Raw genomic sequence first — 230,686 nt, 5'->3', positions numbered from 1 at the left:
GCGGCGGCTGGACGGGCGCGTCCCGGCGGGCCGATGATCGGTCCCCGCCGCCACGTCTTCACCCCTGGGGGGAACGGATGACCGTCGTCGACTGGAAGCACGTGCTGGAGCCGATGCTGCGGGCCTGGGACCCGCGGCCGGAGGCCGCGGTACTGGTGGGCAGTCAGGTCAGGGGCGAGGCGACCGCGTGGTCGGACATCGACGTCGTGTGCGTGGGTCCCGGCCCCGGCTACGTCTTCCGGCTGACCGGGCTGGGTCCGGTGTCCTGGAGCTTCGCGACCGCGGACGAGCACCGGGCCCGCATGGCGGACCACCACTCCTGCGGCCAGGTGGTGCCGGCCTGGCGGGACGCCCTCGTCCTGGACGACCCGCACGGCCGTGCGCGCGAGCTCGTCGAGCGGGCGCGGGCCTGGAGCTGGGACGACCTCGACCCCTCGCCCGAGACCTGGGCGGCCGGGCAGGTGTACGGCTACGCGGAGGAGGTGCTGAAGCTGCGCCGGGCCGTGGCCCGGCGGGACCGGGTCAACGCCCGCGTCCAGGCCTCCGTCCTCGTCGTCCACCTGGCTCCGGTGGTCGCGGCCGGCACGCGCACCTTCTTCACCTCCGAGAACCACCTCTGGCACCTCCTCGCGGACCGCCTCGGCGAGGACTGGCGCCGCCACCAGGAAGCGGCCCTGGCCACCCGGGGCGAGGGGTTCGAGGAGAGCTGCGCGGCCGCCGTCGCGCTCTTCGGCGCCGCCTGCGCCCTGTTCGAGGACGCCATGACCGCGGAGCAGCGGAGCATCACGGCCCACGCGCTCCGCACCGGCCCCAGGCACCTCGCGTAGACACCCCGGCCTCGGGATCACAACTAATCGACTCGACCTTGTCAGAGATTTACGAAGCTAACGCAACATCTTGCGTTCCCTTGTCGGTGGTGGTTGAGTGTGCCGCGCCCCACAACGCATCCGCCGTCCGGTGGTGGGGCGACCTCCACGTTCATGCCCGAAGGGGACCACCCATGAGATGTGCCCGGTTCCGCCGTACCCGCCGTGCCGGCGCGGTCGCCCTGGCGTCCGCTCTCACGCTGACCGTGCTCGCCGCCTGCGGCACCAGCAGCAGTGACGACGACGCCGATTCCCGTGCAAGCGGCTCGTCGGATCCGGCCGCGCCCCTGGATCCGGCGGCGAAGGTGACGATCACCATCGACTGCATGCCCCCGGCGGCGAAGGCGGCCGAGCTGAAGCAGTGGAAGGAGGACGTCGCGGAGTTCAACAAGACGTACCCGAACGTCACCGTCCAGGGCCGCTCCACCCCGGGCCAGTGCCTGGAGCCGCCGCGCTTCACCGCCATGCTCAAGGCGAAGTCCCAGCCGGACGTCTTCTACACCTACTTCACCGACCTGCCGCAGGTCCTGGACAACGACGGCGCCGAGGACATCACCGCCTACGTCAACGACCGAACCGTCCCGCTGCTGAAGGACATCGATCCGAACGTCCTGGCGTCCCTGCGCCACGAGGGCAAGCTGTACGGGCTGCCCACCAGCAACTACACGATGGGCCTGCTGGTCAACCGCAAGCTCTTCGAGCGGGCGGGCCTCGATCCCGACAGCCCGCCGCGCACCTGGGAGGAGGTCCGGACCGCCGCGAAGAAGATCGCCGCCCTGGGCGACGGCATCGCCGGCTTCGGCGAGTACAGCGCGGGCAACACCGGCGGCTGGCACTTCACCGCCCAGCTGTACAGCGTCGGCGGGGACGTCGTCGACGCGGACGGCGAGAAGGCGGCCTTCAACACCGGCCTCGGCGAGCAGGTCGCCCGGAACCTGCACGCCATGCGCTGGGAGGACGACAGCATGGGCAAGACCCAGCTGCTGAAGTGGGGCGACCTGCAGAAGCAGATCGCCTCCGACAAGCTCGGCATGTTCCTCGCGGCCCCCGACGACATCGCCTACATGGTCCAGCAACTCGGCGCGAAGTACGAGAACTTCGGCATGGGGCCGATCCCCGGCGGGAAGGCCACGCTGGCCGGCGGCAACAGCTACATGATCAAGAAGGGCATCTCGCCGGACCAGGTCAAGGCCGCGATCGCCTGGCTCAACTTCAAGAACCTCACGGTCGGCAAGGGCCAGTTCGCGTGGGAGCGCACCAAGGCCGACGGCCTGCCGGTCGGCGTCCCGCAGCCCAACTTCTGGCTGAACGGTTCCAAGTCCGAGGACGACGCCGCCCGGGCCGAACACGCCACCATGCCGGTCGAGAACTTCCGGACCTTCATGGACAACCCCGTCGCCGGCAAGGCCGAGCCGCCGAAGGCGCAGGAGATCTACAAGGTCCTCGACAACGTGATGTCCGGCATCCTCACCAACAAGGACGCCGACATCGACAAGCTCCTCGCCACCGCCGAGTCCCAGGTCAACCAGATCCTGGCCCATCAGTGACCACGCCCGGCCGGGGGCGGACCGCGCGGCCCGCCCCCGGCCCGGCCACGGCACAGGCACCTCCGGGACCTCCAAAACCTCGACCCGGACACCGGACACCGCAGATCAGTACCGAGGAGCGACGATGGCGGCCACCGGCCTCACCCCGAGCAAGGCGGGACCCTCCCGCCCGTCCGCACCGCGCGAGGCGGCGCCCGCGCCCCCCGGCGGCGCCTTCGCCCGAGCGCTGCGACGCAATCTGACCGCCCACGCCTTCCTCATCGGCGCGGTCCTCTGCTTCGCCGTGTTCTCCTGGTATCCCATGGTCAGGGAGTTCTTCCTGGCCTTCCAGACGACCGAGAACGGCGAGGTCAGCTGGGTCGGCCTGGACAACCTGGCCACCGTGTTCAACGATCCCGCCTTCTGGCAGGCCTGGCGCAACACGCTCCTGTTCACCGTGCTGGCGCTGCTCCTCGGATTCGCGGTGCCGTTCCTCGTGGCGATCGTCATCAACGAGTTCCACCACGCCCAGGGCTATCTCCGGCTGCTGGTCTACCTGCCGGTGATGCTGCCTCCGGTCGCCTCCGTGCTGCTCTTCCAGTACCTGTACGACCCCGGCTACGGACTCCTCAACGAGCTGCTGCGCCTCCTCCACCTGCCGGAACAGCAGTGGCTCCAGGACCCGGACCTCTCGATGCTCTCCATCGTGGTCGCCTCCACCTGGATGAACATGGGAGGCGCCACCCTCATCTACCTCGCCGCGCTCCAGGGGATACCGGGCGAGCTCTACGAGGCCGCGGAACTCGACGGCGCCGGCCTCCTGCGCAAGATCTGGCACGTGACGATCCCGCAGACACGCCTGGTCCTCTCGCTGATGCTGCTCATGCAGGTCATCGCGACCATGCAGGTCTTCGTCGAGCCGTTCCTGCTCACCGGCGGCGCCGGCCCGGAGGGGTCGACCACCACCGTCGTGTACCTCATCTACCAGTACGCCTTCAACTTCAACGACTACGGCGCCGCCGCGGCGCTCGGGCTGCTGCTGCTCGTGCTCCTCGCCGGTTTCTCGGCGGCGTACGTGCGGCTCAGCCGCGCCCAGGACGAGTAGGCCGGGAGACCACCATGTCCACGCGTACGCTCATCTCGCCGGCCCAGCTCGCCAGGCCCCGCGGCAAGGCCGTCTACCGGATCGTCCTCGCCCTGGTGGTCGCCGGCTTCACCCTGGTCTTCCTCGGCCCGCTGTACTGGCTGGTCGCCGGCGGTTTCAAGGACGCCCAGGAGGTGATCCAAACCCCGCCGACCCTGGTGCCCCACAGCTTCACGCCGGAGAACTACAGCCGCGCCTGGGAGGTCATGGACCTCGCGAAGCTGCTCGGCAACACCCTCTACTACGCGTTCGGGGCGCTCGCCTTCCAGCTCGTCCTCGACGTGGCCGCCGCGTACTCGCTGTCCAGGCTGCGCCCGGTGCTCGGCAAGGCGATCCTCGGCCTGATGCTCGCCACGCTCATGATCCCTGCGACCGTGCTGCTGGTGCCCCAGTACCTGACGGTCCTGGACGTGCCGGTCGTCGAACGGAACCTGCTGAACACGCCGTGGGCGATCTGGCTGCCGTCGGTGACCAACGCCTTCAACATCTTCCTGCTCAAGCGGTTCTTCGACTCGATCCCGCGGGAACTCCTCGACGCCGCCTCGATGGACGGCGCCGGCCCGACGCGCGTCCTGTGGTCCGTCGTGCTGCCCATCTCGCGGCCGATCCTCGGCGTGGTCTCGATCTTCGCGATCGTGGGGGTCTGGAAGGACTTCCTCTGGCCGATGCTCACCCTGCCCGATCCGGCGATGCAGACGCTCAACGTCGGCATCTACTCCCTGTCCACCGGGGTGCCGGTGAACGTCCTGATCGCGGCGCTGACCATCGCCTCCGTGCCCACGCTGCTGATCTTCCTGGTCTTCCAGCGCAACATCATGAGCGGCCTCACCGCCGGCGGCGTCAAGGGCTGAGCGCCCCTACTTGCGCCCGAACCCGCACCGCACCCATGCCTTCGCCGCCGGTCCGCGCCCAGCCCGCTGCTGCGGGCCGGCGGCGAAGATCCACCCTGCCCGAAAGGACCGCCACGTGGCAGCCCCCACTCCGCACCGCTCCGCCGACTGGTGGCGCGACGCCGTCATCTACCAGGTGTACCCGCGCAGTTTCGCCGACGGAGACGGCGACGGCACCGGGGACCTGGCGGGCGTCCGCGCGCGACTGCCCTACCTCGCGGAACTCGGCGTCGACGCCGTCTGGTTCACCCCCTGGTACCTCTCGCCGCTGGTCGACGGCGGCTACGACGTGGCCGACTACCGCACCATCGACCCGGCCTTCGGCACCCTCGCCGACGCGGAGAAGCTGATCGCCGAGGCCCGCGCGCTCGGCATCCGCACCGTCGTCGACATCGTCCCCAACCACGTCTCCGACCAGCACCCCTGGTTCCGGGCCGCTCTTGCGGCGGGCCCGGGCAGCCCGGAACGGGAGCTGTTCCACTTCCGTCCCGGACGCGGGGAGGCGGGCGAACTCCCGCCCAACGACTGGCCGTCACAGTTCTCCGGAACCACCTGGACCCGCGTCCCCGACGGCGAGTGGTACCTGCACCTGTTCACCCCGGAGCAGCCCGACCTCAACTGGGACCACCCCGCCGTGCGTGCGGAGCACGAGGACATCCTGCGGTTCTGGTTCGAGCGCGGCGTCGCCGGCGTGCGCATCGACTCCGCGGCGCTGCTCGTCAAGGACCCCGCCCTCCCGGACTACGAGGAGGGCACCGGCCGGCCGCCCTTCATCGACCAGGACGCGCTCCACGACGTCTACCGCTCCTGGCGCGCCGTCGCCGACGAGTACGGCGGCGTCTTCGTCGGGGAGGTGTGGCTGCCCGACGCCGAACGCTTCGCGCGCTACCTGCGCCCCGACGAACTGCACACCGCCTTCAACTTCAACTTCCTCACCTGCCCCTGGGACGCCGGACGGCTGCGCCGCTCCATCGACGGCACCCTCGCCGAGCACGCCCCGGTCGGCGCCCCGGCCACCTGGGTGCTGTGCAACCACGACGTCACCCGCACCGTCACCCGCTACGGCCGTGCCGACACCGCCTTCGACTTCGCCACCAAGCGCTTCGGCACCCCCACCGACCTCGTCCTCGGCGCCCGGCGCGCCCGCGCCGCCGCCCTGCTGAGCCTCGCCCTGCCCGGCTCCGTCTACCTCTACCAGGGCGAGGAGCTGGGCCTGCCGGAGGCCGACATCCCCCGGGACCGCATCAAGGACCCGATGCACTTCCGCTCCGGCGGCACGGACCCCGGCCGGGACGGCTGCCGGGTGCCGCTGCCCTGGGAGGCCGGGGCGCCGTCCCACGGGTTCGGGGCGCGGTCCGAGCCCTGGCTGCCGCAGCCCGCCGACTGGGGCGAGTACGCCGTCGACCGGCAGAGCGCCGACCCGGACTCGATGCTCTCCCTCTACCGGGCGGCCCTGCGGCTGCGCCGCGGCGAACCGGGTTTCGGGGACGGGCCATTGACCTGGCTGGACGCCGGCGACGGCGTACTCGCCTTCCGCCGGACGCACGGCCTGGTCTGCGTCGTCAATCTCGCCGGGGCGCCCGCCGTCCTGCCGCCGCACGAACGGCTGCTCCTCGCCAGCGGTCCGCTCGGCGCCGACGGGACGCTGCCGGCGGACACCGCCGTGTGGCTGCGGACCTGACCGGCCGACGCGGGTCGTCCGTCCCCGCGGACGGGTGACCCGGCCCCGCCCCGGCTCGGTTTGCACCCGCTTGCGCTGGGCGGGCGACGGCGGCGCGCATGTCGGCGCCGCGGGCGGACGGGTGACCGACGTGGAGAGGAGAGAGGACTGCAATTACTTGCACGGTTTGCGTTAGGCTTGCGCTCATGACGCGACGACTGGCCCAGGTGGCGAAGAAGGTGGGGGTCAGCGAGGCCACGGTCAGCCGTGTCCTCAATGGCAAGCCCGGTGTCTCCGAGGCGACACGGCAGTCCGTGCTCACCGCGCTGGACGTCCTCGGCTACGAGCGTCCGACCCAGCTGCGCGGGGAGCGCGCCCGGCTGGTCGGCCTCGTCCTCCCGGAGCTGCAGAACCCGATCTTCCCGGCCCTCGCCGAGGTCATCGGGGGCGCGCTCGCCCAGCAGGGGCTCACTCCGGTCCTGTGCACGCAGACCAAGGGCGGCGTCTCGGAGGCCGACTACGTGGACCTGCTGCTCCAGCAGCAGGTCTCCGGGGTGATCTTCGCCGGCGGCCTGTTCGCGCAGGCCGACGCGCCGCACGAGCACTACCACCTGCTGGCCGAGCGCAAGGTGCCGGTCGTCCTCGTCAACGCGTCGATCGAGGGACTGGACTTCCCCTGCGTCGCCTGCGACGACGCGGTCGCCGTCGAGCAGGCGTGGCGCCATCTGGCCTCCCTCGGCCACGAGCGGATCGGCCTGGTCGTCGGGCCGGCGGACCACATGCCCTCGCGCCGCAAACTGGAGGCCGCCCGGGCGTCCGCGAAGGTCATGGGCATGGAGCTGCCCGACGCGTTCGTGCAGCCGTCCATCTTCTCGCTGGAGGGCGGCCAGGCCGCGACCGCCCGCCTCCTGGAGCAGGGCGTCACCGGGATCGTCTGCGCCAGCGACCCGCTCGCCCTCGGGGCGATCCGGGCGGCCCGCCGCCGCGGGCTGTCCGTACCGGGGGACGTCTCGGTGGTGGGCTTCGACGACTCGGCCTTCATGACCTGCACGGAGCCGCCCCTGACGACCGTGCGCCAGCCCATCGAGGCGATGGGCCGCGCGGTGGTCGACCTGCTGTGCGCGCAGATCGAGGGCTCCCACTCCCACCTGGGCGAGCTGCTGTTCGAGCCCGAGCTCGTCGTCCGCGGATCGACCGCGCCTCCCCGGACGCGCTGACCCCGCCCCTCACCGGCACCGGTGCCCTCCGCGTCTCGCGGGGGGGGCACCGGTGCTTTGTCGTGCCCTTGACGGATTCATTGACAAACACGTCACGCAGTAGAAACCTCTCACTCCGACAACGCAAACAAATGACGGAATCACTCAATAAGTTTGCTGGGAGTGGTCATCATGAGACGTGCACGTCCGATCAGGAGATTAGGGGTGGGCCTGCTGACAGCGGGCCTGCTCGCCGTCGGCCTGACGCCCGCGCCCGCGTACGCGGCGGACGACGGCCCCAACCTGGCGCTCGGCCGGGTGGCGACGGCCGGCGGCACGCACGGCGGGTACCCCGCGACGAACGTCACCGACGGGAGCCAGCAGACCTACTGGGAGGGGCCGGCGGGATCGTTCCCCCAGTGGGTGCAGGTCGACCTGGGGACCTCGGTGGACCTGGACCGGGTGGTGCTGAAACTGCCCACGGGCTGGGAGGGGCGCTCGCAGTCGCTCGCCGTGCTCGGCAGCTCGGACGGGGACTCCTTCACCCCGCTGGCCGCGGCCCAGGCACGTGCCTTCGACCCGTCGGCGGCGAACACGGTCGGCATCGGCCTGTCCTCCGCCTCCGCGCGCTTCGTCCGGGTGCAGGTGTCCGCCAACACCGGCTGGAACGCCGCCCAGTTGTCGGAGCTGGAGATCTACGGCGAAGGCGACGACGGCCCCGTCGACCCGCCCGTCGAGGGCACCGACCTGGCACGGAACAAGCCGGTCGAGGCGACGTCCACCACGCAGGACTACCGGGCGGCGAACGCCAACGACGGCAACACCGGCACCTACTGGGAGTCCGCCCAATTCCCGGCCTCCCTGACGGTGCGGCTGGGCGCCGACGCGGACGTGACGGCGGTGGTCGTGAAACTCCCGCCGGAGCAGGTGTGGGGTCCGCGCAAGCAGTCCTTCGAGGTCCTGGGCCGGGCCGACGGCGCTTCGGCGTTCACCACGCTGAAGGCCAGGGCCGAGTACGCCTTCAGTCCCTCCTCGGGGCAGAACTCCGTGGTGGTCCCGGTGACCGGCCGGGTCGCGGACCTGCGGCTGACCTTCCACTCCAACACCGGGGCCACCGGCGGCCAGGTCGCCGAACTGCAGGTCGTAGGCCGGGCGGCGCCCCGCGCCGACCTCGTCGTCACCGACCTGTCCTGGTTGCCGGCGGAGCCTTCGGAGCGGGACGAGGTGACGGCGCGGGCCACCGTCCGCAACGCCGGCACGGTGACGTCCGCCGCGACCACGGCCGACGTCACCGTCGGGGGGACCGTCGCCGGTTCCGCGCCGGTCGCCTCCCTCCCGGCCGGCGGCTCCGCGACGGTCTCCGTCCCGGTGGGCAGGCGCCCGGCGGGCTCGTACACCGTGTCGGCGGTCGTCGACCCGACGGACACCGTCGCCGAGCTGGACGACACCAACAACAGCCGCACCGCGGACGGGAAACTGACCGTCTCCCGGGCCGCCGGCCCGGACCTGCGGGTCACCGGCATCACCACCGACCCGGCGTCACCGGCGGTCGGGGCGTCCGTCTCGTTCACCGTCGCGGTGAACAACCGCGGCACCACCGCCGTCCCGGCCGGCACCGTCACCCGGCTCACCGTCGGCGGCCGGACCTTCGACGGCACGACCGGGGCCGTCGCCGCAGGAGCGACCGTCGCGGTGGCCCTCGACGGCACCTGGCGGGCCACCGGTGGCGGGGCCACCCTGACCGCCACCGCCGACGCCACCGCTCAGGTCGCGGAGACCGACGAGGACAACAACGTCCTCGCCCGCTCCCTCGTGATCGGCCGCGGTGCCGCCGTCCCGTACGTCGAGTACGAGGCGGAGGACGGCAGTTACGACGGGACGCTGCTCACCGCGGACCGGCTGCGCACCTTCGGCCACACCAACTTCGCCACCGAGTCCTCCGGCCGGAAGTCGGTGCGCCTGGACGGCACCGGCGACCACGTCGAGTTCACCTCCCGCGACGCCGCCAACTCCGTCGTCGTGCGCAACTCGATCCCCGACGCGGCCGGAGGAGGCGGCCGCGAGGCCACCATCAGCCTGTACGCGGACGGCGAGTTCGTCCGCAAGCTGTCCCTGTCCTCCAAGCACAGCTGGCTCTACGGCAGCACCGACGACCCCGAGGGCCTGACCAACACCCCGGGCGGTGACGCGCGCCGGCTCTTCGACGAGTCCCACGCCCTGCTGACGCAGACCTATCCGGCCGGCACGAAGTTCCGTCTCCAGCGCGACTCCGGCGACACGGCCGCCTTCTACGTCATCGACCTGATCGACCTGGAGCAGGTCGCCGCCCCGGCCGCCAAGCCCGCCGCCTGCGCCTCGATCACCGAGTACGGGGCGGTGCCCAACGACGGCGTCGACGACGCGGACGCCATCCAGCGCGCGGTCACCGCCGACCAGAACGGCACGATCGAGTGCGTGTGGATCCCGGCCGGCCAGTGGCGTCAGGAGAAGAAGATCCTGACCGACGACCCGCTGAACCGCGGGCAGTTCAACCAGGTGGGCATCCGCGACGTCACCGTCCGCGGCGCGGGCATGTGGCACTCGCAGCTGTACTCGCTCACCCCGCCGCACCAGGCCGGCGGCATCAACCACCCGCACGAGGGCAACTTCGGCTTCGACATCGACGACAACACCCGGATCTCCGACATCGCCGTCTTCGGCTCCGGCACCATCCGCGGCGGCGACGGAGGCGCCGAGGGCGGGGTCGCGCTCAACGGGCGCTTCGGCAGCGACACGGAGATCAGCAACGTCTGGATCGAGCACGCCAACGTCGGCGCCTGGGTCGGCCGCGACTACGGGAACATCCCCGAGCTGTGGAACCCGGGCGACGGTGTGGAGTTCACCGGCGTGCGGATCCGCAACACCTACGCCGACGGGGTCAACTTCGCCAACGGCACCCGCAACTCCACGGTCCACAACTCCTCCTTCCGCAACACGGGCGACGACGCCCTGGCCGTCTGGGCCAGCAAGTACGTCAAGGACACCTCGGTGGACGTGGGCCACGACAACCACTTCCGCAACAACACGGTGCAGTTGCCCTGGCGCGCCAACGGCATCGCGGTCTACGGCGGTCACGGCAACACCATCGAGAACAACCTGGTCTCCGACACCATGAACTATCCGGGGATCATGCTGGCCACCGACCACGACCCGCTGCCCTTCTCCGGCCGGACCCTGATCGCGAACAACGGTCTGTACCGCACGGGCGGCGCCTTCTGGAACGAGGACCAGGAGTTCGGCGCGATCACCCTGTTCGCCCAGGGGCCGGACATCCCCGGCGTCACCATCCAGGACACCGACATCCACGACTCGACCTACGACGGCATCCAGTTCAAGACGGGTGGCGGCGCGATGCCGGACGTCAAGGTCACCGGCGTCCGCATCGACGGGTCGGTCAACGGCTGCGGCGTCCTCGCCATGTCCGGCGCGCGGGGCAGCGCGACGCTGACCTCGGTGACCATCACCGGTTCGGCGGAGGGCGACGTCTGCGTCGAGCCCGGTTCGCAGTTCGTCGTCAACCGCCCCTGACCCCACCCCTCGCCGGTGCGGCGGTCCGCCCCTTCCCCTCGGGCCGCCGCTCCGGCTCCCGCTTGCGCACCCCTGGAACAACCCGCAGTGCACCACCCCCACCGAACCGGTCGCGCGTCCCCCGGTGCGCGACCGAGGAGCGAGGATTCGCATGGACATCCGCACAGGGAGATCACGGTGGCTCAGCGCCGTGGTCGTGGCGAGCCTGCTGGGGCTGGGCGGTCCGCTGACCGCCGCCCGGGCCGCGGGCGGGCCGAACATCGCGCTGGGCGACACCGCCTCGGCGAGCAGCTCGCACGCCGAGTACGGAGCGCGGAACATCACCGACGGCGACCAGGGCACCTACTGGCAGAGCGCCGGGCCGAACCTGCCCCAGTGGGTGCAGGCGGACCTCGGGACGGCCACCCGCGTGGACGAGGTCGTCCTCAAGCTGCCGGCGGGCTGGGAGAGCCGGAACCAGACGCTCTCCGTCCAGGGCAGCGCCGACGGCACCAGCTTCACCACCCTGAAGACCTCCGCCGCCTACACGTTCGCCCCGGGCACCGGCAACACCGTCACGGTGTCCTTCCCGGCCGCCCGGACACGGTTCGTCCGCGTGGACATCACCGCCAACACCGGCTGGCAGGCCGCCCAGCTCTCCGAGCTGGAGGTGCGCTCGGCCGACGCGTCCTCCGTCGACCTCGCCGCCGGGCGCACGCTGACGTCCAGCAGCCACACCGAGGTGTACACGGCGGGCAACGCCAACGACGGCAACCGGGCCAGCTACTGGGAGAGCGCCAACGGCGCTCTCCCGCAGTGGCTCCGGGCCGACCTCGGCGCCTCCCGGGCCGTCGACCGCGTCGTGCTGAAGCTCCCGGCCGGCTGGGAGGGCCGCAGCCAGACGCTGAAGATCCAGGGCAGCACCGACGGCACGGACTTCACCGATCTGACGGCCTCGCGGGCCTACGCCTTCGACGCCTCGAACGACAACACCGCGACCGTCTCCTTCGACACCGTCACCACCCGCCACGTGCGCGTCCTGGTCACCGCGAACACCGGGCGGCCCGCCGCCCAGATCGCCGAGCTGGAGATCTACGGCCCGGCCTCCGGCGACACCCGGGCCCCGACCGCGCCCTCGGGCCTGGCGATCACCGAGCCCGGCACCGGGCAGATCCGGCTGACCTGGAACGCCGCGAGCGACGACACCGCCGTCACCGCGTACGACGTCTACGCCAACGGGGCACTGCTGACCAGCGTCGCCGGTGACGTCACCGCCTTCACCGACGACCGCCCGGCGAACCAGACCGTGTCGTACCGCGTGCGCGCCCGGGACGCGGCCGGCAACCAGTCCGGCGACAGCAACACCGTCACCCGTCTCGGCGACGGCGGCGACACCCAGGCCCCGACCGCCCCGGCGAACCTCGCGTTCACCGAGCCCGAGGCGGGCAAGGTCAGGCTCACCTGGACGGCCTCGGCCGACGACGTCGGCGTGAGCGGATACGAGATCTACGCCGACGGCGTGCTGCGGGAGACGGTGGCCGGGAACGTCACCGCCTGGACGGACACCCAGCCGGTGACGAACACCGTCACCTACGCCGTCCGGGCCAGGGACGCCGCCGGCAACCGGTCGGGCGAGAGCAACCGGGTGACCCGCGACGGCAGCGGCGGAAGCGGCTCCGAGCTGGCCGTCGGCAAGCCGATCGAGGCGTCCTCCACGGTGCACTCCTATGCCGCGGCGAACGCCAACGACAACAGCACCGCCACCTACTGGGAGGGCGCCGGCGGCAGCTACCCGCAGACCCTCACCGTCCGGCTGGGCGCCGACGCCGACCTGGACCGGCTCGTGCTCAAGCTGAACCCGGACACCGCGTGGTCCGCCCGCTCCCAGACCATCGAGGTCCTCGGCCGGGCACGGAACGCCTCGGCGTTCACCACCCTGGTGGCCGCGAGGAGCTACGCGTTCAGCCCGGCGAGCGGCAACACGGTCACCGTCCCGGTCACCGGCCGCGTGGCCGACGTGCGGCTGCGGTTCACCGCCAACACCGGGGCCCCGGCCGGGCAGCTCGCCGAGTTCCAGGTCGTCGGCGTCCCCGCCCCCGCCCCCGACCTCGTCGTCACCTCCCTGACCGCCTCGCCCGCCGCGCCCGTCGAGTCGGACGACATCACCGTCGCCGCGACCGTCAGCAACGACGGCCCGGCCGCCGCGCCCGCGAGCACGGTCGCCCTGCGCCTGGGCGGCACCAAGGTCGCCACCGCCCGGACCGGGGCCCTCGCACCCGGGGCACGGACCACGGTGGAGGCGTCCGTGGGCACCCGCGCGGCCGGCTCCTACGAACTGAGCGCGGTCGCCGACGAGGCCGAGGAGGTCGCCGAGCGGAACGAGACCAACAACACCCACACCCGCCCCTCCCCCCTGGTCGTCAAGCCGGTGGCCGGACCGGACCTGGTGCCCGGCCCGGTGACCACCACGCCGTCCAGCCCGGCCGCCGGTGACGCCGTGACCTTCACGGTGCCGGTGCGCAACGAGGGCACCGAGGCCAGTGCCGCGGGCGGCCACGCGGTCACGCTCACCCTCCTCGACGGCGACGGGTCCACGGTCAGCACCCTGACCGGTTCGCACACCGGGGTCATCGCCGCCGGCGCCACCGCCGAGGTGTCCCTCGGCCCCTGGACCGCGGCCAACGGCTCGTACACGGTGCGGACCACCGTCGCCGCCGACAGCGGCGAACCGCCGGTCAAGCGGGAGAACAACACCTCCACCCGGCCCCTCTTCGTCGGCCGCGGCGCCGACATGCCGTACACGACGTACGAGGCGGAGGACGGCACCGTGGGCGGCGGCGCGAAGGTGGTAGGCCCCAACCGGACCGTCGGGGACGTCGCCGGTGAGGCGTCCGGACGCAAGGCGGTGACCCTCGACGCGACCGGCGAGTACGTCGAGTTCACCACCCGTGCCGAGACCAACACCCTGGTGGCCCGGATCTCCGTCCCGGACGCGCCGGGCGGCGGCGGCATCGACACCACCCTCAACGTGTACGTCGACGGCGTCTTCAGGAAGGCGCTGCCGGTGACCTCGAAGTTCGCCTGGCTGTACGGGGCGGAGACCGCGCCCGGCAACAGCCCGGGCGCCGGAGGCCCCCGCCACGTCTACGACGAGGCGCATCTGCTGTTCGGCGAGACGCTTCCGGCGGGCAGCCGGATCCGCCTGCAGAAGGACGCGGCCAACTCCGCCGCCCACTTCGCCGTCGACTTCGTCGACACCGAGAAGGCCGCCCCGGCCGCCAATCCCGACCCCGCCGCCTACGCCGTTCCGGCCGGCTTCACCCACCAGGACGTGCAGAACGCCCTCGACCGGGTCCGGATGGACACCACCGGCAAGCTGACCGGCGTCTACCTGCCGCCGGGCGACTACGCGACGGCCGGCAAGTTCCAGGTGTACGGCAAGGCCGTCAAGGTGGTCGGCGCCGGGCCCTGGTACACGAAGTTCCACGCGCCCGCGACGCAGGAGAACACCGACGTCGGCTTCCGCGCCGACGCGACCGCCAAGGGCTCGCTCTTCAAGGGCTTCGCCTACTTCGGCAACTACACCTCGCGCATCGACGGGCCCGGAAAGGTCTTCGACTTCTCCAACGTCTCGGACATCACCGTCGACGACATCTGGAACGAGCACATGGTGTGCCTGTACTGGGGCGCCAACACCGACCGGGTCACCATCAAGAACTCCCGGATCCGCAACATGTTCGCCGACGGCGTCAACATGACCAACGGGTCGACGGACAACCGGGTCACCAACAACGACGCCCGGGCCACCGGCGACGACAGCTTCGCGCTGTTCTCGGCGATCGACGCGGGCGGCGCCGACATGAAGGACAACGTCTACGAGAACCTGACCTCGACCCTCACCTGGCGTGCCGCGGGCGTCGCCGTCTACGGCGGGTACGACAACACCTTCCGCAACATCCGCATCGCCGACACCCTCGTCTACTCCGGGATCACCATCTCCTCGCTGGACTTCGGCTACCCGATGAACGGCTTCGGGACCGGTCCCACCACCTTCGAGAACATCTCCGTCGTGCGGGCGGGCGGCCACTTCTGGGGCAACCAGACCTTCCCCGGGATCTGGGTCTTCTCCGCCTCGAAGGTGTTCCAGGGGATCCGGGTGCACGACGTCGACATCGTGGACCCGACCTACAGCGGGATCATGTTCCAGACCAACTACAGCGGCGGGCAACCGCAGTTCCCGGTCAAGGACACCGTCTTCACGGACGTCTCGATCACCGGGGCGCGCAGGAGCGGCGACGCCTGGGACGCCAAGTCGGGCTTCGGGCTCTGGGCCAACGAGAAGCCCGAGGAGGGCCAGGGCCCCGCCGTCGGCGAGGTCACCTTCAACTGCCTGCGCATGAGCGGCAACGCGCAGGACGTCCGCAACACCACCACCACCTTCAGGGTCAACGTCAACCCGTGCTGACCTGACCCGGAGGCTTCCGGCGCCCGCCGCCTCGCGCGGCGGGCGCCGGACACGTGTCGGCCCGCGCGCGAGTCGGTGGCCTGAAATGCACGGGCCGGTGCCTCGGCGGAGGGGAAGGAACCCGGTATGGCATCCACACCGTCCGCACGCCCCTCCGCGCCCGCCCCACGCGCCCTGCCGCTCGCGGCGGCCCTGCTCACCGGGACCGTCGCGCTCTACATGACCCTCGTCGCGTTCGGGAACATCACCGACTTCGGCACCAACCAGGCGTTCGTCCGGCATGTGCTGGCCATGGACACGACGTTCAAGGACCCGGACCTGATGTGGCGGGCCGTCACCGGCGAGCGGCTCCAGGACGCCGCGTACGTCCTCGTCATCGTGTGGGAGAGCGTCGCGGCGCTCGTCCTGCTGTACGGGACGTGGCTCTGGTTCCGGCGCGAGCGGCCGCGGGCCCGGCGGATCAGCACGTACGGGCTGCTGATGGTGATGCTGCTGTTCGGCGCCGGGTTCATCGGGATCGGCGGTGAGTGGTTCGCGATGTGGCAGTCCGAGCAGTGGAACGGCCTGGACGCCGCGACGCGGATCTTCGTGATGAGCGGCGTCGTACTGATCGTGGACCACCTGCCGTTCGGGGCGGCGGCCGCCGAGGAGTAGCCACGCGGAAGCGGCGGCTGAAGCGGTGGCTGAAGCCGCGGCGGAAGCGGTCACGACGGCGGTCGCGGTGGCGGTCGCTCGCCCCGGAGACGGGCGGGTGCCGGTCGCGGTGCGATGATCGACCGCTGATCGACCACCGCCCCGCACCGGGCCCCGCCGAGGAGCACTTCATGCGCGCGCTGCCCGCACCCACCGGCCTCGACCCGTACGCCACCCTGGTCGTGCGCACCGGCCACCACGACGCGGCCGCCTGGCGGGCGGTGGTCGCCGAACTGCGGGCGACCGCGGACGCGCCGGGCGGGGAGCCCGCGGTGCTGCTGCTGGACGACCCGGTGTGGGCGGACGCCACCGTCGAGGAGGTCGTCGCGGCGCTGCGCGGCGACGAGGACCGCGGCGTGGTCTTCCTCGCCGACGCCGACACCCTGCGCGGCCCCTCGCACCCGTTGCTCGCGGCCACCCTGGTGACCAGGCAGGAGTGCGAGGACGACGAGGAGTACGCGGCGCACGTCGAGTTCGGCGCAGCGTTCCGGGTCACCCCGGCGATGTCGCACGACGTCCACGCGAACGTCGCCCTCGGCAACCTCGGCTTCGAGGAGTTCGCCGCCCGGGCGGCCGAGGCGGCCGACGGCGTCCTTCGGCCGTTCCTCCCCGTGGCACACCCGGGCCGGGGAGCCCGAACGCTCCCTTAAGGTGGTCGCGTGTCCACCGGTAATGACGTCGTCGCGCGCAACACGCGCCTGCTGAGGGAACAGCGCGGGCTCTCCATGGCCGAGCTGGCGAGGCAGGCGGGTCTCGCCAAGCAGACCCTCTCCACGGTGGAGCAGGGCACCGGCAACCCCACCGTCGACACCCTCTTCGCGATCGCCACCGCCCTGGAGGTGCCGGTGACGCGCCTGGTCAGCGTGCGCGAGGAAGTGACCATGGTGCAGCGCGGCGACGAGGCCCTGTGGTACGAGCGCTCGGGCTACGCGGTCCGGAGCCTGGACCACGTGTACGGCTCGGGCGTGATCGAGAACTTCCTGCTCCGCATCGGCCCGGCCGGCCCGCCGGACGAGCAGGGCGGTGAGGCGGGGCAGAGCGCCCCGCACCCGGCCGGGACCCTGGAGCACCTGTACGTGATCAGCGGCCGGGTCCGGGTCGGCCCGGTGGACAGCCCGGTGGAGCTCGGCGCCGGCGACTTCGTCCGCTACCCGGCGGACATACCGCACCGGTACGAGTCGCTGGACGGCGGCGAGGGCCTGGCCCACGTCGTCGTCAGCGTCCCGCGCGCCCTCCCCGGCACGGGAGCGGGCGGCTCCCGCTAGGCGACGGCCCGCGCCGGACCGCACCCGCGGCCCGGGGCCCGTCCTACGCGGCGGCCCGTCGGCGGCGGTCGGTGGCGAGGGTGCGGGCGGCGCGGTGGGCGACCTGGCGCAGGGCGGGCGTGAGGCGGCGTGCGTCGAAGCGCGAGGTGGCGGTGGCGACCGACAGCGCCGCGACCGGCCGGCCCGCCGTGCCGAGGACCGGTACGGCGACGCAGCTGAGCCCCGGCGTGGACTCCTCGTGGTCCTCGGCGACGCCGGCCGCGCGGATCCTCGCCAGGTGGGCGCGGAACGCCTGCGGGTCGGTGACCGAGTGCGGGGTCGCCCCGTGCAGCCCGGCCTCGATCACCGCCTCCGCGGCCTCGGGGTCGAAGGCGAGGAGCACCTTGCCCACCGCGGTCACCGACGCGGGCAGCCGGGAACCGATCCGGGACGGGCAGGGCGTGGGCCGGTGGCCGTGCAGCTTGTTCGCGTAGACCACCTCGGTGCCGTGCAGCACCGCGAGGTGCACCGTCTCGTGGGTGGCCTCGTACAGTTCCGCCAGGTGCGGCACCAGTCGCTCGCGCAGGCCGATCGAGGAGCCGTAGACGCCGCGGGTGCCGAGGTCGTAGAGCTGGGTGCCCAGGCGGTAGGCGCTGCCCACCTTCTCCACCACGGCGTTGCGTTCCAGGATGCCGAGCAGCCGGAAGGCGGTCGACTTGCTGAGCCCGGTGCGGCGGGCGAGCCCGCTGACACCGATGCACTCACCGGTCTCGGCGAGCGTCATCATCAGATGCAGTGCCTTGTCCACGGCGGTCTGCTGCCCGGCGGTCCCGGAGGCGGGTTCGTGCGGGGTGGGGGTGCCGTGGGACATCGGATGGCCTCCAGCGGTGGGCGTCATCGACCAACGACCACTCGAGTGGACGCTCGTCCAGCTTAGATGACGACCGGTGGCCTGTGAACGCGGGTCCGCGTCACACCCCGGGGCGCGGGAGCCTCAGGGGCGGACGACGACCTTGCCGTTCAGCCCGCCCGTGATCATCGCGCGGAAGCCGTCGTGGATCGCGGTGAGCGGCAGCACCCGGTCGATGCGCGGGCGCACGCCGGTGTTCTCCAGGAAGCGCAGCAGCCGGACGAACTCCTCGCGGGTGCCGCCGGTGGAACCGATCACCCGCTGCTGGAGGTAGAAGACCCGGTTGAGGTCGGCCGGCGGGTTGGCCCCGCTGGTGGCGCCCGCCACCACGAGGGTTCCGCCCGCCTTCAGCGCCTTCAGGGAGTGCGACCAGGTCGCCTCGCCCACCGTCTCGACCACGATGTCGGCCTTCTCGGGCAGCCGCGCCCCGGTCTCCAGGGCGGCGTGCGCACCGATCTCCAGCGCGGCCCGCCGCTTGGCCTCGGAGCGGGAGGTGGCGTACACCCGGGCCCCCGCGGCCCGGGCCAGCGCGATGGCCGCGGTGGCCACGCCGCCGCCGGCGCCCTGCACCAGCACGGTGTCCCCCGGGCGCAGCCCGGCCCGGGTGAACAGCATCCGGTAGGCGGTCAGCCAGGCCACCGGCAGGCAGGCGGCCTCCTCGAAGCTCAGCCCGGCCGGCTTGGGCACCAGGTTGCGGCGCGGCACCGCCAGCAGCGGCGCGAACGCCCCGTGGTGCCGCTCGGAGAGCAGGGCGCGGCCGGGGTCCAGGGTCTCGTCGCCGCCGCCCGCCGCCGGGTCGCCGATCACCGGGTGGACGACGACCTCGTTGCCGTCCTCGTCGAGTCCGGCGGCGTCGCAGCCGAGGATCATCGGCAGGCGGTCCGCCGGGTGGCCGACACCGCGCAGGGTCCACACGTCGTGGTGGTTGAGGGCGGCGGCCTTCACCCGGACCAGCGCCCAGCCCTCGGGCGCCTTCGGCTCCTCCACCTCCCGCAGCTCAAGCCCGCTCAGCGGGTCCTCGGCGTCCTGGCGTACGGCGACGGCGGCAAGCATGCGGTTCTCCTTCGGGCGGCGCGGCCCCCTGCGCGGGGCACGGCGCCGACCCTGGACCGCGCGCCGCCGCGGCCACCAGCGGTCGTGCCGGACGGTGGAACGCTCCCGGGCGGCCGGCCGTCCGTCGCGCGGACCGTCCGTTCCGCGATGCGGCACACCCGCTGGGCAGGCACCCGCCGCCGGGCGTCCACTGAGGCCACACGCGGCGGGGGACGCGGCGGACGGGACCCGCCGTGCCCCTGACCGCTCCCGTGGTCCTGGCCCGGCGGCATGCCGATGGGGAGGCGGACGCCCCGGGCCCGTACAACCTCTCAGCAGAAGGGATCCGCCATGCGACTGAGCGGACTCGGTTACTTCGGACTGCGCACGGCGAAGGTCGAGGAATGGCGCGCCTTCGCCGAGGACGTCCTCGGGATGGGTGTCACGGACACCGCCGACGGCATCCGGCTGCGCAACGACGACCGCGCCTGGCGTATCGCCCTGCACCGGGCCGACGGCGAGGAGTTCGGTTACGCGGGCTGGGAGGTCCCCGGCCCCGCCGACCTCGCCGAGGCCCGTGCGGAGCTGAAGGCCGTCGGCGTCGCCTTCGAGGAGGCCACGGCCGAGCTGCTCGCCGAGCGCGACGTCATCGACCTGATCCACTTCGAGGACCCCAACGGTGTCCGCGTGGAGCTCTTCCACGGCGCCAAGCTGGAGATCGCCCACTTCGTCTCGCCCACCGGCGTCCGCTTCGTCACCGGCGAGCAGGGCCTCGGCCACATCGTCTTCAACGTCGACGACTACGCGAAGACCTACGCCTTCTACACCGGGCTGATGGGCTTCCGGCCCAGCGACTTCTGCGACCTGGGCCGCAAGCGGATCGCCTTCCTGCACTGCAACCCGCGCCACCACTCCCTCGCCTTCGCCGGTCTGGTGATCGACCCGGAACGCCCGCTGCGCAAGGACATCGATCCCGGCGAGCTGTTCCACTTCATGCTCGAGGTCGAGGACCTGGACACCGTCGGCCGCTCCTACGAGGCCGCCCGCGCCAAGGACTGCGTGGCGCTGACCCTGGGCCGCCACGCCAACGACCGGATGGTGTCGTACTACGCCCGCACCCCCTCGGGTTTCGAGGTCGAGTACGGCACGGGCGCCATCACCGTCTCCGACCCGTGGCCCGCCGTCCGCGCCGCCGGCACCAGCCTCTGGGGCCACCACCGCACCGAGAAGCAGGAAGGGAAGAACGCGTGAGCCTGCTGCCCCGCGACCCCGCGCCCGCTGCCGACGTCAGCGAGTACTTCGACCTCGACCGCGGCCTGCTCGACCGGGAGATCTTCTCCGACAACGGCCTCTACCGGCAGGAACTGCGCCGTGTCTTCGCCCCGAGCTGGCTCTTCCTCGCGCACGAGAGCCAGTTCAGGAAGCCGGGCGACTTCTTCACCACGTACATGGGTGAGGACCCGGTCCTGGTGACCATGGGCAAGGACCGCAGGATCCGCGCCTTCCTCAACGTGTGCCGCCACCGCGGCATGCGGGTCTGCCGCGCCGACGCCGGTTCCGCCAAGGCGTTCACCTGTAGCTACCACGGCTGGGCGTACGACACCTCGGGCAACCTGGTCAACGTCCCCAACGGCGACGACTACCCGGACGATTTCGCGAACCGCGACTGGGGCCTCGCCGAGGTCGCCCAGCTGGACACCTACAAGGGCCTGGTCTTCGCCACCTGGAACCCCGAGGCGCCCCCGCTGGCCGAGGCGCTCGGCGGGATGACCTGGTACATGGACGCCATGCTCGACCGGGACCCGGAGGGCACCGAGGTCGTCGGCGGCGTCCACAAGTGGGTCCTGGAGGGCAACTGGAAGCTCGCCGCCGAGCAGTTCGCCTCCGACTGGTACCACGTCAACATCTCGCACGCCTCCGCCCTGATGGTCATGTCGCCCACCGGCAAGGGCCCCAAGCAGGAGATCGTGCAGACCCCGGGCCGCCAGTACACGGACGCGAACGGGCACGGCGCCGGCTTCCCGACGCACCCCAAGTCCCGCTTCGACGACCGGATCGTGCACCGGCACTACGACTACGACCAGCTGCGGGAGCGGCTCGGCAAGGAGCGCGTGGAGGGTCCGATGACCACGGGCCACGCCACCGTCTTCCCGAACTTCTCCTACCTCCCGGTCAACGGCTCGATCCGGGTCTGGCACCCCAAGGGCCCGGACCGGATGGAGGTCTGGGCCTGGACCCTCGTCGACAAATCGATGCCCGACGAGGTCAAGAACGCGCAGCGCCTGTACAACCTGCGCACCTTCGGGCCGACCGGCATCTTCGAGCAGGACGACGGCGAGAACTGGTCCGAGGTCCAGGCCACCGCGCACGGCTTCGTCTCCGGCGGCCTGACCCTCAACTACCAGATGGGGCTCGGCATGGAGACCGAGGACGGTGTCCACCCCGGCACCACGAGCCGTCTCTACTCCGACGGCGCCGCCCGCGGCTTCTACACCCGCTGGCGCGACCTGATGAACACCCCCGCGTGGCACGAGAAGCCGCGCGCCGAGCAGCGCAGCACCCAGGAGCGGTCATGACCACCACCGAGACCGGCATCAAGGTCGCCGACGCCGGCGGGATCGAGGACGGCGAGGCCCTGGTCGTCGACCGGGACACCACCGGCCACGACGACGACATCGCCGTCTTCCACAGCGACGGCGCCTACTACGCCCTCGACGACACCTGCTCCCACGGCTCGGCCTCACTGGCCGACGGGTGGATCGAGGACGGCGAGGTGGAGTGCCCGCTGCACAGCGCGCGGTTCTGCCTGAGGACGGGCGAGCCGCAGTGCATGCCGGCCACCCTCGCCGCCCGCCGCCACAAGGTGGAGGAGCGCGACGGCGCGCTCTACCTGTTCCCGGGTCAGGAGCCGGCCGCATGAGCACCGTGGACCGCGTCCTGATCGTCGGCGGCGGCCTCGCCGCCGTCTCCCTCGCCGACGCGCTGCGCTCCGGCGGGCACACCGGCGACATCGTGATCCTCTCCGCCGAGGACCACCTGCCCTACGACCGTCCGCCGCTGTCCAAGGACGTCCTGCTCGGCAGGAGCGGCCTGGAGGACATCCGGCTGCGCCCCGACGAGTGGTACGAGCGGGTCGACTTCCGGACGGACGCCCGGGTCGCCTCGCTCGACCCCGACGCCGGCCGGGTGACCCTCGCCGACGGCTCCGAGGTCACCGGCGACCGGATCGTGCTCGCCACCGGCGGGGTGCCCCGCACGCCGGGCGGCGACCCGGCCGTGCACGTGCTGCGCGTCTGGGAGGACGCCGAGCGGCTGCGGCCCAGGCTGGTCCCCGGCGCCCGCGTCGCCGTGGTCGGCGCCGGTCTGATCGGCGCCGAGTCGGCCGCCGTGGCCGCCGCCCTCGGCTGCGAGGTCACGCTCATCGACCCGACCGAGATACCGCTGCTGCCCGTGGTGGGCCCGGAGATCGCGACCGTGCTCCACGCCCGGCACGCCGAGGCCGGCATCCGCTGCCTGAACGGCGGCGTCGAGTCCATCGAGCGGGACGGCGAGTTCCTGCGGGTCGCGGTGACCGGCCTGGACGAGCCGGTCACCGCCGACACCGTGATCGCCGGCATCGGCATCGTCCCCGACACCGCCCTCGCCGAGGCCGCCGGTCTCACGGTGGACAACGGCGTCGTGGTCGACGCGGGGTACCGGACCTCGCACCCCTCGGTGTACGCGATCGGCGACGTCGCCCGCCGCGCCGACGAGCCCCGCCGCCACGAGCACTGGGACCACGCCCGCACCTCCGCGGAGAGGGCCGCCGCCACGCTGCTCGGCCAGGACGCGCCCGCCCAGAAGGCCGGCTGGTTCTGGTCCGACCGGCACGGTTCCCGTCTGGAGGGCGTCGGCACCATGGCGGACGCCGAGACCCGGATCGTCCGCGGCGACGCGGCCGACGGCGCGTTCACCGTGTTCGGTGTCGCCCAGGGCCGCCTGGTCGCCGCCGCGGCGATCGACCGGCCCCGCGACATCCAGGCCGCCCGCCGCCTGGTCGGACGTGAACTGCCGGTCGACGCCGCCGCTCTCGCCGACCCCGCCACCGACCTGCGCAAGCTCCTGCGCGCCCGACCCGTCCGGGAGGAACGATGACCGCCCCCGAGACCGAACCCTCCGCCGAACCCTCCGGCGAGTACGCCGCCGAGCCCCTTGCCGGGCCCTCCGCCGGGGCGGCCGTCTCCGTGGAGGACATGCTGCTCCACTTCGAGGTGCGGCAGCTCTACACCCTCGAGGCGAACCTGCTCGACGAGCACCGCTACGCCGACTGGCTGGAGCTGCTCACCGACGACCTGCACTACTGGGCCCCGGTGCGCACCAACCGCCTGCGCCGTCAGCAGTCCCTGGCGAACGGCGGCCCGGGCGAGGTGGCGATCTTCGACGAGACCAAGGCCAGCCTTCAGTGGCGGATCCGCCGCTTCGACTCCGGCATGGCCTGGGCCGAGGACCCGCCGTCGCGCACCCGTCACCTGGTCACCAACATCGCGGTACGCCCCGACGGGAACGACGGCGAGTACGTCGCCGAGTCCGCGTTCCTCTGCTACCGCAACCGCCTCGAGCGCGAGGTCGACCTCTACGCAGGCGGCCGCACCGACCTGCTCCGCCGTGACGAGCGGGGCCGGCTGAGGATCGCCCGCCGCCACATCCTCCTCGAGCAGAACGTCCTGCTCGCGAAGAACATCAGCACCTTCCTCTGAGCCGCGGGAGCAGCCATGACCGACGTTCCGCTGACCCACCACACCGTCGAGACGACCCTCGGCGCCGTCTCCGTCTCCGAGGCCGGCCAGGGCCCCGTCCTGGTGATGCTGCACGGCGGCGGCCCGGGCGCCTCCGCCGTCGCCAACTACCACCAGAACCTGGCCGGGCTGACCCGGCACTTCCGGGTCGTCCTGCCCGACCAGCCCGGCTTCGGCGGCAGCTACCGGCCCACCCAGGAGGACCTGGACGCCCGCTCGATCACCGAGATCACCGTCGACGCCCTGCTGCAGACCCTCGACGCGCTGGGTGTCGACCGGTTCTTCCTGCTCGGCAACAGCCTCGGCGGCGCGGCCGCGCTCTCCCTGGCGATGACCGCGCCGCAGCGGGTCGAGAAGCTGGTCCTGATGGCGCCCGGCGGCGGCTGGCTGCCGTTCGGCCCGGCGCCCACCGAGGGCCAGAAGGCGATGTTCCGCTACTACAACGGCGAAGGCCCGACGGTGAGGAAGATGCGGGACTTCATCCGCGTCATGACCGCCGAGCCCAAGAAGTGGGAGGACACCGTCCAGGCCCGCTACGAGGCCTCCCTGGACGAGTCGCACATCGACTTCTACCACCGCTACAACGCCGCCTTCGCCAAGCGGCACGGCATGGACCCGCTCTGGCGCGACCTCCACAGGGTGAAGTGCCCGACCCTGCTGCTGTGGGGCCGTGACGACCGGACCATCACCCTGGACGGCGCCCAGCTGATGCTGCACCGCATCCGCGACGTCCAGCTCCACGTCTTCGGCAACTGCGGCCACTGGGTGCAGCTGGAGCGGCAGTCCGAGTTCGAGCGCCACGTCACCGACTTCCTCGGCGGCCGGGCGTGAGCGCGGTGACGCCGCGCACCGACGGCTGGCTGCGGGGCGACACCGCGCTGATCACCGGCGGCGCCTCCGGCCTCGGCCGCGCCGTCGCCCTGCGCTACCTCGCGGAGGGCGCGAACGTCGTCCTGCTCGACCGGGACGCCGACCGGCTGAAGGAGGTCGAGGAGGCCGCGGGCCCGGTGTACGCGGACCGGATCCTCACCACCACCGGCGACGTCCGCTCCCCGGACGACCTGCACGCGGCCGTCGCCGCCGCGGTGGACCGCTTCGGCAAGCTCGACGTCCTGGTGCCCAACGCCGGCATCTGGGACTACCACCGCAGCGTCACCCGGCTCGACGGCCACGCCCTCGCCACCGCCTTCGACGAGATCTTCGGGGTCAACGTCAAGGGATACCTGCTGGCCGTGGAGGCGGCCTGGCGGGAGCTGGTGAAGTCCCGCGGCGCGATCGTGATGACGCTGTCCAACTCCTCCTTCCACACCAACGGCGGCGGCCCGCTGTACACCGCCAGCAAGCACGCCTGCCTCGGCCTGGTCCGCGAGTTCGCCTACGAGCTCGCCCCCCGGGTCCGGGTCAACGGCGTCGCCTGCGGCGGCATGCGCACCCAGCTGCGCGGCCCGGAGAGCCTCGGGCTGGAGGACCGTTCGCTGGAGGCGTCCTTCGCCCGGCGCGACGAGGCCCGCGCCCGGGGCGAGGACCTGCCGATGATCCCGCTGTACGAGTCCAGCGTGGAGCCGGAGGACTTCACCGGTTCCTACGTCCTGCTCGCCTCCCGCCGCGACGCCGGGAACATCACCGGAGCGGTCCTCCCGGTCGACGGCGGCATCGCCGTCCGCGGCTTCGGCCACCCGGCGGGCGGCGCCGGACTCTGACGCCGCCGTTCCCCTCGGCCCGGCCGGCCCCCGCCCGCCGTCCCCTCACGCACACGCCACGCCATGAGCACCGAAGGAGCCGTCCATGGCACAGGTCGACATCAGCCCGGCCACCGCGCTGTACCGCCGCGCGCGCTACGCCCCCGCCGGCATCGCCCTCGTCGACGAGGAGCAGGAGATCACCGCGGCCGCGCTGGCCGACTCGGTACGGCGCCTGGCCCGAGGGCTGGCGGAGGGCGGGGTGCGGCGCGGTGACCGCGTCGCCTATCTCGGTTTGAACAGCGCCGACTTCTTCCGGACGATGCTCGCCGCGCACCACCTGGGCGCGGTGTACGTCCCGCTCAACTTCCGTCTCGCCGCGGACGAGATCCGGCACATCCTCACCGACTGCGGCGCCCACACCCTGGTCGCCGAGGAGGGCCACCGCGAGATCGCCGAGTCCGTCCTCGGCGAGACCCCGGTGCGCCTCCGGGTCCTGGCGGGCGCCGGCCCCGCGGAGGGCGGGGCCGCCTCCTGGCGTGCCCTGGCCGGCCTGGCCGCCGGGGAGGGCTCCGACCGGGACCCGCAGCCGTGCGGCGAGGACGACCTCGCGGTCCTGATGTACACCTCCGGCACCACCGGACGCCCCAAGGGCGTGATGCTCACCCACGGCAACGTGTGGTGGAACGCGGTGAACGTGGACGGCATGGTGGACACCCGCCCGCACGACGTGAACCTGGCGGTGGCCCCGCTGTTCCACATCGGCGGCCTCAACGCGCTCACCCTGCGCGCCCTGCTGCGCGGCGGCACGGTCGTGGTGCGCCGCCGTTTCGACGCCGGGCGCACCCTGCGGGACATCGCCCGGTACCGCGTCGACTCGCTGTTCGCGGTGCCCGCCATGTTCGCCGACCTGTCCCAGCACCCCGACTTCGCCGCGGCGGACCTGGGCTCGCTGCGGGCGTGCATCGTGGCCGGGGCCGCCGTGCCTCCGCAGCTCATCCGCACCTGGGCGAACGCCCACGGCGTGATGCTCCAGCAGGCGTGGGGCATGACGGAGACGGCGCCCTTCGCCACCTACCTCCCCGCCGAGCACACCCTGGGCAGGACCGGTTCGGCCGGGATCCCGATGCCGTTCACCGACGTCTGCCTGAAGAACCCGGCCACCGGCGAGAGTGTCGACAAGCCGATGGAGCGCGGCGAGATCTGCGTCCGCGGCGCCAACGTGACCCGCGGCTACTGGGACAACCCGGCCGCGACCGCGGCCTCATTCGACTCCGCGGGCTGGTTCCACTCCGGCGACATCGGCTATCTCGACGAGGACGGCTACCTGTACGTGGTGGACCGCCTCAAGGAGATGATCATCTCCGGCGGGGAGAACGTGTACCCGGCCGAACTCGAGCGCGTGCTGGCCGAGTTCCCCGGTGTGACGGAGGCTGCCGTGGTGGGCGTGCCCGACGCCAGGTGGGGCGAGACCGTGGTCGCCGTGATCACCTGCGTCACGGGCACCCCGGCGCCGACCGTGGAGGAGGTCCGTGAGTTCGCCGGCCGGTACCTCGCCCGCTACAAGCTGCCCACCCGCGTCATCGTCGTCGACGAACTCCCGCGCAACGCCAGCGGCAAGCTCGCCAAGGCGCCGCTGCGGTCCCTGGCCGCCGACGACTGAGAGGAGCCACCGTGCACCACGCCGACGTCCCCCCGCCGCCGGTCCCCGCCGCCGAGGGCTGGACGCTACGGCCCGACGGGCCCGGCGTCTGGACCGCCACCCGCTCCGACGGGTCGGGCGAGCCGTCCGTGCGCGTCGAGCTGGCCCGCGTCCTGGGCCTCCCGCTGCGCCACGCCTACCCGGTGGGCGCCCGGGACCTCGCCGTCCGGACCGACGGCGACCGGGCGACGTGCGCGGCCCTGCTGCCCCCGCTCACCGCCGCCCTGTTCGCGGGCGATCCCGACTGCCGTCGCGTCCTGGCCGCTCCCGCCCTGGAGGACGCCGACGCGGTCGCCCGCTACCGGGACGGCGGTTTCCGCCTCGTCGCCGAGGCGGACCTGCCCGGCGGCCCGGTCGCCCTGATGGTGGCCGAGCCGCCGGACGTCGCGGGCATCCCCACCGCCCTGGACGACATGCCGCACTGACCGTCCCCCGGCGGGCCGGGGCCGTCCTTCAGGCGATGCCGAGGTGGTGCCTGAGGGTCGGCCCCTCGTAGTCGTGCCGGAAGAGGCCCGCGCGGCGCAGCTCCTCGGTCACGCCCCGGGTCAGCAGCTCCAGGCCCTCGGGCACGTGGCTGTGCGACAGGACGAAGCCGTCCGCGGCCCTGGCCCGGAAGAGCGCGGCCAGATCGCCGGCCACCTTCTCCGGTGTGCCGGTGAAGCCGAGGTGCAGGCTGTTCTGCCGGTGCCTGACCGCCAGCTGCCGGAGCGTGCCGCGGTGGTGGGTGCGCAGCCAGGAGGCGCCCCGCTGGTGGCGCTCGTCACCGAGCGCCTCGGCCTCCTCCAGCAGCGTGACGGGTATCGGCTCGTCCAGGGGCAGTTCGGCCAGCCGCAGGTGCGGACTCACCACCGTCTGGAGGTAGTCCACCGCCTTGCCGATGTCGATGCCGTCGACCCATTCCCTCTCCAGCGCCCGCGCGTCGGCCTCGGTGGCCCCGAGGACGACATGGGTGCCCAGCAGGATCTTCAGGCTCTCCGGGTCCCGCCCCTTGCGCCGGGCCCGGTCCTTCATGTCGGCGTAGAACGCCTGGGCGCCGCCGATGTCGTCGGCGGCGGCGAAGATCACGTCCGCGTGGGTGGCCGCGAAGTCCCGGCCCTCCTCGGAGCGTCCGGCCTGCACCAGCACCGGCCTGCCCTGGGGCGGGCGGTGGATGTTCAACGGCCCCTCGACCTGGAAGTGTTCACCGCGGTGGCGGATCGGGCGGATCCGCGTCTCGTCGGCGAAGACGCCCGTCTCGCGGTCGAGGACCAGCGCGTCGGGCTGCCAGCTCTCCCAGAGCCCGACGGCGACCTCCACGAACTCCCGTGCGCGGGCGTACCGTTCGGCCTTGGGCGGCAGCGGCTGGTCGCCGTAGTTCTCCTCGCCGACCGTGGACGTGACCATGTTCCACCCCGCCCGGCCACCGCTGAGGTGGTCCAGGCTCGCGAACTGGCGGGCCAGGGTGTACGGGGCGTTGAAGGTGGTCGACGCCGTGCCGATGAGGCCGATGTGTTCGGTGCGGGCCGCCAGCGCCGACAGGACGACCATCGGTTCCAGGTGGTGCGGCGGGCCGCTGACCCGCACCCGTGAGGGGTCGAGCCGCATGTTGTCGGCGCGGAACAGCGTGTCGAACTTCGCGTCCTCGGCGGCCCGGGCGACATCGGACAGCAGGGACAGCGAGAACGCCTCCTCGACGCGGCTGTCCTTGCGCCGCCAGAGCTGGCCGGCGGGCCGCCCGACAGACAGCGCGAGATGGACGCGGCGTGGTCGTTCCGCGGCCATCAGCGAGAACCGTCGGGCACTGCCGCATCGACGACCGGAAGGGCCTCGGCGTGCCAGCGCCGGAATCCACCCCTGACGTGGGTGACATTTCGGTAGCCGTACTCGTTCAGTTTGTCCACGATGGGATCGGAGCCGAATTCGGAATTGCAGAAGACCACGATCTCCCCGCCGTCCGGCAGTTCGGAGAGCTGCTCGACCAGCTGCGCGGAATCGGGGGCGAGCAATTCGTCCGCGCGCGCCTTGTCGACCTTGACGGCGCCTTCGATGTCGCCCTGCGGGGCGTCCGGCCGGTTCCGGCGCACGTCGATGAAGAGGGCTCCTTCCTGGCGCTTCCTCTCGGCCACGTCGGGCTCGATCAACTGGTCCGTGTGGTGGACGACGCGGGTCTGCGGCTCGGCCATGTCCGTGTTTCTCCTCTACGTGAAAATGATCGGGGGGCGATGATCCGGCGGAACGGGCACCCCGTAATTTTCCTTACAATTGACAGGACACCCGTCCGCCGTTTGCAACGCTATTTCTTCGGTCCCGCCGGACACAACCCCGAATCGATTCCTGAAAGCCGAATCAAAAGATTCATGACCGGGAAATGATTCACGAACGGCGGGCCGTACGGAATTCCGTTCAGAAACCGACCGGCAGACGCGGCGTGTACGGGGCCTCGAGACGCGCGGTCTCGTCCGCGTCGAGCTTGACGTCGATCGCCCCGAGGAGCTCCTCGAGCTGCTCGACCCTGCTCACCCCGACGATCGGAGCGCTGACCGCCGGCTTGTGCAGGTTCCACGCCAGCGCCACCTGCGCCCGGGTGAGGCCCCGCTCGGCCGCGACCGCGCCCACCTCCTCCACGACGGCGCGGTCCGACTCCTGCGCCTGGTTGTAGAAGGTGGCGCCCGGACCGTCCGTCTCGAGCCGGTGCGTGACCGTGCCCCACTCGCGGGCCAGCCGGCCACGGGCCAGCGGGCTCCACGGGATCACACCGATGCCTTCCTCCTGGCAGAACGGGTGCATCTCCCGCTCCTCCTCCCGCATCAGCAGGCTGTACTGGTCCTGCATCGACACGAAGCGGGTCCAGCCGTGCAGGTCCGCCGTGTACTGCGCGCGGACGAACTCACGGGCGTGCATGGAGGAGGCCCCGATGTAGCGGACCTTGCCGGAGCGGACCAGGTCGTCGAGGGTCTGGAGGGTCTCCTCCACCGGCACCGAACGGTCCAGGCGGTGGATCTGGTAGAGGTCGATGTAGTCGGTGCCCAGGCGGCGCAGGCTCGCGTCGACCTGGCTCAGGATGGCGCCGCGCGACAGCCCGCCGCCCTTGGTCCCCGGACCCATGCGGCCGTTCACCTTGGTCGCGATCACCACCTCCTCACGCACCCCGAACTCCCGCACGAGGGCGCCGAGGATCTCCTCGCTCGTCCCGTCGGAGTAGACGTTCGCCGTGTCGAAGCAGGTGATGCCGGCGTCCAGCGCCGCGCGGACGACCGGGCGCGCCTCGTCGATGCCGATGGACCACGGGTGCGGGCCGCGGTTCGGCTCGCCGAAGCTCATACAGCCGATGATCAGCCGCGAGGTGGTGAGGCCGGACTTGCCCAGGCGTGTGTATTCCATGCGATGCGTCCTTCTCCTTCTTGTCTGTTCTCTTCCGTGGCCGGGTCCGGCGCGCGGCCGGCCCGGCCGATGTGCCGCCGTCAGCCCGGCTGTTCGCCGGTCGCCACGGGCCGGGTGGGGTCCGAGCTCCACTCGGACCACGAGCCGGGGTACAGCGCGGCCGGGACTCCGATGGTGGTCAGGGCGAGGACGCCGAGGGTGGCGGCGACGCCGCCGCCGCAGTACAGGCCGGTCCCGGTCCCTTCGGCGACGCCCAGCGCGGCATAGCGCTCCCGGAGGTCCTCCGGTCCTTCCAGCAGCCCGTCCGCGCCGAGGTTCGCGGCCCCCGGCAGGCTCAGGGCGCCGGGGATGTGCCCTCCGCCCGGCCCGCCAGGCCCGCCCGGTTCACCCGTGTACGCGGCGGCCTGGCGGGCGTCCAGCAGCCTGCCGGTGCGCGCCAGTCGCGCCGCTCCGTCGGCGTCGAGCGTCGGCATCGAGCCGGGGGTCACCGTGAAGCGGCCGTCGCGCCCCGACGGCCGCCCGCCTCCGAGGCGGCCGCCCGCGGCGATCCAGGCGCCGACTCCCCCGTCCAGGTAGCGGACGTCGGGCACGCCGGCCCAGGCGAGGATCCACCAGCCCCGCGCGGCCAGGGAGGCTTCGGCGCGGGTGTGCACCACGACCAGTGAGTCCTCGTCGATCCCCCAGCTCCGGACCCGCTGCTGGAGCGCGTCCGGGTCCGGCAGCGGGTGGTTGCCGGAGCCGGGGCGGCGCGGACCCGCGAGCTCCGTGGGCAGGTCGACGTAGTGGGCTCCCGGCAGCCGTTCCTCCGGGCCCGGGGCGTGCGGGGATTCCCGTCCGACCTCGAGCAGGACCACGTCGCGGCCGCGCTCCAGTTCCTCCAGCAGTCGTTCGGCCGAGATCACTGCCCGGCGCGTCCGGGTGTCCGTCATCGTTCTCCTCCTGCGCCGGCCACGACGCGTTCGGCCACGACGCGTTCGGCCACGGCGGGTTCGGCCGCGGCGGGTTCGGCCACGGCGGATTCCTCGCCGTGGAAGGGGGCGGCCCACAGTCCGGCGAGCACGCCGCGGGCCGTGCGGTCCGTCTCGCGCAGCGCCACGGCGTCGGCGTGCGGGGCGGGCGCGGCCAGCGAGTTCACCCGGCTGTCGCGCATGAGCACGCCCAAGGCGTAGAGCGCGGGCGCCCGACCCGGGCGCTCGCCTCCGGCCGCTTCGAGCAGCCGGCCGGTGAGCGGTTCGGCCCGCGGTGCGGCGGTGGGGACCGGTCCGTGGGCCGACGTCAGGTGGAAGACGTCCGCGAGCCCTCGGCGCCGCAGGCTCCGCAGCAGCGGGTCGGAGCCGGTGCGCAGGTCGGGCGTCGCCACGCGCGCCTCGATCACCACCTCGGCCCGTACCCCGCCGCCGCGCACCCGCGGCGACGTCCATGTCTCACGCCCGTCGGGGCCCAGCTCGCCGTTCGGGGCCGCGCGCGGTCCGAGGAAGGTGACCAGGCCCGCGTCGTGCAGGGCCAGCAGTTGCCGCAGGCGTACGGGCGGCGGGCCGTTGTTGAGGCGGAAGGCGAGGTCGACGAAGCGGGCGTGGTCCCCGAAGTAGGCCTCCGCCGTGAGTCCGCCGTCCTCCACCGCGGCGACCAGGAGTCCGCGGGCCTTGCCGAAGGAGCGGTGCGCCACCTTGAGGCTGCTCGCGGCCCCCTTGGCCGTCTCGGCCAGATCGGCCAGGAGACGGCCGCGGACCGCGCTCGCGAACGCCTCCGGGCCGGCCCACTCCCGCCGTGCGAGGGCGGCGTCCTCGTCCAGGTCGAGCCGGTGCGCCGGGTCGGGCACCGCCTCGGCGAGGACGGCCCGCCACTCGGCCCCGTCGGGAGGCAGCGCGGCGAGCGCGTCCCGCAGCCGGGGCAGGGGGACGGCGAGCGCGCCGGGGTGGGTCGTCGCCAGGTGCGTGCAGTGGTCCCAGAGCGTGTCGCGCAGGATCGCCGGGCCCAGGTGGCCGAAGTCCCCCGGGCGCGGCTGACGGCGCAGCGCCTCGCGAAGGAACCGGTGCCCGCTGTCGCCGTCCGGCACCTCGGCGCCCGGACGGCTCCGGTACGGGAGGCCGTGGCGCGAGGTGGCGTGCAGCACCGGTTCGGAGCCGGACGGTTCGTAGCGCAGCCCGGACGCGGCGGTGCCGTCGGGCACGAAGCGGCCGCCGCGGCCGACGGTGAGCAGGGTGGCCGTGTCGAAGAAGCTCAGTCCGAGCCCTTCGACCACGACGTCCGCGCCCGGCTCCGCCGCGGCGAGGTCCTGGTCGCTCGCGTTGTCGCCGCGCAGCCGCCGGATGCCGGCCTGCCGGGGGCCGGACGCCGGGCGGTGGGCCGGCATCGACCAGCCGGTGCACAGGACGACGGCGTCGGCGACGAGCGGAGCGGACCGGCCCGCGAGAAGGACCCGGTAGCGCGCCCCGTCCGGCTCGACGTCGGTGACGCGCTCACGCCGCCACTCGTGGCGCACGCCCTCGGGGAGCGAGGCGACCACCGTCTCGTGGCACCAGCGCAGGTAGTGGCCGAGCAGCACCCGGGGGGTGTAGGAGTGCGGCGTCGCCGCCCGGACGAAGTCGGCCAGTTCGGGCCGCCGGGCCAGGTCGGCGGCCAGCTCGCCGGTCAGCACGGTGCGGCCGGCGTTCGTCGTCGACGCCGTGCGGCCTCGGCCGGCCGTCGGCCCGGTCAGGGCCGCGGCGACCAGCCGCTGCCACTCCCACAGGCTGGGCCCCGCCGTCCTCGGCCCGGGGGAGCTGACCGACGCGTCGAGCCATACGGTGAAGGCGGAGGCGGGGGTGTTCATGAGCAGGGCGGCGCACTGGTCGGTGCGCCAGATGCGGCCCGGCCCGGGCGGGTGCTCGTCGACGGTGACGATCCGCAGCCGCCCGCCGGGAGGGCGGAACTCGCCGGCGTTCGCCGCCAGCCGCTCGAGGACCGAGGTCCCGCGGAAGCCGCCGCCGACGACCACGACGACGCGCTCGGCCGTGCCCGCGGCCGGCCCGCCGCGCGTCGGCGCGGGTGACGTCCCTGTCTCAGCCATGGACGGCGGCCGCCTCGGACCGTCGCTCCGGACGGGCGAGCCCGTAGTGCCGGCGCAGGGTGGTCCCCGTGTAGTCCGGCGGGCGCAGGCCCCGCCGCCTCAGTTCCGGCACCAGGTGCTCGACCAGCGCGTGGGTGCCCTGACGCAGCAGCTCCGGCTGGAGGTTGACCCCGTCCAGCGCCCCGGCCCGCGACCACGCCTCCAGTTCGTCGGCCACCGTCGCGGCGTCCCCGACCAGCAGGTTGTCCGCGCCGAGTCCTCCGCCGAGCCCTTCGACGAACTCCCGGACGTCGCGGGGGCGTCGCTCCTGCACGAAGCGGTGGACGGCCTGCAGGTGCGAGCGGTAGGCCTGGGAACTCTCCACCGGCGGCACCGCAGGGAGCGGGGCGTCCAGCGACAGGTGCCGCAGGTCGTACCCGCTGAACAGGGCTATCTGCCCGAGGACATGGCGAGGGTCGACCAGGCTGTTCAGCTCGCGCTCGAGCGCCCGGGCCTCGGCCGTGGTGGCGGCGACGAGCACGCGGAAACCGGCGAACACCCGCACGGAGTCCGGGTCGCGCCCCTCGGCGGCCGCCCGGGCGCGCAGGTCGGCGCGGAACGCGACGCCCTCGTCGATCGTGCTGACGACCGTGTAGACGGAGTCGGCGTGCCGGGCCGCCAGCGTGCGCCCGGAGTCCGACGAGCCGGCCTGAACGATGACCGGCCATCCCTGCGGCGGGCGCGGCGAGTTGAGCGGGCCGGCGATCCGGAAGTGCTCGCCGGCGTGGTCGACGGGGTGGATCTTCTCCGGGTCGACGTACCGGTTGCTCCCGCGCTCCTGGACGATCGCGTCGTCCTCCCAGCTGTCCCAGAGCTTCTTGACGGCCGTCACGAACTCGTCCGCCCGGCGGTAGCGCTCGTCGTGGCTGGGGAGGTCGTCCTGGCCGAAGTTGCGGGCCGCGGCCGGGATGGCGCTGGTCACCACGTTCCAGCCGAGCCTGCCGCGGCTGATCCGGTCCAGCGACGCGGTCTGGCGGGCCACGACGAAGGGGTCGGAGTAGGTGGTCGAGACGCTGCCGATGAGGCCGATGCGGCTGGTGCCCACCGCCAGGGCGGACAGCAGGGTGAGCGGCTCGAACGCCGGGGCCACGGCGGCGGCCTCCCGGGAGAAGGTGAGCTTGTCGGCGAGGAACAGGGCGTCGAACCCGCCTCGCTCCGCGGTGCGGGCGATGTCCAGGAGGGCGTCGATGTCGTTGATCTCCGCCAGGTCGACGGCGGGGTGGCGCCAGGCGGCCGGGTGCGAGCCGGCCGGTTTGACGTTCAGGTTCAGGCCGAGTGCCGCTCGCGACGGTCCGGGCACGCTGGTCTCCTTCGGTTCGGGTCTAGGCATAGAGGTCTCGCATCTGGCCGTGCATCGCGCGCCCGATCGCGTCGGCGAGCCGGTCGGTGGCCGCCGTGTCGTCCGGGAGCCGGAGCGTGGCGATGCGCAGGTGGCCGGTCGCGGGCGGCTCGACGAAGCTGCGGCTGCCCGCGCCGACCGAGTAGCCGGCGGTGGCGAGGTCGATCAGGGTGTCGGCCTCGTTGTTCACCTCGACCCAGAGGAACTGGGCGTTGGGGCCGGAGCGGCTGGGGATGCCGCGGCGCAGCAGCGCGTCGGCCAGCGCCGCCTTGCGTCCGGCGTACACCCCGCGGGCCCGCTTGAGCCTGCGGGCGGTGGCCGGGCTCTCGATGAGGTGGGCGAGCGCCTCCTGCAGGATGCGGCTGTTGACGGCCAGTCCGTAGCTGCGGTTGTCGCGGATGCGCTCCACCGCCGCCCGGGGGCCGCCGATCACCGAGGTCCGCAGATCGGCGCCGTAGGACCGGCAGTAGGACCGCACCCGGACGGCCTGGCCCGGCAGGACGGTGCCGAACGTCGGGCCCGCGACGTTCGCGAGGGGGCCCACCGCGTCGTCCTCGACCACGAGGACGTCGTCGAACGCGGCGATGACGTCGGCGAGTTGCCGGACGCGCGCGGGGGTGGCGGGCGGTGTCATGGCGTACGGTCCGGTGGGCTGGAACAGGTAGGTGCGGGCGCCCTGCCGCAGGGCCGCGGCCAGTGCGTCCGGGTCGGCCCCCTCCTCGTCGGCGGGCACCTGGAAGACCTCCAGTCCCAGCCGCCGGATGTGGTCGAGCAGACCGGGGTTGGCGGGGACGTCGACGGCGAGCTTCCCGCTGGGCGCGGCCAGGGTGCCGACGCACAGCAGCGCGGCCTCCGCGCCGCTGCCCCCGGCGATGTAGGCCTCGGCCTCGAACGGCCAGTCCCGCTGGGCGACCGTGCGCAGCCGGTCGGTGATGTACTGCCGGACGTTGGAGTGCAGTTGGGGGGTGCGCAGGCCGGCGGCCAGGGCGTCCGTCAGGTCCGGCAGCAGCCCGGGGTCCGACGAGGCCTGGGCGAGCTCGCCGGCCGTGTTCACCGGGTCGGTCGGGGCGGCGGGTTCGGCGGCGGGCGCCGGGCGCGCGGCGCGTGGATCGGCCACCACGGTGCCGCCCCGTCGGCGGGTCTCGACGAGGCCCTTGCCGCGCAGCACCGCGACGGCGTCGCGGATGTTGCGGAAGCTGACCCCGGTCCGCTCGCTCAGCGTGCGGATCGTGGGCAGCCGGGTGCCCGGCGGGATCGCTCCTTCACGGATTCTGCGTTCGAGCAGCGGCACGACGGACTCGGCCGAACCGGCCTCCGCGATGTGACGGACCAGCCAGTCGTCGGTCGGCCCGGCCTGGCCGGCGTCGACGGCGTACGGGGTGTCGTTCTCGTGCGTCTTGTCCATCGTCTCTCTCGCCCGCGTGGTCCTCGGGCCGGTCGGTCCGTGCGCCGGTTCGGGCGTCACGGCGGGCCGGGCCGGCGGGCGCTGCCCCTCTCTTCTGCTCCTCGTGGCACGGCAGGGGGCGCGTCCGGGGCCGGACCGGCACGGGTCCCGTCCGGACGCGCCGGGTCACTGCGCCTCCACCTGATACACGTAGCCCTGTGGCGTGAACTCCGTGGCGCCGATGTAGTCCTTGGACCACTCCTCCACGACGGACAGCGGGTCTACGTCCTGGTAGCGGTCAGGGTAGGCGAACGTCGCGAAGAAGAGCGGCGAGATCTGGTTGCCCGCCAGGTCGAACGCCCAGGGGTTGAAGAGGAACAGCTTGCCGTTGCGGACGGCCTTCAGCTTCTTCCAGCCCGGCCGGGCGAGCAGCTTGTCGGCGATCTCCTCGTACTCCGCCTCGGACCGCCCGCCGTACACGTTGTCGGTCTCCACGACGATGACGTCGGGGTCCGCCGCCAGCACCGCGGCCGGCTCGGAGTCGATGGTGTTGCCCGGGCTGTCGGCGAAGATGCTCCGGACGTTGGCCTGGCCGAACGCCAGGGTCTTGCCGCCCTCCTCGCCGCTGGTCCGGCCCGCCTTGTCCTCGTAGTAGGCGGTGGCCCGGGTCTGCTCCTTGCCGGCCCGGGCGGTGAGCGCCTCGACCTTGTCGGTGAAGGCCAGCACCTTGGCGGCCTCCTTGTCGCGCCCCAGCACCTTGCCGAGGAGTTCCACGTTGGTCTTCCAGTCCTGGGCCACCCAGGAGCTCACGACCAGCACCTGCACGCCGGACGACTTCAGCGACGACTCCGCGGCCTGCCACGGCTGGTTGCCGTACATCACCACGGCCTCCGCGCCGCTCTGGATGATGCGTTCGTAGTTCAGCGCGTCGGAACTCGCCCCGATGGACAGGCTCGAGGGGAAGTCGGCGAAGTTCTCCTGCGCGATCGTCTTGTCGTCGATGCCGACGATCTGGTCGCGGGCGCCGAGGGCCAGCGCGAGGTCGACGTTGAAGCCGCCGACGAGGGCGACCTTGCCGACCGGGCCGTCCGGGAACTCGACCGTGCGCTCGGCGCTGTCGGTGACGGTGACCAAGGACGCGCCGGACCGTGTTCCGGACCGCCCGGCCGTCCCGTCGTCGCCGTTCTGGGCGCCGCACGCGGTCGCGAGCAGGGCGGTGACGGTCAGCAGGGCCGCGGCGGCGACCGCGCGCAGCCGGCGGGTGGATGGATGGTTCACTTCTCTCCTCATGGGTGAAGGCGACGCGGAACGTCAGGTCAGGGCGGACGCGGGAAGCGGTGCGTGGCCGTGCGGTGCGGTGCCGGGACGGGCTTCGATGACGGGGTGCACCTGGACCGCGCCGTCGCGTTCGAAGAGGTCGACCTCGAGGCCGTAGACCTCCTCCAGCAGTTCCCGGTCGTAGACCTCGTTCGGCCTGCCGAACGCGACGATCCGGCCGCCCTGGAGGATCGCGACCTTGTCGCAGAAGCGGGCCGCGAGGTTGAGGTCGTGGATGGCGATCAGCGAGACGAGGTTCCGGCCGCGGGTCAGGTCGCGTACGTGGCGCAGGGTCTCGACCTGGTAGCGCAGGTCCAGCGCGCTGGTGGGTTCGTCGAGGAGCAGGATCTCCGGCTCCTGTGCGACGGCCCGGGCGACCAGCACCCGCTGCGCCTGGCCGCCGCTGAGGTCGCCCACGGAGCGGGAGGCCATGTCCGTCAGCCCCATGTGTTCGATCGCGGCGTCGACGACCTCCCAGTCCGCGCGGCGCGGCCGCATGCCGAAGTACGGCGTCCGGCCCAGCAGGACCGACTCGCGTACCGACAGCTGGAAGGTCGGCTCTCCCGACTGCGGGACGTAGGCGACCACCTTGGCGTGTTCGCTCATCCGCAGCCGGCCGAGTTGCCGGTCCTCGAAACTGATCGACCCGGTGCGCAGGCGGTTGACCCGGGCGAGGAGTTTGGTGAGCGTCGACTTGCCGGAGCCGTTCGGGCCGAGCAGGCCCACGAACTCTCCTCGTCGTACGGTCAGGTTCACGTCGTGCAGCACGGCGCGGGAGCGGGAGTAGGAGAAGGCCACGCCTTCGACGGAGAGCGTCATGACTGGGCCAGCGTTCCCTTCGACAGGACGAGGTTGATGAACAGCGGTGCGCCGATGAGCGCGACGACGATGCCGACCGGGATCACGACCGGCGACAGCACGGCCCGGCCGACCACGTCGGCGTAGAGGATGAGCAGGCCGCCGGCGATGGCCCCGAACGGCAGCAGGTAGCGGTGGTCCGAGCCCACCACCAGGCGCGCGATGTGCGGACCGACCAGTCCCACGAAGCCGATGACACCGGTGAAGGACACGACGACCGCGGTCAGGACGACCACCACCACGATGAGGACCAGGCGGGTGCGGCTGACGTTGACGCCGAGGCTGGCCGCCGCGTCGTCGCCGGCGAACGCGATGGCGTTGAGGGCCTTGGCCCGGGCGAACAGGTACGGCAGGGTGACCGCCAGCAGCACGGACACGACCAGCACCTGGTGCCAGGTGGCGTCGTTCACCGAGCCGAAGGTCCAGTGCACGATCTCGGCCAGCGTGTTCTCGTCGGCGAAGAACTGGGTGGCCGAGGTGAGCGCCTCGAAGAGCTGGAAGAACGCCATGCCGACCAGGAGCAGGGTCACGGCCTTCATCCGCTTCATCGACGCCACGCCCAGCACGATCAGGGAGACGACGAGGCTGAAGCCGAGGGCGCTGAGGATCGTCACGAGCGAGGACGGCGTGTTCCCGGCCTTGTTGGAGAGCATGATGGCCAGCGCCGCTCCGAAGGACGCCGCCGGTGAGAGCCCCAGGGTGTAGGGGCTGACCAGCGGATTGCGCAGCAACCCCTGCATGACGACCCCGGAGACGGACAGGGCCGCGCCGGCCAGGAACGCCAACAGAGCGCGTGGCAGGCGGAGTTCGGTGACAATGACCTCGGTCCGGCGGAAGCTGTCGGTCGACGGGACGCCGAAGAGGTGGATGGCGATCGTGTGGAAGACGTCGCCCAGTCCAATGCCCGCCGTACCGACGACGACCGACAGCGCCACGGACAGCAGCGACACCACCAGGCCGGCGCCGATGATCAGGGACCGGGACGGCCGGCCCCGGCGTGGCACGGCGGGGAGGGCTCGGGTGAGTACGTTGGTCATAACGCTCCGGGTCGCAGGCGGACGCCCCACGTCCGCGGCGGGACGGAGTGCGCGTCGGCAGAATGGGGGTGGATCACATGACCGTTCCCGAATATGATCCGCGCCACCGCCCGGCGGGCACCGGTAGCCGGCCGGCCGTCGGCAGGGCGCCGCAAGCCGGAAGGAGATCGAGAACATGTCGGTCCGAACGGATCGGACTCAGCGGAGAAAGGCCTGACACAGGCAGGGCCGCGCGCGCCGCGCGTCGGCCGGAAGGGTGACGCGGTCGCTAGACGGAGGCGATGTCAGCCGGACAACAGCGGCGACAACAACAGCGACAACAGCTGAGCCGCACCACACTCGCGCGAACGCGGTCGGCCTGCGGCGGCACGGCGCCCGGCGCGGGGGCCGGGAGGGGGGAGACGGACCGCGCGTATGCCTCCACGAGGTACCCGCTCATGATCCACCTCCCCGTTCTGATCCGTATCGCGGCGAATCATTTTCTTGATTCGCCGTCACTCATGCATCTTATGCACGCCAAATGCAGGGAATCAATTCCCTCCGGAATCATCTCCCCATGCGGACAGAGCAGTTGGCGCGCGGCCCTCCCGGGCGCCCTCACCCGGCGGGTTCGGCCACTCTCAGCACCAGCTTGCCGCGCACCTCGCCCCGCTCGATCCTGCGGTGCGCCTCGGCCGCCGCGCTCAGCGGCAGGACCTCGACGGCCCGCGGGCGCAGCAGTCCCTCGGCCATCACGGCGCCTACGCGGGCGGCCGCCTCGGCCACCTCGTCGGCCCGGGCGTGGGAGATGGTGAAGCCGCGCACCGACCCGTCCTTCAGGTAGAGCGGTCCGGCCGGCAGCACGGGCCGGCTGCGCAGGCCGGCCAGGACCACGACGCGGCCGCGCGGGGCGAGCAGTTCCACCGCCTCCTCCAGGTCGTTGTGTCCCGAGGTGTCGACGTACAGGTCGACCCCGCCGGGCGCGGCCGAGCGGATCAGCGCGGGCGCGTCGGGGTCGCGGTAGTCGACCACGTGTCCGGCGCCGAGGGAGCGGCAGTGGCCGGCGTCCCGTGCCGAGGCCACGGCCACCACGCGCGCTCCGGCCCGTGCGGCCAGCACCACGGCGGCGCTGCCCACGTTGCCGGCGGCGCCGAGGACGCAGACGGTCTCCCCCGCCCGCAGCCCGCCGTGGGTGAACAGCGCGAGGTGGGCGGCCGACGCGGGATGGGAGAGGGCCACCGCCTCCACGGCGTCGACGCCGTCGGGCAGCCGGTGCAGCCGGTCCGCGGGCACCACGGCCTGTTCCGCGGCGGCCCCCTGCCGCCCGGCGTGGCCCAGGCTGTTGCACCAGACACGGTCCCCGGGCCGGAAGCCCGGCGCGCCGGGCCCGGCCTCGGCGACGGTGCCGACGAGGTCCCGTCCGACGACGAACGGGAAGGGCACCGGCGTCCTGAAGGCTCCCGAGCGCACGAAGGTGTCGACCTGGTTCACGGCGGTCACCTCGACGTCGACGAGCACGTCGCACGGTCCCGGCCGGGGAGGGGGGAGTTCTCCGACCCGGATGACGTCGGGGGGACCGAGTTCTTCGATGTACGCGGCCAGCATGCGGCCGATTCTGCTCCGGCCGACGCCCCTCCCGCGTGACCCGGCGGCCCTCACGGGTCGTGTCGCGGAAACGACACCCGAGGCCTCGCCATGGACGTCGGCACCCCTCGCCGAACCGCACCGACGTCGAGCCGGCCCGGCTCGACGTCGCCGTCCTGCTGCGCTACGGCCTGACCGCCGAACCCGGCCCCCGCCGCACGGCCCTCTTCGGCGACGGCGCCGCGGGCGTCGGGCGGGCTCGCCACACCCCCCGCGTGAGCTGTGCCGCATCCCCTCCGTCCGCTCACGTCGCGACACGCCCGGCGGTACCCTTGCGGCAGCCCTTGACCCGCGCCGCGGGCAGGGAGCCGTCATTCTCGGGAGTTCGCATGCTGCGCACCATGTTCAAGTCCAAGATCCACCGCGCCACGGTCACCCAGGCCGACCTGCACTACGTGGGATCGGTGACCGTCGACGCCGACCTGCTGGACGCCGCCGACCTGCTGCCCGGCGAGCTCGTGCACATCGTCGACATCACCAACGGCGCCCGCCTGGAGACCTACACCATCGCGGGTGAGCGCGGGTCCGGCGTGATCGGCATCAACGGCGCCGCCGCCCACCTCGTCCACCCCGGCGACCTGGTGATCCTCATCAGCTACGCCCAGGTCGACGACGCCGAGGCGCGGGCGCTGAAGCCGCGGGTGGTGCACGTGGACGAGGCGAACCGGATCGTGGCGCTGGGCTCCGACGCCTCCGAGCCCGTGCCGGGCACCGACCAGCGCCGCAGCCCGCAGGCCGTCGGGGTCCGACCCGCCTGAACGGCGGGACGGCCGCCCGCGTCCGAGCGGCGGCCGTCCCGTGTCATTCCGGGTCCTCCCCCGCACGGTCGCGCAGCACCGCCCACACGGCGTCCGCACGCAGCGGCAGGTCCGTGAGGCGCACCCCGATGGCGTCCCTGACCGCGTTGGCGAGCGCCGGGGCGACGGGGTTGAAGGGCAGCTCGCTCACCGGCTTGGGCACGGAGAGCATCGCCCCGTCACCCTCGGCACCGGCACCGGCACCGGCACCGGCACCGGCACCACCGTCGGCGGTGACCAGGTGCACCTCGGTGGGCGGGAGGTCGCCGAGCCGGGGCACGGTGTAGCCGCGCAGGCTGTCGTTGGCGACGCGGCCGTGCGGGTCGGTACGCAGTTCCTCCCACAGGGCGAGGCCCGCTCCCTGGGTGACGGCCCCCTCGACCTGGTCACGGCACCGCTCCGCGTCCAGCACCCGTCCCGCGTCAACCACGTGCACGCTGTCCAGCACCCGCACGACCCCGGTCGCCGGGTCGACGGCGACCCGGAACCACTGCGCGCACGCCGCGACGCCCAGCGGCAGTTCGTCGGCCGGGGCGCGCCCGGTGGCGGACACCGGGCGTCCGGGGTTCTCGGCCATGCGGTCCCGCAGGGCCCGGCAGGCCCGTTCGACGGCCTTGCCGGTGAGCAGCACGCCGGTGGAGCCGTAGCCGCCGGTGTCGTGGCCGAGCAGGTCGGTGTCGGCCTGCCGGTGGCGCACCCGCTCGGGCGCGACACCGAGCGCGGCGGCCGCGAGGCGGCGCAGCACCGGTCCGGTCCCGCTGCCGAACTCCGGTGCGCCAGTGGACAGTTCGTAGTGGCCGTCGTCTCGTAGTGTCACCGCCGCCTCGGCGATGTGGCCGTCGCCGGGCAGGGTCGGCTGGGCGGCGAACGCCAGGCCCTCGCCGATCGCCGCACCGGGCGGGAGGCCGTCCGGGCGGTCCCGGCGGCGGCGTTCCCGGGCCTCGGCGAGGACCTCGACGCACCGGGCGAGCCCGTCGTCGACGACAGGCGGCCGTCCGGGGCTGCCCGCGACGGGCGAGGACCCGCCGGCGGGCGGGTGGACCCGGCGGCGCAGTTCCAGGGGGTCGAGGCGCAGGAGACGGGCGAGGTCGTCGAGGGCGCTCTGCACGGCGTGGGCGGCCTGTCCGGCGCCGTAGCCGCGGAAGGCGCCGGAGGGGACGTGGTGGGTGCGGACGCTGTACCCGTCCACGGCGACGTCCGGGCAGTCCAGCAGCAGGACGGCGGCCGTGCAGGCGGCGTCGAGGACGGCGGGGCCGTGGTTGCCGTGGGCACCGGTGTCGGCCACCGCGCGGATCCTGACGCCGGTGAGCCGTCCGTCCCGGCGTACGCCGAGCGTGACGCGGATCCGGAAGGGGTGGCGGACGGTCGCGGCGGTGAGTTCCTCGGTCCGGGTGAACTCCCACTGGACCGGGCGGCCGGTGCGCAGCGCGGCGAGCACGGCGAGGTCCTCGGTGAGCATCTCCTGCTTGCCGCCGAACGCCCCGCCGAGCCGCCCGGCGGTGACCCTGACCCGCTCCTCGGGCAGTCCGAAGATCCGGCACAGGGTGCGGCGGACGAGGTGCGGCGCCTGGGTCGCGGTGTGCACGCGCAGGCGGCCGTCGGGGTCGGTCCAGGCGCGGGTGGCGTGGCACTCCAGGGCGGTGTGCTGGGCGCGCGGGCTGCCGAACACCGCCTCGTGCACCACGTCCGCCTCCGCGAGCCCGCGGTCCGGGTCGCCGGCCCGCCGGTGGACCTCGTGGACGATGTTGCCGTCGGGGTGGACCCGTGGCGCGTCGGGCCGTAGCGCCTCCTCCGGGTCGAGGACGGCGGGGAGCGGCTCGTACACCACGTCGACCAGCCGGGCCGCCCGCTCGGCGGCGGCGGGGCTCTCGGCCACCACCGCGGCGACGCGCATGCCGACGTGGCGGACCACGTCGTCGAGGACGCGGGTGTCGGCGGGGTCGTCGCCGGGGCGGTCGAGCAGCGGGTGGCCGGGGCGTCGTGGTGGGTGAGCACGGCGTGCACCCCCAGGGCGGCCAGGGCGGCGGTGGTGTCGACGGAGACGATCCGGGCGTGGGCGTGCGGCGAACGCACCACCGCGAGGTGCAGCAGGCCGCCGGGCGGCGGGTCGTCGAGGGTGAACCGGGCGGTGCCGGTGACGACAGCACGGGCCTCACCGTCGGGCACGGCACGGGCCTCACCGTCGGGCACGGCACGGGCCTCACCCTCGGGTACGGCTCCGGGAGGGCCCCGGCGGGCCGCACGGGCCGCCTGTGTCAGGGCGCGGTATCCGGTGCAGCGGCACAGGTTGCCCTTGAACGCCTCTGCCGGGTCGTCGGCCTGCCCGGGTGTCAGCGCGGCCGTGGTCACGACGAAGCCGGGGGTGCAGTAGCCGCACTGGTAGGCGCGGGCCTCGGCGAACGCCTCCTGCGCCGGGTGGAGGTGCTCCCCGGCCAGGCCTTCGACGGTGGTGACCGCGCGTCCGTCCACGCGGTGGGCGGGGTACAAGCAGCTGTGCACGGGCAGCCCGTCGACCAGGACGGTGCAGGCCCCGCAGTCGCCGGTGTCGCAGCCCTTCTTCACGCCGGTGCGGCCGAGGTCGCGCAGGTAGGTGCGCAGGCACTGTCCGGGCGCGGGCGGGTCGCCGGCCTCGCGGCCGTCGACCCGGACGTGGAACGGCATCGGCTCAGTCCTCCCCCGCCGGGCTCCGGTCGGCCGCCCGCCCCCGGGGCTCCTCCCGGTCCGTCTCCCCCGCCAGGTCCCGGCGGGCCTGTTCGGCGAGGTGCAGGGACAGGTGGCGCCGCCAGGCCGGGTGCCCGTGGACGTCGTCCAGCATCACCCCGGGCGGCAACGCCTCCTCGAGCGCCCGGCGCAGCACGGCGGCGGACGGCGGCGCGGGGAAGCGGACGGTGACGGGGCGGACGGTCGCCGCGGTGACGGTGCACGCGGTGCCGGCGTGCGCGGCCCCTCCCCCGCCGACGGTGACCAGCGCCGCGGACCGGCCGTGCGGCTGGAGGCTCACCCTGCGCAGCGCGGTGCGACGCTCCAGCGCGGCGGCCGGCAGGGTGACGTCGCGGAGCAGCTCCCCCGCCGCCAGCCGGGTACGGCCGTTCCCGCACACCAACTCCTCGACGGCCGAGGTGCGTTCGGAGCCGTCGGGGCTGACGAGACGGCACCGGCCGTCCAGCGCGACGGCCATCGAGATCATCGGCCCGGCGGGCAGGGCCAGGCAGATGTTGCCGCCGACGGTGGCGGTGTTCCAGATCTTGAAGGAGGAGGAGAAGGCCCGGCAGCAGCGGGCGACGAACGCCCGCCCGCGCGGCCAGGGGCGGCGGGGATCCTCGGCGAAGGCCAGCAGTTCGGCGACGGTGCAGGTGGCCGCGACGGTCAGGCCGTCGCGGCCCGCAGTGAGCGGCGGCCACCCGAGTCCCGTGAGGTCGCGCAGGCGCAGGAGGTGCGGGCGCGGTTCGGCGAACAGCGCGGTGCCGCCCGCGAGCCACGCGTCGCCCGGCCGCCAGCCACCGGCCTCGCGCGCGTCGACGACTTCCCGGACGGACGTGAGATCCACGCCCTCACCATGGCCGCTCCGGTCTCCCGGCCCGGTCAGCACACGCGGAGCGCGCCGCCCCGTCACCCCTCGGGCACAGCTGACTTCTTTTCATGAATGCGTGCGCGAGGGCTTGTCGAGGCATCGGTTCATCACTTAAATCAAACCCTGAATTAAGTCGCACAGTTCCAGCGTGCGCGAGCGGACGTCATCCCCCCTCGTACTTCCACCCGCATGGAGCCAGGACATGAGACTCAGATCCCTGGGTGCCGCTCTCGTCGCCACGGCGGCGTTGCTCACCCTCCCCGCACAGTCCGCCTCGGCGCGGCCCGACCAGGCGCCGGCGGCGCCGGCCGCCGCCGAGGTCCCCCTCTCCCAGGGCCGTACGGCCACCTCCTCCTCCGACGAGAGCCCGGTGTACGCGGCCGGGCTCGCGGTCGACGGCGACACCGGCACCCGGTGGTCGTCGACGGCCGCCGACAACCAGTGGCTCCGCGTCGACCTCGGCGCGCGTGCCTCGGTCACCCAGGTGGTGCTGCGCTGGGAGGCCGCCTACGCGGCCGACTACCGCGTCCAGTTCTCCCAGGACGGCACCACCTGGACCGACGCCCGCAAGGTGACCGGCGGCGACGGCGGCACCGACACCGTCGACGTCTCCGGCGACGCCCGGCACGTGCGGGTGTACGCCGACCGCCGGGCCACCCAGTACGGCGTCTCCCTCTGGGAGTTCCAGGTGTTCGGCACCACCGGCGCCGCCTCCGGCTGTTCGACGGCCAACGCCGCGCTGAACCGCCCGGCCACCGCCTCCTCCACCGAGAGCGCCGCTCTCGCCGCCTCGGCGGCCTTCGACGGCAGCGGCTCCACCCGCTGGTCGAGCGCCCACGCCGACCCGCAGTGGCTGCGGGTCGACCTCGGCTCCGTCCAGGACGTCTGCCGGATCGACCTGGACTGGGAGGCCGCGTACGCCCGCGACTTCACCCTCCAGGTGTCCGCCGACGGCACCACCTGGACCACGCTGAGGAACGTCACCGGCGGCACCGGTGGCAAGGCCTCCTACGAGGTCGCCGGATCGGGCCGCTACGTGCGGCTGCACGGCACCGCACGCGCCACCGCCTACGGCTACTCGCTGTGGGAGATGGCCGTGCGCACCGGATCGGGCGGCGGCGTCCCGCCGGTCACCGGCGGCGGCGACCTCGGGCCCAACGTGATCGTCGTCGACCCGTCCACGCCCAACCTCCAGCAGCGCTTCGACGACGTCTTCGCGCGGCAGGAGTCCGACCAGTTCGGTGAGGGCCGCTACCAGTTCCTGCTGAAGCCCGGCACGTACAACGGCATCAACGCCCAGATCGGCTTCTACACCTCGATCTCCGGCCTCGGCCTCAACCCCGACGACACGCAGATCAACGGCGACGTCACCGTGGACGCCGGCTGGTTCAACGGCAACGCCACCCAGAACTTCTGGCGTTCGGCGGAGAACCTGGCCATCACCCCGTCCAACGGCACCAACCGGTGGGCGGTCGCCCAGGCGGCCCCGTTCCGCCGCATCCACGTCAAGGGCGGTCTCAACCTCGCCCCGAACGGCTACGGATGGGCCTCCGGCGGCTACATCGCCGACTCTAAGATCGACGGCACGGTCGGCCCGTACTCGCAGCAGCAGTGGTACACCCGCGACAGCTCGGTCGGCGGCTGGACCAACGGCGTGTGGAACATGACGTTCACCGGCGTGCAGGGCGCTCCGGCGACCAACTTCGCGACCGGCCCGTACACCACGATGGACACCACGCCCATCTCCCGGGAGAAGCCGTTCCTCTACCTGGACGGCTCCGCCTACAAGGTGTTCGTCCCCGCCAAGCGCACCAACGCGCGGGGCGTGTCCTGGCCGGCCAACGCGGGCACGTCGCTCCCGCTGGACCAGTTCTACGTGGTCAAGCCGGGCGCGACCGCGGCCACCATCAACGCCGCGCTCGCCCAGGGGCTGCACCTGCTGGTCACCCCGGGCGTCTACCACCTGGACCGGGCGATCGAGATCGACCGGGCCGACACGGTGGTCCTGGGTCTCGGCCTCGCCACCTTCATCCCGGACAACGGCGTCGACGCCATGCACGTCGCGGACGTGGACGGCGTGCGGCTGGCGGGCTTCCTGATCGACGCCGGCGCCACCCGCTCCGACACCCTGCTGCGGATCGGCCCGTCCGGTGCCTCGGCGGACCACGCCGCCAACCCGACCACCATGCAGGACGTGTTCGTCCGCGTCGGCGGCGCGGGCCCCGGCCTGGCCGTGAACGGCGTGGTGATCAACAGCGACGACGTGGTGGTCGACCACACCTGGATCTGGCGCGCGGACCACGGCGCCGGGGTCGGCTGGGAGACCAACCGGTCCGACTACGGCATGGTCGTCAACGGTGACGACGTCCTGACCACGGGTCTGTTCGTCGAGCACTTCAACAAGTACGACGTCCTGTGGCAGGGCGAGCGCGGGCGCACCATCTTCTTCCAGAACGAGAAGGCGTACGACGCTCCGAACGCCGCCGCGATCACCCATGACGGGATCGTGGGCTGGGCCGCCTACAAGGTGGCGGACTCGGTCGACACGCACGAGGCGTGGGCGCTGGGCAGCTACTGCAACTACACGTCCGACTCGTCGATCGTGCAGCACCACGGCTTCCAGGTGCCGGTGAAGCCGGGGATCAGCATGAACCACCTCCAGGTGATCTCCCTGGGCGGCATGGGCCAGTACCGGCACGTCATCAACGACACAGGGTCGGCCACCTCCGGCTCGGACACCGTCCCCTCGAAGGTCGTCCGCTTCCCGTAGGCGGCCGTCCGGCACGTGGCATGCGCCCGCTCGCGCACCGCACGAGGAAGGCCCCCCGGGAGACCGGGGGGCCTTTCGTCGCGCCGGGAGGGTCAGACCGTGGAGTCCTGCTCCTCCCCGCCCGCCGTGTGGGAGCGGACGATCTCCGCGTACCGCCGGCCGCTGGACTTCACCGTGCGCCGCTGGGTCGCGTAGTCGACGTGGACGAGCCCGAACCGCTTGTCGTAGCCGTACGCCCACTCGAAGTTGTCCAGCAGCGACCAGGCGAAGTAGCCCGCCAGCGGGGCGCCCTTGCGGGCGGCGGAGGCGCAGGCCGCGAGGTGGCGCTCCAGGTAGGCGGCCCGCTCCGGGTCCCGCACGCTCGCGTCCTCGCCCACCACGTCGGGGTAGCTGGAGCCGTTCTCGGTGACGTACAGCTCGCGGGCCCCGTACTCCTCGGTGAGCCGCAGCAGCAGCGACTCGATGCCGCCGGCGTCCACCTGCCAGTCCATGCCGGTGCGCTCCACGTCGGGCAGGCGGACCTCGCGGACGAACGGCGCGGGGCCGGCGGGGTCGTCGGCGACGGTCATCGGGAAGTAGTAGTTCAGGCCCAGCCAGTCCAGCGGCTGCGCGATCGTCTCCAGGTCACCGGCCCGCTCCGGGAGCTCGACGCCGTAGACCTCCCGCATGTCCTCGGGGAAGCCGCGCCCGTGCACCGGGTCCAGCCACCAGCGGTTGGTGTGCCCGTCCATCCGGCGGGCGGCGGCCAGGTCCTCGGCGCCGCCGGTGGCGGGGCGGATCTCGGAGAGGTTGTTGACGATGCCGACGCGAGCGCCGGGCGCGGCGGCCCGGATGGCCTGTGCGGCCAGGCCGTGGCCGAGCAGCAGGTGGTAGGAGGCGCGGACGGCGGCGGTCAGGTCGGTGAGGCCGGGGGCCATCCGGCCCTCGAGGTGTCCGATCCAGGCGGAGCAGAGCGGTTCGTTGAGCGTGGCCCAGTGCTTCACCCGGTCGCCGATCCGTCCGGCCAGCGCGGAGGCGTAGGCGGCCAGGTGGTGGGCGGTGTCCCGTTCGGGCCAGCCGCCGCGGTCCTGGAGGACCTGCGGCAGGTCCCAGTGGTAGGCGGTGACCGACGGCGTGATGCCGGCCTCGAGCAGGGCGTCGACCAGCCGGTCGTAGAAGTCGAGGCCCCGTTCGTTGGCGGGTCCGTCGCCGCCGGGGACGACGCGGGGCCAGGCGGCGGAGAGCCGGTAGGCGTTGACGCCGAGTTCCCTCATCAGCGCGATGTCCTCGCGCCAGCGGTGGTAGTGGTCGCAGGCCACGTCGCCGGTGTCGCCGTTGTCGACGCGGCCCGGGGTGTGCGAGAAGGTGTCCCAGATGGAGGGCGAGCGGCCGTCCTCGGCGACGGCGCCTTCGATCTGGTAGGCCGAGGTGGCCGTGCCCCACAGGAAGTCGCGGGGCAGCGCGGCGAGGTCGATGGACACGGGTTTCCCTTCGGAAGGTACGAGGTGCGGGGCGGTGCGGCCCGTCACTTGACGGCGCCGGCCGTCAGGCCGGCCACCAGATAGCGCTGGAGGAGCAGGAACCCGGCGACCACCGGCACGCTCACCACCAGGGAGGCGGCCATGATCTGGTTCCAGTAGACCTCGGTCTGCGTGGCGTATGCCTGCAGGCCGACCGCGAGGGTGCGGGTGGTGTCGTTGGTCATCACGGAGGCGAAGAGCACCTCGCTCCAGGCGGTCATGAAGGCGTAGACGGTGACGGCCACGATGCCGGGCACCGCGGCCGGCACCACCACCCGCAGCAGCGCTGCCAGCGGTCCGCAGCCGTCCACCAGCGCCGCCTCGTCCAGCTCGCGCGGGACGGAGGCGAAGTAGCCGATCAGCATCCAGATGGAGAACGGCAGCGAGAAGGTCAGATAGGTGAGGATCAGACCGCCGCGCGAGCCGAACAGGGCGACGCCGGTGGCGTTGCCGATGTTGACGTAGATGAGGAAGAGCGGCAGCAGGAAGAGGATGCCGGGGAACATCTGGGTCGAGAGCACGGTGGTCGTGAAGATCCGCTTGCCGCGGAACTCGTACCGGCTCACCGCGTAGGCGGCGAAGACCGCGATCACCACCGAGCAGACCGTCGCCGCGCCCGCCACGATCAGCGAGTTGACGAAGTAGCGGCCGAGCGGGACGGTCGACCAGATGTCGATGTACGGACTGACGGTGAGTTCGGCGGGCAGCCACCGGAACTCCCCCGAGACGTCCTGGAGCGGCTTGAGCGAGCTGGAGATCATCACCCAGACCGGCACCGCCACGAAGACGGTGAGCAGGGTGAGGAACACGCGCCGCGACCAGACGAAGGAGCGGGGCGCGGCCATGGGGGACCTGGGGGTGTCAGCCATCGGCCTTCCTCCGTCCGCGTGAGGTGATCAGCAGGAATCCGGCGGTGACCACGAGCAGGAAGAGCAGCAGCAGGACGGACATGGCCGATCCGCTGCCGAAGTTCCAGGTGACGAAGGACGCCTGGTAGATGTGGATGGAGACCAGGTCGGCGGCCTCCGGCGCGGACTTGCCGAAGAGGACGAACGGCGTGTTGAAGTCGTTGAACGTCCACAGGAAGAGCACCAGGACGAGCACCTGGTTGACCGACCGGAGCGAGGGCAGGGTGACCCGCAGCAGCTGCTGCCAGCGGCCCGCGCCGTCGAGGGCGGCCGCCTCGTAGAGCTCGCGGGGGACGGTCTGCAGGCCGGCCATCACGATCAGGAAGGCGAACGGCCAGCCCCTCCAGACCGAGACGGTCAGCATGGCCCAGAAGCTGTTGTCGCCCAGCAGCCAGAACGGCGCCTCGTCGAACAGCCCGAGCTGGTCGACCAGGACGTGGTTCACCAGGCCGTTGTCGCGCTGGAACATGAAGGTCCAGGTGATCACGGCGGCGTACATGGGCAGCGCGTACGGCACCAGGTACAGGGCGCGCAGCAGGCCCCGGCCGCGGAAGGACTCCTGGAGGTAGACGGCGGTGGTCATGCCCAGCAGCCAGCACAGGCCGACCGACAGGACGGTGAAGAGGCAGGTGACCCAGAAGGAGTGGAGCAGCGCCGCGCCGACGGGCGTGTCGACGTCGACGGCGACGCGGAAGTTCTCAAGTCCCCGCCAGGGGGCGGTGGTCCAGTCGCGGATGTAGAACTGCGTGAGCTCCTTGAAGCTCATCAGCAGCCCGTACACCATCGGCACCAGGTGGACGAGGAGTTCGAGGGCGAGCGCGGGCAGCAGCAGCGCGTAGGGCAGCCAGGCCCGGCGCAGCCGTCCGGGGCGGCGCGGTGCCCGCGCCGCCCCCTTGGCCGCCCGCTTCCCCTCCGGGGGAGCGAGTGTGGTGGTCATGTGCTGTGTCACCCCTGCGGCATCTGCTGCTGGGCCTTGGTGAGCTTCTCCCGGACGAGGTCCTCGGTGACCGGCTTCCCGGCGGCGGCCTCGGCGAAGAGTTCCTTCACGGCGGTGCCGACGGCCGTCTCGAACTGCGACTCGGAGGGGACCTGCGGCAGCGGCGCGGCGCTCTTGGCGAGGGTGTCGCGGACCACCTTCTGGGTGGGACCGTCGAAGGCCGGGTCGTCCTGGGCGGCCTTGACCGGCGGGATGGAGCCGTAGGCGGAGTTGAGCGTCTTCTGCTCGGCGTCGCTGGTCATGAACTTCACGAATTCCAGGGAGCCGTCGAGGTTGTCCGTGTTCTTGAAGACGGCCATGTTGATCCCGGCCACCATGGAGTTGACGGCGGTGCCGCCGCCGGGCTCGCCGGACTGCACGGGTATCGGGGCGACGCCCCAGTCGTCGTCCGTCATCCCGTGGGAGGCGAAGGCGGTCTGCGCGTTCTGCCACATGACCATCGCCGTCTTGTTCTTGGCGAAGTCCTGGAGAGACTGGTTCTGTGCGTACTCGGCGTTGCCCGGAGCGATGATCTCGTGCTCGGCCATCAGGTCCACGTACTGCTTCACGGCGTCCACGGCGGCGTCCGAGGTGAAGTCGGGCTTGCCGTCGGCGGTGAAGAAGGTGGTGCCGTGCTGCCGGCCGAAGGTGAACACGTGGTGGATGTTCTCCGAGAGGTTGGCCCCCTCGGCGCCCAGCGCGAACTTCCCGTCACCGCTGAGCCTCTTGCCGGTCTCGACCACCTCGTCCCAGGTGGCGGGCGGTTCGGTGATGCCGGCGTCGGCGAACATCTTCTTGTTCCAGTAGAGCGTGTAGGCCATCGAGTACAGCGGGACGGCGGCCGGGTCCTGGCCCTCGGCGCCCGCCGAGGCGATCGCGGACTCCACGAAGCGGTCGCGGCCGCCGATCTTCTCGAAGTTCTTGTCGTCCCAGGGCAGCAGCGCGCCGGTCGCCTGGAGGGACGCGGACCAGGTGTTGCCGATGTTGAGCACGTCCGGCCCCTGGCCGGAGGTGGTGGCGGCGAGGATCCTGTTGAGCAGGTCGCTCCAGGGCACGACCTCCAGCTCGACGTCGATCCCGGTGTCCTTCTCGAACTTGGCGATCTCGGCGGTGAGGATCTTCTTGTCCGCCTCGATGCTGGGGCCCTGGTTGGAGGCCCAGTAGGTGAGCTTCTCGGGCGAGTCGCCGGACCCGCCGCCGGTCGCCGAACCGCCGCCGCAGGCGGATACGGCGGCCAGCAGGGAGACGGTGACCGCGCCGGCGGCCGCGGCTCGGATTCTGCGCATGGGTACGTAGGTCCCTTCCCGGGAGTCGACGGTCGGCGGCCCGCTTCCGCGGCGCTTCCCGTCACGACTTAATTCAGGGCGTGAGTTAAGACCTGTGAGAAGGTCGCGTCAAGGCGTCGCGCAGAGGTATCTTGCGTTCTGGGATACGAACGGAAGGAACCGGATGAGGGCGCGGAACGGACGCACGGTGCGTGACCTGCGGCGGGGCAACCGGGCGGCCGTCCTGCGCCAGTTGTACTTCGACGGGCCGCTGACCCGCTTCGATCTCGGCCCGGCCACCGGGCTGAGCTCGGGGTCGGTCAGCAACGTGGTCGCCGAACTGATCGCCGACGGCGTGGTGGAGGAGGCCGGCAGCGTCGACTCCGACGGCGGCCGCCCCAGGACGCTGCTGCGCGTGGTGCCGGAGAGCGGGCACCTGATCGGCGTCGACGTCGGCGAGACCCGGGTCCGGGTCGAGTTGTTCGACCTGGCGCTCGCCGAGGTCTCCCGCACGGAGAGACCGCTGGAGCCCCAGCGGTACGACGTGGAGGTGGTCACCGGCCACATCCGGGACGGCGTCGCCGAGGTGCTGGCCACAGCCGGCCTGGCGCCGGAGCGGCTGCTGGGCGTCGGCATCGGCGTGCCCGGCATCGTCGCCGGCGACCCGGAGCGGGGCGCGACGGTGCACGGGCAGACCATCGGCTGGGACGCCGTCCCTCTGGAGGCGCTGCTGCGCGAGCGCTCCGGACTCCCCGAGCGGGTCCCGTACTTCATCGACAACGGCGCCAAGACCCTCGGCCAGGCCGAGATGTGGTTCGGCGCGGGCCGCGGCGCGGGCGACGCGGTGGTGGTCCTGTTCGGCTCGGGCGTCGGCGCCTGCCTGGTCGCCGACGACGTCGAGCACGGCCGGGCGCTGGAGTGGGGCCACCTGACGGTGCGGGTGCGCGGGCGGCGCTGCCGGTGCGGCGCGCTGGGCTGCCTGGAGGCGTATGCGGGGGCGGAGGCGCTGGTGGCCCGCTGGCGGGAGGCGGGCGGGCGGCCTCCGGAGGGCGCCGACGAGGAGACCGCGCTGACCGCGCTGCTGGCGGCGGCCTACCCGGAGCCCGGCGGCGCGCCCGACCCGGTCGCCCTCGAGGTGCTGGAGGAGACCGCCGAGTACCTGGGGGCGGGCCTGTCCGACCTGGTCAACCTGTTCCAGCCGGAGCGGATCCTGATCGGCGGCTGGGCCGGCCTGCAGCTGGGGGCGCGCTTCCTGCAGGCCGTCCGGCGGCACGCCACGGCGTACTCGCTGACCCATCCGGCGGGGCGGGTGCGGATCGAGCTGGGGCGGCTGGGGCCGGACGCGGTGACCGTCGGGGCGGCGACGCTGCCGCTGGCGGACTTCCTCGCCCGCGGCGGCCACCGGGACGGGCCGGCGGACCCCGGGGAGCCGGGTCCCGCCTGGCGCAGCGCCCTGCGCGAACGCGTCGTCCGCTGAACCCGCGCCCCGGGCGCGACCGTGGGCGCGGCGCCGGGGGAACGAACGCGGGCGGCACCCCCGCACGAGGGGGTGCCGCCCGCGCGGCGCGTCGGGAGGGTCAGCGCGCCGTCTGCTCGTGGACGTACTCGGTGAGCCGGGTCAGGGCTCCCGGGTCCGTGGTCGGCAGCACGCCGTGGCCGAGGTTGAAGATGTGGCCCTCCAGCCCGGACGCCGCGTCCAGCACCTCCCGCGTCTTGGCCTCGACGGCCTCACGCGAGGAGAACAGCACGGCCGGGTCCAGGTTGCCCTGGAGCGCCTTGCCGGGGCCGACACGGCGCACGGCCTCGTCCAGCGGCACACGCCAGTCGACGCCGACGACGTCCGCGCCGGCCTCGCCCATCAGGCCCAGCAGCTCGCCCGTGCCGACGCCGAAGTGGATCCGCGGCACGCCGTAGGGGGCCACCGCCTCGAACACCTTCGTCGAGGCGGGCATCACCGAGCGCCGGTAGTCGGCCGGGGCCAGCGCGCCGACCCAGGAGTCGAAGAGCTGCACCGCGGAGGCGCCGGCCTCGATCTGCACCTTGAGGAAGGCTGCGGTGATGTCGGCGAGGCGGTCCAGCAGGTCGGCCCAGAGCTCCGGGTCGCCGTACATCAGCGCCTTGGTGTGCTCGTGGTTCTTGGACGGGCCGCCCTCGACCAGGTAGCTGGCCAGCGTGAACGGCGCGCCGGCGAAGCCGATCAGCGGCGTGGCGCCCAGCTCGGCGGTGAGCATCCGGATTGCCTCGGTGACGTAGGAGACGTCCTCGGGGGTCAGGTCGCGCAGCCGCTCCAGGTCCGCGCGGGAGCGGATCGGCTGCTCCACGACGGGGCCGACGCCCGGCTTGATGTCCAGGTCCACGCCGATGGCCTTCAGCGGGACGACGATGTCGCTGAAGTAGATGGCCGCGTCCACCCCGTGCCGGCGGACCGGCTGCAGGGTGATCTCGGTGACCAGCTCGGGCCGCATGCACGACTCGAGCATCGGGATGCCCTCACGCACCTTCAGGTACTCGGGAAGCGAGCGCCCGGCCTGCCGCATGAACCAGACCGGGGTGTGCGGCACCGGCTCTCGGCGGCACGCCTTGAGGAAGGCTGACTCGGCGACGGCGGGGTTCTCGGGCTTGTCGATGGCACTCACGCGGAAAGTCTCCCATGCCCGCCCCGGCCGCCGACGCCGACTCCGTCCTACCCGTCCGGCGGACCGGCCGCCGCCGGCCGCCGCCCGCCGGACGGGCCGGTGAGGGGGGTTCGAACGGACCGGTGAGGGGGGTTCGAACGAACGGGATCGAACGCGCCGGTCGGCAAACCTCGGAACTGTTCGCGCAGCGCGATCCGGACCGACGCCCGGCGCTGGGGTGTCCTTCACGCCGCGGGGACCCCGCGCCCCTTATCTTCTGCGCATGGCTGCGGCTCAGGGACGACTGACGGACGGTGCCGGCGGAGCGGGCGAAGGGAAGGACGGGGAGCGGGAACTGCATGCGGACGCCTTTGCGCCACTGCCCTTCCGGGCCGCCGTCGACGCGCTGCGGGCCGCGCGGCCGAGGCCGCGCATCGAACTCGAGCCGGTGGCGCCGCCACGGCGGCTGGCGCCCTACGCGTACGCGCTGGAGGCGGCGGTGCTCGACGAGGACGGCGACGAGCTCGCCGACGGACGCCTGATCCTGCTCCACGACCCGGACGGGCACGACGCCTGGCGGGGCGCCTTCCGGCTGGTGACCCTGGTCCGGGCGGAGCTCCAGGAACCGGAGATGGCGGCCGACCCGCTGCTCCCGGAGGTCTCCTGGTCCTGGCTGACCGGGGCGCTGGACGCCCGCGGCCTCGGCTACGAGGAGGCGGGCGGCACGGTCACCCGGGCGAGTTCCCACTACTTCGGGGCACTGGAGGAGCGCCCGGCGGCCTCGCAGATCGAGATCCGGGCCTCCTGGACCCCGCGCGAGGGACTGGGCGGCGTCCCCGACACCGGGGGGCACCTCGCGGCCTGGTGCGACCTGCTGACGCAGGTCACCGGTCTGCCTCCGGCCGGCCCGGGCGGCCCCGAAGGTCCGTCGGCGGCCCCGGCCGCCCCGGTGGTCCCGCTGCCCCAGAGGCGCGGGCCCCGCCCCCAGCGCTGAGCCGCCGGCACCGGGCCCAGCCGCCCCGCCGTCCGTCGGCGGCCGCCCGGTGCCCGGGCCGCCGGTCCCCGGGCCCCGCGGTACTCCCCCGGCCGGGCACCGCTCGGGCTCCGGCCCCGGCCCGCCTGCGGCCCGTCTCCGGCTCGTCTGCGGCCCGACCCCGGCTCGACTCCGGCCGCGCCGCTTTGTGAGTGCGGTTTTGTCGATACGGACACTTTGCGACCTTGCCTGACCACCCGTCGACAGGGTTCGACTCGCGCCGTTCTTCGGATGATCGATCGCTCGTCCGAATTGCCCCGATTTCCCCTCACCTAATCGTGATCATCCCCTAAAGGAGGAGGGGTCTGGTGCCGAAGCAGACAGTGACCTAGCAAGCACGGTTCGTCCGTCCCGGCTTCATCCCCCGTGAGCCGGCTCCGTCCCCCACCCAGGAGGCCTGGTGTCCGTTCTCCTCGAGCAGCCCTCAAGCCTGGTCGCCTACCGCCCGAACAAGCCCACCGCCATGGTCGTCGTGGCCGATCCGCGCGTGCGCTCCACCGTGACCCGTCATCTCTGGGCCCTGGGAGTGCGCGACGTGATCGAGGCCTCGTCCGTAGCGGAGGCTCGTCCCCGCATCGGCAACCCCCGTGACATCTGCGTCGCCGACGTCCACCTGCCGGATGGTTCCGGCCTGACCCTCCTGTCCGAGACCCGGGCCGCCGGCTGGCCCAACGGTCTGGCCCTCTCCGCCGCCGACGACATCGGCGCCGTGCGCAACGCCCTCGCGGGCGGCGTCAAGGGCTACGTCGTCACCGGCACCCGTACCAACATCGGCCTGCCGGGCCGTCCCGGCGCCGCTCCGCTCGGCGCGGCCCACCGCATGCACCGCCGCCCCCCGGGTGCCCCGAGCCACCCGGGCGGTTACCGGGAGCTCTCCGGCCGTGAGGTCGAGGTCCTGCGGCTGGTGGCGGAGGGCCAGTCGAACAAGGCGATCGGCGTCTCCATGGGGCTGTCCGCCCTGACCGTCAAGAGCCACCTCGCCCGCATCGCCCGCAAGCTGGGCACCGGCGACCGGGCCGGGATGGTCGCGGTGGCCCTGCGTACCGGCATCATCCACTGATCACCCGGTCGCCGCGCCCGCCGAGGGAACGTTCCCTCGGCGGGCGCGGTGCATGTGCTCGGTACACAGATACCCTTGACAGGTGACCGACGCCCATGACACCGCAGCAGACAGCCCACTGCGAACCACCGGAGGCGCCCCTCCGGACGACGGCGGAACCGGCGGGACTTCTGCTTCCCGGGCGGCGGAGCCGGTTCCCCTGCTCGAGCCCCGTGAGGGCATCCCGCCGGTGATCGCCGACGCCCAGGGCCTGGCGGCGGTCGTCGCCGCCTTCGCCGCGGGGAGCGGCCCGGTGGCCGTCGACGCCGAACGGGCGTCCGGTTACCGCTACGGACAGAGCGCCTACCTCGTGCAGCTGCGCCGTGAGGGCGCCGGCAGCGCGCTGATCGACCCGGTCGCCTGTCCCGACCTCTCCGGGCTGGGCGAGGCGATCGGCGGCGCCGAGTGGGTGCTGCACGCCGCCACCCAGGACCTGCCGTGCCTGCGGGAAATAGGCATGGTCCCCGACCGCCTCTTCGACACCGAGCTGGCCGGCCGTCTCGCCGGGTTCCCGAGGGTCGGACTCGGCGCGGTGGTCGAGAGCGTCCTCGGTTTCGTGCTGGAGAAGGGCCACTCCGCGGTGGACTGGTCGACCCGGCCGCTGCCGGAGCCCTGGCTGCGGTACGCGGCGCTGGACGTGGAGCTCCTGGTCGACCTGCGCGACGCGCTGGAGAAGGAGCTGGAGCGGCAGGGCAAGCTCGAGTGGGCCCTCCAGGAGTTCGACGCCATCGCCTCCGCGCCGCCGCCCGCACCGCGCAAGGACCCGTGGCGCCGCACCTCCGGCATGCACAAGGTCCGCCGGCGGCGCCAGCTCGCCGTGGTGCGCGAGCTGTGGGAGGCCCGGGACCGGATCGCGCGGCGGCGTGACGTCTCGCCGGGCAAGGTGCTCGGGGACGCCGCGATCGTGGAGGCGGCCCTGGCGCTGCCGGCCAACGTCCAGGCGCTGACCGCGCTGAGCGGGTTCGGCAACCGGACGGGGCGGCGCCAGCTGGAGCAGTGGCAGGCGGCGGTGGACCGGGCCAAGGCGCTGCCGGAGAGCGCGCTGCCGCTGCCCGGGCAGGCCGTGGCAGGGCCTCCGCCGCCGCGGGCGTGGGCCGACAAGGACCCGGCCGCGGCCGCGCGGCTCTCCGCCGCGCGGGCGGCGGTGTCGGCGCGGGCGGAGGAGCTGCGGATGCCGCAGGAGAACCTGATCGCGCCGGACACCGTACGGCGGGTGTGCTGGGCGCCGCCGGCCGCGGCCGACGCCGCCTCGGTCGCCGACGCCCTCGCCGCGCACGGCGCCCGCCCCTGGCAGGTCGAGCAGGTCACCCCCCTGCTGGTCACCGCGCTCGCCACCGGAGCCTGACCTCCCGGAGCGGCGCGTACGACGGCCCGGGTCCCGGCGGGCGGCGGGCGGGCTGCCGGCGACGCGCGTACGCGCCGCCCGCAGCCCGTCGCCCCCGGACCCCGCCGTACGCGGGGGTACGCCCGCCGCCGTGAGCACCGGTCTCCGCTCCGCCCCGGGTCCCGGTTCGAGCCGGGCCCGGGACGCCCCCGTCACCCCGCTGCCGCCCGGCCGCCCGGCCGCCCGGCCGTCAACGGGAGGTCCCGCACCAGGCCCGGGTCTGCCGGTCACCCGCCGCGGACCGGACCGGGGCGGCGGTCCGCCGCCCGGGTCCGTCACACGACCCGCTCCACGTGGACAGGCCGCCCCCGCCGCCCTCCGTCCGGCCCGAAGGTCCCGCGATCGGGTTGTTACCCCCGGAAACCGGACAGGCGGACATGTGTGCGACAGCCGAAAATTTCGTGGACGCCCGTCACTCCTTCCGGTGACCCCCGCACCGGGCCTGGCGTGCGAGGTCCCCGCCCGGCGGGAGGTTCCGGACGATCCGCCGACGCTGCGGACAAATGCGGTGAATACCCCTGAGCCGCCTTCACAAGCTCCCTCCCCCGACTGGCCAGAAGGCACCTTGCCGCCTCAACTACCCGGCGTACAGGGTGAGTTGAGAACGCAGGCATCAGGAGTCACAAGCGCGGCGCTTGGCCCCGGCGACCGAGAGGTCCGGGGTTCTGACGGGGGAAACTGATGTGGTGCGCGCTGCAGCGTCGCCCTGATAGGTGGCGTCTTCGCGCTCCCGAACGGGAATGCCTCCCTCCGCCATCTTCTGGTGCATTTGTCCGGTGCCCAGGACTGTCCGAGTCAGGGACAAAGGAGGGGGAAAGCCGATGAGCGCGGTGCGCGCCACCAGGCCGACGTATCCAGGCGTCCACGTCGAAGAGCTTCCCAGCAGCACCCGAACGATCTCCACGCCGACCACGTCGGTGACCGCCTTCGTCGGCCACACCCGGCGCGGCCCGCTGAACGAGCCGGTCCGGGTCAGCAGCTTCACCGAGTTCGAGCGCCGCTTCGGCGGCCTGTGCTCGCGGAGCGCCGTCGGCCACGCGGTGCACCAGTACTTCGGCAACGGCGGCTCCGTCGCCGTCGTCGTGCGCGTCGCCAGGGCGGGCAGCGGCAGGGCCGCCGGCGTCACCCTGAAGTCGACCGAGGGACACAGCGAGGGCCCGGTCCTCGAGGTGCGCGCCAAGGAGTACGGCGCCTGGGGCAACGGCCTGCGCGTCACCGTGGACCACGACACGCCGTGCCCCGACGAGACCTTCGACCTGCGCGTCCTCGACGCCGGGGGGCGGGCCCGGGAGAGCTTCACCGGCCTGTCCATGGACCCCTCGCACGACCGGTACGCGCCCGACACGGTCAACGCCGGTTCCCGGCTCGTGCGGGTCGAGGTCGTCGGCGAGGGCCGCCCCGATCCGTCCGGCACCGTCTCCAAGCCGTTCGGCCACGAACTGCCGAACCTGGCGGTGGAGCTGACCGTCAAGATCGGCGACGAGGAACGCCGGTTCACGCTGCACGACCCCGACCGTGACGGCGACGCACCGTGCAGTGTGGCCGAGCTGGCGCTGCTCCTGGAGCGCAAGCTGCGCGCCCTGCCCGACGCTCCCGGCAGGCGTGCCTTCGCGGGCGTCGAGGTCACCGCCTTCGGCCGCCGCGTCCAGGTCGTCGCCGGCTCCACCGACCCCGACGACGTCGTCCGCTTCCTCGGCGAGTGCGCCAACGACCTCGGACTGGAGGCCTCGGTCAACCCGCCGGTGTTCCCGATGGACCGCGGCGCGGACGGGGCGGCTCCCGGGCCGCACGACCTGATCGGCAGCGAGGCCGGGAAGACCGGCATCCAGGCCCTGCGCGGCGTCGCCGACGTCAACCTGCTCGTGCTGCCGGAACTCGCGTCGTACGAGCGGACCGAGGACGCCCTCACCGTCATCTCCGCGGCCCGGCTGCTCTGCGAGGAGCGGCGGATCTTCCTGCTGGTCGACGCGCCGAGCGCCTGGACCGGGGTCGACTCCGCCCGCGCCGGGCTCGCCGCCTTCGACGCCGTGCGGGGCGACCACGCCGCCCTGTACTTCCCCCACCTGCGGCTCACCGACCCGCTCACCGGCCGGCTGCGCTCCTTCCCGCCCTCCGGGGCGGTGGCCGGCGTCATCGCCCGCACCGACGCCGAGCGCGGCGTGTGGAAGGCCCCGGCCGGCACCGGCGCACGGCTCGCGGGCGTGCGCTCGCTCACCGTCGACCTGACCGACCGCGAGACCGGGCTGCTCAACCCGCTCGGCGTCAACTGCCTGCGCGCCTTCCCGGCGACCGGACCGGTGGTGTGGGGGGCGCGGACGCTGGCGGGTTCGGACGCGGCGGAGAGCGAGTGGACGTTCGTGCCGGTGCGGCGACTGGCGCTGCACGTCGAGGAGAGCCTGCAACGCGGCCTGCAGTGGGTGGTGTTCGAGCCCAACGACGAGAACCTGTGGCAGCAGATCCGGCTCGCCGCCTCCGCCTACCTGCACACCCTCTTCCGTCAGGGCGCCTTCAAGGGCAGCACCCCGCGCGAGGCGTACTTCGTCAAGTGCGACAGCGACACGACGACCGCCGAGGACATCGAGAACGGCGTCGTCAACGTCCTCGTCGGCATCGCACCGGTGCGGCCGGCGGAGTTCGTGATCGTCCAGATCCAGCAGACGTCCGGCCAGTTCGCGCTCTAGCGCGGCGCCGCCAATCGTGGAGATTCGAGAATCCGATGGCTGAGTTCACGGTCAACGCGTATCGCTTCGACCCCTACAAGAACTTCAAGTTCCTTGTCCTGTGGGACGGTCGGACGGTCGCCGGCATCAGCAAGGTCAGTCCGCTGAAGCGGACCACGGAGGTCGTCAAGCACCGTCACGGCGGCGATCCCTCCTCGCCCCGCAAGTCGCCGGGCCGCTCCGAGTTCGAGGGCATCACCCTGGAACGCGGAGTCACCCACGACCCCGAGTTCGACCGCTGGGCCAACAAGGTCTGGCAGATCGGCGCGGGCCTCGGCTCCGAGGTGTCCCTCGCCGACTTCCGCAAGGACATAGTGATCCAGGTCCTCAACGAGGCCGGGCAGGTCGCCGTCTCGCACAAGCTGTACCGGACCTGGCCGAGCGAGTACCAGGTCCTGGGCGAACTCGACGCCAACGCCAACGCGGTGGCCATCCAGTCGCTGAAGCTCGAGTGCGAGGGCTGGGAACGGGACTACGAGGTGCCCGAGCCGCAGGAGCCGTCGTTCCTCAACCCGGCGTAGCCGGCGCCTGGTTCCCGGGGGACGGGATGGGGATCACAGGGGCCGCGGGACTGCTGGCGGCCTGGGAGACGGGCCTCGCCGAGGCGCCTGCGGGGCGGGCCCTGCTGCTGCACCGCACGGCACGGCCGGACCTCGACGCGGCGGCGCTGCCGGTGCTGCCGGTGGGCGAGCGCGAGGCCGACCTGTTCGCGCTGCGCCGCGCCCTGTTCGGGGACCGGATGCAGGTGCGGCTGGAGTGCGCGGCGTGCGGGTCGGACATGGAGTTCGACCTGGACGCCGGGGAGTTCGCGCGGACCCTGGGCGGTTCCCGTGATCCGGGCCGGTCCGTCGTGCGGGTGCGGCTGGACGGCTGGGACGTGGAGTTCCGGCTGCCCGGGGGCGCCGACCTGACGGCGGCGGCCCGGGCCGCGGACCCGCGGGCCGCCCTGCTCGCCCGGTGCCTGGTCCGGGCGCGGCACGACGGAGCGGAGGTCTCCGCCGAGCACCTGCCGGCCGCGGTGCGGCGGCGGATCGCCGAGGAGGCCGAGGCCGCCGATCCGGGCGCCGACGTGACGCTCAACGTCAACTGCCCGGAGTGCGGGGAGGCGACTCGGGCGGAGCTCGACATCGCCTCGTACCTCTGGACCGAACTGGACTCCTGGGCGCGCGACCTGCTGCTCGACGTCCATCTGCTGGCCACGTCGTACGGCTGGAGCGAGCCGGAGATCCTGGCGCTCAGCCCGCTGCGGCGCCGCTACTACCTGGAGCTGTGTGCGGATGTCTGACGACGAAGGGGCACCGGCCGCGGACTTCCTCGACCGGCTGATCGCCCGCCACTCCCCGGCCGCCGCGCACCCGCGTCCCGGTGTGGCGCGGGTACGGCCCCGGCTGCCGGGTCCGTTCGAACGGGTCGAGGCGGTGCGCGGCGGGGCCGTGGAGCCGGACGACGGCGACGGCCCGCCGTGGCCCTCCGCGGATCCGTCGCCGGCGCGGCGGGAGGAGGCGCCGCGCCCGGCGGCGTCCGCGCCCCGGCCGCGCGCGGAGCGGGAGCGGACCGTCGTCCGCGGCGAGCCCGGCCGGCCGGATCCCGCGCCGCGGCCCGGGCCGGGGCACAGGCCCACGGCACCGTTGCTTCGTCCCGTCGCCCCCCTCGTGCCGGGGCCCCGGCCGGTCCAGGACACCGCCCGTCGCACGAAGGACGCCGAGCGCCCGGACCGCGCCGGCCCCCTGAGCCCGGTGCCCGCGCCCCTGCGCCCGGCCCGGGACGCCGTGCCCGCCGCGGCGGCGCCCTTCGCGCGGCCCGCCGCCGCGGACACGGCGGCGGCCCGCGACGCCGTACGGCAGGCCGCGGCACGGCGTCCCTCCCGGGCGCCGGAGCAGGTGGTGCAGGTGCAGATCGGGCGGCTGGAGGTGACGGCCGGGCCCGCGCCGTCCGGCGCACCACGGCGGCGGACGCCCCCTGCGGGGCGGCCGGGAACGACCCTGAGCCTCGCGGAGTACCTGGCGCGGGGGCGGGAGTGACATGACGGACCTGACGGACCGAGGAACCGAGGAGCCGACTCCGTGAGCAACGCACTGGCCGTCGCCCATGTCACCCGGGCCCTCGCCCTGCTGCTCGAGTCCCACGTGGGCCCGGAGTTCGGCGAGGCCGTACGGGTCGAGCCGCGCAAGCCGCCGGCGGAGCCGCCGGACCAGCCCACTCTCAACGTGTTCCTGTACCAGGTCACGCCCAACCCGTCGATGCGGCACGGCGACCTGCCGACCCGGGCGCCCGACGGCTCCCTGATCAGGCGGCCCGTCGCGGCCCTGGACCTGCACTACCTGATCAGCGCGTACGGCGAGGAGACGAAGCTGGTCGGGCAGCGGCTGCTCGGCTCGGTGGTGCGCACCCTGCACGAGATCCCGGTCCTGCCGGCCGACGTCATCGCGCAGGCCGGTGAGGAGGCGTACCTCGCGGGCAGCGACCTGGCCGAGGCGGCCCAGCGGGTGCGCTTCTCGCCGACGGTGATGGACGTCGACGAGACGTCGAAGCTGTGGGGGATGCTCCACCAGACGCCGTACGCGCTGTCGGTGGTCTACCAGGCGTCCCTGGTCCTCATCGACGGACGCGGAACGCCGGTGCCGGCGCGGCCCGTGGAAGGGCCGCGGGTGAGGGTGCTGCCGTTCGGCGCGCCAGGGGCACCCGTACCGCCGATGCCGCCGGTACCGCCGATGCCACCGGTGCCGCCGGTCCCGCCGGTGCCGGGCGGGAGCGCCCCGGAAGGCGGGGCCGGCGCGGCGGCCACCGGTGGGACGCCCGCCGGGCCGGCCGGTGCGGTCACCGCGAAGGGCGGCCGGGCCGGAACGCGGTCCGGAACGCCGGCCGGGGAGCGGGCCACGCCTGCTGCGGCAGCGCCCGCCGAGGCGGCGGGGCGGACGCCGGTGAAGGCTGCCGCGAAGACACCTGGCGCGAAGACACCAGGCGGGAAGACACCTGGCGGGAAGACACCTGGCGCCAGGTCGTCTGCCGCCCGGTCGTCTGCCACCGGGACGTCGCCGAAGGCGGCTGGCAGGACCCCGGCCGGGGGCGGCAGGGCGGCCCGGGCCGCCGGACGGTCGTCGACGCCGGACGGGGCCGCGGGCACGGACCCGGGCGGCGCCGCGTCCGACGCGACGACGGACAGGGACACGAACAAGGACACGGACACCGGCGGCAGCGGCGGCACCGGCGGCAGCGGCCGCACCGAGAACTGAACCGGCACGACAGGGCATCGACGGGGGGCGGGTGAGCACATGGCGGCCAAGGAGAGGCGCGCGGCGGACGCGGCGGCCCCGGCGGACCGGCACGAGGCCGGCGGGACGCTGACCGCGGAGATCCGGCGCGTCCTGCACCGCGTCGACGCCCACGCCGCACAAGCCGGTCAGGAATCCGGCCAGGCGTCCGGCCACGGCACCGGCGGCGGGCCCGGTGCCCCGGACGCCGCCGGCCCCGCGGACCCGGCTTCCGCGAACCCGGCTTCCGCGGCGGGCCCCGGCACCGCCGCCCTCGACGCCCTCGTCGACTGCTTCGGCCTCACCGCCTTCGAACGGGACCTGATCCTCCTCACCGCCGCGGAGGAACTGGACCCCACCACGGCGGCACGCTGCGCCGCCGCCTGCGGTGATCCCCGGCGCGCGTACCCGACCTTCTCGCTCGCCCTGGCCGCGCTCGCCGAACCGCACTGGAGCGCGCTGACCCCGGTGGCGCCGCTGCGGCGCTGGCGGATCGTCGAGACGGCGGACGAGTCCCGCCTGACCACCTCCCGGCTGCTCCTGGACGAGCGCATCCTGCACTTCCTGCTCGGCTCCCCCTACCTGGACACCCGGCTGCACGGCCGGCTGCGCCGCGTCCCCGTGCCCGACCGGCTCCCGCCGTCGTACGACCTGGCGGCGGGCCGCGTCGCCGAGGGCTGGACCACGGCGGCGGGCCCGGAGGCCCCGCCGCTGGTCGAGGTGACCGGCGGCGACCCGCGCAGCCGGGCCGACATCGCGGCCACGGCGGCCGCCCGGTCGGGGCTCGGCCTGTACGCGATGGGGGCCGAGGACGTGCCGGCCGACCCCGCCGAGCGCGACCGGCTCGCCCGGCTCTGGCAGCGCGAGGCGGTCCTGCTGCCCGCCGCGCTGCTCGTGGAGGCCGGTGAGCTGGACCGCGACCAGCGGGCGGCGGCCGAAGCGTTCCTGGCCGGGGCCGCCGTACCCGTCGTCGTGTCGAGCGAGGACCCGCTGCGCACCGACCGGGTGCACGGCGCCCGGGTGACCGTGCCGCACCTCGACGACGACGAGCAGACCGCGCTGTGGGCCCAGGCCTTCCAGCCCGTCACCGCCCTCGGCGAACGCGAACTGCGGTCACTGGTGGCCCAGTTCCAGCTGCCCCCGCACGTCGTGCGGTCGGCCGCCGCCACCGTGGGCCGGCGGCTGCCGGACGAGGACCGGCCGGACGCCGCCCGGCTCGCCTGGCAGGCCGGTCTGGAGGAGGCCAGGGTCGGCATGGACCAGCTGGGCCGGCGCATCGAGCCGGAGGCCGGCTGGGACGACCTGGTGCTGCACGAGCGGCAGTCGAGCGTGCTGCGGGAGATCGTCGCGCACGTACGGCAGCGGGCCACCGTCCACCAGGAGTGGGGCTTCGCGGGGACCCTGCGCCGCGGCCTCGGCGTCACCGCGATGTTCGCGGGCGGCTCCGGCACCGGCAAGACGCTGGCCGCCGAGGTGATGGCGAAGGAGCTCGGGCTCGACCTGTTCGTGATCGACCTGTCCCAGGTCGTCAGCAAGTACATCGGCGAGACCGAGAAGAACCTGCGCCGCGTCTTCGACGCCGCCGAACGCGGCGGCGCGCTGCTGCTGTTCGACGAGGCGGACGCGCTCTTCGGCAAGCGCAGCGAGGTCAAGGACAGCCACGACCGGTACGCCAACCTCGAGGTCAGCTACCTGCTGATGCGCATGGAGGCGTACCGCGGTCTCGCCGTCCTCACCACCAACATGAAGCAGGCCCTGGACACCGCGTTCCTGCGCCGCATCCGCTTCGTCGTCGACTTCCCCTTCCCCGCCGAGCACGAACGCGCGGAGATCTGGCGCCGGGTGATCCCCCGGCAGGCCCCGGTGAAGGGCGTCGACCCTGACCTGCTCGCCCAGCTCACCGTGGCGGGCGGCTCGATCCGCAACATCGCCCTGTCCGGGGCGTTCCTCGCCGCCGAGGAGGGCGACCGGCTGGAGATGCGGCACATGCTGGCGGCCGCCCGTACGGAGTACCAGAAGCTGGAGCGGTCCCTGACGCCGGGGGAGGTACGGGGATGGGTGTGAACGGGGGAAGCGACAAGGAGCCCCGCGAGATCCGGGGGATCCCGGAGCCCCGCGAGATCCGGGTCGAGATCGGCGAACTCGCCCTCCACGGCTTCCGCGTGGACGCGGACCACGTCTCGGCCGCCTTCGAGCACGAACTGGCCCGGCTGATCCGCGCCCATGGCGTTCCGCTCGCCGCGGACGGCACCCTGCGCGCCGACGCCCTCGCCGGCCTGCCGCCCCTGCCCACGGGCCTCTCCGCACGCCGCCTCGGCCAGGAACTGGCCCGCGCCGTGCACCAAGGACTCAGCGGCCACGGGGAGGTGACCCGGTGAGCGGCTCCCCCACCCAGGACGCGCACTCCGAGCAGGCGGCCGAGGCACGCCGCCGCAAGCGCAAGGAGCGCGCCGCCAAGTCCCGCGCCCCGGAGCCGAAGGACATCGTCGGCGGCGCCGGCCAGCCCCTCGACCCGGGCGTGCGACGGGAGTTGGAGGAGCAGCTCGGCCATGACCTGAGCCGCGTCCGCCTGCACACCGACCGCGACGCCGGACAGCTGACCGCACTGCTCGGCGCCGACGCGGTCGCCGTCGGCCAGGACATCTTCTTCCGCGAGGGCGCCTTCGCACCGGGCACCACCGAGGGCCGCCGCCTCCTCGCCCACGAACTCCTCCACACCGTCCAGAACCCGCACGGTCTCGGCGCCCTGCGCGTAGGGCGCGAACTGGGCGCGGTGAGCATGCCGCAGCAGGCGATCGAGCGGGAGGCGGAGTCGGCGGCCCAGGCCCTCGTGAATGGGCAGGCCCAAGCCTCCCAGGTCCACGAGGTCGAGGCTGGTCAGGCGACGCCGGGATGGCTGCGCTATGCGACCGTGGACGCGGACCGCCGCCGGATGGAGCAACTGGACCCCACCACGCTGGTCGACCGGCTGGCCAACACCGTTCTGCGGTCCCTGCGCGGCGACCCGGACGACCGGTCAGGCAGGGTGCGGCTCCAGCTGGCGCGTATGTCGGCACAGGTGCAGGACATCGTGTTCGACCGGCTGGAGACGAGACTGCCGACGCCGGTGCTCGACCGGCTGCTGGAGGCCGTGGAGGAGACCGAGGAGGCCGGACCGCTGCCCAGGGACGCGGCAACGGCGCCCCTGGCGGTGCCCGGCGCGGCGGACGAGGTCGCCGAGGAGCGCCGGGGCGAGGAAACGGCTGGTGCGCTCGACGGGCGCGAGCGTTCGGAGGACACCGAGGGCGGCTCCCGCACCGGCGGTGAGGGGAAGCAGGACGAGCCCGGAGGAGATACGAAGGCAGGCACCGGCGGCGGTACGGGCAGGGCTGCCGACAGCGAGGGGGGCGCGTCACCGGAGCAGGTCACCTCCGAGGACGAGGAGGAGGCCGGTGCACGCGAGCAGGACCGGTCGGAGTCCCGGCAGCAGGACAGGGCCTCCGCCACCCGCGAGGACAGCAGCGTCTCCGCGCAGGGCCAGCGGCAGGCCACGGACGAAGCACAGACGGACGAGCCCGCCGACGAGGATTCCGAGGCCCAGGAGGAGGCCGCGCAGGAGCCGGAGCGGCAGGCGGGCGAGCAGCAGACACGCCGGGACGAAGGGCTGGAGACTGTCGCGAGCACTGCGCCCGCCCCGTCACCTATGGACAGGAGCGGCGCCGAGCCCGGCGAGAAGCCCCGTACCGGCGGGGACAGCCGTCCCTTCCGTTCGATGGGGGATCCGGAGAACGATCAGGGCGTCGATGACGAGCCGTTGGGAATGGAATCGGATTCCGTCGAGCGGGAGCGGGTCTCCGATGAGGGCACACCTACCGCACACGGAGACGAGCCCGTCGCCGACATCGACCTTGTCGGCTACACGGAAGCAGCCAAGAACCCGAGCCTCGTGGAGGAACGGAGAAAGGGCACCGCCCCTCGGCCGTCCCTTCCCCCCACGGATGCCGGACCCGAGCCGGACACCCGGGACGAGGAGTCCCGGCCCGCCGCCGCGCGAGAGGCCTCGGCGGGTCCCGGTCCGGACGACGATTCCCAGGGACTCACGGGCCAGGACCTCTTCACCGGCGCATCGCCTGACCCGGGGCCCGCCGGGGCCGACGAAGCGACCGGTGCGGGGGGCGAGGGGGCCTGGGTCATGGGGCCGACGGCCTCCGCCGGAGACGTCGGCGACAGGCTGCAAACTCAACAGCGGGCCGAGGACGCCGAGGCCCGCCGACGGGACGAGGAAGCCCGCACCGCTGACGGTACGGCGACGGTGGCGCCTCCGTCGGCCGGTGAGCCGGCCGGACCTGAACGACTCGCCAAGGCGGACGAGGACGCGCGCTCCCAGGACTCCGGTGCGCCCCGGACGTCCGGCCCGGCGGCCGACGGTGGCGGCCAGGCCGGCGGCGCCCCGGCGAAGGGCGAGACGCCACCGGGCGCCGGGGCCGACAGCAGCCCTTCGGCACCCACGGACAGGCGTGCGGACGTGACCGACGGCACCAGGGCGGGAGCCGGAACGGACCGGGGCACGCAGAGCAGCCGACCGAACCCGGGCACCGACAGCCCGGACGTCACCGAGGGCAACGGCCACGCCACCTCCCCGGGACCGGAAACCGGACCGGACCGGGTCTCCACCCCGGGGTCCGGTTCCGCTCCGCCCCTGGCTCCGGGCAACGGCCCCTCACCCGTCTCCGCCGCGGAGGCGAGGACCAACGCGCCCAGGCCTTCCGATACCGCAGGTAGCAGGGGCGGCTCTTCCACCCGGTCCAAGCCGAAGAGCAGCAAGGGCCAAGCCGCGCGGCAGGCGGCCCGCAGCGCCCGCGGTGGCGGCGGGAGCGGCGGTGGCCGCTCGCCCTCTGCTCCCACGCAGGCGCGGGGTGGCAGCCGCAGAGGCGCTTCCGCTCCGGGGAAGCCGAGGAAGGAGACTCCCGCACCGGACCTCTCCAACGCCACGCCCGAGACGGGACTCGCTGCGGCGGCGGGCCTGAAGCCACATCAGATGCTGGACACGCTCAAGGGTGTCAACGGGGCGGTCGGGCGGTCGGTCTCCAAGGAGCGTGTGGCTCTGCGGAAGGCGCCGCCGAATGAGCAGCGTCCGACCGGCTCGCCACGGACCGTGCCGGGCGGCCCCACACCGGCGGCCCCCGGCACGTACACCGGCGCCAAGGTCGCCCGTACTGAGGCAACGCCGGGCAGGACACCCGAGATCACCGGCGAGCGGAAGCCGGAGGGCGAGGTACCCGGCGCGAACATGCCAGAGCCGAGCTGGTGGGACATCGCGGTGACCATCGGCGCCAAGCTCCTCGGCGACCTCCTCAAGGACATCCTGCCGCTCGACGACCTCATCGACTCGATCCTGGGCATCCCGACGAAGGACGAAGGCCTTCAGAACGCCAAGGTGGGTGACGCGCCGCGACTGCCGCTCGAGAACGACTCGGACCCTCGGCGCACCGACGAGCAGAGCTTGAAGCTCGACGAGCGCAAGACGGAACTGCACCGCTCCGGCCGGGAGGACGCCGCCCGCCCGATGGGCGAGGACCAGATCTATCCGGACGTACCCAGGGAGACGTTGACCGGCAAGGTGCCCGGTGGCAGCGGGAAGCGGGCCACGGGCGGCGGGCGGAACATGTCCGGCGGCGGGGTTCCCGTCGAGTCCGCGTCCGCCGTGGCCGAGCACGACCGCAGCCCGCAGATCCAGGCCGGCTTCGCCCAGGGCCGCCAGAGGATGGCGCTGGAGCGCAGGTCCAAGGACGACAAGGCGCTGGCGGACCGCCGGAAGCATGACCAGGACCTGAAGCGCGAGGTGGACCGCAGCAGCGGGCAGCAGGCCGACACCCGCGACAAGGGCCGCTCCGACATCTCCGCCGCCCGCGACACCTGGCGCAAGGAACAGGACGACACGACCGCCGAGATCGATGGCAAGAAAGGCAAGAAGTACGACGAGGTCCGCAAGAACATCAAGGACAAGGAGGAGCAGACCGACAAGGACGTCGACAAGCGGGCCCAGGACGACAACAAGAAGATCACCGACGAGCAGTCCAGGGCCGAGACCGAGGCCGAGGGGAAGCAGCAGGAGGGCAAGGACGACGCCGACAACTGGCTCGAAGAGGCCATCGAGAAGCTGAAACAGTTCTTCGAGGACCTCAAGAACGCCATCAAGAGCGTCTTCGAGAAGGCCCGGCAGTTCGTCACCGACGTCATCGACAAGTTCAAGCAGCAGGTCTTCAAGCTCATCGACGACGCTCGCAACTGGGTGATCGACAAGATCAACAAGTTCGCGGACGCGCTGATCGCCCTCGGGGACGAACTCCTCGCCGACTATCCGGCGATGCGCGACAAGTGGCGCAGGACCATCGACGGCGCGCGCGACTGGGCGGTCGAGAAGGTCAACCGGTTCGCGGACGGGCTGAAGGAGATTGCCGGGAAACTTCTCGACGGCCTGTGCCGGGCGCTGGTCGCCGGGCTCGACCTTCTGGAGTCCGGGATGCTCGCGGCCGTCGAGGTGGCCGAGACCGCAACCGTCGGAGCACTGGAATTCGGTGCCGCGGTCGTCGCGGGCCTCGGTGAGTGGGCCGCCATCTTCAACGACATCGTCTCCGATCCCGGCGACTGGATCAGCAAAGCAGGGGCCGCCGCGGACACCGGTGCCAGGGAACACCTCTTCACCGAGGTCACCGCCGCGGTGAGGGCGTGGTTCCACCAGAAGGTCCAGGAGATCATCGGCGTCCCGGTGGAGGACTTCCAGGAACTGGTCTCCGGCGGCGTGACGGTCGAGCAGATGGCCCAGATGGCATGGGACGAGGCGCTGCCCCAGCTCCCGGTCATCATCGGCGTGCTGGTCGTGGAGAAGGTGGTCGCCAAGCTGATCCCCGGGGCCGGCTGGGTCATGGCGGTCATCGACGCCCTGCAGACGGCATGGGGTGCGCTGAGTGAGATCCTCGCCGCGTTCGGCCTGTTCATGGACTTCCTGAAGTCGGTCAAGAGCGGCAACGGCGCACAGCCCTTCGCCAAGGCGGTGGCGGCCGGTGTCGTGGCGCTGCTCGAGCTGATCTACGAGTTCCTGATCGAGGGCGTCGGAAGGTTCATGGGCAAGGTGACCGACAAGCTCGGCGACCTGCTGAAGAACCTCCGCAAGAAGAAGGACGGCCCGGACGGCCCCGACGCCCCGCCCGGGCAGCCGGATGCTCCTGGCAAGCCCAAGGACCGGGACTCGGCGCCCACGAACGACGACAGGTCTCCGGACCGGCCGGCCGACCGCGATGATCGCCCCACGCCGAGCAGGCCCACCACCAACCAGAAGTCCCGCCCCCCGGCTAGGCCTCGTCCCGGGAAGCGATCCTCCCCGGAGAAGAGGCGCCCCTCGCACACCACACGGCCGAGGAAGCGCCGTGACGACGAGCGGCGTCGGGAGGAGGGCCGCGAGGTGAACGCCGCCCGTAAGCGGATCCGGGACGCGGAACGACGCACACGCGACGACAAGGCGGACGGCCCTGGCACCCCGTCACGCCGTCGGCCCGGCACTGACCGCACGGACAGCCGTGGCCCTGGGCGTGACCGCCCCGGCGACAGGCGTGCGGACGACGGACGCCCTACGAAGGACACGCGTCCGGACGACAGGCGCACCGACGACCGCCGCCGGGACACAGACCGCGACGGCGACCGGCCCCGCCGCCCCGGCAACCGGCTCCGGCGCGCCCGCCAGAGCGTCAAGTCCGCCGTCAGCAGGGCCCGCCGCGCCGTCACCAGGCTCTCCGGCAAGGCCCGCCGAAGGCTCGGCAGCCGTTTGAACGACCAGCTACGAAAACTCCGGGAGCAGTGGCGCCGCCGTCGCGACGAGCTCGGACCCGACCGGACTTCCGATCGCGGCAGGGACCGGGGACGCGCCGAGGACCGACAGCGGGAGAACAACGGGATCACGGACTTCGACCTGCCCAGGGTGCGGTTCCGAACGAAGGACGGCGAGGCACACACGTTGCAGTTCGACGGGAAGGGCAGAAACGCCGACTTGGCCGTGCGGAGTGTGCTGCAGGACATGGCGGGCTACTTCGGGGAGTGGGAAACGGAGATCGCGGAGCTCAAGCAAAAGGGCAAGACGGATCTCGCGGACGCCATGAAGCGTCTCCTCGACGCGGCACGTCACAAGGCCGAGCTGATCGAGGCCCGGCAAAATTCCCTGCCCAAGCCACGCAACAAGCACGGCATCAGCCGGGGCACGCTCGGAGATGTCGCCTTTCAGCGGCAGATCGAGCGGCTGCGGGACGCCATGGAGATTCTGGCGGACCTGCTGGAGCAACGGAACTCCGGAGACAAGGAGCCCCCGCTGCCGCACACCATCCTGCCGCCGTTCGTGGATGGCCCCATGGCGTTCAACTTCAAGGCCAGGTTCATCCGTCTGAGCACACCGCCGGGTACGGAGGCCCAGGAGCGGAAAAGCGTCAGCGCCCACCCCGTGGGCTGGAAGGAACTGGAGCGGCTACCGGGCGGTGTGGCCGAACGGGGTCGGTTCTGGGTGCGCATGCACATGCTGCCGACGAAGATCGGCGGCCACGCCTCCACCTCCAATCTCGTTCCTGCGTTGGGCGCCATCAACACGCGCGCCATGGTGGCGATCGAGCACCCGGCTCAGGCAGCCATCGGCCATGTCGTCGAGCACGGAAAGATCCCCACTCCCCCCGAGAAGATGATCTGGTATCAGGTCTCCATCGATTACCGCGGCAGATACCCCGGTTTTCCGCGCCGCGTCGGTGTGCGGTACGGAGGATATCGAGTGGCAGGTAATCGATGGCAGGAGAAGAGTGCGACAGGGAAATGGGCGGAGTCATTTCCGAAACCGAACATTGCCGAGGGACTGGACATCAAGAAGGCAAAGGCTGCCGCCATCAGGATGGTCACCAGAGTCTCTGATTCCACCGCACAGGACATTGTCGCGCTGCTCAAGGCGACACCCGGCAAATACAACAGCGTCGACGACCTCGCCAAGGACTTGCAGGCAAGCGCCGGCAACCTCACCGGAGGGCCGTCACAGCGGCTGAACAAGGACCTCGCCAAGCTACGGGCCGCACGAACCAAGATCACATTCTGAGTCCGGGGGAACAATGGAGCCCACACCTGCCGAGCGTGCCTGGCTCGACACATTTGAGGAACTGCGTAACTCTCCTGACGTCGAACTGGAGATGGAGACACTGGAGTTCGCGAAGGGGGAGCCACCAGACGCGGACACCGCCTTCGGAACGCTCGCCGAGCACGACGGCGTGGTCCTCGACCCTTCCTTGCAGAGGTGCTATCTGCGTTTTGCGGGCATGGGCGCCAGTTGGGGCGCCGGGATGACCGACGAGGACGAGGATCCCCTCTTCGGTGGCGACTTCTATGTCATCCCCCTCCTGCAGGCGATTCGTGACACCGCTCCGATCGACCGCTACCCCCTGGCCTCGCCGGAGGAACGGCCCTTCATCTCAGAACTCCGGGATATCGACGTCACCAGCGTGTCAGGCGCGGGGATGGTCACCTCTCTGCGCATTCGACCAGGAGCTTCACACAACCCGGAGGTCTGGTTCAGCGACACAGCGCGCGGCTTGTACAAGTTGGATGTCGATCTCTGTGGATATCTCGACGCGCTGCGGATCACCAAGGGAACGCTCGGCTGGCAGTACCTGTTCGCCGACGTCTCCCTGACGGACGACCGGTTCGAGGTGACGGCGCGCTTCCTCACCACAATGCTCCAGGTCTTCCCGGATCTCTTTCCCGCGCACGACTACACACAACTGCGGACCCGACTCGAGGAACGCCTGTGACCCGCTACGCCGACATTCCCAAGCCCATCCGCTCCGGCATCGCCGTCCTCGACCCCGGCACCGGTACCCCGCAGCAGATCATCGTGCTGCAGTTCAACCCGGACACCCTGGAGCGCAGCGTCTCCCCCCAGTCCGCCGGGGACGGCGGGGACGCCGGTGGCGGGGGTGCCGGGAGCGGGGACCGGAACGAGGCGTTGCGGCTCAAGGGGCCCGCGCAGGAGACCTGGAAGTTCACCGCCGAGATCGACGCGACGGACCAGTTGGAGGTCGCCGCGCCGGACGGGATCCACCCGCAGCTGGCGGCGCTGGAGATGCTGGTGCAGCCGACGACGGCCCAGCTCAGGGCGGCGAGCGAGCTGTCGAAGCAGGGTGCCATCGAGATCACGCCGATCGAGATGCCGCTGACCCTCTTCACCTGGGGCAGCAAGCGGGTCATGCCCGTGCGGCTCACCGAGCTGTCCGTCAACGAGTCGGCGTTCGACGTGAACCTGAACCCGATCCGGGCCTCGCTCAGCATCGGGATGAAGATCCTCACCGTCAGCGACCTGCCCGCCGGCCACAGGGGCGCCGACCTGTACATGGCGCACCTCGCGCAGAAGGAGCGCCTCGCCGCGGCCGCGCGCGGCGGCAGCGTCGCCCGGCTCGGGTTCGCCGGGGTCAGCACCGCGACCGGTAGAGGCTGAGGAGAGGAACCATGGCCGAGATCCAGCCGTACGAGAGCGCCCTGGACGCGATCCCCGGCGCGCACCCGTACCCGCGCGCCAGCCGGTACCACGACGCCGAGATCGGTATCCACCGCCTGCCCGACGGGACGGAGGTCCGGTACGCCAAGCGCCGGTTGCTGCCCCCGCTCCCGGACGGGGACGAGGTCCACCCCCACACCGTCGCCGCCGGCGAGCGGCCCGACCTGCTCGCGCAGCACTACTTCGGCGACCCCGGTCAGTGGTGGCAGATCGCGGACGCCAACCCCGTGCTCGACCCGCGGGAGCTCACCGACGAGGCGGGGCGCGTCATCGGCATCCCGCCCGGCGGCGGGTTCCCCGGCGGCAGGAGGTGACCGGCGTGTTCGACCTGCCCGTGCGGGAAGGTCCCGTCCACATCAAGCTGCTCATGGGGCCGCGGCTCGTCCGGCCGGTCCCCGCCGAGGTGGCCGAGGCCCTGCTGTCCGCCCAGATCACCGCGACCGCGGGCGAACGCAGCGGCTTCCAGCTCGCCTTCGACCTCACCAAGAACGGGCTCGTCACCCGGCGGCTCCTGCCCGAGGGGTACTTCGACCCCAAGACCCGGCTCGTCGTCACCGTGAGCGTCCGGGGCACCGCCGCCGTGCTGTTCGACGGGCTGGTCGTCCGGCACGAGGTCGGCGCGAGCAACCGGCCCGGGCACTCCACCCTCACCGTCACCGGTGAGGACCTCACCCTCCTGATGGACCTGGAGGAGCGCGCCGTGCCGTACCCGAATCTCCCGCCCTCCCGGCGCGTTCTGGAGATCCTGCGCCGGTACTCCGACTACGGCATCCGGCCCGACGTGTACGACGAGCAGATCCCCCAGCCCCCGCACCAGGACACCCGGGTGCACTACCAGACGCAGACCGACCTCCAGTACGTCACCGAGCTGGCCCGCGCCAACGGCTACACCTTCTACCTGGAGCCCGGCCCCGGTGTGGGCGAGTCCTCCGCACGGTGGGGGCCGGAGAACCGCGGCGGCGAACGCCAGCACGCTCTCAGCGTCAATCTGGACGCCAACTCCACCGTCGACCAGCTGACCTTCGCCTACGACGGCACCGCGCGCGAGGAGCCCCAGGCGCGCTGGCAGGATCCGGTGACCCGGCAGTCGACACCGCTCCCCCAGCCGTCCATCGACCCGCTGCGCCCGCCGCTCGGCAAGCGGCCCACCCCGGCCCTCCGGCGCAGGACGCTCACCGGCACCGCCAAGCACCAGCGCGGGCAGGCGGAGGCCGCGCTCCTCGCCCGCGCCGCGATCTCCGCCGACGTCGTCTCCGGTTCCGGCTCGCTCGACGTCCTCCGGTACGGCTACATCCTCCAGCCCCGCCAGCTCGTCGGCGTGCGCGGCTCGGGACGGGCGTACGACGGCGACTACTTCGTCAAGTCCGTCACGCACAACCTGCGCCCCGGTTCGTACCAGCAGAACTTCACGCTCTCCCGCGAGGGACTGGAGGCGCGCAGCGACGTCGTCCGGCCGTAGAGCGCGCCCACCAACGATCATCCCGCACCGACCCACCCATCAGGAGAGCAGCTTCCATGGCGGCACCCAGCAATCGCTACCTCGGCAAGTTCCGCGGCCGGGTGGTCAGCAACGACGACCCGCTGCGCATCGGCCGCATCACCGTCGAGGTCCCCGACGTCCTCGGCAGCGAGCCGTCGACGTGGGCGCTGCCCTGCCTGCCGTTCACGGGGACGCGGGCCGGGCACTTCGCGGTGCCGCAGGAGGGCGCGGGCGTGTGGGTGGAGTTCGAGCAGGGCGATCCCAGCTACCCGGTGTGGACGGGGTGCTGGTACGGCAGCGCGGACGAACTCCCGCCCGACGCACGCGTGGCCGCCGCCGCCGGGAAGCCCGTCGTCGTGCAGACGCCGGGTGCGCACAAGATCGTCATGAACGACGGGGCCGGGGCCGAGGAGGGGATCCTCCTGCGGGCCAGGGACGGCGCGTACATCCGCATCACCGAGGGCGCGGTGGTCATCTCGACCGGCGCCGGCGCGGAGATCTCGCTGCGCGGCAACGAAGTAACCATCAACGAGGGCCAGTTGACCGTCCTCAACCAGCGATGAAGGAACACGGGGGATCACACACCATGTCCGGGAGTCTGCTAGCCGCCGACGCCGTGATCGGCTGTCCGCACGGCGGCCGGGTCACGCCCGCCGCCACACCCTCCGGCGGCGTCCGCGTCGCCGGTGCCGTCGTCGCCACGGCCGCGCACGGCTACCTCGTCACCGGCTGCCCGCACACCGTCGACGGCGTGCCCTCGCCCTGCGTGAGCGTCCGCTGGACCGCGCACGGCGGCGGCGTCACGGTGGACGGCGAGCCCGTGCTGCTCGACACCTCCGCGGCCGAGTGCCTGAGCGCCGCCTTCCTGTCCCAGGGGCCGCCCGTCGTCCGGTCCGCGCGGCGAGGGGTCGTGGTCCGGTGAGCCCGTACACCCACGCCCGCCCCGGGCAACGCCCGCGCGGCGACGTCGCGTTCCCGTTCCGCCCCGACGGCCGGGGCCGCACCGCGCACGCGGGCCACGGGGAGCACGTCCACGACCTCGTCGAGCAGGTGCTGTTCACCAGCCCCGGGGAGCGCGTGATGCGCCCCGACTTCGGCTGCGGGCTGCTCGACCTGGTCTTCGCCCCGACCGCTCCGGAACTGGTCAGCACCGTCGAACTCTCCGTGCAGGCCGCGCTGCGGCGCTGGCTCGGCGACCTCGTCGACGTCGAGCGTCTCGACGTGGCCGTCGAGGAGCACGTAGTCCGCGTCCACCTGTCGTACGTGGTGCGCGCCGACGGCACCCGGCGCGACGACGTCTTCGAAGGGAGGACCACGGCATGACGGGCACGACCGGCGGCAGGACCGCCCCCCGCCGGGCCAGGGTCCGCGCCGCGCAGCTCAACGGGGTCGACTTCGTCGAGGTGAGCGACGACGGACTGCTGCTCACCGTCACCTTCCTCGGCAAGGCACCGCACGGCCTGGGCGCCGAGAACGTCCGCATCGACGGCGGGCGCCGCGTCACCGGCCTCACCGCCGTGGACGTCAGCGTCGAACGGGAGCGGGACCCGGAACTGGACGACCGGCTGTACGTCACCCTGGACCAGGCCGGCGACACCTCCCGCTACCGGCTCTCCCTGGTCGAGACCGACCCGTACGGCCGGCCCGGCACCGAGCCGTTCCGCGGCTTCGACCAGCGCTACCACAGCGCCTCCTTCGTCTTCCGGCCCGACTGCCCGAGCCCCTTCGACCGCGGGGAGGACCGCGGGGAGCGCGCGCCGGAGGAGCCGGCGTTCCCGGCCGCGCCCGTCATCGACTACACGGCCCGCGACCACGACAGCATCCGCAAGCTGCTCCTCGACCGGCTGGCGCTCACCACCCCCGACTGGGTGGAGCGCAACCCCGCCGATCTCGGCATGACCCTGGTCGAGCTGCTGGCGTACACCGGCGACCGGATCAGCTACCAGCAGGACGCGGTGGCCACCGAGGCCTACCTCGACACCGCGCGCCGCCGCGTCTCGGTGCGACGCCACGCCCGGCTGATCGACTACGCGATGCACGACGGCTGCACGGCCCGCGCCTACGTCACCGTCGGGACCGCCGGCGACCGCACGCTCGCCCCGGGCTCCTACCGCTTCGCCTCCGTCGACGTCCGCGCCCTCGACCCGCACGAGCGGCCCGCGCCGGGCACGGTGGTCGACGAGTCGGGCCTCGGCGACCTGGACGAGCACGGCGCGGTGGAGGTCTTCGAGCCGGTCGTCGCCGGCGACCCGCTCGAGCTGCGCGTCGCGCACAACACGATCCGCCTGTGGACCTGGGGCGGCGAGGTGTGCGCGCTGCCGCGGGGGGCCACCTCGGCCACCCTGCGGGACGAGTGGGTGGACCGGGAGACCTGCCGTGAGCGCCTGCTCGCGCTCCGGCCGGGCGACGTGCTGATCCTGGAGGAGGTGAAGGGGCCGCGCACCGGCACGCCCGGTGACGCCGACCCGGGCCACCGCCGGGCCGTCCGCCTCACCTCCGTCACCCCGGCCGTCGACCGCGTCGAGGACCAGCCGGTGCTGGAGGTCACCTGGGCCGCCGGGGACGCGCTGCCCTTCCCGCTCCGCCTCACCACCCGCGGCGGCCGCGACTGCCTGCCCGTCGAGGACGTCACCGTCGCCCGCGGCAACGTCGTCCTAGTCGACCACGGCCGCACCCTCCACGGGCTGCCCGAGACCTTCACCGTCCCGCAGGTGCCCGCCGTGGTGGCGCCCTGCGGCCCTTCCGCGGCCCTTGGCTGCGCGGACCGCCGGGAAGGCAACGCGCCCGCCCGGCTCGTCGGCTCCCTCACGGACAAGGCCGAGGGCGGCGAGCCGCTCCACCCCGACGACGTGCGGGCGCTGTCCGGCGTCCTCGGCCGGGCGGCGGTCGACCGGGCCGGGCTCGGCCTCGAGCGCGCCGGCCGGCCCGACGAGCGCGTCGTGCCGGGCGGCGCGGACGCCCAGGCGGACGCGCTGCGCACCCTGCTGGCCCAGTCGGTGTACCCCGGGATCCGGCCCCGGTTCCGGCCCGTGCTGGGCCGCGCCCCCGTGGTGCAGGCGGTGCCGTACCCGGATCCCCGCGTGGTCGCCGCCGGGCAGGCCGAGCGGATCGCCACGATCCCCGGGCGCGTCCGGCAGCGCCTCACCGACCTGTGGCGCAGCGCCCGCGACCGGGACGGGCTGTCGCCGGAGGAGATCGCCGAACTGTCCCTGGTCTTCGGCCGGAAGGCCGTCGAGCGGAGCGGCCTGCACCGCCACCCCGTCCCCGCGCTGCGGGAACTGCTCTTCCGCGTCGACGAGTTGCTGGACGCCAGGCTCCGCAGGATCGACGTCCTGACGGCGCGGGCCCGGGCGGGGACCGTCCTGGACGGCGGCATCGCCTGGGAGATCGCCCACAGCTGGGGTCCCGCCTACGCCGAGGGCCTGCACCCCGGCGAGCCGGTGCTGCGCGGTGGGGCGACGGCGGCGCTGGTCCAGGACCCGCGCCGCGCCCTGCCCGCCGTCCGTCTCCACCAGGAGGACGGCGACCGGGGCGACGGCCCGGCCTGGGAGCCGCGACGGGACCTGCTGGACAGCGGCCCGCGCGACCGGCGGTTCGTCGGCGAGCTGGAGGACGACGGCCGTCTCGCGCTGCGTTTCGGCGACGGACGGCACGGCGCGAGGCCGGTTCCGGGCACCGGGCTGGCGGCGCGGTACCGCCTCGGCGGCGGCGCGGCCGGGAACGTGGGCGCGGAGGCGATCGGTCACCTCGTCGTCCCGTCCGGCTGCGAGCCCCCGCCGGTCACCGCGGTGCGCAATCCGCTGCCCGCCGTCGGCGGGACGGAGCCCGAACCGGTCGAGCAGGTGCGCCGGCTGGCTCCGCTGGACCTGCGCCGGACCCGGCTGCGGGCGGTCACCGCCGAGGACTACGCGGCGCTCGCCTCGGCCCTGCCCGGCGTCCAGCGGGCCGCGGCGGAGCTGCGCTGGACCGGCAGTGTGCGGGAGGCGCACGTCGCGGTCGACGCCTTCGGTTCCGGCGTCCCGTCCGACGCCCTGCTCACCTCGGTCGCCCAGGCCCTGGAGCCGTACCGCCTCGTCGGCCACGATCTGGTGGTGGGCGCGGCGCGGCGGGTGGCGCTGGACGTCGCGCTGGCCGTCTGCGCCGGGCCCGGCCACCAGCACGGGCAGGTCCTCGCCGACCTGTACCGCGCCCTCGGCACCGGCGCGGGGGGCTTCTTCCACCCGGACGCGCTGACCTTCGGCACCCCGGTGCGGCTCAGCCGCCTGGTCGCCGTGGCGGCCGCCGTGCCCGGCGTGGAGAGCGTGCGCGTCGACCGGCTGCGGCGCCTGTCCGAGCCGGACCGGGGCGAGCGGGAGGACGGCCTGCTGCGCCTCGGTCCGTTGGAGATCGCCACCTGTGACAACGACCCGGACCGGCCGGAGAACGGCCGGCTGGCGATTTCCCTGGGAGGCGCCCGATGACGCACGACCCCACGACCGACGGCTCCACGACCGGCGGCTCCGCGACCGGCGGCTCCGCGACCGACGGGGCCCACGGCTGCGGCTGCGGCGGCGCCTGCGGCAGCGGCGGCCACGACGAGCGGCTCGCGCCGCGCCCGGTGCACAACCCGCCCGGCCGCACCGCGCTGGACTACCGCGTCGGCGTGTACGGATCCTTCCTCGCCGCCCTGCTCGACCGCCTCGCCTCGCCCGCGTACCCGGCGCTGAGGCGCCTGACCGTGCGTACGCCGGACGACCCGGCCATCGGGCTGCTCGACGCGACGGCCGTCCTCGGCGACCTGCTCACCTTCCACTCCGAGCGCATCGCCGACGAGGCGTACCTCCGGACCGCGCGCGAGCACCGCTCCCTGGTGCTGCTCGGCCGTCTGGTCGGACACCGCCCGCGGCCCGGTGTGGCGGCCGCCGCCCACCTGGCGTACACGCTGGAACGCGACCGGCGCGCCGAGGCGCTGCCCGTGCTGATCCCGCGCGGCGCCCGCAGCCACAGCGTGCCCGCCTCGGCCGACGAGCAGGCGCTGACCTTCGAGACCGGCCGTGACCTCACCGCCCGCTGGGACTGGAACGAGCTGCTCGTCCGCCGCCGCCGTCCGTCCCTCATCACGCCCGAGGACCTGGAGCGGCGCTCGCGGATCTTCGTCGAGGGCACCGCGCACTCCCTGCGCCCCGGCGAGCCGTTGCTCTTCGTCTTCGGCGAACGGGCGGGTGGCGTCCGCAGGCTGCTGCCGGTCGCCGGTACGCGGGTGGACCGGGAGGACGGGATCACGGCGATCTCCCTGCCGCGCTCGGCCATGCCGACCCTGCGGGAGCTCGTCGAGGAGGTACGGCGCTGGACCGCCGCGCCCTCCGTGCCCGGGGAGCCCGGCGACGAGCCGCCGACGCCCGAGGTGCCCAACCCGCGCCCGGTCAGCCGGCTGGTCGAGGACGTCGAGGACCAGGTCCTCGCCCCGCTGCGGGCCGACCTCGACGGCGTCCGGACCCCGGAGCGGCTCGCGGCCCGGCTCGCGGAGCCGGTCGCCCGGCTCGGCGAGGCTCAGGTGCTGGCCGGGCCGTACGAGGAGGTGGCGGCCTGGTTCGAGCAGCTGGAGGCGGTGCTCGCCGAACTCGCCGAACGCGCGCTGGAGCTGGCTCCGGCGCAGCCCGTCCCGGCGCCGCCCGACGGCGGCGGGCCGGCCCGCCCCGCGGGCGGCGGCGTGGACGCCCGCGCCGCGGCCCTGCGGGCCCTGGGTTCGGTCCTGCCCGCGCTGCGCGGTGACGCCGCGCCCGCCCGGTCCGGCGGCACCGGCCGCCGCCCGGGAAGCGACACCGCGCGTCTGCTCTCCGCCCTCGACCCCGGCCTCGGCGGCCTCTACCCGGCCTGGCGCCGGGCCGCACCGGCCGTCCCCGCGCCCCCGCGACCGCTGCGCGAGCTCCTCGCCCTGCGGGTCACGGCGGCGCCCTTCGGCGCCACGGCTCCGCCGAAGCCGGTCCAGGACCATCGCGGCCGGGTCATCCGCACCGCCGACTGGCCGCTCACCGGCGCGGTGCTGGCGAGCCTGCGGGTCGTCCTCGACGCGTCGGGCCGGACGCCGGTCCGCGCCGAGTTCCAGTACATCGAGGGCGGCAGTTCGGACCAGCGCGCCGAGAACCTGCCCACGCCCCAGCCGGTGGGGTTCCCGCTCGGCGCCGGCCGCGTCGAGCTGTCCGTGCGTTCCGCCCCGGACCGCGGCCTCACCTGGCTCAACAGCCGCCCCGTCGACTCCCAGGAACCCGGCGTCACGGCGCACTTCCACTCGGGTCTGCCCGAACGCACCGTCTTCGTGTCCCAGCCGGACGCCGAGGGCCTGGTCCACGTCGTCCTCGGCAACGGCACCACGGAGCAGATCGCCCTGCGTCCCGGCGCGGCCGAACAGATCACGCACGGCGAGTACGAGGTCAGCCTCAGGTACACGGCCGTCCCGCCCGAGCCGCACGTGGAGGTGGTGATCGCCGGACGGCCCGAGCCCCTCGACCGCCGCGTCCTCCAGCTCGACGCGGTGCACGGCGCGATCACGCCCGGCAGCTGGGTCGTCGTCCGGCGTCCCGCCAAGGGCGCACCGAACGGCGTCCCGGGCGACGCCGGGCTCGCCTTCGTCGCCACCCGGGCCGTCGCCGTCCGCGAAGCGGTGTACGGCAATTACGGCATCACCGGACGCGGCACCGAGATCACCCTCGCCGACCCGTGGCTGGACGAGTTCGACGTGCTGCTCTCGCACATCCGCGACACCACCGTGCACGCGGCCGGCGAGCCGCTGCGCCCGGCCGGCGAACCGCTCGGTCAGGACGTCCACGGCAACGAGATCGAACTCGCGGAGCTGTACGACGGGTTGCGGCCGGGGCGGACGCTGCTGGTGACCGGTGAGCGCAGCGACGTCCCGGGGACGGCCGGCGTCGAGGCCACCGAGGTGGTGACGATCGCCGCCGCTGACCCGGCCGTCGACCCGCGGCTGCCCGGCGACCACGTGCACACCCGGCTCACCCTGACGGCGGACCTCGCCCACCGCTACCGCCGCGAGACCGTCAGGATCCTCGGCAACGTGGTGGAGGCCACCCACGGGGAGAGCCGCGAGGAGGCCGTCGGCAGCGGCGACTCCGGCCGCGTCGGCCAGACGTTCGCGCTCTGGCAGTCGCCGCTCACCTGGCTCGCCGCCGACGACCCGCTCGGCGCCGCCCCGGTCCTGGAGATCCGGGTCGACGGCATCCTCTGGCACGAGGCGGACAGCCTCGCCGGACGCGGCCCGGGCGAGCGGGTGTACGTCGTCGGCACCACGGCCGACGGCCGGACCACGGTGACCTTCGGCGACGGCGTCAACGGCGCCCGGCTGCCCGACGGCCACGAGAACGTCCGCGCCCGCTACCGCTTCGGCACCGGCAGCGCGGGCAACGTCGCCGCCGGCCGGATCGCCCAGCCGCTCACCCGTCCGCTCGGGGTCACCCAGGTGACCAACCCGCGTCCCGCGCGGGGCGGCACGGACGCGGACGGGCCCGGCCTGACCCGCCGCACGGTCCCGCTCGCCGTCTCCGCCCTGGACCGCCTGGTCTCGGCGTCCGACTACGAGGACTTCGCCCGCTCCCGGGCCGGCATCGGCCGGGCCGCGGCGCGCGAACTCTTCGACGGACAGCGGCGCGTCCTGCACGTGACGGTCGCCGGCACCGACGACGTGCCGGTCGACGGGGGCTCCCCCGCGCTCGAGGCGCTGCGCGGCGCGCTGACCGCGTACGGGGACGCGCACCTGCCCGTCCGGGTGGACCCGCGGGAACTGGTGCTGCTGCTCGTCGCCGCCAAGGTGAAGGTCTCCCCCGGCCACACGTGGGAGGTCGTGGAGCCGCGGCTGCGCGAGGCCCTGCTGCGCCGGCTGGGATACGTGGGCCGGGAGCTGGCGCGGCCCGCCCGCCTCTCGGAGGTCCTGGCCACCGCGCACACCGTGCCCGGCGTCGACCACGTGGACGTCGACGTCTTCACCGGCGTCCCCGCGTCCGCCACGCCCGAGGAGATCACCCGGATCCTCACCGACCCGGGGCCGCCCCGGTCGTCGGTCGCGGCGCGCCCGGCGGCGTACGAGGAGAGGACCCACACGGTCCGCGCCGCCGACGGCGAGACGCTGTCGCAGATCTGCGCCGCGCACCAGGTCCCGCTCGCCGAACTCCTGCGTCTGAACCCGGACATCACCGACACCCGGCGGCTGCCGAAGGGCCGGTCGGTGCTGGTCTTCCGCGGTGTCCGCCCCGCCCAGTTCGCGCTCCTGTCACGGCGGGCCGCGGACACCCTGATCCTCACGGAGGTCAAGTGATGGCCGCTCACCCGGCGGACGCCCCGTTCGAGACGTCCGCCCCCGCGGGGCCCGACGCGCTCGCCGCGCTGCTGCCCCGCCTGCACCTGCTGCGCGACGCCGAGGAGGGCGGGCCGCTGCGCGCGCTGCTCGCGGTGATCGCCGAGCAGCTCGACCTGGTCGGCGACGGCGTGCGGCAGGGGTACGAGGACCTGTTCGTGGAGACGGCCGCGCCCTGGGTGCTGCCGTACCTCGGCGACCTGGTCGGCCACCGCACCCTGCCCGGGTACGAACGCGTGCTCACGGCCGGCCTGCACGAGGGCGGGCGCGCCGCCCTGGCGGAGGCCGTCGCCCCGCGCGCCGACGTGGCCGCCACCGTGGCCGACCGCCGCCGCAAGGGCACCCTCCGCCTGCTGGAGGAGGTCTCCGAGCGGGTCACCGGCTGGCCCGCCCGGGCCGTCGAGCTGTCCCGGCAGGTCGCCCACACCCAGCCCGTGCGGCTGTACGGCGCCACGGACGCGCACCGCTCCCCGCGGGCCGGGCGCGGCCGGCTGGCCGACCTGCGCGACGGCTCCGCGCTCGCCGTCATTGGCGGCCCCTTCGGCACGGCGGCCCGCACGGTGGACGTCCGCCGCGCCGGTTCCCGGTACCGGCAGGGCGGCTGGACCCCGGCCGGGCTGGCGCTCTTCGTCTGGCGGCTCAAGGCCCACTCGCTCACGCGTTCCCCGGCGTACTGCGTCGACCGGGCCCGCAACCTGTACACCTTCTCGATCCTCGGCAACGACACCCCGCTGGTCACCCGGCCCTTCGCGGAGCCGTCGCCCGGCCTCCCCGGCTCCCGGCCCCGCCCGGGCCAGGCGGCCTCCGCCGCGGCCGCCGACGAGATGCCCGCGTTCGTGACCCGCCGCCTGCTCCACGACCGGCTCGCCGACCTGTACGGCCCCGGCAAGAGCCTGGTGGTCCGGCGGGACGGCGACGACCGGCCGGTGCCGCTCCGCGACATCGTGGTCGCCGACCTGTCCGGCTGGCGCTACCGGCCCGGGCGGGGGCAGGTCGCCGTCGACCCGGAGCTGGGCCGGATCGCCTTCGGGTCACGCTCGGCGCCCCGGCAGGGCGTGTGGGTGGACTACCGTCACGCGGCCGCCGCGGACCTGGGCGGCGGGGAGTACGACCGCCCGGACCGGGAGCCGCGGCCGGACGCGCGGGTCTACCGGGTGGGGCCGGGGCAGCCGTACCACCGGATCATGGACGCCTACCGGGCCTGGCAGGACGACCGCCGGGCCGGCCGGAGCGGACCCGCCGGCATCGTCGAGATCACCCACAGCGGTGCCCACCAGGAGCAGCTGGACTTCGACCTCGACGCGGGCGACCGCCTCGAGGTCCGGGCGGCCGAGGGCGCCCGGCCGGTGATCCGGCTGCTCGACTGGTACAGCAACCGGCCGGACGCCCTCAACATCCGGGCGGTCGGGGACGGCTGCGCCCCGCACGAGCGTCCGCGCGTCGTCCTCGACGGGCTGCTGGTCGCCGGGCGCGGCATCAACGTCACCGGCCCCGTGGGCTCGGTCGTGGTGCGCCACTGCACGCTGGTGCCCGGCTGGTCGCTGGAGCCCGGCTGCTCACCGCACTCCCCCGAGGAGCCCAGCGTCGTCCTGGAACGCACCACCGCGTGCCTCCGGGTCGAGCACAGCGTCCTCGGCACCATCGAGGTCATCGGCGAGGAGGTGAGCGAGGACCCCCTGGACATCCACCTGCGGGACAGCGTCCTCGACGCCACCGGCCACGACCGCCAGGCGCTGTCGGCGCCGGACTGCCGGCACGCCCACGCGGTGCTGCACCTGCACCGCACCACCGTCATCGGGGAGGTCCGTACCCACGCCGTGCGGATCGCCGAGAACTCGGTGTTCACCGGGCGGCTGCACGTGGCCCGGCGCGGTGTCGGAAGCCTGCGGTACACCTACGTGCCGCCCGGTTCCCGCACCCCGCGCCGCCACCGCTGCCAGCCCGACCTGGCCGGTCGGGAACAGGCGGGCCGGGTGCGGCCGCTGTTCGCCTCGGAGCGTTACGGGACGCCCGGGTACGGGCTCCTCGCCGACGCGTGCGCCGAGGAGATCCGGCGGGGCGCGGACGACGGCGCGGAGATGGGCGCCTTCCACGACCTGTACCGGCCGCAGCGCGAGGACGGCCTGCGGGCACGGCTCGCGGAGTACACGCCCGCGGGCACGGACGCCGGGGTCTTCTTCGTGACCTGAGCCGCCGCCCCGTGACACCGAGCCGGCCCCGCGTCCGGCACCCGAGCCGGCCTCCGGGCCGCACGAGCCACCGAACCCGCACGCACCTTCCCGACCAGGGGGACCTTCCTCATGCACGCCGACCTCTCCCGTTCCACGTTCCGACCGGAGCGGCACTACTCCGCGGTCCTCGCCCAGCAGGGCCGCGTCCAGCTCGACGCCGACCTCAACGAGCAGGCCGCCATCCAGCTCCACCTGACCCGGGCCCTGGCCGCGGACCTGATCGGACCGCACGGCGGACCGGCCGGCGCGACCGGCTTCCGCATCGAATACGTGGGCGGACGCCACGACCTCGACACCCTGTACATCCACGGCGGCCGCTACTACGTGGACGGCATCCTGTGCGACGCCACCCCGCCGGCGCCCGGCACGCCCGTGCCCGAGGAGGACCGCGCCGGGGAGGAGGGCGCCGGGGGGCCGCCGCGGCCGCCCGCGCACTGGACCTATTGGGACCAGCCCGACGGGTTCCGCGACCCGGAGAAGCCCGGCGACCGGCTGCCCTCCCCCGCGCAGGCGCCGTTCCTGGCGTACCTGAGGGTGTGGGAGCGCGCGGTGACGGCGGCCGAGGACCCGGCGCTGCGCGAGGTCGCGCTCGGGGCGGCGATGCCGGACACGGCCGCCCGGGTCAAGGTCGTGTGGCAGGTCCTGCCGCTGTCGCTGGGCGAGCTCGGTCTCGGGGAGGCCGAGCCGACGAAGGAGGCCGTCCGCGCCGCCTTCGACCGGTGGGCCGAGCGGCAGGCGGCTCCCTCGGCCCGGCTCGCGGCCCGCGGCGAGCGGCCCGGCCACGCCGACGAGGACCCGTGCCTGGTGCCGCCGGACGCCCGATACCGCGGGGCGGAGAACCAGCTGTACCGGGTGGAGGTGCACGCGGGCGGCGAGGCCGGTGAGGCCACCTTCAAGTGGTCGCGGGAGAACGGGTCGGTGGTGCTCGCGGTCGACGAGTTCGACGGCTGCTGGGTGCGGCTGGCCTCGCTCGGCTTCGACGACAAGCTCGACCTCGACGTCGGCGACCACGTCGAGGTCGTCGACACCGCCTACGCCTCCCGCCTCGAACCGCTCCCGCTGCTGCGGGTGGAGGAGCTCGACCTGCCGGGCCGCCGGGTGAGGCTGTCCGCCGAACCGGACGGGTGCGTGGGGCGCCTGCCCGGCCTCCATCCGTTCCTGCGGCGCTGGGACCAGCACGGGGGTCCGCGCCGAAAGGGCCGCACGGCGGCCCTGTGCGACGGGGCGGTCCGCGTCGAGGAGGGTGAGTGGCTGCCCCTGGAGGACGGCGTGGAGGTGTACTTCGCGAAGGGCGGCGTCTACCGCACCGGAGACCACTGGACCGTCGCGGCCCGCACCGCCACCGGCGGCGTCGAGTGGCCGGCCGACGCCTCGCGCCGCCCGCTGCTGCGGGGGCCCGCCGGGATCGCCCGCCACTTCGCCCCGCTGGCCCTGGTGAAGGGCGAGGGCGAGGCCGTCGACCTGCGCAACGCCTTCGGGCCGCTGGCCGGCCTCGTGCCCGCGGCGGACGGGGCGGCGCTCGCCGCGGAGGCACGTGCGCGCCGGGAGGAGCTCGCCGCCGAGTCCGCCTCCGCGCAGGACGGATCACAGGCCGCGGAGGAGTCCGGGGCCACGACGGAAGGGGACCGGTGATGGCACAGCCGCTGAGCGCGTCCAGGATGGTGGAGATCCTGCGCGCCGAGGGCCTGACGGTGCACGAGGTGCGCAGCTGGCGCACGCACCACCGCAACGCCAAGGGCCCCTGGGGCCCGGTCAACGGCGTCATGATCCACCACACGGTCACCTCGGGCACCGAGGCGTCCGTGAACATCTGCTACAACGGCTACTCCGGCCTGCCCGGGCCGCTGTGCCACGGTGTCGTCGACAAGAAGGGCCACGTCCACCTGGTCGGCAACGGCCGCGCCAACCACGCGGGGCTGGGCGACCGCCATGTGCTGGCCGCCGTCGTCGACGAGAGACCGCTGCCGGCCGACAACGAGGCCGACACCGACGGCAACCGGCACTTCTACGGCTTCGAGTGCGTCAACCTCGGCGACGGCAAGGACCCCTGGCCCGAGGCGCAGAAGGAGGCGATCGAGAAGGTCGCCGCCGCGATCTGCCGGTACCACGGGTGGAGCGAGCGGTCGGTCATCGGCCACAAGGAGTGGCAGCCCGGCAAGGTGGACCCGCGCGGCTTCACCATGGACGGCATGCGGGGGCGGATAGCCGGCCGGCTGAAGGACGGCGGCGACGCGGACCCCTCGCCCGAACCGCCGGCGAAGCCCGCGCCCAAGCCCCCGGCGAAGCCCGCGCCGAAGCCCTCGTACGAGCCGTTCCCCGGCCCGGCGTTCTTCCGCGCGGGGCGCAGGTCTCCGGTGATCACCGCGATGGGCCGCCGGCTGGTGGCCGAGGGCTGCGGCCGCTACCAGCAGGGGCCCGGTCCCGAGTGGACCGAGGCCGACCGCCGCTCCTACGCGGCCTGGCAGCGGAAGCTGGGCTTCAGCGGCACGGACGCGGACGGCACGCCCGGCAGAACCAGCTGGGACCGGCTGAAGGTGCCCGACGTGAAGTGATCCCGGGCCCCCGGTCCGTCCCCCTCCCTTCGCCTCCCTCCCGCCTGCTCCGGTCCTGCCGGGCCCGGGGCGGGACGCACCGGCGGGGGACGGACCGGCGGGGGACGGACCGGGGCGGGTCACCCGGGCGGAGCGGAGCCCCTCGTTAGGGTGTGACCTTCGCCGCTTGGCACCGCGGGGGTGGGCACTATGGTTACTCGCAAGTAGCATGACGGGTGAGCGGGCGCTCAGACTTCGACGGGCCCGCTCGCGCAGCAGTGCCGTACCGCATCCCTGGAGGAGAGCCATCGTGCCTCGTACCGTCAGGGACGTCGTCTTCGTCGACGGCGTCCGCACCCCGTTCGGCAAGGCGGGCCCGAAGGGCATCTACCACGAGACCCGCGCCGACGATCTCGTGGTCAAGTCGATCCGGGAGCTGCTGCGCCGCAACCCGGGCCTCGACCCGGCGAAGATCGACGAGGTCGCCATCGCCGCGACCACCCAGATCGGTGACCAGGGCCTGACCCTGGGCCGCACGGCGGGCGTCCTGGCGGGTCTGCCGCAGTCCGTCCCGGGCTACTCCATCGACCGCATGTGCGCGGGCGCGATGACCGCGGTGACCACCACCGCCGGTTCCATCGCCTTCGGCGCCTACGACGCCGTCATCGCCGGCGGCGTGGAGCACATGGGCCGCCACCCCATGGGCGAGGGCGTGGACCCCAACCCGCGTCTCGTCAGCGAGAAGCTGGTCGACGAGTCCGCCCTGTTCATGGGCATGACCGCCGAGAACCTGCACGACCGCTACCCGGCGATCACCAAGGAGCGCGCGGACAAGTACGCCGTCGCCTCCCAGGAGAAGGCCGCCAAGGCGTACGCGAACGGCAAGATCCAGCAGGACCTGGTCCCGATCTCCGTCCGCCGCACCAACGCGGACGCCGGCGAGACCGGCTTCGGCCTGGTCACCGCCGACGAGCCGATGCGCCCGGGCACCACCCTGGAGAACCTGGCCGGCCTCAAGACGCCGTTCCGCGTCCACGGCCGCGTCACCGCGGGCAACGCCGCCGGCCTGAACGACGGCGCCACCGCGGCCCTCCTCGCCTCCGAGGAGTTCGCCACCGAGAACGGTCTGCCGGTCAAGATGCGCTTGGTCTCCTACGCCTTCGCCGGCGTGGAGCCCGAGGTCATGGGCTACGGCCCGATCCCGGCCACCGAGAAGGCGCTGGCCAAGGCCGGCCTGTCCATCTCCGACATCGGCCTGTTCGAGATCAACGAGGCGTTCGCCGTCCAGGTCCTCGCCTTCCTCGAGCACTACGGCATCGCCGACGACGACGCCCGCGTCAACCAGTACGGCGGCGCCATCGCCTACGGCCACCCGCTGGCCTCCTCCGGCGTGCGTCTGATGACGCAGCTGGCCCGCCAGTTCGAGGACCAGCCGCACGTCCGCTACGGCCTGACGACGATGTGCGTCGGCCTCGGCATGGGCGCCACGGTCATCTGGGAGAACCCGAACTTCGAGGGGGACAAGTGAGCAACGTCGCCGAGCTTCTGAAGGGCGCCGCCGCGCTCTTCCCCGACGAGGTCGTCACCGAGGCGCACGTACGCCACTTCGACCTCCCCCTGGGTGCTGGCCGTTTCGCCCTGATCACCCTGGACAACGGCTTCGACCACACCAAGCCGAACACCTTCGGCCCGCAGTCGCTGGCCAAGCTGGACGCCGCGATCGACCAGGTCGAGCGTGAGGCCGCGGCCGGCGAGATCGTCGGCGTCGGCGTCACCGGCAAGCCGTTCATCTTCGCCGTCGGCGCCGACCTCAAGGGCGTCGAGGCGCTGAAGGACCGCGACCACGCGGTGGCGATCGGCAAGGGCGGCCACGACGTCTTCAAGCGTCTGGCGACGCTCGCCGTCCCGACCTTCGCGTACTACAACGGCGCGGCCATGGGCGGCGGCGTCGAGGTCGGCCTGCACTGCCGGTACCGCACGGTCTCGGCCGCGCTGCCCGCGTTCTCCCTCCCCGAGGTCTTCCTCGGCCTGGTCCCCGGCTGGGGCGGCTGCACCCTGCTGCCGAACCTGATCGGCGCCGACAAGGCCGTCTCGGTGATCATCGAGAACTCGCTCAGCCAGAACCGCCAGCTCAAGGGCAAGCAGGTCTTCGAGCTCGGCATCGCCGACGCCCTGTTCGAGGGCGCCGACTTCCTCGAGCAGTCCCTGGTGTGGACGGCCGCCGTCCTCAAGGGCGAGATCGTCGTCGACCGCCCGGAGATCGACCGCGGCGAGGGCTGGGACAAGGCCGTCGAGCGCGGCCGGTTCATCGCCGACTCCAAGGTGCACGGCGCGGCCCCGGCCGCCTACCGCGCGCTGCAGATCATCGACGACGCCAGGAACGGCGACCTGCAGGCCGGTTACGACGCCGAGGACGAGGCCCTCGCGGACCTCATCATGGGCGACGAGCTGCGCTCGGGTCTGTACGCCTTCAACCTGGTGCAGAAGCGCGCCAAGCGCCCGGCCGGCGCGCCGGACAAGTCGCTGGCCCGCCCGGTCACCAAGGTGGGCGTCGTCGGCGCCGGCCTGATGGCCTCGCAGCTGGCGCTGCTGTTCCTGCGCCGCCTCGAGGTGCCGGTCGTGCTGACCGACATCGACCAGGCGCGGATCGACAAGGGTGTGGGCTACGTCCACTCCGAGATCGACAAGCTGCTCGGCAAGGGCCGCATCAACCAGGACAAGGCCAACCGCCTCAAGGCGCTGGTCACCGGTGTCCTGGACAAGGCCGAGGGCTTCTCGGACGCGGACTTCGTCATCGAGGCCGTCTTCGAGGAGATGGGCGTCAAGCAGCAGGTGTTCGCCGAGGTCGAGGCCGTCGCCCCGGCCCACGCGATCCTCGCCACCAACACCTCCTCGCTGTCGATCACCGAGATGGCGTCGAAGCTGAAGAACCCCGAGCGGGTCGTCGGCTTCCACTTCTTCAACCCGGTCGCCGTCCTGCCGCTGCTGGAGATCGTCCGCGGCGAGCGGACCGACGACGCCTCGCTGGCCACGGCGTTCGCCGTCGCCCGCAAGCTGAGGAAGACCGCGGTGCTGGTGAAGGACGCCCCGGCGTTCGTCGTCAACCGCATCCTCACCCGCTTCATGGGCGAGGTGCAGAACGTGATCGACGAGGGCACCCCGGTGGCCGTGGCGGAGAAGGCGGTCGAGCCGCTGGGCCTGCCGATGTCCCCGCTGGTGCTGCTGGAGCTGGTCGGCCCGGCGATCGGCCTGCACGTCTCCGAGACGCTCCACCGCGCGTTCCCGGACCGCTTCACCGTCTCCGCCAACCTCAAGCGCGTCGTCGAGGCCGGCAAGCGCGGCTTCTACGTCTACGACTCCGGCAAGCCGGAGCTGGACCCCGAGGTCGCCGCACTCCTGCAGCAGGGCGACGCCGTGCTGACCGAGGAGCAGGTCCGCGAGCGGGTGCTGGGCGCGGTCGCCCAGGAGATCGGCCTGATGCTCGACGAGGGCGTCGTCGCCGAGGCCCAGGACATCGACCTGTGCCTGATCACCGGTGCGGGCTGGCCCTTCCACCTGGGCGGCATCACGCCGTACCTGGACCGTGAGGGCGTCGCCGAGCGCGTCAACGGCAAGCGGTTCCTGGCGCCGGGCGTGGCGTCGGTCCCGGCGTAACGCCGGCGGTTCCGGCCGGAGGTTTCCGGCCGGGCGGTTCCCTCCGAACCCTGCGCGACGGGTCCGGGCGTCCTGGTGGACGTCCCGGGCCCGTTCGGCGTTCCGGGGCCGGGCGGCGCGTGAGAGCCTGGGCGTGTGACCTCGGCCCCTCTCCTGGTGATCGTCGACGCGGCCAACGTGGTCGGCTCCGTCCCCGACGGCTGGTGGCGGGACCGGCGCGGGGCGGCGGAGCGGCTGCGGGACCGGCTGGCCGCGGAGGGGCTGCCGCAGGTCGCCCCCGCGGTGGAGATCGTTCTGGTGGTGGAGGGCGCGGCGCGCGGGGTGGAGTCCGTCCCCGGGGTGCGGGTCGAATCCGCCGACGGGAGCGGGGACGACCGCGTCGTGGACCTGGTCGCCGCGGCGCGGCCCGCCCGGCCGTGCCTGGTCGTCACCGCCGACCGCGAACTGCGCCGCCGTGTCACCGCCCTCGGCGCCGACGTCACGGGCCCCCGCACCGCCCATCCCTGACACCCCCGCCCGCTCCGGCGGGGCCGAACCGTGCCCTTCCCCCTCTGCGGGCGAGCGTGCCGCCAAGGGCGGTGGGGGTACTCCCCCAGACTCCGTCCGGGGACACCCCCACCTGCTCGGGCTGCGCGGCGGCCGGGCGGAGCGGGGTCAGTGGGGGGTGGTGTCGGGGGTGGGGGTGCGGCCGGGGGCGAGGAGGCTGCGGCGGTGGCCGTAGGCGAAGTAGACGACGACACCGAGCGCCATCCACACGGCGAAGCGGATCCACGTCTCCGCCGGCAGGTTGAGCATCAGCCACAACGACGCCAGCACCGACACGACGGGCAGCACCGGCACCCACGGCGTCCGGAACGCCCGCGGCAGATCCGGCCGCGTCCGCCGCAGGATGATCACGCTGAGCGCGACGACCACGAAGGCGAAGAGCGTGCCGATGTTGACCAGCTCCGCGAGCTCCGCCAGCCGCGTGAAGCCGGCCACGACCGCGATGATCACGCCGAGCAGGATGGTCGGGCGGTAGGGGGTCTTGAAGCGGGGGTGGACGTGGGAGAAGAAGCGCGGCAGCAGCCCGTCGCGGCTCATCGCGAAGAAGACCCGGGTCTGGCCGAGCAGCAGGATCATGCAGACGGTGATGAGTCCGACCGCCGCGCCGAAGCTGATCACGCCGGCGAAGAAGGGGTGCCCGGTGGCCTTGAACGCCTCGGCGAGCGGGGCGTCGACGGACAGCCGGGTGTAGTGCTGCATGCCGGTGACCACGATGGACACCAGCACGTAGAGGGCGGTGCAGATGGCCAGGGAGCCCAGGATGCCCCGCGGCATGTCGCGCTGGGGGTTGCGGGTCTCCTCGGCGGCGGTGGCGACCACGTCGAAGCCGATGAACGCGAAGAAGACCACCGACGCGGCGGTGAAGATGCCGAGGACGCCGAAGTTGGACGGGGCGAACCCGAAGATCAGCTGGATCAGCGGCGCGTGCAGGCCGCCGCCCGCCTCCTGGGGGACCGAGGCGGGGATGAAGGGCTTGTAGTTCTCGGCCTTCACCAGGAAGGCCCCGGCGACGATCACCAGCAGCACCACGCCCACCTTGATCGCGACGACCACCGAGGTGATCCGGGCGGAGAGCTTCATGCCCACGACCAGGACGACGGTGAGCAGCAGCACCAGCACCGCGGCGAGGAGGTCGAAGCCGAAGCCCGTCGTGCCGTCCCGCCCGGAGAGCACCTCCGGCAGCGTCCAGCCGATGTTCTCGAGCAGCGAGCGGATGTACCCGGACCAGCCGACCGCGACCACGGCCGTGCCGAGCGCGAACTCCAGGACCAGGTCCCAGCCGATGATCCAGGCGGGCAGCTCGCCCAGGGAGGTGTAGGAGAAGGTGTAGGCCGACCCCGCGACCGGGACGGTGGAGGCGAACTCCGCGTAGCACAGGGCTGCCAGGGCGCAGACGACCCCGGCCACGGCGAAGGCGATCGCCACCGAGGGGCCGGCGTTCTCCTTGGCGACCTGCCCGGTGAGGACGAAGATGCCGGTGCCGATGACCACGCCGACACCGAAGACGGTCAGGTCGAGGGCGGAGAGCGTCTTCCTCAGCCGGTGTTCCGACTGCTCGGCGCTGTCGAGCGAGTGCTCGACCTTCTTCGTCCTGAAGACGCTCCTGCTGCTCACGGATTTCCTCCCTTGGGTCCCCGACACGGTCGAGAGGGTGTTATCCGCTTTCCCCGGCAGTGGTGCGTCAGACGGCCGGGCCCGTCCGGTCACCGGGACGAGCGAACGCCGTGACGGAACCGGCCCAGTCGCTCTGCGGAACCGGCCGGGAGATGCCAGGACCCGGCGGGAAGCGCCCGCCGGGTCCTGGTGGGAGGGGTCAGCTCCGGCGGGAGCCCGCCTTGGCCGGGGCGGACTCGAAGCCGTCGCGGCCGTCGATCCGGGAGACCAGTCCGGTGACCTGGCGGGCGATGTCCGGGGCGGTGAGCCCGATCTCGGCGAGGACCTCGGCGCGGGAGGCGTGGTCCAGGAACTGCGGCGGGATGCCGAAGTCGCGCAGCGGGACGTCCACGCCCGCGTCGCGCAGCGCCTGGGAGACCGCCGAGCCGACGCCGCCGGCCCGGGAGTTGTCCTCGACGGTGACGACGACCCGGTGCCGGGCCGCCAGCGGCGCCATCTGCTCGTCCACCGGCTTGACCCAGCGCGGGTCGACGACGGTGGTGGAGATGCCCTGCTTCTCCAGCAGGGAGGCGATCTCCAGGCACATCGGGGCGAGCGCGCCCACCGACACCAGCAGCACGTCGGGCTGCTCGGTGCCGGCCTCGCGGAGGACGTCCATCCCGCCGACGCGGCCCACGGCCGGCACGGCGGGCCCGACGGCGCCCTTGGAGAAGCGGACCACGGTGGGCGCGTCGTCGACCTCGACGGCCTCCCGGAGCTGGGCGCGCACCTGCTCCGCGTCGCGCGGGGCGGCGAGCCGGAGGCCGGGGACGACCTGGAGGATCGACATGTCCCACATGCCGTTGTGGGAGGCGCCGTCGGTGCCGGTGACGCCGGCCCGGTCCAGGACGAAGGTCACTCCGCACTTGTGCAGGGCGACGTCCATCAGGACCTGGTCGAAGGCGCGGTTGAGGAAGGTCGCGTAGACCGCGAAGACGGGGTGCAGGCCGCCGGTGGCGAGACCGGCCGCGGAGACCGCGCCGTGCTGCTCGGCGATGCCGACGTCGAAGACGCGCTCGGGGAAGACCTTGGCGAACCGGTCGAGGCCGACCGGCTGGAGCATCGCGGCGGTGATGGCGACGATGTCGGCGCGCTCCTCGCCGAGCTTGACCATCTCGTCGCCGAAGACGGAGGTCCAGTCGGCGCCGGCGGTGGCGACCGGCAGGCCGGTGTCCGGGTGGATCTTGCCGACCGCGTGGAAGCGGTCCGCCTCGTCCTCCAGCGCCGGGCGGTAGCCGCGGCCCTTCTCGGTGAGGCAGTGCACGATGACCGGGCCGTTGAACCGCTTGGCGCGCGAGAGCGCGGACTCCAGGGCCTCGATGTCGTGGCCGTCGATCGGGCCGACGTACTTCAGGCCCAGGTCCTCGAACATGCCCTGCGGCGCGATGAAGTCCTTGAGGCCCTTCTTCGCGCCGTGCAGCGTGTCATAGAGGGGGCGGCCGACCACCGGGGTCCGCTCCAGGACCTCCTTGGTACGGGCGAGGAAGCGCTCGTAGCCGTCGGTGGTGCGCAGGGTGGCCAGGTGGTTGGCGAGGCCGCCGATGGTGGGGGCGTAGGAACGCTCGTTGTCGTTCACCACGATCACCAGCGGGCGGTCCTTGGCGGCCGCGATGTTGTTGAGCGCCTCCCAGGCCATGCCGCCGGTGAGGGCTCCGTCGCCGATGACGGCGACCACGTGGTCGTCCTTCTTCAGGACCTCGTTGGCCTTGGCGAGGCCGTCCGCCCAGCCGAGGACCGTCGAGGCGTGCGAGTTCTCGATGACGTCGTGCTCGGACTCGGCCTGTGAGGGGTAGCCGGAGAGGCCGCCCTTCATCTTCAGCTTCGAGAAGTCCTGCCGGCCGGTGAGCAGCTTGTGCACGTAGGACTGGTGACCGGTGTCCCAGAGGATCTTGTCCTGCGGCGACTCGAACACCCGGTGCAGAGCGATGGTGAGCTCCACCACGCCGAGGTTGGGGCCGAGGTGGCCGCCGGTCTTGGAGACGGCGTCGACGAGGAAGGTCCGGATCTCCTCCGCCAGCTGGTCAAGCTGCGCCGGGGTGAGCCGGTCCAGATCGCGCGGTCCCCTGATGCGGGTCAGCAGCGGCACCCGTGCCTCCTTGCAGTAGAGCTGTTGAGCGTTGCAGGGCCTGTCGAGTCTAATGTTCCGCTCCGCGTCCCGCAGGACGGCCCTGTGCGTCCCGGTGTCTGAACGTCCGGGCGGGGGGAGCGGTTCCCTGGTGGTACACCCGTTCGGGTGGTTCCGCCACCCGGGAGAGCCGGGCCGGGAACCGGGGCCGAAGCCCTGGCCGAAGCCGGGGCCGGAGCCGGCCGAACCCCGGAGCCGAAGGCCGGGCCGGAGGGCCTGGTCAAGGCCGGAGCCGGGTCCGTAGCCCGGAGCCGAAGGCCGACAGCCGGGTCCACAGCCCGGAGCCGACAGCCAGGGCCGGAGGCCAAAGCCAAAAGCCAGGGCCGGAGCCCGCAGCCGGAGCCGGAACCGAGGCCCGAGACCAAAAGCCAAGGCCGGAGCCCGGAGCCGGAAGCCGAGCGCCGGAGCCCGACAACCGACCGCCGAAGCCAGGACCCGAGCCCGCAGCCAGGGCCGGAGCCCGCAGCCGAAGCCTGGGCCAGGGCCGGAAGCCGAGAGCCAGAGCCCGACAACCGACCGCCGAAGCCAGGACCCGAGCCCGGAGCCGGGGCCGGAGCCCGCAGCCGAAGCCTGGGCCAGGGCCGGAAGCCGAGAGCCAGAGCCCGACAACCGACCGCCGAAGCCAGGACCGGAGCCCGCAGCCGAGAACCCGAGCCCGAAACCAAGAGCCAGGGCCGGAACCGAGGCGCGCCCGGGTCTGAAGGCCGGAGCCCCAAACCAACCGCCGAAGCCGGGGCCGGAGACCGGAGCCGAGGGCCGAAGGCCGAGGCCAGGGCTGGAGCCCGGAGCCGGACCCAGGGGCCCGGAACCGGGACCCGGGAACCGGGGCCCGGGGCCCCGCACCGGGAAAAGCAGGTGCCCGGCATCGCGAGGATGCCGGGCACCGCGGGCTGCGTGGGCGTTACGCCCGGCCCGCCGCCTTCTGGCTCCGCCGGGAGACGGAGTCGATGACGACCGCGCCGAGCAGCACGGCGCCGGTGATCATGTACTGGATCGACGCCTCCATGTTCAGCAGGCTCAGGCCGGTGCTGATCGACTGGATGACGAGCATGCCCAGCAGGGCCGACCACACGGTGCCCCGGCCACCGAAGAGGCTGGTGCCGCCGATGACCGCCGCGGCGATCGCCAGCATCAGGGTGTTGCCGCCGCCCGCCAGCATGGTGGCGCTGGAGGTCTGGCCGGCGAAGAACATGCCGCCGAGGGCCGCGAAGCCGCCGGCGATGGCGAAGACGGTGATACGGACCAGCTCGACGTTGATGCCCGCGCGGCGGGCCGCCTCGACGCCGCCGCCGACCGCGAAGACCTTGCGGCCGAACGAGGTGCGGCGCAGGACGAAGTCGATGATCACCAGGCAGACCAGGAAGATCACCAGCGCGTTGGGCACGCCCGCGGAGTTGTTGAACATGACCGCGGCGGCGAAGGCGACCACCGCGAGGGCGACGACGCGCAGCACGATCTCGCTGGTCGGGCGGAACGGGACGCCGGCCGCGCGGCGGCGGCGCTGGTCCATGAAGGAGCCGACGAGCAGCGACAGGACGGCGAGCCCGGCCAGCAGGTAGGCGCCGACGATGTCCTGGTCCAGCAGGAACGACGACTTGCCGAGCAGGCTGACCGGGCCGTCGTCGGAGGGGATGTTGATGGTGCCGCTCGAGCCGAGCAGCCACAGCATCAGGCCGTTCCAGCCGAGGAAGCCGGCCAGGGTGACGACGAAGGCGGGCACGCCGATCCTGGCGAAGAACCAGCCGTGCAGCGCGCCGATGGCGACACCGGTGACGATGGTGAGCAGCAGGGCCAGCCAGGCGTCCATGCCGTGCTTGGTGACCACGACGGCGAACACGGCGGAGGCCAGGCCGCTGACCGAGCCGACGGAGAGGTCGATCTCGCCGAGCAGCAGCACGAAGACCAGGCCGATGGCGAGCATGCCGGTGGCGGCCATGTAGTAGCCGATGTTCGACAGGTTGTCGGCGCTCAGGAAGCGGTCGTTGTTGAGCTGGAAGACCGTCGCGATGACGATCAGGCCGACGACGACCGGGATCGAGCCCAGCTCACCGCCCTTGACCTTGCGCTTGAACTCCGTGATGTAGCCCTTGAAGCCCTCTTCGCGCACCAGCAGGCGGGGGTCGACGGCGGGGGCCGCCACCGCCGCGGCGGTGGGGTCCTCGGCAGCGGCCGGGACGGTGCCCTTGGGGGTGGGGGTCTTGGTCGTGTCGCTCACTTTGCCGCCTCCGTGGTGCGACGCTCCGCGCGACGGGTCACGGCGTTGTCCGTGGCACCCGTGATGGCGGCGATGATCTCTTCGTGGCTGGTGTCCTTCACCGGGAAGGTGCCGTTGTTCTTGCCCAGGCGCAGCACGGCGACGGTGTCCGCCACCGCCTTGACGTCGGCCATGTTGTGGCTGATGAGGATGACGCCGAGGCCGCGCTCGCGCAGCCGCTCGACCAGGTCGAGGACCTGGGCGGTCTGCTCGACGCCGAGGGCGGCGGTGGGCTCGTCCAGGATGACGATCTTGGGGTCGCCGATCAGGGCGCGCGCGATGGCGACGACCTGACGCTGACCGCCGGAGAGGCCGGCGATCGGGATGCGGACGCTGGGGATGCGGATGGACAGCGTGCTCAGCAGCTCGCGGGCCTTCTGCTCCATGGTGACCTCGTCGAGGACGCCGCGGCGGCGCAGCTCCCGGCCGAGGTAGAGGTTGCCGACGACGTCCAGGTTGTCGCACAGGGCGAGGTCCTGGTAGACGGTCGCGACGCCGAGCTCCTGGGCGTCGTGCGGCTTGCTGATCGAGACCGGCCGGCCCTCCCACTCGACGACGCCTTCGTCGATGGGGTGGACGCCGGCGATCGCCTTGACCAGCGTGGACTTTCCGGCGCCGTTGTCGCCGACCAGCGCGACGACCTCTCCGGCGTGGACCTCCAGGTGGACGTCGGTGAGGGCCTGGACCGCACCGAATCGCTTGGAGGCTCCGCGCAACGCCAGCACGGGCGTAGCGGACACGTGAATCATCTCCTTCGCCGCCTGACCGGCGGGGATGCCGCGTCCTGCGGACAGGACGCGGAGGGGCGCGCGAAAGCGCGGGTTTGCGGGGGGAGGGAGTGCGCGCGCTCTCGCGGAGCGCGGACGGTGGTGCCCCGTACCGGCCGCTGCCCCGAGCCGTCCCTCGGTGGGGACAGGACGGGGCAAAGGCCGGGCGGGGGGCGGCGGGATCCGCGGTTCGGCTCGTCCCGCCGCCGGGCCGGCCGCCCCGTCGGGCGGGCCGGCCGGAGCCGCTTACTTGCTGAGACCGGCCTTCTCGCACGCCTTGGCGAACTCGCCGGCGCAGATCTCTTCGACCGTGTACAGGCCGTCCTTGACGACGGTGTCCGCGATGTTCTTCTGGGTCACGGAGACCGGGGCCAGCAGCTGCGCGGGAACCTTGTCGCCGGAGCCGCTGGTGACCTCCTGGGTGGCGAGGGACTTGACGTCCTCACCGTTCAGCAGCTTGACGGCAAGCTCGGCGGCAGCCTCGGCCTGCGGCTTGAACGCCTTGTAGACGGTGGCGTACTGGGTGCCGGCGACGATGCGCTGGATGGCGGCGAGCTCGGCGTCCTGGCCGGTCAGCGGGATGTCGCCGAGGCCCTCGCCCTTGAGGACGTTGGCGATGCCACCGGCCATGCCGTCGTTGGCGGAGTAGACGCCGGTGATGTTCTTCTTGCCGAGCTGGGTGATGGCGGCGGACATCTTCTCCGCGGCGACCGTGTCCTTCCAGAGGCCGGTCTGCTCGTAGGCGATGTCGACCTTGCCGTCCAGGGCGCCGTGGGCGCCCTTCTTGAACTGGGCGGCGTTCGGGTCGGCGTCGTCACCGTTGATCATGACGATCTTCGACTTCGGGGTCGCCTTGTCGCCCAGACCCTCGAGGAGGGCCTCACCCTGGAGCTGGCCGACCTTCTCGTTGTCGAAGGAGACGTAGGCGGACACCGGGCCCTGGGCGAGGCGGTCGTACGCGATGACCTTGACGCCCTTGGACTCGGCCTCCTCCACGGAGGACTTGATGGCCGCGGAGTCCTGAGCGCTGACCACGATCACCTTGACACCCTTGGTGATCATGTCGCTGACCTGCTGGGCCTGCTTGTTCGGGTCGGCGCCGGCGTTCGCGTACTCGACGGTGCAGTCGGAGCAGAGCGCCGTGACCTTGTCCTCGAAGTAGGGCTTGTCGAACTTCTCGTACCGGGCGGTGACAGTGTCGGGCAGCAGCAGACCGATGGACTTGCCGCCCTTGTCGCCGGAACCGCCCTCGTCCTTGGCGTCGTCGCCCGCCTTGCCACAGGCGGCCATGGACAGAGCCATAGAAACAGCGGCAGCGCCGATCACGACGCTACGAATCTTGGCGTTCATAAGAGAGGTGCCTCCCTGACGCGGCCGCACCGTCGCGGCCGAGGTAAGTGACCGAAGTCAACTCGAAATCGATGTTTGACGTCAAGAAGTGAATACTTAACGGTCTGGCAACGACCGGCTGTGTTCTCTAAGTGAACGAGTTAGGTACGGAGCGTAGCGGCGTGCCCCCGAGCAGGGAGGCGTCGCCCACCTCGTTCAGCGCGAGGGCCAGCGCCCCCAGCACCTCGGCCCGGCCGCCCAGTCCGCCCGGCACGACGGAGAGCAGGCGGGCGGCGCTCGGGATCGCGTACCGTCCCACCGACTCCCGGATCGGACCCAGCATCAGCTCCCCCGCCTCCGCGAGGTCGCCGCCGATGACGATCCGCCCGGGGTTGAGGAGGTTACACAGATTGGCCACCCCGCTGCCCACGTGACGCCCGATGTCGCCGATCATCCGCCGGCACCCCGGATCGCCCTCCTTGGCCAGGCGCACCATGGCCTCCATGGTGAGTTCCGGGCCATGGGTCGGCTGGAGCAGCGGCAGCACGTAGCGCGCCGCGGTGAAGGTCTCCAGACAGCCGCGGTTGCCGCAGCGGCAGACCGGGCCGGACTCGTCGAGGGTGATGTGCCCGATCTCGCCCGCCGTGCCGCCCGGGCCGCGGTAGATCTTGCCGTCGATCACCAGGCCGGCGCCGACACCGCTGGCCACCTTGATGTAGGCCAGGTCCTTGACCCCGCGGCCGCTCCCCCAGGTCAGTTCACCGAGGGCGCCGAGGTTGGCATCGTTGTCCACGTGGACCGGGACGCCCAGCCTGGCTTCCAGTTCCTCGGCGGGGCGGGTGCCGCGCCAGCCGGGCAGGATGGCCGTGGAGCCGAGGGTGCCGGACTCCAGGTCGATCGGGCCGGGGACGCCCAGACCGACGCCGGCGATCTTGTCACGGTCGGCGCCGACACTGTCGATCAGGCGCCTGACCAGCTGTTCGGCCCGGTCGAAGCCCTGCGCGGCGGAGACGTCGACGTCCAGCGGCTCGGTCTGCTCGGCCAGCACCTGGTGGGCGAGGTTGCCCAGCGCCACCCGCAGATGGGTGTGGCCGAAGTCGATGCCGACCACGATCCCCGCGTCCCCGCTGAGCGAGACGGAGCGGGCGCGGCGGCCGCCGGCCGAGGTGGGGGTCACCTCGACCATCCCGGCATCCTTCAGTTCCCGCACGATGTTCGAGACGGTCGCGGCCGACAGACCGGTGGTCCGGGCGATTTCCGCCTGGGTCAGGGATCCGGCGAGTCGTACCGCTCTGACCACTCTCTCCAGGTTTGCCCGGTGCAGTGACGACTGCGACCCTGGAGTCTCCACGACGACCTCCCGCACGGGGCCGCTCCGGCGAGGCCCCGCCTTGTCCAACAAGTGAAGTCCAAGCTGACCGGTTCCCTCACCGTTGCGTCAAGAGGTGGAACCGGATCGTTGAACGGGAGGAGAACGCCGGGCGTCTGCTTCGGTCCGCTTCGGCCTACTTCAGGGCCCCCGCGGTGAGCCCCTGGACGACCTGCCGCTGGAAGACGATGTACGCGCCGAGCACCGGCAGCATGGCCAGCACCAGGCCGGCGAAGAGCGCGCCCCAGTCGCTCTTGTAGCCTGCGACCGCCGTCATCTGCACCAGGCCCTGGGTGAGCACCCTCTGGTCCTCCTCGGTGTTGAGCACCGTGGGCAGCATGTACTGGTTCCATTGGCCGAGGAAGTTGAAGATCCCGACGCTGATCAGGCCGGGCTTCGCCATCGGCAGCATCACCTGGAAGAAGGTCCGGGTGTGCGAGGCCCCGTCGACGAAGGCGGCCTCCGCGATCGAGGTGGGCAGCGTGCGGAAGAAGGAGGTCAGGAAGAAGACGGTGAACGGCAGCGAGTACGCGATGTAGACCAGGATCAGCCCGTGGGTGGTGTTGAGCAGGCCGATGTTGTTCACCACGTAGAACAGCGGCACCAGGGCGAGCATCACCGGGAAGCTCATGCCGCCGACGAACAGGAAGTAGACGAGCCGGTTGCCCGGGAAGTCGAACCGGGCCAGCACGTACGCCGCCATGGAGCCGAGCACCAGCGTGCCGATCAGCGAACCGCCCACCACGACGACCGTGTTGAGGAAGTAGTCACCGATCTGCGCCTGGGTCCACGCCCGCGCGAAGTTGTCGAAGTGCAGGCTGTCCGGGAGCGACCAGGGCGAGCTGATGATGGCCCGGTTGTCCTTGAAGGCGGTCATCACGGCCCACAGCAGCGGCAGGGTGACCATGATCGCCCACAGCACCAGCACGCCGTGCGAGAAGACGTTGAGGATCTTTCCCTCGCCCTCCTTGGCCCGGCGCGCCGGGCGCTCCGGACGTTCGGAGGTGCGGGTGCTCAGGGCGCCGGGGCCGGGGAGGACGGCGTCGTCGCCGGGCGGCGGGGTGTCGGTCTTCATCTCTCAGTACTCCAGCCGCTCGCGGCGTCCCAGTCGCATCACGAGGGCGGCGAACGCCAGCGTGACGGCGAGCAGGGCGACGCCGATGGTGGTCGCGTAGGCGGCCTGTCCGTCACGGAACGCCTTCTGGTACACGTACAGGACCATGACGGTGGTCGAGTAGTCGGGACCGCCGGGGCCGACCGTCATGATGTGCACCACGGCGAACGACTCGGCGCCCAGGGCCAGGATGCCGATGTAGACCCAGCCGGACTGCACGGTGTCCCACAGCAGCGGCAGGGTCACCTTGAAGAAGGTGGTCACCCGGCTCGCGCCGTCCAGCAGGGCGGCCTCGTAGAGCTCGGCGGGGATGGAGGCCATGCCGGCCGAGAACAGCACCACGAAGAACCCGACCGTCGCCCAGACGACCACGGCCATCACGCACCACAGGGCCAGGTTCGGGTCGCCCAGCCACTCGGGCTGCGCATCCACCCCGATCCCCGCCAGCAGTGCGTTGATCACGCCGCTGCGCGGGTTGTAGATGAACTGGAAGAGCAGGGCGATGATGACGATCGACAGCACCTGCGGGAAGAAGTAGACGATCTTGTAGAACGACGACCCGCGCACTCCGGTGATCGCCGGACCACCGCGCCGCTTACGGCCGCCCACGTTGACCATGAAGGCCAGGAACAGCGCCAGACCGATGGTGACCACCGGGACGAGCAACGCGAACAGCACGCTGTGCCAGAGCGACTTCCAGAAGACGTCGTCCTCGACCAGGCGCGTGTAGTTGTCGATCCCCACCATGGAGAACTCCGGACTCAGGCCGGACCAGTTGGTGAAGGAGTAGAAGATCGACTGGATGAAGGGCCAGACGACGAAGATGGCGTACAACGCCAGGGGGGCCGTCAGGAATCCGACGACGAAGCGGTACTTACCGTGCTGCATCCGCTGGTGACCCGATCTGTGCGGCGGTGGGTACGGCGGTGGAGGCCTCCGCCGGGCGCGGTCCGCGCGTCAGGTGACGGACCGCGCCCGGCGGACGGGCTCACGTGGCGTGCTCAGGTGTCCTTGCTCAGGTGTGCTTGTAGTGCTTGATGGAGTCGTCCTGGGCCGCCTCGTCGGCGTAACCCTGGATCTTCTTGATCGCCTCGGCCGGGGTGAGACGGCCGGCCATCATCTCGCCGAGACCGGCGGTGCCGATCTTCTCCTTCTGCAGCGCCACGTACCAGTCCTGGATGCGCGGGTTGAGGATGTTGTCGCCCGCCTTCTCCAGCGCGGCGACACCGGACTTGAGACCGGGGGTGAGCTCGATGCCGTCGGTGCCGCCGTCGAGGGCGGACAGCGACTTCACCTTGGAGGTGAAGTTCTTCGACGACTCCTCGCTGAGCATGATGCGCAGCTGCTCCATGCCGCCGGCCTGGTTCTTGGCCTTGGCCGGGACGACGAAGGGCTCGGCGCCGGACGCCCACAGGGTGCCGAAGGGCATCTTGTCGGAGCTGTCCAGGCCGGAGGGGGCTCCTATCGACACCCCGAAGTCGGCCGGGATGACGTCCGCCGACTCGTTCTCCACCCACGAGCCGTTCGGGATGAACAGCGCCTTGCCCTCCGCCCAGGCGGCCTGCGACTGGGTGTGCGAGAGACCCGGCGTGCCCTTGAGGATGTAGCCCTTGCGGTAGAGCTCGTAGTACGCCTCGAAGCAGGCCTTGACGGCGGGGTGCTTCCAGGCGTTGGGCTCCAGATTGTCGATGGCCTTGAGCACGTCCGGGCCGCCGACCTTGCCGATCATCGCGTAGAGCGAGAAGGGGATGTAGTACGGGTACTGGCCCGGGTAGGTCCAGCCCGCGATCCCCTTCTTCTTCGCCTTCGCGCAGACGGCGAGCATGTCGTCCCAGGTCTCCGGGTACGCCACCTCGAGCTCGTCGAGGGCCTTCTGCGAGTACCAGACGCCGTAGGTGGTGTACGCGTAGTACATGATGTACACCGGGTCACCGTCGAACTGACCCATCTCGACGATGCCGGGCCGCAGGGTGTCGCGGACCTTCTTGCTGGGGTCGTGGTACGACGGGGCGTCCAGCAGCGGGGTGAGGTCGGCCAGTTGCTTCTGGCCGACCAGGACGCCCATGTCCATCTGCTCCCGGCCGGAGTTGTCGATCAGGTCCGGCGGGGTGCCCCCGTTGAAGCGGGGCTGCAGGGTCGACTGGATCGTCAGGGTGGCGCTGAACTTCACCTTGGACTGGGGGAAGTTCTTCTCGTAGATCTTGACGGCGTCCTCGCCGTACTCCTTGCCGAACCCGCCGTTGAAGAGGACGAACTCCATCGGGGCGTTCGTCTTGACGCCCAGCGGGTTCTTGGCGGTCACCGATCCCTTCTCGGGCCCGTCGGTGGAGTCGTCCCCGCCGCCGCTGGCGCAGGCGGAGAGGAAGCCCGTGGCCGGCACGGCGGCCAGGCCGAGCGCGGCGGACCGCTTGATCAGATCACGGCGTCCGACGCCGTTGACCGCGCCGCTCGTGTTGTTCTCGGCATCGGCGGAAGTGGATCCCATGCGCAAGTCCTCGCCTTCTCCAGGACTCAGGCGGTGAACCGGTTCCTCCCCGGCACCGCGGTCGGTCGAGCTGGGTCGTGCAGGGGTGGTGCGGGTGGTGCCAGAAACACATACAGCGCCAAGGCCCTGACAGGGGCGGAAGGCAGGGGCTTCGGTGTGTTGCCCTCCCCGCCTCCCCCGGACCCGGACATGACCGACAGGTATAGTCCACTCTCCGCGCGTGGACAAGATCGCGCACAGGGTTGCGACGGGTCTTTTCCTAGTTGAGACCTCCGGGTCACACCCCGCGAAAACGACGGCCGGGCCGCGCCCTCCCGGGAAGGAGGACGCGGCCCGGCCTGGTGCGGCGGAAGATCTACTTGCGGATCAGGTTCCGCAGCACGTACTGCATGATGCCGCCGTTGCGGTAGTAGTCCGCCTCACCCGGGGTGTCGATGCGGACGACCGCGTCGAACTCGACACCGGTGTCGGTGGTGACCTTGACCGTCCGCGGCGTGGTGCCGTCGTTCAGCTCGGTGACGCCGGTGAAGGAGAAGGCCTCCTCGCCGGTGAGGCCGAGGGACGCGGCCGACTGGCCCTCCGGGAACTGGAGCGGCAGGACGCCCATGCCGATGAGGTTCGAGCGGTGGATGCGCTCGTAGGACTCGGCGATGACGGCCTTGACGCCCAGGAGCGCGGTGCCCTTGGCCGCCCAGTCGCGGGACGAGCCGGAGCCGTACTCCTTGCCGGCCAGGACGACCAGCGGGATGCCGGCGGCCTGGTAGTTCTGCGAGGCGTCGTAGATGAAGGCGACCGGGCCGCCCTCCTGCGTGAAGTCACGCGTGTAGCCGCCCTCGGTGCCCGGCGCGATCTGGTTGCGCAGGCGGATGTTGGCGAACGTACCGCGGATCATGACCTCGTGGTTGCCTCGGCGCGAGCCGTAGGAGTTGAAGTCACGACGCTCCACACCGTGCTCGGTGAGGTACTTGCCGGCCGGGGTGTCGGCCTTGATGGCGCCGGCCGGGGAGATGTGGTCGGTGGTGACCGAGTCGCCCAGCTTGGCCAGGACACGCGCGCCGGTGATGTCCTCGACCGGCGTGGTCTCCATGGTCATGCCCTCGAAGTACGGGGGCTTGCGCACGTAGGTGGACTGCGGGTCCCACTCGAAGGTGTTGCCGGTCGGGACCGGCAGCGCCTGCCACTGGGCGTCGCCCGCGAAGACATCCTGGTAGGACTTGTTGAACATGTCCTCGCCGATGGCGGAGGCCACGACCTCGTTGACCTCGGCCTCGGAGGGCCAGATGTCCTTGAGGAAGACCGGGTTGCCGTCCTGGTCGGCGCCCAGGGCGTCCTTGGTGATGTTCACCTTCATCGAGCCGGCGAGGGCGTACGCGACGACCAGCGGCGGGGACGCCAGGTAGTTCATCTTGACGTCCGGGTTGATCCGGCCCTCGAAGTTGCGGTTGCCGGAGAGCACCGAGGTGACCGCGAGGTCGTGCTCGTTGACCGCCTGGGAGACCTCGTCCGGCAGCGGGCCGGAGTTGCCGATGCAGGTGGTGCAGCCGTAGCCGACCAGGTTGAAGCCGACCTTGTCGAGGTAGGGGGTCAGGCCCGCCTTGTCGAAGTAGTCGGTGACGACCTTGGAGCCCGGGGCGAGGGTGGTCTTGACCCACGGCTTGCGGGTCAGGCCCTTCTCGACCGCCTTCTTGGCCACCAGCGCGGCGGCGACCATGACGTACGGGTTCGAGGTGTTGGTGCAGGAGGTGATCGCGGCGACGGTCACGGCGCCGTGGTCGAGCTCGTAGCTCGAGCCGTCGGGGGCGGTGACGAGGACCGGCTTCGAGGGGGTGCCGTCCGGGATGGTGGACGGGGCGTCGGAGCCCGGGAAGGACTCCTTGCTGGCCTCGTACTCGTCGCTGACGTAGTTGAGGATGTCGCGGCCGAACTGCTCGGCGGCGTTCGCCAGGACGATGCGGTCCTGCGGGCGCTTCGGGCCGGCGATCGACGGGACGACGGTGGACAGGTCCAGCTCGAGCTTCTCGGAGAAGTCCGGCTCGGCGGACGGGTCCAGCCAGAGGCCCTGCTCCTTGGCGTACGCCTCGACCAGCGCGACCTGCTGCTCGCTGCGGCCGGTCAGCTTCAGGTAGTTCAGCGTCTCGTCGTCGATCGGGAAGATCGCGGCGGTGGAGCCGAACTCCGGCGACATGTTGCCGATGGTGGCGCGGTTGGCCAGCGAGGTGGCGGCGACGCCCTCGCCGTAGAACTCGACGAACTTGCCGACGACACCGTGGTGGCGCAGCATCTCGGTGATGGTGAGCACCAGGTCGGTGGCGGTGGTGCCGGGGCGCAGCTCGCCGGTCAGCTTGAAGCCGACGACGCGCGGGATCAGCATGGAGACCGGCTGGCCGAGCATCGCGGCCTCGGCCTCGATGCCGCCGACGCCCCAGCCGAGCACGCCGAGGCCGTTGACCATGGTGGTGTGCGAGTCGGTGCCGACCAGGGTGTCCGGGTAGGCCTGACCGTTGCGCACCATCACCGTGCGGGCCAGGTGCTCGATGTTCACCTGGTGGACGATGCCGGTGCCCGGCGGGACGACCTTGAACTCGTCGAACGCGGTCTGGCCCCAGCGCAGGAACTGGTAGCGCTCGCGGTTGCGGCCGTACTCCAGCTCGACGTTCTGGGCGAACGCCTCGTGGGTGCCGAACTTGTCGGCGATGACCGAGTGGTCGATGACCAGCTCGGCCGGGGCCAGCGGGTTGATCTTCGACGGGTCGCCGCCGAGCTCCTTCACGGCCTCACGCATGGTGGCGAGGTCCACGACGCAGGGCACGCCGGTGAAGTCCTGCATGATCACGCGGGCCGGCGTGAACTGGATCTCCTGCGACGGCTGGGCCTGCGAGTCCCAGTTGCCGAGCGCACTGATGTGGTCGGCGGTGATGTTCGCACCGTCCTCGGTGCGCAGCAGGTTCTCCAGCAGGACCTTGAGGCTGTACGGCAGGCGGGCCGAGCCCTCCACCTTGTCCAGCCGGAAGATCTCGTACGACTCGTCGCCCACCTGCAGCGTGCTGCGGGCGTCGAAGCTGTTCGCCGACACGACAGTCTCCTTCATTTATGTGCGCGTACCACCGCGCCGCATGGTGCCGCCACGCCGGTTTGGCGATCCGCCGGGGCAAGGCTAAGTTAGGTAAGCCTTACCGGAGCGGCAGCAGCGGCGTTCCTCCGACAGATATCTCGATGTCGAGATAACTCTAGTACATAGGGTCGGCCTGGTCATGCCCCGGCCCCGTTCAGCATGAGCCGTCACGGGCGAAGGAGCCATGCGAGGCCCGCCTCCGGGTATCCGCTCGGAGACAACTCGAAAAGCCCGTCCGCAGAACCGGCGAGAGGATCGCACCGTGCCGCTCACGTTCCGCAAGAGTTTCCGGATATTCCCCGGTGTCCGGCTCAACATCAACAAGAAGTCGTGGTCGCTCACCTTCGGCTCCGGCAACGGCCCGAAGCACACCTACAACTCCACCGGCCGCCGCACCACGTCGATGGACCTGCCCGGCCCGTTCGGCTACCGGAGCACCACCCGGCGCCGCTGACCCGGGCCCCGGTCACCCGGACGGCCGCGCCACACCGCCCTCGAGATGCGTCATCTCATATCTGAGATAGCCTCAGTCACATGGCAGACGACTACCTCGTACGCATCGGCCGCCTCATCCGTGACGCACGGCAGCATCGTGGCTGGTCACAGGCGCAGCTGGCGGAAGCCCTCGGCACCAGCCAGAGCGCGATCAACCGGGTCGAACGCGGCAACCAGAACATCAGTCTTGAGATGATCGCCCGCATCGGTGAGGCTCTCGACAGCGAGATCGTCTCCCTCGGCTATGCGGGCCCGATGCACCTCCGGGTGGTCGGCGGGCGCCGGCTCTCCGGTTCCATCGACGTCAAGACCAGCAAGAACGCCTGCGTGGCGCTGCTGTGCGCCTCGCTCCTCAACAAGGGCCGCACCACCCTGCGGCGGGTGGCCCGGATCGAGGAGGTCTACCGCCTGCTGGAGGTTCTCAACTCCATCGGCGTACGGACCCGCTGGATCAACGACGGCGTGGACCTGGAGATCGTGCCGCCCGCCGAGCTGGACATGGCGTCGATCGACGCGGACGCGGCCCGCCGCACCCGCTCGATCATCATGTTCCTCGGCCCGCTGCTGCACCGCCTGGGAGAGTTCAAGCTGCCCTACGCCGGCGGCTGCGACCTCGGCACGCGCACCATCGAGCCGCACATGATCGCGCTGCGCCGCTTCGGCCTCGACATCGCGGCCACCGAGGGCCTGTACCACGCCCAGGTGGACCGGACGATCACCCCGGGCCGTCCGATCGTGCTCACCGAGCGCGGCGACACGGTCACCGAGAACGCGCTGCTGGCCGCCGCCCGCCACGACGGCGTGACGGTCATCCGCAACGCCTCGTCGAACTACATGGTCCAGGACCTCTGCTTCTTCCTGGAGGCGCTGGGCGTGCGGGTCGAGGGCATCGGCACCACCACGCTCACCGTGCACGGTGTGCCGGACATCGACGTGGACGTGGACTACTCGCCCTCCGAGGACCCGGTCGAGGCGATGAGCCTGCTGGCCGCGGCCGTGGTCACCGAGTCCGAGCTGACCGTCCGGCGGGTGCCGATCGAGTTCCTCGAGATCGAGCTGGCCGTCCTGGAGGAGATGGGTCTCGACCACGACCGCTCCCCCGAGTACAACGCGGACAACGGCCGTACCCGCCTGGTGGACCTCACCGTCAAGCCCTCCAAGCTGGAGGCGCCGATCGACAAGATCCACCCGATGCCGTTCCCCGGTCTGAACATCGACAACGTGCCGTTCTTCGCCGCCATCGCGGCCTCGGCGCAGGGCCAGACCCTGATCCACGACTGGGTCTACGACAACCGGGCGATCTACCTCACCGACCTCAACCGCCTCGGCGGCCGTCTCCAGCTCCTCGACCCGCACCGGGTCCTGGTCGACGGCCCCACCCGCTGGCGCGCGGCCGAGATGATGTGCCCGCCGGCACTCCGCCCGGCCGTTGTCGTGCTGCTGGCCATGATGGCCGCGGAGGGCACCTCGGTGCTGCGCAACGTCTACGTCATCAACCGCGGCTACGAGGACCTCGCGGCGCGCCTCAACTCGGTGGGCGCGCAGATCGAGATCTTCCGCGACATCTGACGGGGAGGTACCGTCGCATCCTCTCTGACCTGCGGTTACGCGGATCTCGGAGGAGGTGCGGCGGCACCTCTGGGCCTTCTCGGGCCCTTGGCGGGATCGGACTCGCCCTCCACAGTGATCACCAGTCGCGCTGAGTGACCATTCACGCAGCGCGACCGTCCGGAGCTCGCAGCGCCGTCCCAGCACCTCGTCGATGGGAGACCGCAAAGCAGTCACCGGAGGTCATCTGGGGCCCGTCCACTCCGCCGCGCGGGCACTTCCGGCGACGACGGTCCGGATCTCCTCCAGCAGCTCCGGCCAGTGTTCGCCGCACGCGTTCACCGCGTGCCACACCGCTTCCACCGCCGCCTTCAGCGGGTCGGCCTCGGCGGCGGCCGGGACCGTGGGGAGGGCGAAGTGCGGCTGGGAGATCAGCTCCGGGGCTGCGGGGTCACCGGCCGGGGCCGTCATGCGCAGCACCTCCACCTGCCCCGAGGCGGACGGTGCGAGCCTTCCGTCGGCCGGTGCGGTCCTTACCCACCTGCCCAGGAGCCGGCCGGACGTCGTGTCCTCCTGCACGTCGTCGCTCAGGCCCGCCTCCGGAATCCACTCCCACCCGGTCGGCTCCGGAGGCGGCGGGAAGTACGGCGTCCGGGCGGGTGGCACACCCTTCGCCACCGCGCGACTCGGTACGGCCGGGTCGGAGCGCAGTCGCTGCCACATCAGGGCCTCGTCGTCGAACGGCGCCCCCGGTGGGCGGCCCTCGGCCAGAGCGGTGAGCGCCCGGGCGACCCAGGGCACCTCGGTCAGGCCCGCCGCCTCGCAGGCGCGCCGGGCGGCCAGCGACGCCACCGACCGCTGGGTCGCGGGTCCCGCGGCGTGGAGGTCGTGCACCAGGTCGCTGTCGTAGTCGAGCAGACCGAGCACGTTGCTGTGGCGCAGCCGGCGGCGCAGCTCCTCGCCCGGCGGTCGCCCGTGCCATTGCCACAGTTCGTAGTGCTGTCGCCGCCACTCCTGCGCCGTCGGTTCCTCGTCCGTCACCGGTCGGTCCACGGTGCTCCCTCTCGTCCGGGACGGCCCGGGAAGCCCCTGCCGGGCAGGCCGCCACACGCCCCGCATCTTCCCGCAGGGCACCGACACTCCGCGGCCTCTCACGGGGCGTCGCTCTCGCGGAGGCGGTGCAGCGGGCGCCGCTGGTGGTCGCGGCCTGCGGTCTCGTGGCCGAGGACGAACGAGGCCGCGCGCGAAGGCGGTCACGGCGTCGCGCAGGTGTCCCTCGGCCGGCATCTCGGCGACCTGGGAGGAGGCTGTCCCCACCGCGACCACGAACGTGAGGTCGAACAGCAGCTCCAGCGGGGTGCGGTGCGTCCCGGCTCGGCCGGACCCCGGCCGGTCGTCCGCTCCCTGCGCACCGCCACGCGACGGCGGCCGTGTCGTCGTTCGGGTCTGCGGCGGGCGGGGGATCGCTTACGGGCCAGATGATGCCCCATGTCGGGCGCCCCGGCGTGCCGCGGGCGTCCGGGCGGGCCCCGCAGTTCTGCCTGCGGTTCTGCCTGATGAGCCGGGTGGGGCGCTGCGTGACGACCACCTCTGCGCCGGATCAGGTCCTGGAGCGGCAGCTCTCCGACCTGCCGTTCGACCAGCCCGCGTCATCCGGAGGAGCGCCTCAGCGGCAGGGGCGGTGAAAGGGCGTCAGGGTTTCGCCCGAACCCAGGGCGCGTCGACGGTCCGGTAGCGGTACGCGGCCGCGGTGGCCGCCGCCAGCAGCACCAGAGCCAGGGCGAGGGCCGCCACGAGGCGGTCGCCGAGGACCAGGGCCGCCCCGAGCAGGGCGCCGATGAACAGCGCGGCCACCGACAGCACCCGGCGCCCGGAGTGCGGGGCCCCTCCCCCGGCGGGTGTGGAGTCGGCGGCCAGGCCGGCGAGGGTCCGCGTCAGCACGGTCGTGGTGAGGTCCGGGACGCCCAGGCGCCGGACGACGGCGTTCTGCAGGCCCATGGCGAGGGCCAGGGAGACGATCAGCGTGTACCGGGCGCCGGGCGTCGACGTCGCGTCCAGCACGGCGGCCACCACCAAGGTGACCGCCACCGGTGCCGTCTCGACGGCCGCGGCCGCCGCCAGCAGACGCGCCCGGTGCCCGGCGAACCGGGCGCCGAGTCTTCCGCCGGCCACCGCTCCGAGGAGGAAGGCGGCGATCGCGACGAGCGAGGCGCGCGCGGACAGGTCGTCGTCGCCTGCGAGGGCGAACCCGAGGAAGATCACGTTGCCCGTCATGTTGGCGACGAACACGTGCCCGAGGGCCAGGTAGCTCACCGCGTCGACCAGCCCGGACGCCACCGTCAGCATCAGCAGGAGGGGCGGCAGCGGGCCGTGGAGCTCCTCGCCCCGCGGCCACAGCGTGCGGAACACGTCATTCAGCAGCCTGCGCATGCCTCATTACTCCCCCGGCGGCGGCCGCAGGTGCAGGACCAGTCGGGTGAGCAGACCGCTCACCGGGCCGGTCACGACCGCGGCCACGGGCAGCCACACCGGCCACGGGGTGCGGGCCAGGGCCTGGTCCGCGGACCACCGCCCCGGCCGCGACTGACGCTGCGGTGCCGCCGCGCCCCGTCGAACCGCGCAACGCGGTCCGCGAGGGGTGCGGCGGCGCCTCCGGCTCCGGCCTGGGGCTTCCGGTCCCCCGCGCGCTCCTGACGGCCATCGCCCAGGGACCTGCGTGCGGCTGCGCCCCGACTGCGCCGGGGCTCAGTCGGCGCTCCCCTTCCCGATCGCGCATTCCCTCTCCGTGAGCGGCCGCGCGTCCCCGGCCACCCGGCTGCACACCACCCGGGAGTGCGAGGACCCGTTCTCGCGGCGACGGACCTCCATGAGGGCGATGCTGTGCCCCTTGCGGCCCGCGTAGAGCGGCGCCTGCCGGAAGTCGATCGTGCCGGTGGCCATACCGTGGAGCCGTACGGCCCGCAGATTGACCCAGGTGGAGCTCCTGCTCTGGGCGGTGTCGTCACGGGAGGCCGCGTCGAACAGGGCCCGGGTCGCGTCGTACGACAGGGCGGTCTGCCCGCTGGCCAGCGCGGGCGAGTCGTGACGCACCGTGTCGCCGACGCCGGGCAGGTACTCCGCGGCGTGGTTGTAGAACTCGGTGTCCCGAGCGGCCTTGCGCAGCTCCGCCAGCGCCGCGTGGTACAGCGTGACCTTGGGAGCCACACTCTCGTTGCCGGGCGCGAAGACGGCCTTGGACAGGTCGTCACCGGTGATGACGGACATCTCCCGGCCGGCGCATCCCGAATGCGTGCCGAGCTGTTCCATGAAGGGGCTGACGTCCTCCACCCGGCCGGCGAAGTAGATCACCGATGGCACGTCGGCGCTCTCACAGATCTTCTGGGCCGGCCCCCGGAACTCCGGATCGCCACCCGGGCTGAGGGCGTACGACAACGGATCCTGCAGGGCGAAGTCCTCCCGGTCGAGCATCTCTCCGCCATAGTGGGCCTGTTCCTCCGTGTACCGGTCGTCGGAAGCCTTGGTGTCGCGGGCGACCACCATGGCGGGCGGCCGCCGTTCCCCGGCCGCCCGGCGCAGCTGCCGTGCTATCAGGCCGAGTTGCGAGGTCTGCCAGTCGTCCGGCGCGGCGAGGCTGAACCAGTTGGCGAACTGCTTCGGCAGGTAGGTGGCGGAGTTGGTCCCGGACACGACGGGCAGCCCCGCCCGCCGGAGCGTTCGCGTCGTCTCCTCGCTGGAGTCGAGGTCCCGGCCCGTCCCGACCACGCCCACCAGTGTCGGGTCCCGCTCGGCGTACGCGGCGATCAGCTCGGCCATCTCGACCTGGTCACGCAGGTCGACGCCCCCGTTGGCCACGAGCACGCGCAGCTTCACACTGGACGCCTCGTTCACCACCGCCTGGGCGAGGTACACACCGCCGAGCTCCTCCAGCCCCTTCACGGGTGAGTAGCCGCGCCGTTCGTCGGCACTGAGCGGCCCCGCGTAGACCACCGTGACGTACTTGCCCCGGCCTGCCCCCAGGGCCGTCTCGTTCTGCTCCGCGATCCTCGTCTCCAGCTGGGACAGGGTCCAGGGCGCACCGCCCGAGCGGGACCCCTTCCCGTCGGCCGGTTCACTGTCGCCGCCCGGCAGCCATGTGGAGAACCGCACTCCCTCCGTGGCGATCCCGATGCACTCCCCGGTGCGGTCGCCGGAAGCGGCCTTGCGGTGGGTGTCCCGGTTCGCGGTCAGCCAGGTGGTGGAGCAGTGCCGGTCGGACAGCACGTCGGCGTACGCGACGGTGCCCCCGGCCAGCAGGGCCAGCGACAGGGCGAGCGTCTGCGCCGACCACACCACCCGGGCGACGGTGCGCCTCGTGGACGCCTTCACACACTGCCCCGTGTCCAGCGGGGTCTGGCGCTCCTTCGCGGGCACCGGGATGCTCACCACCCAGGGCAGACCGCCCCAGTGGCTCGGGGACTGGCCCACGCGCAGGTTGACGGCCCACGCCATGTGCCAGTCGGAGAGCTGTGTCCGGTCGGCCTCCCGCGCACGCCCGCCGCCCCCGGCCGTTCCCGCTTCCGCTCCCCTTTCCGCCGGAAGGCCGCGCCTCAGGAGCTCGATGCTGTCGCAGGGCACGGCGGCGACCACCAGCAGCGGGTCGAGCTCACTGCGACGGCTGCGGATGTCGCTGACGGCCTTGATCAGCTCGATCCCCCCGTTGTCCGCGTCCGCCACCGGGAGGAACATCATGGGCGGCCGGAGCCGCTTGAACCCGCGAAGGTCCCAGCTCCACCGACGGTGGCTGTCCCGCAGGTCCTCGAGCAGGGCCAGCACGTGCAGCCGCAGCCGGAAGGCGTCCTTCTCCTGGCTGTCGGTCATGGCCTGGGCGACCTCGTAAAGACGCGCCGCGACGGCGTCCCGGGACCGCAGCGGCCGCAACGGCGACGCGGCGACGGGCCGGCTCTGCGCGGCGGCCGCCCGCAGGAACGTGGTGGTCATGAACCAACGGCACTCCCTGCGCAGCCACTGGAAGACCGGCATGCTCCGCGGCACGAAGTTGAGGATCAGGAGCAGCGCCACGAGGCCGGTGCCGCAGAGCGCCGCCATGAGACCCGAGACGTCTGCGAAGGTCGCCGCCAGGGTGGCGGCGCCGATCGTCATGATGACCATCGGGAACACGTGGCTCATGTCGCTGACCGTTCGCCGCGGCACCCAGTGGGAGAACCGGGGACGACGCTCGTCCACCAACGCCCTCAGCAACGCCTTCTCGGAGGCCCGCCGGTCCGCCTCGCCCGCCGGGGCCGACTCCGCCCACCTCTTCACGGCGTCGTCGACCGCGACGACGAACCGGGTCCGGGGGAAGGCGTACCGCCGGTAGTCCGAACGGTCCCGGTCGGCGCGCGAGCCGACGCCGTTCCACTTCTTCGGATCACTGAGCTCACCGACCGCGCGTATCGCGTTGCGTAACCCCTCCGCCCTGACGTCGTCCGGCCCCGCGCCCTGGTCGGGCTGTGCCGGCCGGCGCCCTCCTGCCATCGCCGACGGGACGGCGCACCGGGTGCCGTGGCTCTTCTGCACCTCGCACAGCTCCGTCGCGATGCTCCGCGCGCCGGTGTCGTCGTCCGAGTGCAGGACGACGACGGGCATGGGCGGGTCGCTCGAACGGAAGTCCTGTACCACCGCCTCCAGCTGCCGCTGGACGTCGAACCCCTCCCTGGTCCCCATCCGCGGATTGGCCGAACAGGCCGGCAGCGCTTCGCGTTCCCCGTAGTGCACGTCCAAGCCCCCTCAAGTCCGTGTGCAGACAAGGTACTTGAGGTAACCCTGGTGGAGCGGTCGCCCGGTGCGCCTTCCGTTGACGCAGACATGCGCAGTGGCGGGCCGGGTCACGGCCTCGGGGCCGCGGCCGTGACCGGAACCGTGCACATCCGTGACTCCCGGGCCGCGACCGGCCGCCGCCGCGCGAGGATCGCGTGGCGGCGCCGCTGTGTGTCCGCCCCGGGCCCGCCGTGCCGGCGGGGTGTCCGCTACCGCAGGGAGTTCAGCGTGGCCTCCAGGGCGTCGGCGTAGAGCGTGGCTCCGTGGAGGTTCGGGTGGAAGGACTTGCTCGAGGTGACCCCCAGGTCGGCCTGCGAGTGGCCGGTGAGGATGACGCCGTGGAGCCCTTCCGGATCGCCGCAGATTCCCTTCCCCTCGAACTCGTCGCGCGGGTCGGAGAAGACGGCGCGGGTCCCGTACCGGGAGTTGGCGTCCGCGACGGCGCCGGCCATCTCGGCCGCCAGTACGTCCGCCAGCCCGTTCAGCCAGACCTTGTTCTGCTCGTTGATGTTCGCGCAGGTCGCCCCGGTCAGGAGTCGGGGATAGCCCATCAGGACGATCCGCGCGTTCGGAGCGCGTTCCTGGATGCTCTTCAGGGTGGTGGCCAGGCGGGGACGCACCGTGTCATGCATCCAGACGGGCGCCCATGCCTCCAGCGGGCCCGTCTCCTCGTCCGGGATCTTGTCCCCGGTGTCCGGGTCGACGGCGCCGATGCTGGCGTCGGAGCAGTGCGGGATCCCCGGAAGGACGCATTTCGTGGCGACGTCGGCGAACCTCGCGTCGTTGCCGCCGATCGAGACCGTCACCAGCGAGGTGTGCTGGTCCAGCGCCCCCTGGGCGATCTGGCCCGGCTCGTGATGCTGACCCTCGCCGATGAGGTGGTAGTGCCGCGCTCCCGAGCAGGCGACGAACTGGAAGTCCAGGGACGGGTCCCCGGCATCGGCCAGTGCGCCGATCGAGGAAGCACGTCCGGGGAGGACCGCCTGCCGGGACCACGCCTTGCGGGACCGGTGGCAGCCGTTCATGGTCTCCTTCTCACCGTTGTAGAAGTCGGTCTCCGGGTAGTAGTCCACGCCGCCAGCTCCTTCCGTGACACCTTCGCCCGAGGAGTACGAGTCACCCATGGCCACGATCTGGTCGCGGGGCTTCCCGCCCAGCGGCTGGAACGCCACGGCGTCCCAGGCCACGTCCTCGGTTCCGTTGCCGTCCCCGGTGATGTTCGACAGGGAGACGCGGGGCTGGCCGGTGAAGTTGAACGCGCCGAGCGACACCCACTTGTTGGTCATCACCCGCTGGGGTTTGGCGCGGTGCGGACTGGTGGAGTCGGTCCCCAGCACCGAGTAGAGGGCCTGGCGGGTGTGGGCTCCATGGTCGGGCAGATGCACCCATGCCCTCATCCAGCCGCGGTGGTTGCCTCCCAGGGCCCAGGTACCGGTGACCTTGGCACGGGGCGGCTCGGTGCCGCGCTGCTGACGGGTGTGCGAGAACCAGAAGTGGTTGTCGTATCCGGCGCCGATCTGGTGGAGATCGATCCGGCCGGAAGGTGAGGCGAAGTCGAACGTGAACGTTCCCGCCGACTCCGACGGCCCGCAGTCGCGGTTGTCGGAGCCGCCGGGTGTGGCCCCGGCGGGGATGTCGTCGACCACGAGGCTGCCGGCCGGCAGTCCGGCCGAACACCTCGGGGGGTAGGCGGAGCCGTCCGGCTGCTCCACGTAGCCGGTGTTGAACCGGTGCAGTGGATAGCCACAGGCCCTTACGGCGGGACCGCAGTCCTTCCAGGTCGCGGGCTGGTGGTACCAGCACTTGAGGTACAGCGGATCGGTGTCCTCACCGGGGAGCAGGCACGGTCCGCCGCCGGTGTGGTTGGTGGCGTCCTCGCCGATCTTCGAAGGTGCGCAGTCGTTCCCGCTGTCACAGAACAGGTCGATCGGCGGCTTCGCGGTGGTGCGGAAGCCGGGGGTCAGCCAGGTCGCCTGCCGGTAACCGGGCTGGAAGTCGCCCGGCGCGAACATCGCGGAGATCGGGCGGGCCGCCCAGCCGATCACCTTCTCCTGGTACGGCCAGTTCTGCGGGTCCTTGGCGTCGGCGTACTGGTCGCCGCCTCCGTCGGACTCCAGGAACGGGTTGCGGTTCTCCTTCCACAGGGGGTTCGCCGGGTTGTTGGTCCAGCCCACGCCCCACTTGCCCGAGTACTTGTGCGCCTCGGCCTCGGGGTAGTAGCCGGAGTTGTAGGCCCACAGGGCGAAGAACCAGTTCTCGATCCATTTCGGTTCGCCGTTGTTGACGACGAGACCGTCGGCCCGGGTCTGGTTCCACTTGTCGGCGAGGATGTCCGCGCCCTTGGCGATGTTGGCGGCGTAGTCGAGGGCCACGGCTTCCTGCTGGACCGGACTCAGCGTGAGCTGGCCCTTGTCCGGCAGTCGCATCCCGTCGGTGACCTGGGTGATGCCGTAGCCGCAGTCGGCTTCCGCCCAGTCGATCGCCCAGGGGTCGTGCTGCGTGCCGTCGGCCGAGTACTGCACGCCGTAGAAGTTGCCGACCAGAGGGTTGGCCGTGACGCCGGGCACCGCGTAGCGGGTGGCCTGCCACATGTTGGACTCCTGCGCGGTGATGCCCAGCAGGATCTGCGCGGGGATGCGCCAGTCGTCGCCGGTCCCGCCGGTCAGGGACCGGAGAGGGAACAACGTCTGGGGCGAGTACGCGGGCATGCCCATCCCCTTCCAGTCGGCCGGGCGGCTCGCGTGCGCGTTGAGGTTTCTCACCACGGCCTGGTCCACCGCCCATTCGACCTGCCGGGGGGTCGGCTGGAACGCCTGCTTGCGTATGTCGCCGCGCGGGACGGAGCAGGTGCGGTCCGCCTCGACCGGCGACTCGGCGGCCGAACGGAACGATTTCGCGTCCGCCTCCGCCTCCACCGGCCGGGGCAGGGCCGGGCTGGTCGCGAGCGAGGTGTCCTGCGCCTTCGCGCTGCCGACGCGCTCGTGCGGCATGGCGTCGAGTGTCACGCTCTCGCCGGTGCCCAGCGCCTTCAGGGTCACCCTTGCCGGCCGGGCCGCCAGGGCGTCCCTGGAGGATGTCCGCGGGTCCTTGCCGTCGGCCCACGCGGTGGTGAGGGCGGCGCGGCCGTGACTGGAGATGCGCGCGTTCTTGGCTATGCCCCCCGGGTTGCGCACCGAGCCGGGGAGCTTTCCGCCCTGCTCCGTACGGGCGGTGCCCGTGACGAAGACCGTGCCGTCCGCCGCCCTGGCCAGGTCGAAGGCGGTCAGCTTCCCCCTGGCCAGTCGCTGGGCGGTGTTCTTCGCCGCCGGCGAGCGCAGCTGTGCGGGGGTGACGCGGAAGACGGCGGCTTCGGGCCCGGCGTCGGCCTGTGCGGCGGAGCGCGCCGCGCCGGGCAGACGGTCGATGAAGGCGACGCCGCCGTCCGCGTCCGGCTTGAGCTGGAACGGCACGCCGTGGGTACGGGCCACCACCCGTACCTTCCGGCCGTCGATCTCCACGATCCGACGGCCCTGGGCGGCGACGACGTGTCCGCCGACGGGTACCGCCGAGGTGATCTGCCCGTCCAGGCGAACCTTGCGCGTCGTCCCGCTCGGCCCGGCGACGGTGATCAGCCGCGTCTCGGAGGTGGCCGAGGACACCTCATCGGTGAACTGGGAGAAGACCGCGTTCTCACCGCTGCCGCAGCCCGGCGAGAAGTAGCCCAGGGACGCCTGGAAGGGCAGCTTGCGGACGTTCCCGGTGACGAGGTCGACGATCGCGGTGAAGGCGCCCCGGCTCATCAGCTCGGGCTTGTTGGTGAACGTCCGGGGCGCGTACGCCACGGCGGCGTACCGGCCGGACTCCGTCACGCAGGCGTTGCCGATCCAGGCGTCCGTCTCGAAACCGGCCTCGGACAGGGTGGCGGCGGTCCGCCACCCGTAGCCCTTCTTCTCCTCGGCCACCATCACATGGAACCCGGTGGCGTCTCCGGAGGTGGTGAACGCACGGTCCTCGGAGCCGGCGAAGTCCTCACCGAGTACGGCGGCGCGACGGTCCTCCGTCACCGCCGAGGGCTTGAACGCGGGCTTCGCGCCCGTGGACTCGCCGTCGTCCCTCGGCGCGGCCTCCGTCCCGGCCGGCCGGCCGTCGACCGCCCGCGGGCGCGAACCGTCGGCGGACGCCTGTGGCGCGCCGATACCGACCGCGACCGCGAGCGCGGCCGCCGAGGCCGCTACGGCGCGCAGGCGTCTGAACATGCTGCGTCTCAACTTCCCTGTCCTTACCTACGCGGGAGCGGGGGGCACCGTCCGGCACCCCCCGCTTCGGTCATCGCCTCGTGCTCCTGGCGGTCAGCGGCACGTGTAGAACGCGCCGGTGGGAGTGAAGTAGGGGAACTTGATGGCACGGCCGGTGTAGTAGCCGTACACCCCGTCGGAGTCGACCCCGGCGAGCTTGCTCTGCGCGTTCTTCAGAGCGATGAAGGTGGCCGGGCCGAAGGACCCGTCCACGGCGATGTTCTGCTGGTAGCAGTACTTCAGGCTCCTCTGGAGTGCCCTCACTCCGCTTCCCTGGTCGTTCTGGCGGAGCGTGCACTCCGTGCTGTAGATCCCGAAGCTGTAAGGGATCCACGCGCTGACCTTCATGGTCGCCGAGTGCGAGGCCATGAAGCGGGCCTCGTACGTGTCGCAGGTATAGGGGTCGCCGGCCGCCGCGGAGGCCCCGGGAGCAGCGGTCGCCGCGGCGCCGAGCAGTGCGACCGTCGCGGCGACGACCGTGCCGGCGGTTCTGATGGCCCGACGTATGGAGAGGTGCATAGGGGTCCCCGTCCGATCCGGTGGAAGTGGTGTATCGCTGAGGGAACTTAGGCCCGTCGGAGAGCCGTGACTTTGCCGTGCGTGCCGGATGCTTTGCTCGCCATGCCGGCACACCGCCTCTCCCGCACCCCGGCGGTTGCACCGCGGGTACGCGTCACCCACACTCGTCCCGGAACCATCCGTGTCGAGGGGGGCGCGTGGAGCGAGGAACCAAGGTGGTGCCGGGGCGGGCGGGGTGCACCGGATGAGTCCGGCGCTGGACACCACGTCCATACGGCCGCAGGACCGCGAGGAGGTCATCCGGGACGCGGTGTGGGGCTCGGTGGTGGTCGTCGACATCGACCACCGGCCTCCGGCCGGGGAGATCCGGGCACGGATGGACGTCGGGTCCGTCGGGCCGCTCAGGGTGTGTTCGGCACGGTCGACGGCGGTCAGACTGCGTCGCACGGAGCGGCTCGTACGGAAGGACGAGGAGCCGTCCCTCTTCCTCAGCCTTCAGGTGACCGGCACCAGCATCGGCGTGCAGAACGGGCGCGAATGCGTCGTGGGGCCCGGGGAGTTCGCCATGCTGCGGTCCGACGCCCCGTACACGCTCCTCTTCGACCAGGGCATCGACCACCACTTCCTGCGGCTGCCGCTGGCAGCCCTCGCGCTGCCCGACCGGCTGCTCCGGGACACCACCACGGTGACGTTCGGCGCCGGGAACCCGCTCGCGCGGCTGGCCTACACGTACTTCTCGCAGCTCGCGGTCAGCGAGGAGCTGCACCGCGACGACGCCGACGAGGCCGTCGTCGCCCCCACCATCGAGCTGCTGCGTGCCCTCCTGGTCTCCCAGCACGGGGACGCCGGCCCTGCGAAGGGGCCCCTGGAGGCGACGCTCAGTCTGCGGATCACGCAGTACATCCGGGAGCACCTGGCCGACCCCGACCTGTCGGCGGCCCGGATCGCGGCCGCGCACGGCATCTCCGTACGGCATCTGTACGCCGTGCTGTCCCGGGCGGGCATCAGCCTCGGGGACTGGATACGTGCCCGGCGGCTCGATGCGTGCAAGCGGGAGCTGGCCGGGCCCGCCGGGCGGTCGCGGACCGTCGCGGCGATCGGGCGGAGCTGGGGTTTCATGAACGCGACCCACTTCAGCAGGGTCTTCAAGGACGCGTACGGGGTGCCGCCCCGGGGCTGGCGCGACCGGCACCACGCCCGCGGCCCGCACGACTGAGCCGCCGGTCCGGCTCGCCCCCCTCGTCTCCCCGTACAGGGCGCCGGACCGGCGGCGGGCGTGCGTCCACCTCTTCCACCACGTCGTGCGCGGCGGCCGGTATGCCCGGCCCTGTGCCGCCCCGGCGGGAGCGTCGTGTGACCTGTCCGGCGGCGCCGGGGCGGGTGCCGGGCCGGGGCACAGGTCCGGGCCCGGCACCCGCCGCATACCGGTCAGGGCTCCGGCGCGGCCGGCGCCCTGCCGGTCAGGGCTGCCTCTCCTCGCGAGCGGCGGCCGATCCGCCCGGCACGGCGCCGGGGGCCGCGGCGCCGGTTGCCGAAGGGCGCGGGTTGTTCCCGAGGGGCTCGGCCGCGGCGGCAGCACCGGGGCCGGGGGTGGTCTGCGGTTCCCACACACCGTTGCAGTCCAGCTGGTCCGAGCCGTCTCCGCCGATGACCTTGTCGCAGCTCGTCTCGTAGACACCCCCGTCCGTCGTCAGCACCTCGACCCTGACGACATGGGCCACCTCGGAGACGGAGACGCCGCAGGCACCCTCCGGGTACCCGCCGCCGGGGGTCTGCGTGAGGTCGTACCAGGTGAACTCGCGCCCGACGCCTCCGGTGACGTTCTTGATCCCGGCGTAGGCGACGCCGTTCGACACCACCGCCTTGGCCTCGTACATCTCCTGCGCCACGGAGTCGATGTCGTAGCAGCTGGCCGGTCCGGCCGGCCCGGGCTCGCCCTGCGGGCCCGCCTCGCCCTGGGGGCCCATCTCACCCTGGGGGCCCTCGGGGCCCTGAGGTCCCTCGGGACCCTGGTCACCCGGAATCCCCGGAAGTCCCGGAACCCCGGGGGGACCGATTTGGCCTCGGGGACCTTCGGGGCCCATCTCGCCGGGATCACCCTGGGGACCGGGCTCACCCATGGGCCCCGGAGGCCCCTCCGGCCCGTCCACGCCGGGAGGACCCTCGGGGCCCGTCTCACCGGGATCACCCTGAGGACCGGGCTCACCTTGCTCACCCTGCGGGCCGGTCTCACCGGGAGGCCCGGGCTCACCCTGCTCACCCTGCGGGCCCGGGTCACCCTGCTCACCCTGCTCGCCCTGCGGGCCGGTCTCACCGGGAGGCCCGGGCTCACCCTGCTCACCCTGCGGGCCCGGGTCACCCTGCTCACCCTGTTCACCCTGCGGACCGGTCTCACCGGGATCACCCTGAGGCCCAGGCTCACCCTGCGGGCCCGGGTCACCTTGCTCGCCCTGCGGACCGGTCTCACCGGGTGGTCCGGTGTCGCCCTGCTCGCCCTGCGGGCCCGGGTCACCCTGCTCGCCCTGTTCACCCTGTTCACCCTGCGGACCGGTCTCGCCGGTCTCACCCTGAGGCCCGGGCTCACCCTGCGGGCCCGGGTCACCTTGCTCACCCTGCTCGCCCTGCGCGCCGGTCTCGCCCTGAGGACCGTCCTCACCCTGCGGTCCGGCCTGTCCTGCCGGTCCTTCCGGACCGGCGGGGCCGACCGGGCCCGCGGGGCCTTCCGGTCCGGTGGGGCCCGGCGGTCCGCCTGCCGGACCCGCCGGTCCCGTGGGGCCGGCCGGTCCTTCCGGTCCCTCCGGTCCTGCCGGTCCCGCCGGCCCGGTCTGTCCGTTCTGTCCCGCCGGACCCTCCGGTCCTGCGGGTCCTGCCGGGCCGGCCGGTCCTGCGGGGCCGGTCTGCCCCGCGGGACCTTCCGGTCCGGGAGGTCCGGGCGGTCCCGGCTGCCCTTCGCCCTTCCCCTTGCACTTGTCGTCCCCGTGGCCACCCCGCTGGTCGTGCTGGTGGTGGTCCCCCTCGCTCCGGCACCTGTCGCCGAACGCCTGCACGCCGGCCGACTGCTTGCCGTCCGCCGCTGCGGGGTTGGTGAATCCCAACATCACCAGCGCCATCGACACCACCGCGCCGCCCGCGATGGCTCTGGCCGGCCGGGGAAGCGGACCCAGCCTGGTCGACGGCTCTCTGCCCTTCGGTCTCATGCACTGCTCCTCGTGGAACGAAATCGGAGAGGCACACGGAGTGGCCGCGCGCCTCTCCCTCAACCTCCCGCGTCAACCGCCCATGAAGTACACAAATGACCTAATAATCACCTTATCGGAATATGCGATGCGGTCATGCGACGTCCCGGTGGCCCGGAACGGCGAAGCCGCCGTGCACCTCGGCGAGGGGCACGGCGGCTGCGGGACGACGGGAGCAGGGGCTTACTCGCCCTGGAGGTCCTTCAGGGCGTCCTCGACGCGGTCGAGGGTGTAGTGGGCGTCGGTGTAGCCCGCCACCGTGTTCTTGCCGCCGACGTAGACGTGGCCGTCCTTCACCGCGGGGAGCTGCTCGTAGAGGGAGGTCGCCTGAAGGTCCTTCATGAAGGCGTTCACCTCGCCGCGCAGGTTGGAGTCGAGGAAGAGGACGTCGGCGTCGCCGACCGCGGACTCCAGCTTCTCGTGGGAGAGGGTGGCCTCCGGCTCCTTCTGGTCCTTGACGATGTCACTCTCCTGCTTGGACCAGGTGAAGCCGAGCGGCACGAGCAGCGAGCCCTGCATGTTCTTCTCGCCCCAGGCGTAGAAGTTGTTCTCCTCGTACGCGCCGACGACGCCGACCGTCCTGCCCTTGATGACGTCCGCGTAGGTGGTCGCGATGCTCTTCTGGCGCTCGGTGAACTCGCTCTGGAGCTCGTCGGCCTTCTCCGGCACGCCGAGGGCGTCGGCGATCTCCTCGGTCCGCTGCGTCCACTTGGCGCGGTCGCCGCCGCGGAGGGTGAAGGTGTAGACGGGCGCGATGTCGTTCAGCGCCTCGGAGGTCTCCTCGTCGTAGATGTTCGGGGCGAAGATCAGGTCCGGCTCGAGGGCGGCGATCTCCTCCAGCGCGGGCTCCTGCTGGGCGACGACCGGGACCTTCTCGGCCTCGGCGGCCTGGTCCTCGGGGATGATGCCCTCCTCGAACGCGCCCTGGCCGACCAGCTCGAAGCCGAGGTCCAGGACCGGCTGCGTGGCGGCGTAGTGCAGGGTGACGATCCGTTCGGGGGTGCCGGGCACCTCGACCTTCGCACCGGTGGCGTCGGTGACCGTGCGCGAGGCGGCGGGCTTCGCGGCCTTGTCGCCGTCGGAACCGGCCTCGTCCGAGGAGGACGAGGAGCAGCCGGTCAGGGCGAGGGCGAGGGCGGCGGCGCCCGCGACGAACGCGGCGGGGGTGGACTTCATGGTGCGACCTTCCGGAGTTGCGAGGAGGAGGAGGCGGGCGCCGTGCGGCGGCCCTGGTGCCGGGTGATGATGTGAGGACCGCCGTTGACCGGGTCCTCGATGATGGTGGCCTGGATGTCGAAGACGTCGGCGAGGAGCTCGGTGGTCAGCACCTCTGCCGGGGGGCCCTGCGCGACGACGCGCCCGTCGGACATCACGATGAGGTGTCCGGCGTAGCGGGCCGCGTGGTTGATGTCGTGGAGCACGGCGACGATCGTGCGGCCGGCGGTGTGGTGGAGATCGGCGAACAGGTCCAGCAGGGAGATCTGGTGCGAGACGTCGAGGAACGTCGTCGGCTCGTCGAGCAGCAGGATCGGGCTCTCCTGCGCGAGCGCCATGGCGACCCAGGCGCGCTGGCGCTGCCCGCCCGACAGTTCGTCGACCGGGCGGTCCGTCAGCTCCGTCATCCCGGTCTGCCGCAGCGCCTGGCGGACGCTGTGCTCGTCCTCCTGGCTCCACCGCGAGAGGACGGACTGGTGCGGGTAGCGGCCGCGCCGGACGAGGTCCAGGACGCGGATGCCGGCCGGGGTCACCGCGGACTGGGGCAGCAGGCCGAGCCGGGTGGCGAGGTCCTTGGCCCGCATCCGGTGGATGTCCTTGCCGTCCAGCCACACGGTGCCCTCGCGCGGCTCAAGGAGCCGGGACAGGGAGCGCAGCAGGGTGGATTTGCCGCAGGCGTTGGGGCCGAGGATCACCGTGAACTCCCCGTCGGGGATGCCGACCGTCAGGTGTTCGCCGATGACCCGGCCGTCGTAGGCCATGGTGATGTCGTCGGCGCGCAGCGAGGTGGCCGGCGCCGGGCGGGCGGGGTTGGTCACAGGGTGCCCTTCCGGTTCTCACGGACGAGGAGCGTCAGGAGGTAGAGGCCGCCGACGGCGACGGTGACCACGCCGACGGGGAGGGAGACCCCGGGTACGGCGTGCTGGGCGATCAGGTCGGCGCTGGCGAGGATGAGGGCGCCTGCGCAGGCGGCGGGCGCGAGCGCGGTGCCGGACGCCCCGGCGAGCCGTCGGCCGACGTGCGGTGCGGCCAGCGCCACGAAGGCGATGGGGCCCGCGGCGGCGGTGACCACGGCGACGAGGACCACGCCGCCGAGGACGAGCAGCAGGCGCAGCCGGGCGGGCCGGACGCCGAGCGTGGTGGCGACGTCCTCGCCGAGGTCGAACAGGGGCAGGGCCCGCTGGAGTCCGGCGCAGACGACGAGGGTCGCGACGGCGCCCACCACGAGGGCGGGGCCGGTGTGGGTGAAGCTGACGGCGTTCAGCGATCCGGCGCCCCAGACCGCGGCGACCTGGGAGATGTCGGAGTCGGCGACCAGATAGAGGTACGTCTCCAGCGCCACCAGCATCGCGTTGAGGCCGATGCCGACGATGACCAGGCGGAAGCCGGCGGTGCCGCCGCCGCGGGAGAGCAGCACCACCAGCAGGGTCACGACCAGGCCGCCGGCCAGGGCGCCGCCGGTGACGGCCGCGAGTCCGGAGCCCGCGAACGTGATCACCGCGACGCCGCCGGCCGAGGCGCCGGCGGTGAAGCCGATGACGTCGGGGCTGCCGAGCGGGTTGCGGGTGATGCACTGGAAGAGCGCGCCGGCCACGCCGAGCATCGTCCCGAGGACGACTGCGGCTACGGCCCGCGGCAACCGCCACTGCACGACGAACAGTTCGCTGACGCGCGTGCCGTCGCCGGTCAGCGTCCGCAGGACCTCGGCCGGCGAGTACGTCACCTTGCCGAGCATGAGGGCGGCCAAGGTCACGGCGGCGGTCACGGCGATCAGCGCGGCGCAGACGGCGACGGAGCGCACGGGCAGCCGTGCGGAGATCCGGAGGCGGCCCGGCACGCGGACCACCAGGTCGCCCTGGTCGGCCGTCATCCACGACCACGTCCGCGTCGGTCTCGGCGTCGGCGTCGGCGTCGGAAGCGGCGTCTTCGCGGTCACTGGGTGTGCACCTTCCGGTGGGAGATCAGCCGGATGAGCACCGGTGCGCCGACGAACGCGGTCACGACGCCGACGGGCATCTCGCGCAGCGGGAGCGCCACCCGGGCCACGACGTCGGAGACGACCAGGACCACGGGTGCGGCCAGCGCGGACAGCGGGATGATCCGGCGCTGGTCGTTGCCGGCCAGCAGGCGGCAGGCGTGCGGGACCATCAGCCCCAGGAAGGTGATGGGCCCGGCCACGGCGGTGGCCGTGCCGACGAGCAGGGTGACGGCGACGATGGTCAGCAGCCGCACGCGCCGGGTGTCGACGCCCAGTGAGGCGGCGGTCTCCTCGCCGAGCGCGACCGCGTTGAGCGGGCGCACCAGGGTGAGGGCGAGCAGCAGCCCCACGGCGAGGTATCCGGCGACTCCGGCCAGGTCGTCGAGCGAGCGCCCGGCCACCGACCCCGCGGCCCAGGACCGGTACCCGTCGAAGGTGGTGACGTCGAACAGGCGGATGGCGGTGGTGAAGCCGCCGAGGACCGCGGCGAGCGCCACACCGGCGAGGACCATGCGGACCGGGGTCGCCGGGCCCTTGCCCGCGGAGGCGAGCAGGAGCAGGGCGACCGTCGCCAGCATCGCGCCGGCCAGCGCGGGCAGCACCAGGGCGCTGGTGGAGGTGGAGGCCCCGGCCCACAGCGCGAGGGTGACGCCGAGCGCCGCTCCTCCGTTGACGCCGAGGATGCCGGGGTCGGCGAGCGGGTTGCGGGTGAACGCCTGGATGAGCGCGCCGGCGACTCCGAGCGCCGCGCCGACGGCGACGGCGACGACGGTGCGCGGCAGCCGCGAGTCGAGGACGAGGGCGTCGGCCTGCCGGTCGCCGTGGCCGAGGACCGCGTCGAGGACCCGGCCCGGGGCGATGCCCTCGGCGCCGACGAGGAGGCTGGCCGCGACGGACAGCAGGAGGGCCACGGCCAGTCCGGCGAGGACGAGGGGCATGCGCCGCGACGGCCGGTCCGCGACGGTACGCGGCGCACGGGTCGTCCCGGACGCGGCCGTCCCGGACGCGGCCGTCCCGGACGCGGCCGTCCCGGACGCGGTTGTCTCGGACGCGGTTGTCTCAGACGCGGTTGTCTCAGACATGGGCGACGGTGACCGTTCCGAAGTGTCCGAAGCCCCAGCCCAGCATGGTCCGTTCGACCGTGCGGGCGCCGGCCTCGCGCAGCAGGTGGTCGATCCCGGTGCTGGAGCGCAGCGGGAGGCCGGTGACGGCGAGGCTGGTCAGCGCGTGCTCGGCGGCGTGGTCGTCGACGGCGGCCTTGTCGCTGGTGCGCTCGAACAGGACGAGGGAGGAGCCCGAGGTGAGGGCCTTGCGGAGCAGGTCGTGGCACTCGTCGTCGGTGCGGCCCTCCAGCGCGGCGACGAGGACGGCGCAGTCGTGGGCGGGCCATGCGGCGGCGTCCGTGCCCGGCAGGTGCACGGTGCGGCCGCGGGCGATCTTCTCGGCCACGTGGGCCGCGCCGTCGCCGGCGACGGCGAGGGTGCGGGCGTCCCGCACGGCCGGGAGGTCGGGCAGCAGGTCGAGGACGTACGCCAGCTCCTCTGCCGCCCGGTCCTGGTGGGCGGCGTCGAGGACGGCGTCGTCCGCGCGCCGCTCGCGCCAGGTCCGCTCGCCCAGGCGCGCGGCGTGCCCGCCGGCGCGCAGGACGTCCGCCAGGTCCACGAAGGCGAGCGCCTCCCGGTTGGCCGGGTTGTCCAACGAGAGGTCGTCGTGCGCGGAGTCCTCGCACAGCACCGCGCCCAGCGGGGTGTTGCGGAAGTGGGCGCCGTCGCGCTCCAGGAGTCCGAGCGCCGTCATGCCGTCGAGCAGCGGGGCGAGCCGGGCGGCCGGTACGCCGGTGTCGGCGGCGAGGCCGTCCAGGGTGGTCACCCCGTAGGCGACGGCCGGGTTGACGCCGAGGGTGACGGCGACACGGGTGATGACGGGCGGGGCCAGTTCGGTCATCTCGTGGAGCTGCGCGAGCAGGTCGGCGGAGGTCTCCTCGCCCTCGTCCGCGGCGACCGGCGTCAGGCTCTCGGCGTTGTCACGCGGAGCCCGCCCGTCGCCGGTGGCGGTCTTCGGGCGCCGCCAGTAGCCGGTGACCTCGACGTCCTCCTTGGGGAGGGCCCGCTCGTCGCGCAGGTAGCGGCGGATCGGGGCGATGGTCATCGCCTCGCCGGCGACCCAGGCGTAGACGCGTCCTTCGGGCAGTTCCACGCGGCGGACCGCGTCGAAGAGCCGGGTGCCGGTGCCGGCCGGCGCGTCGCCGCGGACCAGCCACTCGACGCGTACGTCGGCCCGCGTCCCGACCTGCTGGCGGTCCTCCGCGGTGGGGACCTCGACCACGACATGGCCGCGGGTGCCCTCGGGGGCCTCCTCGAGCCAGCGGGCGATGGCCGGCAGGGCGGTCTCGTCGCCGGCGAGGAGGTGGAAGTCTGCATCGGTGTTGATCCGGGCGCAGGACTTCGGTCCGGCGAAGTGGATCCGGTCGCCCGGCCGCGCGGCGAACGCCCAGGAGGCGGCGAGGCCGTGGTCGTGGCGGACCACGTCGATGGAGAAGGTGTTGGCGGCCGGGTCCCAGGAACGGACCGTGTAGTCACGGGTGTTGCCGAGCACCTCGGGGTTCCACGCGAAGCGCGTCTCCTCCTGGGTGCCGACGCGCGGCAGTTCTCCCCCGGCGGGCGGCACGACGAGCTTGACGTGGTCGTCGAACCCCTCGGAGCGGAAGGCCGGGCGGTGGTATCCCTCCCCCATGACGCCCTCGGTGAGGTCCTCGCCGGTGAGCGTGATCCGCCGCATGTTCGCGGTGACGTCCTCGACCCCGGCCACCTCCACGTGGCGCATCACGATCGGGAAGATCTGGAGGGGACGGGACGAGCGAGGCATGAACACTCCGACCGCGAGAAGAGCAGGAAAAGTAAGGTTAGCCTACCCTAATTTTAGCCATCTTCCGCTGGTCGTGACGCATTCGAGACCCCGGCCTCAGCGGGGCGCGGGGACCGGGTGCCGCGAGGGCTCCTCCTGTTCCGGCCCGAGTCCCGTCCAGCTCCACCACAGTTCGGCGTACCGTCCGCCCGCCGCGAGCAGTTCGGTGTGCGAGCCGCTCTCCACCACGGCGCCCCGGTCGAGGACGAGGATCCGGTCGGCGCGTTCGGCCTGGGTGAGGCGGTGCGCGACCAGCAGCGTGGTCCGGCCACGGGTCGCCGCCTCGGCCGCCTCCTCCAGCACGCGCGCGCCGGCGCTGCCGGCCTCGGCCGTGGCCTCGTCCAGGACCGCGACCGGAGGGTCCGCCAGCACCAGCCGGGCCAGGGCCAGATGGGCGGCCTGGGCGGCGGTCAGCGGGTGCGCGCCCTCGCCGACCTGGGTGGCCGCGCCGTCCGGCAGCGCTCGCGCCCACTCCAGGGCGCCGACGCGGTCGAGCGCGGCGAACACCGCGTCGTCGTCGGCGTCGGGGCGGGCGAGGCGCACGTTGTCCAGCAGGGTGCCGTGGAAGACGTGCAACTCCTGGCTCAGCAGGGCGACATGGCGGCCCAGCCGGCTCTCGCCGATCCGCTCCAGCCGTTCGCCGCCCAGTCGTACCGTGCCCTCGAGCGGCCGCAGGACGCCGGCGGCCACGGAGGCGAGCGTGGTCTTGCCCGCCCCGCTGGCCCCGACCAGCGCCACCCGTTCACCGGGCGCGACCCTCAGGGTCACCTCGCGCAGCACCGGCTCTCCGCCGTAGGCGTGGGTGACACCGGTGAGTTCGAGGCTCGCGTCGGCCGGCGTCCGGGGGCTGTCGGGTTCCGGCGGCGGGCTCATCGTGGCGACCCCGGCGAGGCGGGCCAGGCTCGCCCCGGCCTCCTGGAACTCGTCGAACTGCGTGACCAGGAAGCCGATCGGGTTGAACAGGCGGTGGAAGTAGAGTGCCGCGGCCGTCACGGCGCCCACGGTCACGGCGTCGGCCCGCACCAGGAAGAAGCCCGTGACGAGCACGGTGGCCAGGCCGACGAACTCGGCGAGGTTGAGGCGGGATCCGAACCGGGTGTACATCCGGAACACGGTGAGGGCCAGGTCGCGGGCCACGGCCGACCGCTGGTCGACGCGGGCCACGTGCTCCTCCTCCCACCGGTAGGCGCGCACGGTGGACGCCCCGTGCAGGGCGGCCGACAGCGCCTGGGTGCGCGCGCCGGTCGCCACGCGCTGCTCGGCGTAGAGCGGGGCGGAGCGCGGCAGGTACCAGCGCAGCGCGAGCACGTACACCGGCACCGCGGCGAGGCCCGCCACGCCGAGCCGCCAGTCCAGGGCGAACAGCCCGCCGCCGGTGAGCACCACGATGCACAGGGAGCTCATCAGCGGCGGCACGACGCCGGATATGGCGGCGGTGACGACCGCGACGTCGTCGCCGGTGCGGGAGAGCAGGTCGCCGGTGCCGGCCCGCTCCAGGGTGGCGGACGGCAGGCCGAGCGCGCGGTCGAGCACCCGGGCGCGCACCCGGGCCAGCACGGTCTCGCCCACCCGCGCCACCAGGGCCGAGCCCACCGCGGTGAGCACGCCGGCCGCCAGCGCGGCGGCCACCAGGGCGGTCACCGCGGAGGGCAGCCGCTCGGTTCCGGCGCCCGCCCGCACGTCGTCGACGAGCCCGCCGAGCACCCAGGGCGCGACCAGGCCCGCGGCTCCGGCCAGCAGCATGACGACCACGGCCGCCGCGGCGAGCCCGTGGTGACCGGCCAGCTCCTCGAGGAGCAGCGACCAGGTCCGGCGCGGCGAGGCGACGGGCAACAGTACGGGGTCCTCGGCCCGGTCCGGACCGCGTCCGTCCGCGGCCTCGTCGGCACCGGTCCGGCCGGCACCGGTCCGGCCGGGCGCGGGCGTCGTTCGCTGTTCGGTCATCGCAGAACCGCCTTCTGGTACGCCGGGTCCGACGCGGCGAGCTGGGCATGGGTGCCGGTGCGCGCCACGCGCCCGTCCTCGATCACGACCACCCGGTCGGCGCGGGCCAGCACCGCGGGACTGCTGGTGATCACGACCGTGCAGTGTCCGCGGCGGTGGGCGGCGAGCCGGCTCGCGATCGCCTCCTCGGTCACCGCGTCGACGGCGGTGGTCGGCTCGTGCAGGACGAGCACGGGCGGCGCGGCGAGCAGGGCGCGGGCGAGGCCGATGCGCTGGCGCTGCCCTCCGGACAGCGAACCGCCCCGCTCGGTCACCTGGTGCTCCAGGCCGGCGGGGAGCTGGGAGACGATGTCGTCGGCCGCGGCCGCGGTCACCGCGCGGGCGATCGCCGCGTCCCCGTGGCCGGCGCCCGCCGTCAGGTTCGCCCGCAGACTCCCCTCGAACAGCGCCACGTCGTGCTGTTCGACGAGGACCGTGCTCCGCCGTGCGTCCAGGGAGAGTTCAGCGGCGGGCACACCGCCGATCAGCACCTCTCCCCCGTGTCCGGCGGCCTGGCCGGAGACCACGGCCAGCAGCGCGTCGGCGTCGCGCGGGTCGTGGGTGACGACGGCGGTCAGCGCCCCGTGCGGGGCGTGCAGCTCGAGGCCGTCCAGGCTCCGGTGCACCACGTCACGCAGCATCAGGTCCGCCTGTCCGGGCGGGGTCGCGCGGGTGCCGGGGAACGTCTCGGGGGCGGCGTCCACGGCGCCGGCCCAGCGCCGGGCGGAGGCCCGCGCCCCGGCGGCCATCTGGCCGCAGAAGCCCAGGGTGCGCAGCGGCTCGGCGATGAACTGGGCCAGACCGACGACGGTGACGAGCTGCCCCACCGTGAGCCGGCCGGTCAGTGCCGACCAGCCCGCGAACGCGGCGACCCCGGCGAGGAAGAGGCCGCTGACGGCGGCCGTCACCCCCTGGTGCAGCCCGGTGGTCGTGGCCGCGCGCAGACCGGCCCGCAGGGCCTCCTGCCCGGTCGCGCGGTAACGGTCGGAGGCGGCCGACCGGGCGCCGATGCCGCGCAGGGTGCGCAGTCCGCCGAGCAGGTCCGCGGCCATGGCCGTGACGTGCCCGGTGGCCTGCTGCAGCGCGGCGCTGTGCCGGGTGAGCCGGGGACCGACCCGCCCGTTGAGGAACACCGACAGCGTCACCCCGGCCAGCACGCCGAGCCCCAGGGGGACGTCGATGACGAGCAGGGCCACGGACGAGACGACGATCGCGGTGACCGCGGCGATGGCGAGGGACACCGCCCGGATGACCAGCGAGGTCCGCTGGGTGTCCGAGGAAGCCACCGCGAGCAGTTCGCCGGTGCGCAGACCCGTGCGGCGCCCCCGCGGGTCCAGGGCGGCATGGGCCACCTCGACGCGCAGCAGGTGCGCCTCCCGTTCCAGCGAGGTCACCCCCTGCCGGGAGCCGAAGCGGTACGCCAGCGTGAGCACGGTGAACAGGACGGCGAGCGCGGCCACGGACCAGCTCAGCGCCGTCAGGTCACCGGTGGCCACGGCACGGTCGATGATCAGGCCGATGGCGATCGGGACGGCGGCCTCCGCAGCCTGGTGCAGCGCCAGCAGCAGCCAGCCGACCGACAGCCGACCGCGGTGCCGCCGCAGGGAGGCCGCGAACACCGCCCGGGGCGAACGGGGCACGGGCGGCGCCGGCACGGGGTCCGGGCCCGACGCGTCCGGCGGACGGTCCGCCGTCCGCGTGGTGCCGCTCGAGGGCGAACTGCCGGGCATACGTGAGCCCTTCACGGTCGGGAGCACGGTCGGCCCGCACACGTGCGGGGCGCATCGCCCTCGCGGTGGGTCGAGTGGTGCGCGGAGGGGCGGGATCCGGCGGGCGAGGACGAACTCCCGGCCGCCGTCCCGTCCGAGAACGTCGACAAATTAACAGGCGAGGTTAGGTGAGGCAAACCTCACTCCTGCCGGCCGGCACGTCCCACTCCTCCGGGAGCCCCCAGGAACCGGTCCACCGTCGGCGCGTGGCCGGGCCCCGCGCATGACGACGGCCGCCCCGCCGGACCGTTCGGTGCGGGGCGGCCGTCGCCGTGAGGTGCCGTCAGCGCTGCTGGGCGAGCCACTCGTCGAAGGTGGTCGGCTCGATGCGGGCGTCCGCGGCCGGCAGCATGACGTCGCCCGCCATCTCCGGGCCGAACAGTCCCGACCACGTCGGCACCAGCCTGACCGAGCGGCCGCGCGCCTCGTTGGTGCGCCGGGCCATGTCCACCAGGTCCTGCGGATCGGGCCCGGCGACGTCGCGGTACCGGCCCTGGGGTGCGCCCGTGGCGACCTCGGCGAGGACGTGGGCCACGTCGTCCGGTGCGACCGGCTGGAGGAGCAGCGGAGCGACCGTGGCCGCGCCGTCCTGTTCGGTCCAGCCCGTCACCATCGCGGCGAAGTCGTGGAACTGGGTGGCCGGGACGATCGTCCACGGCACCGGGCCCTCGCTGACGAGGCGCTCCTGCTCGCGCTTGCCGGCGTAGTGCGCGTTGCCCTCGACGCGGTCCAGGCAGGCGATCGAGAGCAGCACGTGGTGGCGGACACCGGCGCGCTCCCCGGCGGTGAGCAGGTTCCGGGTCGTGGCGCCGAAGTACGCCACGACTTCGTCCCGGTCGGTCGCCGTGCAGTTCGTGGCGTCCACCACGGCGTCGGCTCCGGCCAGAGCGGCCTCGAGGCCGTCCCCGGTGGTCAGGTCCACGCCGAGCGAGCGGCTGATGCGCACCACCTGGTGTCCCGCCTTCTCCAGGGCGGCGGTGGTGAGGGCCCCGATGTTCCCCGTCGCCCCGGCCACGGCGATCCTCAGGCTTCCCATGGTGATCTCTCCTCTGTCTCCCGCGCTGCACCGGACGCTGTCCGGACCGGACAGCCTGCCACGTCGTGGCCCCGCGCGAGGCGAAGTCCGCACGAGCCGCCCGGGTTTCCCGGTCCGGGCCGGCCTGTGCGGCCCGGACGGCCCCGCCGGTGCGGGGTGGGCACCCGGCCGGCCGGCGGTGTGTCGCTGACCGGGACGGGTGACAGCCCATCAGGCGACGAGTTGTACGACTATCCGACGGGACATGTACTCCTCGTCCGCGCGACAGCGCGCCGCGGCTCGGCCGTCGGCTCCCGCGTACCGCCATGCCCGAGGAAGCGAGAAACACCATGGGACGTCCACCACGTCCGTTCCGGCGAAAGGCCCGGGCCGGGGAGGGCCCGCCGGCCCCGCCGCCGCGCCGGCGGAGGAAGTGGCGCACGTCGGCGCTCACGGCGCTGGTCACCCTGGCCGCCGGTGCGGGGCTGACCGCCCCCACACCGGCGGTCGCCCAGCCGTGGGAGTGCTCGGCGCAGCCCGGGAGCGCGCAGGGGTACCTCGTGCGGGACGTCACCGACCCGGTGTCCGGTGATCCCGTCTCGTCGGTGCTGCTGCGTGTCGATCCGTCCACCGGGGCGACGACGCAGGCCGCCACCCTCGACGGTCTCGTGGACGGCATCGGCTTCAACACGGTCGACGGCTACTTCTACGGTGTCCGGGCCGACGACCGGCGGGTGGTCCGGATCCACTCCGACGGGAGGCTGGAGCCGGTCGGCGCCACCCTGCCGTTCGGGACCGGCGAGCCCGGCACCCTGCTGGCCGACTTCCGGGGCGGCGCCATGCTGGTGGCCAACAACAGCGGTGACTGGGCGCTGTACGGCCTCGTGCAGGGAGCGCCCGGCGGGTTCGGTCAGATCGCCGCCGAGGGCACGGTCGAGCCGCCGTCCGGCCTGGCGATGCCCGGCGACTGGACGTACATGCGGGGCCCTGCGGGCACCGGCTTCTACGGGGTGTCACGGACCACGTCCGGTGACCCGGCCGAGGCGCACCTGGTGTTCTTCGACCTCGTCGCGCGCACCCTGACGGACCTGGGGGTCCGGGCGGAAATGGCGCCCGGCGGTGACGGCGTGCCGTACCGCGCGACGTTCACCGACGGCATGGGTGACCTGTACGTCGTCCGCCCCGACGACACCTCGCTGTGGCGGCTGACGGATGTCGGCGGTGCGCAGACCGAGGTGAGCGACACGCTGCCCGAGGACGTCCGCGACGGCGCGCAGTGCCGGCAGAGCGGGGGCAGGGCGACGGTCACCCTGGCCAAGAGCATCGAGGGCGGCCGCGCACGCCCGGAGGACCAGTTCTCGGTGTGGATGGAAGAGGCCTACACCGACAGGATGATGGGAAGCATCCTCACCTCGGGCACCCAGACCCACCTCGAGGGCGACCCCATCCCGGTCGACGTCGGCGGCTGGTACTGGGTGCTGGACGCCGACGGACGGTACCCGGAGTCCTGGGTGGGCCCCCCGGACGAATACCTCGCGCTCATCCGGTGCGTGGACAGCGTGGGCAACGTGGTGGCCGGCCACGAGTACTCCAGCCACCACCTGTTCTGGCAGGTGCCCTACCGGGACGACTTCGTGTGCACCGCCACCAACCGGAACGTCGGCCTGGTCCAGGGGGAGCTGCACAAGGACGCCGAGCCCCGCGAGGTGTCGGAGGCCGGACAGGTCATCACCTACCGCTACAAGCTCGTCAACTCGGGGAACACGACGATCACCGAAGCGCGGCTGAACGACTGGCACCGGCCGTCCGGCGAACACTGGGAGGTCGACTGCCCGGTGCCGCCCGGAGGGCTCCGGCCGGGCGATGCGGTGGAGTGCGGGACCCGCGAGTACGTGGTGACCGAGGAGGACCTCCGGCACGACTGGATCGAGAACGACGCCGACGTGCAACTGCGCGACGAGTTCGACCGCTACGGGCACGCCCACGACTGGGAGTACGTCGAGGTGCACGTGCCCAGCCCCGGCATCGGTCTGACGAAGTCCGCCGAGCCCGCCAGCGTCTCCAGGGCGGGTGAGAAGGTGACCTACACCTACCGGGTGGTGAACACCGGGGGCGCGCGGCTCGACGACGTCACGGTGCGGGACCACGTCCTCTCCGGCTCCGGCGACCTCTCGCCCGTCGACTGCCCGTCCACCACCCTGGCGCCGCAGCAGGAGATGACCTGCACGGCCACCTACACGGTGTCCCAGCAGGACGTCGACCAGACCGACGACCTGTTCAACAACGCGATCGCGTCCGGCGTGAGCCCGCGCGGCGAGACCGTCGAAGGCCATGACGGCGCCTTCGTCGAGGTGGAGCCCACCGTCTCGCTGAGGCTGACCAAGTCTGCGGCGCCGGCCCGGGTGAGCGACGCGGGGCAGAACGTGACGTACTCCTTCGTGGTCGAGAACACCGGCACCGCCACCCTCGACAACCTGGAGATCGACGACCCGCGGCTCACCGGCCACGGCAGGCTCGGCCCCGTCTCCTGCCCGACGACGGTCCTGGCGCCCGGCGAGCGCACCACCTGCACCGCGAACTACCACGTCAGCCAGGCCGACATCGACGCGGGCGGCTTCGACAACACCGCCACCGCGACCGCCGACGGCGCCGGCCGCCGGGTCACCGACGAGTCGTCGGCCCGTGTCGACGCCGACCGCACCCCCGGCCTGTCGCTGGTGAAGACCGCGGACCTGGCGGACGACCGGTGGGCCGCCGGCCGGCAGGTGACCTACCGTTACCAGGTCACCAACACCGGGAACACGACGCTCTCCAAGGTCGCCGCCGCCGACACCGCCTTCGACGGCCACGGCGCCGAGCCGGAGGCCACCTGCCCGGACACCACCCTGCTCCCCGGCGACTCCACCACCTGCACGGCGACGTACACGCTGGTCCAGGCGGACATCGACCAGGGCCTGGTGACCAACACGGCGACCGCCACCGGCGCGTCACCGGGTGGCGTCGCGGTCACCTCCAACGAGTCCGACGCGGCGGTCACCGGCACCCCCGACCGTCGTCTGACCCTCACCAAGCGGGCCGAGCCGGCGACCGTCACCGGTCCCGGCCAGGAGGTCACCTACCGCTTCACCGTGAACAACACCGGCGGCACCACTCTGACCGGCCTGCGGATCGTCGAGAACGAGTTCACCGGCACCGGCGGTCCGCTCGGGGCCGACTGCCCCGTGACCACCCTCGCCCCCGGCGCCACCACCACCTGCACCGCGGCCTACCGGGTCACCCGCGAGGACCTCGACCGGCCGGAGATCACCAACATCGCCACCGCCGTCGCCGACGCCGGGGCCACCGAGATCGTCTCCGAGCCCGCCGAGGCCCAGGTGCGGACCGGGGCGACCGCCCGGCTGACCCTGAAGAAGTCGGCCTCACCGGCCAGGGTCACCCACGCCGGCCAGGTGATCGAGTACACCTACCTGATCACCAACGCCGGCGATGTCACCGTCCGCGAACCGGGCATCGACGACGACCGCCTCCAGGCGCCCGGACCTGACTGCGGGTACCTCCGGATCAGGCCGGGCGAGACCGTGACCTGCGTCGGCGCCTACACGGTCACCGCACAGGACGTCGCGGCCGGCCGGATCGTCAACAGGGCCACCGCCTACGGCGCCCGGGCGGACGACGCGCGGACCGTCACCTCCGACACGGCGACCGCCGAGGTCAAGGTGGCACGGCCCAGGCTCGAGCTGACCAAGACGGCGGAGCCCGCCGAGGTCACCCGGGCCGGGGAGGAGATCTTCTACCGCTTCACCGTCACCAACCGCGGCGGCACCGTCCTGGACGAGATCGCCGTCCAGGAGACCCGCTTCACCGGCAGCGCGGGCCCGCTGCGGACCGACTGCCCGACCGGAGCCCTCGCCCCCGGCGACAGAGCCGTCTGCAACGCCCACTACACCGTCACCGAGGCCGACATCGCCGCCGGCCGGGTCGACAACGCCGCCACCGCCACCGCCCTCGTGCCGGGCGGCCCCGCGGTCACCTCGCCCCAGGCGACCGCCCAGGTGAAGACCGGCGGCACACCGCCCAGGAGCTCCCTGTCCGTCACCAAGAAGGCCCAGGTGAAGGACACCGACCACGACGGGCGCACCGACCCCGGCGACGTGATCGTCTGGCACTTCACGGTCTCCAACACCGGCACCACGCCGCTGACGGCCATGACGGTGAACGACCCCCGGGCGGGCAAGGTGACCTGCCGGACCGGCGTGCTCGCCCCGGGCGCCTCCACCACCTGCGTCTCCGCCCCTCACCGGATCACCAGGAAGGACGCCAAGGCCGGCTCGATCACGAACACCGCGACCGCGACCGCGAAGGACCCCGCGGGGAAGAAGGTCACCTCCGCGCCGGCCCACTCCACGGTGCGGATCCACACCTGCTCCCACCACCACAAGCCGCGGCCCCCGCACCGGCCGGGCAAGTGACCTGACCGCCTGACGACGAGGGCCCGCCGGGACAGCCGGCGGGCCCTCGGCACGTCCGGCTGCCCGCCGGTCTCCGCGGAGCACCGCTCACGCCGCGCCGGGCGCCGCCTCGCCCGGGTAGCGGACACCGATCCGCTCGCGGATCGTGTCGAGGGTGGCCATCACCGCCAGGGTGCCGTCCAGGGGGACCAGCGGCGATTCGGTCTCCCCGGCGCGCAGGCAGCGCACGACCTCGGCGGCCTCGTGGTGGTAGCCCGGCGCCAGGGTCGCGGGGGACCGGAAAACCTCCGGTTCCGCGCCGCGGCGGTGGAGGGTGAAGTCCGTGGCGGAGAACAGGCCGTCCGGGAGGTCGATGCGGCCCGTGGCGCCGGTGACCGACACCGTCCCCGGGGTGTCCGCCACGATCGAGCAGGTCAGTGTGGCGACGGCTCCGCCGGCATGGCCGAGGACCACGCCCGTCGTCTCGTCCACGCCCTCCGGGCCGAGCCGGGCCCAGGCCGCGACGTGCTCGGGAGGGCCGAGGAGCAGGTGCGCGAGCGAGACCGGGTAGACGCCCACGTCGAGCAGGGCGCCCCCGCCCGCCGCCGGGTCGCGCAGCCGGTGCGTGGGATCGGCCGGGGCGACGAATCCCAGGTCGGCCTGGACGCACCGCACGTCACCGATCGCCCCGTCGCGCACCAGTGCGGCGATCCGGCGGACGATCGGCAGGCAGTGCGTCCACATGGCCTCCATCAGGAAAAGGCCGCGTCCGCGGGCGAGCCGGACCAGGTCGGCGGCCTCGGCGGCGTCGAGGGTGAACGGCTTCTCGCACAGGACGTGCTTACCCGCCTCCAGGCAGAGTCTCGCCGCGGCGTGGTGCGCGGTGTGCGGGGTCGCCACGTGGACGACGTCGACGTCCGGGTCGGCGGCGAGTTCGGCCCAGGTGCCGTAGGCGCGGGAGACGCCGTACCGCTCGGCGAACCGCCGTGCCGACGCCTCGGAGCGCGACCCGACCGCGACCAGTTCGGCGTCGGGCAGCAGTTCCAGCGCCTCCGCGAAGGCCGCGGCCATGCCGCCGGTGGCGAGGACGCCCCAGCGGACGGGGCGGCCGGTCACGCCGGTGCGGGGAGTGTCGTGGGAGCCCATGGCAATATCCGTCCCTCCCGGTCGTCGACCGGATCGTGACCATCGGGAACAACCGTCGGGGAACAGCCGTCGCGGCACAACTGCCGTGGAACGACTGTGGCGGAACAGCCGTCGCGGAACCGCCGTCCCGGGACAACTGTCGGGGCGGCGGCGTCGGGGTGGCGGCGTCGCGGAACCGCCGTCGGGGCGGCGGCCGGGAGGGCGTGTTCCTCGCCCCGCGCCCGGCCGCCGCCCCGCGGCGTCGCCTACAGCGGCCGGACGCTCACCGGCACGGTGAGCACCCGGTCGGCGCCCAGGACCCGCTCCGGTCCGTCCAGCGTGAACGACGCGCGCAGCGGCAGGTCGGCGCTGGACGGTCCCGCCTCGGCGTGGATCACTCCGGGTTCCACGACGCGCCGGAGGCCGGCCCCGGTGAAGGAGACCCGGTCGGCGTGGACGGTGAACTCGACCCGGGCGGCCCGGCCCGGCTCGAGCCGTACCCGGGCCCATCCGGCGAGCGCGCGGACGGGCCGCACGACCGAGGCCACCGGGTCGGAGAGGTAGAGCTGGACGACCTCGGTGCCGGCCCGCTCCCCGGTGTTGCGCACGGTGACGCCGACCCGCACGGTGCCGTCGGTCGCGATGACCTCGGAATCCGTGGTCAGGTCCTCGTAGGCGAAGGTGGTCCAGGTCAGGCCGTGCCCGAACGGGTACAGGGGCGTGGGGTCGGACGTGCTCACCATCGACGGCTCGGCCGTCGCGGCGTGCAGGTAGCTCCCCTGGTGGCCGCCCGCGTGGCGGGGCATGCTCACCGGCAGGCGCCCCGAGGGCTCCACCCGGCCGGACAGGATGCCCGCGAGGGCGCCCGCCCCCTCCTCGCCGGGGAAGAACGCCTGGACCACGGCCGCGGCCCGTTCGGCGAGGCCGCCCAGGGCGTAGGGACGGCCGGAGAGCATCAGCAGCACGGTGGGCGTTCCGGTCGCCAGGACGGCTTCGGCGAGTTCGGCCTGCCGGCCGGGCAGCGCCACCGTCTCCGCGTCGCATCCCTCCCCGGAGGTGCGGCCCCCGGCGCCGAAGAGGCCGGCGCGGTCGCCGAGCGTCAGCACGCACACGTCGGCGTCGCGGGCCGCGGCCACGGCGGCGGCGATGTCCGCGTCCCGCGTCACGCGGAGGTCGCCGGCGGCGGTCACCTGGATCTTCGCGTCGGGCAGTTCGGCGGCCAGCGCGTCACCGAGGGAGGCGACGTGCACGCCTTGTTCCATGCCGGCGCGCGCCGACATCTCGTCGAGGAAGTCCAGCGAGTTGTGGTTGGCGAACGCGTAGCAGCCCATCATGGCCAGCGGCTCCTCCGCGAGCGGGCCGACCAGCGCCAGCGAGCTCGCGCGCAGCGGCAGCGTGCCGTCGTTGGCCAGCAGCACCACCGACTCCTCGGCGAGCCGGCGGGCCAGGGCCCGGTGCTCGGGCGGGTCGAGGTCCCCGCGCTCCAGGGCCGGGAGGGCGTCGAACTCGTCCTTCCACGCCTCGTCCAGCATGCCGAGCTCGCACTTCAGCGTGAGGACCCGGGACGCCGCCCGGTCGACCAGCTCCTCCTCGACGCGTCCCTGCCGGACCATCTCGACCAGCGGGGGCCCGTAGCAGTGGATGGTGGGCAGCTCCATGTCGACGCCCGCCCGCAGCGCCACCGCCGCGGCCTCCTCGCGTGAGCCGGCCACGCCGTGGATGTGCTTGAGGTGCCAGATCCCGAAGTAGTCGGCCTGGACGATGCCGTCGAAGCCCATCTCGCCGCGCAGCACGTCGTCGATCAGGTGCCGGTCCCCGGTGGACGGGACGCCGTCGACGTCGTTCTGGGAGACCATCACCGACCGCGCCCCGCCCAGGCGCAGGGCGGCGACGAACGGTTCGAGGATGACGTCGGCGAACTCGCGGGGCCCGCAGGTCACGGGCGCCATGTTCCGCCCCGCGGCGGCGGAGGAGTGCCCGGCGAAGTGCTTGAGGGTGGCGACGATCCCGGAACCCTCCAGGCCGCGGACGTAGGCGGAGCCGATGATCCCGACGAGGTAGGGGTCGTCCCCGATCGTCTCCTCGGTACGGCCCCAGCGGTAGTCCCGCGTCACGTCGAGGATGGGCGCCAGCCCCACCTGCGCGCCGATGCTCCGCAGGACTCCGCCGATGGCCGTGGCCATCTCCTCGATCAGTTCGGGGTCGAACGCCGCTCCCCAGGCGAGCGGCGTGGGGAAGACGGTGGAGGTCCACGACAGCAGACCGGTGAGGCACTCCTCGTGCACGAGGGCGGGGATCCGGAAGCGGTTGGCCCCGATCACCGTGTTCTGCAGCAGGCGCAGCCGCTCCAGTCCCGCGGCGGGGGTCAGCGGTTCGGTGCCGTGGACCCGGGTGAGCTGTCCCAGACCGTTGGCCGCCGCTTCCTCCAGCGGCCCGGGCAGGGGGTCGGTGGCGCCCTCCGGCACCGCGAGGACGGGTTCGCCGGGGCGCAGCGGCGCGGCCCAGAACGCGCCGAGCTGTCCGACCTTCTCCTCGAGGGTCATGCGGTCCAGCAGGTCCGCCACCCGGTCGCTCACGGGTAACGACGGGTCGCGCCACGGCTGTTCGGCCGACGGGGGTGCTGCGGCGTCCTGGAGCGGTTCGGGCATGCGATCTCAACCTTTCGCCGTGTCCGGCTGTGGTGCGGGGCGGTGGGACGACGAGGACCGGGGCGGCGCGGGGCGTGACCGCGGCCGGCCGGTCCTCAGGACGGGTCGGCCTGGGAGTCGAGGAAGGCGCGGCTCTCCGCGAGCGCCTCGAAGACGTCCCCGTCACAGGTCTGGAGTTCGACGATGCGCAGCGCCGCGGCCGGCGCCGCCGCCAGGATCCGCGCCGTCGGCATCTCGCCGCGGCCGAGGGCGGTGTGCGCGGCGCCCTTGGCGATCGGCCCGTCCTTCAGGTGCAGGGCCCGCACCCGCTCGCCGAGCCGGGTGACGACGCCGGGTACGTCGGCGCCGCCCAGGGCGGCCCAGTAGTCGTCGATCTCGAAGAAGACCTCGGGGGCGAGCAGGTCGGCGAGCACCTCGGCGGCGTGCCGGCCGTCGATCTCGGACTCGAACTCCCACCAGTAGTTGTGGTAGCCGAGGACCAGGCCGTGCCGTGCCGCCCCTTCGGCGAGGGAGTTGAGCGTGGCGGCGGTGCGTGCGAGGGCGTCCCGGCCGGCGAAGGCCTCCTCGAGGAGGCCGTACGGCACGATCACCAGGTCGGTGCCCAGGGTGTTCACCGCCTCGAAGACCGCGTCCGGGTCGTCGGCGCCGAGGAGTTCGTGCGAGTGGGCGCTGCAGACGGCGAGTCCCAGGTCGTCGGCGATCGCGCGCAGACCGGCCGGGTCGTCGGTGGCCTCGTAGGGCTCCACGGCGTCGTAGCCGAGGTCGGCCAGGCGGCGCAGCGTGCCGGCGCGGTCGGCCGCCAGGTGGTCGCGGACGGTCCAGAGGTTGACCGCGGTCGGTGTCGCCATCGACAGTCCCTTCCAGGGGTTCCGGTCGTCGGGGGTTCCGGTCGTCGGGGGTTCCGGTCGTCGGAGGTGCCGGTCGTCGGGGGTTCCGGTCAGCCGTTCTGGGGGCTCTGGGTGCTCTTCCCGAGCGTGAAGGAGGCCGCCCAGGTCACCACCAGGAGGCCGGCGCAGAGTCCGTAGGCGAGCGTGCTCGCGGCGTGGGGCGACCCGCCCTGCGCGACCTGGTTGAAGATCACCGTCGAGAACACCGCCGTGGCCACCGCGCCGCCCAGCTGCTGGAGGGAGTTGATGGCCCCGTTGGCCAGGCCGAGTTCGCGGTCGTCGACGGACGCGAGGACGAGGGCGAGGAACGGCACGAAGAACAGGCCGGTGCCGATGCCGGAGACGATCAGCGCCGGGGCCAGGTTGAAACTGGTCAGGGCCGTGTCGATGAGCGGGCCGTCGGGGCCCGGGTGGGTGGTGTCCTTGGCGTACACGGCGACCGTCAGCGCGGCGAGGACCATCCCGGCCGCCTGGGTCAGCACGCCGGCCTGCAGGACCCGCCGCGGCGGCATCCGCCGCGCGAGGACCGGCCCGACGCCCATGGCGAGCATGGTGCCCAGGGACCACCACGAGCCGGTGAGGCCGACGCGCAGCGGCGACCAGCCGGCGTACAGCTGCAGCAGCAGGGGGCTGACGATGAAGGCTCCCGAGCAGGCACCGAAGAAGAGGAAGACCGTCAGCGTGCCGCCGGTGAAGGCGCGTTTGCGGAACAGGCCGGTGTCGATGAAGGAGTCGAGCGCCCTCGCGCGCCGGGCCCGGGCGTGCAGCGCGAAGACCGCCAGGACCGCCACCGAGGAGAGCATCATGGCGAAGGTCCACCAGGCCCAGTGGTGTTCGCGTCCCTGGACGACGGGATAGACGAGCAGCCCGACCGCGGCGGAACACAGGATCATGCCGAGGACGTCGAACTTCGGCCGGATGCCGTCGTCCTGGTGCTTCGGCAGCACGCGGACGGCGAAGAAGAACGCGATCGCGCAGGCCGGGAGGTTGATGAGGAACACCCAGCGCCACGACGCGTAGGTGATCAGCAGCCCGCCGAGGACCGGCCCGAGCGCGGACGCCAGGCTGATGAAGGGCGAGAAGATCGCGAACGCCTTCGGGCTGTGTTCCTGGCCGAAGCTCTCACGGATCATGCTGACGCACTGCGGGATCATCATCGCCGCAGCGGCGCCCTGCACCAGCCGCGCGGCGATCAGCTCCGCGGGGTTCTGGGCCGCCGCGCACAGCCCCGACATCACCGCGAAGCCGGTGAGGCCGATCAGGAACGTCCGGCGTCGGCCGATGATGTCACCGAGCCGTCCGCCGGCCAGCAGCAGCACCGAGAACGACAGCACGTAGCCGATGTTGATCCACTGGAACTGCGATTCGGACGCGCCGAGACCGAGTTTGATGGCCGGCGCGGCGACGCCCATCGCCGTGGCGTCCAGCATGTCCATCATCGTCGCGCCGAGCACAGTGAAGAGGACCGCCCAGGCACCCTTGGGCACAGGCCGGGCCCCGGGCCGGTCGTCATGGAGTGAAACCCCTGACACTTCTGCCGTCCCACTCATGACATACCTTTCCGGGCCCGGAGCCCTCAGCCTTGCCGAAGGTCAGTGCCGGCCGAGCATGTGCTCGAGCGCGAGCTGGTTGAGGCGGGAGTAGTGGAAGCCGCGGGCGCGCAGGGCGTCGAGGTCGGCCTCCTCCGCGCGCAGCGACTCGTAGCTCTCGCCGGGGGCGATGGTGGACTCGGCGAGCTCGTAGATCCCGCTGGCCTGCATGGCCTCCTGGACCTCGGGGTCGGCGCGGAAGGCCGCGGCGCGCTCCTTGAGGAGCAGGTAGGTGCGCATGTTGGCCTCGGCGGAGACCCACACGTCGTCGGCGTCCTCGGTGCGTCCGGGCTTGTAGTCGAAGTGCCGCGGGCCGTCCCAGCCGCTGTGCTCCAGCAGGTCGACGAGGAAGAAGGCGCTCTTGGTGTCACCGTGGCCGAAGACCAGGTCCTGGTCGTAGCGAATACCGTGCTGGCCGTTGAGGTCGATGTGGAAGAGCTTCTCCTGCCACAGCGCCTGGGCGATGCCGTGGACGAAGTTGAGCCCCGCCATCTGCTCGTGGCCGACCTCGGGGTTGAGGCCGACCATCTCGCCGTGCTCCAGGGTGGCGATGAAGCCGAGGGCGTGACCGATGGTCGGCAGCAGGATGTCGCCGCGCGGCTCGTTCGGCTTGGGCTCCAGGGCGAAGCGCAGACCGTAGTTCTGCTCCTTGACGTACCCGGCGAGGAAGTCGATCGCCTCGCGGAAGCGGTCGAGCGCCACCCGCACGTCCTTGGCGGCGTCGCTCTCCGCGCCCTCGCGGCCGCCCCAGAACACGTAGGTGTTGGCGCCGAGTTCGGCCGCCAGGTCCAGGTTGCGCATCACCTTGCGGATCGCGTGGCGGCGCACCTCGCGGTCGTTGGAGGTGAAGGCGCCGTCCTTGAAGACCGGGTCCTTGAAGAGGTCGGTGGTGGCGGTGGGAACCACCAGGCCGGTCTCGTCCAGGGCCTTGCGGAAGGCCGCGACCGCGGTGTCCCGGTGGGACTCGACGGCGAGCAGGTCGTCGTCGTGGAAGGTCACACCCCAGGCCCCGAGCTCGGCCAGCTTGTGCACCGTGCGCACCGGGTCCAGGGGCGCCCGGGTGGCGTCGCCGAACGGGTCCCGCTCGCGCCAGCCGACGGTCCACAGGCCGAAGGCGAACTTGTCCTCGGGGGTGGGCTGCAGACGGGTCATGCCCGCTCCAATCAATTCGTCAATGATGTGGACCAAACCTAAGCACTGTCGGACGCGCTTGCCAAGCCCCTGTCACCCGGTGGTGGCCGACGACCTTGTCGGAGGCACAACTCGAGGGCCCGGACGATCAGTTGATGATCTTCGATGCAACCGGACGGTTTCCCGCCGGATGGCCGGAACCAGCCCTCCGTTTCGTCCGCACCCAGGGCGCACGGACCTTCCGACACCTCCCCGACGCTCCATTGCGTCTTTCGGCAAGCGCGTGGATTAATGGCCGCCATGCCTCGGACCTCCGCCCCGCCCGGATCCTCCGCCACCCCCCACGCCGCGGCGACCGCCAGGGTCGCGGTCGTCGGCGCGGGCCCGACGGGAGTGGGCGTGACCGAGCGATTACTGGCCAACGCCCCGTTACTGGCGCCGGGCCGGCCGGTCGAGATCGTGCTGGTGGACCCGCACCCCGCCGGCCCCGGAAGGGTCTGGCGCGACGGCCAGTCGCCGCTGATGCGCATGAACTCCTTCGCGAAGGACGTCACCCTCTTCCCCGGCACGTCCGTACGCTGTGACGGCCCGCCGCGCCCGGGCCCGTCGCTGGCAGCCTGGGCCGCGGACACCGCCGCGGGGCTCCTGCCGCCCGTCGACCCGCGCCTCGCGCCCGACCTGCGCGAGACGGGTCCGGACACCTTCGCGACCCGACGATTACAGGGCGCCTACCTGTCCTGGTTCCTCCACGAGGTGACGCGCCAGGCGCCGCCGGGGGTGCGCGTGAGCGTCCGCCCGGGGCGGGCCGTGGCCCTCACCGGGGCACCGGACGGCGGGCAGCGCGTCCTCCTGGAGGACGGCTCCCCGCTCGACGCGCACGCGGTGGTCCTCGCCCTCGGCCACCTGGACGCGAGACCGCGGGGCGAGGAGGCGGCCGCCGCCGCGTTCGCGGAGCGCCACCGGCTGACCTACCTGCCGCCCGGCCTCGTCGCCGACGCCGACCTCTCCGCCGTGCCGCCGGGCGCCGACGTGCTGGTCCGCGGCCTGGGGCTGGCCTTCTTCGACCTGATGGCCCTGCTCACCGAGGGCCGGGGCGGGCGTTACGCCCGCGACGGCGACGGCGCCCTGCGGTACGTCCCGTCGGGACGCGAGCCGCGGCTGCTCGTCGGCTCCCGCCGGGGCCTGCCCTACCGCGGCAAGCCGACCCACCGGCCGGTCCTCGGACTCCCCCGGGAACTGCGCTACTTCCCGGACGTCGCGGAGCGGCTGCTCGCGCGGGACGGGGCCGTCGACTTCCGCCGGGACCTCTGGCCGGTCGTCGTGAAGGACCTCGGCCACGCGTACTACCGCGAACTGTTCGCCGCACGCCCCGAACACACCACCATGCCGTGGTGGCAGTTCGAGGAGCTCCACGCCACGGCCACCCCGCAGGAACTGGACGAACTCGTCGCGAAGGCCGTCCCCGAGCCCGCCCACCGGTTCGACCTCGACGATCTCCGCGCACCGCTGCGGCACGCCGCCCTCGGGTCCGCGGAGGCCTTCGGGGCGCACTTCGCCGCCCTGCTGGAGCGGGAGCTGAGGCGCGGCGCCGACCCGGCCCGGTCCGCCGACACGGCCGTCTACGGCGCGCTGCTGCTCCTCTTCGACCGCCTCCCGCGGCTGCGCGGGCGGATGGACCCCCGGTCCGAGGCCGAGGAGCTCGACGGCGCCTGGCTCTCGCTGTTCAACCTGGTCGCCAGCGGTCCGCCGGCGTTCCGCCTGGAGGAACTGGTGGCACTGTGCCGCGCGGGCGTGGTCCGGCCCCTCGGCTCGGTGACGAGGGTGGAACTCGACGAGTCGGCCGGGCTGTACCGGGCCGGCGGCGCGAACTTCCCCGGCACGGTCACGGCCGCGGTCCTCGTCGACGCCCGGGTGCCCGACCCGACGGTCACGGGCACCGCCGACCCGCTCCTGGCGTCGCTGCACGCCGCCGGGGAGGTGTCGGAGGAGGTCCTCGGCGATCCGGCCACCGGGTACCGGACGACGACCGGGAGGATCGCCGTCGACGGGCACGGACGCCTCGTCGGCGCCGACGGCCGGGCGCATCCCGCACGCTACGCGCTGGGCTGGAACACCTCGTTGCGCGGTGCGCGGGCGTTCGCCATACCCGGCACGGACGCCGCCACCTTCCGGCACGGCGACCGGGTGGCGCGGGCGGTCCTGTCGGGGCTGCCCGGACCGCCGCCCGGCGTCCGGCCCGATTAAGTCCAGATCATTGACACGTTCATGATCATCTGTTGTATTGGTCAACGTTCTGGATGAATTAGCTCGGCCGCCCTGCGGCCGACCCGTCCACGCCCCGCCCGTCCCGTGCGGGGCGGGCGCAGACCGTGCGGATCCCGGGCCCCTGGCCCCGCGTCGCCGGCCCCCCGGCACGAAGCCCGTACGCCGACCACCCACCGAACTCCGTGATCTCCGAGGTGACGTGATGCTTGATCTGGAACTCGCGCGCTTACTGCACCGTGAGGATCGGCATTATCTGGAATCCATCGACCTGATCGCCGCGTCCAACGCGCCGATCGCGGCCGCGCGCGACAACGGCACCTGGGGCGTCGCCCAGTTCCGGTCCGCCGAAGGACACGTCGGCCGCAAGCCCTACGCCGGCACGTCGATCTTCGACGAGGTCGAGAAGCTGGCGGCGGACCGGGCGCGCGCCGTCTTCGGCGCCGAGCACGCCAACGTGCAGCCCGTCTCCGGCTCCCTGGCCAACCTCGCCGTCTACCGGGCCCTGATGCAGCCCGGCGACACCCTGATGTCCCTGGCCGTGGGCTCCGGCGGGCACCTCTCGCACGGCCACCCCAAGCACCTCGTCTCCGAGCTGTACCGGGTCGTGCCCTACACGGTCGACGCCCGGACCGGCCTGCTGCCCTACGACGACATCCGGGCCATCGCCGGGCGGGAGCGCCCGCGCGTCATCGTCGCCGGATACTCCGCCTATCCCCGGGCCGTCGACTTCGCGCTGCTCTCCAAGATCGCCCAGGAGGTGGAGGCGACCCTCGTCGCGGACATCTCCCACATCGCCGGGCTGGTGGCGGCCGGGCTCCACGACAACCCGTGCGCCTACCCGGGAACCGTGGTGACCACGTCGGTGGAGAAGACGCTGCGCGGCACCCGCGGGGGGATCGTCCTGTGCCCCGCGTCGCTGAAGGCGCGGATCGACTCGGCGATCTTCCCCGGGCTGCAGTCCTCCGTCGGCATGGCCGGCCTGGTCTCGCTCGCGGCCACCCTCCACGACGCCTCGACCCCCGGCTTCCGCGCCTACCAGGAGCGCGTCGTGGGCAACGCGCGGCTCCTCGCCGGTCTGCTGCTGGACGGCGGTCTCGACCTGGTGACCGGCGGCACCGACACGCACCTGCTGGTCGTGGACCTCACCCGCACCGCGCTGACCGGCCGCGATGCCGAGGGGCGGCTCGAGGACCTGGGGATCCTCTCCAACCGGAACATGCTGCCCGACGACCCGCGGCCCCCCTTCGTCGCCAGCGGACTGCGCCTGGGCACACCGACGATCACCTCGCGCGGTTTCGACGAGGACGACGTCCGCGAGCTCGCGGACATCCTGCTGACCGCGCTGCGCGCCGAGGAGTGGGACGAGACCCGGATCACCCTCCTGCGCAAGCGCGCGGACGCGCTGCGCACACGGCCCCGCCCCGACGACGCGCTCGCCGACCTGGCCGTGCCCGCGGTCGCGGGCCACGACGTCTGATCCGGCCGGGACCGACAGCAGGAAAGGCGGTACTCACATGCCACGGGGACCGGTCACCGGCTTCCACCGCTTCCGCAGCTACGCCGGCCACCCCGGCAAGGACGGCGCGAACTTCGCCTACACGGAGGTCGGCCGCCTGCTGGGCGAGAGCCCGGACGTCCGGGCCAGGCCCCACGACTTCGTGGAGCTGTTCCGCAGCGACGAGGCGGCGCGGGAGGCCCTGACGGGCTGCGACGTGGTGGTCGCGACGGTGGGCCCGCACGCCTACCTCTACTTCCATCTGCGCGAGCGGCTCGGGCTCGACTTCAGGATCGTCCGGGACGCGCGCACCGCGCTGTGGAACGGCTATCTCCAGCAGGAGGCGCTCTCGGCTCCCTACCTGCGCCCCGACGACGTGCTCTACCACTCCTCGCGCTACTCGCTGGCGCTCTACACCAGGCTGTTCCCGCAACTGGCCGCCTCCCGGCAGGCCGTCTGCTACCCGCTCCTGCGCTGGTTCCCCGGCGAGCTGGCCGGGTCGTGGACCGGTTCGGGCAGCGGCGGTCCCACCCGCGTCGGCTTCGTCGGGCGGCTCACCGACGACAAGAACCACGCCCAGGCGGTGGCCCTCCAGCGGGAACTCGCCCGGCGCGCCCCCGGGGCGTTCGAGACGGTGGCGATCGGCGAGGACCCGCGGAGCGGCCGGCCGGACCCGGACGCACCGCCTCCGCCGGCGGGCTACAGCTGGCGACCGCCGGTGGACCGGGCCCGGCTGTGGCGGGACTACCAGGAGATGGACGTGCTGTTCTTCCCCAGCACCTCCTCCCTGGAGACCTTCGGACGGGTCCTGGTGGAGGCGTCGTACATCGGGACACCGGTCATGGCCTCCACGCACGCGGCCGCCTCCGAGCTGCTGCCGTCGGAGTCGCTGCTGCCCACCGTCCTGCGCGAGGACACCGACTTCACCACCCACCTCGCGGCCCGGCTGGGCGACGTCGACGTCGCCCACGCGGCCGACCTGCTCGTCTCCGGGGCCTTCCCGCCCGCCGGGAAGGGCCACCAGTTCTACGCCGATCACGACGAGCTGCTGCTGGGGCTCGTCCACGGGGAGACCCAGGACGCCGCCGACCTGGAACCGACCGCCGTCCAGCGGGCCTTCCTCGACCGGCTGCGCATGCGCGACCTGGACGTCCCGCCCGACCGGGCCGCCGCGGACGAGATGATCACCGGGCTGCGCCGGTCCTTCACCGCCCTGCACCGCAGGGGCACTCCGCGGTACCTGGCCACGCTGGCCGTCCTGCTGGCCCGCTCGCGCTACCGGGCCAAGACCGCGGCGTTCGTCCGCAAGAGCCTGTTCCACGGTGAGGACTTCAGCAACATCGGCGGCGTCGACCTGCAGCTGAGCCATCTCATCGGTTTCGAGCCCCGTTTCACGATTGCTCCCGACAGCGACCACGGAGGAGACTCGTGCTCAACAAGCTGATCATCCCCTACGACACGCGGCGGTTCGACTTCGCGGGCGCGACCCGCGCGGCCACCGGCGTGGCGGACCTCGCCCACTGGCACGACGTCCACGCCCCCGAGGGCGAGGAGCAGCCGGGCTTCGGCGACCAGGCCTCCGCGATGCACCAGAAGCTCTACGGCATCGAGACGATCTCCGTGCTGTACCGGGAGTTCGTCCGGTCGGTGATCACCGAGCTGGTCGGGGAGGAGGTCCGCTACCAGCACGTGCCGAACTGGCGCATCCAGCTGCCCGGCCGCCACGGGGTCGGCAGCTTCCACCGCGACCGCAGCGGCGGCCACAACGACTGCGAGATCACGTTCTGGGTGCCGCTGACGGACATCACGGCGGAGAACAGCCTGTGGGTCGAGTCGAGCGAGGGAGCCGAGGACTTCCGCGCGCACCCCATGCGCTACGGCCAGATGCTCGCCTTCGACAGCGCGAACCTCAAGCACGGCAACCAGCGCAACGTCTCGTTGCGGACCCGGGTCAGCTTCGACTTCCGGGTGATCCCCGCGTCGCGCTTCCACGAGGGACTCGTCACGCCGCACCACACGGGCATCGCCGGGCCGATCCGGTGGCTGCCCTCGCACCCCGGCGATCCGGCGTGACCGCGCGCCCGAGGCACTCCGTCCGCGGGCGACGCGCACGGGTCGCCTGACCCCCGACACGTACCGACGGGAGCAGCTGGACTGTGAACGACATCGAGGCCGCACCGGGTGAGGGGTACGACGCCGTCGTCGTCGGCTCCGGGTTCGCCGGTTCCTGGGCCGCGAAGGAGCTGACGGAGGCGGGGGTGAGGACCCTGGTCCTCGAGGCCGGTCCCCCGCGCCGGGCCGAGGAGATACCGGACCGCGCCGTCTCGTACGCCGCGGCCGCGGGCGGCGACGACGGCGCCTCCTGGCCCCGTCAGCCCGTCCAGAGCGGCCACTTCCATTTCCGGCCGCGTGGGCCGCACCTCTTCGTCGACGACGTGGAGCACGCCTACGAGACGCCGCCCGACCGGTCCTACACCTGGATCCGGGGCATGCAGGTCGGCGGCCGGTCACTGGTCTGGGGCGGGTCGGCGCTGCGTCTGTCCCGGTTCGAGACGGAGGCCGCCGACGTCGACGGGGCCTCGCTGCGCTGGCCGGTCCGCTACGAGGATCTCGCCGGCGCCTACGACCGCGTCGAGGAACTCCTCGGGCTGCGGGGAACGCCGGAGGAGGACCTCCCGCAGCTCCCCCACGGGCGGTTCCGGGGTGAGCCGCCGGTGCTGACCCCCGCCGAGTCGGACTTCCGGCGGTCCTACCGGCGGCCGGGGACGCGGCCCGTGCCGGTGCGGTACGTGCCGGCCGACCCGGGCGCCGGGGGCTGGCCGGGGTTTTCGGTCCAGGCCGGCGCCCTCGCCGCGGCGGAGCGGACCGGGCGGATGGTGCTGCGTCCGCACGCCCGCGTCACCGAGGTGACCGCCGACCCGGTGAACGGCCGGGCGACCGGCGTGCGGTACGTGGACGTCACCACCGGGGTCCGGCACGCGGTCCGCGCCCGCGTCGTCCTCCTGTGCGGCGGCACCATCGAGACCGCTCGGCTGATGCTGAACTCGCACGGCCCGCGCCACCCGCGGGGGCTCGGCAACAGCAGCGGCTGGCTGGGGCGCGGTCTGATGGACCATCCGCTGCTCACCTCCACGGGCGTCCTCGAGGGGTGTTCGCCGGACGCCGCGCAGCCGTGGACGGGACGCCAGTGCGGCCTGCTCGTGCCCCCGCCGCAGCCGCAGGGCGGCGACGTCCGCCCCTTCGCCCTGTGGGTGTCCCTCCAGCGGCGCGTCGCGAACGGCGCGGCCCTGGGCGGCATCGACGCCCAGGGGGAGATGCTGCCCTCCTGGGACAACCGGGTGCGGCTCGGCGACCGGCGGGACCGGTGGGGTGTTCCGGTGCCGGTCGTCGAGTGCGGTTACGGGCCGCACGAGGAGCGGATGTACGCCCTGATGCGACGGGAGATCGAGCTGGCCGCCTCGGTCGCCGGTCTGAAGGACCTCGCCGTCGCCGGTGCGCTCACCGCGCCGGGAGGCAACGTCCACGACCTGGGGACCGTCCGCATGGGGGCCTCCCCGGCCGATTCCGTCCTGGACCCGCACAACCGCTGCTGGGACGCGCCGAACGTCCTCGTCGCCGACGGCGCCTGCTTCCCGTCCGGCGGCTGGCAGAACCCCACCCTCACCATCATGGCGCTCGCGGCGAGAGCGGGACGCTTCGCGGCGGGACTGCTGCGGGACGGGGAGTACTGATCACACGTGACGCCGACCGACGGACCCGCGGAGGGCACATGACGAACGACAGCGAGCAGACCGGCCGTGCGCCGGAGACGTCCCACGAGACGGTCGGAGTGGTCTTCGTCGGCTGCGGGTACGCCGCGGACTTCTACGGCGCCACCATGCCCAACTACCCCCATGTCGAGGTCAGGGGCGCGTTCGACCTGGTGCCGGAGCGCGCGGCGACGTTCACCGGTGAGTACGGCGGGCGCGTCTTCGACGGCTTCGACGAGGTGCTGGACGACCCGGGCTGCGCCGTGGTGGTGAACCTGACGCCCGTGTCGGAGCACTACCGCGTGACCAGGGCGGCGCTGCTGGCCGGCAAGCACGTCTACTCGGAGAAGCCGCTGGCGTCGACCTACGAGGAGGCCGCGGAACTCGTCGAACTGGCGCGGGAGCGCGGGCTCCTGCTGTCGAGCGCTCCGTCGACCGTCTTCAGCCGGTCCGCGCAGACGCTGCTGCGGGCCGTCGGCGACGGGCTGATCGGCACACCGCGCCTGGTGCACGCCTCGCTCGACATGGGCGCGCTCGCCTTCATGCCGTACACCCAGTGGCGGAGCCGGCGCGGGGTGCCGTGGCCCTACCGGGACGAGGTCGCCAACGGCTGTGTCATGGAGCACGCGGGCTACCAGCTCAGCTGGCTGGTGGCGATGCTGGGCCCGGTGGTCCGCATGGCGGCGCACACCTCGCTCCAGCTGGGCGGGGAGTGGCCGGAGGGGAGCGAGCCGGCCCCGGACGTCTCCCTGGGGTTCCTGGAGTTCGCGAGCGGCGCCGTGTGCCGGCTCAGCATCGGCTGGGTGGCCCCGGCCGACCTGTCCCTCATGGTCGTCGGCGACCGGGGGGTGCTGTCGGTGGGCGACGTGTGGCAGGCCTCCGCCCCGGTCTCGCTGCGGCGGCACGTCAGGACGAACGGCAAGACCAACGCGTACCTCGGCGAACCCGAGCAGCTGCCCTTCGTGGCGCCGCCCGCCCGGCACCGCTACACCGACACCCACGACCTCACCGTCGGCGCGGGCGTGGCCGACCTCGCCGCGGCGGCCCTCAGGGGCGAGGCGCCCTTCCTGAGCGCCGACCTGTGTCTGCACGTGCTCGACGTCAGTCTGCGGCTCTCGGAGGGCCGGGGCGCCATGGAGGACGTGACGCTCCCCGTCCCCCTCGACCTCAAGCCGGCGATCGCCTCCGCCCTCAGCGGTACGGCGGCCCCGTGACCGGGGCGGTCCGGCCGGCCGCCGGCCCCGGTACGCTCCCTGCCCGGACGAACCCCCGCCGATCACAGGAGGAGACGACATGACCGGCCCGTTGCGGATCGGTGTGGTGGGCGCCGGCAACATCAGCGGCGAGTACCTGCGGACGCTGTCACGGCTCCCGAACGTGCGCCCCGTGCAGGTGGCGACCCGCCGTGCCGAACACGCCGAGGCCGCGGCCGCGCGGTTCCCCGGGGTGCGTGCGGTGAGCCTGCCGGAGCTCTACGCCTCCGACGAGGTGGACCTGGTCCTCGGCCTCACCACGCCCGAGGCGCACCTGGAGGTCTCCCACGCCGCGATCGGGGCGGGCAAGCACCTGTACGGGGAGAAGCCGCTCGCCATGACCACCGGGGAGGCCCGTTCGGTCCTCGACGCCGCGTCGGCCGCGGGCGTGCGGGTGGGCTGCGCGCCGGACACCGTGCTGGGCACCGGCATCCAGACCGCGCGGGTGTGCGTGGAGCGGGGCGAGATCGGCACGCCCGTCGCGGCGACCGCCTTCATGACCACGCCCGGCCACGAACTCTGGCATCCGGACCCGGAGTTCTACTACCGGCCGGGCGGCGGTCCGCTGCTGGACATGGGCCCGTACTACCTGACCGCGCTGGTCCTGATGCTCGGACCGGTGCGCCGCGTCACCGGCCTGTCCGCCGCTCCCCGCCGCACCCGCACGATCGGCGGCGGCCCGCGCGCGGGCACGGAATTCCCGGTGGAGGTGGCGACCCACGTCACCGGCGTGCTGGAACACCACGGCGGCGCGCTGACCACCCTCATGATGAGCTTCGACGTGTGGGACAGCACGCTGCCCAGGATCGAGGTGTACGGCACGGACGGCACGCTGTCGGTGCCCGACCCGAACAGTTTCACCGGCGACGTCCGCGTCCGCCGGGCCGGGGCCTCCGCCTGGCAGCAGGTGCCGGTGCTGGGCGGCTACACGGGCGGGGCCCGGGGCATCGGCGTCGCGGACATGGCGCACGCCATCGCGTCGGGGACGCCGCACCGGGCGGGCGCCGAACTCGCCTACCACGTGCTCGACGTGATGGAGGCGCTGCTCGCCGCGGCGGAGACCGGCGACAGCCGCCGGGTGGACAGCGGCTTCCCGCTCCCCTACCCGGTGCCCGCCGGCACGCGCCCGGAGGACCTGCCCGCGGGCTGAGGCCCGCCCCCGCGCTGAGGGCCGGGCGGCCGCACCCCGCGGGGTGCGGCCGCCCGGCCCTCAGCGCAGCAGCAGCGCGGGGTCGGCGTGGACGGTCTCGATGACCTGGCCCGCGGCGCCGAGCACGGCCGCGTTCTCGCCCAGCGACGACACCACGACCGCGGGGACCTGCCCGTAGAGCCCGCCGGCCCGCAGCGCCGCCTCCACCGAGGGCGTGGTCCACCGGGCGAGCGCGGAGAACACCCCGCCGAGCACGATCGTGTCCGGGTCGAGCACCTTGACCACGGCGGTCAGCGCCCGGCCCAGCGCGTCGCCGGCCCGGCCCACCGCCTCGGTGGCCGCCTTGTCGCCGGTGTCCAGCAGCGTGGTCAGCGCCGTCAGCGGTTCCAGCGGCCCGGCGACGGCGTTGTCGGCGAGCGATTCGCCGATGCCGGCGGCGCGCAGGATGGCGTCCCGGCCCGCGACGCGCTCCAGGCAGCCGCGCGCGCCGCAGGCGCACGGCTCACCGGCCGGATCCACCTGGAGGTGGCCCAGTTCCCCGGCGTAGCCGTGCGCTCCCTGGAACACCCGGCCGCCCAGCACCACGCCCGCGCCGATGCCTATCTCTCCCGACACGTGCACGAAGTCGCCGAGGTCGGCGCGCCCGGCGCCGAACCACAGTTCACCGAGCGCCGCCAGGTTCGCCTCGTTCTCGGCCCTGGTCGGCAGCTTCAGCGCGGACAGGCCGAGGTCGGTGAAGGCGGCGGCCGGGACGTCGTGCCAGGGGAAGTTGGGGGCGCGGAACATCCCGGTGCGGTCGATCATGCCGGGCAGTGCCACGGTCGCCCCGATCACCGGCAGGCCCTGTTCCGCCGCGGCGTCCGCGGCCTGCCGGGCCAGGCGGGCCAGCGCGACGGCGATCTCGCCGGGCTCGCGGCCCCGGTTGTCCGCCGCGACCAGCAGCCGGTAGCGCACCCGGCGGCCGAGGTCGAGCACGGCCGCGGCCAGGTAGTCGACGTTCACTTCGAGCCCGAGTCCCGCGGCGCCCGCGCCGTTGACCGCCACGCCGATACCGGGTCGTCCCCGGTCCCCTTCGTGCAGCATGTCGCCGTCATGCACGAGACCGGCTTCGGCGAGCACCGCGATGAGGTTGGAGACGGTGGTCTTGGTGAAGCCGGTGAGCGCGGCGAGCCGGGCCCGGGTGACCGGCTGGTGCGCGGCGATGACACGGAGCAGCACGGCCAGGTTCCGTTCCCGCATAGCGGCATGGCGCATGGGCTCGCGGATTTCGGATGGCATGGGCCAAGGCTATCGGTTGTGGTCGCGACTGCGGCCCCGACCTGGCATTTAAGCCCACCGGACCCGGGATCGCGCACGGGCCGGCGGCGCCGCGTCCGGCTGCCGCCCGGAAACGGCGGAGGCCGCCGCCGTACCGGGGTGCGGTACGGCGGCGGCCTCGCCTCGGGTTTCTCAGTGCATCGCGGCCACGGAGGCGCCGGGCGCCTGCCCGTCCGTCGCGGCGGACTTGCGGCGCGGCAGGAACAGCGCCGGGACCAGGCACGCCACGATCAGGACCAGCGCGACCGTGTCGGTGCTGCCGAACGCCTCGGCCAGGGCCGACCTGCCCTGCTCGAGCAGCGTGGGCGGAACCTGGTCGGCGGGCACCTTGCCCTGGACCACGGCGCTGTACGCGCCGGCGGCGGTGCTGTCGAGGACGCGGTTGGTGAAGATGACCGACATGACGGCCGTGCCGATCGACCCGGCGGTCTGCTGCACGATGTTCATCATCGTGGAGCCCCGGGCGATCTGGTGGTCGGTGAGGGTGCTCAGGGCGGCGGACATGATCGGCATCATCGTGACGCCCATGCCCATGCCCATCACGAAGAGGGCGCTCAGCAGCACGAAGTAGGACGTGTCGGCGCCGACCTGGGTGAAGACCCCCATGCCCGCGCTGATCACCACGATGCCCGCCAGCACCAGCTTGCCCGGCCCCATCTTGTCGGTGAGACGTCCGCCGATGGGCATGGTCAGCATCGCGCCCAGGCCCTGCGGGGCCAGCAGGAGGCCGGCGTCGAGGGTGTCCTCCATCCGGACCTGGAGGAAGTAGCTGGGGAACAGCAGCATCGCGCCCATGAACGCGACCGAGAACAGCGTCATCGTGATCACGGCGATGGTCACGTGGCGGTTCTTGAACAGGCTGAGGTCGATGAGGGCGTTCGCCTTGCGCAGGGCGTGCAGCACGAACGCCACCACGAGCACCAGGCCGATCAGGCCGGGCACCAGGACCTTGGCCGCGGCGACGGTGCCTTCCTCCGGGATGGTGGAGACGCCGTAGAGGAAGAGGGCGAGACCCGGCGACAGCAGCAGCATGCCGACGACGTCGAACGGCTCCGACGGCTGCGCGGTGTCCTTGGGCAGGACCTTCCACGCGGCGAACAGGGCGACCGCGCCGATCGGCACGTTGATCAGGAAGATCCACTGCCAGCTGGCCGCGTCGATCAGCCAGCCGCCGAGGATCGGGCCGCCGATCGGGCCCAGCAGCATGGGCACGCCCAGCACGGCCATGACGCGGCCGACGCGCTCCGGCCCGGCGGCGCGGGTCATGATGGTCATGCCCAGCGGCATCAGCATGCCGCCGCCGAGTCCCTGCAACGCGCGGAAGACGATCAGCGGGCCGATGTCCCAGGCGAGGCTGCACAGCGCCGACCCGGCGACGAACAGCACGATCGAGGTCAGGTACAGGCGCCTGGTGCCGAACCGGTCCGCGGCCCATCCGGTGATCGGGATGACCGCGGCCAGGGCCAGGGTGTAGGCGGTCATCGTCCAGGCGACGGTGGCGTAGTTCGCGTCGAACTCACGCTGCAGGGTCGGCAGGGCGACGCTGACCACGGTGACGTCGAGGATCGACATGATGGCGCCGATGACGACGACGCCGGCGACCTTGAGGACGCCGCGGTCGAGTTTGTCGGCCGCCCCGGGGCCGGCGGCGGGCCCGGCCGGAGGCGAGCCTGTGTCAGTACTCACGGAAGAGGGTTCCTTGTCAGTAAGCCGATCGTTGGTGCGACCGGCGGTCACCAGCGACAGCTCTGTGCAGGAGGGTGCGTCGGCCTCCGGGAGGCCCGCGACGACGGGAGCCTCAGGCTTCGCCACCGCGCGATGGTAACAACTGTCCGCTTGTAGGAGGAATGAATTTCAATCGACCGGTGTCGGGCGCGGCGGTGCCGGTGATTTCACTGATTCCGGCTCCCGGAGAGCCCGGTTGACTCGGCATGGACCGATTTCCCGCACGATCTCCGGCGACCGGGAGCACGTGTGCCCGCGGCCGGCACAACGAAGGGAACGCAGACATGTCGACTCCAACCCGCCGCCGCCTGCGCCGACGCCTGCGCCTGTCCGCCGCGGCGACCGCCTGCGTCGTGGCCGCGGGCGCCGCCGGCGTCCTCTCCTCCCCCGCCTCCGCCGCGACCTCCGTGTTCGGCGAGGACTTCTCCGGCGGGCTCGGCGCCTTCACCTCCACCGGCTCCGTCAGCGCCGCCACGGGCGCCGCCAGGATGAGCGGATCACTGCTGTCCGACCCGACGCTCACCTCGGCGCCCGTCGCGCTGTCCGGTTTCAGCGGCATCTCGGTGTCGTACACACGGACCGCCTCCGGGCTCGACCTCGGGGAGTCCTTCACCGTCGCCTACTCCGTCGACGGCGGCACGTTCACCACGCTGGAGTCGGCGCGCACCGCCTCGGGCGCGGCGTCCTTCCCCCTGCCGTCGTCGGTCGACGGCCGCACCGTGCGGCTGCGGTTCACGCTGGACGCGAGCAGCGCCCTGGAGAGCCTGACCGTCGACGACGTCCTCGTGCGGGCGGCGGGCGGCGGGAGCGGCGGTCCGACCGATCCCCCGGGCGGATCGCTGCCACCGGTGACGGACGTGACCGCGCCCGGACCGTACGCGGTGACCGTCGACACCACCGCCGGGCCCGGGAACGACGGATGGCTGGTGTACCCGGCGGACGCCGGGAGGGACGGGGTGGACCACCCGGTGCTCGTCTGGGGCCCGGGCGCGGGGTCCGACCCGGCCGCCTACGAGGACATGCTGCGCCAGTGGGCCTCCCACGGCTTCGTGGTGTACAGCGAGGTCTCCTCCAGCGACGGCTCCTACATGGTGGACGCCCTGGACTGGATCGAGGACCGGAACGCGGACCCGGCCGACCCGCTGTACCAGGACGTCGACACCTCTGAGGTGGCCTTCGGCGGCCACTCCCGCGGCTCGATCGGCACGTTCGACGTGGCCGACGACCCCCGGCTGGAGACCACCGTCCACGTGGCAGGCGGCTCCTTCGACGGCAACGGGCCCGACTCCCTCCGCAACCCCGCCCTGTACATCGGCGGGGACGACGACTTCGCGACCTCCAACGTGGAGCGGGACTACACCAACACCGACGTGCCGGTGTGGCTCAACGTCCTGGACGGCACCGACCACATCGCCGCCACGCGCAACGGGCAGCACATCATCACCGCATGGCTGCGGTGGCACCTCGCCGACGAGGAGTTCCGCCGCACGCGGGACTTCCTCGCCCCCGGCTGCACCTTCTGCGGCCTCGGCGAGACGCGGTACAAGAACTGGTGAGCCGCGAAAGGGCGCCTGCGCCGGCCGCCGGCGCAGGCGCCCTCCGGCGTACGGCGGCCACGACGGCGGTCGCCGTGTCAACCGCCGCGGGAGCGAGACGTCTCCGCCCTCGCGGTGATTGACGCTCCGTCAGGTCTCGGATTGACTGTCGAACCTTGTCCGAACGCAGTGCCGCGAGATGAGGACCGAGCATGGGGGAAGCTCCGCACACCATCACCACGTTGCCCACGGAACGCCCGCCCGGGCGCCCGTTCGACCCGCCGCCGGAGCTGGTCGAGGCACGCCGGCACGGCCCGATCAGCGCCTACACCTTCCCCGGTGGGAAGCAGGGCTGGCTGGTCACCGGCTTCGACCTGGTCAGGCAGGTCCTCGCCGATCAGCGGTTCAGCTCCCGCAAGGAGCTGATGCTCCACCCGACCGTCGACTACGGGGACTTCGTGGTCCCCCCGGCGCCGCCCGGCGAGTTCCTGCTGATGGACGAGCCGCGGCACGGCCGCTACCGCAGGCCGCTGACGGCCAGGTTCACCGTCCGGCGGATGCGGCTGCTCACCGAACGGATCGAGCAGGTCACGGCCGAGCACCTGGACGCGATGGCGAAGGCGGGGCCGCCGGCCGATCTGGTGACCGCGTTCGCCAAGCCGATCCCGGCCGTCATGATCTGTGAGCTGCTCGGTGTGCCGTACGAGGAGCGGGGCTCCTTCCAGGAGAACGTCGACAAGTTCATGGACGGTGAGACGAACGACGAGGACCTGATGGCCGCCTACACCTCGACCCAGGAATACCTGGCGGGGCTGGTGGCGGCCAAGCGCGCGAACCCCACCGACGACGTGCTCAGCGAGCTCACCGAGAGCGATCTGGACGACGAGGAGTTGCGCGGCATCGCCCTGATCCTGCTGGCGGCCGGCATCGACACCACCGCCAACATGCTCTCCCTGGGCACCTTCGCCCTGCTGCGCCACCCGGAGCAACTGGCCGCGCTGCGCGGCGATCCCGCGCTCGCCGACCGGGCCGTGGAGGAGCTGCTGCGGTACCTCAGCGTCGCCAAGACCTTCATGCGGACGGCGCTGGAGGACGTGGAGGTCGGCGGACAGCTGATCAGGGCGGGTTCGCCGGTGATCGCGTCGTACCACACGGCCAACCGGGACCCGGACCGCTTCACCGATCCCCACGGCCTGGACCTCGCCCGGCAGGAAGGCGGTCATCTGGCCTTCGGGCACGGCATCCACCAGTGCCTGGGGCAGCAACTGGCGCGCGTGGAGATGCGGGTGGCCTTCCCGGCGCTGCTCGGGCGCTTCCCCACGCTGCGTCTGGCGGTGGACCCCGAGGAGGTCGACCTGCGCCCGGAGACGGCGGACATCTACGGGGTCAAGCGCCTCCCGGTCACCTGGGACGCGTGAGCCATGAGGATCACCGTGGACACCGAGCGGTGCATGGGCTCCGGCATGTGCGTGCTGACGGCCGAGGAGGTCTTCGACCAGCGTGAGGACGACGGCAAGGTCGTCGTCCTGCGGCCCGAGCCGCCCGCCGGGGACCGGGACGCGGTGCGCGAGGCCGTCGGCCTGTGCCCTGCCGGGGCGATCACCCTGTCGGCCGGCGACCGCACCTGATCTCTGCAGCGCGAGGGGGCCCGCTCACCGGGAGGACCTGGAGGCGGAACTGTCGGACCTCTTCGGCCTCGTGTCCGTGCAGCACGGGCCCATCGTGCTGCACCGTGACAACGACTTCGCCGCGGTGGCACGGGTGCTCCCCGAACTCGAGCAGCAGGACATCCGCGGCGGCCCCTGACAGCGCTGCGGGGCCGCACGCACCTGGTCCGGCCCGGTGGGACGGGCCGGACCGAGGCGCGACCGGGCAGGGCGGCGGTTCTAGCCCGCCACCGGCGTCGTCGTGAACGGCAGCACCAGGCGGGACGGGTGGTCGGCGTCGCGGTAGATCTTGTGGGTGACCGCGCGGCCCACCGGGAGGTGGAAGGCGTCCGGCGGCAGCAGGGAGTTGTGCTCGTCGACCAGCGGCTCGGCGTTGGAGAGCTCGGCGACCAGCCGGTGCCCGGGCAGGAACGTCGCGGCGAAGGGGTAGATCCGCAGCACGTACTCCTCGATCCGCCCCGGCTCGACGGGGACCGCGCGGGTGTGCGGGTGGTACGGGTCGCCCTCGGTGGTGCGCTCCTCGTCCAGCTCGCGGTGCGACGCCTTCAGGTAGGCGCTGGTGATCAGCTGGCGCTTGCCGCCCGGCGCCTCGTCCCACATCCGCAGGATGAAGTTGGTGTCGCTCCGGTCGATCTCCGCGAAGAGGTGGGCCGCGCCCTGGCCCATCATCTCGGTCGGCTCGGTGAACGGGGCGGTGGACCAACTCAGCTTCTGCACCGTGTCGGTGACGGTCAGCGGCGCCTGGTAGAAGCCGTCCGGTGCGGCGTACTCGGCGGCCATCGGCTCGGGCTCGGCGGAGAGCCCGCCGCGCGGGCGCAGGTACAGCGGCCGGTGCTCGACCGGCCTCGGCGGCCACTGCGCGCCGGTGACGGTCTCCCGGGATCCCTCGACGTGGACGGTCACCGCCGGCTCGTCCATCACCCCGTTGTCGACGCCCTTGAGCCAGTACTCGTACCAGCGGAACATCTTGTCGTGCTCCTCGACGAAGGGGCGCGACTGCATGGGCGGGTAAGGGCCGATGTCGAGCTTCTTGGGGCCCCCCAGCCGGTGGTAGAGCTCGATGGTGCCGTCCAGGGTCCAGCCGCGGCCCTGGTCGAGCTGGAGCCAGACCGGGATGTCGATGGCCGGCGCGAGGGTGACCGGGTTGCGCTCCTCGTACCACTCGCCGTCGACGTCGTTCATCACGATGTCGAACCAGGCCTCGTGGTTCTTGGGGTAGTTGAGGACGTGGACCAGGTTGGGCCAGGCGGCCACGTCCGGGTCCGCCAGGCGCCGGGCGACCTTCTCCTTGATCTCCTCGGACGAGAAGGTCTCCAGCATGCGGGACTTGACGCCGTCGGTGAACGCCCAGCCGGAGTCGCCGCCGCGGCCCTCACGGGCGGCGCGCGGCATGAACCACATGACGCCGCCGTGGTAGGTGGTCTCGTAGAAGTCGTAGTGGCCGCCGCTGACGAAGATCGCCTTGAGCGACGGCGGCCGCTCGGCGGCGGCGAGCACCTGCATGGAGCCGAAGTACGAGATGCCGATCATGCCGACGTTGCCGTCGCACCACGGCTGGGCGGCCACCCACTCGATGAAGTCGTAGGCGTCCTGGCCGAGGGGGACGCCGCCGGCGTTGTAGTTGCCGATGTGCTCGCCCTCGGAGGCGCCGGAACCCCGCAGGTCGCCGATGACGTGGACGTAGCCCTCCTCGACGACCCGCGCGATGTCGCCGGCCTCGATGCAGCCGTCCCACATGGGGCTGGGCCGCCGCTGCGGCGGGGTGGTCAGGGCGAGGGCCTGGAGCTCCTTGCCGTAGGGGCTGAGGGCGACCAGGGCGGGGCGCGGGGCGTGGTCGGTGCCGGCGTAGGCGTCGGCGGCGAGCGTGACGCCGTCGCGCATGGGGACGCGGAGGTCCTTGCGCACGGTGATCGTCCGGTGGCCCGCACGGAGGGTCTGGAGGTCGGTCATCGGTGGTGCTCCTGGGTCACGAGGTCTGCTGGGCTTGCGTGCGGTAGCCGTGCAGGGAGGTGAAGAACGGCGACGGCTCGAGCGTGGGGTCGCCGGCGTAGCCGAGCTCCTCGGCGACCCGGGCGAACGGGGAGTACGGCGAGCCGGTCTCGCGCAGGCCGGCCTCCAGGCAGCCGCATGCGGCCGCGGCGACACGGCCCTCGGCGGCGAGGCTCTGCCCGATGGCCTCCCGGGCCTCGCGCTCGTCGAGTGCGACGCCGTAGGGCGTGCCGTCGGCGCGGCGGTACGGGTGCCCGAGGAACAGGCGCCGGGGCCGGATCTCGTCGCGCAGGTACTCCAGGCTGCTGCGGTAGGCGGCGGGGTCGGTGTAGCCGGGGAAGCCGTTGGCGGCCCCGTGGACCTGGACGGCGTCGCCGGTGAACACGTCGCCCTGACCGTCGAGGACGTAGGCGAGCGAACCGGGCGTGTGCCCGGGGATCGCGTGCGCGGAGACGGTGACGCCGCCGCCGAGGGAGATGGACTCGCCGCCGCTCAGCAGCGAGGAGGGTTCCATCTCCCCCGAGATGACGGCGTTCGCGGCGGCCGTCACCTTGGCCTCCCCCTCGGGGTCGGCCAGGTACCGCCCGCGCCCCGCGAGGTACTCCTCGACGTGGGCCCTGCGCGAGCGGAGCATGGGGGCGTCGGCCTCGTGGATCACCACCTTCGCCCGGCGGCCGGTCATCTCCCACAGGGCGTGGGCCCCGCCGACGTGGTCGATGTGACCGTGCGTCAGCAGGATCCAGCGCACGTCCTCGATGCGCCGGCCGATCGCCGCCAGCGCCGGCGCCATGCCTTCGGCGGGCGAGGAGGCGATGCCGGTGTCGACGATCGCCGGCTCGGGTGCGTCGATGTAGAAGCTGTAGAGACCGAACCGTCCCCACGGCGAGACCAGGGGGTGGACGTCGACCGGCCGGGTCATGCGCTCACGCCTTCCCTGCGATGAAGTCACGGGTGCGCGCGAAGACTTCGTGGTACTCGGGGATCCAGGAGAAGTGCTGGACGAAGCCGTGGCCGGCGCCCTCGTAGCGGGCCACCGTCGCCTCGACGCCGGCCTCCCGCAGCCGCTTCCCGTACAGCTCGCCCTCGTCGCGCATCGGGTCGAACTCGGCGGTGACGACGAGGGTCTTCGGCAGCCCCGAGAGGTCCGCCCGCTTGAGCGGGGAGACGCGCGGGTCGGCCGGGTCGGCGCCGCTGTCGAGGTAGAAGGCGTTGAACGGCTTGAGCCCCGCTGTCTCCAGGCCGTAGCCGACGGCGTTCTCCCGCAGCGAGGGGTGGCGGTCCTCGTCGAAGTCCAGGTCGAGGGAGGGGTAGTAGAGGATCTGGTGGGTGATCCGGTCGAAGCCCTCGTCGTGGGCCCGGGCCACCACGGCGGCGGCGAAGTTGCCGCCGGAGCTGTCGCCCGCGACGGCGAGGGTGGTGCCGTCCCACCCGAGGACCTCGCCCTGTTCGGCTGCCCAGCGCACGACGGCGTGGCAGTCGTCGAGCCCGGCCGGGAAGGCGGCCTCGGGCGCCAGGCGGTAGCCGACGGAGACGACCGTGAGCCCGGTCTCCTTCGCCAGCGAGCGCGCCACGTGGTCGTGGGTCTCCAGGCTGCCGAGGAAGAACGCGCCGCCGTGGAAGTAGACGATCACGCCGTGGGCGTCGGCCTCGGTGGGGGTGTGGACCCGCACCGGTACGTCACCGGAGGCGGTGTGCGCGGTCAGGTCCTCGACACGGTGCAGCGGCAGGCGCTCGGCGAGGGGGGCGACGTGCGCCTCGTCGCCGGCCCGCATGGCGACCGGGTCGAGGGGGCCCTCGGGCGGGGCGGGCAGGGTGGCGAGGAACCGTGCGATCTCGGGGTGCAGCGGCATGGTTCAGTCCTCCGTCGTCGTGGCGGTCGTCGCGCCGATCTGGCCGGGCTTCTGGCCGGGGAAGACGTCGTTGACCTCGTCCTCGGTCCAGCCGTTGCGGGAGATCCGCTGCAGCTCGTCCGTGATCGGCTTGCGCTGCGCCTGGAAGGCGGCCAGCGCCTGCTCCACGGATTCGGCGGCGGCGAGCGCGTCGGCGAGGGCTCCCGCGTCGAGGACGGCGGAGTTGGCGCCCTGGCCCTGGTGGTGGCACATCGCGTGGGCGGCGTCGCCGATGAGGACGACGGACGCGGAGTGCCAGACGTCGACCGGGTCGATGTCGTAGACGGCCCGCACGTTGACGGTGTCCATGTCGAGGTTGCGCGTCATCTCGACGATCCGCTCGTCGAAGCCCTCGACCGTCCTGAGGATGTCCTCCTTGGTCACCGCCGGCGCCCAGGTGCCGTCGGTGTGCAGGGCGGTGATGTCGAAGGAGACCTGGCCGCGGTGGAGCAGCGGCAGCAGGTAGACCTTGGAGCCGCGGCCGATGTACATCCGCAGGTTGCCGTCGGCGACCATGCCGTGGGTGCCGGCCGCGTCGATGACGGCGCGGTAGGCGTGCTCCCCGGCGAAGACGGGCTGCCGGTCGCTGAAGAGCTGCTCGCGGACGACGGACCGGATGCCGTCGGCGCCGACGACCAGGTCGGCGGTCACGCTCTCGCCGTGGGCGAAGTGCAGGGTGGCCTCGCCGCCCTTGTCCTCGATCCTCTCGAGCTTGTGGCCGAGTCGGACCATGCCCTCGGGCAGTACGCCGACGAGCGCGTCGATGAAGTCGCCGCGGTGGATGAAGCGGGTGGTCTCGCCGTAGGCGTCCTTCTCCGGCCACTCCTCGATGGCGATGCGGTGGCAGTCGGCGGTGAGGATCTCGAAGGCGTCGCTGGGCGAGCTGACCGCCTTGACGGCCTCGCCGCTGCCGCGGGTGTTGAACTGGTGCATCGACGACGGGCGCAGGCCGATGCCGGCGCCGACCTCGCGGATCCGGCGTGCCTGCTCGTAGACGGTGACGTTCGCCCCGAGGTCGCTGAGGGCCTTGGCCGCGGCGGCCCCCGCGTAGCCGGCGCCGACGACGGCGATGTCGAGATGGGTGATGTCCATGGTCACGGCTTTCGGTCGGGCTGGATGCTGAGGAAGTCGGCGGGCAGGTCGACGAAGATCCTGGTGATGGTGGCGTCGTCGACGCCGTGCTCGCGCAGGGCGGGGATCAGCACCTCGAAGAGGTAGTTGACGGTGTGGCCCTTGACGCCGGGCCAGCCGAGGGGGCTGCAGTTGGCGTCGGCGGAGGCGAGGACGCTGTCGACCAGTCCGTCGCGCAGGTAGCCGAGGAAGTGGTCGAGGCGTTCCTGCCGGGGGCGGCCCCAGAACGGCGGGTCGGGCAGTTCGAGGTCGTAGCCGAAGGTGTCGAAGCCGATCCGGCCGCCCTGTCCGGCGATCCACCGGTCGCGCACCTTGCCCTGGCTGACGCCGTCGTCGGCGTGCCCGAAGAGCACCCGGTGCAGGGGCAGGCCCTCCTCCCGGAAGATCTCGACGGCGGGCTCGGCGTCGACCGCGAGGTGGGTGAAGATCGGCACGCCGGTCTCCAGCGCGGCCCGCGCGGCGGCGCGGTAGATCCGCAGGTCGAGCTCCTTCATCCGGAAGCCCCGGCTGACGCCGACCTTGATGATGCCCGCCCTGCCGCCGGTGTCGCCGATGCCGACGGTGATCTCGTGGACGAACTGGCGGTAGAGGTAGTCGACGTCGGCGCGCTCGAAGAACGGCAGCGCCGTGTCGCCGCCGACGAAGCCGGTCGAGGCGACGATGTGCACGCCGGTCTTCTCCGAGAGCGACCGGTAGTGGTTCACGTCCCGGCCGTTGCAGATGCCGGTGGCGTCGACGAAGGTGGCGCCGCCGTAGGGCAGCGTGTGGTCGTGGAAGGCGCGCAGCTTGGGGACGGTCTCCTCGTAGCGCTGCTCCGGCGTCTTCCACCACCGGGTGTCGAGTTCGGATCCGGGCATGCCGTACCCGATGTGCTCGTGGACGGCGACGAAGCCGAGTTCCTCGGCGGGGACCGGCCCGAGGACGGTGTTGACTCGCGACATAAGCCTTTCAGCCTTCTCTCTTTCAGCGCACCGCGAGGAGGGCGGCGGGGTTCTCGGCCAGCAGCCGCCGGACGTCCTCGTCGCCGAGGCCCTGGCCGCGCAGGGCGGGGACGAAGTCCGTGAGGACATGGGCGTAGGGGACGTCGGTGGCCGGGTGTCCGAAGGCGGCGCCGGTGGCCGAGGAGGAGAGCAGCACGCGGCCGCCCAGGCCGGCCGCCACCAGTCCGGCGACCAGGGCCGCCCGCTCGTCGTCGGTGAGGTAGTCGGCGCCGTCGTGGTGCCGGCCGGCCGTGCCGACGTGGTCGAGGGCGGCGTACGCGCCTCGCCGGGCGACCTCGCGGGCCAGGCCGACGGCGTCGGCGCGGTCCAGTCCGGCGACGACGACCCGGTCGGCGGCGAGGCCTTCGGCGAGGACGACGTCGAGTTCGGCCAGGGCGTCGCCGCCGTGGCGGAACGAGACCGCCACGCCGGTGGCGAGCGCGGCCCGGGCGGCTCCCCTGAGCAGTTCGGTGTCGGTGGCGGTGGCTCCGGTGCGGCTGACCGCGGTGGCGATCAGGCCGGCCGGCGCGCGGCGTTCGACGCGCGGCACGACCATGCCTTCGGTGATCTCCCTGCCGAACAGGTCGGCCCACTTCTCGGCCGGCCAGGGCGTCGGCGGGTTGGTCTGCGGGGTGAGGAAGTAGCCGCCGAGCAGTTCCTCGGGTCCCTGGCCGGTGGAGGCGACGATGTGCACGCCGGTCGAGCGCGACAGGGCCTCCAGGAGCTTCGGGTCACGGCCGTGGAACTGGCCCGTGGCGTCGACGACGGTGCCGCCGCCGGCCTCGCGGAACCCGGTCAGCCTGGCTTTGAGCAGGGCGAAGACCTCGGCGCGGTCGATGGCGACGTCGTAGGCGTACTGCGCCCCCGGGAGCACCGAGAGCAGCGCCTCGTGGACGGCGACCACGCCGAGCTCGTCTGCTGCGACCGGGCCGAGGACGGTGTTCACGATGGGGGTACTGACGCTCATGACTGCCTCACGTGTCCGGTGTGGGCGCGCTGGACGCACCCTGTGGCTGCCGTCACGCTAGCCATTCGCTTTACATTGCGTCAATGAAATGAACGCCACGAAAAATTTGGTTACGCGGGGGTTGCGCAGACGGGATCCGTCACTGCCGCCCGCGGGTGCGGAACCCTTCTCCGCAAGGGCGGCACGCACCCTGCCGGCATGCACCGCACGTATATGACGGCATGCGAATCATTCATTTGTTCGATGAGGGGCGGGCCACTTCACTGGGTCGGCATGAGCAACCCACCCGTCTCCGACGTCGACCTCTTCTCCGACGAGGTCCTCCTCGACCCCTACCCGGCCTACGCCGGACTGCGGGAGCAGGGCCCCGTGGTCCGGCTCCCCGCCAACGACGTCCACGTCCTCACCCGTTACGACGTGATCCGCGACGCGCTCGCAGACTGGGAGTCGTTCTCCTCGGCGTCGATCGCCTTCAATCCGACGGCGAACGAGGCGCTCACCGGCACCTCGCTGGCCTCCGACCCACCGGCGCACACCCTGCTGCGGGCCACCCTCACCGAGAACCTGTCGCCGCGCGCGCTGCGTGGTCTCAGGGGGCGGATCGAGGAGAAGGCGGACGCCCTGGTCGCCGAGCTGGTCGGGACCGGCTCGTTCGAGGCGATCGACGCCCTCGCCCGCGCCTTCCCGCTGGAGGTCGTCGCCGACCTGATCGGCTTCACCGGCCACGCGCGCGAGAACATGCTGCGCTGGGGCCAGGCCGCCATGCAGGTCCTCGGCCCGATGAACCGGCGCACGGTGGAGAGCTTCTCCGTCGCCGGTGAACTGTACGGCTGGTGCTCCGAGGTGAGGGCGGAGGACCTCGCCGAAGGGTCGGTGGGGCGCGGCATCTTCGACGCCGAGGCGCGGGGCGCCGTCCCCGAGAACACCGCCGGGCACATCATCCACCAGTACCTGGGCGCCGGCGTCGACAGCACGGTGGCCGCCATCGGCAACATCGTCGCGCTGTTCGCCGCGCACCCCGGTCAGCTCGCACTGGTGCGCGCGAACCCGGCGCTGGTGCCGGCGGCGTTCAACGAGGTGCTGCGGTTCTGGCCTCCGGTCAACGCCTGGGGCCGCCGCGTCACCGAGGAGGTCGAGATCGGGGGCGTCCGCATCCCCGAGGGGGCGCAGGTCGCCGTCCTGCTGGGCGCCGGCAACCGCGACCCGCGGCACTACGCGGACCCGGACGTGTTCCTGGTCGAGCGCAACCCGGTCGACCACCTGTCGTTCGGCTACGGCCCGCACGGCTGCGCGGGTCAGGGACTCGCGCGCCTGGAGGCCCACGCCGTGATCGGTGCGCTCGCCCGGCGGGTCGGGCGGCTCGTCGTCGGGCCCGAGGTCCGCGTTCCCGCCAACATCACCCGGAGCATCGACAAGCTCCCCGTCCTGGAGGTCGTTCCCGCATGAGGATCGTTCTCGACCGCCCCCGCTGCGAGGGCCACGGCCTGTGCGAGGAGGCCGCCCCGGAGCTGATGCACCTCGACGACGACGGTGAGCTGGTGCTGGACCGCGCGGAGGTCGGCGAGGCCGACGCCGCCCGGGCCGGCGCCGCCGTCCGCGTCTGTCCCGTCGCCGCGCTGAGGATCGCGTGAAGGGCGCCACCGTCCGCCGGGTGGTCGTCGTCGGCAACGGCATCGCCGGGGTCACCGCGGCCGACGCCCTCCGCGAGGCCGGGTTCGACGGCGAGCTGACCGTCGTCGGCGACGAGCCGTACCCGGCGTACAGCCGGCCGGCGCTGTCCAAGGCGCTCCTGACCGACGGCGACGACATGTCCTCCTGCCTCCTCCCGCCGGCCGGCCACGGTGCGGACGAACGGCTCGGCGTCCGGGCCACCGGCCTTGACCTCGACGGCCGGCTGGTCGTGCTCGACGACGGCACGGCGCTGCCGTACGACCGCCTCGTCCTCGCGACCGGCTCCCGGGCACGGCGGCTGTCCGCCCTCCCCGGTGAACTCACTCTGCGCGGGCTCGACGACGCGCTCGTGCTGCGCGGCCGGCTCGCGGCGCGGCCCTCGGTGGTCGTGGTGGGCGGAGGGCCGCTCGGCATGGAGATCGCCTCCGGGTGCCTGGCCGCCGGCTGCCGGGTCACCCTCGTCTCCCGGGGAGTCCCGCTGAGCGCCCGGCTGGGCCCCCACCTCGCCGGCGTCTTCGCCGGGGCGGCCCGGGAGCAGGGGCTCACCGTCGTCGAGACCGGGGCGGCCCGGCTCGGAGGAGGGGCGGGCGGCACCAGGGTCGTCCTCGCCGACGGCACCGTCCTCGACGCGGAGCTGGTCGTCACCGCCGCCGGGGACGTGCCCAACACCGAGTGGCTGGCGGGCACCGGCCTCACCGCGGACGGCGCCGTCCCGGTCGACGTCCGGGGGCTCGTCCGGCCCGACGTCGCGGCCGTCGGCGACCTCGCGGCCCTCCCCACCCCGTACGGGCCGCGCCGCGTCCCCCTGTGGAGCAGCGCGATCGAGCAGGCGAAGGCCGCCGCCAGGGCTCTGCTCCACGGGGTGGCGGCACCGCCGCTCAGCTTCCAGCCGTACTTCTGGACCGAGCAGTTCGGGCTGGGGCTGAAGGCGGTGGGGCACCTGCCGGGCGAGGGCCGGCCGGTGTACCTCGAGGGAGGGCCCGGCGGCGGCCCGGCGCTGATGCGCTGGACGCACGCCGACGGGACCGGGGTGGCGGTGGCGCTCGACCACCGCGTCTCCGTCCCCCGGCTGCGCCGGCTGAGCCGGACGGCCGCGTAGGCTCCCCTCGCATGAGCGAAGGCGCACCGGCGACCGGGGGGACCTCGGGTTCCGGACTCGACCGGCTGGCGTCGGTCAACCTCAACCTGCTGGTCCCCCTCCTCGCGCTCCTGGAGGAGGGCTCGGTGACCAGGGCGGCGGAGCGGGTCGGCCTGTCCCAGCCGGCGATGAGCCACGCCCTGACGCGGATGCGGCGCCTGCTGGGCGACGACCTCGTCGTCCGGCAGGGCGCGGGCATGACGCTGACCCCCAAGGCACGGGAACTGATCGTCCCGCTGCGCGGGGCGCTGCGGCAGGCGGCCCACGTGGTGAACCTGCCGCGTTTCGACCCGGCCACCGACGCGCGTGCCGTCACGGTCGCCATGACGACCAGCACGGCGTTCGTGGTCGGCCCCGCCCTGGCGCGGCTGGTCGCCGAGCGCGCCCCGCACGCCACCCTGCGGCTGCACACGATCACGGTGCCGACGGAGGCCACCTTCACCGACCGGGGGGTGGACGTGGTGCTGCTCTCGGAGGGGCACTTCTCGCCGTACCCGCGGGAGCGGCTGTACGACGACCGCTGCGTGGTGGTGGCCGCCCCGGACAGCCCGCCGGAGGCGACCGCGCTCGACCTCCTGACCACGCAGCCGCACATCGTGGTCGACACCGACCGCCGGGTCTTCCCGTACTCGGTGCTGGAGGAGAACGGCGTCGCCTACCGGGTCGGCCGCCTGGTCTCCGACTTCCTGCTGGTGCCCTACCTGGTCGCCCGGGCGGGCGGGGTCGCCCTGCTGCGGCACCGGGTCGCCGCCGCCATGCGGACGCTGACCGGCCTGCGGATCGAGGAGTTCCCCTTTCCGCTGCCCGGGCTGGGGATCGACATGGTGTGGAACCCGCGGCCGGCCGACGAGCACTTCGTCGCCTGGCTCCGGGAACTGCTCCTGGAGGCGGCGCGGCAGCCGTGAGGTGCCGGTGCACGAGGTGCCGGGGCGTGAGCCGGCGGGGCGTGAGCCGGCGGGGCGTGAGCCGGCGGGGCGTGAGGTGTCAGGGCGTGAGGTGTCAGGTGAGGAGCCGGACCCAGCTCTCGGCGAGTTCGCCGAGCATCTGCTCGCGGGTCAGCTTCCAGTCGGCGCCGTCCCAGTGCTGGGCGACGAAGTCCAGCTCGGCCATGGCGAGGACGCCGCGGAAGTGGCGCTGGTGGGGCCGGAAGCGCCCGGCGCGCTCCAGTCCGTCCTCGATGTCGCTGATGGCCTCCTCCAGCCAGCGCTCGACCAGGTCCTTGAGTTCCGGCTCGATCACCGCGGCCTCGCGGCCGATGCGGATGATCGGCCGGATGGCCGGCCAGTTGTCCGCGGTCGCGCGCAGCCAGGCGGCGATCGCCTCCGGCGTCCCCTCGGCGACGGTCGCGACGAGGTCCTGGGCGGTGGAGCCGTGCTCGGAGGAGCGGACGCGCTGGAGCACCTCGTTGAGCTGCTCGTCGATGAGCGCCTTCATCAGCTCGCCCCGGGAGGGGAAGTAGGCGTAGAAGGTCACCCGTGTGGTGCCCGCCGCCTTCGCGACGTCGTCGACCGTGGTGGCGGCGTAGCCCTTCGCCGTGAACAGCTCGAGTCCCGACTCCATCAGCAGCCGGCGAGTCATCCGCTTCTGTGCCTCACGAAGGTTCGCCATGGACGAGATCCTAGAGGGCGACGACCGCGCGGTCGTCGCCCCCTGCCCGCTGCCCGCGTCAGTCCCGCGAGGTCACCGGGATCGGCGTGAACATCTCCGGCTCCTCGTCGGGGGTGAGCGCGGTCGGGCCGTAGACCCAGTCGGTGAAGGAGTAGTCGTAGGTGTCGCGCGCCAGCAGGACCTCGTTGCGCCGCACCCGGTCCTCGCCGCCGAGGTGCCACAGTTCGCCCCAGGAGCGGGCCGTGGTCTGCACCCGGCGGCAGTGCTCGACGCGGACCGCCTCGTACGCCGCGAGCGCGCCGTCCCAGTCCGGCGTCCCGCCGTCCCCGGCGGCCTCCGCCATCCGGCCGTAGTGCTCGGACAGCACCCAGCCGTCCTCGATCGCCATGATCGCGCCCTGCGCCATGTACTGGAGCGGCGGGTGCGCGGCGTCGCCGAGGAGGACGATCCGGCCGTGCACCCACGTCTCGATCGGGTCGCGGTCGAACATCCGCCACCAGCGGTCCCGCCACATCAGCGGGATGCCGTCGCGCACGGTGTCGCAGGTGGCCTCGAAGGCCGCGTCCAGCTCGTCCGGGGTGCCCCAGTCCTCCTGGCCGGCCAGGGCCTTGGGCGACTCGAAGACGGCGACCTGGTTGAACATCTCGCCGCCGCGCAGGGCGTACTGCACGAAGTGGCAGCCGGGGCCGACGTGCAGGGTGACGTCCTTCTCCGCGACGCCGCCGCCGTCGCGGCCCGTGTGGCGGACCTTCTCGATGGGCACGGCCGCGCGGTAGGCGACGTAGGAGGAGCTGACCACGTCGTCGCCGACGAGCTGCCTCCGGGCCACGGAGTGCAGGCCGTCGGCCGCGACGACCAGCGGGGCCTCCTGGACGCCGCCGTCCTCCAGGCGGACCAGGGCGCCGGTGGTGCCGTCGTCGTGGGTGACGTTCTCGTAGCCGGTGACGGTCCGGTCGGTGAGCAGCTCGACCCCGGCGCGCTCGCAGGCGCGCAGGAAGATCCCGTGCAGGTCGCTGCGGTGGATCACCATGTAGGGGAAGCCGTAGCGGCGTTCGAGGTCGCGCAGGTCCAGCCGGGTCAGTTCGGTGGAGTCGAGCGCGTCCCTCATCACCATGGACTCGGGGACGACGCCCAGCCGCTTGGCCTCGTCCAGCAGGCCGTACTCGGCGAGGATGCGGGTGCAGTTGGGGGCGATCTGCAGGCCGGCGCCCACCTCGCCGAACTCCGGCGCGCGTTCCAGGACGCGCACCCGCAGGCCCCGGCGGGTCAGGGCGAAGGCGGTGCTGAGGCCGCCGATGCCGCCGCCGACCACGAGGACGTCGGGCCGGTCCGCGGCGCTGGATTCAGAATTCATGATCAGTTCCTTCGGTGGCGGGGCGGGGCCTGGGTCAGAGCCAGGGGCCCAGCACGGGGGCGGGCGTGCCGTCCGCGGCGTGCGGGCCGGCGTCCCGTCCGGTGAGGTAGGCGGCGAGGGCGGGCAGGCCGCCGGTCACCCGCACGGGGTCGCCCTCGCCCGGCAGCGTCCAGGCGGCGTCCGGCGCCTGGAGGGTGACGGCCGGGCCGGGGGTGGTGGCGCGCTTGGCGACGACGTCCTCGCACAGGGCGGCGAGGAAGTCGTCCGGCAGGTCGGCGAAGGTGACGCCGGCCGCCAGGTCGACGGCGTGCACGCACACCTCGCGGGCGCGCATCCAGGGCACCTCGGTGGCCGGGACGGTCCGGCCCTGGGCGGTGACGACCTCGGTCCGCCACCGCTCGTCGCCCAGCGCGGCCATCCCCTTCTCCAGGGCGTCCGCCGAGCGGCGCAGCCATCCGGTGAGGTCACCGGCCGGCAGGGAACGGCCGCGTTCGATGCCGGCGGCGCGCTCCTCGGGCGAGGCGTACATGGGGGTGACCTCGCCGGTGGCGGCCCAGTGCACCAGGTTGGACAGCGCCTCGGCGTTGGCGGCGACGTGCGCGGCCAGGTGGGCGCGGCTCCAGTGCGGCAGGGCGCTGGGCGCGGCGTAGGCCTGCTCGTCGAGGCCGGCGGCGGCCCGCAGCACCAGTTCGGTGCCGAGGGCCGACCAGCGGCGGGCGTCGGCGAAGGTCCGGGTCGCGGGCATCAGGCGGACTTCTCCGCGACGACCCGGTTCTCCAGGCGGCCGATGCCCTCGATCTCGGTGACGACCGTCTCGCCGCCGGTCAGGTAGCGGGCCGGCTTGCGGGCGTGGCCGACGCCGCCGGGGGTGCCGGTGGCGATGATGTCGCCGGGGTTGAGGCGGACGACCGTGGACACGTACTCGACCAGGTCGACCGGGTCGAAGAGCAGGTCCCCGGTGGTGTCGGACTGCATGACCTCGCCGTCCACGGTGAGCTTGACGTCGAGGGCGGGTCGGACGCCGCCCGGCAGCTCGTCCGGGGTGACCAGGTACGGGCCGACCGGGGTGCTGGAGTCCCACATCTTGCCCTGGAGCCACTCACGGGTGCGGAACTGCCAGTCCCGGCAGGTGATGTCGTTCAGGACGGTGAAGCCGGCGATGGCCTGCTCGGCCTCCTCGCCGCGGGCACGGCGCACCGGCCGGCCGACGACCACGGCGAGTTCGACCTCCCAGTCGAAGGCGTCGGTCTCCCCGGGGCGGAGGATGTCGTCGCGGGCGCCGATCAGCGAGTCGGCGAACTTGGCGAACAGGGTGGGGTGTTCGGGCAGGTCCCGGCCCATCTCCTGGATGTGGTTGCGGTAGTTGAGGCCGACGCACACCACCTTGGTGGGGGCGGGCACCACCGGGGCGAGGTCGGCGCCCGCCACCGGGTACCTCGTGCCGTCCGCCGAGGCGGCCAGCTCCCGCCAGTCGTCCCGGGCGAGCAGCGCGCCCACGTCGGCGACGCCGAGGTCGACCAGTTCCTCGCCGTCGAGCCGGACGGCCCGGGTGGTGCCGTCGGTGCGGAGGGTGGCGAGCTTCATCGGGTGGTTCCTTCCACGTGGGTGCGGTTGAGCCGCAGGGCTTCGAAGACGGGCGAGTCGCTGAACCGGAAGAGGTCCAGGGCGCCGGAGTCGGAGTCGGTGGAGCCGGCCTCGGAGCGGACGGACAGCGGCTGCCAGGACGGCACGACGAACAGGTCGCCGCGGGTGACGGACCAGGTGGCGTCGCCGACGGTGACCGTGCCGGAGCCGTCGAAGACCTGGTAGACGGAGGAGCCGGTCTCACGGACCGGGGCGGTCTCGGCCCCGCGGGCGATGCGGTGCATCTCGGCGCGGAGGGTCGGCAGCACGTCGGCGCCGGTCGCCGGGTCGGTGAAGCGGACCGCGGCGTGCCCGGGCTCCACGGTGCCCCCGTAGCCCTCCGCCTCCAGGGCGAGCTGGTCGCTCAGCGCCCGGTCGGTGTGCTCCCAGCGGTAGGCGAGCAGCGGCGAGCCCGGGCCCGTGGCGCCGGCGGCGACGGGCTTCAGGCCGGGGTGGCCCCACAGCCGCTCGGAGCGCGAACGGTCCGGGGTGATGCGCTCGGCGTCGCCGATCGCGTCGCGGCCGAACTCGAAGAACTGCGCCTCGTTGGCGTACTGGAAGGGGATGTCCAGGCCGTCGATCCAGGCCATCGGCTCGGAGGTGGCGTTGTGGTGGGCGTGCCAGTTCCAGCCGGCCTGCGGCAGGAAGTCACCGCGGCGCATGGCCACCGGGTCGCGCCCGACGACCGTCCAGACCCCCTCGCCCTCGACGACGAAGCGGAAGGCGTGCTGGGTGTGCCGGTGCTCCGGGGCGTCCTCGCCGGGCATCAGGTACTGGATGGCGGCCCACAGGGTGGGCGTGGCGAAGGGGCGGCCGCCGAGGGAGGGGTTGGCCAGGGCGATGGCCCGGCGCTCGCCGCCGCGGCCGACCGGGACCAGGTCGCCGGCCTGCGCGGCCAGCTCCCGCAGACGCGTCCACCGCCACAGGTGCGGCACGGCGCGCGAGCGCGGGTGGGCGGGCATCAGGTCGCCGATCTCGGTCCACAGCGGGACGAGCAGCTGCTGTTCGAAGCCCCGGTACAGATCCTCGAGTGCCGGGGTGACCTCGGGCTGTCCCTCGGCGGAGACGGCCTGGAGCCGGACCGGGGAGTCCTGGGCGGTGTCTGGGGCGGTGGAGGGCTGAGTCACATTGATCAGACTGCGTCGTGTCTGGAGTGAGAACATGAAGATTCTGGACAGCAGAATTCGGAGCCCGCGCCATGGACAAGCCGCTCAAGAATCCCCCGCCCTACCCCATCGCCAGCGTGGACCACGCGCTGCGGGCGGCGACCATCCTCCAGATGGAGGGCGGCGCGACCGTCTCGCAGATCGCCGAACGCCTGGGGGTGGCGCGGTCCACCGCCCACCGGGTGCTGGCGATGCTCGTCTACCGGGACTTCGCGGTGCACGGCGAGGACCGCGTCTACCGGGCCGGCCCGGTGCTGGAACTCGCCGCGCACTCGCAGTCCCTCGCGTCCCGGCTGCGCGCGGCGGCCCTGCCCCACCTGCACCGGCTGGCGGACCTGCTGGACGAGACGGTGAACCTGACGGTGCGCACCGGGGACACCACCCGGTTCGTCGCCAGCGTCGAGTCCCGGCAGGCGCTGCGGGTGGGTTCCCGCGAGGGCATGGTCTTCCCTGCCCACCGCACGACGGCCGGGCTGCTGCTGCTCGCCGACCTCACCGACGAGGAACTCGAGGAGGTCTACACCCCCGAGCGGTACCGGGACCGCCCGGCGGACCGGCCGGACCTCGCGCGGCTGCGCGCGGAGCTGCGGCGTCTGCGCCGCAACGGGTTCGCCGTCAACAAGGAGCGGTCCGAGCGCGGCCTGGTGGCCGTCGGCGTGCCGGTGCGCGACCGTGACGGCACCGCGCTGGCGGGGCTGTCGGTGTCGATGCCCAGCGTGCGCTACGACCCGCACCGGCTGCGCTCCCTGGTCGCCACCCTGGAGACGTCCGCGCACGCGCTGGAGACGGACCTGACCGTCGCACGGTGAGCCCCGCCCGGCTCGCAGCGTGCCCGCCTTGCACCGGACCCGCCTCGCAGCGGACCTGCCTTACACCGGAGTAGTTCACCTTAGATTCTGAACATTTCATTGACGCGACGTAAAGCGAATGTCATTCTCCCGGCATCACGCAGCCGCGACGCGCAGCCCTCTGCCCCCCACCGCGTCCGCGGAGCCGCGTCCTTCCACGCTCTTCGGCTCCCGCCATCGGGATGCCTCTTTCCCAGCCAGGGAGAACAGCAATGACGCTCAACAACGGGACCGCCGCGTCCCAGGGCCCAACCGCGGGGGCCGCCCGGAGACCGGGCTACGCGGGAACACTGGCTGCCGCCTGCGGTGCGGTCTTCGTGGCCCAGGTCGCCAACGCGCTGCCGGCCTCGCTCAACGGTCTCTTCCAGCAGGACCTGAACACCCACGGGTCCCAGCTCACCTGGATCACGGCGGCCTTCATGATCGCCGTGGTCTGCTTCGAGTTCACCTTCGGCGTCCTCGGCGACCTCTTCGGACGGCGCAAGCTCGTCGTGGCCGGTACCGCCCTGGTCGCCGTGGGCAGCACCGTGGCCGCGCTGGCGCCCGACGTCCGGACCCTGTGGGTGGGAGCCGCCGTGAACGGCCTGGGGGCCGGCGCCATGTTCCCCGGCTCGCTCACCGCCGCCACCTCGGTCACCCGCACCGCGCGGGAACGGTCGCAGGCGGTGGCTCTGTGGAGCGGCTTCCTGTCCGCCGGTGCCGCCGTCTCGCCGCTGCTCGGCGGCATGTTCGCCAAGGTGGGGTCCTGGCGCGGCTCCTTCTGGGTGCTCGTCGGCCTCGCCCTGGTCAGCATGGTGCTCACCGCGACGCTGGCCACGGAGTCCCGGGAGCCCGAGGGCCGCAAGCTCGACGTGGCCGGTCAGATCACCTTCGCCCTCGGCCTGATCCTGGTGCTGTTCGGCCTGGTCGAGGGGCCCGAGTCCGGCTGGACGACCCTTCCGGTGATGCTCTCCCTCGCCCTCGGCCTCTGCTTCCTGGCCGGGTTCGTCGTGGTGGAACTGGGAGCGCGGTCCCCGATCTTCGACCTGCGGCTGTTCCGCAACCGGGCCTTCGCCGTGTCGTCCGTGGTGGCGGTCGTCGGCATGCTCGCCTTCCTCGGGGCCTGCTTCACGACGAGCATGTGGCTGGGCCCGGTGCAGCACCAGGACCCGATCCGTGTCGCGGTGCCGTTCCTGCTCCTGCAGGGTCCCGCCTTCGTGCTGGTCCCGGTGGTCTCGCGTCTCCTCCACCGGGTTCCGGCCTCCTGGCTGCTGACCTCCGGCTTCGCCGCGATGGCGGTCGGCTGCCTGCTGGGCGCCCGGCTCGACGTCCACGACCCGGGGCTCGGCCCGTTCGTCGCGCCCACCCTGCTGATCGGCGTGGGCTTCGCCCTGACCGTCAGTTCGGTGACCGCCGTGGCGCTCGACAGCGTGCCGCGGAAGCTGGCGGGCATGGCCAGCGCCACCACCAACATGCTGCGCGACCTGGGCTTCGCCCTCGGTCCCGTGGTCGTCGGCGCGGTCGCCCTCAGCGGCGCGGGGTCCGCGTTCGCGGCGAGCCTGTCCGGCGCGGACCTGCCCGTCCACCAGCTGGCCGCGGCCCGGGAGATCGGTGAGGCGCAGGGGCCGATCGCGGTGAACGGCCTGCCGCCCGGCGCCCCCGGTTCGGCGGCGCACGACCTGGCCCTGGACGCGCTGGGCAGCGGCTTCAGCACCGCGTACCTGGTGTGCGCCGGAGCGGCCGCGCTCGCCGCGGTGCTGACCGCCGTCGGCATGGGCGGTCTCCGCCGTGACCGCGCCGCCCGGCACGAGGACGCCGCGCCCGCCCACGCGCCCGCCACCGTGTAGACCCGCTCCCGCCCGAGGCGCCGCCGCCCCACGCCGCCGTGGGGCGGCGGCGTCCGCGCGGGTCGCGTCAGGAGGCCGCGGCGAGAGGCCGTGTCGGCCGGCTGTGTGCAGGAGTCCCTGTCAAGACGCAGGGGGCGGCAGGACCTCGACGCCCTCGGCGCCGGGCGCCAGGAACGACAGCAGCGCGGCCCCCTCCCTCTCCACCTCCTCGCGCTCCCGCGCGGAGAGGGCGGAGTGGGGGGCGACGGCCAGGCGCACGGCCCGGCCCTCCTTGACCTTGCGCCAGGTGCCGCGGACGAAGCCGTCGACCAGGAAGGTGCCGGGGATCACCGCGTTCCTGGTCATGATCCGCCGCCGGCTCTCGGCGCCGATGATCCGGGACCGGTCGGCGTGCGAGAGGATCGCGTTGTCGAACTCGGCCAGGAAGCGCACCGGGGCCGGGGTGTCCGGGTCCGGGCGCGGCGCGTCCGGGAGGTCGAGGAGTTCGGTCCCGGACTCGTCGGAGAAGACCAGCAGTTCGCCGCGCAGCGCGTCGACCGTGTCCTTCAGGCGGGTCAGTCCGGACCACGTACCCATGTCGGCCACCGACGCCGGGCCGAAGGCGGCGAGGTAGCGGCGCACCAGCGACTCCCGGTCGGGGGCCGGGGCCTGCGGGGCCGACAACCAGTCCTCCACGGTCGCGTAGACGGGCTGCCCGGAGCGCCCCCACACACCGCGCGGCGGGATCTGCACCATGGGCAGGACCACGCGCAGCGCGTTCCCCAGCAGGGAGCGGTCCAGGCCGGGCCACCGCTCCTCCAGCAGCCGGGCCAGCTCGGCCGCGCTGCGCGGCGTCCCGTCCAGCCAGGCGCGCCCGGCGGCCGCCAGCCCCGCGGGGTCCACCCCTTCCAGCTGCGCCCACACCCGCGACCCCAGCGCCCTGTCGAGGCAGGGCTGCACGGTGGGACGCAGCCGGCGGCAGTCGGCGGCGGTCACCAGGTGGACGGTGCCCCGCATCACGACGACGCGTACGACGGACCGGTCCAGCAGCAGGGCGGACAGCTCCTCGGGGGCGAAGTCGCGCGTCCTGCTCCACAGGCCGACGTAGGGGGCCTGTGGGGCCTGCGCCTGGAGGCCGGCCAGGTGCTCGACGACGGCGTGCGCGGTGAGCGGGGCGCGCTCCAGGAGCAGCTGGCGGGCCAGGAAGGCCCGGTTCAGCGCCCGCCGGGACAGGGTGGCCGGGCGGGCCGAGGTGATCGCCATACGGGTGCCGTCCTCTTTCAGCCGTGGTCCGTGCTGCGGCGGGGCTCCCCCGCCCGTGTCTCGACGATAGGCGGGATTGCGGCCACTTTCCGTCCTCTTGACGCAGGCGCCGGCGGACCCCGCGGGGTCCGCCGGGGTCCGCCGGGGTCCGTCCGGCGTGGCGTGGCGGTCCCACCGGCGTCCGGCGCGATGCTCGCCAGGACGGGTGGCCGCCGGCGGCGACCCGTCCCCCGGCCGCCTCCGGCCGGGCCGCCCCCGGTACCACCGGGCGGCACCGGGAGCGCCGAACGACACCGGGAGCGACGACATGACCGTGGCGGTCGTCCTGTTCACCGCGGACCTGCGTCTGCACGACCATCCCCCGCTCGCCGCCGCCCTGGCCGCGGCGGACGAGGTGGTGCCGCTCTTCGTCCGCGACCCGGGCGTGCGTGCCGCCGGGTTCGACGTGCCCAACCGCGCCGCCTTCCTCGCGGACTGCCTGGCCGACCTGGACGCCTCGCTGCGCCGCCGCGGCGGGCGGCTGGTGGTGCGTTCCGGGCCGGTGGAGCGGGAGGTCGCGGCGGTCGCCGCCGAGTGCGGGGCCACCGAGGTACACCTGTCCGGCGGGATCACCGGCTACGCCCAGCGGCGTGAGGAGAGGCTGGGTGAGGCGCTGCGCGGGCAGGGTGTGGCGGTGTGCCCGCACGACGCGGTGGTGACCGCCGTGGCGCCCGGGGCCGTCACCCCGGCGAGGGCCGGCCACTACGCGGTCTTCAGCCCCTACTTCCGCCGCTGGTCCGACGAACGGCTGCGGGACCCCCTTCCCCCGCCGCGCGCGGTCCGGGTCCCCGAAGGGGTGCGCGGCGAGCCGCTGCCGTCCCGCGAGGCGACGGCGGGGGTCTCGCCGGGGGTTCCCCGCGGAGGCGAGACGGCGGGGCGCGAGCGGTTCGCCGGGTGGCTGCCGTCGGGGTCGGCGGCCTACGACCGGCGCCAGGACGACCTGGCGGGCGACGCCACCTCCCGGCTCTCCCCCTACCTGCACTTCGGGGCCCTGTCACCGGTGGAACTGGTACGGCGGGCCCGCGAGCAGGGCGGTCCGGGGGCGGACGCCTTCGTGCGCCAGCTGTGCTGGCGGGACTTCCACCACCAGGTGCTGGCGGCCCGGCCCGACGCCTCGGTGCGGGACTACCGTCCCCGGGGCGACCACTGGCGCGGCGAGGCGGAGGCGCACGAGGAGATCGCCGCCTGGCGGGAGGGCCGCACCGGCTACCCCCTGGTGGACGCGGCGATGCGCCAGCTGGTCCACGAGGGCTGGATGCACAACCGGGGGCGGCTGCTGGCGGCCAGTTTCCTGACCAAGACCCTGTACGTGGACTGGCGGATCGGGGCCCGGCACTTCCTCGACCTGCTGGTGGACGGCGACGTCGTCAACAACCAGCTCAACTGGCAGTGGGTCGCCGGGACCGGAACCGACACCCGTCCGCACCGGGTGCTGAACCCGGTGGTCCAGGGCAAGCGGTTCGACCCCCGGGGGGACTACGTGCGCCGGTGGGTGCCGGAGCTGCGGGGACTGCGGGAGGGGGAGGAGCGCTTCGTCCACGAGCCGTGGCGGCTCCCGGAGGACCGCCGCGCCGGACTCGGCTACCCGCCGCCGCTGGTCGACCTCGTCGACGGCCTGGCCCGCTTCCGTCACGCCCGGGGCCGGGACGGCGGCGACGGCGGCGGCGACAGCGACAGCGACCGCGACCGCGGCTGATCCGGCGGGACGGTCCCGGCGGGGTCGCCGCGGGTCTCCGGGGCGCGGGCCCCGGCTGCCGTGGGGAGCCGGGGGAGCCGTGCGCGGCCGGGGGCGCGGCCTGCGTTTGCCCGGCGGCGGGAGCACACTGGAATCGGCACTACTCAGTCTCTGGAGGCGGTCATGATCCTCCTCGGAATCATCCTGCTGATCATCGGGGCCATCGCCGACCTGGCCTTCCTCTGGACGATCGGCATCATCCTCGTGGTCGTCGGCGCGGTGCTGTGGATCGCGGGCGCCCTGGGCCACGCGGTGGGCGGACGCAAGCACTACTGGTGATCCCGGCCCGGCGGAAGGGTCACAGGCCGTCGCCGCGGCGGTGAGGGTCGCACCACCGCGCACGCGGTCACCGGTGGCGGTGACCGCGTGCGCCGCATGCCGGGAGTGAGCCGTCGCGCACACCGAACGCGCTTCGTTCGGGCGCGAGTTGGGGGACACCCGGCCGGATGAAGTGCCGCGGCGCGCCCGTCCGGCCCCGGCGATCTTCACGCCCCGCCCACAGTCTCCCGCCCACATCCCCAACTCCCTTCACCGCAGGGGACATTGGCATATGCGGACGCACGAGCACGCGCGGCGTACGCCGTTCGCATCAGACCGCGCGCACACCTCCGCAGAGCGTTTCGAACACCCCTGTGGACCTTGGACTCGACGCTCGTGGACACATAGCGTAGTAGGTGTCATACACCCCGTAACGGTCGGCGCATCCGGATGCTCAGTGCCGGCGATCCCGGGGTGACCAGAGGCCTTTGGTTCCCGCGCCGCCCGTCGACCACGACGGCGGTGCGAGCCCGCCCCGAATCCACGGGCCGGGCCGGTCCCACGCCTCCCGCCGCCGCGCCCCGCCCAGGGAACGGCGGCGGGCGGTGCACTCTGACGAGAACGGCACCGCCATGACACAACGACGCATGCACGACTGGTCCCCCGCCGCCGTGGTCTTCGACTGCGACGGCACCCTGGTGGACTCGGAGTCCCACTGGCAGGAGGCACGGCTGCGCGTCCTGCACCGCCACCGCCTCGTCCCGGCGCCCCGGTTCGCCGACCGGGCGGCCGGGCTGCACTACAGCGCCTGCGGCCGGCTGATGGCCGAGGAGTCCGGGAAGCCCGAGCTGGCCGAGGAGTTCGCCGGCCAACTGCTCGACGAGTTCCGCCGGTTGGCCGCGGCCGCCCCGGTGGTCATGCCGGGGGCGCTCGCCCTGGTCCGCCTGCTGGCCGCCCGGCTGCCGCTCGCCGTGGCGAGCAACTGCCCTCTCGACGTCGTGGAGACGAGCCTGGCCGGTGCCGGGCTGCTGAGCCGGTTCGGCCCGGTGGTGGTGCCCGGCGAGGGGCTGCGCCCCAAACCGGCGCCCGACCTGTACGAGACGGCGGCCCGCCGCTGCGGGGTGGAACCGGCCGAGGCGCTGGCCGTGGAGGACTCGCTCACCGGCGTCGACGCCGCCCGGGAGGCCGGTCTGCGCGTGGTGGGCGTGGGCCCGCGGCCGCCCGCGCCGGACGCCGGGCGCGCCGACCTGTGGGTGGGCTCGCTGGCCGATCCGGGGCTGCTGGAACTGGTGTGGGGCTGGCTCGCCGACGGGTGAGCCGCCCGCCTGCGGTCACCGCCGGCCGTCCCGGACCCGGTCACCGCCGGCCGTCCCGGACCCGGTCACCGTCGGTCGCCCGGCCCCGGGCCTCTTCGGCCGGCCGGAACGGGTCAGCTCACCGCCGGTGACAGGTACGGGGTCAGCGCGGTGACGGTGCCGCCCGCCGAGGTGAGGAAGAGCGCGACGCCCACCGCTCCCGGGTCGGGCACGTCGGCGGCGCGTTCGCGCAGGTAGCTGGCGCGGCCCAGCCGGGCCCGCAGCCCCGCGGTGTCCCGCACCCCCTGCCAGGCCGCCTCGGCCGCCCGGCGCAGGGCCTGATCGGGCGGGGTGGGCGCGCCCGCCGCGGCGAGCGCCTCGGCGGCGGGGTGGAGGGCGTCGACGAGGGTCTTGTCGCCGGGCTCCGCCTCGCCCACCCGGCGGATGGCGGCCAGGCCCTCGGCCACTCCCTTGGCCAGCGCGGGAGTGGTCAGCCGGTCGTCCTCGACATCGGCGGCCGCGGCGAGCGACTGGAGGAGGAGGCCGAAGAGGGGACCGCTGGTGCCGCCGACCTCGTCGAGGAAGGCGGTGGCCGCGGCGTCCAGCGGGCCCGCGGCCCGCCGGCGTCCGGCCGCGTCCGGGGGGCCGGCCGCGTCCAGCCGCGCGAGGGCGGCGGTGGTGCCGGCGTTGAGGTTCACGCCGAAGTCCCCGTCGCCCGACTGCTGGTCGAGCGCGGTCAGTTCGGGTTCCGTGGCGCGCGCCGACGCGGCGAAGCGGCGTATCCAGCCGTCGGTGAACGCGCCGTCGAAGTGGGCCGTGGTCATCGCTTGCCTCCCAGGACTGCCGGTGGTCACCAGCTGAGCGCGGCGGTACGGACGGGGGCGTCGTACCGTTCCAGCACGAGGGGGTCGGCCACCATCAGGGTGATCGAGAAGCCCCGCATGTCCAGCGCCGTCACGTAGTTGCCGACGAGGCAGCGCGCCAGGTCGAGTCCGCGGTCGTCCAGCAGGCGGCCCAGCTCGCCGAAGATGCCGTACAGCTCCAGCGGGGTCACCGAGCCGAGGCCGTTGACCAGGGCGATCACCGCGTCCCCGCGGGACGGGGCGAGCGTCTGGAGCAGCGACCCGGTCATCTCCGCCACCAGCTCGGACGACGGTCCGTGGGCGCGGGCCCGGTCCGCCCGCTCGCCGTGGATGCCGACGCCGTACTCCAGCTGTCCGGCGTCGAGTTCGAAGGCGGGACCGCCGGTGGTGGGGGCGGTGTGGGCCCGGGAGGCCACCGCGAGGGTGCGGCAGCGCGCCACCAGTTCGCCGCCCAGCTTGGCGAGTTCGTCGAGTGCCAGGCCGCTGTCGGCGGCGGCGCCGAGGATCTTCTCCACCAGCACGGTCCCGCCGGTGCCGCGCCGGCCGGCGCGGATCTCCTCCGACTCCGAGGCGAGGTCGTCATCGACGAGCACCCGGGCGCAGGGGATGCCGCGGCGGGCGAGGCGTTCGGCGGCGATGCCGAAGTTGATCCGGTCGCCGGTGTAGTTCTTGACGACGTGCAGCACGCCGTCCTCACGGGCGGCCGCCACGGACGCCTCGTAGACGGAGCGGTTGTGCGGCGAGGCGAAGACCCGGCCGGGGACGGCGGCGTCGAGCATGCCGCGTCCGACGAACCCGGTGTGCAGCGGCTCGTGGCCGGAGCCGCCGCCGGAGAGCAGCGCCACGCGGCGGCCGGGGGCGGGGTCCCGGGCCAGCAGGTAGCCGTGCTCGGTGTCGTGGGTCACCAGGGACGCGTGGGCCCGGGCGAAGCCCGCCAGGGCGTCGGGCACCAGGTCCTCGGCGGCGTTGCCGAAATACGCGGCCATCGGGGGTCTCCCTCCTCAGGTCCGCCCTCGGACCACGGTCCGCCCGTGGCCGGGCGGACCCGCCTGGGCCATCCTGCCCGGATACGACTGCCCTCATGCTGGGCGCACGGGGGGCCCGCGGCAACTCGGGGCAGGACCCGCCGCGCCGCGCGCCCCCGCCTCCAGGGCCCCGGCCACCACGCGCCACGGCCCCTCCGGGCCCGGCCCACGGCGGGGCTCCGGACCACGGCAGGGCCCCGGCCGGCGCCCCGCCGGAGGGCCGCCGCGGGCCGGACTCGCGGCGGCCCTCCGGCGCGTGGGGTGCACGCCCCGGCGCGCCGCGCTCCGGCTCGCGTCACCACTCGTCCGGCACCGGCCGCCGGTCGCCCTTGCGGTCGCGCCGGGTGAGCAGCCGCTGGGCCCGGGCGAGGCCCCCCGGGAGGCGTCCGTGCAGGGCGGCACGGGCCGCGTTGGCGCCGGGCGCCCCGTGCACGCCGCCGCCGGGGTGGGCCGCGGCGGACGCCAGGTACAGGCGCCGCACGGCGGTCTCCGGGCGGCCGGTGCCGGGGACCGGGCGGAAGACCAGCTGCTGGTGCATGGCGGTGGTGCCGCCGTTGATCGCGCCGCCGCGCAGGTTGGCGTCCATCGCCTCCAGGGTCGGCGGCGCGAGCAGGCGGCGGGCGCGGATCCGGTCGCGGAAGCCGGGCGCGAAGCGTTCCACCTGGCGTTCCACCCGGTCGGCCATCCGCTCCGCCTCGGCGGCGTCCCAGCTCCCGGTGATGCCCTCGTCCCCGGCGTCGCCGCGCACCGTGTGGGGCACGTGGGTGTAGGCCCACGCGGACTCGGTGCCGGCCGGGGAGCGCGTGGGGTCCGCCGTCGTCATCTGGCCGAAGACGCAGAACGGCCGGTCGGGGACACGGCCCATGGCGAGCTGGGCGGCGAACCGGGTCAGTTCGTCCACCCCGTCCGCGAGGTGCACCGTGCCGGCCTGCCCGGCCTCGGGGGACGCCCAGGGGACGGGGCCGTCCAGCGCCCAGTCGACCTTGAAGGTGGCGAAGTCCCACTGGAACCGCTCGAGGTCCTTCAGGACCTGGTCGGGCAGATGCTCCGGGCGGACCAGCTCCCCGTAGAGCGCCGGCACGGAGACGTCGGCGAGCACCGCCCGGCGCGCGTCGAACGTCTCCCCGTCGGCGGTGCGTACCGCGACCGCCGTGCCCTGCCGCACCACGATCTCCACCGCGCGCTGCCCGCAGCGCACCGCGCCGCCGCGTTCCTCCAGACGGGCCACCAGCGCGGTGATCAGCCCGCCGGCCCCGCCCTCGGGCACCGGGAAGCCGTAGCTCTGACCGAGCATGGCCATCAGCCAGCCGAAGCCGCCGCTGCCCGCGGCCTCCGGGGCGAGGTCGGCGTGGAGGGCGTTGCCGGCCAGCAGCAGCCGGCCGCCCTCCTCGCGGAACTCCTCCTCCCCCAGCCTGCGCACCGGCAGCACCAGGCTGCGGGCCAGCCGCAGCCCGCCGGTGCCGCGCAGCCGCAGTGCCAGCCGGGCGCCCGCCTTGACCGGCGGGAAGGGGGTGAACAGGGCGTCCAGCAGGTCCGGCCGCAGCCGTTCCCACACGTCGTGCAGGTCGCGCCATGCCTCGCCGTCACCCTCCGCGAAGCCCTCCAGGGAGGCCACGGTCTGCCCCAGGGTGCGGCCCAGCACGGCGCACCGTCCGTCGCTCAGCGGATGCGCGACCACCCTCGGCGCGTGCCGCCAACGCAGCCCGTACCGCTCCAGGCGCAGGGTCTCCAGGATCGGCGAGGCGGCGGCGAGCGGGTAGAAGGCGCTGAACAGGTCGTGCACGAACTCCGGGTCGACGCCCCGGTCGTGCCGTACCGCGCCCCCCGGTTCGGGCTGCTCCTCCAGGACGACGACGCTCCAGCCGGCGTCCGCCAGCAGATTGGCCGCGACCAGCCCGTTGGGGCCGGCGCCGATCACCACGGCGTCGGGCATGTGCGCCTCCTCAGGCTCCGGCGGGCCGGACGCGGCCCTGGTCGGACAGTCCGGGCCGTCCGCCGTCGCGGCGGCACGCCTCCTCGCAGACCTCCTCCAGCCGGCGCAGCATCTCCCGGTGCCGCAGCTGGATCAGCGCCTCCACGGCCACGTTGTGGATCTTCCCGCCGGCCCCCTGCAGCGGGTGCTCGTCGACGATGATCAGGGTGTCGTCGCCCCAGGAGCGCAGTTCCAGCGCGATCCGCGCGGTGCCGAGGGGGCCCGCCTTGGCCTCCAGTTCCAGCTCGCGGCCGGGCAGGCAGCGGCGCACCACGGTCTCGTTGTGCAGCCTCAGCGGGCCGAGCCGGATCTCGTACGTGATCGCCGCCCCCACCTCGGGCCAGTCGCCCCGCACCGGCCGGGAGCGCGCGGTCCCGACCACCCAGTCCGCGTAGCGCCCGCCGTCCGCGAGGATGCCCCAGACCTCCTCGGGGGTCGCCCTGATCAACCGGTGCCGCTTGGCCATGCCGTCTCCCGCGTCCTGGGGCTCCCGGTGCCGACGGGGCCCTCGGTGCCGATGGTCGCGGGCCGGGTGCCCCGTCGCGCGGGGACGAACCCGGGAGGCGGTCCGGCGCCGCCCCGCCCTCCGGGGGCGGCGGGGAGCGGCGGCCGGGTCCGGGCGCCGCCGGGACGTCAGGTCCCGCGCGCGGGCGGCCCGGGGGACGCGGGCGCGCGGGCGGCCAGGTCGGCCGCCCCTCCCGCGCCCAGCGGGCCGGTGTGCTCCAGCGGCCCGGCCGCCTCCAGCCGGGCCAGCTCGTGCCGGGACACGGCGGTGACCACGACGGGCATCGCGGCGCGGATCCCCTGCACGGCCCGCAGCCAGGCGGGGACGTAGATGGCGGCACGGCGGTGCTCGACGGCGTCCGCGAGCCGCCCGGCGACGGTGGCGACCGGGTGGATCCGCCGGGCGGGCGGCGGCATGTGCCCGCGCAGTTCGCGCAGCACGGGGTACTTGTCGCCGTCCCTGATCATGTCCGTGTCGGTCCAGTTCAGGTACCCGATGCCGACGCCGACCCCCCGGTGCGCCAGCTCGGCGCGCAGCGAGTGCGCGAAGGCCTCGACGCCCGCCTTGGAGGCGCAGTACGCGCTCATCATGGGCGCGGAGCCGAACGAGGCCAGCGAGGCGACCTGGAGGAAGTACCCGTGGGTGCGGAGCAGGTCGGGCAGGAACACCCGCGCGGTCACGGCGCTCCCGGTCAGGTTCACGTCGATCACGCGCCGCCACAGCGCGGGGTCGGAGCTCACGAAGGGCCCGCCCTCGGCGATCCCGGCGTTCGCCACCACCGCGGACGGCAGCCCGAGCCCCTCCCGCACCTCGCGGGCGGCCGCCGCCATCCCGTCGTCGTCGGTGACGTCGGCCTCGACGGCCTGCGCGGGCGTCGGCAGCTCCGCCGCCAGCCGCTCCAGCCGGTCCCTGCCGTGGCCCAGCAACGCCACGTGCGCCCCGCGTCCCGCGAGGTCGCGCGCGAGCGCGGCCCCCACACCACGGGCGGCTCCGGTCACCACCACGACCCGGCCCTTGAGCGGCCGGCGTCCTCTGCACCGCGTGGACTGTCCCACTGGCCTCGCCTCCGCCGCCCGGGTCCCCACCGGCGCGCGGGCTACTCGCCCAGCAGTTCCCGCACCGCCGGGTACGGCAGCGCGGTGAGGTCCGCCGTCGCGTCGCCGTCGCGGACGGCGGTGGCGGCGGCCACCGCGGCGGTCAGGGCCCTGCGGTAGAGCAGCGAGCCGAGACTGATCCGGCGCACGCCGAGTGCGGCCAGCTCGGTGAGGCCGGGGCCGCTCGGCGTGTACAGGATGTTCAGCGGGACGCGGAGCGCCGACGTCAGCGCGGCGATCCCGGCCGGGTCGGACAGCCCGGGCACGAACACCCCGTCCGCGCCCGCCCGTTCGTAGCGCGCGAGCCGTGCGGCCGTCTCCTCCTCGTCGCGGGACAGCCAGTGGGTGTCGGTGCGGGCGTTGACGAACAGGTCGGGCACGGCGGCCTTCACCGCGGCGATCTTCGCGGCGTGCAGGGCGGCGGGGGCGAGCGTCCCGTCCGGGCGGCCGTCCTCGAGGTTGATCCCCGCGGCGCCCGCCTCGTGCAGGCTCCGGGCCAGGCGGGCCACCTCCCGCGGATCGTCGCTGAAGCCGCCCTCCGCGTCCACCGTGAACAGGAAGGACGCCCGTCGCCCGAGCCGGCGGGCCAGTGCCAGCGTCTCCCCGGCGGTCGCGCCCTCCCCGTCCGGCAGCCCCGCGGCGGCCGCCACGCCCAGGCTCGTGGTGCCGATCGCCGCGAAGCCTCGGGCCGCCAGGGCGGCGGCGGAGGCGTGGTCCCAGGCGTTGGGCAGCAGCAGCGGCCCGGCCCGGTGGTGCAGGCGGGCGAAGGCAGTCGTCGGGGCCGCCGCCCGCACGTCGGCGCGGCGGTCAGGTGTGCGCGTGGTGGGCCTCATGCCCCGACGGTAGGCCCGGGACGGTTCGGCGCCCCCCGAACCGTCCCGCACCCGCTCCGCGAGGCCCCGCCGGAAGCGGCTGCCTGCCGCGGGCCGCCGGACCGCCCGGTGTCACTTCAGGTGGCGGTCCAGGAACCGGCAGCCGTCCTCCAGTTCGAACCACGGCGTGCCGGTGTGTCCGCCGAGGTTGGCGTGCAGCGTCTTCTCCTCGCTGCCGAAGGCGTCGAACAGGTCGAGCGCCCGTTGCCGGGAGTTGCCCTCGTCGTCCCACTGGAGCAGGAACAGCAGGGGAACGGTGACCTGCCGGGCCTCCTCACGCTGGGCGCGGGGCACGTACCCCCCGGCGAAGAAGCCTGCGGCCGCGATGCGCGGCTCGGCCACCGCCAGCCGGATGCCGAGGGCGGTCCACCCCCCGGAGTACCCGACCGGACCGCGGCCGATTCCTGGCAGGGTGAGGAGGGCGTCCAGGGTGGTCCGCCAGTCCGGGACCGCCTTCTCGACCAGCGGGCCGATGAAGGACTCGAAGATCTCGTCGGTGGGCCCACCCGCCCGCATCGCCCGCCGGAAGTCGGCGCGGGCCTGCTCCTCGGCCGCGGAGCGGGGCCGGTCCCCGCACCCGGCGGCGTCGATGGTGGCCACCGCGTAACCGCGCGCCGCGGTGTACCGGGCCCGGGCCACCAGCCGGGGGTCCGCCTTGGGCAGGCCGTTGTTGTGGGCCATCAGGACCAGCGGGGCCGGTGCGGCGGGGGCGGCGGACGCGGGCGTCCACAGGGTGCCGGGGATCTCGCCGAGGGTGAACTCGCGCTCGAGGACGCCGTCGTCGAGGCGGGCTGCGGAAGTGAACTGCATGGTCGTGCCTTTCGGGAGTGCTCGTGAACGGCGCTCCCGGACGACCTATCGCCCGGCCGTGACCCCGGAGGGGAGCACCCGTGTCGGTACTGCGTCCACGGCTACCACCTCCTCGTTCTCTCGCACGGCCGTCGGGAGACTAACAACGGCCGTGCCGGTCCGCCAACGGGTTTCCCGCCGCGCGACCGGTATCCGGGTCAAGGGGCCGCGGCGCCCGCGGTGTCGGGGTCCGTGACGACGTCGAGGCCACGGCGACGTATCCGGTCACGGCCCCACTCTCCGAGCGGGAGCAGCGCCTCGTTCAGCGCCGCACCCGATTCGGTCAGGGAGTACTCCACCCTCGGCGGCACCTCCGCGAAGACGGTGCGGTGGACCAGTCCGTCCTCCTCCATCTGGCGCAGATGCTGTGTCAGCATCTTCTCGCTCACTCCTGGCAGCGCACGGCGCAGTTCGGCGAAACGCCGGATGCCGTGCGTGTGCAATTCCCAGAGGACGAGGCCCTTCCACTTGCCGCTGACGACGTCGAGTGCGGCGTCGATGCCACAGATGTAGGGGCCGTTGCGGGGAGCCTTCGTCATGCTTTCTCCTCACTCACCAAAAGGTAAGTACCGCAGTAAAGAGTGGGTACTTCCCTCACGGTACAGCGATGTACAGCATGGTCGGCATGTCTGAACCCACGCGAAATCCGGTCGGGCCCACCGACGTCAGCATGCTCGGTCTCGGCGCCATGGGCAGCGCGCTGACGACCGCGCTGCTCGACGCCGGGCGCTCCGTGACCGTCTGGAACCGGACCCCTGACCGCGCCGCGGGACCGGTGGCCCGCGGCGCCCACGCCGCCGGCTCGGTCCGCGAGGCCGTGGCGGCGAGCCCGGTGGTCGTCACCTGCCTGCTCGGGTACGCCTCGGTGCGGGAAGCCCTCGGCCGGGCGGCCGGGGAACTGCGCGGCCGCACCCTTGTCAACCTCACGACCACGACCCCGAACGAGTCCCGCGAACTGGCGTCCTGGGCCGCCGAGCACGGCGCCGACCACCTCGACGGCGCCGTCATGGCCGTGCCCGCCATGATCGGAGCCCGCGAGGGCCAGATCCTCTACAGCGGCTCACGGGCGGCCTACGACGCCCTGCTCCCCCTTCTCGGCGTCTGGCCCGCCGGCGAGTTCCACGGGGAGGACGCCGGCCGGGCGTCGTTGGTGGACCTCGCCATGCTGTCGGGGATGTACCAGATGTTCACCGGCTTCTTCCACGGCGCGGCGATGGTCGCCTCCATGGGGATGAGCGCGTCCGACTTCGCCGCCCGGCAGGCGCCGTTCCTGTCCGCCATGACCCACGAACTCGCCGGATACGCGAAGGTCGTCGACGGCGGCGACTACACCGTCCCGGGCCAGCAGAGCCTGGACTTCTCCGACCTGTCGGACCTCGTGCGGGCCAGTGAGGAGGAGGATGTCGAACCGGCCCCGATCGCCGCCGTCCAGGAGCTGATCAGCCGGCAGATCGCCGCGGGGCACGGCTCGGAGGGATTGCCGAGGATCTACGAGAGCTTGCGCGGGGCCGGCCCCACGGCGGGCTCCGCCGAGGGCGGTGCCGCATGAGCGCCACGCCCGTCACACTGATCGGTCTGGGCCCGATGGGCCAGGCCATGGTCCGTACGCTGCTCGCCGCCGGCCACCCGGTCACCGTCTGGAACCGCACCGCCCATCGCGCCGACGACGTCGTGGCGGAGGGCGCCACCCTGGCCGCCTCGCCCGCCGACGCCCTCGCCGCGAGCGAGCTGGTGATCCTCAGCCTCACCGACTACCAGGCGATGTACGACATTCTCGGCCCCGCGGCCACGGCCTTGGCCGGTCGCACGGTCGTCAACCTGAGCTCGGACACCCCCGACCGGGCCCGTGAGGCCGCGGCCTGGGCCGCCGGGCACGGGGCGCACTTCGTGACCGGTGGTGTGATGGTGCCCGCCCCCATGGTGGGCACCGGGGCGGCGTACGCGTACTACAGCGGACCGCGCGGGGTCTTCGAGGCGCACCGCCCGGTACTGGCCCGGCTCGGAGCGCCGCGCCACCTCGGCGAGGACGCCGGGCTGGCGCAGTTGATGTACCTCGCACACCTCGACGTGTTCCTGACGAGCCTCTCGGCGCTGATGCACGCCACCGCGCTGCTGGGCTCGGCCGGCATCACCGCGGCGGAGGCGGTCTCGGAGCTGATGCCGACGTTCACCGGCATCCCGGCGATGCTCCAGGCCGGCGAGGACATCGGCCCGCAGATCGACGCCGGCGAGCATCCGGGCCACCTGAGCACGGTGACCATGATGGGCGCGACGGCGGACCACATCGTCGCCGCCAGCGGCGGCGCCGGGGTCGACCTCGCCCTCCCCCGTGCCGTGCAGGCGCACTACCGGCGCGCGATCGCCGACGGCCGCGGGAAGGACAACTGGACCCGCATCGTCGACGGCATCAGGACGCCGCGAACGGCGCCGGCCGGTTGATCCCGGCGGGCGCTCCGGTCGGCAGTGCCACTCCGCCGCAGCCCACCGGTTCGCCGTGCGACCGGGCGACCGGGCGGCCGGGCGACCGCGCCTCCGGCGGGGGCCGGCCGGGTCCTCGGCCGACCCGCGCCGTCGGTCACAGCCCGCAGGAGCCGCGGTCGAGGTGGAAGTACCGGCCGTTGGACCAGCGGCACAGCCGGATCCCGACGACGACGCCGACGATGGTGACCAGGGCGGGCAGGTATCCGCCGGCGACCTGGATGATCGGGATCGCGGGGCACCCGCCCGAGATCGCCCAGCCGGTTCCGAACAGCACCGCGCCAGGGATCACGCCGGCGTGGATCCGCCCAGGGGTACGGCGGACCCGCAGCAGCGCGAACACGCACGCGATGATCACCACGGCGCCGCCGAAGGAGAGGAGCATGCGGGGGTCCTGGAAGGTGAACATGCGGTTCAGCTCGGCGTAGTCGCCGAAGCCGATGTTGGTGACGGTGAAGCCGAGGCCCAGTCCGGTGACGACGGTGGCCAGCAGTATCGCGCCCCGGGTACGCATCAGAACACCTTCCACAGGAGGAACGACACCGCGGCGGCGGTGCCGAAGAACACGGCGGTCGCGACGATGCTGACCGGGCTCAGACGGCCGCAGCCGTTGAGCCCGTGGCCGGAGCTGCAGCCGCCCGCCAGCCGGGTGCCGAAGCCGACCAGCACGCCTCCCGTGAACAGGAGGACGATCATCATGGTCGGATCCGCGGTCACCAGGCTCCGGAAACCCGGGCCCATGTCGAGGCGGAGGTCGAACCGCCCGGAGGTGACCGCGGCGATCAGCCCGCCGAGGAAGATCGAGACCAGCAGGGCGGCCTGGGTGACCAGCGGGGCCGGGCGCACGCTCGTGGGAGTGGGGGCGTCACTCACCGGCGGTTCGACGTCCGCCCGCTGCGGCCACGACTGCCCGTGGACGTCCGCCCGGTGCGGCCACGACTGCCCGTGTGCGACCTGCTGCGCGGCGGACGGGCCGGTGCCGAAATGCTCGGCCGTGGCCGCCGCGAGCGCCTCGGCGAGAGCCTGGTTGTCGGCGAATTCCTCGTCCATCCGCTCCAGGCGGCGTTCGCGGCGCCAGTGCAGCACGCGGTCCCACGCGGACGACACCCCGAAGGACCGGTCGGTGGCGAGGGAGTAGTACACGGTGACCAGAGCGAGTCCGACGGCACCCGCCCACCAGGGCCAGTAGGTGGTCATGCGGCTCCTCTCATCCAATCGGTGAACCGGGCCCACCAGCCGCGCCGGGAGCCGCGCGCCTGCCGCCCGTGTCGGGTGGGGTGCGCATGAGGCCGGGAGACCCCCGGAGGTGATGACGGCCGGTCGTGCGTGACGGGCCTCGGCGCGGACGCCGCCCACGGGGTCACGCTGTCCGGCGCCGGGATCCGATGTCCGGGCGGCGCGGGCGGCCGGGCCGCTGCCGGCCGTGCCCCGAACGCGTCCCCTGACGCCCACGGGTCGTGCCGTGGTGGCGGGGCCTGCCGCGGCGCCTGCCCCGGGCCGGCGGGGCGGGACCGGCCCGTGTCGGCGGCGGCGTCCTCGAAGTGCCGTGCGTGAGCCCCGTTGGGCAGCAGGCTGATCGGCACGCGCTCGCCGGTGAGTGACATCTGGTAGCGCGCGCAGCCGAGCCACTGGTCGTCGCTGTCGCAGTAATAGTCGCGCCAACCCCGCAAGCTCTCCCTGAGCAGCGGGAACAGGGGACACCCTGTGGCGTGCGAGCAACTCACGTCGCTCCTTCCCGATCGGCCGCGCCACCCGTTCCGAAAGGGCGGTCGCCGTTCTCGATTTCATGCCTTCGCCGCGCCGGGTCGACAATCTCGAGACGGCACCGTGACGGCCTGTCATGTCGCGGAGGCGGGCCTCCATTTCTTTGACGGGCGAGATGGAACCACCGTTCCGCACCCCGCGCAAATCCGGGGAGAATTCCCCGGACCGGGGCCGATTGACATCAATGCGCGAGATATGCCGTGCGCTGCTCGTAAGCCTTTGTCTGCCATGTCAGGACATTCGGCGGTGGCATTTCAGCCCTTTCGAACGTGACGGGAGCCGACGGTAAGTCAATTGTTTGTGACGCCGGTGAGTGTGCGCATTCGGTTGTGGCGGAATCGTGAATGCGATTGTGAAGAAACCGCTGATCTTCCGTGTGCCGGATGAAGGCTTTGGTGGGGAATCACGTCGGCGCCTCCCTGGCCGCGGTCGCCCGCGCCGCCGACATGGGCAGGACGGGCGCGCTGGCACCGGCCGACCAGGTGCCAGGTCGGCCGGTGCCGGGACGGCCCGCGCGGGCGCGCGCGGCGCGCGCGGGTGCGTCAGCGCGGCGCGCGCGGGTGCGTCAGCACCCGGTGGCGGCCGCCTGGGGGCCACGCGCCTTCCGAGGGCCGCCGGCCGGCCGACGGTGGCGACCGGGCCCGGGCCGACGGGGAACGGGTCGTGACGGACGCGGTCGTCCGGGACACCGGACTGCCGCAGCAGTGCGGCGGTGGTGGCGACCAGCCCGGCGGGGCCGCTCAGGTAGGCCGTGTGGTCGCTCCAGTCCGCGGCCCGCACGACCGCCGCGGGCAGGGCGTCCGGCCCGTCGGCCTCGGTGACGCGGGTGACCCGCAGCCAGGGGGACCGTGCCTCGAGCCGTGCCAGGGCGGTGCCGTCGTAGAACCCCGCCGCGCCGCGGGCGCCGACGAACAGGTGGACGGTGCGGCCCAGGGGGCGGCGGTGGGCGAGTTCCTCCAGCAGCGCCTTCGCCGTGGCCCAGCCGGTGCCGCCGGCCACGATCAGCACGTCGCGGTCGAGGTCGTCGTCCAGGACGGTGCGGCCGTCGGGGCGGCCCAGGGACCCGAGGCGGGTCGGGGTACGGCCGGGTGACGGTGGATCACCCGGCGGGCCGGGTCAGCCGCCCTCGGCCGGGGAGTCCGCGGGACGGGCGCACGGTGCGGGCTCGTGCCGCAGCCAGACGTAGGCGACCGGCTGGGCGGCGTTCCAGTCCCGCGCGAGACCGGGATCGACCGGCGTGAACCCGGCTCCCCGGTAACACCGGATCGCCCGCTCGTTGTCCGGGTGCACCCGGAGGAAGACGTCCTCGAACCCCGCGTCGCCGGCCCGCTCCGCCAGCGCCCGCACGAGCTCCCGGCCCACCCCCCGGCCACGGGCCCCGGGATCCACGATGAGCCGGGCCAGTTCGGCCTCGTCCTCCTCGGTGTCGTGCCACACCTCCCCGTAGGCGAGGAGGCGCCCCTCGTCGTACAGCCCGAAGGCGTGCACGTCGTCGTCCTGCCGCCAGGTGTCGACGGTCCGGGCGGGGACGGGGAACTCCCGGGCCCCGCACCACAGGACGGCTTCGGTCGCGGACGCCGGCCAGCCGGCCACCGCCGCCGAGTGCGCGGGGTCGAAGGGGAGGAGTTCCGTCATGCCGTTCCGCTCCCACGAGTCGGGCCACCGGTTCCGCCGCCCGGTCCGGCGGCGCGGAGGCCGAGATTACGTGCGCCGTCCGCGGCGGGCCAACCGTGTTTCCCGGCCCGCGGCGGCAGCGGCCGAAGCCCCCCGCGAGAGCGAAACGTCGCCTTCGCACCCCCGCCGAAGCGTCGAGTGGTACGGCATGATCCTCGTACTGTCACAGCGGCGTCACCACGCGGGGCCTTCCGCCCCGCCTGCGTCATGCTTCCGCCTACGCGTCCAACACATCGGGGGAATCATGCGCATCCGCACCACCACCGCGGCCGTCACCGCCGTACTCGCCCTCACCCTCGTCGGCTGCGGCAGCGGCGACACGAACGGTGACCGCGCCGACGACGGCAAGGCAGGTTCCGCCGGGAGCAGCGCTCCCGCCGCGCCCGACGCCGCGGACGGCAGCGCCGCCGCCGAGGCCGCCGGCATCCCGCCCGAGCCGGACGGCGACCTGCGAAGCGCCGTCCTCCAGGCCGTCCAGGACGTCAACGGCGAGCTCATCCACGACGAGGACAAGGCCATCGACGCGGCTCGCAACCAGTGCGCGGCTCTCGACGGCGGCGCCGAGGACCCCGACCACGCGGCCGCGCAGCGGTTCTCCTACGACGGCGTCACCCTGACCGACGACGACGGACGCCACCTCAACATCGGGCTGCGCAGCACCCTCTGCCCCGAGTCCTGACCGGCCGCCGGTCCGCTCCCCCGGGCGCCCCCGGCGCCGCGGGGTCGCGCTCAGGCCGGTGACGGGGCGACCGGCTGCGCGACACGCCCCGTGCCGGGGTGCGGGGCCGTCACACGGCTTCGGGGGCGGTTCCCGGCCTGCGCAGCAGCCACTGTCCGAACGTCCGCCGCGGCGGCCGGACGACGATACGGCCGTGGGTCTTCTGGCCGGTCAGCTCCACCCGCAGGACGGCCGGCGCGTGCGCGGCACCCGGCGAGGGGTGGTTGCTGACCCGGCAGAACCCGAGTTGCAGACCGTCGGTGTCGACCTCGACGCCGGGCCTGGTGATCAGGGTCAGGGTCTTCCCCACCATCTGCACGTCGATCCGCAGGGTGTCGTGCGTGATCACCGCGTCGGTGAAGTCGAGCGTCACGTCGCAGAAGGTCACCGCGAGTTCGAGCTTCCGCGGTACCACCCAGCGCCCCGCGCGCCGCACGGCGCCGCTGTGGGCCTGTTCGATGCGGACGAGGTCCTTGACCTCGGTGCCGGCCGGGGCGCCCGCGACCGCCACGGGCGGCAGGTCGGCCGTGAGCGGCTCCAGTTCACCGAGGGTCCGCGCGGACAGGGCGACCTCCAGGCGCTCGTCGAGCTCCTCCGCGGTCAGCAGCCCGTCCCCCGCCGCTACGCGCAGCACGTCCACCACACGGTCACGGTCCGCGTGGGAGGCCCGCAGTTCGGGCGACGACCCGGAGGCGGAGTGCTTTCCGGTGGGCGGCTTCTCTCCCGGCATGCTTCCGTCCTGATCCTGTCGAAATCCTGTCGAACGTCTCCGCGCGACGCGGGCGGCGACGCGGGCGACGACGCGGAGGGAAGGCCAACGCTATAGGGCGGCATGCGTCCCGGCCAGGCGTTGTCGGCAGCGCCGGAACGCGCGCGCACACCGCCCCGGACGTGGCGGGTGGGGCCGGGGCCTCGGAACCGCGGGGGCCACTCCCGTCAACTCCGGCGCGGTGAACCCAATGCGACGGTTGTCGGATTCCCATGGCTTGGTCACGGCCTGCGGCGGTATCTACCGGAGAGCCCGGGGCCGCTGTACGATCCTCGCGGTGTCCGCGGACCGGGGGGTCCGGGGGCCGTGGGGGCTGTAAGGCATGGACCGGGGGGTCATCGTGAGCGGTGGACGACATGTTCGTGTGCTGAGGCCCGGGCAGCTCGGGGCGGAGGAGACCGAGAGCTGGCGGGAGTTGCGGGTCACGTCGGGCGCGATCAGGAATCCCTTCATGGAACCGGAGTTCGCGGTCGCCCTGGGCCAGGTCAGGCCGCGGGCGCGGGTGGCGGTGATCGAGGAGAGGCGCGGCGCGAGCGGCGGTGCCGACGACCGGGGGATCGTCGGGTTCCTGCCGTTCGAGAGGAACGTGTGGGGCGGCGGACGGGCCCTCGGGCTCGGTGTCTCCGACCTCCAGGGCGCCGTGCTGCGGCCCGGAACGGCCCTGGGCGGCGAGGAGTTGCTGCGGGCGTGCTCGCTGAACAGCTTCACCTTCGACAACCTGGAGGACGGCCAGACGCTGTTCGCCGACCACTGCGCCGATGCCTACCCGTCGTACGTGATCGATGTCGCCGACGGCTATCCGGCGTATCTGGAGGACCTGCGGCGGCGGTCGCCGAAGTTCCTGAGGACCACGCTGGCCAAGGAGCGCAGGCTCGGCCGCCAGGTCGGCGAGGTGCGGTTCGTCTTCGACGAACGGGACCCGCGGGCGCTGGAGACCCTGATGGCGTGGAAGTCGGCGCAGTACCGCCGCACCGGACGGCGGGACCGCTTCGCGCAGGAGTGGATCAGCCGCCTGGTGCGCCGGCTGGCCGTCACCCGGGCGCGGGAGTGCGCGGGCGTGCTCTCGGTGCTCTACGCCGCCGACCGGCCGGTGGCCGCGCACTTCGGACTGCGCTCGTCGACCGTGCTGGCCTGCTGGTTCCCCGCGTACGAACCGGAGTTGGCGAAGTACTCGCCGGGACTGGTGCTGCACCTGCGGATGGCCGAGGCGGCCGCCGCGGCAGGCATCGGGCTGCTGGACATGGGACGGGGGGCGGCCGAGTACAAGGACGCGCTCAAGACCGGGGAGCTGCGGGTCCACGAAGGGACTGTGATCCGGCCGGGGGCCGGCGCCGCGCTGCACTGGCTGGGACGTGAACCCGCACGCCGGGCCCAGGGGTTCGTGCGGAGCCGGCCCCGCCTGGCCTCACTGGCGTCCCGGAGCCTCAAGGCCGCGGGGAGACTGCGGGGTTGAGAGGCGCGGCGCCCCGCACCACCGTCACGTTCAGCAGTCACCGCAATCGCCGGAGCACGTCGGACACGGCCTGACCCGGCCGGACACAGGGGGAGTTCGGATGCGCAGCGGTACGACACAGCGGGAGATCGACAGATTCCTGGCCGTCCGGCCCGTGCAGGTCGCCGAGCTGGACCTCCCGGACGCCGCGGAGGCCCCGCCGGTGCTCCGCCCGGGCCCCGGGAGCCCGCCGCTCACGCACGGGGAGGTGTTCGCCCTGGTCCGGCGGGGCGGGGTGCCTGCGGGCACGCTGCTGGTCACCGTGCCGGAGGGCGAGGAGCCGCGGGACGTGGTGGCCGAGGCCGCGCGGGCGTTGCCGTCGCCGCCCGACGACGGGCCGCCGCCGGGGCGGCCGCCGCGCACCACCGTGGTGGTCGCCACCCGGGAACGGGCGGAGCAGCTGGCCCGGGCGGTCGACTCGCTGCTCGCCCAGGACCACCCGGACTTCGAGGTCGTCGTGGTGGACAACGCGCCGGTCACCACGGCCACCCGCGAGCTGGTCGAGGGCCGGTACGGGGAGCGCGTGCGGTACGTGCGGGAGCCGGGCCCCGGGCTCGCCCGCGCCCACAACGCGGGCCTGGCGGCGACGAGCGGCGAGGTGGTGGCGTTCACCGACGACGACGTGGTCGCCGATCCGCGCTGGCTGTCCGAGCTGACCGCCCCGTTCGCCGCGGACCCCGGGCTGGGCTGCACGACCGGGCTGATCCTGCCCGCCCGGCTGCGCACCCCGGCGCAGGTGCTGCTGGAGAGCAACGGGGGCTTCGCGAAGGGGTTCGCGCCGCGCGTGTACGACCCCGCCGCTCCGCCGGCCGACGATCCGCTGTTCCCGTTCACCGCGGGGCGGTTCGGGTCGGGGGCGGCGATGGCGTTCCGCACCGCGGTGCTCCGCTCGGTCGGCGGGTTCGACGCGGCGACCGGCACGGGCACCCCGGCGCGGGGCGGCGACGACCTGTACGGCTTCGTCCGCGTGATCGGCGACGGCCACCGGCTGCGGTACGTGCCGCGGGCGCTGGTCTGGCACCACCACCGGGAGACCTGGCGCGACCTGGAGAACCAGGCGTTCGGCTACGGCGCCGGGCTGACCGCCTACCTGACGGCGGTCCTGGTGCGCCGCCCCGCGCTGCTGCCCGCGCTGCTGCGCCGGCTGCCGGCCGGCCTGGCCCACGCCCGGCGGCTCACCGCCGCCCGCGACGCGGGCGGTGACGGCGCGGCGCCGGGCGGGCACGACCGGCGCGACCACCCCTGGCCGAGGCGGCTCTCCCGGCTCCAGCGCCGGGGCATGCTCTACGGGCCGCTGGGCTACGCGCGCGCCCGTCACGCGCTGCGTCGCGGGGTGTCCCGGTGAGCGGGGCCGGCGGTCCGCGGGCGGACGCCGTTCCGGTGCTGCTCTACCACGCGGTGATGGACGACCCGCCGGAGTGGATCGCCGAGTTCACCGTCACGCCGCGCCGGTTCGCCGAGCATCTGGACGCCGTGGTGGCCAGCGGCCGGACCCCGGTGACGGTGAGCGCGCTCGCCGACCACCTGGCGGGACGCGCCCCGCTGCCACCGCGACCGGTGGTGCTCACCTTCGACGACGGTTTCGCCGACCTGCCGGGCCCCACGGCAGCCGCCCTGGCAGGACGGAACCTGACCGGCACCGCCTACCTCACCACCGGCGCCCTCACCCCTTCCGGGCGGTGCCTGCTGCCGCCGGCGCCGATGATGAGGCTGGACGAGGCGCCGCTGCTGGAGGACGCGGGGCTCGAGGTGGGCGGCCACACGGTGTCCCACGCCCAGCTGGACACCCTGGGCCGCCGCGCCCTGGAGTTCGAACTGCGGATGTCGAAGCAGGTGCTGGAGGACGTGCTCGGTCACCCGGTCCGGCACCTGGCCTACCCGCACGGGTACAACAGCGGCGCCGTGCGGCGGATGGCCGCGCTGACCGGGTACGAGACGGCGGCCGCGGTGCGCCACGCGCTGAGTTCCCGGCGGGACGAGCGGTACCGGATCGCGCGGCTGATCGTCCGGCGCGGCCACACGGTGGCCGACGTGGAGTCGTGGATGCGCGGCGGGGGCGCGCGGGTGGCGCCCTACCGGGACGGCGCGCTGACCGTCGGCTGGCGCTGCTACCGCAGGGCCCGCGCCGTGGTGCGCGGGCCCGAGTTCGCGGGCTGAGGCGCGCCCGGACGTTCGCGGGGCGGGGCGCGCCCGTACGATTCGCGGGCCGGGGCGCGCCCGGACGCGGTCACGGCGGCGGCTGGTTGAGGTAGGGGTCCGAGGCCAGCCCTCGCATCGCCTCCCAGGACTCCTCGTTGGCGAGCGCCAGGTCGCAGTGCGGGCCCGGGTCGCGGTGGTTCCACTGGAGCGCCGCCTTCACGCCGTCCAGCCGTTCCAGCACGCCGGGCACCTCCCGGTACCACCGGGCCTGCCGGGAGGGCCGCCCGGTGTCGTGCGCGGAGCCGAACTCGGAGAGCATCAGGGGCTTGTCGTCCGAGAGGTTGGCGCGGATCCACCGGTGCACCGACGTCTGGGTCCGTGCGAAGGACACCCACTCGGTGTCGTGGCACTTGTAGTAGTTGTACTGGTTGTAGCCGATCCAGTCGACGTAGTCGTCGCCCGGGTAGAGCCGTTCGATCAGGTCGTGGTGTCCGGGATAGCCGGTGGTGATCCAGGTCCAGATCACGTTGTCCACGCCCAGCCCGCGGAACCGGTCGTGGATGTGGCGCCAGGCGGACACGAACTGCTCGGCGGTGCCGTTGCCGGGGACGCGGGTGTCCATCTCCAGGTCGAAGGAGAGGAAGACCTTCCGGCCGTCGTTGCGTTCGCCGTACTCCTTGATCCGGCGTGCCTGGACGTCGATCACCTCGGCGTCGTACGTCCCGGCGGCGATGTCGCTCCACCGGGGCTGCTCGTCCTTGGTGCCGCCCCAGACCTTGCTCTCCCAGGACAGCAGAAGCAGCCGGTCCCGTCCGAGCCGCTGTTCCTGTTCCGTCAGCAGCTGCCCCTCCAGGCGGGAGGCGGTGACCTCGGACATGTCGTGGTACGTGTACACGATGTCGAGGCGGCGGCCGATCCGCTTCTCGTAGGCGGCGACCTTCTCGGCCAGGTCCGACTTCTCGTGCGGCACGAACGCCCCGAACCAGGCTCCGCAGGGCGGCTCCAGCAGGTCGGAGACGGGTTCCCGGCACTCCGGGGCGACGCCGGGCTCACCGGTGCCGGCCCGCACGGCCAGGGCGGCGACCAGTGCGGCGCAGACCGCGGCGACGGCGAGGTGGAGCCGCCGGCGGCGTCCGCGCGGACCGGTCCACCGGCGCCGTGCGTGACGCGGTCCGCCCGCGGGCGGGCCGTCGGCGGGCGGGCCGTCGGCGCGGGGGGAGCGGCCGCCTGCGGACGGGGGGCGGGGACGACGGGGCAACCTCACGGGACCGGCCTTCCTCGGGTCATGACGGACGCGTCCTCGGGCAGTACGCGGCGAGCATGGTCAGCAGGGTGAGCAGCAGCAGCACGCGCCGTCCGCTGAACGCCTGGGCGGCCAGCAGGGTGGTGGCGGTGACGGTCACGGCGGCGACGCTGACCAGCGGCACCAGCATCAGCCGCTCCAGCAGTGCGGACCGTCGGCCGAACCGGGGGTCCCCGGCGCCGGCCGGTCCCTCGAGGGGGCGGACGGCCAGCGCGGGCCACCAGATCCGCACCAGGGCCGCGCCGGGCCCGGCCGCCAGGAACACCACCACGGCGGCCACCCGCGCCGGGGAGCCGTCGGGGAGGGTGAGCGCGCCGACGGCCAGCCAGCCGGCGAAGGGCGGCAGCATCCGCGCCACGAGTTCCTGCGCGGTCATCGGGCGGCCTCCTCGACGGCCTCGGCCGCCTCGACGGCTTCGACGGCTTCGACGTCGAGTTCGTACACCGATCCGGCGGCGTTGCCCGCCACCCGCTCGAAGAACGGCGACGCGGCCACCGACTCCTCGATGCGGCGCCACTCCGCCTCGCTCAACTGCCCGTTCATCTCGGCGTTCGCCCGCTGCCCCTGGGTGAACAGGAGGTAGCAGCGCCCGGGTTCGGGCTGGTCCTTCATGTCGGACGCCAGCGCGCGGGCGGGCCGCCGCAGGATGCGGTCGACCGCCGCGCGGTCCTCCTCGAGAAACCAGTAGTGGTCCAGTCGCCAGTAGTCCCCGTACGCCAGCGGGTAGTTGCGGTTGGGGGCGGCGACGAGGGAGCCGTCGGGCGCCTTCTCCACGAGGTCCGCGACCAGGGCCACCTCGGCGGGCGGGAAGTAGCTGAGCCGGTCCTTGCCCATGTAGCTCGGCACGAAGGCGAAGGTGACGGCCAGCAGCACGGGCAGCGGCAGCCATCCGGGCCGCACCGGCGCGGGCGCACCCGCCGGCGTCTCCGCGGTCGCCTCCCCGGCCGCATCAGCGGGTCCCTCCCCAGGCGCATCCGCGGGTCCCTCCCCGGGCCGCCGCGGCGCCCGGCCCGGCGGCCCCGTCCTGGGCAGCAGCGCGGCCGCGGCGAAGAAGGCGGCGCCGGGGAGCATGAACATCAGCACCCGGAAGATCATTTCGCTGCCGTAGTCGTTGGCCGCGATCAGCAGCGGCGGCACCCCGGTGAGCAGCAGCAGCGGTCTGGCGTGCCGGCGCAGCTCCCGCTGCCGGACGGCCCCGAGCAGGGCCAGCAGCATCACCGCGGCGGACAGGCCGCGCGCCGCCCAGGAGGTGGCGACGGCCCCGGTGCCGGTGGGCGTGGTGCCGTAGCCGGTCTCGACGTTGCCGCCGATGTCGCCGAGGGAGGCGACCATCTCGGGCAGCGCCGCGGAGAGGAAGGGCAGCGAGGCGGTGAGGTTCCAGGCGGCGAAGAGGGCGACCGCGGCCAGCAGCGGCACCCAGTCGCGGTGGCGCCGGGTCAGCGCGAGCACGCCGAGGGAGGCGATCAGCACCACCGGGGTGAGCTGGTGGGAGAGGACGACCGGGACCATCACCGTGATCAGCGCCGTGGTCCACACGGCCTGCCGGGGCCCGCGGCGTTCGGCGGCCGGGAAGCGGCGCAGCACCAGCGCGATCACCGCCAGGTGCAGTGTCAGGGCGAGCGACTGCGGCGAGAAGTAGTCCTGGCCCACCCAGTTGCCGACGCAGAAGACCCAGACGGCGGTCCAGATCAGCCGCCGGTCCTCGGTGAAGGTGCGGTAGACCAGCACCAGCGGGGCGAGCACCAGCACGCTGGAGATCAGCGGCCACCAGCTCATCAGGGTGAGCGTGTTCTCCACGCCGGCCAGCCGCACGGCGGCGGCCTGGAGGGCGAAGAAGCCGGGCCACTGGTCGTAGACGGCCATGTCGCCGAGTTCGTCCCCGGTCCGCAGGCCGCCGGCGGTCAGCAGGTGGCCGACGACGGCGTCGTGCTTCCACGCCCAGGCGTGGAGCGGGGTGGGGTAGACGAGGGCCTGGGTGGCGCGCTCCATGACCAGAAGGACGAGGACGTACGCCAGGGACCACGCGTCGGCGCGGCCCGTGCGGCGGACGGTGGACCAGAACCCGGCGGTGAGCACCGCGAGTCCCGCCCAGAAGGCCGGATGCACGGCGGTGACCAGGCCGAAGTCGTCCAGCGTGGTCACGTCGGTGGAGCGGACGGCGTACGCCCAGAGGGCGGCCGCGGCGAGCAGCGGGCCGGCGGGCCGCACCGCGCTCCAGCGGCTCCCGCGCGCTGCGGGGCGCGGATCGTCGCCCGCGGCGGGGCGCGGGGTGGCGCCCTCGGGGGCGTGCGTGGGTGTCGCGTCGGGCACGGCGGCCTCCGCCTCGGCTCTCCCGCCCGGTGTCGCTGTCGGTCGCACGGTCCCCCCGCGGCTCTGGTCGGTGCGGGCGGTGGGCGCCCGCTGCTCGTCGTCCGGCTCCTGGTCGTCCAGGTGCGGTCCTCGTCGTTGCTCGCTTCGTCCTCGCACGCTTCGTCATCGCGCGCTCAGTCCTCGCGCGCTTCTTCGTCGCGCTCTTCGTCGTCAGCGGCCGTCGGCCCGGTCGCTCCGCGCCGGCCGGCCGCCCTCTCCTCCCTGACGGGGAACGCGCGGCAGGTGCGGGACCGCGACGGACGGCCGGTCGCGCCCGCCACGGCGGGCGAGGGCGCCCGCCACGGCGAAGAGGAGCAGGGCGGCGAGGAGACCCGGGGCGGCGGGGGCGAGGGTGTCGCGCAGTGCCCAGGTGAGGACCGCGGCGGGCCACAGCAGCCACCAGCACGTCTCCCCCGGCAGCCGCAGCGCCCACCGCAGCACCAGCCACAGCGGGATCAGTGCCAGCGCCAGGAAGGCGTACGGCGCCGGCCGGAGCACCTCCGCGAGCGCGCCGTCGGCCGTTCCCGCCCACCAGGCCACGCGCCCCGGCGGCGGCCCCGTGCCGAGCGCCAAGGGGGCGCTGTACAGGGCGACGACCAGGGTGGCGAGCGCGGCGGAGGCCAGCCGGGCGTCGGCGGGCGCGCAGAGGGTCAGCGCGGCGACGTAGACCAGGAGCATCAGCACCGCGGCGGCCAGGGCGATGCCGGGCAGCTCGGCCAGGATCTCCTGCGCCGTGCGGTCGGTGTCGACGGCGCCGGTCCTGGCGCCGACGGACCGGTCGTCGGCGGCCGGCCACGGCAGGTGCCGCAGGGCCGCCGCGTAGAACACGCCGGCCGACCCCAGCAGCCACCACAGGGCGATCCGCAGCCGCCGCTCCCCCCGCGGCCCGAGCGGCGCCCGGGCCCGGGCGAGCGCCCTGCCGTACACGGCTCCGCCGTACGCGGCTCCGCCCCCCGGCACGGCGCTCCCCCGGCCCTCGGAAGCACGTCCCGCCGCGCCCTCCCCCCGGGCCGGGGCGTCGCCGCCGCCGGTCGCGCGCAGGCGCGCCCAGCGGGTGCCGTACGGCGGGGTGTCGGCCAGGTCGGCGCCGGCCCTGGCCTCGCCGCGCAGCGCGGCCCGCAGCCCCGGCACGCACATCAGCGCGACCACGGTCATGCTCAGCAGCACGCCCCAGCCGGCCCCGTCGATACCGGCGGGGGTGAGCAGCAGGGCGGCGGAGCCGAGCACCAGCACGCACATCACGCCCTGCACCAGGGCGAGCATCGCGGTGCGGCCGGCCACCCGGAGGACGCCGATGTACAGCTCCACCGCCACCCGGGGCAGGGCTGCGGCGGCCAGCAGCCGCAGCACCATGGCGCCCCGGTCCGCGTAGTCCTCGCCGAACGGGGCGAGCACCAGCGGCGCGAAGGCCGCGAGGACGGCGACCACCGGCACCAGCAGCAGCGCCATCCGCCGCAGCGCGCCCCGCACGCCCTCGGCGAGGGCGCGGGGGTCGCGGGAGGCGTGCGCGGTGAGCGAGGAGGCCATGTTGATGGCGAGGAACTCCATGGTGCCGCCGACGGTGTAGGCGACGTAGAAGTAGCCGTTCTCGACGGCGCCGAGGCGCACCGCCACCATCACCGGCAGCAGGTTGATCATCAGCAGGCTGAACATGGCGCCGACCGAGTCGCCCGCGACGAACCGGCCGATGGCCCGCAGGGTGGGCGGCCGGCGGCGGTGGTCGGCGGCCGCCTGCCGGGGGATCAGCCGGCGGAACACCAGCCAGCCGAGCGGCACGGTGGACAGGGCGATCGCCGCGCCCCAGGAGACGAACACGCCGAGCACCGGCATGGCCCCGGCGAGGAGGATCAGCAGAATCAGCTTGCCCAGGGAGAAGACCGCGTTCCCGATCGGCACCCAGAGCGCCTCGCGCAGCCCGGTGAGCACCCCGTCCTGGAGGGTGAGGATCGCCCAGGCCACGCAGGAGGCGACGAACAGCGCTCCGGCCACCGGCGTGCCGAGCGGGGCGTAGGAGGGCCCCCACAGGTCGAGGGTGAGCAGGAAGACGATCCCGGCGGCCGTCACCACCAGCGAACTGACGGCGTAGGCGCGCAGCACCAGTGATCCGGTCGCGCGTCCGGCGCGCGGCACGAAGCGGACCACCGCGCCGATCATGGTGGTGGCGGTGATGCTGGCGAGCAGGCGCATGGCGGCGACGGCGGCCGAGCCCTGGCCGACCGCCTCCTGGGAGTAGTGGCGGGCGGCGACCAGCCAGAAGGCCAGGCCCAGCACGGCGGAGACGCCGGTGCTCAGCATGAGGAAGTAGGCGTTCCGGAACAGCGAGTCGCCCTCACGCTTCGGGGACCGCCCGGTTCCGGCGGTCCGCGGGCCGGTGTCCGTGACCTCCGCCACCTCCTGGTCCTGAATGCCTCCCCGGACGTCCTCCTGGACGCCGCCCTCCTGGACGCCCTCGCGGATGTCAGCCACCGCCGCCGCCTCCCGCTCCCGGCACCACGTCCGGGCGTTCGGCCACCGGCGGGGCGGCCGGCCGCGCCCCGGCCCGTCGTAGCGCGGCGATCGCCTCGGGCGCGCGCAGCGGGTCCACCGGCAGGGCGTGCCGGGCGAAGTGGCGGGCGGGCCCGGGGCGGGTGGAGAGGTCGGTGAACTCGGGGCCCGCGTAGTCGTCCAGGGGCGGGTCGTAGAGGTAGCCGGTGACGATGCCGTGCCGGGCCAGCGCGGAGATGGCGGCGTCCCGGTCGTCGACCAGCAACGGCACCCGGAACAGGGGCTGCGGCGGTCCGGCGGACGCTCCGGGCGCGGCCCATTCGGTGCCGAGCAGCAGCGCGGTTCCCTCACGGTGGGCCCGCAGCACCTCGTCGAGGCGGCCGAAGCCCCGCGCGATCCGGCGGGCACGGAGCGGGCCCGGGGTGCGGCGGTAGTCATGCATGTCGACCCGGACCCAGGAGTGGTGGGTGCGGAGCCCGGGCGCCGAGGCGGTGGCCTCCGCCAGCTGCGCGGCGCGCAACGGCATCCGGATCCCGTCGCGTTCGCTCGCTCCGACCAGCCGCAGCGCGGCCAGGGCGGTCCTCCGCAGCCCCAGTCCGCGCACCGCCGCCTCGGCGAACGGCCGCACACCGTAGAGGAGTTCCGCCAGTGCTCGGGGTGGCTCCAGCAACTCGTCGCGCGCCCGGGCCAGTTCCTCGCGCAGTCCCGGTCCGCCGTCGAAGGCCAGGACACCCCCGGCCCGGACGCCCACGTGCTTGGACAGGCTGAACGAGGCCGCCTGCCCGATGGAACCCACCGGACGCCCGGCCGTCTCGCTGCCGATGGCGTGCGCCGCGTCCTCGATGAGCGGGATGCCCAGCCGGTCGCACCGCGCGCGGAGCCGGGGCGCCGGGTCGGGGTTGCCGTACAGGTTGGCGGTGAGCACGCCGGCCAGTCCGCGCCACACGTCCGGTTCCACGGCGTTGACGTCGATCGACCCGTCGAACGGGTTCAACGGCGCCTGCACGGGCCGCAGTCCGGCGGCCAGCACGACGAAGAAGATGACGTCGTCGTTGACCGGCGACATCAGTACGCGGCCCCCCGGCCGGCACCAGTGCCGCAGCGCCAGGTACAGGCCCAGACGGCACGACGGCACGTAAAGACATTCGCGGCCCAGACGTCTGCGCATCGCCTCTTCCAGCCGCTCCAGCCGGAACATCGACCGCGCACCCGCCCCGCCGACCACCCCTATGGTCATGCGCCCCCCGGCGACGTGCCGTGCGGGGTGCCTCCCCTGGCCCCCCTGACACAGCGCCCAGGTTCCTCCATTACGGCCAACTGCGTCAAGAGCGCCTTATCCGGACAACTCCACTCCTTTTCCGGCGGGCGCCGCGGACCGGAACGGCCTCCGCCGACGACCGCGTCGAACCCCTGCCGTACCGTCGTCCCGACGAGCCGTCTTCGACCATCGCACAGCCAGGGCAGCCGACCAGTGAGTGAATCAGTGCAGTCCGCCGCGGACACGCGGCCGCCGGCCCGGACCGGCCGGGAGGCCGGGACCCCGGACCCGTCCGGGACCGGACGGGACGACGTCCGCCGTGAGGACGCCCCCGGAAGCGGGGGCGCGGGCAGGGGCGGGCGCGTGCGCCGGGTGGTCCGCCGCCTCTCCCGGCCGGGGCCGTGGAAGCGCGGCCCGGTGCTCACGGTGCTGGCGGTGCTGCTGGGCCTGCTGATGGCCTTCCACGGGCGGATCACGGACCTCGGCGGCCTCGGCAGCCTGGTGGAGACCTTCCTGCCGTGGTGCGGCCTCCTCGTCCCGGTGCTGCTGGCCGGGGCGCTGCGGCGCCGGTCGGCCGCCGCGGTGGTGGCGCTGCTGCTGCCGGCCGTGGTGTGGCTCGGCCTCTTCGGCGCCCTGCTGGGCGACGGGTCCCGGCCGGGCGGCGACCTCACCGTGGCCCAGCACAACGTCGGCGACGCCAACCCCGACCCGGCCGGCACCGCCCGCGCCCTGGTCGCCTCCGGGGCGGACGTGCTGGCCCTGGTGGAGCTGACCGAGGAGGCCCGGGGCACGTACGAGAGGGAGCTGGCGACGGCGTACCCGCACCACACGGTGCAGGGGACGGTCGGCCTGTGGAGCAGGTGGCCGCTGTCGGACGTCCGCCCGGTCGACACCGCGATGGACGCCGGGCCGCTGGGCGCCGCCAAGACGGAGGACGAGAAGGCGGGTTACCAACGGGCGCTGCGCGCCACGGTGGCCACGGAGCGGGGACCCCTGGCAGTCTACGTCGCCCATCTGGGATCCGTGCGGCTGATGCCGCGGGGCGGGTTCTGGACGGAGAGCCGGGACCGCAACGCGCGGGCGCTCGGCGAGGCCCTCGCCGCCGAGAGCGGCGAGCGCGTGGTGCTGCTCGGCGACCTGAACGGCACCACCGACGACCGCGCGCTCGCCGCCCTCACCGCACGGCTGCGCCCGGCCCACACCGAGGCCGGTGACGGCTTCGGCTTCACCTGGCCGGCGGGGTTCCCGGTGGTGCGGATCGACCAGATCCTGCTCCGGGGAGTGGAGGCGGAGAGCTCCTGGGTGCTGCCCGCCACCGGCAGCGACCACCTGCCGGTGGCGGCCAGCGTCAGCTGGTGAGCGCGGCCCGGGAGCCCTCGCGCCCGGGGGTCACAGGGCGGAGACCCAGTAGCGGTCGAAGGTGAACCGGCCGTTGCCGCCCGCGCCGTTGCGGGTGCCGGTGGTCTCGCGGGCCAGGGTGTACCAGGCGTCGACGAAGTCGGCGTCGTCGGTCCAGAACGAGGTCGGGATGGCGTCCACGACCGGGTCGACCAGCGGGATGTATGCGCCGAGGTCGGCGATGGTCAGCAGGGCGGCGGCTATCGCCTTGGCCAGTCCGGAGTAGTTGGTGTCGCCGTCGTCCTCCATCATCACGACGTCGGCCAGGTTGTACTTGTACTGCGACCAGTTGACCAGGATCTGGTTCGGGTAGTACGTGGTGCCCGCGTCGTCGAGGTACGGGTGGGTGACCGTGTCGACGCGGACCTTGCCGTCCAGGCCGAAGCCGCTGACGATGCTGAAGATCTCGGCGTCGCCCTTGATCCAGGTCTCCTTGTCGTCGGCGACGGAGACCGAGGTGATGCGGGAGGTCCAGTAGCCGGTGGCGGCCGCGGTGGCGGTCGCGGACCGGACGGCGTCCGCGTCGGCGGTGGTGACCCCGGCGGCGGCCAGTTCGCGCTCCAGGACCTTCATGCCGGCCTCGACGGCCTTCTCCCCGTCGACGCCGACGACGTACACCGGGGCGTCGGGGACCTCGGCGGCGTCCAGGGTGTGCGCCCGGCCCGCGGTGTCATAGGCGGTGACGGCGGTGGCCTCGTCGTCGGAGGGGGCGACGGCGACCAGCGGAGCGCGGCGGGAGCCGGCGTCCCCGGCGAGCGTCACGGTGAGCAGAGCGCCGGTGTCCGCCGCCAGGCCCTTGGCGGCGAGGGCGGAACGGTCGGCGCGCGCCACGTCGGCGGCGAGCGAGGCGGCGGCACCGGTGCGGGAGCCGGCGGCCAGGGCCTTCAGCCCGGTCTCCTCCCCGTCCGCGACGGCCCGGCCGACCTCGGCGCGCCAGGTGGTGTCGGCGAGGGACCGTGCCAGCGCGCGGGCGGCGGCGTCCTCCGCGGCCGCCACGGGCGAGACCTTCGCCGCCCGTTCCGGCGCGGGCGCCGCCACGGCGAGACCCTGGGTGGTGGTCAGCACGACGCCGGTGAGGGCCACGCCGCACAGGGCGGTGCGCAGTTGCTGTCTGACGGACAAGACGTCCTCCAAAGGAAGTCGGGCGCCCGGGGTTCCCGGGCATGCCAAGGAGACCGGTCGCGTGGGTACGCGGCCGGACAGCGGTGCGGGTGGAGCAGCACCATCATGGCCGGAGGATGTCTACGCGTATAGAAGGCACCCGACGTCCGTGCGGGAGAAGCCGGTCGGACATCCGCCGGCTTCCGCGGACGCGATGGCACCACGCCGGTCGGCGTCGCCCGCGCGATCACGGCGCCGGACGCACGGCGGCCTCGAGCAGCCCGTCCGCCTCGCGCACCACGTCCGGACGGCCGGTCTCGATGAGACGGCGGAGCAGCACGGCCGCCTCGTCCCGCTCCCCGTCGCTCAGGTGCATGCGCGCGAGCAGCATGCCCGCCTCCGGCGAGTGCTCGGGATGACCGGCGTCGAACGCCGCCCGCAGGTGCCAACGGGCGGCGTCCCGGCGTCCGGTGCGCAGGCTGAGCCTCCCCAGGTACACGTGCGCGCAGACCGAGTGCTCCGGGTGCCCGGACCCGATCACCTGGCGGTAGAGGGCCGCGGCGCCCTCCACGTCGTCAGCGCGCTCCTGGATCATCCCCAGGACGAGCGGGCCGCGGACCGCCAGCTCGGGGTCGCCGGTCCCGACGGCCCTCTCGATCAGCCGCTTCGCCTCGGCGACCTGTCCCCGGCCGGCCAGCCGGCCTCCCAGCGCGAGCGCCGCCGACGGCATGAACTCGGGGTCCGCGCTGTCGACGGCGACGCGGTACCAGTCGTCCACGACGTCGTCGTCCAGGCCGTGGTCCGCTCCCAGCAGGGCCAGGTTCAGCGCCGCCTTCGCCCTCACGTGCGCGTCCTGCGCCCGCGCCGCGCGCTCGAAGGCCGCCGTCGCCGCCTCATCCCGCCCGGCCCGCCTCTCGAGCAGTCCGAGGTTGAGGGCGGCGCGTGCCACCGTGGGGGTGGTGCCGGTCCGCATCACCTGCGACCAGGCCCCGCGCGCTCCGCTCCGGTCCCCCCGTTCGTCCAGCAGCACTCCCAGTTCGAACAGGGCCTCCTCCGCGTGGGCGCCACCGCACCGGGCCACTTCCTCGAACACCTCGCAGGCCTCGTCGGTCTGCCCTTCGGCCACCAGGAGCCGGGCGGCGCCGAAGAGCGCCCGGGCGCGTGATCCGGGGTCCTCGCACTGGGCGGCGTCCCGGAACGCGGCGAGCGCGCCCGGCACGTCCCCCAGCGCGCGCAGCCGGCCGGCCCGCTCCACGAGCGCCTCCGCGTCCCCTTCGGACCCGCCCGGGGCGCGCCCCACGGTGTACTCCGCCAGGCGTTCGCGCAGTGCGGGGAGGAGTTCGCGCAGCAGCTCCCGCACCCGCGGGTTGTCCCACTCCGCGGCCCGGTCGCACGCCTCCAGGGCTCCCCTCACGTCACCGCGGCTGTCGCGCAGTGTCGCCACCATCGCCCACGACCTCGGGGCCAGCTCGGGGTGCCCGCCGGCGGCGGCCTCCAGGAAGAAGGACTCGGTCTCCTCCGATAAGTCGTACTGCTTCCTCACCCTCATGAGACCGAGCTGGTGCCAGGCCATCGGCGCGTGGAACTCGTCCCCGGTCGCGGCGGCCGCGCGCCAGGCCTCCTCGGCTCCCACGAAGTCGTCATGCTTCTGCCGGAGGTCGCCGAGCCGCACCAGGGCCTCGCCCCGCACGGCGGCGTCCCCCTCGTCCGCCGCCCCGTGCAGTGCCTCCTCGGCCGCCGCGCGCGAGCCGAGCGCGCTCCTCGCCCGCCCCAGTCCCAGCAGGGCGTACGCACGGTGGTCCCGGTCCTCCACGGCCTTCGCGAAGGCGGCGGCCGCGTACACCTGCGCGTCGCGGCGGTCCGCCTCGTAGCCGATGTGCAGGCACTCCTCGGGCGTGGCCAGGTCGATCAACTCCCGCCACAGGAAGCGCGGCACGGGGCCCGTGTCGGCCGCCTCGACGAGTTCCTCCGCCGCCCGCCACCGGTGCCCACCGGCGGCCTCCGGCGCCGGCCTGAGCAACGCCCGGCCGCCTGCGGCGGGTTCCTGGGCCCAGCGCAGTCCCTCCTCGGCCCGGGCGGCCGTGGCGGCCGCGGCCCCCAGCGCATCGAGGTAGGCGGGGAGCAGCCGGAGCAGCTCCGGCCGGGTGAGGCCGCGCCGCAGGCCTGCCCGGCGGCAGTCGACGGCGGCCTGTACCACGCACGCGCCGACCGGCTCGGACGACCGCGCGATGTTGAGCCGGAGCAGCAACTCCCTCGGCGTCGCGGCGTCCAGGGCGTCGGCGAAGCTCCTGGGTACCGTGCCGCCCTCGAAGTACCAGGCCGCTGCGGCGCGTTCGGCGTCGTCGAACTCCAACGGGAGGTGGACGAGGTTCACTTCGCGCAGGGCTGCCCGCGCGACGGGGTCGCCGGACTCGACGATCTCCCGGCACCGGCGGGTGGAGAGCGTCCCGGCCAGCACGGCCCACTCGGAGAGCCGGTGCAGCAGGTGCGGCGGCATCCGCTCGAAGTCGGCGATCGTCAGGTCGTCCATCCAGACGATCGCGGGTCCCCCGTCCCGCCCGCGCGGATCCTCGGCGGAGGCGAGCCCGGCCAGCGACGCGCCGTCCCGGGGGATCAGGACGGGCGTCCGCTCGGGGAAGACGGCGCGCAGTGCCTGGACGGCCGTGCGGGACTTGCCCGCGCCGTCCTCGCCGTAGGCGACGACCTGCGGGTAGGGCGGCCCTCCGAGGGCCAGCATGCTGCGCATCTCCTCGTCGGTGTGGGCCCGGGCCAGGTAGCCGCCGCTCGTGCCGGGCAGCCGCCGGGCCACGCCCAGGTCCTCGTCGCCGAGTTCGCCCAGACGGGGCGGCCGGTTCCCGGGCGCCATCCGCAGCATCCCGGGCAGCCCGCCGGCCGGCCGCTGTTCCGTGGGGCCGTCCAGGGAGCGGACCAGTTCCTCGTGGCGGCTCCTCCAGGCGGTCAGGGCGCCGAGTTCTTCCGGGACGTCGATCCCGCCCGCTCGCGCGTGTTCCAGACAGGCGCCGACCACCTCGCGCACGAGTTCCCAGCGCGGCGCCCTGCGGATCTTGCCGGCGAACAGCTCGCTGAGGGTGCTCGCCCCGGGGCGTGAGGGCATCCGGCGCCTGAGGTCGCCGAGCGAGGGCGCGCCGGACGCGAACTTCAGCTCGCGCAGGCCGGCGCAGAAGTGGAGCAGAGGTCCGGGAGCGGGCTGCGGGGTTGCCATGCGTCTCCTCACGGTCTCGCCGATGAGCCGTCATCACGCTACTGGAGGGCACAAGTTGGGGGCCCTTCACGATCGTTCGAGATCCTTCGGAGTCGTTCACCCTCAGCGGCCGCCGGCCCGTCGGGACGGCAGGCTGACATCCCGCCCGTGGTTCCCTGCCCGGGGACCGCGGGACGGGCGGAACTTCTCACGACCGCTGGAGGTCACGCCATGCCGCTCTTCGACGTCCGCTCCCTTCTCGCTCTCACGGTGGGCCTCCTCGCCGCCGCCGTCACGGGCGGCCTGACGCTCCTCGCCGGCGCGTCCTGGCCGACGGCCCTTCTCACCGCCGGCGGCGCGGGGTGGGCGGTGCTGGCCGGACTCCCGCACCTGCTGAGGTGACCACGGCGCGCGGCCGGGCAGGGCGCCGCCTGCGGCCCGTCCGCGGCTCCTCACCGGCGACGGGGCCGACCGGCCCGTCCCGCGACAGCCGGTCGTGCCGCGCGGCGGCCGGGGACGAGGCTCCCGACCGGCCCTGGACGCGACCGGGCGGAGACCACCACGCCACCCGCCGCGGCACCGCGCACACGGCACGGCTGACGCGGCACCGCTCACACGGCGGTGAACCGTTCGACGGCCTCCCAGAGTTACCCTTCGCGGCGCGGGTCGTACGACTCCTCCGACGAGCGGGCCACGCGGTCGCGGTCGACATAGGACCCGGTCGGTGCGGGCGTCGCGCCGAGGACGACGTCCGCGAGGTGGCGGCCCGCGGCGCCACGACCGGTCGCCAACGGCGTGAGGGTCACCACCGGCAGGACGTACCGCATCGCGAAGCGGGAGACGCGGCCCGCCTCGCGGGCGAGGCCGGTACTGGGGACGAACCCGGGGTTGTGGGCGACGGCGCCGATCCCGGCCGGCAGCCGGCGCGCGTACTCGTGGACGAGGTGGATGACCGCCAGCTTGCTCGTCGAGTAAGCGGTGCGCCCGGCCGCCGCGGTGTGCGGCCCGGGGAACGCGCCGACGCGGGCCAGGACGTCCGGTGCCTTCCAGGCCGGGCCCGGCACCATGCCCAGGTTGTGCCTGAGGTCGCCGAAGTGGGTGTCGCTGGTGGTGATCACGATCCGGGCGGGAGGCGCGAAGCGGTCCTGGAGCAGCCGTACGAACAGGTGGTTGGCGAGCACGTTGACCGTGAAGGTCGACTCGAAACCGTCGGGCCCCTCGGTGAGCGCGTCGGTGTACTGGACGCCCGCGTTGCCCACGAAGCCGCGCAGCGGCGGGAGTCCTCCGTGGTCGAGCCGGTCGCGGATCGCCGTCGCGGCGGCGCGGACGCTGTCCAGCGAGCCGAGGTCGGCCGGTACGTGCGAGACGGCGTGCCCGCCTGCGGCGAGTTCGGCGGCCGTCCGCGCCCCGGAGGCCCCACGGGCGACGACGAGCAGGTGGGTGTCCGGCGACCGCCGCAGGATCCGCTCCGCCGCGGCGCGGCCGATCCCACGGCTCGCGCCGGTCATCACGATGGTGTGCCGCATGACGTCTCCTCGTCCGGTCCGCTCCTGCCGCCCGGTCGGGCGGATCTCCACGTTCGCCGTCCGCGTCACCGCGGGCCAGGGCCGTCCCCGTCACCAGGATTGGCGGTACCCAGGCTGATCCGTGACCGCGCGGCGAGAATGGCCCGATGGCCGCTCCCTCCCGCTCCGACTTCGCCGCGCTCCTGCGCGCCTGGCGCGACCGCCTCTCGCCGGCCGACGCCGGGTTCACCGTGACGGACCGCCGCCGGGCCCCGGGGCTGCGCCGCGAGGAACTCGCCCAGTTGGCCGGACTCTCCGTCGACTACGTGCTGCGCCTGGAGCAGGGCCGGGCGAGGAATCCGTCGGCCCAGGTGGTCGGCGCCCTCGCCCGGGCCCTTCAGCTCTCCCGCGCCGAGCGCGACCAGTTGTTCCGGGGCGCCGGGCTTCTGCCGCCCCGCGACGGGACGGTCGACACCCATGTGCCCCCGGGGATCCGCCGGCTCGCCGCCCGCCTGGCGGACGTGCCGATCGGGGTGTTCGCCGCCGACTGGACCCTGGTGTGGTGGAACGCGATGTGGTGCGCGCTGCACGGCGACCCCTCCGCGCTGCCCACCGCCGAACGTAACCTCGCCCGTGCGCTGTTCGGCGACGGCGCCGCCCGTGCGGCGATGCGTCCGGTCCGGCCCGGGGGCGGGCGGGAGGCCTTCGCGGCGGCGATCGTCGCCGACCTCAAGGACGCCGTCTCCCGCTACCCCCAGGACGCCCGGCTCGGACGCCTCGTGCGCGAACTGCGCGACACCTCCGGCGCCTTCGCCCGTCTGTGGGCCACGCCCACGACTGCCGCGGCCGTGCACACGAGCGACCGCAAAACGGTCCGCCATCCGGAGGCCGGTGACATCGTCCTCGACTGCGACGTCCTCGTCGTCCCCGGCGCGGACCTGCGCATGGTCACCTACACGGCGGCCGCAGGAAGCGACGACGCGGGGAAGCTGGACCTGCTGCGCGTCACGGCCGGCCGTGCGGTGTCGGGGGGCGTCACGTCGTGAGGCCGTCTCCTCGGTCCTCCGGGCCCGCCCATTCCCGCGAGCGCCGCGGCCGGTCGCCCGGGAGCGGCCGCGGAAGGGGCACCGCGAGCAGCCGCCGGCCCGAGCGGTCAGCCGCCGGTCAGTCGCCGGACGGCCTGGAGGACTTCACCCGCTCCGTCCTCGGTCCGCAGGTGCCCCGCCGCCCTCGCGGCGGCCCGGCCGAGGGCCGGCTCCGAGACCGCTCGCCCCAGTGCGTCGGCGAGCCGTTCGGCGGTGAGGGACCGGAAGGGGATCGGGTCGGTGGCGGCGCCGAGGGCGGCGAGCCGGACCGCCCAGAACGGCTGGTCCGCGGTCACCGGCACGGTGACCGCGGGCACTCCGGCGCGCAGCGCCGCGGCCGAGGTCCCGGCCCCGCCGTGGTGGACCACGGCGGCCAGCCGCGGGAACAGCAGGGCGTGCGGTACGTCGCCGACGGTCAGCACGTCGTCCCCGGCGGCGGCGAGTCCCGCGCTGCCGGTCTGGAGGACGCCGCGCAGTCCGGCGCGGCGCAGGGCGCGCACCGCGATCTCGCTCAGCCGTTCCCCGTCGCCGGACGCCATGCTGCCGAACCCGACGAAGGCGGGCCGGGGGCCGGCGCTCAGGAAGTCCTCGAGACCGGCCGGCAGCCGTCCGGCCTCGTCGTGGTGGGGCCACCAGTTGCCCACGACCTCCAGGCCGGGGCGCCAATCGCGGGGGCGGGGCACCAGGGCCGTGCTGAAGCCGTGCAGGACGGGCCAGTTCGCCCGCTCCTGTCGACGGCGCGTCGCGGAGGGCGAGGCCGGGGGCAGCTCGAGGCGGTCACGCAGCCGTGCCACCGCCTGGCCGTAGAGGCGGTCGGCCATCCGCAGCGCGAGGCGTCCGGCCGCCCGGTTGGCGGGACGGCCCAGTGAGCGGGTGCCGGTGACGACGGGCGGGAAGTCGCCGGTCGGCGCGGTGGGCTGGAGGTGGACGCCGAGGCTCGGTGTGCCCGTGGCCTCGGTGAGGTGCCAGCCTAGCGGCGCCGTGGTGGTCGAGAGCAGGAGCAGGTCCGTGTCGTCGTCCACCGCGTCGGCGAATCCCTGCCCCAGCTCGGAGACGAACGCGGCGGCGGCGCGCATCAGTTCACGTCCACCGGTGACGCCGCCATGTCCCCGGGTGTCGGCGGGGAGGCCGCGGAACGCCAGCCCGGCGTCGTGCGCGAGGGGTGCGAAGGCCTCGGTGGCGGCGAGGGTGACGTCGTACCCGGCGCGGCGCAGTGCGGCGCCCAGGCCCGTGTAGGGCGCGACGTCACCGCGCGACCCGGCCGCGGCGATCAGGATCTTCATCGGTTCTCCTCGACGGACATCAGCGGTCCTCCCCGACGGACTTCATCGGTCCCCCCGACGGACATCAGCGGTCCTCCTCGGCGTCGGTCCGGCCGCCCGCGTGGCGGACCGCGTTGGCGTGGACAGCCCTGCACATGTAGGCGGCCAGGCCCGGTCGTTGCTGGGACGGCGGCACGACCAGGGCGAACGCGCGCGGGTCGGTGACGAAGTCGTCCGCGATGCGCCGGTGCATGTCGGGCGGGCAGGCGGTGAACCAGCGGGAGACGTGCAGGCGGTGCTCCTCGGCGAGGTCCATGGCCCGCTCGCCGTCGCTCGGCTCCCCCTCGTCGAAGGCCGCGAGCAGCTCCGCGCGCCAGGCGGTGGCCTCGCGCATCAGGCGGCGCCAGTCCTCCTTGGTGTGGGCGGTCGCGCGCGCCATCGCCTCGCGCTGCCCCTCGGAGTGGGCCCACTTCAGCTCCGCCTCGGTGGCGTAGCTCAGGTCGAAGGTGATCTCGCCGAAGACCTCGAAGCGTTCCTGAGGCGTCAGGGAGACCCCGGTCCCCTGGACCTCTATCGCCCGTTCGGCCACCTCGGCCAGCCGTTGCAGTCTGGCGATCTCCTCGCTCAACTGCCGTTGCCGGGCCCGGAGCCGCTCCACGGGATTCGCCTGCGGATCCTCGAGGATCGAGGCGATCTCGTCCAGGGGGAAGCCGAGTTCACGGTAGAAGAGGATCTGCTGGAGACGGACCAGGTCGGCCTCACCGTAGAGCCGGTAGCCCGCGTGGCTGCGGTCACCGGGCGAGAGCAGCCCCGTCCTGTCGTAGTGGTGCAGCGTGCGCACCGTCACCCCGGCGAAGGCCGAGACCTGCCCCACGGAGTAGCTCATCCACCTGCCCTTTCGTCGGGACACAGCCTGAAGCCTGACGTAAGGGGAGGGTCAACCCGGGGCCCGCCCGGCTCCGCGGGAGGGGACGGGCATCCCCCTCGGCGGGCCCGCGCCCGGCCACCGCACGACGGGCGGAACCATGCCGAGGGGAGCCGTCTCAGCCCTCGCGGCCCGCGTCCGCCGTCGCAAACGCGTCGACGCCCGTGAGCTCGGCGGACAGCGTCCACAGGCGCGCCGCCTGCGCGGGGTCGGTGGCGTGTGCGTGCACGCCCCCTTCCACGCCGTCGCGGGCCGGCTCGGCCACGTCGCAGTCCTCGCAGTACACGCCGCCCATGCCGGTCAGCCGGGGAGAGGTCGCCGCCCACACCTGCGTGGCCGCGCCCTGCCCGGGTGTCTTGAAGGTGGGGTCGGCCGGGTCGCCGTTCTCGTCGATCCATCCCGCCTCCACCATCTCCTCCTTCGCGAGGTGGCGCTGCAGCGGGGTGAGGATGCTGCCCGGATGCACGGCGAACGCCCGGATCCCGGCGTCGCGGCCGAGCGCGTCGAGCCGCACGGCGAACAGCACGTTCGCCGTCTTCGCCTGCCCGTACGCCTGCCACCGGTCGTAGCCGCGCTCGAAGTGCACGTCGTCCCAGCGCATGCCGGTGATGCCGTGGGCGCCGGAGGACACGGCCACCACGCGCGCGCCACCGCGGGCGAACGCCGGCCGGAGATGGTTGACCAGCGCGTAGTGACCGAGGTGGTTGACGGCGAACTGCGCCTCCCAGCCCGGTCCGACCCGCGTCTCGGGACAGGCCATCACTCCGGCGCTGTTGATCAGGATGTCGACCTCGCGGCCCGAGGCCAGGAAGCGTTCGGCGAAGGCGCGGACGCTGTCGAGGTCGGAGAGGTCGAGGTCGTCGGTCTCGACGCCGTCGATGCCCTTCACCGCCTCCTGGGCGGCCGCCCTCCGCCGGGCGGGGACGACGACGTGTGCTCCGGCCGCCGCCAGGGCGCGGGTCGTCTCCAGGCCCAGTCCCGAGTGGCCGCCGGTGACGATCGCGGTGCTGCCGGACAGGTCGGTCCCGCCCAGGACGTCGTCCGCAGTGCTGCGGGCGCCGTGACCCGATCCGATCCGGTGCTGAGGTGTCTGCATGACCCGGACGCTAGGCGCTGGAGCGCGCTCCAAGTCAAGGGCGGCCCCCGGGGGGGTCGGTCAGGCGCCGTGCAGCTCGTCGACGAGGGCGAACCCCTCGGCGATCCAGGTCAGTTCGGTGCGGGCGCGGGCGATCAGGCCGTCGTAGGCGTACACCTTGTAGCGCACCGCCAGCTCGGCGTCGCGGCCGTCCAGGGTGGAGAGGCGGGCCGCCAGGGTCGGGTGGGTGCGGTCGAGCAGGGCGGCCCGGGTGTCCTCGAGCATGCTCAACTGCTCCTCCCAGTAGGCCTGTTGCTGCCGTAGCTGCTCGCGCACCGACGCGGGGTCGGCGAAGTCGAAGTAGGCCGCCTTGAGGTACGCCGGGTCGCGCTGCCGCAGCGGCGTCAGCGGGGCCTCCATCCACGCCCGGAAGTCGGCCAGGCCGGCGTCGGTGACGTGGTACTCCTTCTTCGTCCCCTTCTTGCCCCACCGCACCTCGACCGAGGTGAGCAGCCCGTCGCGCTCCATCCGGTTGAGCTCGGGATAGATCTGCGAGTCCGGGGCGTGCCAGACGTGGGCCACCGAGCGGCTGAAGCTCTTCGAGATGTCGTACCCGGTCATCGGCCGGCCGGTCAGCAGCGCGATCAGCGCGTAACGCAGCGACAAGGGACCTCCCCCTCCGAAAAAGCCAAGCTACACACCCTTGTCATCTCACTATATCGATAGTTAGTTTGTGGCCCGCACAACACGTACCTCTCTTCATAGGGAGTTCCATGTCCCGCACCGCCTCCCCCCTGCCTGCCACCGCGCCACCGGCCACCGCTGCGGCGAAGATCTTCAATTACCCCCGCAACGCCTGGTACGTCGCCGCATGGGACCACGAGGTCACCGGCAGGCAGCCGCTGGCCCGGACGGTCGCCGGCGTGCCGCTGGCCCTGTGGCGCAACACCGAGGGCCGTGCGGTGGCCCTCGCGGACGCCTGCTGGCACCGGCTGGCGCCGCTGTCGATGGGCAGGATCCTCGGCGACGAGCTGCAGTGCCCGTACCACGGCCTCCGCTACAACGCGACGGGCCGCTGCACCGGGATGCCCGCGCAGGAGACGATCAACCCCAGCGCGGTGGTCCCCTCCTACCCGGTCGTCGAGCGCCACCGCTACGTCTGGGTCTGGGTCGGCGACCCGGACCTGGCCGACCCGGCCAGGGTTCCGGACATGGGCCGGATGGACGACCCGGCCTGGGCGGGCGACGGCGAGACGATCCACGCCGAATGCAACTACCAGCTCATCCTCGACAACCTCATGGACCTCACCCACGAGGAGTTCGTGCACTCCTCGAGCATCGGCCAGGAGGAACTGTCCGAGGCCGAGTTCGACGTGACCCACCAGGGCGACACGGTGACCGTCACCCGGTGGATGCGGGACATCGACGCGCCTCCGTTCTGGCTGAAGAACATGCGCGACAAGTTCCCCGGCTTCTCCGGCAAGGTCGACCGCTGGCAGATCATCACCTTCGAGGCGCCGGGCACGATCAGCATCGACGTCGGCGTGGCGAAGGCGGGCACGGGCGCCCCCGAGGGCGACCGCAGCCAGGGCGTCAACGGGTACGTGATGAACACGATCACCCCCGAGACCGACCGCACCTCCCACTACTTCTGGGCGTTCATGCGCAACTACCGCCTGGAGAGCCAGACGATCACCACCCAGCTGCGGCAGGCGGTGCACGGGGTGTTCGGCGAGGACGAGGAGATGCTGCGCGCCCAGCAGCGCGCCATCGACGCCAACCCCGGCCACGAGTTCTACAGCCTCAACATCGACGCCGGCGGCATGTGGGTGCGCCGGATCCTGGAGCGCATGCTCGCGGCCGAGGGACGCCCCTCCACCGCGCCTGCCGCAGGTCAGGGGGCCTGACATGGCAGTGCAGACGCAGGCCCGTCGACAGCGGGCCCGGGTGGTCGAGGTCTCCGACGTCGCCGAGGGCGTCCGCCGGGTCGTCCTGGCGCCGGAGCGGCCCGAGCACGCCGCGCCCGGCACGCACATCGACGTCGAGGTGGAGACCGCCAACGGCGTCCGCCGGGTGCGCTCCTACTCCGTGGTGCGCTCCGAGGACGGCGGCCGGCGGCTGACGCTCAGCGTGCGGCTCTCCCCCACCTCGTCCGGCGGCTCGGCGGCGATGCACCGGCTGCGGGCCGGGGACGAGCTGACGGTCACCGGACCGCTGCAGAACTTCCCGCTCGCGGTCGGCGCGACCCGGTACGTCCTGGTCGCCGGCGGCATCGGCGTGACCGCGCTGGTGGCGATGGCCTCCGCGCTGCGCCGCCGCGGCGCCGACTACGAGCTGCGGCTCGTCGGCCGCAGCCGCGCCGTGATGGCGTACCTGGACGAGCTGGTCGCCGAGCACGGCGACCGGGTGCGGGTCCACGTCGACGCGGAGGGCACCGGGCTGGACGTGGACGACCTCGTCGCCACCATCTCCCGCACGCCCGCCGCGGCGGGCACCGAGCTCTACATGTGCGGCCCGATCGGGCTGATGAACGCCGTCTCGCGGAGCTGGGCCGAGCACGACCTGCCGGCGACCAACCTGCGCTTCGAGACCTTCGGCTCCAGCGGCCGGTACCCGGCCGAGGAGTTCCTGGTCCGCCTCCCCGACCTCGGCCGGGAGGTCACCGTCGCACCCGACACCTCGATCCTGGACGCCCTCGAGGCGGCCGGCGTCGAGACGCTCTCGGACTGCCGCAAGGGCGAGTGCGGGCTGTGCCTGGCGAAGGTGGTCGGCTCCACCGGCACCGTCGACCACCGCGACGTGTTCCTGAGCGACTCCCAGAAGGACCGCTCGCACAGCCTCTGCCTCTGCGTCTCCCGTGCGGTGGCGACCCCCGCGGGGTCCGGCGACGGCCCCGGCGACCCCGTCGCCCCCGCCGTCCTCTCCCTCCGCCTCACCTGACCCGGCCGCACCACCGCGTACGCCCGGATCCCTCACCACCTGGACACCCACACCCATGAACATCACCGCGCGCATGGCGCAGGCGCCGATGAGCGGCTACCAATGGCTGATCGTCGGCCTGTGCACCTTCATGAACTGCCTGGACGGCTTCGACGTGATGGCGGTGGCCTTCACCGGGCCGTCGGTCACCGAGGAGTTCGCGCTCAGCGGCTCGGAGTTCGGCCTGCTGGTCTCGGTCGGTCTGATCGGCATGGCGGTCGGCTCGATGCTGCTCGCCCCCTTCGCCGACCTCATCGGCCGGCGCCCGCTGATCCTGATCAGCCTCACCCTCGGCACGATCGGCATGTTCGGCGCCGCCATGGCGCCGTCCGTGACCGTGATGAGCCTCTTCCGCCTCGTCACCGGCATCGGGGTCGGCGGCATCCTGGCCAGCACCAACGTGATCGCGAGCGAGTTCTCCAACGCCCGCAACCGCGGTCTGGCCATCGGCATCTACACCGCCGGGTACGGCATCGGCGCCACCGCGGCGAGCCTGGTCGCCAAGACCGTCGTGGGCGGCGACTGGCGCGTCGTCTTCTACGCCGGCGGTATCGGGACCCTGTTCGCCCTGATCGTGATCGCCGTGGTGCTGCCCGAGTCGGTGGCCTTCCTCGAGCAGCGCCGGCCGGGCAACGCGCTGGAGCGGATCAACAGGACGCTGGCCCGGATGCGTATGGAGCCCGTCACCGACGCAGACCTCGACCGTGCGGCCGCCGCGCGGACGGAGACCGGGCGGGCCGGCTCGGGATGGCTCAAGCAACTGCTGACCCCGACGGTCCTGCTCTGGCTCACCTTCATCACCATCATGTTCGGCTTCTACTTCGTCAACAGCTGGACGCCCACGCTCCTGGTCGAGGAGGGCCTCTCCGAGAGCGCGGCCGTGACCGCCGGAATGGCGATCTCCATCGGCGGCACGGTCGGCTCGGTCCTCTACGGCGTCGCCGCCCGAGTGCGCACACCGCGTGCGGTGCTGATCGGCTTCTCCCTGCTCTCCGCCGCGATGATGATCGTCTTCATCCTGAGCACCTCGACCCTGTGGCTCGGGTTCGCCGTCGGCGTCGTCGTCGGAGCCCTGATCAACGGCTGCATCGCGGGCGCCTACACGGTCGGCCCGCCGCTCTACCCGGCCAACGTCCGCAGCGTCGGCATGGGCTGGGCGCTCGGCATGGGCCGCATCGGCGCCATCCTCTCCCCCACCGTCGCCGGCATGCTCAAGGACGCGGGCGCCTCGGCGACGCAGCTCTACATCGGCGCCGCCGTGGTGGTCGCCCTCTGCGCGGCGGTCCTGGTGGGCCTGCGCCGGTACGACCCGGAGTCCCGTCCCGCGGCTCCGGCGGCGAAGGAGACGCTCGCCGCGGCCTGACCTCCGCCGGCGTGTTCCTCACGACCGCGGGCCGCCGGTTCTCCGGCCGGCCCGCGGTCGTCCGCCGTCCCCGGCGGACGCGACACTTCTCACTGACGCCGGCGTGGTGACGAACCGGCGCATCCTGACGACCGGGCCGGCACCGGAGCCCAGGGGCCCGCCGGAGCCCCGGGGGGCCGCCCGAGCCCGGTGAACGCCTCGCCCTGCGTGGAGTTCCGGCACCTTCCGCGGGAACCGACCGTCGCCGCCCATCGGTCGCGTGACCAATGTCGCGGCGCGGTACACGCCTGGTGCAGAGCGAGCGACAGCTGGCCGGAACCCCAACGGGCCCTGTTCATCATCCACTACAGTGACGCGCACTCCCGGTCGCAGAAGAACCGGCCACGATCGTCAGGAACGAAGTCAAGTCGCACCACCTTCATCAGGGGGAGGTCGTCCGTGTGGGACCTGACGCCGTCCGATCCGCGCACGGTCGGGCCGTACCGGACCCGCGCGGTACTCGGCGAGGGCGGCATGGGCCGCGTGTTACTGGCCACCGACCCCACGGGCGGCCTCGTCGCGGTCAAACTCGTCCGTGACACCTTCGCCGCCTACGACGACACCTTCCGCCAACGCCTGCACCGTGAAGCCGTCGCCGCCCGAAGAATCCACAGCCCCCACACCGCCCGAGTCGTCGACGCCGACGCCGACGCCGGAATCCCCTGGCTGGCCTACGAGTTCCACCACGGCCCCACCCTCCACCGCGCCCTGACGGCCACCACCGCTCTCCCGCCGGACACCGTCCTCCACCTCGCCGCGGGACTCGCCACCGCACTCCACGACATCCACACCGCCAACTTCATCCACCGCGACCTGTCGACCGCCAACGTCCTCCTCACCGACACCGGCCCCGTCGTCATCGACTTCGGCATCGCCAGACCCACCCGCCCCACCACCGGAA

General features: G+C 73.4%; 172 protein-coding genes and 1 pseudogene. 85 read left to right on the top strand and 88 right to left on the bottom strand.

Translation table 11 applies throughout. The features are described from left to right. Window positions 1–77: 77 nt before the first annotated feature. The 11 genes from GBN72_RS01595 (at window position 78) to GBN72_RS01545 (ending at window position 17,251) form a co-directional block, all read left to right on the top strand. Window positions 78–827: a nucleotidyltransferase domain-containing protein gene (locus GBN72_RS01595; RefSeq protein ID WP_151769801.1), complete on the top strand. Its 750-nt coding sequence runs from the start codon at window positions 78–80 to the stop codon at window positions 825–827. Between the two features lie 173 nt (window positions 828–1,000). Further along, on the top strand, window positions 1,001–2,413 hold the full coding sequence (locus tag GBN72_RS01590) for an extracellular solute-binding protein (protein ID WP_151769800.1): 1,413 nt from the start codon (window positions 1,001–1,003) through the stop codon (window positions 2,411–2,413). Between the two features lie 124 nt (window positions 2,414–2,537). Continuing rightward, a complete protein-coding gene (locus GBN72_RS01585) occupies window positions 2,538–3,497 on the top strand; it encodes a carbohydrate ABC transporter permease (RefSeq protein WP_151769799.1) in 960 nt (319 codons plus the stop codon). A 14-nt stretch (window positions 3,498–3,511) separates the two neighbouring features. Next, window positions 3,512–4,387, top strand: a complete 876-nt coding sequence (locus GBN72_RS01580; protein WP_151769798.1) for a carbohydrate ABC transporter permease — start codon at window positions 3,512–3,514, stop codon at window positions 4,385–4,387. Between the two features lie 115 nt (window positions 4,388–4,502). Beyond that, the gene (locus GBN72_RS01575; protein ID WP_151769797.1) at window positions 4,503–6,107 is read left to right on the top strand and encodes a glycoside hydrolase family 13 protein; all 1,605 of its coding nucleotides are present in this window, start codon (window positions 4,503–4,505) and stop codon (window positions 6,105–6,107) included. Between the two features lie 185 nt (window positions 6,108–6,292). Continuing rightward, on the top strand, window positions 6,293–7,303 hold the full coding sequence (locus GBN72_RS01570) for a LacI family DNA-binding transcriptional regulator (protein WP_151769796.1): 1,011 nt from the start codon (window positions 6,293–6,295) through the stop codon (window positions 7,301–7,303). A 171-nt stretch (window positions 7,304–7,474) separates the two neighbouring features. Continuing rightward, window positions 7,475–10,849, top strand: coding sequence for a CARDB domain-containing protein (locus tag GBN72_RS01565; protein ID WP_151769795.1), 3,375 nt, complete (start codon window positions 7,475–7,477; stop codon window positions 10,847–10,849). Between the two features lie 151 nt (window positions 10,850–11,000). Further along, on the top strand, window positions 11,001–15,293 hold the full coding sequence (locus GBN72_RS01560; RefSeq protein ID WP_151769794.1) for a discoidin domain-containing protein: 4,293 nt from the start codon (window positions 11,001–11,003) through the stop codon (window positions 15,291–15,293). Between the two features lie 126 nt (window positions 15,294–15,419). Then, window positions 15,420–15,947 (top strand): DUF2165 domain-containing protein, encoded by a 528-nt coding sequence (locus GBN72_RS01555; RefSeq protein WP_151769793.1) that lies wholly within the window; start codon window positions 15,420–15,422, stop codon window positions 15,945–15,947. A 170-nt stretch (window positions 15,948–16,117) separates the two neighbouring features. Continuing rightward, on the top strand, window positions 16,118–16,636 hold the full coding sequence (locus tag GBN72_RS33930) for a DUF6924 domain-containing protein (RefSeq protein WP_164540310.1): 519 nt from the start codon (window positions 16,118–16,120) through the stop codon (window positions 16,634–16,636). 9 nt (window positions 16,637–16,645) lie between these two features. Then, the gene (locus GBN72_RS01545) at window positions 16,646–17,251 is read left to right on the top strand and encodes a helix-turn-helix domain-containing protein (protein WP_151769792.1); all 606 of its coding nucleotides are present in this window, start codon (window positions 16,646–16,648) and stop codon (window positions 17,249–17,251) included. A 43-nt stretch (window positions 17,252–17,294) separates the two neighbouring features. On the opposite strand, the gene GBN72_RS01540 is transcribed toward GBN72_RS01545, so the two are convergent. Beyond that, window positions 17,295–18,101: an IclR family transcriptional regulator gene (locus GBN72_RS01540; RefSeq protein ID WP_151769791.1), complete on the bottom strand. Its 807-nt coding sequence runs from the start codon at window positions 18,099–18,101 to the stop codon at window positions 17,295–17,297. Window positions 18,102–18,224: 123 nt separating this feature from the next. Beyond that, window positions 18,225–19,193, bottom strand: a complete 969-nt coding sequence (locus tag GBN72_RS01535; RefSeq protein WP_151769790.1) for a zinc-binding dehydrogenase — start codon at window positions 19,191–19,193, stop codon at window positions 18,225–18,227. A gap of 330 nt (window positions 19,194–19,523) precedes the next feature. On the opposite strand from GBN72_RS01535, the gene GBN72_RS01530 reads away from it, so the two are divergent. From GBN72_RS01530 to GBN72_RS01490, 9 genes are all read left to right on the top strand, one after another. Further along, on the top strand, window positions 19,524–20,423 hold the full coding sequence (locus tag GBN72_RS01530; RefSeq protein WP_151769789.1) for a VOC family protein: 900 nt from the start codon (window positions 19,524–19,526) through the stop codon (window positions 20,421–20,423). Then, complete coding sequence (locus GBN72_RS01525; RefSeq protein WP_151769788.1) at window positions 20,420–21,748, top strand: aromatic ring-hydroxylating dioxygenase subunit alpha; 1,329 nt, start codon at window positions 20,420–20,422, stop codon at window positions 21,746–21,748. The genes GBN72_RS01530 and GBN72_RS01525 overlap by 4 nt, the downstream gene beginning before the upstream one ends. Next, window positions 21,745–22,092 (top strand): non-heme iron oxygenase ferredoxin subunit, encoded by a 348-nt coding sequence (locus tag GBN72_RS01520; protein WP_151769787.1) that lies wholly within the window; start codon window positions 21,745–21,747, stop codon window positions 22,090–22,092. The genes GBN72_RS01525 and GBN72_RS01520 overlap by 4 nt, the downstream gene beginning before the upstream one ends. Continuing rightward, window positions 22,089–23,306 carry an NAD(P)/FAD-dependent oxidoreductase gene (locus tag GBN72_RS01515; RefSeq protein WP_151769786.1) on the top strand — a complete coding sequence of 406 codons (1,218 nt, stop codon included), beginning with the start codon at window positions 22,089–22,091 and terminating at the stop codon, window positions 23,304–23,306. Before GBN72_RS01520 ends, GBN72_RS01515 begins: the two co-directional genes overlap by 4 nt. After that, the gene (locus tag GBN72_RS01510) at window positions 23,303–23,908 is read left to right on the top strand and encodes an aromatic-ring-hydroxylating dioxygenase subunit beta (protein WP_218042006.1); all 606 of its coding nucleotides are present in this window, start codon (window positions 23,303–23,305) and stop codon (window positions 23,906–23,908) included. Before GBN72_RS01515 ends, GBN72_RS01510 begins: the two co-directional genes overlap by 4 nt. A 15-nt stretch (window positions 23,909–23,923) precedes the next feature. Further along, entirely contained in the window at window positions 23,924–24,778 is an 855-nt protein-coding gene (locus GBN72_RS01505; protein WP_151769785.1) for an alpha/beta fold hydrolase, read from the top strand. Then, window positions 24,775–25,647, top strand: a complete 873-nt coding sequence (locus GBN72_RS01500; RefSeq protein WP_246212200.1) for an SDR family NAD(P)-dependent oxidoreductase — start codon at window positions 24,775–24,777, stop codon at window positions 25,645–25,647. The genes GBN72_RS01505 and GBN72_RS01500 overlap by 4 nt, the downstream gene beginning before the upstream one ends. Window positions 25,648–25,732: 85 nt before the next feature. After that, window positions 25,733–27,289 carry an acyl-CoA synthetase gene (locus GBN72_RS01495; RefSeq protein WP_151769784.1) on the top strand — a complete coding sequence of 519 codons (1,557 nt, stop codon included), beginning with the start codon at window positions 25,733–25,735 and terminating at the stop codon, window positions 27,287–27,289. Window positions 27,290–27,300: 11 nt separating this feature from the next. After that, the gene (locus GBN72_RS01490) at window positions 27,301–27,753 is read left to right on the top strand and encodes a hypothetical protein (RefSeq protein ID WP_151769783.1); all 453 of its coding nucleotides are present in this window, start codon (window positions 27,301–27,303) and stop codon (window positions 27,751–27,753) included. A gap of 28 nt (window positions 27,754–27,781) precedes the next feature. On the opposite strand, the gene GBN72_RS01485 is transcribed toward GBN72_RS01490, so the two are convergent. From GBN72_RS01485 to GBN72_RS01435, 11 genes are all read right to left on the bottom strand, one after another. Further along, entirely contained in the window at window positions 27,782–29,089 is a 1,308-nt protein-coding gene (locus GBN72_RS01485; protein ID WP_151769782.1) for an NtaA/DmoA family FMN-dependent monooxygenase, read from the bottom strand. Further along, complete coding sequence (locus GBN72_RS01480; RefSeq protein ID WP_151769781.1) at window positions 29,089–29,490, bottom strand: rhodanese-like domain-containing protein; 402 nt, start codon at window positions 29,488–29,490, stop codon at window positions 29,089–29,091. The genes GBN72_RS01485 and GBN72_RS01480 overlap by 1 nt, the downstream gene beginning before the upstream one ends. Before the next feature lie 220 nt (window positions 29,491–29,710). After that, window positions 29,711–30,688, bottom strand: coding sequence for an aldo/keto reductase (locus GBN72_RS01475; protein ID WP_151769780.1), 978 nt, complete (start codon window positions 30,686–30,688; stop codon window positions 29,711–29,713). An 80-nt stretch (window positions 30,689–30,768) separates the two neighbouring features. Continuing rightward, entirely contained in the window at window positions 30,769–31,617 is an 849-nt protein-coding gene (locus GBN72_RS01470) for a sulfurtransferase (protein ID WP_151769779.1), read from the bottom strand. Further along, window positions 31,614–33,737: an FAD/NAD(P)-binding protein gene (locus GBN72_RS01465; RefSeq protein ID WP_151769778.1), complete on the bottom strand. Its 2,124-nt coding sequence runs from the start codon at window positions 33,735–33,737 to the stop codon at window positions 31,614–31,616. The genes GBN72_RS01470 and GBN72_RS01465 overlap by 4 nt, the downstream gene beginning before the upstream one ends. Further along, on the bottom strand, window positions 33,730–35,076 hold the full coding sequence (locus GBN72_RS01460) for an NtaA/DmoA family FMN-dependent monooxygenase (RefSeq protein ID WP_218042005.1): 1,347 nt from the start codon (window positions 35,074–35,076) through the stop codon (window positions 33,730–33,732). The genes GBN72_RS01465 and GBN72_RS01460 overlap by 8 nt, the downstream gene beginning before the upstream one ends. Window positions 35,077–35,098: 22 nt before the next feature. Further along, complete coding sequence (locus GBN72_RS01455) at window positions 35,099–36,520, bottom strand: aminotransferase class I/II-fold pyridoxal phosphate-dependent enzyme (protein ID WP_151769776.1); 1,422 nt, start codon at window positions 36,518–36,520, stop codon at window positions 35,099–35,101. Window positions 36,521–36,685: 165 nt separating this feature from the next. Next, window positions 36,686–37,777, bottom strand: a complete 1,092-nt coding sequence (locus GBN72_RS01450) for an ABC transporter substrate-binding protein (RefSeq protein WP_218042004.1) — start codon at window positions 37,775–37,777, stop codon at window positions 36,686–36,688. A gap of 33 nt (window positions 37,778–37,810) precedes the next feature. After that, window positions 37,811–38,635, bottom strand: a complete 825-nt coding sequence (locus GBN72_RS01445; RefSeq protein WP_151769774.1) for an ABC transporter ATP-binding protein — start codon at window positions 38,633–38,635, stop codon at window positions 37,811–37,813. Beyond that, window positions 38,632–39,711 (bottom strand): FecCD family ABC transporter permease, encoded by a 1,080-nt coding sequence (locus tag GBN72_RS01440; RefSeq protein WP_151769773.1) that lies wholly within the window; start codon window positions 39,709–39,711, stop codon window positions 38,632–38,634. Before GBN72_RS01440 ends, GBN72_RS01445 begins: the two co-directional genes overlap by 4 nt. A gap of 597 nt (window positions 39,712–40,308) precedes the next feature. Beyond that, the gene (locus GBN72_RS01435) at window positions 40,309–41,295 is read right to left on the bottom strand and encodes an NADPH:quinone reductase (protein WP_151769772.1); all 987 of its coding nucleotides are present in this window, start codon (window positions 41,293–41,295) and stop codon (window positions 40,309–40,311) included. 368 nt (window positions 41,296–41,663) lie between these two features. Between GBN72_RS01435 and panD the strand changes: the two genes are divergently transcribed. Next, window positions 41,664–42,092, top strand: a complete 429-nt coding sequence (gene panD, locus GBN72_RS01430; protein WP_151769771.1) for an aspartate 1-decarboxylase — start codon at window positions 41,664–41,666, stop codon at window positions 42,090–42,092. Window positions 42,093–42,135: 43 nt separating this feature from the next. On the opposite strand, the gene GBN72_RS01425 is transcribed toward panD, so the two are convergent. From GBN72_RS01425 to GBN72_RS01420, 3 genes and pseudogenes are all read right to left on the bottom strand, one after another. Beyond that, window positions 42,136–44,043, bottom strand: coding sequence for a xanthine dehydrogenase family protein molybdopterin-binding subunit (locus GBN72_RS01425; protein WP_369695864.1), 1,908 nt, complete (start codon window positions 44,041–44,043; stop codon window positions 42,136–42,138). Between the two features lie 98 nt (window positions 44,044–44,141). After that, window positions 44,142–44,792, bottom strand: a pseudogene (locus GBN72_RS35980) ((2Fe-2S)-binding protein); the annotation flags it as partial. A gap of 4 nt (window positions 44,793–44,796) precedes the next feature. Then, on the bottom strand, window positions 44,797–45,678 hold the full coding sequence (locus GBN72_RS01420) for an FAD binding domain-containing protein (RefSeq protein WP_151769770.1): 882 nt from the start codon (window positions 45,676–45,678) through the stop codon (window positions 44,797–44,799). A gap of 226 nt (window positions 45,679–45,904) precedes the next feature. Here GBN72_RS01420 and GBN72_RS01415 point away from each other — a divergent pair, with 226 nt between their 5' ends. After that, window positions 45,905–48,472 (top strand): discoidin domain-containing protein, encoded by a 2,568-nt coding sequence (locus tag GBN72_RS01415; protein ID WP_151769769.1) that lies wholly within the window; start codon window positions 45,905–45,907, stop codon window positions 48,470–48,472. Window positions 48,473–48,564: 92 nt separating this feature from the next. Here GBN72_RS01415 and GBN72_RS01410 read toward each other — a convergent pair whose 3' ends face one another. From GBN72_RS01410 to GBN72_RS01395, 4 genes are read right to left on the bottom strand one after another with little or no spacing between them, the layout of a single operon-like run. After that, complete coding sequence (locus GBN72_RS01410) at window positions 48,565–49,932, bottom strand: GH1 family beta-glucosidase (protein ID WP_151769768.1); 1,368 nt, start codon at window positions 49,930–49,932, stop codon at window positions 48,565–48,567. A gap of 44 nt (window positions 49,933–49,976) precedes the next feature. Beyond that, window positions 49,977–50,840: a carbohydrate ABC transporter permease gene (locus GBN72_RS01405; protein WP_151769767.1), complete on the bottom strand. Its 864-nt coding sequence runs from the start codon at window positions 50,838–50,840 to the stop codon at window positions 49,977–49,979. Then, complete coding sequence (locus tag GBN72_RS01400; RefSeq protein WP_151769766.1) at window positions 50,833–51,816, bottom strand: carbohydrate ABC transporter permease; 984 nt, start codon at window positions 51,814–51,816, stop codon at window positions 50,833–50,835. The genes GBN72_RS01405 and GBN72_RS01400 overlap by 8 nt, the downstream gene beginning before the upstream one ends. Window positions 51,817–51,824: 8 nt before the next feature. Continuing rightward, window positions 51,825–53,141: an ABC transporter substrate-binding protein gene (locus GBN72_RS01395; RefSeq protein WP_151769765.1), complete on the bottom strand. Its 1,317-nt coding sequence runs from the start codon at window positions 53,139–53,141 to the stop codon at window positions 51,825–51,827. 163 nt (window positions 53,142–53,304) lie between these two features. Between GBN72_RS01395 and GBN72_RS01390 the strand changes: the two genes are divergently transcribed. After that, complete coding sequence (locus GBN72_RS01390; protein WP_151769764.1) at window positions 53,305–54,597, top strand: ROK family transcriptional regulator; 1,293 nt, start codon at window positions 53,305–53,307, stop codon at window positions 54,595–54,597. A 100-nt stretch (window positions 54,598–54,697) separates the two neighbouring features. On the opposite strand, the gene hemE is transcribed toward GBN72_RS01390, so the two are convergent. Next, a complete protein-coding gene (hemE, locus tag GBN72_RS01385; RefSeq protein ID WP_151769763.1) occupies window positions 54,698–55,756 on the bottom strand; it encodes a uroporphyrinogen decarboxylase in 1,059 nt (352 codons plus the stop codon). A gap of 262 nt (window positions 55,757–56,018) precedes the next feature. Between hemE and GBN72_RS01380 the strand changes: the two genes are divergently transcribed. The 26 genes from GBN72_RS01380 to GBN72_RS01255 all read left to right on the top strand — a co-directional run bounded on the left by GBN72_RS01380 (window position 56,019) and on the right by GBN72_RS01255 (window position 94,521). Then, window positions 56,019–56,729, top strand: a complete 711-nt coding sequence (locus GBN72_RS01380; RefSeq protein WP_151769762.1) for a DUF3000 domain-containing protein — start codon at window positions 56,019–56,021, stop codon at window positions 56,727–56,729. Between the two features lie 439 nt (window positions 56,730–57,168). Continuing rightward, the gene (locus GBN72_RS01375) at window positions 57,169–57,828 is read left to right on the top strand and encodes a helix-turn-helix transcriptional regulator (RefSeq protein WP_151769761.1); all 660 of its coding nucleotides are present in this window, start codon (window positions 57,169–57,171) and stop codon (window positions 57,826–57,828) included. Between the two features lie 82 nt (window positions 57,829–57,910). Then, a complete protein-coding gene (locus GBN72_RS01370; RefSeq protein ID WP_151769760.1) occupies window positions 57,911–59,212 on the top strand; it encodes an HRDC domain-containing protein in 1,302 nt (433 codons plus the stop codon). A gap of 860 nt (window positions 59,213–60,072) precedes the next feature. Continuing rightward, window positions 60,073–61,932, top strand: a complete 1,860-nt coding sequence (locus GBN72_RS01365; protein ID WP_151769759.1) for a phage tail sheath family protein — start codon at window positions 60,073–60,075, stop codon at window positions 61,930–61,932. Window positions 61,933–61,967: 35 nt separating this feature from the next. Further along, on the top strand, window positions 61,968–62,492 hold the full coding sequence (locus GBN72_RS01360; protein WP_151769758.1) for a phage tail protein: 525 nt from the start codon (window positions 61,968–61,970) through the stop codon (window positions 62,490–62,492). 26 nt (window positions 62,493–62,518) lie between these two features. Further along, the gene (locus GBN72_RS01355; protein ID WP_151769757.1) at window positions 62,519–63,256 is read left to right on the top strand and encodes a T4 family baseplate hub assembly chaperone; all 738 of its coding nucleotides are present in this window, start codon (window positions 62,519–62,521) and stop codon (window positions 63,254–63,256) included. Then, window positions 63,249–63,992 carry a serine/threonine-protein kinase gene (locus tag GBN72_RS01350; protein WP_151769756.1) on the top strand — a complete coding sequence of 248 codons (744 nt, stop codon included), beginning with the start codon at window positions 63,249–63,251 and terminating at the stop codon, window positions 63,990–63,992. The genes GBN72_RS01355 and GBN72_RS01350 overlap by 8 nt, the downstream gene beginning before the upstream one ends. 42 nt (window positions 63,993–64,034) lie before the next feature. After that, window positions 64,035–65,204, top strand: a complete 1,170-nt coding sequence (locus GBN72_RS01345) for a Pvc16 family protein (protein ID WP_151769755.1) — start codon at window positions 64,035–64,037, stop codon at window positions 65,202–65,204. Between the two features lie 39 nt (window positions 65,205–65,243). Next, complete coding sequence (locus GBN72_RS01340; RefSeq protein WP_151769754.1) at window positions 65,244–67,286, top strand: ATP-binding protein; 2,043 nt, start codon at window positions 65,244–65,246, stop codon at window positions 67,284–67,286. After that, window positions 67,277–67,600, top strand: a complete 324-nt coding sequence (locus GBN72_RS01335) for a hypothetical protein (protein ID WP_151769753.1) — start codon at window positions 67,277–67,279, stop codon at window positions 67,598–67,600. Before GBN72_RS01340 ends, GBN72_RS01335 begins: the two co-directional genes overlap by 10 nt. Next, window positions 67,597–74,322: an eCIS core domain-containing protein gene (locus tag GBN72_RS01330; protein ID WP_151769752.1), complete on the top strand. Its 6,726-nt coding sequence runs from the start codon at window positions 67,597–67,599 to the stop codon at window positions 74,320–74,322. Before GBN72_RS01335 ends, GBN72_RS01330 begins: the two co-directional genes overlap by 4 nt. 13 nt (window positions 74,323–74,335) lie before the next feature. Further along, entirely contained in the window at window positions 74,336–75,031 is a 696-nt protein-coding gene (locus GBN72_RS01325) for a hypothetical protein (RefSeq protein ID WP_151769751.1), read from the top strand. After that, window positions 75,028–75,714 (top strand): hypothetical protein, encoded by a 687-nt coding sequence (locus GBN72_RS01320; protein ID WP_151769750.1) that lies wholly within the window; start codon window positions 75,028–75,030, stop codon window positions 75,712–75,714. The genes GBN72_RS01325 and GBN72_RS01320 overlap by 4 nt, the downstream gene beginning before the upstream one ends. An 11-nt stretch (window positions 75,715–75,725) precedes the next feature. Beyond that, on the top strand, window positions 75,726–76,088 hold the full coding sequence (locus tag GBN72_RS01315) for a LysM peptidoglycan-binding domain-containing protein (RefSeq protein WP_151769749.1): 363 nt from the start codon (window positions 75,726–75,728) through the stop codon (window positions 76,086–76,088). Between the two features lie 5 nt (window positions 76,089–76,093). Then, the gene (locus tag GBN72_RS01310) at window positions 76,094–77,233 is read left to right on the top strand and encodes a hypothetical protein (RefSeq protein ID WP_151769748.1); all 1,140 of its coding nucleotides are present in this window, start codon (window positions 76,094–76,096) and stop codon (window positions 77,231–77,233) included. Between the two features lie 56 nt (window positions 77,234–77,289). After that, window positions 77,290–77,817, top strand: coding sequence for a phage baseplate assembly protein V (locus tag GBN72_RS01305; protein WP_151769747.1), 528 nt, complete (start codon window positions 77,290–77,292; stop codon window positions 77,815–77,817). A 23-nt stretch (window positions 77,818–77,840) separates the two neighbouring features. After that, window positions 77,841–78,176, top strand: coding sequence for a hypothetical protein (locus GBN72_RS01300; RefSeq protein ID WP_151769746.1), 336 nt, complete (start codon window positions 77,841–77,843; stop codon window positions 78,174–78,176). Beyond that, window positions 78,173–78,577 carry a GPW/gp25 family protein gene (locus GBN72_RS01295; RefSeq protein ID WP_151769745.1) on the top strand — a complete coding sequence of 135 codons (405 nt, stop codon included), beginning with the start codon at window positions 78,173–78,175 and terminating at the stop codon, window positions 78,575–78,577. The genes GBN72_RS01300 and GBN72_RS01295 overlap by 4 nt, the downstream gene beginning before the upstream one ends. Further along, window positions 78,574–81,714 carry a putative baseplate assembly protein gene (locus tag GBN72_RS01290; RefSeq protein ID WP_151769744.1) on the top strand — a complete coding sequence of 1,047 codons (3,141 nt, stop codon included), beginning with the start codon at window positions 78,574–78,576 and terminating at the stop codon, window positions 81,712–81,714. Before GBN72_RS01295 ends, GBN72_RS01290 begins: the two co-directional genes overlap by 4 nt. Then, window positions 81,711–85,559 (top strand): putative baseplate assembly protein, encoded by a 3,849-nt coding sequence (locus GBN72_RS01285; RefSeq protein WP_151769743.1) that lies wholly within the window; start codon window positions 81,711–81,713, stop codon window positions 85,557–85,559. The genes GBN72_RS01290 and GBN72_RS01285 overlap by 4 nt, the downstream gene beginning before the upstream one ends. Further along, window positions 85,559–87,787, top strand: a complete 2,229-nt coding sequence (locus tag GBN72_RS01280; protein WP_151769742.1) for a hypothetical protein — start codon at window positions 85,559–85,561, stop codon at window positions 87,785–87,787. The genes GBN72_RS01285 and GBN72_RS01280 overlap by 1 nt, the downstream gene beginning before the upstream one ends. Before the next feature lie 111 nt (window positions 87,788–87,898). Next, entirely contained in the window at window positions 87,899–89,461 is a 1,563-nt protein-coding gene (locus GBN72_RS01275; protein ID WP_246212199.1) for a DUF6519 domain-containing protein, read from the top strand. Beyond that, window positions 89,461–90,381 carry a peptidoglycan-binding protein gene (locus tag GBN72_RS01270; protein ID WP_151769741.1) on the top strand — a complete coding sequence of 307 codons (921 nt, stop codon included), beginning with the start codon at window positions 89,461–89,463 and terminating at the stop codon, window positions 90,379–90,381. The genes GBN72_RS01275 and GBN72_RS01270 overlap by 1 nt, the downstream gene beginning before the upstream one ends. Window positions 90,382–90,670: 289 nt before the next feature. Continuing rightward, a complete protein-coding gene (locus tag GBN72_RS01265; RefSeq protein WP_151769740.1) occupies window positions 90,671–91,888 on the top strand; it encodes a thiolase family protein in 1,218 nt (405 codons plus the stop codon). Further along, window positions 91,885–94,014: a 3-hydroxyacyl-CoA dehydrogenase NAD-binding domain-containing protein gene (locus tag GBN72_RS01260; RefSeq protein ID WP_151769739.1), complete on the top strand. Its 2,130-nt coding sequence runs from the start codon at window positions 91,885–91,887 to the stop codon at window positions 94,012–94,014. The genes GBN72_RS01265 and GBN72_RS01260 overlap by 4 nt, the downstream gene beginning before the upstream one ends. 135 nt (window positions 94,015–94,149) lie before the next feature. Then, entirely contained in the window at window positions 94,150–94,521 is a 372-nt protein-coding gene (locus GBN72_RS01255; RefSeq protein WP_151769738.1) for a PIN domain-containing protein, read from the top strand. 147 nt (window positions 94,522–94,668) lie between these two features. On the opposite strand, the gene GBN72_RS01250 is transcribed toward GBN72_RS01255, so the two are convergent. From GBN72_RS01250 to acnA, 10 genes are all read right to left on the bottom strand, one after another. Beyond that, window positions 94,669–96,174 carry an amino acid permease gene (locus tag GBN72_RS01250; protein ID WP_151769737.1) on the bottom strand — a complete coding sequence of 502 codons (1,506 nt, stop codon included), beginning with the start codon at window positions 96,172–96,174 and terminating at the stop codon, window positions 94,669–94,671. A 199-nt stretch (window positions 96,175–96,373) separates the two neighbouring features. Beyond that, a complete protein-coding gene (gene dxs, locus GBN72_RS01245; protein WP_151769736.1) occupies window positions 96,374–98,299 on the bottom strand; it encodes a 1-deoxy-D-xylulose-5-phosphate synthase in 1,926 nt (641 codons plus the stop codon). Between the two features lie 940 nt (window positions 98,300–99,239). Further along, window positions 99,240–100,553 carry a sugar ABC transporter permease gene (locus GBN72_RS01235; RefSeq protein WP_151769735.1) on the bottom strand — a complete coding sequence of 438 codons (1,314 nt, stop codon included), beginning with the start codon at window positions 100,551–100,553 and terminating at the stop codon, window positions 99,240–99,242. Beyond that, window positions 100,550–101,341 carry an ATP-binding cassette domain-containing protein gene (locus GBN72_RS01230; protein WP_151769734.1) on the bottom strand — a complete coding sequence of 264 codons (792 nt, stop codon included), beginning with the start codon at window positions 101,339–101,341 and terminating at the stop codon, window positions 100,550–100,552. Before GBN72_RS01230 ends, GBN72_RS01235 begins: the two co-directional genes overlap by 4 nt. A gap of 264 nt (window positions 101,342–101,605) precedes the next feature. Continuing rightward, entirely contained in the window at window positions 101,606–102,709 is a 1,104-nt protein-coding gene (locus tag GBN72_RS01225; RefSeq protein WP_174887056.1) for a sugar ABC transporter substrate-binding protein, read from the bottom strand. Between the two features lie 127 nt (window positions 102,710–102,836). Further along, window positions 102,837–104,039 carry an ROK family transcriptional regulator gene (locus GBN72_RS01220; protein ID WP_151769733.1) on the bottom strand — a complete coding sequence of 401 codons (1,203 nt, stop codon included), beginning with the start codon at window positions 104,037–104,039 and terminating at the stop codon, window positions 102,837–102,839. Window positions 104,040–104,193: 154 nt separating this feature from the next. Then, the gene (locus GBN72_RS01215) at window positions 104,194–105,132 is read right to left on the bottom strand and encodes a carbohydrate ABC transporter permease (RefSeq protein ID WP_151769732.1); all 939 of its coding nucleotides are present in this window, start codon (window positions 105,130–105,132) and stop codon (window positions 104,194–104,196) included. A 3-nt stretch (window positions 105,133–105,135) separates the two neighbouring features. After that, window positions 105,136–106,059 (bottom strand): carbohydrate ABC transporter permease, encoded by a 924-nt coding sequence (locus GBN72_RS01210; protein WP_151769731.1) that lies wholly within the window; start codon window positions 106,057–106,059, stop codon window positions 105,136–105,138. 127 nt (window positions 106,060–106,186) lie between these two features. Next, the gene (ngcE, locus tag GBN72_RS01205; protein WP_151769730.1) at window positions 106,187–107,656 is read right to left on the bottom strand and encodes an N-acetylglucosamine/diacetylchitobiose ABC transporter substrate-binding protein; all 1,470 of its coding nucleotides are present in this window, start codon (window positions 107,654–107,656) and stop codon (window positions 106,187–106,189) included. 355 nt (window positions 107,657–108,011) lie between these two features. Then, a complete protein-coding gene (gene acnA, locus GBN72_RS01200; RefSeq protein ID WP_151769729.1) occupies window positions 108,012–110,729 on the bottom strand; it encodes an aconitate hydratase AcnA in 2,718 nt (905 codons plus the stop codon). A gap of 301 nt (window positions 110,730–111,030) precedes the next feature. Here acnA and GBN72_RS01195 point away from each other — a divergent pair, with 301 nt between their 5' ends. Together GBN72_RS01195 and GBN72_RS01190 are read left to right on the top strand one after the other, a co-directional pair. After that, window positions 111,031–111,222, top strand: coding sequence for a DUF4236 domain-containing protein (locus GBN72_RS01195; protein WP_151769728.1), 192 nt, complete (start codon window positions 111,031–111,033; stop codon window positions 111,220–111,222). 80 nt (window positions 111,223–111,302) lie between these two features. Beyond that, complete coding sequence (locus GBN72_RS01190) at window positions 111,303–112,832, top strand: UDP-N-acetylglucosamine 1-carboxyvinyltransferase (RefSeq protein ID WP_151769727.1); 1,530 nt, start codon at window positions 111,303–111,305, stop codon at window positions 112,830–112,832. A gap of 222 nt (window positions 112,833–113,054) precedes the next feature. Here GBN72_RS01190 and GBN72_RS34560 read toward each other — a convergent pair whose 3' ends face one another. From GBN72_RS34560 to GBN72_RS34970, 5 genes are all read right to left on the bottom strand, one after another. Next, a complete protein-coding gene (locus GBN72_RS34560; protein WP_174887054.1) occupies window positions 113,055–113,864 on the bottom strand; it encodes a hypothetical protein in 810 nt (269 codons plus the stop codon). Window positions 113,865–114,503: 639 nt separating this feature from the next. Next, complete coding sequence (locus GBN72_RS01175; protein ID WP_151769726.1) at window positions 114,504–115,241, bottom strand: YoaK family protein; 738 nt, start codon at window positions 115,239–115,241, stop codon at window positions 114,504–114,506. 315 nt (window positions 115,242–115,556) lie between these two features. Next, on the bottom strand, window positions 115,557–118,514 hold the full coding sequence (locus tag GBN72_RS01170) for an ABC transporter substrate-binding protein (protein WP_151769725.1): 2,958 nt from the start codon (window positions 118,512–118,514) through the stop codon (window positions 115,557–115,559). Window positions 118,515–118,816: 302 nt separating this feature from the next. Continuing rightward, entirely contained in the window at window positions 118,817–122,842 is a 4,026-nt protein-coding gene (locus GBN72_RS01165; protein WP_151769724.1) for an SGNH/GDSL hydrolase family protein, read from the bottom strand. A 93-nt stretch (window positions 122,843–122,935) separates the two neighbouring features. Further along, window positions 122,936–123,400: a peptidoglycan-binding domain-containing protein gene (locus GBN72_RS34970; RefSeq protein WP_246212198.1), complete on the bottom strand. Its 465-nt coding sequence runs from the start codon at window positions 123,398–123,400 to the stop codon at window positions 122,936–122,938. A gap of 244 nt (window positions 123,401–123,644) precedes the next feature. Between GBN72_RS34970 and GBN72_RS01155 the strand changes: the two genes are divergently transcribed. Beyond that, on the top strand, window positions 123,645–124,616 hold the full coding sequence (locus tag GBN72_RS01155) for an AraC-like ligand-binding domain-containing protein (protein ID WP_174887053.1): 972 nt from the start codon (window positions 123,645–123,647) through the stop codon (window positions 124,614–124,616). 244 nt (window positions 124,617–124,860) lie between these two features. Here GBN72_RS01155 and GBN72_RS34760 read toward each other — a convergent pair whose 3' ends face one another. From GBN72_RS34760 to GBN72_RS01110, 9 genes are all read right to left on the bottom strand, one after another. Then, entirely contained in the window at window positions 124,861–125,367 is a 507-nt protein-coding gene (locus GBN72_RS34760) for a hypothetical protein (RefSeq protein ID WP_218042003.1), read from the bottom strand. A gap of 1,452 nt (window positions 125,368–126,819) precedes the next feature. Next, a complete protein-coding gene (locus GBN72_RS01145) occupies window positions 126,820–127,812 on the bottom strand; it encodes an ABC transporter substrate-binding protein (RefSeq protein WP_151769722.1) in 993 nt (330 codons plus the stop codon). Next, window positions 127,809–128,612, bottom strand: a complete 804-nt coding sequence (locus GBN72_RS01140) for an ABC transporter ATP-binding protein (protein WP_151770866.1) — start codon at window positions 128,610–128,612, stop codon at window positions 127,809–127,811. The genes GBN72_RS01145 and GBN72_RS01140 overlap by 4 nt, the downstream gene beginning before the upstream one ends. 53 nt (window positions 128,613–128,665) lie before the next feature. Then, window positions 128,666–129,721, bottom strand: coding sequence for a FecCD family ABC transporter permease (locus tag GBN72_RS01135; protein ID WP_151769721.1), 1,056 nt, complete (start codon window positions 129,719–129,721; stop codon window positions 128,666–128,668). A 62-nt stretch (window positions 129,722–129,783) separates the two neighbouring features. Then, a complete protein-coding gene (locus tag GBN72_RS01130) occupies window positions 129,784–130,767 on the bottom strand; it encodes a FecCD family ABC transporter permease (RefSeq protein ID WP_218042002.1) in 984 nt (327 codons plus the stop codon). A gap of 136 nt (window positions 130,768–130,903) precedes the next feature. Then, entirely contained in the window at window positions 130,904–132,694 is a 1,791-nt protein-coding gene (locus GBN72_RS01125; RefSeq protein ID WP_151769719.1) for a siderophore-interacting protein, read from the bottom strand. Window positions 132,695–132,790: 96 nt separating this feature from the next. After that, a complete protein-coding gene (locus tag GBN72_RS01120) occupies window positions 132,791–134,677 on the bottom strand; it encodes an ABC transporter ATP-binding protein (protein WP_151769718.1) in 1,887 nt (628 codons plus the stop codon). Further along, the gene (locus tag GBN72_RS01115; RefSeq protein WP_218042001.1) at window positions 134,674–136,356 is read right to left on the bottom strand and encodes an ABC transporter ATP-binding protein; all 1,683 of its coding nucleotides are present in this window, start codon (window positions 136,354–136,356) and stop codon (window positions 134,674–134,676) included. Before GBN72_RS01115 ends, GBN72_RS01120 begins: the two co-directional genes overlap by 4 nt. Before the next feature lie 412 nt (window positions 136,357–136,768). Then, window positions 136,769–137,521 carry an SDR family oxidoreductase gene (locus GBN72_RS01110; protein ID WP_246212197.1) on the bottom strand — a complete coding sequence of 251 codons (753 nt, stop codon included), beginning with the start codon at window positions 137,519–137,521 and terminating at the stop codon, window positions 136,769–136,771. Window positions 137,522–137,850: 329 nt separating this feature from the next. Between GBN72_RS01110 and GBN72_RS01105 the strand changes: the two genes are divergently transcribed. Beyond that, window positions 137,851–141,969, top strand: coding sequence for a CLIPPER-2 domain-containing protein (locus GBN72_RS01105; RefSeq protein ID WP_151769716.1), 4,119 nt, complete (start codon window positions 137,851–137,853; stop codon window positions 141,967–141,969). Between the two features lie 87 nt (window positions 141,970–142,056). On the opposite strand, the gene GBN72_RS01100 is transcribed toward GBN72_RS01105, so the two are convergent. The 5 genes from GBN72_RS01100 to xylA all read right to left on the bottom strand — a co-directional run bounded on the left by GBN72_RS01100 (window position 142,057) and on the right by xylA (window position 149,349). After that, window positions 142,057–143,094 (bottom strand): Gfo/Idh/MocA family protein, encoded by a 1,038-nt coding sequence (locus GBN72_RS01100; RefSeq protein WP_151769715.1) that lies wholly within the window; start codon window positions 143,092–143,094, stop codon window positions 142,057–142,059. 245 nt (window positions 143,095–143,339) lie between these two features. Further along, on the bottom strand, window positions 143,340–145,721 hold the full coding sequence (locus GBN72_RS01095; protein WP_151769714.1) for a glycoside hydrolase family 3 N-terminal domain-containing protein: 2,382 nt from the start codon (window positions 145,719–145,721) through the stop codon (window positions 143,340–143,342). Window positions 145,722–145,816: 95 nt separating this feature from the next. Beyond that, window positions 145,817–146,569 (bottom strand): sugar phosphate isomerase/epimerase family protein, encoded by a 753-nt coding sequence (locus GBN72_RS01090; RefSeq protein ID WP_151769713.1) that lies wholly within the window; start codon window positions 146,567–146,569, stop codon window positions 145,817–145,819. 89 nt (window positions 146,570–146,658) lie between these two features. Beyond that, on the bottom strand, window positions 146,659–148,158 hold the full coding sequence (locus GBN72_RS01085) for an MFS transporter (protein WP_151769712.1): 1,500 nt from the start codon (window positions 148,156–148,158) through the stop codon (window positions 146,659–146,661). A 42-nt stretch (window positions 148,159–148,200) separates the two neighbouring features. Continuing rightward, a complete protein-coding gene (xylA, locus tag GBN72_RS01080; protein WP_151769711.1) occupies window positions 148,201–149,349 on the bottom strand; it encodes a xylose isomerase in 1,149 nt (382 codons plus the stop codon). A 270-nt stretch (window positions 149,350–149,619) separates the two neighbouring features. On the opposite strand from xylA, the gene GBN72_RS01075 reads away from it, so the two are divergent. The 7 genes from GBN72_RS01075 to GBN72_RS01045 all read left to right on the top strand — a co-directional run bounded on the left by GBN72_RS01075 (window position 149,620) and on the right by GBN72_RS01045 (window position 159,240). Then, window positions 149,620–151,572 (top strand): FAD/NAD(P)-binding protein, encoded by a 1,953-nt coding sequence (locus GBN72_RS01075; protein ID WP_439959723.1) that lies wholly within the window; start codon window positions 149,620–149,622, stop codon window positions 151,570–151,572. A gap of 223 nt (window positions 151,573–151,795) precedes the next feature. Continuing rightward, window positions 151,796–153,070, top strand: a complete 1,275-nt coding sequence (gene glyA, locus GBN72_RS01070) for a serine hydroxymethyltransferase (RefSeq protein WP_151769709.1) — start codon at window positions 151,796–151,798, stop codon at window positions 153,068–153,070. Between the two features lie 37 nt (window positions 153,071–153,107). Beyond that, window positions 153,108–154,532, top strand: coding sequence for a glycosyltransferase (locus tag GBN72_RS01065; protein ID WP_151769708.1), 1,425 nt, complete (start codon window positions 153,108–153,110; stop codon window positions 154,530–154,532). Continuing rightward, entirely contained in the window at window positions 154,517–155,161 is a 645-nt protein-coding gene (locus GBN72_RS01060; protein ID WP_151769707.1) for a phytanoyl-CoA dioxygenase family protein, read from the top strand. Before GBN72_RS01065 ends, GBN72_RS01060 begins: the two co-directional genes overlap by 16 nt. An 83-nt stretch (window positions 155,162–155,244) precedes the next feature. After that, window positions 155,245–156,819, top strand: a complete 1,575-nt coding sequence (locus GBN72_RS01055; RefSeq protein ID WP_151769706.1) for a GMC oxidoreductase — start codon at window positions 155,245–155,247, stop codon at window positions 156,817–156,819. A 38-nt stretch (window positions 156,820–156,857) separates the two neighbouring features. Next, window positions 156,858–158,051 (top strand): Gfo/Idh/MocA family protein, encoded by a 1,194-nt coding sequence (locus tag GBN72_RS01050; protein ID WP_151769705.1) that lies wholly within the window; start codon window positions 156,858–156,860, stop codon window positions 158,049–158,051. A gap of 79 nt (window positions 158,052–158,130) precedes the next feature. Then, on the top strand, window positions 158,131–159,240 hold the full coding sequence (locus GBN72_RS01045) for a Gfo/Idh/MocA family protein (protein WP_151769704.1): 1,110 nt from the start codon (window positions 158,131–158,133) through the stop codon (window positions 159,238–159,240). Window positions 159,241–159,300: 60 nt separating this feature from the next. On the opposite strand, the gene GBN72_RS01040 is transcribed toward GBN72_RS01045, so the two are convergent. Both GBN72_RS01040 and GBN72_RS01035 read right to left on the bottom strand, forming a co-directional pair. Next, entirely contained in the window at window positions 159,301–160,518 is a 1,218-nt protein-coding gene (locus tag GBN72_RS01040) for an ROK family transcriptional regulator (RefSeq protein WP_246212195.1), read from the bottom strand. 171 nt (window positions 160,519–160,689) lie between these two features. Continuing rightward, the gene (locus GBN72_RS01035) at window positions 160,690–162,243 is read right to left on the bottom strand and encodes a DHA2 family efflux MFS transporter permease subunit (protein ID WP_151769703.1); all 1,554 of its coding nucleotides are present in this window, start codon (window positions 162,241–162,243) and stop codon (window positions 160,690–160,692) included. Between the two features lie 323 nt (window positions 162,244–162,566). On the opposite strand from GBN72_RS01035, the gene GBN72_RS35800 reads away from it, so the two are divergent. The 3 genes from GBN72_RS35800 to GBN72_RS01020 all read left to right on the top strand — a co-directional run bounded on the left by GBN72_RS35800 (window position 162,567) and on the right by GBN72_RS01020 (window position 165,445). Then, window positions 162,567–163,838 (top strand): poly(ethylene terephthalate) hydrolase family protein, encoded by a 1,272-nt coding sequence (locus GBN72_RS35800; protein WP_151769702.1) that lies wholly within the window; start codon window positions 162,567–162,569, stop codon window positions 163,836–163,838. 191 nt (window positions 163,839–164,029) lie between these two features. Continuing rightward, window positions 164,030–165,235 (top strand): cytochrome P450, encoded by a 1,206-nt coding sequence (locus tag GBN72_RS01025; RefSeq protein WP_151769701.1) that lies wholly within the window; start codon window positions 164,030–164,032, stop codon window positions 165,233–165,235. A 3-nt stretch (window positions 165,236–165,238) separates the two neighbouring features. After that, window positions 165,239–165,445: a ferredoxin gene (locus tag GBN72_RS01020; protein WP_151769700.1), complete on the top strand. Its 207-nt coding sequence runs from the start codon at window positions 165,239–165,241 to the stop codon at window positions 165,443–165,445. Between the two features lie 258 nt (window positions 165,446–165,703). On the opposite strand, the gene GBN72_RS01010 is transcribed toward GBN72_RS01020, so the two are convergent. From GBN72_RS01010 to GBN72_RS00985, 6 genes are read right to left on the bottom strand one after another with little or no spacing between them, the layout of a single operon-like run. Next, window positions 165,704–167,434: a CocE/NonD family hydrolase gene (locus GBN72_RS01010; RefSeq protein ID WP_151769699.1), complete on the bottom strand. Its 1,731-nt coding sequence runs from the start codon at window positions 167,432–167,434 to the stop codon at window positions 165,704–165,706. Window positions 167,435–167,450: 16 nt separating this feature from the next. Then, window positions 167,451–168,392, bottom strand: a complete 942-nt coding sequence (locus GBN72_RS01005) for an MBL fold metallo-hydrolase (RefSeq protein WP_151769698.1) — start codon at window positions 168,390–168,392, stop codon at window positions 167,451–167,453. A gap of 4 nt (window positions 168,393–168,396) precedes the next feature. Then, window positions 168,397–169,323, bottom strand: coding sequence for an alpha/beta hydrolase (locus GBN72_RS01000; protein WP_151769697.1), 927 nt, complete (start codon window positions 169,321–169,323; stop codon window positions 168,397–168,399). Between the two features lie 3 nt (window positions 169,324–169,326). Beyond that, entirely contained in the window at window positions 169,327–170,454 is a 1,128-nt protein-coding gene (locus GBN72_RS00995; RefSeq protein WP_151769696.1) for an FAD-dependent monooxygenase, read from the bottom strand. Between the two features lie 2 nt (window positions 170,455–170,456). Continuing rightward, window positions 170,457–171,434, bottom strand: a complete 978-nt coding sequence (locus tag GBN72_RS00990; RefSeq protein ID WP_151769695.1) for a phosphotriesterase family protein — start codon at window positions 171,432–171,434, stop codon at window positions 170,457–170,459. Between the two features lie 22 nt (window positions 171,435–171,456). Continuing rightward, window positions 171,457–172,440, bottom strand: coding sequence for a phosphotriesterase family protein (locus tag GBN72_RS00985; RefSeq protein ID WP_151769694.1), 984 nt, complete (start codon window positions 172,438–172,440; stop codon window positions 171,457–171,459). 273 nt (window positions 172,441–172,713) lie between these two features. Between GBN72_RS00985 and GBN72_RS00980 the strand changes: the two genes are divergently transcribed. Genes GBN72_RS00980 through GBN72_RS00965 form a run of 4 tightly spaced genes read left to right on the top strand, consistent with a single transcriptional unit; the run spans window position 172,714 to window position 176,154 of the window. Continuing rightward, a complete protein-coding gene (locus GBN72_RS00980; protein ID WP_151769693.1) occupies window positions 172,714–173,886 on the top strand; it encodes a cytochrome P450 in 1,173 nt (390 codons plus the stop codon). Beyond that, on the top strand, window positions 173,883–174,071 hold the full coding sequence (locus GBN72_RS00975) for a ferredoxin (protein ID WP_151769692.1): 189 nt from the start codon (window positions 173,883–173,885) through the stop codon (window positions 174,069–174,071). Before GBN72_RS00980 ends, GBN72_RS00975 begins: the two co-directional genes overlap by 4 nt. Beyond that, window positions 174,068–175,210: an NAD(P)/FAD-dependent oxidoreductase gene (locus GBN72_RS00970; RefSeq protein ID WP_151769691.1), complete on the top strand. Its 1,143-nt coding sequence runs from the start codon at window positions 174,068–174,070 to the stop codon at window positions 175,208–175,210. Before GBN72_RS00975 ends, GBN72_RS00970 begins: the two co-directional genes overlap by 4 nt. 11 nt (window positions 175,211–175,221) lie before the next feature. Next, complete coding sequence (locus tag GBN72_RS00965) at window positions 175,222–176,154, top strand: LysR family transcriptional regulator (RefSeq protein WP_151769690.1); 933 nt, start codon at window positions 175,222–175,224, stop codon at window positions 176,152–176,154. A 94-nt stretch (window positions 176,155–176,248) separates the two neighbouring features. On the opposite strand, the gene GBN72_RS00960 is transcribed toward GBN72_RS00965, so the two are convergent. From GBN72_RS00960 to GBN72_RS00940, 5 genes are read right to left on the bottom strand one after another with little or no spacing between them, the layout of a single operon-like run. Further along, a complete protein-coding gene (locus GBN72_RS00960; protein WP_151769689.1) occupies window positions 176,249–176,857 on the bottom strand; it encodes a TetR/AcrR family transcriptional regulator in 609 nt (202 codons plus the stop codon). Between the two features lie 58 nt (window positions 176,858–176,915). Further along, entirely contained in the window at window positions 176,916–178,211 is a 1,296-nt protein-coding gene (locus GBN72_RS00955) for an FAD-dependent oxidoreductase (protein WP_151769688.1), read from the bottom strand. Between the two features lie 34 nt (window positions 178,212–178,245). Next, on the bottom strand, window positions 178,246–178,956 hold the full coding sequence (locus GBN72_RS00950; protein WP_151769687.1) for a maleylpyruvate isomerase family mycothiol-dependent enzyme: 711 nt from the start codon (window positions 178,954–178,956) through the stop codon (window positions 178,246–178,248). After that, on the bottom strand, window positions 178,956–179,795 hold the full coding sequence (locus GBN72_RS00945; protein ID WP_151769686.1) for a fumarylacetoacetate hydrolase family protein: 840 nt from the start codon (window positions 179,793–179,795) through the stop codon (window positions 178,956–178,958). Before GBN72_RS00945 ends, GBN72_RS00950 begins: the two co-directional genes overlap by 1 nt. Beyond that, entirely contained in the window at window positions 179,792–180,961 is a 1,170-nt protein-coding gene (locus GBN72_RS00940; protein WP_151769685.1) for a cupin domain-containing protein, read from the bottom strand. The genes GBN72_RS00945 and GBN72_RS00940 overlap by 4 nt, the downstream gene beginning before the upstream one ends. Window positions 180,962–181,032: 71 nt before the next feature. Here GBN72_RS00940 and GBN72_RS00935 point away from each other — a divergent pair, with 71 nt between their 5' ends. After that, window positions 181,033–181,809 (top strand): IclR family transcriptional regulator, encoded by a 777-nt coding sequence (locus GBN72_RS00935; RefSeq protein ID WP_151769684.1) that lies wholly within the window; start codon window positions 181,033–181,035, stop codon window positions 181,807–181,809. Between the two features lie 251 nt (window positions 181,810–182,060). Then, window positions 182,061–183,674, top strand: a complete 1,614-nt coding sequence (locus GBN72_RS00930) for an MFS transporter (RefSeq protein ID WP_151769683.1) — start codon at window positions 182,061–182,063, stop codon at window positions 183,672–183,674. A gap of 120 nt (window positions 183,675–183,794) precedes the next feature. Here GBN72_RS00930 and GBN72_RS00925 read toward each other — a convergent pair whose 3' ends face one another. Then, window positions 183,795–184,916 carry a winged helix DNA-binding domain-containing protein gene (locus GBN72_RS00925; RefSeq protein ID WP_151769682.1) on the bottom strand — a complete coding sequence of 374 codons (1,122 nt, stop codon included), beginning with the start codon at window positions 184,914–184,916 and terminating at the stop codon, window positions 183,795–183,797. A gap of 307 nt (window positions 184,917–185,223) precedes the next feature. On the opposite strand from GBN72_RS00925, the gene GBN72_RS00920 reads away from it, so the two are divergent. The 3 genes from GBN72_RS00920 to GBN72_RS00915 all read left to right on the top strand — a co-directional run bounded on the left by GBN72_RS00920 (window position 185,224) and on the right by GBN72_RS00915 (window position 188,264). Continuing rightward, the gene (locus GBN72_RS00920) at window positions 185,224–186,651 is read left to right on the top strand and encodes a cryptochrome/photolyase family protein (RefSeq protein WP_151769681.1); all 1,428 of its coding nucleotides are present in this window, start codon (window positions 185,224–185,226) and stop codon (window positions 186,649–186,651) included. 162 nt (window positions 186,652–186,813) lie between these two features. Continuing rightward, window positions 186,814–186,969: a DUF6131 family protein gene (locus tag GBN72_RS33925; protein WP_164540305.1), complete on the top strand. Its 156-nt coding sequence runs from the start codon at window positions 186,814–186,816 to the stop codon at window positions 186,967–186,969. A gap of 611 nt (window positions 186,970–187,580) precedes the next feature. After that, complete coding sequence (locus GBN72_RS00915; protein WP_151769680.1) at window positions 187,581–188,264, top strand: HAD family hydrolase; 684 nt, start codon at window positions 187,581–187,583, stop codon at window positions 188,262–188,264. 113 nt (window positions 188,265–188,377) lie between these two features. Here GBN72_RS00915 and GBN72_RS00910 read toward each other — a convergent pair whose 3' ends face one another. The 8 genes from GBN72_RS00910 to GBN72_RS00870 all read right to left on the bottom strand — a co-directional run bounded on the left by GBN72_RS00910 (window position 188,378) and on the right by GBN72_RS00870 (window position 195,962). Further along, window positions 188,378–189,067 carry a DAK2 domain-containing protein gene (locus tag GBN72_RS00910; RefSeq protein ID WP_151769679.1) on the bottom strand — a complete coding sequence of 230 codons (690 nt, stop codon included), beginning with the start codon at window positions 189,065–189,067 and terminating at the stop codon, window positions 188,378–188,380. A gap of 26 nt (window positions 189,068–189,093) precedes the next feature. After that, window positions 189,094–190,092 carry a dihydroxyacetone kinase subunit DhaK gene (locus GBN72_RS00905; RefSeq protein WP_151769678.1) on the bottom strand — a complete coding sequence of 333 codons (999 nt, stop codon included), beginning with the start codon at window positions 190,090–190,092 and terminating at the stop codon, window positions 189,094–189,096. 334 nt (window positions 190,093–190,426) lie between these two features. Then, entirely contained in the window at window positions 190,427–192,064 is a 1,638-nt protein-coding gene (locus tag GBN72_RS00900) for a phytoene desaturase family protein (RefSeq protein WP_151769677.1), read from the bottom strand. A 10-nt stretch (window positions 192,065–192,074) separates the two neighbouring features. After that, a complete protein-coding gene (locus GBN72_RS00895; RefSeq protein WP_151769676.1) occupies window positions 192,075–192,569 on the bottom strand; it encodes an SRPBCC family protein in 495 nt (164 codons plus the stop codon). Between the two features lie 167 nt (window positions 192,570–192,736). Then, entirely contained in the window at window positions 192,737–193,609 is an 873-nt protein-coding gene (locus GBN72_RS00890) for an SDR family oxidoreductase (RefSeq protein WP_246212325.1), read from the bottom strand. Window positions 193,610–193,704: 95 nt separating this feature from the next. Beyond that, entirely contained in the window at window positions 193,705–194,535 is an 831-nt protein-coding gene (locus GBN72_RS00885; RefSeq protein ID WP_151769674.1) for an isocitrate lyase/PEP mutase family protein, read from the bottom strand. Window positions 194,536–194,646: 111 nt separating this feature from the next. Beyond that, window positions 194,647–195,384, bottom strand: coding sequence for a dienelactone hydrolase family protein (locus tag GBN72_RS00880; RefSeq protein WP_151769673.1), 738 nt, complete (start codon window positions 195,382–195,384; stop codon window positions 194,647–194,649). A gap of 197 nt (window positions 195,385–195,581) precedes the next feature. Beyond that, window positions 195,582–195,962 (bottom strand): winged helix-turn-helix transcriptional regulator, encoded by a 381-nt coding sequence (locus GBN72_RS00870; RefSeq protein ID WP_151769671.1) that lies wholly within the window; start codon window positions 195,960–195,962, stop codon window positions 195,582–195,584. Between the two features lie 86 nt (window positions 195,963–196,048). On the opposite strand from GBN72_RS00870, the gene GBN72_RS00865 reads away from it, so the two are divergent. Beyond that, entirely contained in the window at window positions 196,049–196,972 is a 924-nt protein-coding gene (locus GBN72_RS00865) for an NAD(P)-dependent oxidoreductase (protein ID WP_218042000.1), read from the top strand. Continuing rightward, a complete protein-coding gene (locus GBN72_RS00860) occupies window positions 196,969–197,862 on the top strand; it encodes an NAD(P)-dependent oxidoreductase (protein ID WP_151769670.1) in 894 nt (297 codons plus the stop codon). The genes GBN72_RS00865 and GBN72_RS00860 overlap by 4 nt, the downstream gene beginning before the upstream one ends. Before the next feature lie 136 nt (window positions 197,863–197,998). Here GBN72_RS00860 and GBN72_RS00855 read toward each other — a convergent pair whose 3' ends face one another. The 3 genes from GBN72_RS00855 to GBN72_RS00840 form a co-directional block, all read right to left on the bottom strand. Beyond that, window positions 197,999–198,415 (bottom strand): YeeE/YedE thiosulfate transporter family protein, encoded by a 417-nt coding sequence (locus tag GBN72_RS00855; protein WP_151769669.1) that lies wholly within the window; start codon window positions 198,413–198,415, stop codon window positions 197,999–198,001. Further along, window positions 198,415–199,098 (bottom strand): YeeE/YedE family protein, encoded by a 684-nt coding sequence (locus tag GBN72_RS00850; protein WP_151769668.1) that lies wholly within the window; start codon window positions 199,096–199,098, stop codon window positions 198,415–198,417. The genes GBN72_RS00855 and GBN72_RS00850 overlap by 1 nt, the downstream gene beginning before the upstream one ends. A 1,683-nt stretch (window positions 199,099–200,781) precedes the next feature. Then, the gene (locus tag GBN72_RS00840) at window positions 200,782–201,300 is read right to left on the bottom strand and encodes a GNAT family N-acetyltransferase (RefSeq protein WP_151769666.1); all 519 of its coding nucleotides are present in this window, start codon (window positions 201,298–201,300) and stop codon (window positions 200,782–200,784) included. A gap of 283 nt (window positions 201,301–201,583) precedes the next feature. Here GBN72_RS00840 and GBN72_RS00835 point away from each other — a divergent pair, with 283 nt between their 5' ends. Then, window positions 201,584–202,018 (top strand): hypothetical protein, encoded by a 435-nt coding sequence (locus GBN72_RS00835; RefSeq protein WP_151769665.1) that lies wholly within the window; start codon window positions 201,584–201,586, stop codon window positions 202,016–202,018. Between the two features lie 109 nt (window positions 202,019–202,127). On the opposite strand, the gene GBN72_RS00830 is transcribed toward GBN72_RS00835, so the two are convergent. Next, the gene (locus tag GBN72_RS00830; protein WP_151769664.1) at window positions 202,128–202,787 is read right to left on the bottom strand and encodes a DUF1707 SHOCT-like domain-containing protein; all 660 of its coding nucleotides are present in this window, start codon (window positions 202,785–202,787) and stop codon (window positions 202,128–202,130) included. A gap of 361 nt (window positions 202,788–203,148) precedes the next feature. Between GBN72_RS00830 and GBN72_RS00825 the strand changes: the two genes are divergently transcribed. The 3 genes from GBN72_RS00825 to GBN72_RS00815 all read left to right on the top strand — a co-directional run bounded on the left by GBN72_RS00825 (window position 203,149) and on the right by GBN72_RS00815 (window position 206,475). Further along, window positions 203,149–204,279 (top strand): GNAT family N-acetyltransferase, encoded by a 1,131-nt coding sequence (locus GBN72_RS00825; protein ID WP_151769663.1) that lies wholly within the window; start codon window positions 203,149–203,151, stop codon window positions 204,277–204,279. A gap of 100 nt (window positions 204,280–204,379) precedes the next feature. After that, window positions 204,380–205,663 (top strand): glycosyltransferase family 2 protein, encoded by a 1,284-nt coding sequence (locus tag GBN72_RS00820; RefSeq protein WP_174887052.1) that lies wholly within the window; start codon window positions 204,380–204,382, stop codon window positions 205,661–205,663. 56 nt (window positions 205,664–205,719) lie between these two features. After that, window positions 205,720–206,475 (top strand): polysaccharide deacetylase family protein, encoded by a 756-nt coding sequence (locus tag GBN72_RS00815; RefSeq protein WP_174887077.1) that lies wholly within the window; start codon window positions 205,720–205,722, stop codon window positions 206,473–206,475. 70 nt (window positions 206,476–206,545) lie between these two features. On the opposite strand, the gene GBN72_RS00810 is transcribed toward GBN72_RS00815, so the two are convergent. From GBN72_RS00810 to GBN72_RS00790, 5 genes are all read right to left on the bottom strand, one after another. Continuing rightward, complete coding sequence (locus tag GBN72_RS00810; RefSeq protein WP_246212192.1) at window positions 206,546–207,721, bottom strand: glycoside hydrolase family 26 protein; 1,176 nt, start codon at window positions 207,719–207,721, stop codon at window positions 206,546–206,548. A 19-nt stretch (window positions 207,722–207,740) separates the two neighbouring features. Continuing rightward, window positions 207,741–208,136, bottom strand: a complete 396-nt coding sequence (locus GBN72_RS00805; RefSeq protein ID WP_151769662.1) for a hypothetical protein — start codon at window positions 208,134–208,136, stop codon at window positions 207,741–207,743. Then, complete coding sequence (locus tag GBN72_RS00800) at window positions 208,133–210,226, bottom strand: glycosyltransferase (RefSeq protein ID WP_246212191.1); 2,094 nt, start codon at window positions 210,224–210,226, stop codon at window positions 208,133–208,135. Before GBN72_RS00800 ends, GBN72_RS00805 begins: the two co-directional genes overlap by 4 nt. A 54-nt stretch (window positions 210,227–210,280) precedes the next feature. After that, window positions 210,281–212,404: a lipopolysaccharide biosynthesis protein gene (locus GBN72_RS00795; RefSeq protein WP_246212324.1), complete on the bottom strand. Its 2,124-nt coding sequence runs from the start codon at window positions 212,402–212,404 to the stop codon at window positions 210,281–210,283. A gap of 163 nt (window positions 212,405–212,567) precedes the next feature. Then, window positions 212,568–213,830, bottom strand: coding sequence for a DegT/DnrJ/EryC1/StrS family aminotransferase (locus GBN72_RS00790; RefSeq protein WP_439959722.1), 1,263 nt, complete (start codon window positions 213,828–213,830; stop codon window positions 212,568–212,570). Window positions 213,831–214,223: 393 nt separating this feature from the next. On the opposite strand from GBN72_RS00790, the gene GBN72_RS00785 reads away from it, so the two are divergent. Then, a complete protein-coding gene (locus GBN72_RS00785; protein ID WP_439959736.1) occupies window positions 214,224–215,210 on the top strand; it encodes an endonuclease/exonuclease/phosphatase family protein in 987 nt (328 codons plus the stop codon). A 30-nt stretch (window positions 215,211–215,240) separates the two neighbouring features. Here the strand turns inward: GBN72_RS00785 and GBN72_RS00780 are convergent, their stop codons facing one another. Together GBN72_RS00780 and GBN72_RS00775 are read right to left on the bottom strand one after the other, a co-directional pair. After that, a complete protein-coding gene (locus GBN72_RS00780) occupies window positions 215,241–216,371 on the bottom strand; it encodes a DUF3103 family protein (RefSeq protein WP_246212189.1) in 1,131 nt (376 codons plus the stop codon). Window positions 216,372–216,597: 226 nt separating this feature from the next. Beyond that, window positions 216,598–219,573, bottom strand: a complete 2,976-nt coding sequence (locus tag GBN72_RS00775; RefSeq protein WP_151769659.1) for a tetratricopeptide repeat protein — start codon at window positions 219,571–219,573, stop codon at window positions 216,598–216,600. Window positions 219,574–219,783: 210 nt separating this feature from the next. Here GBN72_RS00775 and GBN72_RS33920 point away from each other — a divergent pair, with 210 nt between their 5' ends. After that, complete coding sequence (locus GBN72_RS33920; protein ID WP_164540303.1) at window positions 219,784–219,954, top strand: hypothetical protein; 171 nt, start codon at window positions 219,784–219,786, stop codon at window positions 219,952–219,954. Window positions 219,955–220,199: 245 nt separating this feature from the next. Here GBN72_RS33920 and GBN72_RS00770 read toward each other — a convergent pair whose 3' ends face one another. Continuing rightward, window positions 220,200–221,078 (bottom strand): SDR family NAD(P)-dependent oxidoreductase, encoded by an 879-nt coding sequence (locus GBN72_RS00770; protein ID WP_151769658.1) that lies wholly within the window; start codon window positions 221,076–221,078, stop codon window positions 220,200–220,202. Window positions 221,079–221,224: 146 nt separating this feature from the next. Here GBN72_RS00770 and GBN72_RS00765 point away from each other — a divergent pair, with 146 nt between their 5' ends. Next, window positions 221,225–222,103, top strand: coding sequence for a helix-turn-helix transcriptional regulator (locus GBN72_RS00765; RefSeq protein ID WP_151769657.1), 879 nt, complete (start codon window positions 221,225–221,227; stop codon window positions 222,101–222,103). A gap of 107 nt (window positions 222,104–222,210) precedes the next feature. Here GBN72_RS00765 and GBN72_RS00760 read toward each other — a convergent pair whose 3' ends face one another. The 4 genes from GBN72_RS00760 to GBN72_RS00745 form a co-directional block, all read right to left on the bottom strand. Next, window positions 222,211–223,425 (bottom strand): glycosyltransferase, encoded by a 1,215-nt coding sequence (locus tag GBN72_RS00760; RefSeq protein WP_151769656.1) that lies wholly within the window; start codon window positions 223,423–223,425, stop codon window positions 222,211–222,213. Between the two features lie 64 nt (window positions 223,426–223,489). Beyond that, window positions 223,490–224,290, bottom strand: a complete 801-nt coding sequence (locus GBN72_RS00755; RefSeq protein ID WP_151769655.1) for a MerR family transcriptional regulator — start codon at window positions 224,288–224,290, stop codon at window positions 223,490–223,492. A 157-nt stretch (window positions 224,291–224,447) separates the two neighbouring features. Beyond that, window positions 224,448–225,425, bottom strand: a complete 978-nt coding sequence (locus GBN72_RS00750) for an SDR family NAD(P)-dependent oxidoreductase (protein WP_151769654.1) — start codon at window positions 225,423–225,425, stop codon at window positions 224,448–224,450. Between the two features lie 60 nt (window positions 225,426–225,485). After that, the gene (locus GBN72_RS00745) at window positions 225,486–226,070 is read right to left on the bottom strand and encodes a PadR family transcriptional regulator (protein ID WP_151769653.1); all 585 of its coding nucleotides are present in this window, start codon (window positions 226,068–226,070) and stop codon (window positions 225,486–225,488) included. 107 nt (window positions 226,071–226,177) lie between these two features. Between GBN72_RS00745 and GBN72_RS00740 the strand changes: the two genes are divergently transcribed. The 4 genes from GBN72_RS00740 to GBN72_RS00725 form a co-directional block, all read left to right on the top strand. After that, window positions 226,178–227,311, top strand: a complete 1,134-nt coding sequence (locus tag GBN72_RS00740; RefSeq protein WP_151769652.1) for an aromatic ring-hydroxylating dioxygenase subunit alpha — start codon at window positions 226,178–226,180, stop codon at window positions 227,309–227,311. A 1-nt stretch (window position 227,312) separates the two neighbouring features. Then, window positions 227,313–228,344, top strand: coding sequence for a PDR/VanB family oxidoreductase (locus GBN72_RS00735; RefSeq protein ID WP_151769651.1), 1,032 nt, complete (start codon window positions 227,313–227,315; stop codon window positions 228,342–228,344). Between the two features lie 55 nt (window positions 228,345–228,399). Further along, window positions 228,400–229,746 carry an MFS transporter gene (locus tag GBN72_RS00730; protein ID WP_151769650.1) on the top strand — a complete coding sequence of 449 codons (1,347 nt, stop codon included), beginning with the start codon at window positions 228,400–228,402 and terminating at the stop codon, window positions 229,744–229,746. 438 nt (window positions 229,747–230,184) lie between these two features. Continuing rightward, a partial coding sequence (locus GBN72_RS00725; RefSeq protein ID WP_151769649.1) for a serine/threonine-protein kinase occupies window positions 230,185–230,686 on the top strand: 502 nt, incomplete at its 3' end.

The organism is Streptomyces abyssomicinicus (assembly GCF_008974245.1).
In the GTDB taxonomy this organism is placed as follows: domain Bacteria; phylum Actinomycetota; class Actinomycetes; order Streptomycetales; family Streptomycetaceae; genus Streptomyces; species Streptomyces abyssomicinicus.
Note: the sequence above shows the minus strand (reverse complement) of the source record. Positions and strands in the feature narration are given on the sequence as shown.

Excerpts from the sequence above, each read along its gene's own strand:
- GBN72_RS00805 (WP_151769662.1), bottom strand. The coding sequence starts at position 208,136 with ATGACCGCGCAGGAACTCGTGGCGCGGATGCTGCCGCCCTTCGCCGGC.
- GBN72_RS01470 (WP_151769779.1), bottom strand. The coding sequence starts at position 31,617 with ATGACGGACACCCGGACGCGCCGGGCAGTGATCTCGGCCGAACGACTG.
- GBN72_RS01455 (WP_151769776.1), bottom strand. The coding sequence starts at position 36,520 with ATGGACAAGACGCACGAGAACGACACCCCGTACGCCGTCGACGCCGGC.
- GBN72_RS00965 (WP_151769690.1), top strand. The coding sequence starts at position 175,222 with ATGAGCGAAGGCGCACCGGCGACCGGGGGGACCTCGGGTTCCGGACTC.
- GBN72_RS00895 (WP_151769676.1), bottom strand. The coding sequence starts at position 192,569 with ATGGCCAAGCGGCACCGGTTGATCAGGGCGACCCCCGAGGAGGTCTGG.
- GBN72_RS01380 (WP_151769762.1), top strand. The coding sequence starts at position 56,019 with ATGGCTGCGGCTCAGGGACGACTGACGGACGGTGCCGGCGGAGCGGGC.
- GBN72_RS01565 (WP_151769795.1), top strand. The coding sequence starts at position 7,475 with ATGAGACGTGCACGTCCGATCAGGAGATTAGGGGTGGGCCTGCTGACA.
- GBN72_RS00980 (WP_151769693.1), top strand. The coding sequence starts at position 172,714 with ATGAGCAACCCACCCGTCTCCGACGTCGACCTCTTCTCCGACGAGGTC.
- GBN72_RS01355 (WP_151769757.1), top strand. The coding sequence starts at position 62,519 with ATGGGGATCACAGGGGCCGCGGGACTGCTGGCGGCCTGGGAGACGGGC.
- GBN72_RS01365 (WP_151769759.1), top strand. The coding sequence starts at position 60,073 with ATGAGCGCGGTGCGCGCCACCAGGCCGACGTATCCAGGCGTCCACGTC.
- GBN72_RS01130 (WP_218042002.1), bottom strand. The coding sequence starts at position 130,767 with ATGCCCCTCGTCCTCGCCGGACTGGCCGTGGCCCTCCTGCTGTCCGTC.
- GBN72_RS01215 (WP_151769732.1), bottom strand. The coding sequence starts at position 105,132 with ATGAAGACCGACACCCCGCCGCCCGGCGACGACGCCGTCCTCCCCGGC.
- GBN72_RS33925 (WP_164540305.1), top strand. The coding sequence starts at position 186,814 with ATGATCCTCCTCGGAATCATCCTGCTGATCATCGGGGCCATCGCCGAC.
- GBN72_RS00730 (WP_151769650.1), top strand. The coding sequence starts at position 228,400 with ATGAACATCACCGCGCGCATGGCGCAGGCGCCGATGAGCGGCTACCAA.
- GBN72_RS01010 (WP_151769699.1), bottom strand. The coding sequence starts at position 167,434 with ATGACCGACCTCCAGACCCTCCGTGCGGGCCACCGGACGATCACCGTG.
- GBN72_RS01175 (WP_151769726.1), bottom strand. The coding sequence starts at position 115,241 with ATGCGCAGGCTGCTGAATGACGTGTTCCGCACGCTGTGGCCGCGGGGC.
- panD (WP_151769771.1), top strand. The coding sequence starts at position 41,664 with ATGCTGCGCACCATGTTCAAGTCCAAGATCCACCGCGCCACGGTCACC.
- GBN72_RS01065 (WP_151769708.1), top strand. The coding sequence starts at position 153,108 with ATGCCACGGGGACCGGTCACCGGCTTCCACCGCTTCCGCAGCTACGCC.
- GBN72_RS01570 (WP_151769796.1), top strand. The coding sequence starts at position 6,293 with ATGACGCGACGACTGGCCCAGGTGGCGAAGAAGGTGGGGGTCAGCGAG.
- GBN72_RS00755 (WP_151769655.1), bottom strand. The coding sequence starts at position 224,290 with ATGAGCTACTCCGTGGGGCAGGTCTCGGCCTTCGCCGGGGTGACGGTG.
- GBN72_RS01595 (WP_151769801.1), top strand. The coding sequence starts at position 78 with ATGACCGTCGTCGACTGGAAGCACGTGCTGGAGCCGATGCTGCGGGCC.
- GBN72_RS34970 (WP_246212198.1), bottom strand. The coding sequence starts at position 123,400 with ATGCACCTCTCCATACGTCGGGCCATCAGAACCGCCGGCACGGTCGTC.
- GBN72_RS01100 (WP_151769715.1), bottom strand. The coding sequence starts at position 143,094 with ATGGGCTCCCACGACACTCCCCGCACCGGCGTGACCGGCCGCCCCGTC.
- GBN72_RS01190 (WP_151769727.1), top strand. The coding sequence starts at position 111,303 with ATGGCAGACGACTACCTCGTACGCATCGGCCGCCTCATCCGTGACGCA.
- GBN72_RS00760 (WP_151769656.1), bottom strand. The coding sequence starts at position 223,425 with ATGAAGATCCTGATCGCCGCGGCCGGGTCGCGCGGTGACGTCGCGCCC.
- GBN72_RS01280 (WP_151769742.1), top strand. The coding sequence starts at position 85,559 with ATGGCCGCTCACCCGGCGGACGCCCCGTTCGAGACGTCCGCCCCCGCG.
- GBN72_RS01390 (WP_151769764.1), top strand. The coding sequence starts at position 53,305 with ATGAGGGCGCGGAACGGACGCACGGTGCGTGACCTGCGGCGGGGCAAC.
- GBN72_RS01085 (WP_151769712.1), bottom strand. The coding sequence starts at position 148,158 with ATGAGTGGGACGGCAGAAGTGTCAGGGGTTTCACTCCATGACGACCGG.
- GBN72_RS01560 (WP_151769794.1), top strand. The coding sequence starts at position 11,001 with ATGGACATCCGCACAGGGAGATCACGGTGGCTCAGCGCCGTGGTCGTG.
- GBN72_RS01125 (WP_151769719.1), bottom strand. The coding sequence starts at position 132,694 with ATGCCTCGCTCGTCCCGTCCCCTCCAGATCTTCCCGATCGTGATGCGC.
- GBN72_RS00735 (WP_151769651.1), top strand. The coding sequence starts at position 227,313 with ATGGCAGTGCAGACGCAGGCCCGTCGACAGCGGGCCCGGGTGGTCGAG.
- GBN72_RS00985 (WP_151769694.1), bottom strand. The coding sequence starts at position 172,440 with ATGAGCGTCAGTACCCCCATCGTGAACACCGTCCTCGGCCCGGTCGCA.
- GBN72_RS34760 (WP_218042003.1), bottom strand. The coding sequence starts at position 125,367 with ATGGGCCCCCAGGGCGAGGCGGGCCCGCAGGGCGAGCCCGGGCCGGCC.
- GBN72_RS01435 (WP_151769772.1), bottom strand. The coding sequence starts at position 41,295 with ATGCTGGCCGCGTACATCGAAGAACTCGGTCCCCCCGACGTCATCCGG.
- GBN72_RS01395 (WP_151769765.1), bottom strand. The coding sequence starts at position 53,141 with ATGCGCAGAATCCGAGCCGCGGCCGCCGGCGCGGTCACCGTCTCCCTG.
- GBN72_RS01350 (WP_151769756.1), top strand. The coding sequence starts at position 63,249 with ATGTCTGACGACGAAGGGGCACCGGCCGCGGACTTCCTCGACCGGCTG.
- GBN72_RS01075 (WP_439959723.1), top strand. The coding sequence starts at position 149,620 with ATGGCCGCCATGCCTCGGACCTCCGCCCCGCCCGGATCCTCCGCCACC.
- GBN72_RS00775 (WP_151769659.1), bottom strand. The coding sequence starts at position 219,573 with ATGGCAACCCCGCAGCCCGCTCCCGGACCTCTGCTCCACTTCTGCGCC.
- GBN72_RS01530 (WP_151769789.1), top strand. The coding sequence starts at position 19,524 with ATGCGACTGAGCGGACTCGGTTACTTCGGACTGCGCACGGCGAAGGTC.
- GBN72_RS01480 (WP_151769781.1), bottom strand. The coding sequence starts at position 29,490 with ATGGCCGAGCCGCAGACCCGCGTCGTCCACCACACGGACCAGTTGATC.
- GBN72_RS00855 (WP_151769669.1), bottom strand. The coding sequence starts at position 198,415 with ATGCGTACCCGGGGCGCGATACTGCTGGCCACCGTCGTCACCGGACTG.
- GBN72_RS00830 (WP_151769664.1), bottom strand. The coding sequence starts at position 202,787 with ATGCCGGGAGAGAAGCCGCCCACCGGAAAGCACTCCGCCTCCGGGTCG.
- GBN72_RS01415 (WP_151769769.1), top strand. The coding sequence starts at position 45,905 with ATGAGACTCAGATCCCTGGGTGCCGCTCTCGTCGCCACGGCGGCGTTG.
- GBN72_RS01005 (WP_151769698.1), bottom strand. The coding sequence starts at position 168,392 with ATGACCCGGCCGGTCGACGTCCACCCCCTGGTCTCGCCGTGGGGACGG.
- GBN72_RS00990 (WP_151769695.1), bottom strand. The coding sequence starts at position 171,434 with ATGTCGCGAGTCAACACCGTCCTCGGGCCGGTCCCCGCCGAGGAACTC.
- GBN72_RS00870 (WP_151769671.1), bottom strand. The coding sequence starts at position 195,962 with ATGACGAAGGCTCCCCGCAACGGCCCCTACATCTGTGGCATCGACGCC.
- GBN72_RS01040 (WP_246212195.1), bottom strand. The coding sequence starts at position 160,518 with ATGCCATCCGAAATCCGCGAGCCCATGCGCCATGCCGCTATGCGGGAA.
- GBN72_RS00905 (WP_151769678.1), bottom strand. The coding sequence starts at position 190,092 with ATGGCCGCGTATTTCGGCAACGCCGCCGAGGACCTGGTGCCCGACGCC.
- GBN72_RS00960 (WP_151769689.1), bottom strand. The coding sequence starts at position 176,857 with ATGGCGAACCTTCGTGAGGCACAGAAGCGGATGACTCGCCGGCTGCTG.
- GBN72_RS01520 (WP_151769787.1), top strand. The coding sequence starts at position 21,745 with ATGACCACCACCGAGACCGGCATCAAGGTCGCCGACGCCGGCGGGATC.
- GBN72_RS01515 (WP_151769786.1), top strand. The coding sequence starts at position 22,089 with ATGAGCACCGTGGACCGCGTCCTGATCGTCGGCGGCGGCCTCGCCGCC.
- GBN72_RS00950 (WP_151769687.1), bottom strand. The coding sequence starts at position 178,956 with ATGCCCGCGACCCGGACCTTCGCCGACGCCCGCCGCTGGTCGGCCCTC.
- GBN72_RS01025 (WP_151769701.1), top strand. The coding sequence starts at position 164,030 with ATGGGGGAAGCTCCGCACACCATCACCACGTTGCCCACGGAACGCCCG.
- ngcE (WP_151769730.1), bottom strand. The coding sequence starts at position 107,656 with ATGGGATCCACTTCCGCCGATGCCGAGAACAACACGAGCGGCGCGGTC.
- GBN72_RS01270 (WP_151769741.1), top strand. The coding sequence starts at position 89,461 with ATGGCACAGCCGCTGAGCGCGTCCAGGATGGTGGAGATCCTGCGCGCC.
- GBN72_RS01580 (WP_151769798.1), top strand. The coding sequence starts at position 3,512 with ATGTCCACGCGTACGCTCATCTCGCCGGCCCAGCTCGCCAGGCCCCGC.
- GBN72_RS01475 (WP_151769780.1), bottom strand. The coding sequence starts at position 30,688 with ATGGAATACACACGCCTGGGCAAGTCCGGCCTCACCACCTCGCGGCTG.
- GBN72_RS00765 (WP_151769657.1), top strand. The coding sequence starts at position 221,225 with ATGGCCGCTCCCTCCCGCTCCGACTTCGCCGCGCTCCTGCGCGCCTGG.
- GBN72_RS01315 (WP_151769749.1), top strand. The coding sequence starts at position 75,726 with ATGGCCGAGATCCAGCCGTACGAGAGCGCCCTGGACGCGATCCCCGGC.
- GBN72_RS00740 (WP_151769652.1), top strand. The coding sequence starts at position 226,178 with ATGTCCCGCACCGCCTCCCCCCTGCCTGCCACCGCGCCACCGGCCACC.
- GBN72_RS01110 (WP_246212197.1), bottom strand. The coding sequence starts at position 137,521 with ATGGGAAGCCTGAGGATCGCCGTGGCCGGGGCGACGGGGAACATCGGG.
- glyA (WP_151769709.1), top strand. The coding sequence starts at position 151,796 with ATGCTTGATCTGGAACTCGCGCGCTTACTGCACCGTGAGGATCGGCAT.
- GBN72_RS01405 (WP_151769767.1), bottom strand. The coding sequence starts at position 50,840 with ATGGCTGACACCCCCAGGTCCCCCATGGCCGCGCCCCGCTCCTTCGTC.
- GBN72_RS01400 (WP_151769766.1), bottom strand. The coding sequence starts at position 51,816 with ATGACCACCACACTCGCTCCCCCGGAGGGGAAGCGGGCGGCCAAGGGG.
- GBN72_RS01105 (WP_151769716.1), top strand. The coding sequence starts at position 137,851 with ATGGGACGTCCACCACGTCCGTTCCGGCGAAAGGCCCGGGCCGGGGAG.
- GBN72_RS00935 (WP_151769684.1), top strand. The coding sequence starts at position 181,033 with ATGGACAAGCCGCTCAAGAATCCCCCGCCCTACCCCATCGCCAGCGTG.
- GBN72_RS00975 (WP_151769692.1), top strand. The coding sequence starts at position 173,883 with ATGAGGATCGTTCTCGACCGCCCCCGCTGCGAGGGCCACGGCCTGTGC.
- GBN72_RS00835 (WP_151769665.1), top strand. The coding sequence starts at position 201,584 with ATGCGCATCCGCACCACCACCGCGGCCGTCACCGCCGTACTCGCCCTC.
- GBN72_RS01445 (WP_151769774.1), bottom strand. The coding sequence starts at position 38,635 with ATGACGCTCTCCGTCGAAGGCGTGGCCTTCTCCTACTCCCGCTCCCGC.
- GBN72_RS01510 (WP_218042006.1), top strand. The coding sequence starts at position 23,303 with ATGACCGCCCCCGAGACCGAACCCTCCGCCGAACCCTCCGGCGAGTAC.
- GBN72_RS01230 (WP_151769734.1), bottom strand. The coding sequence starts at position 101,341 with ATGATTCACGTGTCCGCTACGCCCGTGCTGGCGTTGCGCGGAGCCTCC.
- GBN72_RS00795 (WP_246212324.1), bottom strand. The coding sequence starts at position 212,404 with ATGCTGAGCACCGGCGTCTCCGCCGTGCTGGGCCTGGCCTTCTGGCTG.
- GBN72_RS01440 (WP_151769773.1), bottom strand. The coding sequence starts at position 39,711 with ATGACCAACGTACTCACCCGAGCCCTCCCCGCCGTGCCACGCCGGGGC.
- GBN72_RS00825 (WP_151769663.1), top strand. The coding sequence starts at position 203,149 with ATGGACCGGGGGGTCATCGTGAGCGGTGGACGACATGTTCGTGTGCTG.
- GBN72_RS01275 (WP_246212199.1), top strand. The coding sequence starts at position 87,899 with ATGCACGCCGACCTCTCCCGTTCCACGTTCCGACCGGAGCGGCACTAC.
- GBN72_RS01305 (WP_151769747.1), top strand. The coding sequence starts at position 77,290 with ATGGCGGCACCCAGCAATCGCTACCTCGGCAAGTTCCGCGGCCGGGTG.
- GBN72_RS01290 (WP_151769744.1), top strand. The coding sequence starts at position 78,574 with ATGACGGGCACGACCGGCGGCAGGACCGCCCCCCGCCGGGCCAGGGTC.
- GBN72_RS00945 (WP_151769686.1), bottom strand. The coding sequence starts at position 179,795 with ATGAAGCTCGCCACCCTCCGCACCGACGGCACCACCCGGGCCGTCCGG.
- GBN72_RS01495 (WP_151769784.1), top strand. The coding sequence starts at position 25,733 with ATGGCACAGGTCGACATCAGCCCGGCCACCGCGCTGTACCGCCGCGCG.
- GBN72_RS00880 (WP_151769673.1), bottom strand. The coding sequence starts at position 195,384 with ATGCAGTTCACTTCCGCAGCCCGCCTCGACGACGGCGTCCTCGAGCGC.
- GBN72_RS00925 (WP_151769682.1), bottom strand. The coding sequence starts at position 184,916 with ATGGCGATCACCTCGGCCCGCCCGGCCACCCTGTCCCGGCGGGCGCTG.
- GBN72_RS01020 (WP_151769700.1), top strand. The coding sequence starts at position 165,239 with ATGAGGATCACCGTGGACACCGAGCGGTGCATGGGCTCCGGCATGTGC.
- GBN72_RS01140 (WP_151770866.1), bottom strand. The coding sequence starts at position 128,612 with ATGGCCTACGACGGCCGGGTCATCGGCGAACACCTGACGGTCGGCATC.
- GBN72_RS00790 (WP_439959722.1), bottom strand. The coding sequence starts at position 213,830 with ATGACCATAGGGGTGGTCGGCGGGGCGGGTGCGCGGTCGATGTTCCGG.
- GBN72_RS01225 (WP_174887056.1), bottom strand. The coding sequence starts at position 102,709 with ATGAACGCCAAGATTCGTAGCGTCGTGATCGGCGCTGCCGCTGTTTCT.
- GBN72_RS01145 (WP_151769722.1), bottom strand. The coding sequence starts at position 127,812 with ATGAAGTCCACCCCCGCCGCGTTCGTCGCGGGCGCCGCCGCCCTCGCC.
- GBN72_RS01210 (WP_151769731.1), bottom strand. The coding sequence starts at position 106,059 with ATGCAGCACGGTAAGTACCGCTTCGTCGTCGGATTCCTGACGGCCCCC.
- GBN72_RS00885 (WP_151769674.1), bottom strand. The coding sequence starts at position 194,535 with ATGAGGCCCACCACGCGCACACCTGACCGCCGCGCCGACGTGCGGGCG.
- GBN72_RS01120 (WP_151769718.1), bottom strand. The coding sequence starts at position 134,677 with ATGACCGAACAGCGAACGACGCCCGCGCCCGGCCGGACCGGTGCCGGC.
- GBN72_RS01555 (WP_151769793.1), top strand. The coding sequence starts at position 15,420 with ATGGCATCCACACCGTCCGCACGCCCCTCCGCGCCCGCCCCACGCGCC.
- GBN72_RS00860 (WP_151769670.1), top strand. The coding sequence starts at position 196,969 with ATGAGCGCCACGCCCGTCACACTGATCGGTCTGGGCCCGATGGGCCAG.
- GBN72_RS01585 (WP_151769799.1), top strand. The coding sequence starts at position 2,538 with ATGGCGGCCACCGGCCTCACCCCGAGCAAGGCGGGACCCTCCCGCCCG.
- GBN72_RS35800 (WP_151769702.1), top strand. The coding sequence starts at position 162,567 with ATGTCGACTCCAACCCGCCGCCGCCTGCGCCGACGCCTGCGCCTGTCC.
- GBN72_RS01090 (WP_151769713.1), bottom strand. The coding sequence starts at position 146,569 with ATGGCGACACCGACCGCGGTCAACCTCTGGACCGTCCGCGACCACCTG.
- GBN72_RS01360 (WP_151769758.1), top strand. The coding sequence starts at position 61,968 with ATGGCTGAGTTCACGGTCAACGCGTATCGCTTCGACCCCTACAAGAAC.
- GBN72_RS01045 (WP_151769704.1), top strand. The coding sequence starts at position 158,131 with ATGACCGGCCCGTTGCGGATCGGTGTGGTGGGCGCCGGCAACATCAGC.
- GBN72_RS00750 (WP_151769654.1), bottom strand. The coding sequence starts at position 225,425 with ATGCAGACACCTCAGCACCGGATCGGATCGGGTCACGGCGCCCGCAGC.
- GBN72_RS01285 (WP_151769743.1), top strand. The coding sequence starts at position 81,711 with ATGACGCACGACCCCACGACCGACGGCTCCACGACCGGCGGCTCCGCG.
- GBN72_RS01170 (WP_151769725.1), bottom strand. The coding sequence starts at position 118,514 with ATGGGGACCAGGGAGGGGTTCGACGTCCAGCGGCAGCTGGAGGCGGTG.
- GBN72_RS00930 (WP_151769683.1), top strand. The coding sequence starts at position 182,061 with ATGACGCTCAACAACGGGACCGCCGCGTCCCAGGGCCCAACCGCGGGG.
- GBN72_RS00915 (WP_151769680.1), top strand. The coding sequence starts at position 187,581 with ATGACACAACGACGCATGCACGACTGGTCCCCCGCCGCCGTGGTCTTC.
- GBN72_RS01135 (WP_151769721.1), bottom strand. The coding sequence starts at position 129,721 with ATGACGGCCGACCAGGGCGACCTGGTGGTCCGCGTGCCGGGCCGCCTC.
- GBN72_RS01325 (WP_151769751.1), top strand. The coding sequence starts at position 74,336 with ATGGAGCCCACACCTGCCGAGCGTGCCTGGCTCGACACATTTGAGGAA.
- GBN72_RS00910 (WP_151769679.1), bottom strand. The coding sequence starts at position 189,067 with ATGACCACGGCCCACTTCGACGGCGCGTTCACCGACGGCTGGATACGC.
- GBN72_RS01465 (WP_151769778.1), bottom strand. The coding sequence starts at position 33,737 with ATGGCTGAGACAGGGACGTCACCCGCGCCGACGCGCGGCGGGCCGGCC.
- GBN72_RS01540 (WP_151769791.1), bottom strand. The coding sequence starts at position 18,101 with ATGTCCCACGGCACCCCCACCCCGCACGAACCCGCCTCCGGGACCGCC.
- GBN72_RS00840 (WP_151769666.1), bottom strand. The coding sequence starts at position 201,300 with ATGACGGAACTCCTCCCCTTCGACCCCGCGCACTCGGCGGCGGTGGCC.
- GBN72_RS01165 (WP_151769724.1), bottom strand. The coding sequence starts at position 122,842 with ATGTTCAGACGCCTGCGCGCCGTAGCGGCCTCGGCGGCCGCGCTCGCG.
- GBN72_RS00865 (WP_218042000.1), top strand. The coding sequence starts at position 196,049 with ATGTCTGAACCCACGCGAAATCCGGTCGGGCCCACCGACGTCAGCATG.
- GBN72_RS33920 (WP_164540303.1), top strand. The coding sequence starts at position 219,784 with ATGCCGCTCTTCGACGTCCGCTCCCTTCTCGCTCTCACGGTGGGCCTC.
- GBN72_RS01590 (WP_151769800.1), top strand. The coding sequence starts at position 1,001 with ATGAGATGTGCCCGGTTCCGCCGTACCCGCCGTGCCGGCGCGGTCGCC.
- GBN72_RS01000 (WP_151769697.1), bottom strand. The coding sequence starts at position 169,323 with ATGCCGCTGCACCCCGAGATCGCACGGTTCCTCGCCACCCTGCCCGCC.
- GBN72_RS00815 (WP_174887077.1), top strand. The coding sequence starts at position 205,720 with ATGGACGACCCGCCGGAGTGGATCGCCGAGTTCACCGTCACGCCGCGC.
- GBN72_RS00850 (WP_151769668.1), bottom strand. The coding sequence starts at position 199,098 with ATGACCACCTACTGGCCCTGGTGGGCGGGTGCCGTCGGACTCGCTCTG.
- GBN72_RS01535 (WP_151769790.1), bottom strand. The coding sequence starts at position 19,193 with ATGCTTGCCGCCGTCGCCGTACGCCAGGACGCCGAGGACCCGCTGAGC.
- GBN72_RS00995 (WP_151769696.1), bottom strand. The coding sequence starts at position 170,454 with ATGGACATCACCCATCTCGACATCGCCGTCGTCGGCGCCGGCTACGCG.
- GBN72_RS01095 (WP_151769714.1), bottom strand. The coding sequence starts at position 145,721 with ATGCCCGAACCGCTCCAGGACGCCGCAGCACCCCCGTCGGCCGAACAG.
- GBN72_RS01485 (WP_151769782.1), bottom strand. The coding sequence starts at position 29,089 with ATGGCCGCGGAACGACCACGCCGCGTCCATCTCGCGCTGTCTGTCGGG.
- GBN72_RS01155 (WP_174887053.1), top strand. The coding sequence starts at position 123,645 with ATGAGTCCGGCGCTGGACACCACGTCCATACGGCCGCAGGACCGCGAG.
- GBN72_RS01340 (WP_151769754.1), top strand. The coding sequence starts at position 65,244 with ATGGCGGCCAAGGAGAGGCGCGCGGCGGACGCGGCGGCCCCGGCGGAC.
- GBN72_RS01050 (WP_151769705.1), top strand. The coding sequence starts at position 156,858 with ATGACGAACGACAGCGAGCAGACCGGCCGTGCGCCGGAGACGTCCCAC.
- GBN72_RS00820 (WP_174887052.1), top strand. The coding sequence starts at position 204,380 with ATGCGCAGCGGTACGACACAGCGGGAGATCGACAGATTCCTGGCCGTC.
- xylA (WP_151769711.1), bottom strand. The coding sequence starts at position 149,349 with ATGACCCGTCTGCAGCCCACCCCCGAGGACAAGTTCGCCTTCGGCCTG.
- GBN72_RS01335 (WP_151769753.1), top strand. The coding sequence starts at position 67,277 with ATGGGTGTGAACGGGGGAAGCGACAAGGAGCCCCGCGAGATCCGGGGG.
- GBN72_RS00920 (WP_151769681.1), top strand. The coding sequence starts at position 185,224 with ATGACCGTGGCGGTCGTCCTGTTCACCGCGGACCTGCGTCTGCACGAC.
- GBN72_RS33930 (WP_164540310.1), top strand. The coding sequence starts at position 16,118 with ATGCGCGCGCTGCCCGCACCCACCGGCCTCGACCCGTACGCCACCCTG.
- GBN72_RS01300 (WP_151769746.1), top strand. The coding sequence starts at position 77,841 with ATGTCCGGGAGTCTGCTAGCCGCCGACGCCGTGATCGGCTGTCCGCAC.
- GBN72_RS00900 (WP_151769677.1), bottom strand. The coding sequence starts at position 192,064 with ATGCCCGACGCCGTGGTGATCGGCGCCGGCCCCAACGGGCTGGTCGCG.
- GBN72_RS00955 (WP_151769688.1), bottom strand. The coding sequence starts at position 178,211 with ATGAATTCTGAATCCAGCGCCGCGGACCGGCCCGACGTCCTCGTGGTC.
- GBN72_RS01505 (WP_151769785.1), top strand. The coding sequence starts at position 23,924 with ATGACCGACGTTCCGCTGACCCACCACACCGTCGAGACGACCCTCGGC.
- GBN72_RS00770 (WP_151769658.1), bottom strand. The coding sequence starts at position 221,078 with ATGCGGCACACCATCGTGATGACCGGCGCGAGCCGTGGGATCGGCCGC.